Source organism: Phocaeicola sartorii JCM 17136 = DSM 21941 (assembly GCF_054653615.1).
Map to the genome: position 1 here is coordinate 1,902,785 of NZ_BAAIFW010000005.1, position 230,686 is coordinate 2,133,470.

Here is a 230,686-nt window from a genome sequence, read left to right on the forward strand (position 1 = left end):
CGGGACATTTATACGGGATTGGTGAACAAATCGGAATAAGGATTTGATACTTTCAGCAAAGACACGGGCGTATATCCGCAGAACTTCTTGAAATCCCGGATAAAGTGTGACTGGTCAGCATAACCGCTGGCGTATGCTATTTGTGCCTGATTGATTTCTTTGCCCGCTTGATGCTGCATCTGCGCCAAAGCCTTTTGGAAACGGACGATACGGGCATATTCTTTAGGATTGATGCCTACAAATGAATGAAACAACCGCTCAAACTGCTTTTTGCTCAGGCAGGCAATGGAAGATAACTCGTTTACAGAGATTTGCGGAGTGATATATATTCGCTGTATGGCGGCATCTATCCTTCTGAGTCTGTATGTGGTATCAGCTAAATTATCGGCAATTTGTGACACCAGCCATTTTTCTATATAGCTTATGCAAATGGAATTATTCTCACAGTCGAATATTCGTGTAGTCAGTTCATTCAAACTTTTGTTTTCAAGGCTGTAACCGGACACTTCTTGATTATAAAAAAGTGAAGTCGGTATGTTCAGAAACATACTCATAGCGTGAGGGTGGAATACAACCACTATCATTTCTGTATTGCCGTCAGCATACAAATGGGATGAAAAATTAACTTGTCCGCTGACAGTCAGTTTGTCTTGTGTAACATTCAGTTCAGGGATATATAACGGTGCTTGCTTATGGAAAATGATTTGAGGGCAACCGATAGGATAAGTAAAGGCATCCAGCAGTCGATTGCTCTTGAATACCCAATAATACCTGACGTAAGGTTGCAGTAACTTACAAGGTTTGTAAAACTTGAACTCATCTTGAATCATTTTACAAATCTTTATCACTAATTGAGTCTAATATATTTTTCATGCGCTTGCTCACATTTTCCAATATATCAGTGTATTTATTGTAATTTCCATGTATATTATTGACTTGTCGACATATCTTTTTCTTGTTTTTTATCCAGACCTTATTTAATAGGTCTATATATATTTGATACTCGTTTTCCGGATGTAAATATTGAACTTCTTCCATTAGATAGGAACATCTATTACTATTTATAGGATGGTTATTAGGAGTCGGAATCAAATTTGCCTCTTCTAACCAAGAATAAATAAGAAAAAAGAAAATAGGTGCAAAAAGTAATAACATCTGATTTTTATCTGTTAGGTAAATATGATACAATACGTGTACTGCAAAAATATCAGCCACAATTTCTTCATCATTTTTCATTTTATTTCTAATATTAGGAGAAGGTTTTTTGCTGAAAGGCCATACGAGTTCTTCTATACTATCAATATAAGCATGTCCCATTTCATGAAGAATTATAAATATTTCAATTCCTGATAACAGAGACTCGTCTTCAGGGATTAGATTAAAAAAGCTAAATGCTTTTGCATGATTATTAGTAAGTAGTCCAATTGTCGTTCTTCTAAATTGTCGATGCATTCTCCATCTAATTATATTCCATAAATTGGAATTAGTTTGTTGCTCTATTATAAAAGGCTGCAAACATCTGCAAAAGACATGCGCAAAATAACAAGTTCCCGATGTAATAGAAATTCGTTTATCCATACCAAACCATGATGCATAATCTGCATTTACAATACTCCATCCTGAAACATCATTAATTCCATCTATTGGAATGATAATTTTCAAGCTATCCAATGTTTTGCAAATAATGTTATATTCTTCATCTAATATTGTTTGATAATGAGGTAAAGGTAATATCTTTTTAAAATAGTAATATAAACAAATTTCGGTGTTAAGTTTTATTATCCAGCGAAAGAATGAATTGTTAGGAAAATGCTTTACTAAAAACAATATAACTCTATTGTGACGATAAAATAGAAACTTAAAATCCTTAATGATATTTTTTTTCAAACTTGGTTGTTGAGTTATTGCTGTAGATATTCTATTAGTAATAATATGTAATTTATTCATAAGGCTTTTCTCTTTAATTATGATATATTTGGATACAAATTTAAGATAATAATATCAAGACTAGAATATTTTGAGCATTTTTAGTGCAAGGTGCAAGTATATATCTATATATAGCTTGCACCTTGCACTAACCGCAGAATATTTATTTTCAATGATTTGCATTTATCAAAAGAAAGCCGTACCTTTGAACCGTAGTTTTAGGCAGACAACGAACAGCCAAAAGGTGACAGAAAAGCGTTATTCTTGTAACCTAAGTTGTACCCCCTAAGGCTTTGACATATTGATAACACATTGAATTTGAAAGATATGTGGGAGTAGGTTCATAACCCTCTCTCTCCGCTGGAAAGAATTGCAAAACAAAGAAAATCCCTGTAAATTAATACTTTACGGGGATTTTTTGTTTTTGGTACATAGCAAAAATAAGCATATCAAAGCATTCTTTCGGTGTACCTGATTGCCTTCAATGTTTGGTTCTTCGTCACTTTTGGGGCAACCTATTTACCTGCATCCCTTTATTTATTGGCAATCCGAACATAATGGGACATGTATAGTTTTCCGTTATCAAAATTAATCTAAGCTCCTTTATTTGTCAGACTTTGAAAATGAAGTGCTGCCCTAAAAGTGACGAAGAACCCGAGTTTTGTAAAAATGCTGTCACTGCTACCACCTAACTCCTTGAAACCACTATGAACAGGGCGTTTTGGAGGGTGGTGGCAGCACTTTTTTTTATGCGCTGAAAAGGTGTGCTGCCATCACCTTTTTCTGTTCTTTCCGAATATTGATCCTTTCCGGCAGTCTTTTCGGAGCTGGAGGCAGCGGCTGTTGGTACGTATGATCTGCCTTATTCAACAGCGTGTAAACAACACTATCAAGAATGAGCTGCTGAAGGATATGGATTTCTTCTCCATAAAGGAAGTCCGGGAAGCGGTAACGTTTTATAACAACGAGCGTCCACACATGAGTCTTGATGGCATGACACCTGCCGAAGCAACCCTCTGCAAGGGAGAAATCAGAAAAATGTGGTGCAGCTACCGAGAAAAGGCTCTGAAAAACTTGATGATATAGACCGAAGTGCTTACCTTTGTCGGGTTGACAGGGTTGCCGCATGCGGCAACCCTGTCAACCCGACAAAGAAATAACTCTTGAAAGAGTCAACTGATATCATAACTAAGTATTAACTCCGTCAACCATCCTTACAAGTAAGATGAAGGAATAGTCAACCTAAAGCGTTAAACTACATTGGAACGCGTACACGGACTACAGTTTCAACCGGTTTTGTAAAGTTGGAACTACAGTTTCATCGGGTTGAAACTGTAGTTCCGTCAGGATGAAACGACGGTTCCACCGGGTTGTAACTGTGGTTTTGTTTGTATGTAACTGTAGTTTTGTCTGTCTGCAATCAGATTCCCGTTAGGCTGCGGTTGGTGTATTGTCCACTGGTGGGCTTCGTTTTGTCAGTCTGGTTCCCGGGTTCTGCGTGTCCGTACCCTCCACCTTTTTCCTGTGTGTGGTTGCCCTCCGCCTCATGTATCTTCCCCTTCCTTCGGACGTTCTGGGGTAAAAAAGAGGTAAAAGTGGTGGCAGCGGCCCTTTTCAGTGCATAAAAAAAAGTGCTGCCACTACCCTCCGGAACGCCCTGTTCATGGTGGTTTCAGAGGGTAGGGTGGTAGCAGTGGCAGCAGTTTTGCAAAACTCTGTTGTGGGTAGCGAATGGGTGCGTAAACCATCCGGTATGTACGGGATGTTCCAGATACGTATGTGATATGTTCTTTCACTAATTCAAAGGGATGTAAACGCAGGGTCTTTAGGTTCATTACGCATAACTTGCCTGACATTTGTATCTGAGTCCTTTTGTATGAACTGCCTTCCGGTACGAGAATTTCCATGAAAGGACAGGCAGGATGCGTCCGGTTTCTGTGTGTGAACCGGCACTGTCGGCTGTGTATGAGAGTATCTAATAGTTCGTTAAATCAAGTGATTCATTTGTGTCTATGCTAGTTTTTTACTACTTTTGTAAAAGTAACTAAGAGTGTAACAGGAAGAAAGTTGCAGTATATACGCGGTGAATTATTCAGTGTCATAGGAGTTGAGGCTTCAAGGATGATGCTGATAATGAGTAGGGGAAGTGAAAATTAATCACTCCTTGGTTCTCTGTGCTAATTATTGAAAATCAATGATTTATAGAATTAACGCCCAGCTTTACACTAAAGAATGTAAAGCCGGGTGTTTTGTTTTATTTGACGTTTAATTTTTCTATAGAAACTATATAGGTCTTAAATTACTTGTTGCTTTATGACGAATATTATAGATAACATCATTTCTTTGTATCCGCTTTCTGAAGACACGATACAGGCGCTGAAGGAATGTATGACTTTATGCCGTTTTCCTAAGAAATATCAGTTGATAAAGGAAGGTGTATTTTGTAAATCGGCTTATTTTATTGAGAAAGGGATGACCCGTTCTTTCTGGCTGGTAAATGGAGAGGAGATAACCACTTCATTTTCATGGGAAGGAGGAATTGTTTTCAGTATGGACGAGTTGTATTATAATAAGCTGAGTGAGGAATTTGTGGAAACGCTTGAAGATGTAATTGTTTACAAGATATCATTGGCTGATTTAACCAGACTGTTTCAGACTAATATTGAATTGGCTAACTGGGGGAGGATTATTCATCAAAATGAGTACAGGCGTTTGCATCGTTCTCACAAAGAGCGGCTGACTTTGCCTGCAAAAGAAAGATATGAGGAGTTTAAACAACAGTTCCCTCAGGTGTGTCAACGGGTGAAACTGAGGTATATCGCCTCTTATTTAGGTATAACGCTTCCCACACTTAGCCGTCTCCGGGCTAATAAATAAGTGGTGTGTTGCTGAATTTTTGTCATAGGACAAATTTTAAAACCTTTAAGTTGTGTAACTTTGCGGCATTATTAGTAAAGGTTAAAAAAATAATTATTAAATCTGTTCATTTATTATGGAAAAAATCTCTTCTGCAGCATTTACAGATACAAAACCTCATTATGATCTCCTTGATGGATTGAGAGGAGTCGCTGCTCTTCTGGTAATATGGTATCATGTATTCGAAGGCTTTGCTTTTGCCAGTGCCGGTAATATCGAGACTCTCAACCACGGATATCTGGCTGTGGATTTCTTTTTTATTCTTTCGGGTTTTGTAATCGGTTATGCGTATGATGACCGTTGGGGGAAGAATTTCACGCTGAAAGACTTTTTCAAACGCCGTTTGATCCGTCTTCATCCGATGGTAATTATGGGTGCCGTTCTGGGTGCTGTGACGTTTTGTATTCAAGGGTGTGTGCAATGGGATGGAACGCATGTTGCTGTTTCCATGATTATGTTGTCTTTGCTTTGTACCATGCTTTTTATTCCTGCCATGCCGGGTGTGGGATATGAAGTTCGTGGCAATGGTGAGATGTTCCCTTTGAACGGGCCTTGCTGGTCGCTGTTTTTTGAGTATATAGGTAATATTCTTTATGCGCTGTTCATTCGTCGTTTGTCTAATAAGGCGTTGGCTGTACTGGTTGTATTGTTAGGTATGGCACTGGCGTCATTTGCTGTTTTCAATGTGTCCGGTTATGGAAACATGGGAGTGGGATGGACACTGGACGGAGTGAATTTCTTGGGTGGAACCTTGCGTATGCTTTTCCCGTTTTCGTTGGGCATGTTGATGTCGCGTAACTTCAAACCTATGAAGGTGAGGGGGGCATTCTGGATATGTACAGTTGTACTGATTGTACTGTTCTCGGTTCCTTATCTGGAAGGATTGGAGCCTGTTTGCGTGAATGGCATTTATGAGGCGTTTTGTGTAATTGTGGTTTTTCCTGCCCTCTTGTGGGTGGGGGCGTCGGGTTCCACTACGGATAAGCAATCGACAAAGATCTGTAAGTTCTTGGGAGATATATCCTATCCGGTCTATGTAGTACATTATCCGTTGATGTATTTGTTCTACGCATGGCTGATAGAGAATAAACTCTATACATTGGGAGAAACTTGGTATGTAGCTGTGGGTGTCTTTGCTTTGAGTGTCTTTCTTGCCTATCTGTGTCTGAAGCTATATGATGAACCGGTAAGAAAATGGTTAAGTAAGAAGTTTCTTGCTCCCAAATAGAATTAGGGTGTTTTTTTAGTTGACGAGCATTCCGGACACAGACCTTTCAGTACATAATTGATACTCTGCACGGTGAATCCCGGAGGGAGCGTTACGACGGGCACATGAATACTTTTCATACAGAAAGTTCGATGGCAGTTCTCACAATAAAAGTGGGTGTGGAGGTCGTCTACTTCGCAATTGCAGTCGTTGCTGCATACGGCGTATTTTAAAGCCCCTGTCCCGTCGTCAATGCCGTGAATCAGGTGATGGGCAAGGAAAAGGGTGATGGTGCGGTAGATAGTTGATTTATCTACCGTATCTAATTCGTTTTCCAAATCCAACAGTGAAAATGCCTCTTTGTGCTGCATCATGGTCTTCAGAATCAGTAGGCGTATAGCTGTCGGTTTGATTTCCCGTTGCTCCAGCCTTTTCAAATAAATTGTTTCATTCATGGATCAAATCATTTATATTTCTGTATTCTCATTGCATTAAAAATGGCGAGTAAAGCTACACCTGCATCTGCGAATATAGCTTCCCACATGGTGGCCATTCCACCGGCTCCCAATAACAATACCAACAATTTCACTCCGAATGCCATCGATATATTTTGCCATACGATGCGGTGAGTCTGTTTTCCTATTTTTATAGCTTCCGCCACTTTGCTGGGCTGGTCTGTTTGTATCACTACATCCGCAGTCTCTATAGCGGCATCACTGCCTAGGCCACCCATGGCAATTCCGACATCGCAAAGTGCTAGTGCAGGAGTGTCGTTGATGCCGTCTCCAACAAAAGCCACACGGTTCTCAGCATTTGCTTTTAATTGTTCCAGATGTGCTACTTTGCCTTCGGGCAGTAAATCGCCGAAAGCCTGTGCGACACCTATATTATCGGCTAAATTAGAAACAATTGTCTGTTTATCTCCCGATAATAATTGAATATTATCAATATTTAAGTCTTTCAGTTCGCGGATGGCTTGTATGGCATCAGGTTTGAGTGTGTCCGCCAATGAAATGTGTCCCAAATATTTGTTTTCCATCGCGCATAGCACGATTGTTTCTGTCAGGTTGCCAGTCTCACAAGGGAAAGAGATGCCGTATTTTGATAATAACCGTGTGTTTCCTACATATACTTCTTTACCCTCTGTAATGGCTTTTATTCCATATCCAGCAATTTCTGTGATTTTCAGTGACAGGTAAAGGGGGATACTTTGTTCTTCCGCATATTTGACAATAGCCCTTGCGATAGGATGATTGCTGAAACTTTCTATGGAGGCGATGAGTTGAAGCAGTTCTTTCTGTGAAACACCTTCAGCTGCCGATATGGTCCGGACACTGAACACTCCTTGGGTAAGTGTTCCGGTTTTATCGAACACTACAGTGTTTATCCGGGTAATGGCATCCAGATAATTACCTCCTTTGAAAAGAATTCCTTTGTGGGATGCGGCGCCAATGCCTCCAAAGTATCCTAATGGAATGCTGACCACTAATGCGCAAGGACATGAGATAACTAGAAATACGAGAGCCCGGTAGAACCAGTCGTCAAATATAAAGATGAATTCTGGTTGTATCATAGCGTATAAATAGGGGAGCATGACCACTAATATCGCCAATCCTGTCACTATGGGTGTATAAACCCGTGCAAAGCGGCGGATAAACAATTCGGCAGGAGCTTTTCTTTCTGCTGCATTTTGTACTAAAGTGAGGATATGTGCCAAGGCGCTTTGATCATACGGTTTGTTTACTTTGATCCGTACCACTTTGTCTGAGGCGATCATTCCTGCCAGAACTTCTTCCTGTCTGTACAGAGTTCGGGGAACACTTTCTCCGGTGAGGGCGGCTGTGTTAAATGAAGCGGAATCTTCCAGCAGCACTCCGTCTAGCGGAACTTTTTCTCCGGCTTTTATTTCGATTGTTTCACCTGGCTGTACTTGGTCTGGCGTTGTTATTTTATACTTATTATTATAAACCACAGTAGCCGTTTCGGGACGTACATCCAGTAAAGTTTTGATATTGCTGTGCGCTTTGTGTATGGCTTTGTGCTGAAGCCATTCACCGATGAGATAGAATAGGATGACAGCGATACCTTCCCAATATTCTCCCAGATAGAATGCTCCCAATATGGCTATCCCCATTAAAGTGAACTCATTAAAAACTGATTCTAATTTTATTTTTTTCATTGTCTCTTTTATTTTATGGTAACAAAGATAGCGGAAAGAAGATGCAACTAAATTGCAAATTATATTGTACCTTTACATCGGGTAAATCTTTTGACGGAGAGGAAGAATTACTCGTGTGAATTTCGGTAAGTTCTTTAATAAATAGAAATAAGTAAATGGATAAGATTGTTTTTATCACAGGAGCTTCCAGCGGTATCGGCGCCGGATGTGCCCGTAAGTTTGCTTCACAGGGAGCAAGCTTGATTTTAAATGCCCGTAATGTAGATAAACTGAATGGGTTGAAAGAAGAATTAGAAAAGCAATATGGTGTGAAAGTATATTTGCTTCCTTTTGACGTGCGTGACCGTAAAGCGGCAATGGTTGCTTTGGAATCATTGCCCGAAGAATGGCAAGCCATTGATATACTGGTAAATAACGCAGGATTAGTTATCGGTATGGATAAAGAACAGGAAGGTAGCCTGGATGAGTGGGATATTGTTATTGACACTAACATCAAGGCTTTGCTGGCAATGACACGCTTGATTGTACCGGGAATGGTGGAACGTAAACGGGGACATATCATTAATATTGGTTCTATTGCCGGAGATGCAGCTTATCCGGGAGGCAGTGTATATTGTGCCACAAAGGCTGCCGTGAAAGCTCTGTCGGATGGATTACGTATAGATCTGGTCGATACTCCGCTGAGAGTGACCAATATCAAACCGGGGTTGGTAGAAACAAATTTCTCAGTGATTCGTTTCCGGGGAGATAAGGAAAAGGCGGATAATGTATATAAAGGTATTCGTCCATTGACTGGGGATGATATTGCGGAAACGGTTTATTTTGCCGCTTCTGTACCAGAGTATATGCAGATTGCGGAAATGCTGGTTATGCCTACTTATCAGGCTACAGGGACAATCGTTTCGCGCAAATAAAGGGGGAGGAGAAAATAAATAAAGGCGGCCTTTATAAAGAACCGCCTTTATTTTTACATGCTCATTTTACCTTCTTACCTTAAAAAAACAATTATAATTCAATAATCAATGATTGACGTGCACCGATTGTCATATTCTTGGTAAGGTCAATTTTTTTGCCGCTGATAAGTTCTTTGCCGCTTTTTGAGTCATTTGTCATCATGCGGTAGTGGTCGTTTGCCACCACTTGTTCAGCATTGGTGCTGTTTAGGACAATGAGTTCAGTTTTCCCAGAATTAGTACGTGCGTACATGTATATTCCGTTTTGGGGAATATGGTACTTTACTGTTTTCTTTTCCATCTTCGTTTAATTTAGTTTGGTTTTACGGTGGCAAATTTATATGTTTTTCAGCATATTTTATATAAATAATCGTTCAAAATTCACAATAAATCACTCATTTCTTAATCTATATCAATGAAAAAAGCTGTGCCGGCATTTTGATACAATACGACTCCAAGTGTGCTTTTTTCAGTCTGAAAATAAATCGAACTCAAAAACGGACTAAAGGGATTCACTTCAAAAAGTAAGGGTTTGGGTTGCGGGAAATATATAATAGAGCTAAAGGAATATGTTCAAGATGAAGTTGGAGTTACTATAAATTGGCGGATATGAAGAGTTTTCTCCTATTTGTTGATGATGGGGCAGTATCCTTTGCCGTATTATGTAAGATTGATCGTGATAAAAAACAGCTATGTGCCGGCGTGATGGTGTGTGGGGGGAGAAAAAAAGTAGGAGAAAACTACTTTATTTTCTCCTACTTGATTATTAGAGCATGCTCTGGATCTTTTATTTTGCTTCTAAAATTACTACGCGGTTAAGATAATTCTTTCCAAACATATTGTCTGTACCACCCATAGCAACTTTTTCAAGCTGGCTTTCTTTTACGCCTTCTGCAACCAATGCATCGTAAACAGCCTGAGCACGTTTTTCAGACAAAGTCTGGTTGAATGAAGCGGATCCTGTAGCTTTATCAGCGAAACCTGCAATTTTGTACTTAGTATTAGGATTAGCTTTCATAGCTTTAGCCATCAACTGTACATTAACCATACCTTCCGGGCTGATTTTTGCTTTACCGATCTTGAAGAAGATAGCAACTTCTGCAGCGCTGGGAACTTCCTTCACTACTTCTTTTACTACTTCTTTAGGAACTTCGCGGACAACTTCCTTGATGACTTCTTTTTCTACTACACGGTCTTCAACCTTAGCAAATTTCTTGCCGCCGAAAATATAGCTTACACCAGCTGTCAACATACCTGTTCCTTCAGCTTTACGGTGGTCGCTAATGTTACCGAAAATAGAAGGAGCAATAGCGCCACGAGCTTCCACATCAATAGCCCATTTGCTGTTGATATTGAACTTCAGTCCTAAACCTGCAGAAGCACCAATGCGAGCTTTTAAGTCATCGTCACCAGTTACAGCCACTGATTGTTTTCCTGTTGTTGCATCAATTGTGTATTTGGCATTTTGTGATTTAGCAACAGAAATTGTAGGACCAATAAAACCGTATACTTCAAAGAAGCGGCTAGGATTAGCACCCGCAAATAAAGTGGACAAGTTGATCATGGCATCGATGTTACCGCCAATAAAATTTTTATTGTGTTTGTAGTATTGAACATCTTGCATACAAAGGTGTTGGGTTAATCCGTTTACTTGAGCACGTACGCCCCATGTCGGAGTAATTAATTTACCTAAAGAAATACTGAAATGAGGAGCAATCTTGTTAAACCCATCATTGTTGATAGAATGAATACCACCACCTACGCTGATAAAGATATTATCACTCCATTTCGGAGTATAGTAGTTATCTTTTGTGCTTTGTGCATTCATTGTTGCACATGCACCTGCCAAAAGTAATGACAGAGTTAAAAATTTATATTTCATTGTTCTATATTTTTTATTGTTTACTGATAATTAAACCTATTCTTTTAAACAGTATTAGTCTGCAATGATGATACCACCACCAGCATTGTCACTACCGCCGTGTGCATGTCCGTGTCCATGTCCAGCAGGTGCATGACCATGTCCGGGGATTTCTTTGTTTCCATCAGCTTTAACAGCAGTAGTTGTTTCTTCTACAATAAATGTAGCTAAAACAGTTTCATTTGCTCTAGTTTTTTGAGTAATGGTATATGTTGTTGTTTTGATAACACTCTCAACCTTAACAGCTAGTCTAGAATGAGCATAAACAGGATATTCCTTTGTGATTTTTTCTTCTTTGATAGGAATGTTGTAACTGTCTATCAATTCTTTAACTGCTTTATCAGTTGTGTTTATAGTAGATGAAACAACTTTAGAACCATTTTTTTGAGTGTAGGTGACAGGTACTTCGTACCAATAATCGCTTGGGTTGTCATAGGTATACTCTTTAGAGATAGTTTCAGTTTTAGTTGTTGACTCTCCTTCTGTGGCTTCTAAGTCTTCACTGCTATAGCTTAGAATAATGATAGCGGTTTTTGTCCAAACTTGCGCTGCTGTCAATGTAGGAATATCAACAGTTGTAGAACCTGTCAGGTTGTTGTAGGTTGCGGTAACTGTGACAGTTTGTGCAGCAATTGTTGTTCCTTCATAAGTTCCATTACCTGTACTGTAAGTAATGTTTGCACTTGTAGTAACATCTTGTCCGTTTGCAAAAACAACAGGTGTAATAATAGCTTTAGCATTAACAGGTGTTACGTCAATCTCAATGTCTTCATTGGAACATGAAGTAAACATTGTTGTAGTCAGAGCTACAACGGCTAGTGCAATCTTTGCGGTTAAGCCGTTTAAAAAATTGTTTTTTTTCATCTTAATACAATTAAAAATTTAATAATTCTGATTTAATAAAATATGGATTAAAACTATTTTTTTCCATTATGTTATCGCTAGCTTCTGCTTTAAATTCTTTATAATATCTTTGCTCATTGCCTGCATTGTAAATTGTTCCCATGTTTCGGGAGAAATTTATACGCGGCCAATAGCCTTTCCTCTTCATTTTATAGAAAGGTAACGCTATTTGAAATCTGAAGCCACCGTTTGAATTGGCATGCTCTGCTTTCATTGCGTAGAAACCGATGGAAGCATATCGGAAATGGCGTATCATTTCAAATTTAATACCTTTCTCTCCTAATAAATATTTTTCTCCTTTTACACTAAATTGTGTATTGTATTTCGACCAATAGAAATTACCTCCTACAGACCATGTTATTTTCATCTTGTCATCATAATGTAAATGAAAACCATTCCAATAGCCTACTCCTACATATCCAATTCTAACATCCATAGAGAAACGTTCATCTTTAAACGGGTGAAAAAAAGATAAATCTGCCCCCCATCTGTCAGCATTAAAATATCCCACTGCCACTTTGCCATAAATATTGTAAGGCAAACGAAATCGCTGAGATAGGGTTAAATGCCCAGGGTGAATCTTATCTTCTAAACTTCCATATCCGTCATTATATATAGGTATTTTTATCTGTCCCGTAAACTTACTTCCAGGCCATAAAGAAACCTCTACAGCTGGACTTAAGTCAAATAAAACTTGATATATTTGTGTAATAACCAAATTCTTATAAGATAGCTGCGGATATACCAATATATCTACTTTAAACAGCGAACTGTTTTTTTTCTTTTCTTTTTTCACCTTGTCCCAACTGTCACCTATATTATAACTGACTTTCCAGTCTTCACCACTTACTACGGTGGTGTCACCGGTAAGAGGCTGATAGGTTAGTGAAACCTGAGGTACATTGTAATTGGTAACAATCAGCTTGCAAGGTCTGCCTTCAGGTAATCCTATGGACTGTATGATGTCTACAGCTTTTTTGATACCTAATGCTTGAATCTTGTAAGCACTGTTCTCAACCACATAAACTCTTTCTTCAGGAGTATCTGTCCATCTTACATTTTCAAATCCCATTTTTACAAGACTGTCTGTCGTTAGTTCTCCTGTTGATTGACTGAAACTTCTTAAAGGAATCATAACAAGCAACAGTATGGCTATACAATACAACAAACATCTATATAAAACTCCTTTTGAAGAGCTCTTATTTTTCATTTTATAACAAATACTTGTTTCAATTTAACATTATGCGACCCTTACGTTAAGCCACATATTCGGTGCAAAAATAAGTACTATTTTTTAAATAGCAAATAAAATTAAACGAAATGAGTCGTTTCTTTTGAAAAAACAGTTGAAAAAGCATATTTTAATCTTTATATGTAAAATAGGTATGGAATAAATTTGTATTTTTGCAAACTATATGAGTAGAATATTAGCTATAGATTACGGTAAAAAGCGCACAGGTGTGGCTGTGACAGATGTTTTGCAGATTATTGCAAACGGGTTAACGACTGTTCCTACGCACCAACTGCTGGACTTTATTCTGAAATATGTGGAAAAAGAGCCTGTAGAACGCATTGTTGTAGGGCATCCCAAACAAATGAATAATCAGGAATCGGACAATATGCGTAATATTGTTCCATTTGTCAATCAGCTGAAGAAAAGGTTGCCGGGTATGCCGGTCGAGTTTGTTGACGAGCGATTTACGTCTGTATTGGCTCATCAGGCCATGTTGGATGGGGGCTTGAAGAAGAAAGACAGGCAGAATAAAGCTTTAGTTGATGAAATCAGTGCCACGATAATCTTACAGTCTTATTTGGAGTCGAAGAAATTTATTTAATAAATAAAACAGATTAAGAAAAATGATATTACCTATTTATGTGTATGGACAACCGGTGTTGCGCAAAGAAGCGGAAGATATTACCCCGGATTATCCTAATTTGAAAGAGTTGATTGCAAATATGTTTGAAACCATGAATCGTGCAGATGGGGTAGGCTTGGCTGCTCCGCAAATTGGTTTGCCCATTCGTGTTGTTGCTATTGATTTGGATGTGATGTCTGATGAATTGCCTGAGTTTAAGGATTTTCGTCGGGCCTATATAAATCCTCATATTTTAGAGGTCGGTGGAGAAGAGGTCAGCATGGAAGAAGGTTGCTTGAGTCTGCCCGGTATCCATGAGGCGGTGAAACGTCCGGACCGTATTCATGTGACTTATCTGGATGAAGAACTGAAAGAGCATGATGAGTGGGTGGAAGGCTATTTGGCAAGAGTGATGCAGCACGAGTTCGATCACTTGGATGGAAAGATGTTCATCGATCATTTGTCTGCATTGCGCAAACAGATGATTAAAGGAAAACTGGGTGCCATGCTGAAAGGTAAGGCTCGTTGTTCCTATAAGGTCAAGACTGTAAAATGATAACTTTGAGATTTTGATCTATGCACCACAGGTAATACATCTGTGGTGGAAACCGTATTTTTATAAATACAAAATGATAAAACGGATACTCTATACATTATTGATAATGTTCCCTGTACTGGCTTCGGCGCAGATTAATACGGACAGGGTGATGGCGATAGGGCGTAATGCGCTTTATTTTGAGGATTATGTCCTTTCGATTCAATACTTTAATCAGGTGATTAATGCAAAACCTTATTTGTCTGATCCTTATTTTTATAGAGGGTTGGCGAAGATAAATTTGGATGATTTCCAGGGAGCGGAGAGTGACTGTTCGGAGGCTATCGAGCGTAATCCGTTTGTGGTAAGCGCTTATCAGGTACGTGGGCTGGCACGGATCCAGCAGGATAATTTTGCGGGAGCTATAGAAGATTATATTAAGGCATTGGAGTTTGATCCTGAGAACATAGGAATATGGCATAACATGGCTCTTTGTCGTATCAGGCAGGAGGATTATAAAGGTGCGAAGAATGATCTGGATAAGCTGATCGCTATTTCTCCCCGATATACCAAAGCTTATTTGATGCGTGGCGAGGTGGATTTGAAGCAGAAGGATACTTTGGCTGCCGAAAAAGATTTTGGCAAGGCGATTGAAATAGACCGTTATGATGCGGATACATGGGCCAGCCGTGCTATCCTTCGTTTGCAGCAACAGAGATATAAAGACGCGGAGGCTGATTTTGACCATGCCATCCATCTGTCCACCCGGAACTCAGGCGTTTATATCAACCGCGCTTTAGCCCGTTACCATCAGAATAACCTGAGGGGAGCGATGAGTGACTATGATATTGCATTGGATATTGATCCCAATAATTTCATCGGTCATTATAACCGGGGCTTGTTGCGTGCACAAGTGGGGGATGACAACCGGGCCATTCAGGATTTTAATTTTGTTATCGAAATGGAGCCCGACAATATGATGGCTATTTTCAACCGTGGTCTGTTATTGGATCAGACAGGGGATTACAAAGGGGCGATTAAAGATTATTCTACGGTGATAAATGAATATCCCAATTTCTTGCTGGGATATCAGTATAGAGCGCAGGCGCGTAAGAAAATTGGAGATTTGAAAGGTGCGGATGCTGATGAGTTTAAAGTGTTGAAAGCACAATTGGATAAACAGAACGGGGTGGATCCTGGCAAGCAGACTGCCGATAATACGGAGAATGATAAAACCCGTAAGAAGTCCGACAAAAACATGAATAACTATCGTAAGATTGTGGTTGCCGACAATGAAGAAGGAGAAGAAAAATATAAGAGTGACTATCGCGGGCGTGTGCAGGATAAGAATGTGAATATCGTTCCCCAGCCCATGTTCGTGCTTACCTATTATGAAAAGCGCGATGATGTGAAACGACAGGTCAACTATTATAAGTTCATTGAAACACTGAATGATCAGAAAGTACTTCCCGGTCGTCTGATTATAACTAATGAGGAGGCTCCCTTGACGGAAGAACAAGCTACAAAGCATTTCGCATCCATTGATGAACAGACTGCTGCCATTGTGGCTGATCCGAATGATGTGAACAAACGTTTTGCTCGTTCATTGGACTTTTATCTGGTGCAGGATTTTGCAAGTGCCATTGAAGATTTGAATCAGGCTATTATTGTCGAGGGAAATTTCTTCCCGGTTTATTTCAATCGTGCTCTGATCCGTTATAAGCAACTGGAATATCAGAAAATGGAAAAAGAGTATGATTTGAAAGTCGGTCCGGGAGAGAAGGGCACTGTGAAAGCTGCGGACTATGAAATGGTAAAGCGCGATTTGGACAAGGTGATTGAGCTGGCTCCGGATTTTGTTTATGCATATTATAATAGAGGTAACGTGCTCTCTATCTTGAAAGACTATCGTGCGGCAATTGTTGATTATGACAGAGCCATCCAGTTGGACCCCAAATTTGCGGATGCTTATTTCAATCGTGGCTTGACTCATATTTTCCTGGGTAACAACAGGCAAGGAATACAGGACTTAAGTAAAGCGGGTGAGTTGGGGCTTTTCTCGGCTTACAATATTATTAAACGCTTTACAGAACGAAAAGAATAACATTTTTTTGCTAAAAAGAGGGTAAGTCAAAAAGATTTCGTTATTTTTGCATCCTCAAGAAAGAAAACAAATAGAATATTATGATAAAGATAACATTCCCCGACGGCTCCGTTCGCGAATATAACGAAGGAGTTACTGGTCTGCAGATTGCAGAAAGTATCAGTTCACGGCTGGCACAAGATGTATTGGCTTGTGGCGTGAACGGTGAAACGATTGATTTATCTCGCCCGATCAATGAAGATGCAAATTTCGTTCTTTATAAATGGGAAGACGAACAGGGCAAACATGCTTTCTGGCACACGAGTGCCCACTTGCTGGCCGAAGCATTGCAAGAACTTTATCCAGGCATTCAGTTTGGTATTGGTCCGGCCATTGAAAACGGTTTTTACTATGATGTAGATCCGGGTGAAGCAATCATTAAGGAAGCAGATCTACCTGCAATCGAGGCCAAGATGGCTGAGCTGGCTGCAAAGAAAGAGGCATTGGTGCGTCAGAGCATCGCTAAAGAGGATGCATTGAAAAAATTCGGTGAAAGAGGTGAGACTTATAAATGTGAATTGATCTCCGAACTGGAGGATGGGCACATCACCACTTATACACAAGGTGCGTTTACTGATCTTTGCCGTGGTCCTCATTTGACCTCTACTGCTCCTATCAAAGCTATCAAGCTGCTTTCTGTGGCCGGTGCTTATTGGAGAGGGCAGGAAGACCGCAAACAGATGACACGTATTTATGGCATAACTTTCCCGAAGAAGAAAATGCTGGACGAATATCTGGTCATGCTGGAAGAAGCTAAGAAACGCGACCATCGTAAGATAGGTAAGGAAATGGATTTGTTCATGTTTACCGATATGGTGGGCAAGGGACTTCCCATGTGGCTGCCGAAAGGTACTGCCTTGCGTATCCGTTTACAAGATTTCTTGCGCCGTATCCAGGCCCGTTATGACTATCAGGAAGTAATGTGCCCGCCTATTGGCAACAAGAACCTGTATATCACTTCGGGACACTACGCCAAGTACGGTAAAGACTCGTTCCAGCCTATTCATACCCCCGAAGAAGGGGAAGAGTATTTCCTGAAACCGATGAACTGTCCTCATCACTGTATGATTTATAAGAATTCTCCACGTTCTTATAAAGACCTGCCGTTGCGTATTGCGGAATTCGGAACCGTATGCCGCTACGAACAGAGTGGGGAATTACACGGACTGACCCGTGTGCGCAGTTTTACACAAGATGATGCTCACTTGTTCTGTCGTCCCGACCAAGTGAAGGAAGAATTCCTTCGCGTGATGGATATCATCAACATTGTGTTCAAGTCTATGAACTTTGAGAATGTGGAAGCTCAGATTTCTCTTCGTGACAAGGTGAACCGCGAAAAGTACATTGGTAGCGATGAGAACTGGGAAAAAGCTGAACAGGCCATTATTGAAGCTTGCGAAGAAAAAGGTCTGACTGCGAAAGTTGAATATGGTGAAGCAGCATTCTATGGCCCTAAATTAGACTTTATGGTGAAAGACGCTATTGGTCGTCGTTGGCAGTTAGGAACAATTCAGGTGGACTACAACTTGCCCGAACGATTCCAGTTGGAATATATGGGTTCTGATAACCAGAAACATCGTCCGGTAATGATTCACCGTGCGCCTTTCGGATCGATGGAACGTTTTGTTGCTGTATTGATTGAGCATACTGCCGGTAAATTCCCGTTGTGGCTGACTCCCGACCAGGTAGCTATTCTGCCTATTTCTGAGAAATTCAATGAGTATGCGGAAAAAGTGAAAGCGGAACTGAGAAAATTCGATGTCCGTGCTATTGTGGATGATCGTAATGAGAAAATTGGCCGTAAGATTCGTGACAATGAAATGAAACGTATTCCTTACATGCTGATTGTAGGTGAGAAAGAAGCTGAAAACGGTGAAGTTGCAGTCCGCAAGCAGGGCGAAGGAGACAAAGGAACCATAAAAATAGAAGAATTCGGAAAAAATCTTGCCGAAGAAGTTTCTAATATGATAAATAAATGGTAACTTTGCAGCCGTTTGCAAAAGAGCATATTGTTAAACCTTTATGTATTCTTTTGCGTTTAGATAAAGAAATACTAATTAAAATAAGAAGAAACAAACAGGAACTAAAAGTTTTTTAATGAAGAATGACAGTTTAAAAGGGCAACACAGAATCAATGAACAGATTCGTGCCAAAGAAGTCCGCATAGTGGGCGACGATGTAGAACCGGCAGTTTATCCGATAGCTCAGGCTTTAAAAATGGCTGAAGATCATGAGGCTGACCTAGTTGAAATTTCACCCAATGCTGTTCCTCCAGTTTGTAGAATTATTGATTATTCTAAATTTCTTTATCAATTAAAGAAACGTCAAAAGGAACAAAAGGCTAAACAGGTAAAGGTAAACGTAAAAGAAATCCGTTTTGGGCCTCAAACAGATGATCATGACTACAACTTCAAGTTGAAACATGCCATCGGATTCTTGCAGGACGGAGACAAGGTGAAAGCGTACGTATTCTTTAAAGGACGTTCCATCCTTTTCAAAGAACAAGGTGAAGTGTTGTTGCTTCGTTTTGCGAATGACTTGGAAGAATATGCAAAAGTAGAGCAGATGCCTTTGTTGGAAGGTAAGAGAATGACAATTTCTTTGGCGCCAAAGAAAGCGGGCGCACCGAAGAAGGCGGAAACGGATACTGCTAAAAAGGAAGCTCCGAAAAAGGCAGTAGAAACAAAAGGATAAAGAAGAGTGCGTGACGCGCCGGTATAGTGCGTTACCACCATTTGAATAATAATTTAAAATTAAAAACAAGATGCCAAAGATCAAGACTAACTCCGGTTCTAAAAAAAGATTCGCTCTTACCGGAACAGGTAAAATCAAAAGAAAGCACGCTTTTCACAGTCATATTTTGACTAAGAAAACTAAAAAGCAGAAAAGAAACCTTGTACATTCAGGCTTAGTAGCTAATGCTAACTTGGATCAGGTTAAGGAACTTCTTTGCATGAAGTAATCTAAAAACAACAAAAGCGTAAACGTATTATTTAAAGTATTAACCGAATGTCTTTAGCTTTAAGTTCACCGTGTGAAACAGTGGCGCTAACATTCAAAAAGAATTAAAACTATGCCAAGATCAGTAAATCATGTTGCTTCTAGAGCAAGAAGAAAGAAAATTTTAGGTCTTACCAGAGGTTACTTTGGTGCAAGAAAGAATGTATGGACAGTAGCAAAAAACACTTGGGAAAAGGGTTTGACCTACGCATACCGTGACCGTAAGAACAAGAAACGTAATTTCCGCGCTTTGTGGATTCAGCGTATCAATGCTGCCGCTCGTCTGGAAGGAATGTCTTATTCTAAATTGATGGGTGCATTGCATAAAGCAGGTATCGAAATCAACCGTAAGGTGTTAGCTGATTTAGCTATGAACCATCCGGAAGCATTTAAAGCAGTTGTTGCTAAAGCAAAAGCAGCTTAAATTTTTCTGTAAACGGTAATATAAAGATTTACTAAAAGAGCAATCTCTATGAGGTTGCTCTTTTTTTATTGCAGATGCTTTCTGATGTTCCCTCAAGAAATGGAAAACAACAATAAGCAGAATAACAGAGAGTTATTTTCTTGCTTATTATTTTTAACAAACAAATTCTGCTATACTCTTGTTTATATCATAAAAAGGACGTATATTTGTCATACGGAAAGAGATGAAAAGCGAGCCGCATTAGTTGGATTGGGAAACTCATCAAACTAATCTGAAAACCGAGACATAGCTTCATCTTCCAATGGCGGGCCACGCCTTCGGGTAGCATTTATGCCGGTGGATTACAAAGGAGGAGAGCACTCAAAACCTGTCATTCGGAGTTTCATCGCATCACTGGTGCGGCTTCATTATAGGGCGATGCTAATTCAATAGATTAGCATCGCTTCTTTTTTATAAAAATAGTACGGATATGATATTTTATTTTTCGGGTACAGGCAATTCGGCTTGGGTGGCAAGGCGGCTGGCGGAAGGGCAGAATGAGGAATTGTTGTCCATAGTTATGGAAATAGACAAGGGCAAAGAGTATAAATTGAAAGAAGGGGAAAAAGTAGGTTTTGTCTTCCCTGTATATGCATGGGGACCTCCGGAAATGGTACTTCGTTTTATTCATCAACTAAAGTTGGATAAGCCGGGATATCTCTTTTTTGTTTGTACTTGTGGAGATGATACAGGAAGGACTGCGCAAATTTTTTCCTCTGCTGTTACTCAGAAAGGTTGGCGATGTGTTGCCGGCTATTCGGTTACTATGCCGAATACGTATGTTTCTTTGCCCGGTTTTGATGTAGATGATGAAGATATAGAAATTCAGAAAGTACAGAATGCTGTTGCCCGTGTGCGCTTTATTAATGAAGAGATTACATCAAGGGTTCAAATGAAACAATATAATTGTCATGAAGGTGCGCTTCCATTGACCAAATCCTATTTGCTGCGTCCTCTTTTCAATGCTTTTCTGATGTCTCCCAAGCCTTTTCATGCAACGGAAGCCTGTATTGGTTGTAAGAAATGTGAGAAGGCTTGTCCTGTGAATAATATAACAGTGACGGATCGTCCCGTCTGGGGAAATAACTGCACTCAATGTCTGGCCTGTTACCATGCTTGCCCGGTACATGCAGTGGAATATGGAAAGATGACCGGGAAGAAAGGACAATACAAAGGAAGGTTGTTGAAAGATTTATAGGTGTGAGGAAATTGATATTAAAAAATAATCAGCATGGACTTTATATTCTAAAGAAGAAGATTCTATTAATAGGTATTAAATTATTCATTTTGGGGAGGGTGTCTCAAAACTCCCTCTTTGAAGAAATCACTCCTGCTACAGCTATTTGTCGCAGGGGTGAAACTTTCTGTTTGGGTATTATGACCTCCTCTTTTATTTTATCTTCCGTCGGTTTAACGCTTGTTGATAACGTCTTGCATTCGCTTGATGCTGGGCTGCTGTGACAGCGAAATTATGGGTGCCTGAAAAATCTTCTTTTGCACACATGTAAATATAATTATGCTGTGTATAATTCAGCACACTTTCCAGTCCTTGGATGGATGGGATCCGGATAGGTCCCGGAGGTAAGCCTGCATGCTTGTAGGTATTATAAGGAGAGTCCACTTCCAGATGCTTGAAAAGAATGCGTTTCAGTCCGAATTCCTGCAAACCAAATTTTACCGTTGGGTCTGCTTGCAATAACATTCCTTTATTCAATCTGTTGATATAAAGTCCTGCAACCATAGGCTTTTCAGAGCCATTAGCCGTTTCTTCTTCTACGATAGAGGCCAAGGTGGACACTTCTTCTGGAGTAAGTCCGATACGTTGAGCCTTTTTCAACCTTTCATTATTCCAAAAGACGGCATGTTCTTTTTGCATCCGTTTTATAAAAGCGTCCGCACTCATATTCCAATAAACTTCGTACGTGTTGGGAATAAAAAGAGAGGGGAGGGTCTCTTGGGTATACCCCATTTGTGCGCAGTAAGCACTGTCGGAAATTAAATTGGCAATATCCAGCGAATCAATCATGAGCTGGCGTGAAACGGCCCGCACTAATCTGTCCACGGTACGTACACTGGGTACAGTCAGATTAATGGGAGTCTGGTATCCCATGGAAAGACGCCGGAAGAAGTAGCGCATATTGTCCGACGGATTGAGAACATAACGTCCTGTCAGTATATTGTCTCCATACTTCTTTTTTTCTGCCAGATATTGAAAACCAAACATGCTTTTAGGATGTCCGTTCCGGATTATTTTCTGATATACAGAATCCAGGTTATCATCTCTGTCTATATAAATATAGGTAGTCTTTGTAAGTTGGAATTGTTTGGCAAAGAAGTAGTAATATATACTTCCTGCACCACCAGTCCCCACTAGGATAATTATAAGGATCACAATCCATATAATAGTACGTTTCTTTCTATTCATTTTAGTCCAACGGCTTTTTCGGATGCAAATATAGGCAAATATCTTGTTTTTTTCTACTTTTGACGATTTTGTACCCCTAAAAATACAATTTTGTCCACTATACGGTTGATGTAAAATATGTAAATTTGACCAAGCAAAAAACGAGAACGCAAAATAGTATATTAATTATTTATTTTTAATCATGAAAAATGCACTTATGGGTTTGGCTTTGTTCGCTGCAATGCCGGTATTTGCCCAACAGAAAGCGACTATCAATGTACATCCCGGACAAGGGAGAGAAATCATTAGCAAACATATTTACGGGCAATTTGCAGAGCATCTGGGAACCTGTATCTATGGAGGCTTATGGGTAGGCGAGGATTCTAAAATTCCCAATACCCAAGGCTATCGTAATGATGTGCTTCAGGCATTGAAGGACTTGAAAGTACCGGTGCTTCGTTGGCCGGGCGGATGTTTTGCCGATGAATATCATTGGATGGATGGTATCGGCCCGAAAGAGAATCGTCCACGGATGGTCAATAACAACTGGGGAGGTACAGTGGAAGATAATAGCTTCGGTACACATGAATTTCTGAACTTGTGTGAGCTGATAGGTTGTGAGCCTTATATCAGCGGTAATGTAGGAAGCGGAAGTGTGGAAGAAATGGCAAAATGGGTGGAATACATGACTTCCGAACAAGGTAGCCCGATGGCGAAACTGCGTAAGGAGAACGGTCGTGAGAAACCATGGAAAGTGAAATTCTTTGGGGTAGGTAATGAAAGTTGGGGATGCGGAGGCAGTATGCGTCCTGAATATTATGCAGACTTGTACCGCCGTTATTCTACTTATTGTCGTAATTATGATGGCAATCATTTGTTTAAAATAGCCAGTGGCGCCAGTGATTATGATTATGACTGGACTGAAATCCTGATGAAGAATGTAGGCCATCGCATGGCTGGTATCTCCTTACATTATTATACAGTGATGGGATGGAGCGGAAGCAAAGGATCGGCTACACAGTTCACTGATGATGATTATTATTGGACTATGGGCAAATGTCTGGAAATAGAACAGGTGTTGAAGAAGCATATGGCAATTATGGATAAATATGATCCGAAGAAGCAAATCGGTTTGATGGTAGACGAGTGGGGAACCTGGTGGGATGAAGAGCCGGGAACTATCCGTGGACATTTGTATCAGCAGAATACGTTGCGCGATGCTTTCGTGGCTTCTTTAACTTTGGATGTTTTCCATAAATATACGGACCGCATTAAGATGACAAACATTGCCCAGATAGCCAATGTGCTTCAATCCATGATTCTGACCAAGGATGACAAGATGGTGCTGACACCGACTTATCATGTCTTCGAAATGTATAAAGTACATCAGGATGCTACTTATCTTCCTTTGGAACTGAACTGTGAACGCAAGATTGTACGTGACGATCGCATTGTTCCGATGGTAAGTGCTACCGCTTCACGGGATGCGAACGGTTTGATTCATATTTCTTTGTCTAATGTGGACTTGCAGGAATCGCAGGATATAGAGCTGAACTTGGGTGAGGTGAAAGCCAAGAGTGTTACCGGCCGTATTTTAACCGCTGATAATATAGGTGATTACAATAGTTTCGAGAAACCGGATGTGGTTGCTCCTAAAGAATTTAGCGGGGCAAAGGTCAATAAAGGAAGCTTGAAAGTGACTCTTCCCGCCAAGTCTATCGTGGTATTGGAAGTGAAATAAAACACGTATATACGTGTAAGCTTATACGTACGCCCGCATGGAGCTACACATACGTATGTGTAGCTCCATGCGGGCGTACGTGAAAAAATGTACTTTCTGACTTACAATATCACTCAAATCTGATTTGGGTGTCCCATTGCGGAAAACTGGAAAAGCTGAACTGGAGGAGGGGATGAAGCAGCATAAGTATATCCTGTAGGGCTGACTTTTTGCTTTCTTAACATAATTATCATTCCGAGCCTGCGTGTTATTGGTGAATATGGCAGAAAAAACATCTTTATATAATAAATGTAGTGTTTCTGTAATTAGTATTTGGGAAGATTTTACTATTTTTGTACCGCTAAAAATAATATAAATTTTAGTTTAATTAATTAAATCAATTATGGTGAAAAGAATGAGATCTTTTTTATCGGCAGTCATGATGATGATTGCTGTTACTGTCAGCGCTCAGGTTACCACCGCCTCTTTGAGTGGTAAGGTGGCTGACGAGGACAAGGAAGCCATCATCGGTGCCACGGTTCAGGCTGTCCATGAACCTTCGGGAACTATGTATGGGGCTATAACCAATGTGGATGGACGCTATACTATCCAAGGTATGCGTGCCGGAGGCCCTTACACAGTAAGTATATCCTATGTTGGTTATCAGACCAATGTGTTTAAGGACGTAACTCTTCAATTGGGTGAAGTCTATAACCTGGATGCGAAGATGAGTGAATCGGCCGAGCTTCTTCAAGAAGTAGTTGTTACAGCTCAGAAAACGAAGTTCTCTACCGAGAAGACCGGAGCGACAACCAATATCTCCAACGCTCAGATTGTGAACATGCCTTCTGTAAGCCGTAGCATTACAGACTATTCCCGTTTGTCGGCTTATGGTGGCAATGGAATGTCGTTTGCCGGATCTGACGGTCGTACTGCCAATTTCACAATTGATGGTGCCAACTTCAACAATAACTTCGGTTTGAGTTCCAACCTGCCTGGTGGCGGCAATCCTGTTTCTATCGAAGCGATTGACGAGATTCAGGTAGTTATCTCTCCATTCGATGTACGCCAGACCAACTTTATCGGTGGTGGTATAAACGCCATTACCAAATCAGGTACCAATACCTATAAAGGTTCTGCTTATATTTACCATCGGAATGAAAATATGCGTGGTGATGCCATCGACCGTGAAGCCATTGCCGGCGCCCGCGAGAAAGACCAGTCTACTACGTATGGTTTCACCATCGGAGGACCTATCATAAAGAACAAACTCTTTTTCTTCGCGAACGGTGAGTTGCAGAATACGCCTACCATCGCCAACCGTTGGCGTGCTTCGGAAGACGGTGTCGCCAATCCGGATGCTTACCTGTCACGCGCCACTGTTGCCGACCTGCAGAAAGTATCCGATTTCGCAAAAGAGAAATATGGCTATGACACCGGTTCGTTCACCAGCTTCCCTTCCGATACGAAGAACACCAAGCTGCTGGCCCGTCTGGATTGGAACATCACCAACAACCATCATCTGGCCTTGCGTTACAACTATACCAAGAACACGAACTGGTTTGCTCCTAACGGAAGCTCTATGGACGGCGGTTCACGTATGTCGGGCAATCGTACCTCACAGTACGCCATGTCCTATGCCAACTCCATGTACTCTATGGATAACCTGGTGCATTCTTTCTCTTTCGACCTCAACAGCCGTTTGTCGGACAGATTGTCCAACCAGTTCCTGGCTACATTCTCTAAGCTGGACGATGCCCGCGGCACCAACTCCAGCATATTCCCTTTCGTCGATATTCTGAAAGATAATCAGAACTATATCTCTTTTGGTGAAGAACTTTTCACCTACAACAACGCCGTTCACAACACGGTATGGAATATTAAGGACGATATCACCTACTATCTGGGTAATCATAAAATCATGGCAGGCTTGAACTATGAGCATCAGATGGCCGACAACCAGTATCTGCGTAACGGTACAGGATATTATCGCTATACCAGTATGGATGACTTCCTCTCGGGTGCCGCTCCGGAAATCGTATGTATGACTTATGGATATAATGGTGAGAGAGAACCGGCGTCACGTGTCCAGTTCAATAAGGTAGGCTTCTACTTGCAGGACGAATGGAACGTACGTACTGATTTCAAAGTTACGGCAGGACTTCGTTTCGACGGACTCTTCTTTGACAATGGCGACTTGATGACCAACAATGCTATTCTGGAACTTGACTACAACGGCCGTCATATTGACACAGGCAAGTGGCCGGGAAGCACATTGACAGTATCCCCGCGTGTAGGTTTCACTTGGGATGTGTTGGGCGACAAGAGCTTGAAACTGCGTGGCGGTAGCGGTCTGTTCTCAGGACGTTTGCCTTTGGTGTTCTTTACCAATATGCCTACCAATGGCGGTATGGTGCAATATCAGGCACAGATCAATGCGGCGAATGCAGCGAAAAAAGGGTTCACGATGGACGAATTCAAGGGAGGCATTCTTTCTACGGATGCTCTGAGAGATAAGATCATCAGCCTGGGCTATCCTCAGACTATCACCCCCGAGGAGGGAACTGTTCCTTCTTCTATCTGCGGTATCGACCCAGATTTCAAGATGCCGCAAGTATGGAAGTCTTCTATCGCGGTAGACTATACATTACCTGTATCATTCCCGTTGAGTGTGACCGTGGAAGGTATCTTCAACAAAACGATCAATGCGGCTATGCTGAGAGACTGGAGCCAGAAGGATATCAACGGTTTTGCCCGTCTCAACGGTGCTGACAACCGCCCTATGTTCCCTTCCGACGCTACTTATACCGACGAAAACGGCAAGACTTTGCCTAGCGCCTATATGCTCGAGAACACCAGCCGCGGCTACGGATGGTCTACTAGCGTGACTGTGAACGCAAGACCGGCCGAGTGGATTACATTGATGGCTGCCTATACGCATACCGTATCCAAAGAGGTGACTTCACTTCCGGGCTCTAACGCTTCATCTGTTCTCAACTACCTTTCTACTTACGAAGGTGTGAACAACTTCCGTCTGCACAACGGTCTTAACGTAACTCCGGACCGTTTCATCGCCAATGCTACAATCAACGACAAGAGCGGCAACCACTATAGCTTGATTTACGAGACATGGCGTGGCGGCTACAATTACTCTTGTATGCTGGCCAACGATATGAACGGTGACGGTTACAATTACGACGCCGTTTACATTCCTACCGACAAGCAAGTGGCTGACGGTTCCTTCCGTTTCGTCAGCGAGGATGACAAGACACGCTTTATGGATTATGTACATAGCAACTCTTATCTGAAAGCTAATCAGGGTAAATATGCAGAACCTAACAGCCTTTATTCTCCTTGGGTACACCGCATAGACTTCTCTTACAAGCACGATTTCAATCTGAACGTAGCTGGTACCAAGCACAAATTGCAGTTGAGCTTTGATATGAAGAACGTGCTCAATCTCTTCAATTCAAGCTGGGGAGTCAGCAAGTACTTGAATCCTGCTATTGGTTCCGATGCCCGCATCTTGAAGTACGAGGGTGTGGATGCTGACGGTGTGGCTACATTCTCAACTCCGGGGTCTATAAATGGCAACACTAAGACTTGGACTCCCAATCATTCTATCGGACAGTGCTGGTATGCTTCTATCGGCATTAAGTATTGCTTTAACTGATTATCAATTTAAGAACAATTGAAGAATATGAAAAATTATATCTTTATAGCGCTTGCTGTTGTGATGACTCTTTTCACCAGCTGTTCAGATGATGATGCTGCAGTCTTGGGTGGTTTGAAAGTTTCACAATCATACATTGCATTGCCTGTCGAAGGGGGTAGCGCTTCCATTACCATTGAATCGAAGGCCGAGTGGGTTATCACTGGCAACGACAAGGCCGACTGGCTTGCCATTTCTGTTACGCAAGGATCGCAAGGCGAAAGTGAAATTACATTCTCAGCCGATGAAGCGGTTGATGGCCGTTCTGTGGAACTTAAGTTGATCTGTGCTACTGAGACTCAGAATCTGACTGTCATGCAAGGTTTGCCGATTGTATCGGAAGCTACTTGCGCCGAAGTAATAGCCGGTCCCGACAAGAAGACTTATAAAGTGACCGGTGTTGTATCGAACATCTCCAATACCACATACGGTAACTGGGACTTGGTGGACGCCACCGGAAAGGTTTATATCTATGGTACGTTGGATGCCAAGGGTGGTACGAAGAACTTTGCCAGCCTGGGTCTGGAAGAAGGGGACGAAGTGACGGTGCAAGGTCCGAAAACAACCTACGGAAGTACCGTTGAGCTTGTTGACGTTACTGTGCTTAAAATCAACAAGTCGCTCATTAAGGTTGACTCTGTTTACAATGAAACACTGCCTATTGAAGGGGGAATCTTTGAAGCATACCTCATCACCAAAGGTGACGGCGTTTCTGTAGAGATTCCGGAAGATGCCAAAGAATGGTTGTCTATTGCCTCTATCGACCAGAAAGGCACCAATGTTTGTGTGAAGTTCCGTGCTGCCAAGAATGAGGGGGGCGATCGCTCTACCAGTATCACATTCCGTACTACCGATGGCAAGAAAGAATACACCAGCAAGACTGAACTCTCACAGAAGGGTGCTGTTGTAGAAGCTACCGTGGCGGAATTCATTGCTGCCGAAGTCGGTTCCACACAGTATCGCTTGAGTGGAGTGGTGACCAAGATTGCCAATGCCAAATATGGTAACATTTATATTAAGGATTTCTCGGAAGAAGTCTATATCTATGGTACCGACAACTTTGCCGACTATGACCTCAAGGAAGGTGATATTGTAACTCTTGTGGGCCAGCGTGCAGAATATAAAGGTACTCCACAGATGGCGAATGCGGTTATAGAGGAAGTGCAAAGCGTGAAAATCGTGACTGTGGCCGAATTCCTTGAAGCGGAGGAAAGCACTTCGCAATATTACCAGCTGACCGGTAAGGTTGCCAATATCAAAAATACGCTTTATGGTAACTTTGACATTGAGGATGCCACCGGTAAGGTATATGTTTATGGCCTGCTGACCGGATGGAACGGTGAAAGCAAAAAGTTTGAAACACTGAATATCACCGAAGGCGATAATATTACCATCATCGGTACGCGTGCCAGCTACAATGGCGCCGTCCAGGTGGGTAAGGGAGCTTTCATCTCTAAGGTGAGTGAATAAGGACATTGTATAATAAAGTAAAGTCCGCAATGTCATTTACATTGAATGTGATGACATTGCGGATTTCTTTTTAAAAAATCAGATGCTATGATTAAAAGGTATTACTATCTGCTTTTAGCAGTTTTCCTGGTGCTGCCATTGGTTTCCGGATGCAGCTCCGATGATGATTCTTCGGGAAAGAACGGACATCTTACTATTAATGACATTCAGATCACTGAAGAGGGGGCCAGGCGTGAGGTGCTTCATGCCATTGATAATGGCAAGGGCCTTACTTTGGATGAAGCCATTCACTCGCAAATCAGTATTGCCGCCAATAAAATTATTTCTGGCGACGGATTCAGTTTCTCGGAAGGATTTGAATGTAATGATCTCTCGGCGCTTCCAGGACATTCCACCGTTAATCAGTGGAGTGACAAGGCTGTGGCAAAAGCGGAGACTTCTTATTGGGTACGCTACCAGCTTCCTTCAAAAGTTGCCCTGTTCAAACTCCGCATCGCCTACGTAGATGGAATAAATGTAGGAATGGAGTACAATGCAGCCCAGGGTATTGAGATAGAAAATAAAAATGCCAATATACCTGCCGAAGGACAAGTCTATGTGTCGGGCTACGAAATGCCGCATCTGACGACGGGGAATACCTATGTGGAGCATGTAGTCTCGGCCGATGGTAAAAAGGTGCTGAACTATGCTATAGAATGGAACGGAAAAATGAATCATTCCCGTTGGGTGGCCTATAGTTATGATGCCATTACGGGAGTGAAGAATGTAAACAGAAGCGATGATGCTTGGGCGGTGGATCCCTTGCTTCCTGTCGAAATGCAGGTGGACAATAGCTGGCATACCAATGATGGATTCGACAGAGGACACCTCTGTGCTTCCGATGACCGTGTCTTTTCCTCCGAAGCCAATAAGCAGACTTTCTATTTCAGCAACCTGAGTCCGCAGTTCAATTCGTTCAACGGTGGTTATTGGGTTACGTTCGAGCAGTTAGTTAATTCGTGGGTACGCAAGGATAACGCCTTTGGAAGTGTGTACGATAAAATCTATGTGGCAAAAGGCGGCACACTGGACAAATTGTTAGTAAATTACAAAGGCACCAGTCCGGGAGGAGATGGGGTGCTGCCTGCTACTGATAAGGACGGGTTCACTTCGAAAGGATTGCCAGTCCCTCAATATTACTTCATCGCTGTATTGGCTCACCGGGCCAATCAGCCTGCTGATGTAGTGTCGGCCTATCAGGCTATCGGCTTTTGGGTGGAACACCGTGATGATTATGGCTATACTTTTGACCATCAGTTGAAAAGAGAGGATGCTAAAGCAAAGGCCGTCAGTATTGATGAGCTTGAAAGCCAAACAGGAATCGACTTTTTCTGCAATCTGCCCGATTATATAGAGGATGATGTGGAGAGTGGATGTCAGGTAACTGACTGGACTTGGTGACTTGATTCGCTTACACCGGGGCATAATGACTCTGATGGTGTGGGCTGCATATACCAAGCGGGTTGGAAGCAATGTCTTATGCTGGCATAAGACATTGCTACTGATGAAGCGCGTGGCGCCGCAGCAGGGTGGATCGCTGTCTCGGAGTCAATCCTATAGGATCCGGAAACGGATTCTCTTTTTCCGATTGTCCCATTGGGTTCGCTTGTTCATTGCTTTGCTGTGGATTTCTCACCGGCTTCTTTGTGGGATGATCTCTGTCTTTCATCTCTTGGTGGAATTGAATAGCCATACCTTCTCCCTCATATTCTTGGTATAAGAGCTTTAGTGAAAAAGACAATAAAAATGCTCTGCTAAAAAGGAACATATCTTCGTAGGGCAAGTAATATATCTTACTTGGCCGAATAAGATACTTAACTTGGTCCACGAACATATCTTACTTTGGTTCACGTAGGAAACATGAATTTTCCTCCTCGACTATCATCGCTCCGAACCTTCGTGAAGGTACTTGTTTCTGTATGTATAGGAGCATAATGCCCCTGATACCATAAAGACTACAGAAGGCTTGTGTAAGCTGTTTAATATATAGTGGGCCTCAATAATTTGACATTTAAAATCAGTAATAGTGTAATCCGAGTTTGTCTGATGGAATTTTTCTATAATTTCGTTGACTGTATAGTTTGCGCATTTGGTATCCATTTTGTAGATGATTTTTTTCAGCCGATCTAAATCCCTGTCTATTTTACATTGGAGTAAATATGAGGTTGAGTCTGTGAAAATGAAAACTAATATACGATCATATACGTTGCTAACGTACAGCCCGCACAATAGAGACGTTGCAAACTGGATATGGAAATGTTGTATTTTTAATAATACTATCAGTTGAAGCTTGTGACAATTCATTCATTATTTATATTTCATTGCTTGATGATATAGAAGTCGTCTGGGGAAAGTTTTTCGAATAAAGAGTTGTTGTGGTCTAGTTTTTGAAGTTTCCAAATATAGGTTGTTCATGGTCTGCTTTCGTTTTTATTGAAAAATTCTTGTTGCATCTATTGGAAAAGCTTTATCTTTATCGCATTGTAATAAAACAAAGTTTGACTGATTGTTCTCAAAGATGGGATATCTATTCTTTTTCGTTGGGAGTACGGTTGGGCTTTTAAAAAAGAGTTATATTTGTACTACTCATTACCGAAACTATGGCGAAGAATAATTTATTAAGCGAGCAACTTGCTTATATTGGCGTCAGTCGTACTCCTACGCATTTGCATTTGTGTAGTTATAATGCTGAAAGTATTTGTATGCAGGATGGGAAAGATATAGATAGTTTGATTCCTTACTTGAATAAGAATGCTATAAACTGGATACAAATTCATGGTTTTCAGAATACGGAGGTCATACAGCGTGTTTGTCAGAATTTTAATGTCGACTTTTTGACGATACAAGATATCTTGAATTCCAACCATCAGACCAAGATAGAACAGCATGATACATATAATGTAGTGATTTTAAAGTTGCTTTTTCCCAATGAGGATGGCTATGTGCCACAGCAAATAGCCATTGTGCAAGGTGGTAATTATCTGCTGACCTTTATGGAAAAGGAAACAGACTTTCTGAATGATATAAATACGGCATTGGAAAAGAATGTGTTGAAAATACGAAACCGGCAGTCTGACTTCCTGCTCAGTGTTATTCTAAACAGTGTGATGGCCAGTTTTATCTCCATCATTTCGGAATTGGAGGACGGATTGGAGGATTTGGAAGAGCGGTTGCTCTTACCGGAACAGACCGATATACCCGGTATTGAAAATATACAGCAATATCGTCGTAATTTCCGTATAATAAAGAAATGTATTTTACCATTAAAGGAGGAAATCAGTAAGTTATTGCATACTACCGATAATGATTTGCTGCACAAAGCCAGCCACCCTTTCTTTAGTGATGTCAATGATCATTTGCAATTTGTATTGCAAACTTTAGACGGTTGCCGTGATATGATTTCGGCCTTGGTAGATATTTATCTTTCCAATAACGACCGGCGGATGAATAACATCATGAAACAACTGACGGTTGTCTCTACGATATTTATTCCACTAACTTTTCTGGCAGGAATCTGGGGGATGAACTTCCAATGGATGCCTGAACTGGGATGGCGGTATGGTTATGTATTTGCATGGACATTGATGTTGATACTGGTGGCAGTCATTTACTTCTATTTTAAGCGTAAAAGATGGTATTGATGAAAGAAGATGATGGGATTTACTTAAATGTGAATCCCATATTCATGTTTTACTTCATTCATCACAAAGGTGCTTTCCAGTGAGCCCAAACTGTCAATCGTGCCCAACACGTTGAGGATGAATTCCTGATAATACTTCATGTTAGGGGAATGTATTTTAAGCAAATAGTCATAACTGCCTGATATATTGTAACATTCCGTTACTTCAGGGATATCTTGAATGATTCGTGTAAATTCTGCAGCAATGTCCCGGTTCAATCTTCTTAGCTTGACACTGCAAAATACCACGAAGCCTTGGTTCAGTTTCTCGGCGTCCAATACGGCGATGTATTTTTTTATATATCCTCCATTCTCTAATCGTTTGAGGCGTTCGAATACCGGAGTGGAGGAAAGGCTTACGCGTGCGGCCAGTTCTTTGGTGGTCAGTCGGGCATTTTCTTGCAAGGTACGTAGTATCTGCAAATCTACTTTGTCTAGTTTCTCTAAAGTATTCATAGAATAATATTCTTTCAAAAGGTGGATGTTATTAATCGTTTGGCTTATATCTGACAGCACAAATATACTGCATTTTTTCAGATTCCGGAGGGTTCTTCGGGAAATGTAATGGGATTAGATTCTTTTTTGCCAGAGAGTGCAAGGATAGAGGACAGAATGATTTAATCTCTTCCGGTGCATTTTTTATATTTGCAATCACTATGAGGATTATCATGCATCGGCCGGCACCATTTCATTTTTTGTTGGATGTTGCAGAAGAATAATTTTCTTTCGGGAGGTAATAAATCGTTTGTAAATAGATTGTTCATTCTGTAAATGTGTAAAATTATAGTTTTATTTTCTTTGTTTTTGGTATATCTTGTTTGATATGACTAACTCCTGTACCTTTGCAACAGATAAAATCAAAAACGTATAACTCTAAAAAGACAAAGATTATGGCTACAAGAAAATTACATTTCGAGACATTACAACTTCACATAGGGCAGGAACGGCCAGATCCGGCAACAGATGCCCGTGCAGTTCCTATTTATCAGACGGCATCTTATGTATTTCATAACTCGGCACATGCAGCCGCACGTTTTGGTTTACAAGATCCGGGTAATATATATGGGCGTCTGACTAATTCCACTCAAGGCGTTTTTGAACAGCGTGTGGCTGCATTGGAAGGGGGAGTGGCAGGACTTGCCGTAGCTTCCGGGGCTGCTGCCATTACTTATGCGTTTCAGAACATTACTCGTGCAGGTGATCATGTTGTAGCTGCAAAAACTATTTATGGAGGTACTTATAACCTGCTGGCGCATACGTTGCCGACTTATGGTGTGACTGCTACATTTGTGGACCCTGGTGATCTTTCTAATTTTGAGAAAGCGATTCAGGAGAATACAAAGGCGGTGTTTATCGAGACTTTGGGGAATCCTAATTCGAATCTTATAGATATAGATGCTGTGGCGGAAATAGCACATCGCCATCACATACCTTTGATTATTGATAACACTTTTGGTACTCCTTATCTGATTCGTCCCATCGAGCATGGAGCAGATATTGTGGTACATTCTGCTACAAAATTTATTGGTGGTCATGGAACTTCACTGGGCGGTGTGATTGTTGATTCGGGTAAATTTGACTGGGTGGCTTCGGGTAAATTCCCTCAACTGACAGAGCCGGATCCTTGCTATCATGGAGTGCGTTTTGTTGAGGCTGCGGGGCCGGCCGCTTATGCAGTCCGTATTCGTGCTATTTTGCTGCGTGATACCGGTGCGACCATCAGTCCGTTTAATTCCTTTATTCTATTGCAGGGATTGGAGACACTTTCATTGCGTGTGGAGCGTCATGTAGAGAATGCCTTGAAAGTGGTGGAGCATTTGAAAAATCACCCGAAGATCAAGAAAGTGAATCACCCTTCCTTGCCGGAACATCCTGATCATGCTCTGTATCAGCGTTATTTCCCAAATGGAGCTGGTTCCATCTTCACAATCGAAGTGAAAGGCGGTCAGGAAGAAGCACATCGTTTTATTGACAGGCTGGAAATTTTTTCCCTGCTGGCCAATGTCGCCGATGTAAAGTCATTGGTCATCCATCCTGCCAGTACCACTCACTCTCAGTTGAATGCGGAGGAGTTGGCGGAACAGGACATTTATCCGGGGACAGTGCGTTTATCAATAGGAACGGAACATATAGATGATTTGCTGGCCGATTTGGATCAGGCATTGGCTGTAATTTAATAAAGATATACTATGGGGATGAGGATTATTACTACAATATAAAATCAAAATATTAAAATAAGAAATATATGCCGGAGGTTTATATAAGGTCATATTGTATAGGCTTCTGGCATTATTTTGTTTTATGCAGTAAAAAAGGATAGAATATTGACCCAAATGAGACTCTTTTTTGTTATTCTAAAAAAGAATTTTGCAGAAGTCGGATTCCATAGACTTAATTTAAAAGTTTATGAATGCGTTTCTTTAACTTAAATACAATGGTTATGAATCTAGTCCTTGCTATTATTCCGGTATTGTTATTGATTATCCTGATGGCGTTTCTTAAAATGTCCGGTGACAAAAGTAGCGTGATTTCCCTTGTCGTTACTATGTTGATTGCTTTTTTCGGCTTTCATTTTCCGGCAGACGATTTGCTTTTTTCTTTTTTGTACGGGGCATTGAAAGCTGTTTCTCCTATTCTGATCATTATTTTGATGGCGATATTCAGCTATAATGTTTTGTTGAAGACTGAAAAAATGGCGATAATCAAGCAACAGTTCTCTTCTATTTCTACGGATAAAAGCATTCAAGTATTGCTATTGACGTGGGGATTTGGCGGATTGCTTGAAGCCATGGCTGGATTTGGAACGGCAGTGGCTATACCGGCGGCAATTCTTATCAGCCTCGGGTTCAAACCGGTCTTTTCGGCAACAGTCAGTCTGATAGCCAATAGTGTGGCTACTGCTTTTGGGGCTATTGGTACTCCGGTATTGGTATTGGCGAAAGAAACGAATTTGGATGTACAGGTGCTTAGCACCAATGTCGTGTTGCAGCTTTCGGTATTGATGTTTCTCATTCCTTTTGTCTTGCTGTTTCTGACTGATCCGAAGTTAAAGTCCTTACCTAAAAATATTTTCCTGTCTTTGTTGGTCGGCGGTGTGTCATTAGCCAGCCAGTATGTTGCCGCCCGTTATATGGGAGCGGAGTCTCCGGCTATTATTGGCAGCATTTTATCTATTATTGTTATTGTGGCTTATGGCAAACTGACTGCTTCTAAAGAGGAAAAAGCAAGGAAAAGCACATTGAAAAGGACTGAGGTGCTGAATGCGTGGAGTATCTATCTTTTTATTTTGTTTTTGATAATTCTGACTAGTCCGTTGTTTCCCGGTTTGCGCACAACACTTGAAAATAATTGGGTGACCCGTATCAGTCTTCCAATTAATGGCTCAATCATGAATTATATGGTTTCTTGGCTGACCCATGCGGGAGTTCTGCTTTTTGTGGGTACGTTTGCCGGCGGACTGATACAGGGAGCCAGGATAAAGGAACTGTTTGTGGTACTTTGGAATACGGTAAAACAATTGAAAAAGACTTTTATTACGGTAATCTGTCTGGTGAGCTTGTCCACTATCATGGATACAGCAGGTATGATTTCAGTTATTGCCACTGCGTTGGCAGTTGCTACAGGAAGCCTTTATCCGTTATTTGCCCCTGTCATCGGTTGTTTGGGTACCTTCATTACGGGCAGTGACACTTCTTCAAATATCTTGTTCGGCAAATTACAGTCCGGTGTGGCCGGACATATTCAAGTAAGTCCCGACTGGTTATCGTCAGCCAATACGGTGGGGGCGACCGGTGGAAAAATTATTTCTCCGCAAAGTATCGCTATCGCCACTTCTGCCGGAAACCAACAGGGAAAAGAGGGAGAAATTCTGAAATCCGCCCTTCCGTATGCCCTGGCGTATGTGTTGATAACCGGAGTGATTGTTTATATTTTCAGCTGATAATAGTTGGTAAATTCAAGAGGGCGTTTTAATATTGCCCGTTATGGATTGAAATATCCTGTAAACGAGGATGAACTGTTGAAAAATCGTAAAAAAAGAGATGGATAGGAGATTTATTGCCAAAAAAGAATTTAATTTGAACAGTTTTATAATTTATAAAAAAAAAGAACATGAACGAATTAATTGCTAAAATCAAAGAATTGAACGAAGCTTTTATGACTGATGCTGCATTGCAGATTGAAAAAGGTAACAAAGCTGCAGGTACACGTGCACGTAAAGCATCATTGGAACTGGAAAAACTGATGAAGGAATTTAGAAAAGCATCTTTGGAAGCTTCTAAGTAATCTTTTATTCGTCTTTTAAAGATTTTTATAAGCCATCCTTCGGGGTGGCTTTCTTATTTTCCATTAAGTTTGCTTTTATTTCGGGGGATAATTGATATTTTTGTATTTTTATTGGCAGGTGGTAAATCTGGAAGAGAAGGATGGTTATGAAAAAAATGTGTCTATTGCCTATTTGGGCGGTTTTATTGATTATAGCAGGGATTTTCTTTTCTTGTGAAAAGAAGAAGGATATGGCTATATACCGTCAGGCGGATTCTTTGAACCTGCTGTCTTATCGTATGCGCTATAAGAATCTGGACACAGCGTGTAAAGCAGCGCATGACGCCTACAAACTGGCGGATGGATTCCCTTCCTTACGTGCCGAGGCGTTGAATAATCAGGGCTTTTGTGCCTTTATCCACATGGACTTTGAAAGAGCCGAAGATCTTTTTCTGCGTGTATATGAGGAATCAAACAATGAGTTGGAATGTCTGATAGCAGATATCGGTATGATGAAAATCTGTCAGCGTACCGCCATGAACAAGGAGTTTTATGATTATCGTAACAGTGCGTTGCGCCGCATGAAGCGTATCAGCGATGACCGTTCTGCTATTACTGATCCCAGAGAGCTGGAGCGGCTTGATTATGCCCGCTCCGAGTTCTCCATAGCTTCTGCCATCTATTACTATTATTTGCAGCAGGAACAGCAGTCTTTGGAGGCGATTAATGAAATACAGGTGGATGAGGCGTTGGAAAGTGATACCGCCCAATTACTCTATTATTATTATATGAAAGGGTCTGGTGGTATGTATGAAGCGGATACACCGCAGGATGTGGTATTGGGTGAGTTTAACTATCTGATAGAATGTCTGGGTATCAGCAGGGAACACGGGTATGTCTATTTTGAGGCGAATGCATCTCAGGCAATGGCGGAATTGCTGAAAGAGAGGAAAAACTTCGACCTGATAATGGAAAGGCGTCCCAATGTGATGCGTGCCATCAATAGCGAGGACTTGCCGTGGGAGGAGTTGACCATGCGTTTTGCCTGGCGGGCTTTGGATTTGTTTAAAAAATATGGAGATTTGTATCAGATTTCGGGTACATATCGCACTTTGGCATCGTGCAGCAACGAGCAAGGCAGGTATGAAGACGCGCTGCATTACTTGTCAGAAGCACTGGGGTACGTCAACCGGCATCACGAGAAATATTACCATTGTACGGATACCACGGACAGGCTTCGTCCGTATGTTCCCATGGCTGCCACTTCCGTTGAACTGGAATGGATTAATGACGATGGTATTAAAAGTGTCCCCGAATGGATTGCCCGTTTCCGCGAACAATTGAGCGTGACGTACGCGGCGTTAGGAATGAAGCCCCAGTCGGATTACAACCGTAATATTTATTTGGATATTTTAGACTACACCCGCCAGGACAAAGAATTGGAGAGCCGTTATAATGCGTTGGAGAAGGAATCGGAAGCCTTGAACGGACTTCTGGTGGTAGTGGTGATTGGTATCGCTGTCCTTATCATTCTATTTTGGATATTGAATAAAAGATGGCGGGTGCGGAATGCCCTTTACATTGATAAGTTGAAACGTACTTTGGAAATATGCCGTAAGATAACGGCTTCCGTACCCATTGATGCGGGGGAGATAGAGGATGTGACAAAAGCGGTAGTTGCCTCGGTGAAAGAGGATATTCTTCTGTTGGTGGGAGCGACGGACTTCCGTATTGTGGCTGAAAATGGAGAGGGGAAAGAGGCGCCGGGGCAAGGGATTTGTACAAGTTTTATCTTGAATATTCCGGGCGGGGAACAGCCTTTGGGTGAGGTGCATCTGTATTCGGAGCGCAAAATGAAGAAAGATGATAAAGCACTGATGCGGGTTATTACACCTTACATTTCGTGGACACTGGAGAATGGACTGGCTTTTATCTCGTTGGGTGATGAACGGAAACGGCTGGAAAAGGAGCAATATGTCCATGAACAGCATTTGGCGGAGAATAAACGGCAGAATCTGGTGAAGAAAGCCTGTCTGTTTATTGTCACAGGCATTATGCCTTATATAGACCGCATTATGAATGAAGTGCATAAACTAACCGCACACAACTATATTCAGAACGAAGAAATAAAAGAAAGCAAATACCGTTATATCGACGAACTGATAACCCGTATCAATGAGTATAATGATATTCTGGCCTTATGGATTAAGATGAGGCAGGGGACACTGAGTTTGAATATAGAGAATTTTGAGTTGAACTCCCTTTTCGATGTACTGGTGAAAGGGCGCAAGACTTTCGAGATGAAACAACAGACCCTGACCATAGAGCCGACTGCCGCCATTGTGAAAGCGGATAAGGCTCTGACGCTTTTCATGATAAATACATTGACGGAAAATGCCCGTAAATATACGCAGCCGGGAGGAAATGTTTCTGTTTATGCGCAAGAAACAGAATCTTACGTGGAGATTTCGGTGAAAGATGACGGCCCGGGGCTTTCGCAGGAAGATGTGGAGCGTATTCTGAGTGAGAAAGTTTATGATTCAGGTAAAATCGGATTGCAGACCAGCGAAAATGTCAGCGAATTGCAGAAGAATAAAGGTCATGGTTTCGGTTTGATGAATTGCAAAGGCATTATTGATAAATATAAGAAGACCAATGAGATATTCCGGGTCTGCCTGTTCCGGATAGAAAGTGAATTGGGGAAAGGCAGCCGTTTCTATTTCCGTCTGCCCAAAGGAGTGCGCAAAACGTTGATGTTGGTACTGGTCGCTTTTCTTCCTGTCCTGACAGGATGTAATGAGGGGAGGGAGGAAGACGGGAAAGCGGAACAGTTCACTCTCAATGATTCCATTCAGCGATATGATAAATTATTGGCTGTTGCGAATGAATATGCATACGATGTTTACAATTGTAACATTGATGGATTATACCAACAGGCATTGTGTTATGCAGACAGTGCTCTATATTGTTTGAATAAGCATTATATTCTGTATTCGGGCAGCAAAGGGCCTTTGTTGGAATTGGAAGGAGAGGGGGCTGCAGCGGATTTAGATTGGTTCGACCGGCATTTTGATACCGATTACTATGCCTTGCTGGATGTTCGCAACGAGGCAGCAGTCGCCTTTTTGGCTTTAGGTAATCTGGAAGCTTATCGTTATAACAATAATGCTTATACAGCGCTGTACAAACAAATCAGTGAGGACACCTCATTGGAGCAATATTGCCGCCGGATGCAGCTTTCTGCCAATAATAAGACGGTGGCTATCATTCTTTGTGTGGTTATTTTGCTGGTATTGTTGGTGGGTTATTATATTTTGTATTTCCGCCACCGTTTGATTTATCGTTATAACTTGGAACAGGTGTTGGAAATCAACAAGCAGGTATTTTCGACCTCTTTGCTTAGCGGTAAGACCGATCGGGATATTGCTGCCAGTCTGGTCAATGACATGTTCGAGGCGGTGAATGAGTTGCTGCCCATTGATGTATTGGGCGTAGCGGTTTATAGTGAAGACACTCATAGCTTGAATTATGCTTTTTCACCGGTGGAGGATGAGAACGAAGAAATGCGTGAGATGATGGCCCGTAGCTTTGATGCGAAGACACCTTATTGGCGTGAGAAAGATAAGGTAAAGTGTTTGCCCTTGTGGGTGGAAGCAGGTAACGAGAATCGTTGCACAGGTGTGCTGGCATTGAAAATCGCTTTGCCTGTGGAGCGTGAGGACGACCGTTTGATGCTGGAGCTTGTGGCTGGATATGTAGCTATTATTGTATATAATGCAGTGGTGCTGATGGCACAGAAATATCGGGATATAGAAAGTGCGCAGGATGATGCACGCCGAGCTATACGGGAGGAAAACCAGTTGCATGTACAAAATCTGGTATTGGACAATTGCTTGTCAACCATTAAGCATGAGACAATCTATTATCCTAACCGGATAAAACAGATTATCGACAGGTTGAACACCCGTCAGGCAGGAGAAAATGAAGCGGTGCAAGTAGAGACGATTAGTGAGTTGATTAGTTATTATAAGGATATATTTACTTTGCTGAGTTCATGCGCCGCACGTCAGTTGGAAGAAATAACTTTCCGCAGAGGTGTTGTGAAAGCCGGCGAACTGGCCGATTATGCGGCACGATATATAAAACGTGCTGGAAAACGTATGTCGCATCGGGTAGAACTGAGGACGGAGGTGGAACATGTTTCCGTACTGGGAGATGTCATTCAGTTGAAGTTTATGTTGGAGAACCTGATAGATGAAGCACTGTCATACGAGGTGGATGGCCTTTTGGAATTGTGTATTTATAAGGATAAGGATTTTGTGCGGTTTGATTTCCGCGATACGCGTCGCGAAAAGTCGCAGGAAGAGTTGAACTTGTTGTTCTACCCGCATCTGTCTCGTATGAAGCAGGGACAGGAAGGAGTTCTGACCGGTACGGAATACCTTATTTGTAAGCAGGTGATTCGTGACCATGATGAATTTGCCGGAAGACGCGGTTGCCGTATCAATGCGCAGCCTGCCGCTGAGGGAGGGTTCACCGTATGGTTCACCCTGCCTGCCCGTTGAATGTAGAATGTAAAAAAACAATGCATATTATGGAGAATAATAGATTTAAAGTCATCATTGTAGAGGATGTCAAACTGGAATTAAAAGGTACGGAAGAAATATTCAGACACGAAATTCCGAATGCGGAAGTCATCGGAACGGCTATGACTGAGAATGAGTTTTGGGAATTGCTGAAAGTGCAGTTGCCCGATATGGTTTTATTGGATTTGGGCTTGGGGGGATCGACTACCATCGGTGTGGAAATCTGTTCTTCTTTACGGAAGAACTATCCGGATATGAAGGTGCTGATTTTCACTGGTGAGGTATTGAACGAAAAGTTATGGGTGGATGCGCTGAATGCGGGTGCGGATGGTATCATCCTGAAGACGGGAGAGTTGCTGACTGCCACAGATGTACAGGCGGTGATGGATGGCAAGAAGCTGGTTTTCAATTATCCCATTCTGGAGAAAATAGTGGCACGTTTCAAGCAGTCGGTGGCTCAGGAGCAGCGCAGGCAGGAAGCTGTCATTAATTATGATATTGATGAATATGATGAGCGTTTACTTCGCCATCTAGCTTTGGGATATACCAAAGAAATGATTACAAATCTGAAAGGGATGCCTTTCGGGGTCAAGTCCATAGAGAAACGTCAGAATGAATTGATAAATCGTTTGTTCACATTGGATGAAAGAAATGGTGTCAATGCCTGTCGCTTGGTGACCCGTGCTTTCGAGTTGCGGATTCTTGATATTGACAATTTGGAACCGGATGAAGAGTAAACGTTATTTTCCGCATACCGCTACTGTGTTTTTTCTGCTGACGGTAGCTGTAGCCTTGTTCTCATGGATAGGAAGTATTTATGGGCTGGGAAAGGTGCAGAGCCTGCTCAGTCCCGAAGGAATCCGGTGGGAATTGAGGCATGCTATGGGACATTTTGTCCGGACACCGGCATTGGGCATAGTAATGATGCTTTTTTTAGGGTTCGGCATTACAGTTCATTCCGGGGTATGGGGTACGTTGGGGAGGATAGTGAAGAGGGGAAAATCTATTTCCCGTAAGGAAAAGCGCGCGTTGATACTGGCGGGTTGTATGCTGCTTGTTTATGTCATGATGATTATCTGCACCACTTTCGCTCCATGGACAATGTTGCGTAGCGTGACAGGCTCTCTTACGAATTCTCCGTTTCAAAAAGGAATTTATTATCTTATTTCGTTTGGTGTGGGATTGTCGGGCATGGCTTTCGGCTATGCATCGGGACGTTTCCGGAACGATAAGGATATAATAAGAGGGATGTCCTGCCTCTTTTCCCGTTTTGCTGATTACTTTGTGGCGCTTTTTTTTATAGTTCAGTTCTTTTCCTCGTTGATGTACACTAATTTGGTGGAATGGGTTGGAATAGATTCACATATAGTGTTTTACGCTTTTCATATTTGTTGCTATCTGCCCTTCTTACTGATGCTGAATAGAAAAAAATAAATCTTTAATGCAAAAAAGTTACGTGTTTTTTTGGTAATTTCAATAAAATCCGTACCTTTGCACTCGCAATTAAGGATGGTTCCGTAGCTCAGCTGGATAGAGCAACGCCCTTCTAAGGCGTGGGTCAAGCGTTCGAATCGCTTCGGAATCACTTATGTAAACGCTGATAATCAAAAGATTAATCAGCGTTTTTTTTCTTTTTAACATCATACTGTGAGAATTAAACAAAGTGAACTATAAAAAGCCAACCTGTCCCAATTTTAAGGATAAGCTGGCTTTTACTATTGCTTGCAAATAGTGTATCTGTATATAAAGACAGAAACTGAAGTCTATTTATGGTCACATATTAATTTCCAAACACATGAGGAGAGGAAAGCTCCGATGAAAGGCGCAAGGATAAATATCCATAATTGCGAGAGCGCCTCACCACCTGCAAATAATGCGGGAGCAATACTGCGGGCTGGATTGACTGAAGTACCCGTAATAGGTATGCAGCAAATATGAACCAGTACAAGAGAAATACCGATAGCTAATCCTGCAAAATTACCAGCTCCTTTTTTAGGGTCAGTAGTGCCAAGAACTACTAATACAAAAACAAAGGTAAATACAACCTCTGCTATAAACCCGCCAATGACCCCCACACCGGAAGCGCAAGAGTTAGCACCGGTAGTCGTTGCATAAGCCATATCTATATTGGACGTCAACAATGCTATGATTGAAGAACCGATTAATGCTCCTGCTACTTGAAATAACATATACATTAATCCCTCTTTGCTTTTCATACGCCCTGAAAGCATGCAGCCTAGAGTGATTGCCGGATTAATATGACATCCGGAAATTCCACCTATTGTATAAGCCATAGCAATGACAGAGAAACCGAATGCCATTGCCACCATTAACACTTGTGCGGGAGTTCCACAACCACCATTAAATACAGCACTGCCACATCCCATTAATACAAGTACCATTGTACCAACCATTTCTGCTAAATACTTTTTCATATTACTTTGAATTTAAAGATAGAGTCAAAAATAGGAATTTATTTGAAAAAATAAAAGTTTTTTTTCAAATATGGATGTAAATACCAGCAATGAGTTAAACTTTATGATTGACGTGAACAAAAAGTCAATCCGCCTTGAAGCCTGTAGATGAAATAACGGCTGACTATGATGACACAACAGTACACAAGCCTGTTGATGATAGTTTTTCATTCTTCTTTTAAACAAATGTTTTTATAGATGGTTCTATAAGTAAAAAAGACGATAATTATGAATACAAATGAGTTTGCCCAAATCTTGCTGACTTGGATCAAGAGTTTTTTATCATGGATAGGTATCCCTCGCGACAGGTTGAATGAACTGGATGAAATTATTTTCTTGATTCTGATTGTAGCTATTGCTTTTGCTGTAGGAGCCGTTTTTCATTATTTGTCTGTGCGGTTTACCCGGAAGGTGCTAAAATACAAAAATATCAGTTTCTTACGTTCGCTGATAGAATACAATGCCTTGCGGAAGATGTCTGCGGTTATTCCGCCGCTTATTATATCCGCCTTGTTGCCGTTCGCGTTCGATTATCGTTCCACTTGGTTTACAGTCAGTGAAAAAATCACTTGGATTTATTTCTTTATCGCTTTGTTGTTTTCGGTCAATGCCGTGCTGAATTCGGTAGGTAATGTGCTGATGAACAAAGAACAGCTACAGAATCGTCCGATGAAAGGCTTCATACAAATCTTTCAAGTGATTTTTTCGTGTATTGCCATCATTGCCATTATTTCCATCTTGATTAACAAGTCACCTCTCAACTTGATTACCGGGCTGGGTGCTTTTGCTGCCGTGCTGATGTTGATTTTTAAAGATACCATCCTTGGCTTTGTGGCGGGAGTTCTGCTTTCCGAGAATGACATGGTGCATATCGGTGATTGGATTGAGATGCCTCAGAATAATGTGAATGGGGTGGTGATGGATATCACTTTGAACGTTGTGAAGGTTCAGAATTTCGATAATACCATCGTCACTGTCCCTCCTTATTCATTAGTCTCCGGTTCATTCATTAATTGGCGTGGAATGACCGAATCGGGCGGAAGGCGTATTATGCGCGAGTATGCATTGAAACTGGATTACATACAGCCCTGTACTCCTGAATTCTTGGAGAAAATGAAGAAATTTGATGCCGATTTGGCAGACTTTATCACAGAAAAGCAGAAACAGGCGGCTGAAGGAAAGGTGGCGAATACTGACAATCCGGCCGGATTGGTCAATGGAACCATTGATACGAATGTGGGGCTGTTTCGTGCCTATATGACTCTTTATCTGAAGCGTCATCCTTTTATCAGTAAGGACTTGCTGCTGATGGTACGTACATTGGCCCCTACAGAGAATGGCCTGCCCCTGCAAATTTATTGTTTTTCGGCAAATAAGAACTGGCCTAGTTATGAATCTATCCAGGCGGAAATCATGGAACATTTTGTTTCTGTTCTTCCCGAGTTCGGATTGTATCCGTTCCAGAATCCTACTGCCAGAGATTATGTTATCAGTGGCTTGATAGAGTCCGGCAAGGATCTTTCTACTGTAGCCGGAATCCCTTGGCATTCGGTTTTGCCAGAGGAAAAATAGGTATAGCTGGGTAATTAAACATTTATTAATGACTTGCGGCTGAACAATTCTTATTACTGCCGTGTTATATAAATGTGTTTTTCATAGTATTAGATTAAAGGTTGAAGATTGCAATCGGCTTGAGAGAAGTAGTTGCATCTGAAGTAGAAGCGTCTACTATAAAAATATAGAAAGGTTGTTCCGAATTCCGGAATAACCTTTTTGTTTGTTAAAAGTAAGCGCCTTTTTTAACTTGAAATGTTAAAGGGATTGTTGTTCTTATTAAACAATACTATAATAAGCCCTTAAAAGCTTCTTAAATTTGCAGATAGCGGGAAAGTACGTATATTTGCATGTGTGTTTTTCATAGTATTAGATTTAAGGTTAACAAAAGGTTGGAGCAAGGCGTTGCTCCTTTTTTTATGGAGTAACGTGAGGTTCGCATCTTCTGTCCGGTTTCAATACCCGATACAAAACCACGGAGAAGAATCCGTGCAATGTATTCCTCTCCGTGACTGTAGAACTTAATTCAACTCTTTCATGCAAGGGCAGGCTGGATTAAATAATCTCGATCCCTTGTTTCCGGCATAATTCCAGACCCACATCCTTTAACTTGAATTTCTGTATCTTCCCGCTGCCCGTCATAGGGAACTCATCAACAAAGAAGATGTATTTAGGAATTTTGTAGCGGGCTATCTTGCCGTCGCAAAAGTCGCGTACATCGAATTCGTTCATTTCCACCCCTTCGTGCAAGATGATGAATGCACCTACCGCTTCTCCGTATTTCTTGGAGGGAATACCGGCTACCTGCACATCCTTTATCCCTTCCAGCTGATACAGGAACTCTTCTATTTCCCGTGGATAGATATTCTCTCCGCCACGGATAATCATGTCTTTTATCCGGCCTGTGATACGATAGTTTCCCTCTTCGTCTTTCACTCCCAGGTCTCCTGAGTGGAGAAAGCCGTTCTGGTCTATCACTTCGGCGGTTGCTTCGGGGTTTTTGTAATATCCCTTCATGGTGTTATACCCTTTGTTGCACATCTCGCCTTGTACGCCTACGGGACATTCCTCGCCTGTTTCCGGGTCGATCACTTTCACTTCCGTAAACTCGAAGTCATGCCCCACTGTGTTGCAGCGTACATCAAACGGATCGTCGATGCGTGAGGCAGTCATGCCGGGAGAGGCCTCTGTGAGCCCGTACACACTGGTGACCTTCATAAACATTTTCTCTTCCACACGCTTCATCAGTTCCACCGGACAGAGCGATCCTGCCATAATGCCGGTACGCAGACTGGACATATCGAACATATCGAACATGGGATGGTTCAGCTCGGCAATGAACATGGTAGGAACCCCGTATAAGGCCGTGCAGCGTTCCTTGTGGATGGAGGCGAGCACCAGCAGCGGGTCGAAACGTTCTACCATCACCTGTGTGCATCCATGGGTAAGGCAGTTCATGGTGGCCAACACCACTCCGAAGCAATGGAATAGGGGTACACAGACGCATAATTTGTCTTCGGAAGTGAATTTCATGTGCTCACCCGTCAGGAAACCGTTGTTACTGATGTTGTAATGGGTGAGCATGACTCCTTTGGGGAAACCGGTCGTGCCCGAAGTGTACTGCATGTTCACCGTGTCGTGGCAGTCCACTTTCGCTTTCGCTTCCAGCAGCTCGTCATCGTCTATGTTACATCCCAGAAGCAGAATCTCGGAAGTGTTGTACATGCCCCGGTATTTCTCGGGACCGATGTAAATCACGTTCTTCATGCAGGGGAAGCGTTTGCTCTTCAGATATCCGCGCTGGCTGGTCTTTAGTTCGGGCAGCATGGCGTAGACCATGTTCACATAGTCGTCACTGCCACGGTCACCGTTCACGATACACAGTGTGTGCATGTCCGAGTTCTGACAGAGATATTCCAGTTCCGCTTGTTTGTAGTTGGTATTTACAGTTACGGCCACAGCGCCGATTTTGGCGCAAGCGTATAGAAAAGTCAGCCAGTCGGGCACATTACCTGCCCAGATGCCTACGTGGGTTTCCCGCTTCACACCGATGGCGAGCAGTCCTTTGGCCATGTGGTCCACACGTTCGTTGAATTGTTGCCAGGTGAAGCGTAGGTTCCGGTCAGAATATACGATATATTCCTTATCGGGGGTGGTGAGGGCCCAATGTTCGAGCCAGTCACCCAGGGTTCTCGTGCTTAATTCCATCATAAATCAAATAGGGGTATAGATAACGGCCAGTATTTTGGCGGCTTGTCCTTGATATCCGTGTACGTGATGCGGAACGATAGAATCATAATAAATACTGTCTCCGGCTTCAATCAGATGGCATTTTTTACCGTGGCATACTTCGATGGTGCCTTCCATGACATAGATAAACTCTTCGCCTTCATGAGAGGAAAGCGAGAAGTGGGTTTCCTCTGTCGGCTCCACGTCCACGATGAAAGGTTCCATGTGCTTGTCCGCTTTTGATTTTGACAGTGAGTGATAACGCATGTGTGTACGCAGATCCATCGCGTTGTTCGAGAAACTGATGGTGTCCTCACTCTCTTGTTTCCGGCAGATCACTGCCCCTTGTTCTTCCTGATCGTCCAGAAAAGTGCCCAGACGTACTCCTAACGCACGGGCTATCTTGATGAGGGGAGCCAATGAGGGGAGATCTACATTGTTCTCTATCCGTTCTATTTGTTCTTCGGCAAGACCCGAGCGTACGGCCAGTTCGGCTATACTGATTTCTTTTGTTTCACGTAGTGATTTTATCTTTTCACCAACAATCTTTGTGCTATCCATAGTTCGTTTTTAATAAGTTTGCAATGTATAAAGTGCAAATATATAATAAAAAAAAGAATCGGACTGCTTATTTTGTTTTGAATATATAAAAAAGGCAGATTGGTGACACGGCTATTTTGCTTAAATTCGGTGTTGTTTTGCCGCAGTACCTTCTCTTTTTCATCATTCAACCCATAACGTTCGTTCTTATAAAGCAGCTGCATGGCTTGTGCATCGGGGCGGCGGTAGTCTGTGTGTGCGTATTTCCCTGTCTCTTAGTTGTTTTCTCCCTTTTCTTTTCTTACTTTTATACGTTTGTAATTGCTTATCCACCCTAGTGGTTAAGTCTAACCACTAGGGTGGTTAAAGTTAATCACCAAGGTGAATAGACTTAACCACGTTCGTGGTTAATGAATATTGAACTTTCAGTCATCAAAGAAGAACAGTATGACACAAACTACGGCTGCCACTATTTATGACGTTTGTGCGAGGAAGAAAAGCTGAAAAATAGGGGACTTTCCCAAACAACCGATTTATAAGCTTGCAAATGGGTATCATATTGTGAATAAGTGTTTTAAGTGATAAATACGGGGGATTAGGAGTGAGGGCATACAAAAAAGTGAGAGCATTGCCCTCACTTTTTTGTATGCCCTCACTGTGTGTAATGGATTTATAATGAGAAGGTTATTGGAGAAAGTGAGGGCATGAGGGCATAAGTGGGTGCAACTTATTATTGTATTTAAGGATAAGCCGGTAGTCCTGACGGCAAAATAAAGATAACATACCGCACTGATATGGGTAGGAGAATTGTACGCCCAATTCAAAACTTAAATGAAAAAGCCGTGGATGAGCGACGAATCGTTGGGCATTCACCATTAACCGCCGGTAAGTTTCGAATATTTGTGTTTTTTGTTCTATCTTTGTTCTCGAAACCTAATTAATTAAAGATTAAAACTTATGTTCTCAGGGATTGTAGAAGAATATGCAGAGGTGGTACGCATTGTAAAGGAGCAGGAAAATCTGCACCTCACCTTGAAATGTTCGTTTGTGGACGAACTGAAAATAGACCAGAGTATCTCTCATAACGGTGTGTGCCTGACGGTAGTCAGTTTGCAGGATGGCACGTACACGGTGACTGCCATGAAAGAAACGATAGAGCGTTCCAATATCGGCTTGCTGAAAGTGGGAGATAAAGTGAACGTGGAGCGCAGCATGATGATGAACGGACGGCTGGACGGCCATATTGTGCAGGGACATGTGGACCAGACTGCCGAATGCATGGATATAAAAGATGCTGAAGGAAGCTGGTATTTTACTTTCAGATATGCATTTGACAAGGAAATGGCGAAGCGCGGTTACATCACGGTGGACAAGGGCTCGGTTACGGTGAACGGTGTGAGTCTGACCGTTTGTAATCCTACGGAGGATACCTTTCAGGTTGCCATCATTCCTTATACTTACGAGCATACTAATTTCCATACCTTTAAAGTAGGAAGCATTGTGAATATAGAGTTTGATATCATCGGCAAATATTTAAGCCGCATGATGCAGTTCTCCTGATTCTTTCACCACAGATTACACAGGTCATTAAAGATGAAAAAGGGAGGCTTTGATCCGCATCGCCTTTTATTGAAAAAAGAATCTGTGCAGTCTGTGGTAAATTTTAATATCAGCATTATAAATCTTTCAGTAATATCTTGCTGGTGCTTTGATAATAATCTTCACGGGCATTGGCCAATGCCTCCCAAGGGCCGCTGTATCGTTTTCGGTCTATCTTGAAGGCTTCCGTTCCGGCTATGTCCAGCCTGTTCAGCAGCATGGCTACGTTCATCCGGTTGATATCTACTGAAGGCAGATAGCCTATGCTTTCGTCGTCACTGTCCATGGAGGTTTCATAAATCATGTGCATATCCTGTAGCTCATATAGAATTTTTTTGGTAAGCCTTATCGGGATTTTATGTTCGTCGCTGAGTGTCTCGGCAGTATAGGGAGCTTCTTCCGTCTCAAAACGTTTGCATATCAGGGACATGATGAGAATGCACAGGAAGTCGTGATAACGGCGGCTGATATTTGCCGTCTCTTTGCTGAAGCTGTAGTTGCGCAGGTTCTGTGCCACATAGCAGAGTTCTGCGCCATACAGGCAGATTCCCCATGAAATCTGTGCCCATAACAGGAACATCGGGATAGCGGCGAAACTACCATAGATTGCATTGTATCTCGACACCCATATCTGACTGCCGATATACAGGTATTGGAAAGCCTGAAAGGCGGTACCTGCAATAATGCCCGGAATGATAGCATATTTCAACTTCACCTTGGTGTTGGGCATAAAGACGAACAGCCCCGTGAACATGGCCCAAGTCAGGACGAAAGGAACCAGGCGTACCAGAAATTTCATCAATGGTGCCAACAGCACGAAGTCCTCCATATTTTTCACCATGGTGGACATGAAGATAGTAAGACCGCTGGAGAGTACGATGAGCAGAGGCAGCAAGAGCAGGATAGAGAAATAATCTGTCATTTTGCGATACAACGTGCGAGGTTTCTTTACTTGCCATATATAATTGAACGTGCGCTCGATGTTGTAAGTCAGGCTCAGAATGGTCCAGAACAGCATGACCAGCCCCACTCCGATAAAGATTCCGCTTTTGGCATGTACCAGATAGGAGTCAATCAGCCCGAGGATGGTTTCGGCGGCGGCGCTTTGTCCTTCAAGGCCACTTCGGAACTGGTTTTCCAGCAAGTTGGAGAAGCCGAAGCCACGTGCGATGGCGAATAGGATGGCCAGAATGGGGATAATGGAAAGCAGGGTGCTGTATGTCAGTGCGGATGCTTTATTCAAAATACGTCCCTGGGTGAACTCACGGACGGAAAGAGTGGCGATCTTTATTGCATTATAGAGTATTCCGCGGGATTTACTAACCTCGTCTTCTGTCACCCGCCATATATCATCTTTGAGAAACGACTGCAGACCTTTCAGTTTTTCCTTGTTCATGGTACTCATAGACTCTTTATTAGGATATATGAAAAAAAGCAGCCGGCCTGTAAGCCGGGTTCTGTTCCTCGCCTTGCAGCGAAGTGTCTGCCATTTATCTACGCCTGTTGTCACCAACAGGCTCTAGCGGTCTACCCTCCGACGTGGGGCGAGCAACCCTCATAATGTCGGTTTACATGACCTTACAACTCCTAAGACGTACAGCCCGTCATGTCACCATGCGGCTGGTGGGCTCTTACCCCACCTTCTCACCCTTACCCCGCTTCCCGTAGGAAGTGTGGCGGTTGTTCTCTTCTACGTTACTCCACCTTCGCAGATGGCTTTCTGTTAGGAAGTAGGATGCTCTGCGTTGCCCGGACTTTCCTCTTCCGCCTTGCGGCGTCAGCGACAGACCGGCCGGCTGCTTTTAAGGTTGCAAAGATAGTGATTTTAGGCCAAACGAAGGATGATAAAGTGGAAAAAGTGAGGAAATGAATGAAAAAATCTTTCAGGGGGGCAGTGAAGATGATGAGAAAGGGATCATCTCAAAGGAAGATGGGCGATAATGTTACGTGTGTTTGTGTAAAATGGATACCTGTCATACTCCTCTCTATACATAAGCCTTTTCTATTTCCAGGTTAAGTCTTTTTATACGGATGTATTCTATCTCCATAGCCTTTGGAGCTAACTCCCAAGGCTTGCGGATGAAAAAGTGCCACTAAATCTCTACTGCTTCGAAGAAGCGGGTGGGAGAAATGGATGATCTGTTTCGGATATAATTTGCTTTATACAAGGGGATTTGTTAGAAAAAGACAACGGGCGGGCCGGAACCGGCGCCACCCGTTGTCTTGGGTATGGGGAAAATGGTGATGGGGCCACTATTTATAGAATCCCAGTTCATTCCTCAGTGAATGTACTTCCCGTTGCAGGAGTTCTATACGTTCCAGCATGTGATGGATGGCGTCGATTCCTGCAATGTTGATGGACAGGTCATAATATAAATGTGTGTAACGCTCCAGTTCCGCCAGCTGGGATGCGGGGAGGTAGCGTTCCTCGTCAATCACCTGAACTTCGATCAGTCCGTCCTCTTCCAGTTCCATGATGAACGAAGGGTCTACATGGCAACGGTCGCAAAAATCGTTGATAATAATTAAATCGGTCTGCATAATCCTTCTCTTTTTTTAATTGCTACTATCTTTTAATTGGCGGAACAGCTCTTTCTGATGTTCGGTAAGGTTGCTGGGAATGGTGACATTGTAGGTTACTATCAAGTCGCCAAATTTACCTTCTTCCTTGTAAACAGGGAAGCCTTTGCCTTTTAAACGGACTTTGGTTCCGTTTTGGGTTTCAGGCTTTACTTTCAGTTTTACCTTGCCGTTCAGTGTGTCCACTGTCTCCTCACCACCCAGTACGGCGGTGTAGAGGCTGAGAGGAGCATTGATGTACAAGTCATTCCCCAGACGTTTGAATACAGGGTCGTCCGGAATGACAAAGGTGATGTACAGATCGCCGGCGGGACCACCGTTCACCCCCGGTGCGCCATGACCACGCAATTTGATAGTCTGTCCGTTGGCTATACCTGCCGGGACAGTGATACGTATATTTTTTCCGTTCACATTGAGCACTTGCTTGTGTGTTTCGGCGGCTTCACGTAACGAGAGTTGTAATTCCGCATTATAGTCCTGTCCACGGAATCCGGCACCTCGTCTGCCGTTTGCACCGCCACGATGTCCGAACAGTTCCTCAAAAAAATCAGAGAAACCACCCTCACTGCCGCCGAAATGTGCGCCGCCAAATCCTTCTCCTCCATTACCGGAATACCAGTAGCTGCCATTGCCGTCCGTGCCGAATCCGCTTCCGGCTCCGCCAAATCCTCCGAATCCGCCGGCTCCTCCGTATTGCTGCTTTTGTTTCTCAAATTCATCGGCGTGTTTCCAGTGTTCGCCGTATTCATCGTATTTCTTGCGCTTCTCCGGATCGCTCAATACTTCGTTGGCTTCATTTATCTCCTGAAATTTATCTTTGGCCGCAGGGTCATTCGGATTCAGGTCAGGATGATATTTGCGGGCCAACTTACGGAAAGCCTTCTTGATATCATCTTGGGTGGCGCTTTTCTCCACACCCAATACTTTGTAATAGTCTATGTAAGCCATATTGTATAATAGTTAAATTTCATCTGCTTTAAAGGAAACAAAATACATGCCAATTGGTTGTGGACTGTTTTTATTTTATTATATTTGCAGCGAATTTTTTAAAATCATTCTAAAGGAAATGAGGGGATCGGCAATCATATTCAAGTTTTTTATGCTATTTGTCCTGCTGCTTTCGAAGGTTGCTCTATGTTCGGCAAAGGTAGGAAAGATCTCGGAAGGGCCTATCCTTATTGTCACCTCTTACAATCCCGAAACCCGTAGCATTTCTGACAACTTGTCTGCTTTTATGGATGAATACCGGCTGCGTGGAGGCAGGCATACACCCATCATAGAGAGCATGAACTGCAAGAATTTGTCCGAGGCTCATCTGTGGAAATCCCGTATGGCTTCCATCCTTGATAAATATAAGGGGGAGAACCGCCCGTCATTGGTCATATTGCTGGGGCAGGAGGCATGGTCGGCTTATATTTCGCAAGATACGGAGATTGCTAAAAAGACTCCGTCTGTCTGCGGCATGGTCAGCGTTAACGGATTGGTATTGCCCGATGACAGCATCGACACGCGGACTTGGGAACCTGAAAGTAAGAATGTCTATACGGATTTCAACGATTATAATATTGTTGCCGGTTATGTGTATGAATACGATGTCGATAAAAACATAGAGTTGATGCGGCGCTTCTATCCGGATATGCGTCGCGTGGCATTTATATCGGATAATACCTATGGCGGGTTGTCCATGCATGCTTTGGTTAAGAAGGAGATGAAGAAGTACCCCGATTTGGAGACAATCTGGCTGGACGGCCGTACGGAAACCTTTATGGAAGTGAGCGAAAGGATGCGCGGATTACCTCAAAATACGTGTGTGTTGCTGGGAACATGGCGTGTGGACTGTACGGAGAGTTATGTGATTGGTAACACGACTTACATGCTGCGCGATGCGAATCCCACCTTGCCGGTATTTACTATCGCATCTGTGGGATTGGGTCATTGGGCATTGGGAGGATATACCCCAGAGTATCATGCGGTGGGAAAGGATATAGGTGCGGTTGCTTATGACTTTCTGGATAAAGGAAACAGAGAAGGGATGGATTTGGTGACGATCCCCGGAAACTATACTTTTGATGTGAAGCGTTTGCACGAATTCAATTTGGATTCATTGAATCTTCCTCAGGGGGCAGTACTGGTGAACAAGACTCCTTCGTTCTATGAGCAGTATAAATATTGGGTCATAGGAGTTGTCTCGGCGTTTGTATTTCTTATCGCCTGCTTCTTGATAGCCATATATTATATTATCCGTATCAATCACTTGAAACATAATCTGGAGGTGTCCGGTGAGGAGTTGCTGGTGGCCAAGGAGAAGGCGGAGGAATCCAACAGGCTGAAGACGGCTTTCCTGGCTAACATGAGCCATGAGATACGCACTCCGTTGAATGCCATTGTGGGATTTTCCAGTGTGTTGGTCAGTGATGACTTTTCTCCTGACGAGAAAGCGCAGTATTGTGATATCATTCAGAAGAATTCCGATTTGTTGCTGCACCTGATAAATGATATATTGGACATCTCGCGTATGGAATCCGGAAGAATAAAATTCGTATGGGAGGAGTGTGATGTGGTGGAGCTGTGTCAAACGGCTTTGTCTACAGTAGAGTGCGGACGTAAGACCAGCGCCATATTTCTGTTCGAGACTCCCGTGACCTCACGGATGATCCGGACGGATGCCCAGCGGCTGAAGCAGGTGTTGATTAATTTGTTGTCCAATGCCGCCAAGTTTACCCCGTCGGGTTCAATAAAATTGGCTCTCAGCATAGACAAGCGATATAATCAATTGAAGTTTTCGATTTCCGATACAGGTTGCGGCATTCCGCCCGACAAATGCGATAAGATTTTTGAACGTTTCGAGAAATTGAATGAGTATTCTCAGGGGACCGGGCTGGGACTGTCTATCAGTAGGTTGATCGTGGAGAATCTGGGAGGTAAGATTTGGGTGGATAAGGATTATACGGAAGGAGCACGGTTTGTGTTCACGCATCCTTTAAAGAAAAAAGAATAGAGAAATGAAATATATTGTTTGTATCAGCGCCCTTTTGGTATGGGCGGGCATGCAGTTGGCTGCATCCAATAATCAGAAAGAAGTGGTTATCAAGATTATAGAAACCAGTGATGTGCACGGGAATTTCTTTCCGTATAATTTCATTGAGCGGAAGGAATGGAGCGGAGGTTTGTCTCGTGTTCATTCGTTTGTGAGAGAACAGCGTGAGAAATATGGGGATAATTGCCTGCTGATGGATAATGGGGATATCCTGCAAGGGCAGCCTACGGCCTACTATTATAATTTTATAGATACGGTCTCCGTTCATGTTGCGGCAGATATGATGAATGATATGGGGTATGTGGTCAGCAATATGGGCAACCATGACATAGAGACCGGGCATGCGGTGTACGACCGTTGGGTACGGCAGTGCGATTTTCCGGTACTGGGAGCTAACATCATAGATAACGCCACCGGGAAGCCTTACTTGAAACCCTACGAAGTGTTGGAACGCGACGGGGTGAGGATAGCGGTCCTGGGTATGATTACTCCGGCCATTCCTTCGTGGCTGCCGGAGAAGTTATGGAGTGGTCTGCATTTTGAGGAAATGGAGCCTTGCGCACGTAAGTGGGTGGAGATTATAAAGAAAAAAGAGAACCCCGATATCCTTATAGGGTTGTTTCATGCCGGAAAGTCTGGTAATGTGCTGGGACAGGTCATAGAAGATGCTTCTATGGATGTTGCCAAACGGGTTCCGGGATTTGATGTGGTGCTGATGGGGCACGACCATACGAGGGAATGTGTCAAGGTACAGAATGTGGCGGGGGACAGTGTACTGGTCATTGACCCGGCAAGTAATGCCAATGTGGTCTCGGAGGTGACACTGACCATAACAAAGAAAGGTGGGAAAGTGACAGCGAAGTCTGTGGAAGGCAGATTGGTGGATATGAACAAGTATCCTGTCAGTGAGGAGTTTATGGAGAAGTTTGCCCCTCAATATAAAGCTGTGAATGATTTTGTATCTCGTAAGATCGGGACTATCTCGCGTACGATCACTGCGAAGGATGCCTATTTCGGTTCTTCTCCGTTTATAGATCTGATTCATCAGTTACAGTTGGAAATTTCGGGAGCAGAAGTGTCCTTCTCCGCTCCGCTGTCCTTTCGGGCAGAGATTAAAGAAGGGGATATTTATGTGAGTGACATGTTTAATCTGTACAAGTATGAGAACATGTTGTATGTGATGAAGCTATCGGGCAAGGAAATTAAAGGTTTTCTGGAAATGGCCTACGCCATTTGGACGAATCAGATGAAGAGTCCCGAAGACCATCTGATGCTTTTCAAAGAACCGATAGAGAAGGGCAAACATGCTAGTTTCAAGAATTTCAGTTTTAACTTTGACTCTGCTGCAGGTATTAACTATACGGTGGATGTGACCAAGCCGGCAGGAGAGAAAATAACGGTTCTGAGCATGTCGGACGGGAGTCCTTTCAGTATGGATAAGGTTTATAAAGTGGCTTTGAATTCTTATCGTGGAAACGGTGGCGGAGATTTATTGACTCTTGGAGCAGGAATTCCGAAGGAAGATTTGCCCAAACGTATTATCTTTGCAACCGATAAAGATTTGCGTTATTATCTGATGCAATATATCGAGCAGGAAAAAGTGCTGCATCCTCATGCTATGCACCAGTGGAAGTTTGTTCCGGAGGAATGGACTGTGCCTGCCGCAAAAAAAGACTATCAATGGCTGTTTGGCGAGGAAAAGAAATAAATAGTTGAGCAAGAGAAGGTACATAGTAGCCCCGTTATTACTGCTGACGCTGTTTTTAACGTATCAGGTAAGCATCACCTTGTTTACCCACGTTCATATTGTGAACGGGGTGATGATTGTACACTCTCATCCTTCGTCCGGCAAACATCATACGCATACCACAGGACAGGTTATCTCCATTGCTCATCTGAGCGTTATTCAAACATTGGAGGCCGAGGCGCAGACTGAGGTGACCGTGTTCCGTCCTGTGCTGTATGTTCTGGGATATAAAACAAAAACTTTCCGCACGAAAGCGCCTTACATGCAATGTGTCCGCTTGCGTGCCCCTCCTTTTTATTGCTGAAATAAGGTATAGCTGTTGATGGAATACGTTCGGACGATTCCTCCAACAGGTGAAATGTGTTTTTGTCATAGGACTTATACACGTTCTTTAATTAAATAAACCGAAACATTTTAGTAATAGAAAAAATAGATGAAACAATATATTCTGTTACTCGTGCTCATGGTGATGGGTGCGGGTATCAACGCGTATGCAGAAGATGTAAATCCTGTGAAGGAAGGAAATGTGATTTCTGGTCATGTAGTAGAAAAGGGTACGGAGAATAGCCTTCCGTATGCCACCATATTGATTGTGGAGACTGGACAGGGTACGGTGAGTAATGAGGACGGCGAGTTCCGTTTCAAGAAGGTTCCGGCAGGAAAGTACACATTGAGGGTTCAGCTACTGGGCTATGAGACACAGGAAAAGAAAGTGACTGTCAGTAACGACTTCACGGTAGATGTTCATTTTTTGATGAGCGACGAAAGTATCATGACGGATGAGGTGGTGGTGTCGGCCAATCGCAATGAGACAAGTCGCAAGGTAGCTCCGGTGGTGGTCAATGTGATGAATGCCAAACTGTTCGAGTCAGTGAATTCTACCGATTTGGCTAAATCATTGAACTATCAGTCGGGATTGCGTGTGGAGAATAACTGCCAGAATTGCGGCTTTCCTCAAGTGCGTATCAATGGGCTGGAAGGGCCTTATTCGCAGATTCTTATCAATAGCCGTCCGGTAGTCAGTGCTCTGTCCGGTGTGTATGGCTTGGAGCAGATTCCGGTGAATATGATAGAGCGTGTGGAGGTTGTCCGCGGAGGAGGATCGGCCTTGTTTGGTGCTAATGCAGTGGGCGGAACCATCAATATCATCACGAAAGACCCCATCAACAATTCATTTCAGGTTTCTTCAACGATGTCTAATATGAACGGCAAGGTGTGGGAGCAGTATATGGGCGCCAACACCTCTTTGGTGTCAAAAGACAATACGTATGGCATCGCTTTGTATCAGTCTTATCGGAACCGTAATCCGTATGATGCGGACGGAGACGGTTTCTCGGAGTTGGGAAAGCTGAACATGAATACGTTCGGGTTGCGTACTTATTACCGTCCTACGCAGTTCAGCCGTATCAGTCTGGAATATCACACTACGAATGAGTTCCGTCGCGGAGGAAATAAATTTGATTTGCAGCCGCACGAAACGGATATCACCGAACAGACCAAGCACGTCATCAATAGTGGCGGATTGAGTTATGATCTGTTTTGGAAAGAATACAAACATAAGCTTTCTTTCTATTCTTCCATCCAGCATACCGACCGTAACAGTTATTATGGTGCGCAGCAGGATGCGAATGCATACGGAAAGACGAAAGACCTGACTTGGGTGGCAGGCGGCATGTATGTGGGTAATTTTGAGAAAGTTTTATTCTCTCCTGCTACTTTTACCGCCGGATTGGAGTATCAGAACAATTCCCTGCACGATGTTATGACCGGTTATCACCGTGATATGGAACAAGATGTGCGCATTGCCAGCGCTTTTGTACAGAACGAATGGAAAATGAATCAGTTTGTATTCCTGGCCGGGTTCCGTCTGGATGATCATAACTTGATTGACAATCCTATCTTCAGCCCCCGTCTGAACCTGCTTTACAAACCGAATGACAAATTGCAGGCACGTATTACCTGGTCTACCGGTTTCCGTGCGCCGCAGGCATACGATGAGGATTTGCATGTTACCGCAGTAGGAGGTGAGGGTGTACTTATCAAGTTGGCGGAAGGGCTGAAACCGGAGCATTCCAACAGCATCAGCGGCTCCGTTGATTGGACGGCAAATATCGGTCATTTCCAGACCAATTTGTTATTGGAAGGGTTCTATACCGGATTGGATGATGTGTTTGTACTGGAGGATATGGGGCATGACAAGGACGGTAACAAGGTGAAGGAGCGTCGCAACGGTAACGGGGCGCGTGTGTATGGCGTGAATCTGGACGGAAAGATTGCACATGGACGTGATGCGGCTTTACAGGTGGGCTTTACGGTACAGCGCAGCGAATATACCGAGTTGGAGGCATGGAGTGAGAATCCTGAGGTAGCGCCGGTGAAGCGGATGCCCCGTACTCCTGACTATTACGGTTATTTCACATTGACAGCTGCTCCGTTCAAGAATTTCGACTGCTCTTTGTCCGGTGTGTACACAGGCCGGATGCATGTGCCGCATTTCGCACCGACAGAGTTGCCCGAGGAATATATAGGACAGTATATCGCTAAAGATGAAATGGTACATACGCCTGATTTTTTTGATTTAAATGTGAAACTGAATTACACATTTGTATTGAATGACCATATCAAATTGCAATTAAACGGTGGAGTACAGAATATTTTCAATGCTTTCCAAAAGGATTTGGACAAAGGGGGTTATCGTGACTCGGGTTATTTCTATGGGCCTACACAGCCTAGAACGTATTTTGTGGGAATCAAGATTACGAATTGAATAATCTGCTGATTTGTCAATGTGCTAATATGTCAATAGGTTACGCTTTGTTCCGCATGGCACATTAGCACATTGATAAATTAACAGATTGATTTATTATCAACTACTGACAAGTGACTATACTTTTCTGTAATCCGGAACCCCGGATCGGGATAATTATATAAGGGGAAGCGGTGTTCCGTTTCTCCTTCCATATAACTCCACAGACTGGCATATTCTTCTTTCTTTTCGCCCATTTCCTGCAATTGCAACATATATTGCCAGATAGATTTGTTTTCCTTGATATATATTTTGTCCATCTGATGAATGATCGGGCTATGTTGGCGGGTGGGATCATGGTCAAATTCCAACATCCGCTTTCCATCTTTCGTCATACCGATAGTGACAAAAGTCATACTTTTGCCTATGCCCGGCAGATTCAACACACTGCGGTCCGTTGCTACGAAAGGAATCTGGTGGGAGGTACAGAAACGCTGTATGGCTGCGGCGCGGTCCTTGCTGTTTCTCAGCAAGTTCAAGAACTCCTTTTCTTGCTCTGCGGAAAGTTTTCCCCATACCTTTTCCTCTTCTTTCTCCTGTAAGGAGCGGCTGTTCGGTGTGAATACCGCGTAGTTCTCTTCAAAACCTTTTACCGAGAAGGTGTAATAGCATAGTACACCCAGCCCATTCAATACTTTGCGCAGTTTGGCGGTATGTCCGCGACGGGAGGCCGCTACATTATATACTAACTGATTGGTGATAGTCCATCCGGCTGCCAGTATCTTGCGGATAGCTTCACGCGCTTCGGGTGTTACTTCCAGTGGAGTCTGGAAATGCGTTTGAATCAGAAATTGGCTGACTCCTATGGCAGATGCCTTTTCTTTGAACTCGCGTAAGATTTCCAATAGCTCGTCATTGATTCGCATGGGCAGATACACAGGGAGCCGGCTTCCCAAGCGTACACGCTGGAGCTCGGCGTATTTTTCTCCTTCCGCACGGTGCAGGTTTGCATTCCGCTTGCGGACAGCCATTTTGTAGACGGCTTCCAGTATATTGCGCAGGGTCTTGTTCTGGCTCATCAATGCATCCCCACCCGTAATCAGGATATCCCTGAGTTGAGAGTCGTTCTCAAAGTATTCCATCAGTTTTTTCAACCTTTTGTCCCAGCTCTCTTTCGGCTTCAATTCCTCAAAGTTGAAGTTCAGGCGTTCACTTTGGAAGTCGTACATGCGCTGGCAGGATGCACACAGGCCACCGCAAGCTCGTCCCATCGAGTCGGGGATAAGAATGGCCACATCGGGATAACGCCGGTGGATATTATGACCTTCAGGCAACAGCCATCCCGCGGCATTGGGCTTTCCGGCTTCCACCACATCTTCTTTTTCCCAGGCGTGGATATTTCCGTAGGTTTCTACCAATTGGGAAGAGTACAAGATATAGCTTCGTATGGCTGTATCATCATATCCTTTCCCCGTAGGATTCAACAAAGAAATATAGTAAGGGGTGATAAAGACAGGCATTCTTTTCTTACGTGCTTTGTGATAAAGCTGCAAAGTTTCTTCCGGCAGGGAATTACCTAACATCCGGTTCAGTTCGGTGGGGCTTTTTACAGCCATAGCCAGATGGAAACGGGCTTCATTCCACCATTGGCAGACCAGTTGGCGCTTTTCCTCCCCGGTGATTCCTTCGGGAAAAATGTAACGGCTTGAGGGCGCGTGCCTGTTTTCTATTTTCTGGATAAGAAGGGAGATGATACGCTCTTTGTTTTGGTGGCGGATAGCCCGGACATCGTCATTCAGTCCGCTGGGCCAGCGTTTCATCCATTGTTGCACTTGTTTTTCATTGGGAAGTTCGTCCTCTTCGTGATAAAGCCGGTCGAACTGGTGATACAGGTCCATCCATAAATCAACGGAAATCTCTTCATTGATGATACGATTCGTTAAAAACTTCCAAAGCAGTGAGATGGTTTCTATTTTAATCTCTTGTTCTGTAGAGGCTTCGTAAATGGTTTTTCCATCGTTATCTATCAGTCTTTTAATTTGCCTTGCGGCAGCAGGATTGTAAATATGACCGGATAATAGATAATCGTTCAGCTTGTTTTTAAAAGCTGTTTCATCCTGGCTTTCTGAAGCCAATGAAGTGAGTTGGGTTAATCGGGTTTCGAATAGTGTTTTAATGCCATGGGTGGATAACATCTTATTCTTTTGTTTCATAAGCAAACGGTTGTTAAAAAAGTGAATACTATAAATAACATATTTCTCGTAGAAAAGTTATCAAACTGTTAACTTCATGCTGCTAAGATAATAAAAAAGCTTCTTTTATGCAAATCCCTTAACAAAAAGACGTTTTTTATAAATAGCATTATTTTATAGAGTACATTTGCTTTGTGCTTTCGTCTTTTTTTAAAGCCCGAAGCTTTTATCGGGAAACGAAGAAATTCGTAATTTTGTAGGGCTTTGCTTGTTTGCAGGCCAATCAAGCTGAAGAGAAACCTCATTTTAATAGATGGAAAAACAACATAGAAGAAAATAAATGGAACTGAAACAACTTTTTACCTTTGCAGCAGCCTGTTCGCTGGCGCTTTCGGTGTCGGCGCAAGATAGAGTACACTATACAGGCACGGAGCTGTCTAACCCTACCTATCATGACGGGCAATTGTCACCCGTGGTAGGAGTACACAATATTCAGGTGATGCGTGCCAACCGGGAACACCCTGCACCCGATAATGGCAATGGATGGACATACAATCATCAGTCCATGTTGGCTTATTGGAACGGACAATTCTATATGCATTATCTTTCCGATCCTTCGGACGAGCATATTCCTCCCTCACAAACTTTCCTGATGACCTCGAAAGACGGTTATCACTGGACAAACCCGGTGACCCTTTTCCCTATCTACCGGGTTCCCGATGGCTATACCAAGCCCGGACGCACAGACAAGGCGAAAGATCTGGATGCCATCATGCATCAGCGTGTAGGCTTTTATGTGTCAAAGAGCGGCAGACTGATAGCTATGGGGAACTATGGCGTGGCACTGGACAAGAAAGATGACCCGAATGACGGGAACGGAATAGGCCGTGTGGTTCGCGAAATTAAAAAGGACGGTTCCTTCGGCCCCATTTATTTCATTTATTATAACCATGCGTTCAATGAAAAGAATACCTCTTATCCTTATTTCAAGCGCAGTAAAGACAAGGAATTTGTAAAAGCCTGTCAGGAGATTCTGGACAATCCCCGCTACCGCATGCAATGGGTGGAGGAAGCCGACCGCAATGACCCGCTGATTCCTTTAAACAAAGAATACAAAGCATATTGTGACTATACCTTGCCCGACGGCCGTTTGGTAAGCCTGTGGAAACACGCCCTGACTTCCATCAGCGAGGATGGCGGGAACACATGGGCGCAACCGGTGGAACGTGCGAAAGGTTTCGTAAACAGTAATGCGAAGATCTGGGGGCAACGTTTGAGTGACGGTACATACGCCACGGTGTATAATCCTTCCGAGTTCCGCTGGCCACTGGCTATTTCGCTGAGTAAGGACGGGCTGGAATATACGACCTTGAACCTGGTGCACGGCGAGATTACACCGATGCGTTACGGAGGTAATTATAAATCATTCGGTCCTCAGTATGTACGGGGTATTCAGGAAGGTAACGGGACTCCTCCCGATGGTGATTTATGGGTGACTTACAGTATGAATAAAGAGGATATGTGGGTGTCTCATATTCCTGTGCCTGTCCGCGCACACGCCAGCGAGCATGCTGACGACGATTTTGCTGGCTACAAAGATTTGAGTGAACTGACTGACTGGAATTTGTATTCCTTGCAGTGGGCTCCCGTATCACTGGATGGAAAATGGCTGGTGCTGCAAGACAAGGACTTATTCGATTATGCCCGTGTGGAGCGTAAGATACCTGTCACAAAAGAACTGAAAGTTTCTTTCGAACTGATGGCGGAACAGAACGATAAAGGACTTTTGCAGATAGAATTTTTGGATGAAAACGGCATTGCCTGTTCCCGTCTGGAACTGACTCCCGATGGACTTTTCCGCGCCAAAGGAGGTGCGCGGTTTGGTAATTTGTTGAAGTATGAACCGGGTAAGGCATATAAGGTGGAAGTGGAACTCTCTGTTGCCAACCGCATGGTAATTGTCTATGTGGATGGAAAGAAAGTGGGGCAACGTATGTTCTTTGCACCCGTTCCGGCCATTGAGAGAGTGATGTTCCGCACCGGAGCGCAACGGACTTATCCTACGGTGGATACTCCGGCGGACTGGTATGGCATTCTGCCGGATGCGGGTGAGCAGGAACCCTTGTGCACTTATCGTATAGCCAACTTTAAGACGGCTTCTGCTGATAAGGATGCAGGTGCGGCCTTCTTGAAATATAAGGATTTCAAGCCCTATGTGGATTATTTCAACAGCATGGAGGATGAGAATATAGCCCAGGCTATTCCCAATGCCCGCGCATCTCAATGGATGGAAGAAAACATTCCTCTTTTCGAGTGCTCTCAAAAGAACTTCGAGGAAATGTATTATTATCGTTGGTGGACGTTGCACAAGCACATCAAGGAAACTCCGGTGGGCTATGGTATGACCGAATTTTTGGTAAACCGTTCGTATGCCGATAAATACAATCTGATAGCTTGTGCCATCGGTCATCATATTTATGAGAGCCGCTGGTTGCGTAATCCGGAATACTTGAATCAGATTATCCATACTTGGTATCGGGGGAACGAAGGCGGCCCGATGGCCAAAATGACCAAGTTCAGCTCGTGGAATGCGGATGCGGTACTGGGACGTTACATGGTCGATGGAAACAAGGAGTTCTTGTTGGATATGGTAAAGGATTTGGAAGCGGAATATGCCCGTTGGGAAAAGACAAACCGCCTGCCCAATGGACTTTACTGGCAGGGTGATGTGCAGGATGGCATGGAAGAATCCATCAGCGGAGGCCGTCGTAAGCAATATGCCCGTCCTACTATCAATAGTTATATGTATGGCAACGCCAAAGCGCTTTCTCTTATCGGCATCATGACAGGAGATGAGGGCATGGCCATGAAATATGGATTGAAAGCCGACTCCATTCAGACATTGGTACAGGATAAGTTGTGGAACACAGACCACCATTTCTTTGAAACGATGCGTGGAGATGCGTCCGCCGAGGTACGCGAGGCTATCGGCTACATCCCTTGGTATTTCAATTTGCCGGATGCTTCTTCCAAATACACTGTGGCATGGAAGGAAGTGATGGACGAGAAAGGTTTTTCCGCACCTTACGGACTTACCACTGCCGAGCGCCGTCACCCTGAGTTCCGCACGCATGGCGTAGGTAAGTGTGAATGGGATGGGGCTATCTGGCCGTTTGCATCTGCACAGACTTTGACTGCAATGGCCAATTTCATGAATAATTATCCTCAGACTGTATTGACAGATAGCGTGTATTTCCATCAAATGGAACGCTATGTGGAGTCGCAACATCACCGTGGCCGCCCCTACATAGGCGAGTATCTGGATGAGGTGACCGGTTATTGGTTGAAAGGAGATCAGGAACGCAGCCGTTATTACAATCATTCTACTTTTAATGATTTGATGATTACCGGTTTGATAGGACTCCGGCCGCGCATGGATAACACAGTGGAGGTGAATCCGTTGATTCCCGAAGGAAAATGGGATTATTTCTGTTTGGATAATGTGTTGTATCATGGCCGTAACCTCACTATTTTGTGGGATAAGGACGGCAGCCGTTACCAGCGTGGAAAAGGTCTGCATATCTATGTGGATGGAAAGGAAGTGGGACATGCCGATACATTGACCCGTGTTCTTTGTGAGAATGTGCTATAAATTTGAATAAAGGGGATATCTTAAGATAATAAATAGACTGTTGAAAGAAAAATGAATTATAGAAAATTCTTAATAGCCGCTTTGTTAGTGATGTCTTTCGCCGTACAGGCGAAGGACATCACTATTACCCGCCTGACTTGTGAAATGCAGGAAGGACTGGTAACTACCTCTGACACCCCCCGTCTGGGATGGCAGATGAGTTCGCCGGAAAATGGCACGCGGCAGACTGCTTATGAGATAGAGGTTCGGGATGTATGGGCAGGAAAAGTAGTCTGGAACAGCGGCAAAATAAAATCCGCTCAAAGCCAGTTGGTTTCCTGTGCGGATGCGGCCTTGGAGAAGGACAGGCATTATACTTGGCGTGTTCGTGTCTGGGATGAGGCTGATACGCCTTCAGCCTGGAGCGAATCCTCTGATTTCAGTATCCTGACTTCCGAAGCGGCTTTCGCCGGCAGTGAATGGATTGGGGCCATTACCCGTAAAGACGCTCATTTACCCGAAGGCCGGAAATATCATGGCAGTGAACTGAAAAAGCCTGAGGCAAAGGCCGCCTGGGCTGCTGTGGATACTTTGGCAAAGAAAAGTATTTATCTGCGCCGCGAGTTCCATGTGGCAAAGAAAGTGAAAGACGCCACGGCATATGTATGTGGTTTGGGCTTTTATGAATTTTCGCTGAATGGAGAAAAAGTGGGAGACAGCGAATTTGCCCCTCTATGGAGCGACTATGACAAAAGTGTCTATTATAATACTTATGATGTCACCTCGCAAGTGAAGAAAGGCGGTAACGCCATCGGAGTCCTGCTGGGAAATGGATTTTACAATGTGCAAGGCGGCCGCTATCGTAAACTGCAAATCAGTTTCGGCGCTCCCACGCTTCGTTTCCGGATGGTGGTGAATTATGAAGACGGAACCAGTGAAACGATTGTTTCCGGCAAGGACTGGAAGTACGATTTCAGTCCCGTACTGTTCAATTGCATCTATGGCGGAGAAGATTATGACGCCCGCCGTGAGCAGAAAGGCTGGAACATGTTCGGTTTTAAAGAGCAGGGTTGGGGTCCTGTCGTGATTCAGGAAGCCCCCAAAGGGGTGCTTCGTCCGCAGATAGCGCAACCGGTGAAGATCATGGAGCGTTATGATATCCGGAAAGTGACCAAGCTCACCGCTGAACAGATAACAACCGCCTGCAAGTCAACCAAACGGACGGTGGACCCGTCTGCCTTTGTGCTGGATATGGGACAGAACCTGGCCGGTTTCCCCGAAATTACCGTCCGTGGAAAGAAAGGGCAGAAAATAACCTTGCTTGTATCCGAATCCCTGACGGACGAGGGAGCTTGCAATCAGCGTCAGACCGGCCGGCAGCATTATTATGAATATACTTTGAAAGGGGAAGGAATGGAGACTTGGCATCCCCGTTTCTCCTACTATGGCTTCCGGTATATTCAGGTGGAAGGCGCTGTGCTGAAAGGGCAGAAGAATCCCCTCCGTCTTCCGGTGATCCAGAAGATACAGTCGTGCTTTGTTTATAACTCGGCTCCTAAAATATCCACTTTCGAATGCTCCAACCGCATCTTCAATGAGGCCCACCGATTGATAGAGAAAGCGGTGCGAAGCAACATGCAGTCTGTGTTTACGGATTGTCCGCACCGGGAGAAACTGGGCTGGCTGGAACAGGATCATTTATGCGGTCCCGGTTTGCTGTACAATTATGATTTGACGGGCTTTGTCCCTCAGACTCTTCAGAACATAGCCGATGCGCAGCATGCCAACGGCGCGGTTCCTACTACTGCTCCGGAATATGTGGTATTCGAGTCCGATTTGCGTGATTTTGCCGAATCTCCCGAATGGGGATGTACCTTTGTGGTATTACCCTTCATGTATTATGATACGTATGGGGATGATTCATTGATCAGAAAATATTATAACGGAATGCGCCGTTACATTGATTACCTCACTACCCGTGCCGACAATGGAATTGTTTCTTTCGGATTGGGTGACTGGTATGATTATGGAGATTTCCGGGCCGGTTTCTCGCGTAATACGCCTGTTCCTCTGGTGGCTACCGCCCATTATTATATGGTTGTACGCTATTTGACGGAAGCTGCGCGTATGCTGGACAACCGGTATGATGTGGCCTGTTACACCCGTTTGAGCGAGGAAATCAATGAGGCATTCCATCGGGAGTTTTATCACAAGGACACTCGTCAGTATGGTACGGGAAGCCAGTGCAGCAATGCCTTGCCTTTGTTCCTCGGAATGGTTCCCGCCGATGACAGACAGGCGGTGCTTGATAACCTGGTAGCGGATATAAAACGCCACGGCAACCGGCTGACCACCGGTGATGTGGGTAACCGTTACCTGTTCCAGACTTTGGCGCGTAACGGGTTGAATGAGCTGATGTACACCATGCACAACCATGAAGAAGCACCCGGCTATGGTTTCCAGCTGAAATTCGGAGCTACCACGCTGACCGAGCAATGGGACCCGCGGCAAGGTTCTTCGTGGAATCACTTTATGATGGGGCAGATTGATGAATGGTTCTTCAACTCGCTGGCGGGTATCCGCACCGTTGAGGGAAAACCGGGAATGAAGGAAATAGAAATACGTCCCCGGCCGGTAGGCGATTTGACATACGTCCGTGCCTCTACCGAAACCTTGTACGGAAAGGTAGTGGTAGACTGGACCCGCGAGAATGGAGTCTTTACATTGAAAGTAACGATACCTGTAGGGTGTACGGCACGCGTATTCTTCCCCGATGAAAAAGAGCCGAAGATAGTGGAAAGCGGAACTTATACCTTTAAGAAATAAACGCAGCTTTCATAGGAAAAGCCCCTTGGGGTATTTGGTAAAACTAAAATAAAATAATGAACGATAAACGATATGAATAAACGTACCTTTTTAAGTCTGTTACTATGTGTTTGCTGTCTGTCTTTTCTGCATGCGGAGCGTGTGGATATGCAGCAGGCAGGTGCCGATGTGCAAGGCAGGAAACTGAACACAGCATTGATTAATTCCACCATCGACCGCCTGAACGCTCATGGTGGAGGAACCCTCTTTTTCCCCGCAGGAACTTATCTCACCGGTTCCATCCACATGAAAAGCAACATCACTCTGGAACTGGAAGCAGGAGCCACCTTGAAATTCTCGGAGAACTTTGACGACTTCCTCCCTTATGTGGAAGTGCGCCATGAGGGAATCATGATGAAAAGTTTCCAACCGCTGATTTATGCCGTGGATGCAGAGAACATCACCATCAAGGGTGAAGGGACACTGGACGGACAGGGCAAAGCATGGTGGACGGAATTTTTCCGCGTCCTTGTAGACCTCCGGGACAACGGCAAGAGAAACATCAACAAGTACCAGCCCATGTTCGAGAAGGAAAACGACCTGAAAGCCCTTTACGCCGAAACCAACGAAGACTGGCACGGCACATTGGACCGTCGTTTCTTCCGTCCTCCTTTCATACATCCCATCCGTTGCAAGAATGTACGGGTAGAGGGCGTGAAGATTATCAACTCTCCCTTCTGGACCGTAAACCCTGAGTTTTGCGATAATGTGACCATTAAGGGCATTACCATCCACAATGTGCCTTCCCCCAATACGGACGGCATCAACCCTGAGTCTTGTAAGAACGTACATATCAGCGACTGCCACATTTCGGTAGGCGACGACTGCATCACCATCAAATCAGGACGTGACCTGCAAGCGCGTAAACTGGGCGTTCCTTGCGAGAATATCACGATTACCAATTGCACCATGTTGAGCGGACACGGTGGTGTGGTTATCGGCAGCGAGATGAGCGGAGGAGTGAAGAAAGTAACCATCAGCAATTGTGTCTTTGACGGAACCGACCGGGGGATTCGTTTGAAATCCACCCGTGGCCGCGGAGGTATCGTAGAAGATATCCGGGTAAGCAATATTGTGATGCGTAACATCAAGAAAGAGGCTATCGTCCTCAATCTGAAATACAGCAAGATGCCTGCCGAACCGAAGAGTGACCGTACTCCGGAATTTCGCAATATCTATGTGTCGGGTGTGACGGTCCGTGATGTAAATACCCCCATTATGGTGGTGGGCCTGCCCGAAGCGCCTATTACCGGTATTGTGATGCGTGATGTGTATATTCAGAATGCCAAGCAACGCTGTGTTTTTGAAGACTGCAAGGACTTGGTGCTGGATGATGTGTATGTGGATGGTAAAGAAATAAAATAGACTTCCCGATGAAGAAACAACTATTATGGTGCATGGCGGCACTCTCTTTTTCCGCTGCATCTGCACAAACTTATGAAACCCGGTTCGCACGTCCGTTATCCGATGTGTTGAATGACGTTGCCGCCCGTTTCCAGGTCCGCTTGAAATATGACGTGGATACGGTGGGGCGTGTGCTTCCGTATGCCGATTTCCGTATCCGGCCCTATTCGTTGGAGGAAACGCTGACCAATGTGCTTTCCCCCTTCGATTATAAATTCGTAAAGCAAAGTGACAAGGTGTACAAGCTGAAACCCTACGAATACGCCCGCCGCACGGATGCCGACGGAGAAAAAATGCTGGCATACCTTGGCGGTCTATATAGTGACAAAGGTCAATGGGAACAGCGCAGGGAGATTCTCCGCAAAGAGGTGCGCCAACGTCTGGGACTGGATGATATGCTGGGGAAAACAGTGAAGGATGCGAAGCCTGTTCTTTCCAAAATACGCAAATTTGATGGCTATACCGTGCAGAACTTTGCATTGGAAACCTTGCCGGGGCTTTATGTCTGCGGTTCAGTTTATGCTCCCCGCACCAGGGGCAAACATGCGCTGATAATCTGTCCCAACGGACATTTCGGACAAGGACGTTACCGCAAAGACCAGCAGCAGCGCATGGCGACACTGGCACGTATGGGGGCTGTCTGCGTGGATTATGACCTGTATGGTTGGGGGGAATCCGCCTTGCAGGTAGGAGGAAAGGCGCACCACACTGCCGATGCGCACACCATTCAGGCTATGAACGGAATATTGATACTGGACTATATGCTGGCACATCGTAAAGATATAGACCCTACCCGCATTGGTGTGAACGGTGGTTCCGGCGGAGGAACACAGGCCGTGTTGCTCACTGTCCTGGACGACCGTTTTACGGCTGCCGCCCCTGTGGTCAGTCTGGCTTCTCATTTTGATGGCGGCTGCCCGTGTGAAAGTGGCAAGCCCATCCAGTTGGCAGGTGGAGGAACTTGCAATGCGGAACTGGCCGCTCTGTTTGCCCCGCGTCCCCTGTTGGTGGTTTCCGATGGAGGAGACTGGACAGCCACGGTCCCCCGTTTGGAATATCCTTACCTGCAACGCATCTACGGTTTTTATGGTGCGACGGACAAGGTGAGCAATGTACATTTGCCGCAAGAACGTCATGATTTCGGTCCGAACAAGCGGAATGCGGTTTATGATTTCTTTATAGACATGTTCGGCCTTGACCGGAACATGCTGGATGAAAGTAAAGTAACCATTGAGCCGGAAAACTCATTGAAGAGCTTTGGTGAGAAAGGCGAGAAACTGCCTGCCGGAGCTATAAAATATGAAGAGTGATTTTGTCGTTTATTTATTAGGTTAAGAGTTAGTGCAAAATCTCCCTCTTGCATAGCCTGTGAAGGTAAGCAAGGGGGAGTCTTTTCTTGCCAATCCGGCAAAAAGATAACGTTTGAAAGAGTCAACTGGTATTATGACTAAGTGCTAACTCTGTTAGCTATCTTTGCAAGTAAGTAAAGGAGTCGTCTCTGAAATATCAAACTACAGTCTATAACAAGATAATGCGTTTCTGCAATAGGGCGGCGATCTGCTGTCTCAGTAGTGGGGCGCTGATGGGTTTGGCCATATAGCCGTCGAATCCGTTTTCCATAACCCGTTGCTCGTCACTGGCATAGGCGAAAGCCGTAACAGCGATGATAGGTACATCCAAGGACAGTTTTCGTATTTCCCGGGTTGCTTCATAACCATCCATCACCGGCATATTGATATCCATCAGAATTATTTGAGGATGATGGGTCTTATACAGATTGACGGCTTCTTTTCCATCCCAAGCATGAATCAAGTTATAGTTTCGTTTTAAGATAGACTGGAACAGCCGGTAATTGCTTTCATTGTCTTCGGCAATCAGAATGGTCAGTTTGTCTTTCTGTACGGAGATGGGTTGATGCATATCTTCCTTTTTGTTATCCGTTCCGGCTGGTTGATAGGGGATGGTGAACCAGAAAGTAGATCCTTTCCCTTCTTCAGACTCTACACCGATATGTCCTCCCATGTGTTCTACAATCGTTTGGCAGATGGATAATCCCAATCCTGTACCCTGTATAAAGGAGTTAAGTTTTACGAAACGTCCGAAAATGGAATTTGCTTTGTCTGCCGGAATACCGCAGCCGGTATCTTTTACATAGAAATAAAGTTCTCTGCCGCGTAGTTCGTAGCCGAAGGTGATGCTTCCTTGTGAGGTAAACTTGCTGGCATTGTTCAGTAAATTATTCAAGACTTGCATCAGGCGGTTCTTCTCCGTCTTTATGGGGCAGGAGGGGAGTCCTTTTTGTGCAACCAGTTGAATTCCGTGAGCTTCTGTCCGATAACGGATCACACTCTCGATTTCGGAAATAATTTCATTCAGTTCCACGTTGGAATAACAGAATTCCAATGTGCCGGCTTCTATCTTTGACAAGTCCAGTATGTCACTGATTAATTGCAGCAGTAATGTATTGTTGCTTTCAATGATATTGATATATTCCTGTTTTTCCTGTTCTTCCTCTGCAGTGGCAAGGATATTTGAAAAGCCGATGATCGCATTTAGCGGAGTGCGTATCTCGTGACTCATATTGGCAAGGAAAGCTGATTTCAACCGGTTGGACTCCTCAGCACGGTCTTTGGCTGAGAGAAGCTCGTCCTCCATTTTCTTTCGTTCGGTTATGACCAGCGAAGAGCCTACCAGCGTAAGCGGCATTCCATTCTCATCTTTGCTTTCCACGGCCGCTTGTGCCTCTATCCAGTCTATTTTCCATTGCTTTTCGTCATTGGCTATTACACGATATTCTTCTTTTACTTTCTCTATTTTCCCGTCTGCCAGGTCGCGATAGGCCTGCATCACCCGTGGACGGTCTTCCTTGATAATCTTGGCGAAATATTGCTCGTCCGAAACGCTCAGTTGCTCTTCACTGATATCACCCGGCATAGCGGCCATGGCTATGGGGCGGTTGAGGTCGCACAAGATGGTATGGTCTTTCAGATTCCATTTCCAAGGTACGATATTTGCCACGTCCAGTGCCATGGAGAGTTTATGGTTTGTGGCGCTCAGCATTTGCTGTGCATTGTGCAGTTCGGTGCTGTCCATGCAGAACACGTCCACCATATCCGGTTCGGTGGAACAATTCAGAACAACGTCATAAAAGGTATTGATGGTCTTGAAATAAAACGGGAATGTGATTGATTTTTTTTCTTTTAAGGTGATTCCCATGAAATGGGCGAATTCTGGTAAAGCCTCTGGGAAGATTTCGGAAGTTCTTTTTCCTATTATCTCAGATTTTTTGAAGAAACATCGTTCGAAGTAATGGTTGACATCCCGATAAATGCCATCTGCAATATTCCCTTCTTTGTCCCATATAACTTCTTCCTTCATATAGAGAATAGGCATATTGTCTACTAGATGGGTGTATTGTGCGTTCGTCTCTATTTCTTTTTGCTGAGCTCGTCTCAGTGCTTTCAGCATTTGTATGCGTTTTTGTTGCGCTATAGCTACCAGTATGAAAGCTATGAATATAATCAGGATAATCCATTTGTATTTATTCAGAAAATTGACAGGCTTATCATAGAAAATAGTGTTGTCGGGGCATCGTTTAGGATTAAGCCCTTTATTGATGAGTCTGGTATAATTGAAGGTGGGGTGTGCTTCTTTAGGTTCATAAAAAGGGATGTCACTCGCTTTTTTCCCGTTGAGAATGTCATCGGTTGTTTTCAATAATTGCTTGGTGAAGACTTGTTCGTTATACATATATCCTCCTACCATGCCTCCGTCGTCCATTCCTGCATAGCGAATGGTGAACAGCGGGACTGATATGCTGGAAATGCTTCTGTAGGCATTGATCAGCATATTGCTTGAGATGAATGATTCGGTAAACCAGGTGGATGCCAGAATTCCTGTAGTTTTGTCTGTCTTACGTACTGCATTATATAACTGATGTAAAGTATTGGTACGTGAAGAGATGTATTCGTAATCCATTTGTGGGTATTTTTCTTTGATCACCTTCTGCAATTGTTTGTCATATTCCGGATTGGGGTAAATACCGTCTCCTAGAAACACTAGTTTTTTCATGCCGGGAATCATCCGTTGCATCAGTTTCACACTCTCTTCCAAATAGACGGGGGTGTGCATATAGGTGAAATTATATTCTTTGGCCAGTTCGCTCATGTGCGTCCTTTCGTTGGGGCTTACCATATCCCTCTGCCTGTAGAATTCCTCATGATATACATAGGGGTCTGCTCCACAGACAATCGCAGGCACGTCACCCCATAAAGCTTGTATTTCTTCTCTGAAAATCAGGCTCATGCTTCCTACAAAGAACAACAGACGGGGAGGGGTGGAACCGTATCTGGAAAAAAGGGCTTCTGAGAATTTTTCTATTTTTGTGGAGTCGCTTACCATAAATAAATTCAGGTGTTCTATATAGGCATTCATCTTTTCTATTTCTGCTATTTTATGAACGATAGGCGTGGTAATGCTGTTACTCCATGGAGAGGATTCATTATAGCTGTTTAAAATCAGCACATATTCTTCACTTTCAGTCTTTTTTTGTGCATTGTTAGCTTTACTGGTGGCTGAAAAGATTGTAAATACACAGGTATATATCAACAATCGTTGTATATGGTTTATACAAATGCTCTTAAGATTTCTGTCCATGGTTGATTTTATGCTCTTCTTTATTATATAGCTATGATGCTTGTGATAAAACAAATGTACGATTAATTCGGAAAGTGAACGAATAAAAACAAGTGTTTAACAAATATTAAAAGGGTGGTCCAGAAGTGGAAGATTTCCCGTGTGAACAAATGTGGAAGCATTAAAGGGGAACTTTTGCTTGTTCATAAATAAATTAGAGCACCGGTAAGAGATGAGGCAAGTTGTACACAGTGTCATCTAGCTGTCTGTCAGCTATTGATAATGAATGCAAATTTGGCAGATTCTGCGGTTAACCCCTGTTAAGTGCTTATCTGTCTGTGTTAAAAGAGGAAAAAAATCTCTGACAAACGGTACAACCGTACAATATTTGTCATTACATTAGCGTCAGAAATGTTAAACCAAACTTGAAATTAACAAATTAATAGATATTAAGTTATGAAACAAGCAACTAAAATGGTACTAGGCGCAGCAGCAATAGTAGCAGTCAGCGCAGGTGTAGCAGGAGTAACGACTTATTCTATGTTGAAACCCGAGCCGAACAAAAGCGTGGCCTTTAATGATGTGTTCCAACAAAATCCGAATACAAGACTCGCCGCGCTGGACGCCACCCAAATGCAACCGGTGGATTTGACTCAGGCAGCGGAAAACTCAGTGCATGCAGTAGTTCATATAAAGTCAACTCAAGAGTCAAAAACTCAGACGGTTACCGTTCGCGATCCGTTCTATGATTTCTTTGGTGATATTTTTGGAAATGGCAGAGGCGGTGGTCAGCAGCGCCAAGTACAGACTCCTGAAAGAGTGGGCTTCGGTTCTGGAGTGATCATCTCGAAAGATGGATACATTGTGACGAACAACCATGTAATTGATAATGCTGATGTGATCAGTGTCAAACTGAATGACGGACGTGAATATAAGGGACGTGTAATCGGTACAGACCCCAGCACGGATTTAGCGTTGGTTAAAATTGAAGCGGATGAGCTTCCCACTATTCCTGTAGGCGACTCGGAAGCCTTGAAAGTGGGTGAGTGGGTATTGGCTGTAGGTAATCCGTTCAATATGACATCTACAGTGACCGCCGGTATTGTGAGCGCCAAGGCACGTTCTTTGGGCGTATATAATCAAGGTGTGGAGTCGTTCATCCAGACGGATGCCGCTATTAACCAAGGTAACAGTGGCGGGGCATTGGTCAATGCAAAGGGAGAGTTGGTAGGAATCAACTCGGTGCTTTATTCACCGACAGGAGCTTATTCCGGTTGTGGTTTTGCCATCCCTACCAGCATTATGAAGAAGGTGATAGCCGACTTGAAAGAATATGGAACCGTCCAGCGTGCGGTATTGGGCATCAAGGGTACTCCTATTAATGACGACCAGCAGATGATGCCGGAAGATATCAAGAAGAAAGTGAAGGAACTGGGCGCTACTGATGGTGTGCTGATAGCTGAGGTGATCGAAGGAGGTTCAGCAGCCGGTAACTTGGAAGTGGACGATGTCATTATCGGTATTGACGGGAAACGTGTGAAGAACTTTGCAGAATTACAGGAAGGTTTGGCTAAGCACCGTCCGGGTGATAAAGTGACTGTCAAGGTATTGCGTGACAAGAAAGAAAAGAATATCGAGATGACCTTGAAGAACGCACAAGGAACAACAAAAGTGGTGAAGAGTGCGGGTATGGATATCTTGGGCGCAGCGTTCCGTGAAGTTTCTCAGGAATTGAAGAGACAATTGAATTTGGGATATGGTGTGGAAGTCACAGGGGTGACAGATGGTAAGATGAAAGCTGCCGGTATCCGTAAAGGTTTCATCATTCTGAAAGCGAATGGGCAGCCTGTCAAATCCGTAAATGATTTGGAGGATGTGCTGAAAGCTGCAACTCAGTCACCGGATCAGGTATTGTTCCTGAGTGGTATGTTCCCGTCCGGTAAACGTGCGAACTATGCAGTGGATTTGACACAGGAATAAAGATATTTTTTAAGGTAGAAAGTTTCAATAGGTAAAGTTTAGGGGATGCACGGTAAGGGTTACTTCTGTGCATCCTTATTTTTATAGTCGGGCAGGATTGATAAGGGCTGTTGACACGATTCCATCGTGAAACCAGGTTTACGCTATATTATGGAATAATCTCTATTAAGTAAGTTGATAAGGTCAATAAAGAGAAAGATATGATTCTATTTCTGCAAAATATTTAGGAAAAGAGAGACAAAGATAGTCTTTTTTGATTTATTAGCTAATATTTTTCAAACAAAAATGGATGTATTCCATTTTAATATTGTAAATTTGCATCCCAAATTTGTTTTATAGAGAATGAGACAATTAAAGATTACCAAAAGTATCACTAACCGAGAGAGCGCATCTCTGGATAAGTATTTACAGGAAATAGGCCGTGAAGATCTGATTACTGTAGAGGAAGAGGTGGAGCTCGCTCAACGTATCCGTAAAGGCGACCGGGTGGCATTGGAAAAACTGACACGTGCTAACTTACGTTTTGTCGTGTCTGTAGCCAAGCAGTATCAAAATCAGGGGTTAAGTCTTCCTGACTTGATTAATGAAGGCAACCTGGGATTGATTAAAGCAGCCGAAAAGTTCGATGAGACCCGAGGCTTCAAGTTTATCAGTTACGCCGTATGGTGGATTCGCCAGTCTATTCTCCAGGCATTGGCAGAGCAGTCACGTATTGTCCGTTTGCCGTTGAATCAGGTAGGTTCGTTGAATAAGATCAGCAAAGCCTTCTCTAAATTCGAACAGGAAAACGAGCGTCGTCCTTCTCCGGAAGAACTGGCCGATGAACTGGAAATACCTGTAGATAAAATCTCGGACACGTTGAAAGTTTCAGGACGCCACATTTCTGTAGATGCTCCTTTTGTGGAAGGAGAGGATAACAGTTTGTTGGATGTGCTTGTAAACGATGACTCGCCTATGGCAGACCGTTCCTTGGTTAATGAATCACTTGCGAGGGAAATTGATAGAGCACTCTCTACGCTGACCGAAAGGGAGAAGGATATTATCCAGATGTTTTTCGGTATTAATACGCAGGAAATGACGTTGGAAGAAATCGGCGATAAATTCGGCCTCACTCGTGAGCGCGTACGTCAGATTAAAGAGAAAGCCATTAGAAGATTGAGACAAAATTCGCGTAGCAAGCTGCTTAAGTCTTATTTAGGGTAAGAAAGACTCGGTTTCCGAAAAGAAAACAAAGCACAAGGTGGAAGGTGACTCCCGTCTTGTGCTTTTGTTCTTAATATGCTAATTATTATAGTTAATTAATCTATTACTTTTTCGTATTTGTTCGTAAATAACTACTTTTGTCCTCTAATAAAATTATAAAATTAGAATTATGAAATCCATAAAGATTCTGTGCTCTTTATTATTGGTACTGATGGTATGCTCGGCATTCTCATTGAAAGGAAGTAAAGGTAAATCCGTTTATATAGTAGGCGTATCCGCATCGTTTACAGATTCATTGGTCTATTTTACGGAAATCCAGTTGTTGGACAGTGTGAGGCTGGACAAGAATAAGATGTTGCCGGAACGTTCACAATACAGTTATCAGCTGAAAAACTATCTGGAAAACGAGGAAGGGCTGACGAACCGCACTTGCTTTGTTTATTTCTCGAACAGCAGAAAGAAACTGCAGAAGAGCATTAACAAGATGAAGACCAAGTATCAAAAAGGAAAGACCTTGTTGATTCGCGAAGTGAATCCTAACGCATTCAAGTTCAAGAAACCGGAAGAGTAATCCTTTTTCTTATGAAAAAGATTCTGTTTATATTTTTAGCAGCCTGCTTTTTCTTCTCTTGCGAGAAAGAGGCAATCGTGATTCCTCAGCAACATGCCGGAAGAACAGTCCTGGCTTTTTTCTGGGCAAATAACAACTTGAGTGATAATTTACGTAGGAATATTCTGACCATGATGAACGGTTTGACGGAAGTTACGGACTCTGCCACGCTGCTGGTCTATTGGGATGGTTACGAGAACAGCACGGAACCCAATTGGAAGACGCCTACTATCCTGCGCTATACCACCAACGGACGAGGAGGCATCAATGGCTATTCTAAGGATGAAATAGAAGATATGTTCTCTAATTCCAGTACGGCTGATATTGTGGAAATCGGTGTGGTTGAGAAGAGTTATCCTTCCCAGATCTCGACGGAAAAACAGGTGATGCAGACTGTTATTTCCGACATGATGGAATGTTATCCGTCAGAAAGTTACGGTATCATATTCGGTTCTCACGGTTCCGGATGGTTGCCTACCATTACGGGAACCCGTTCTATCGGAGTGGATGGAGTGAATGCAAATACGGCTGTGATACCCGAACTGGTTGAGGTCTTGCGTACGGTAAATCCTCAAAAGTTTGATTTTGTCTTGTTTGATGCGTGTATGATGGGGTGTGCTGAGGTGTATTATGAACTGAAGGATGTTACCAAGTATTGCATCGCTTCTGTACTTGATATACCGGCAGACGGATTTCCTTACGCAAGTGTCATGCCTTATTTGTATGAAAATGCGATCAAGGATTATTTGGAATCAATCTGTAAAGATTATATAGATTATTATAACTATAATGGCTGGGGAACCATTTCGGCGGTAGATTGCAGTCAGATGGAAGGATTGGCGGAAGTAACCAGAAGTGTGATTCTGTCCCATCGGGATAACCTGAAGAATGTTGATACGGCTGATTTGCAACAGTATGGTAAAGTTGGTAACAACTTCAAAGGTTATGCATACGATATGGTACAATTTGTCGGAAACTTGACTGGAGGGACAGTTCCCGAGGAATTTATGCAGCAATTTAATAAAGCGGTCATTTATACAGATTATACCCCTAATCCTACTTCGTTCCTGTATAGGATAGATGGTAATAACTATTGTGGCATGGGGATGTATATCCCCAATTCATCCACCACTCCCAAATATTTGCTTTGGAATAATTATTTCAAGTCTTCCATAGCGTGGTATCATGTATCCGGATGGGCTGAGACAGAACCTATTTGGGGGAATTGAAGGAGAATTCGGCCAGTTGCTTTTTACTTGATCCCGAATAATAGATATAGTGAATGGAGGTGTTGAATTTCCGGTATTCCTCCATTTCCACCGAATTGTCTACTGCATCCTGCAGGGCTTGTTTAAAGGTGGCATAATGGGTGTTCATATAAATGGCGTTGTCCAGTTCCCCTGTGACACTGTAGAAATAACTCACAGCATTGTCTTTCTCATCATAACGGGTACTGTCCAGTGTAATCGTTTCGTTCATGCGGGTGGGGCAGGACCGGTTGGTCTTCTCGGCTGTCTGCTTGAATTTACGGACTTGTGAATGGTGGTTGTTATTACACCCTGCCAAAGTAAGAAAGCCTAGGGCCGCTATTATAATCGTTTCTCTTTTCATTATAAATGGTATTTTGAAGCGAAAGTAAACTATAAGTTTGAACAAAGCAAATGGATTTTTGTTTTTTATTAGTAAGTTTGTGCAAACAAAAAAAGTAAAACATGTCTCGCATTATAGATGAATTAAAACGTACGGACCACAAGCGTTATCTGGGTGGTCTTGATTTCTTTAAATATATTGGTCCCGGATTATTGGTTACTGTAGGTTTTATTGATCCGGGAAACTGGGCCTCGAATTTTGCAGCCGGTTCCGAATTTGGTTACGCGTTGTTGTGGGTGGTGACTTTATCTACCATTATGTTGATTGTGTTGCAGCATAATGTGGCCCATCTGGGCATTGTGACGGGATTGTGCCTGAGTGAAGCAGCCACGCAGTATTGTCCCAAGTGGATATCCCGTCCCATTTTGGGCAGCGCGGTACTGGCCTCCATATCCACTTCGTTGGCAGAGATACTGGGGGGAGCCATTGCCTTGCAGATGCTTTTGGGGATTCCCATTGCCTGGGGAGCTGTTCTTACTACGATGTTTGTCGTCATTATGCTTTTCTCCAATTCATATAAAAAGATAGAAAGAGCCATCATTGCTTTTGTATCCGTAATCGGCCTTTCGTTTCTGTATGAATTGTTTCTTGTAGATATTAACTGGCCTGTGGCGGTCCGTTCTTGGGTAGTGCCCGACATACCTCAAGGCAGTATGCTGATTGTTATGAGCGTGCTGGGAGCGGTGGTTATGCCGCATAATCTTTTCTTGCATTCAGAGGTGATACAGAGCCACGAGTACAACAAGCAGGACGAGAACTCCATTCGTAAAGTATTGAAATATGAATTCTATGATACGTTGTTCTCCATGATTGTGGGATGGGCCATCAATAGTGCCATGATCTTGCTGGCGGCCGCTACTTTCTTTCGTACCCGGACTCCGGTGGAGGAGTTGCAGCAGGCGAAGTCGTTGCTGGATCCGTTGCTGGGCAGCCATGCCGGAATCATTTTTGCCTTGGCATTGCTGATGGCGGGGATTTCCTCCACCATAACCAGTGGTATGGCGGCAGGTTCTATCTTTGCGGGTATTTTCGGGGAGTCCTATCATATCAAGGATATCCACTCAAAGGCAGGTATTTTGATTTCTTTGGGGATAGCATTGGTTCTTATTTTTTTTATTGAGAATCCCTTTTACGGCCTTATTGTCTCTCAGATGATTCTGAGTATCCAGCTGCCTTTCACGGTGTTTCTGCAAGTAGGATTGACCTCTTCCAAACGGGTGATGGGCAAATATGCCAACTCTCGGTGGAGTTCATTCGTGCTTTATACCATTGCGGTGATTGTCTCCGCATTGAATATCATGCTGTTGTTCAGTTGAGTTATCGACCAATAGCTTATTTCGTTTTGCTCTCCGAGATAATCAGCAGCTTGTCACCGGCATGCAGTTGCAGAGAGCCATTGGGGATCATGAACTCGTTCCCCCTTTTTACCAGCATCACCAGCATACCTTTAGGCAGGTTCATATCCATCAGCCTGTTTCCCTTTGCCAGCATTTCCTCTGTCAGTACGATATCGCGGAGGTCTGTATTGATTTCCTCTGGTATCTCCACTCCGAAATCATTTCCTGTTTTTTCCAGTGGCGTATCCAGATGGAGTAATTTGGCCATCCAGGAAATGGTCGTTCCCTGAACCACTAAAGACAATATGGTAATGAAGAATACGATATTGAAAATCTGAGTAGATCCCGGTACATCAGCCACTACCGGATAAGTGGCAAATATGATAGGTACTGCTCCGCGCAGTCCCACCCAGGAAATAAACAGCCGTGAGCTGATGTTCATCTTTTTAAAAGGAAGGAGGCAGAGCAGGACACTGAGCGGGCGGGCGAGGACAATCATGAAGATGCCGATCAAGGTTGCCGGTATGGCGATGGACAACATTTCATGGGGATTCACCAGCAATCCCAAGCTCAGGAACATGATGATTTGGAAGAGCCAGGTCATGCCGCTCATAAAAGTAGCGATCTCCTTACGGTTTACAATGCGTGCGTTACCCACCATCATTCCTGCTATATAGACAGCCAGATAGCCGTTCCCTTTACACAGGTCGGTCATGGTGAATGTGAAGAAAATAAAGCTCAGCAGCAAGATAGGATAGAGCGACTGGTTCTTCAAGTCAATCTTGTTGATGATTACTACCGCCAGTTTCCCCAACAAGAATCCTGATGCGCCACCCACCACAAACTGAATCAGGAACGAAGTCAGAATATCGCCTGCCCCCATGCCTGCCGATGTGATGAATTGTATCAGGACGATAGTAAGCATATACGCCATAGGGTCATTACTTCCGCTTTCCAGTTCCAGCATCGGGCGGAGGTTGTGCTTCAGGTTCATGCTTTGCGAGCGCAGGATATTGAACACGGAAGCAGAGTCCGTAGAGGACATGGTAGCCGCCAGCAGCATGGCCGTCATCAGGGACATGGTAATGCTGACATTCGAGAACCCGGAAATCCAATAAATAAAGAATCCGGTGAAAATAGTAGTAAGCAACACGCCGAAGGTGGAAAGCAGTATGCCTTGTGGCAATACAGGCTTGATGTCCGAGTATTTGGTATCCATGCCCCCTGAGAACAGAATGATGCTAAGAGCCATCATGCCGATGAACTGTGCCTCGCCCGCATCATGGAACTGGAGTCCCAGACCGTCGCTTCCGAACAGCATGCCGACCAATAAAAAAACAAGTAACGTAGGGATTCCGAACCGGTAGCCAGTCTTGCTCACTACAATACTTACGAACAATAGGATGGAGCCTATCAGGAGAATGTTTTCTGCATTAAATATCATACTTCTGTGATCTTGTTTAAATTTTTAATATGATGTGCCAGCATCAGGCAGGCGGTGATAAAAGCCAAAAGATCGGATACAGGCATACTGAGCCAGATGCCGTTCAGTCCCCACCAATGAGGCAACAACAGCAAGCAGGGCAATAAATACAGCAGCTGGCGGGACAGGGAGAGGAAGATAGAAATTTTCGCTTTCCCGATAGATTGGAAGAAACTGGAAATCACAATTTGTATTCCCACGAAAGGAAACATCAGGACTCCGATTTGCAACCCAGTGCGTGCCAATGCTGTAAGTTCTTTATCGTCTGTAAACATATTAACAACCAAATTAGGGAAAAGTTCGCTGAAAACAAAGCCCAGCGAAGTGATGCAGCCCCCTGCAATCATGCAATATTTCAAGGTCTGCTTCACCCGGTCGAATTTGTGTGCGCCATGATTATAGCCCACAATCGGCTGCATTCCCATAGTCAGTCCCATGATAACCATTACAAACAGCATCAGCAGGCGGTTCAATATGCCGTATGCGCCGATAGCCAGATCGCCCCCGTAGAGCAGCAAGCTTTTGTTGAATATAATGACAATGGCCGAAGCGCAGACATTCATCAGGAATGGCGACATGCCGATACTGAAGATATTCTCTATGATCCGTTTCCTTAATTTGAATATTCCTTTCTTGAAGCGGATATAACTTTTTTCCTGCATGAAATGGCTCAGCACCCATACCATGCCGGCAAACTGTGAAAGGATGGTTGCTGTAGCTGCTCCGCGGATTCCCCAGCCGAGCCAGAAAATAAAGACAGGAGCCAGAATAATGTTGCACCCCACCGTCAGCATGGAGGACAGCATCGCCTTTCGGGGATAACCGGTGGCACGCATGATGTTATTCAGCCCGATCATTACATAGGTGACAGGACTTCCTATTAATATAATCTGCATAAAGTCGCGGGCGTATGGCAACGTGTCATGGCTTGCCCCGAAAAAGAACAGAATCTGGTCTAGAAACAGCAGGGTGATGCCTCCGTAGAAAATAGAATTTATCACACAAAGCACCGTTACGTTTCCCAGCACCTTCTCGGCACCGTCCGTATCTTTCTGTCCCAGACGGATGGAAGAAATGGTGGCGCCACCCACCCCGACCAGTGTACAGAACGCCACCAGCAGGTTCATCAACGGAAAAGAAATAGCCAAGCCCGAGATAGCCATGGCACCGACACCGTGTCCGATAAACACACTGTCAATGATATTGTACAGTGATGTCAGTGTCATCCCTATGATGGCAGGAATAGAGTACTCTAGAAGCAGCTTTCCTACTTTTTCTGTACCCAGTATGTGCGGGTTGTTTTCTCTCATTCGCGTTTTTATTATTTTTAAGCTTTGCAAAGTTAGGAATATGGAGGATTATTCGGACCTTTGCGGAGTTAAATCAAACTAAAAGTAATATGAATTCAACAAAAAGCATGGCAGCTTTATTCGATTTTGACGGAGTGGTGATGGACACTGAGACTCAGTATAGCATATTCTGGAACGAACAAGGACGGAAATACCATCCGGAACTTCCCGAGTTCGGCCGGTTGATAAAAGGGCAGACCTTGACACAGATTTACACTAAATATTTTGCCGGAATGGAAGATGTGCAACGTGAAATTACAGAAGATTTGAACAATTTTGAAAAAAACATGTTATATGATTATATTCCGGGCGTAGAGGAATTCCTGAAAGAATTGAAGGAAAACGAGGTAAAGATAGCGATAGTCACAAGTTCAAATGAGATGAAAATGAACAATGTATATAAAGCACATCCGGAACTGAAACAAAGTGTAGACCGTATCCTCACCGCCGAAATGTTTACCCATTCCAAACCTGACCCCGAATGTTTCCTGTTGGGTGCGACAGTTTTTGACACTGTGCCCGGGAACTGTGTGGTGTTCGAGGATTCGTTTCACGGGCTTGAGGCGGGAAACCGTGCCGGAATGACTGTGATAGGACTGGCCACTACCAATCCCGAAGAGCAAATACGCGATAAGGCAGATGCTGTCATTCAGGACTTTAATGGGTTCAGTTTCGAAAAAATGAAGAATATAATGAGGTAATGTCAACTAAAACATCTACCTTTGCAGCCGTTTTTTATAAATTAAAGTAAATATGGCAGGATATATTTCAGGCGATACACGCAAAGTAACGACTCACCGGTTGGTGGAAATGAAGCAGAGAGGCGAGAAAATTTCTATGTTGACCTCGTATGACTACACGACAGCGCAGATTGTGGATGGCGCAGGTATTGATGTCATTTTGGTAGGCGATTCCGCGTCGAATGTCATGGCAGGAAATGTGACCACACTTCCCATCACTCTTGACCAGATGATTTATCATGGAAAGTCCGTAGTCCGTGGAGTGAAACGTGCGCTCGTTGTGGTGGATCTGCCTTTTGGTACTTATCAGACTTCCGAATACGAAGCGGTGACCAATGCGATCAAAGTTATGAAGATTACGCACGCCGATGCATTGAAACTGGAAGGTGGCGTGGAGATCATTGATGCGGTAAAGAAAATCATTGCTGCCGGCATTCCCATCATGGGACACTTGGGACTGATGCCGCAATCTATCAATAAATATGGAACCTATACAGTACGCGCCAAGGACGAGGAGGAGGCCGATAAACTGTTGAGCGACGCACATCTGCTGGAAGAGGCCGGATGTTTTGCGTTGGTGCTCGAGAAAATCCCCGCGTCACTGGCAGAGCGTGTGGCCAGGGAGCTGACCATTCCCGTTATCGGTATCGGAGCCGGCGGTGCGGTGGACGGCCAGGTGCTGGTCGTATCAGACATGCTGGGGATGACCAACGGTTTCAGCCCCCGTTTCCTCCGTCGTTATGCCGATTTGCATACAGTCATGACAGGAGCCATACAGCAGTACGTGGATGATGTGAAAAAAGGTGATTTCCCTAACGAAGACGAACAATATTAAAAAGTTTTTGCCGATATGTATGATGACTTCTTCTTTCCGTATGAAAAGGCGAAATTATGGACAGGGAATATGGTTTTGTTATCCCTTTCCAATTTTTTGCTTTATGTATCGCTATACATGATGCTTCCTGCATTGCCTTTATGGATGGTGCGGCATTGGTATTGCAGTTATGCGGAAGCAGGAGCGACCATTGCTGTTTTCGGGCTGGCCATGTTCCTTCCGGGAGCATTCAACAGCTATCTTATTGATACATTTAAACGTAAAAGTGTGTGCTTCATAGCGATGTTCCTGCTGGTAGCATCCAGTCTGTTATATCCATACGTCGCCACTGTAGGGCTTGTGGTGCTGGTCAGAGCGCTTCAAGGGGGACTGTTCAGTGTCATAACTATGACAACGGGCAGTACATTGGTGATTGATGTCACCGCTTCCCGCCGCCGCACGGACGCCAATATCGCTTTTGCATGGGCGGGCCGTTTTGGAATGGCGGCAGGTCTTGCCTTAGGGGTCTATATTTATCCTTATTGGAATTTTCACTATATCATTTATACCAGTGTGGCTTTAGGAACGTTGGCGTTGGTGCTGATTCCGGCGGTGAAAGTCCCTTTCCGTGCCCCGCTTAGTACTTTATGGTTCTCGCTGGACCGCTTTGTGTTGCCGCGTACCCTGTGGGCAGGTTTGAATATGATGATGGTAGCCATTGTTTTCGGCATATTGATCGCACATATTTATAATGAATTGTTTTATATCTGCATCCTGGCAGGTCTTATCCTCTCTTTGCTACTTTTGAGTTACGTACTTTCCCATGCTTCCGGCCGTTCGGAGGTGGAGTTGGGACAGGCAGCAATGATAGGAGGACTGTTATTGCTCAATTATTCCAATGGATTGATAAACAGTTATATAGCCGGCATCTTGTTGGGAATGGGGATCGGCACTACCGTGTCACGCTTCTTTATAAAAATGATCAGTCTGCCGAGGCACTGCGAACGGGGGACAGGAAACAATACCTATCAGTTGCTGTGGGAGGCAGGTGTGCTGGCCGGCTTCCTGTTTGAGAATATATGGACTGAGGGCCATCCCGATACCATTTACTGGATATGTATCGGTATCTGTGCCGTTCTGTTGCTGATGTATGAGCTCTTCACGCATCCGTGGTATTACAGAAAGATGGAGGAAAAACAATAAAATATAGCAACTTAAATAAATTAATAATAGAAAGAATATGGCAGACGACAAAAAGATTATCTTTTCGATGGTGGGCGTAAGCAAAGCTTTCCAGGCGAACAAACAGGTATTGAAAGACATCTACCTATCCTTTTTTTACGGTGCTAAGATCGGTATCATCGGTCTGAACGGTTCGGGCAAGTCAACGTTGATGAAAATCATCGCCGGACTGGAGAAAAGTTATCAAGGAGAAGTGGTGTTCTCGCCGGGCTACTCTGTAGGCTATCTGGCACAGGAACCGCATCTGGATAATGAAAAGACAGTGAAAGAGGTGGTGATGGAAGGGGTGCAGAACATTGTGGACACGCTGGCGGAATATGAAGAAATAAACAACAAGTTTGGACTTCCCGAATACTATGAGGATCCTGAGAAGATGGATGCGCTCTTTGCCCGTCAGGCAGAGTTGCAGGATATCATTGACGCTACGGACGCGTGGAATTTGGACAGCAAACTGGAACGCGCCATGGATGCGTTGCGCTGTCCGCCCGAAGACCAGCCGGTGAAGAACCTCTCGGGAGGTGAGCGCCGCCGTGTGGCATTGTGCCGCCTGCTGTTGCAGAAGCCGGATATCCTGTTGCTGGACGAGCCTACCAACCACTTGGATGCGGAAAGTATCGACTGGCTGGAACAGCATTTGCAGCAATATGAAGGTACGGTAATTGCCGTAACCCACGACCGTTACTTCCTAGATCACGTAGCCGGATGGATTCTGGAACTGGATCGTGGCGAAGGGATCCCCTGGAAAGGAAACTACTCCAGCTGGCTGGAACAGAAAACCAAGCGCATGGAGATGGAGGAGAAAGTGGCCAGCAAGCGCCGTAAGACTTTGGAGCGCGAGCTGGACTGGGTGCGTATGGCTCCCAAGGCCCGTCAGGCAAAGGGAAAGGCCCGTTTGAACTCTTACGACAAGTTGCTGAATGAAGATGTGAAGGAAAAGGAAGAGAAACTGGAAATCTTCATCCCGAACGGTCCCCGTCTGGGAAACAAGGTGATCGAGGCCAAAGGGGTGGCGAAGGCATATGGTGACAAGCTGTTGTTCGACAATCTGAATTTCATGCTACCTCCTAACGGTATTGTCGGCGTGATCGGTCCCAACGGTGCCGGTAAGACTACGTTGTTCCGCTTGATTATGGGACTGGAAACTGTAGACAAAGGAACTTTCGAGGTAGGAGAGACCGTGAAACTGGCATACGTGGACCAGCAGCATAAAGACATTGACCCCGCCAAGTCCGTTTATCAGGTAATCAGCGGTGGAAACGAGCTGATCCGTCTGGGCAACAGAGACATCAACGCGCGTGCCTACCTCAGCCGTTTCAATTTCTCGGGAGCCGATCAGGAGAAACTTTGCGGAATGCTTTCGGGTGGTGAGCGCAACCGCCTGCATCTGGCTATGGCGCTGAAGGAAGAAGGCAATGTGCTGTTGCTGGACGAGCCTACCAATGATATTGACGTGAACACGCTGCGTGCGCTGGAAGAAGGTCTGGACGACTTTGCGGGCTGTGCGGTGGTGATCAGCCACGACCGTTGGTTCCTGGACCGTATCTGTACCCATATCCTGGCTTTCGAAGGAAACAGCGAGGTATTCTTCTTTGAAGGATCTTATTCGGAATACGAAGAGAACAAGATGAAGCGTCTGGGCAATGAGGAGCCGAAACGGGTGCGCTATCGCAAGCTGATGGAAGATTAATGATATTTTTCCTGTTCAGACAGGGAGAGAAGAGAGGCGTATCAATCAAGGTGCGCCTCTTTTTGCATCGGATATCCATACGTATGTGTAAAAGTGTGCATTCTGACCTGTGACGAATTACGGTAATTCTTGTACCAGCTCCGCTTCAATTCTGTTTTCTACCTCATCCGGCAGGGCAGGAAAGAAGTCTATCTCCGTTCTTTTCTCTATACTATCTACAGTTACTACGTATTTTTTCAGTGGCTTATGTCCGGCGCTATTCGGGAAAATAAATCCCATGGCTTGCGGATTTTTCTTGTCATTTATCAGTATGACTTTATAGAAAGCATTGGGGACTGCCACTTTATTGTTGCCAATTCGTTTGGGGCGTTTGGTATCATATATAGGTCCGCAGGCAATATACACCGCTCCATATTTTTTTGCCCATTGGCGTGACTTTTCCTCCAGGTCATTCCAGTCACCGCGGTTCAGGTTCGGATTTTGCGGACAAATGTTGCTCATATAAAAAGATTCTTCCATGGCTTGTTTGCTCCATTTCATATCGGCGGCAGGTGCCATGTGCCCCCGGTCATATCCCGATTTGGTGTAATCTCCCGTGTATGCTTTGGCTCCACGTACGTCCGGGTCGGGCAGGAACTTGTCTGTCCGCTCCTCTTTTCCTTTTGTCTCTTTTTTAGTAAGTTCCCATGCTACCCATTGTGGGGTTTTGTAATCAGCGTTATAAGACAAGGTATATCCTTTACGTTTCAATACCTGGCCGCCTGTACTTGATTGCATCATCGGAATTTCCAATGCACCGCCATGCTGAGTCGGGGTAAGTATTTCGGGCTTTTCTTCATTGCTTTCGATGGTAGGAATCTTATCAAACAGTTTCCCGTCAAACAACTGATATTTATAAGCCAGAAGCCCCAGCAATACTAAAATAAGGACGATTCTCAGAGGACTATTGGATTGTTTCTTTTTCTTTGTGCTCATATTTGTTCTGTTTTAAGGGTGCAAAGATAGAATAAAATATAAAAATACATTATCTTTGTCCATTATATAGCTGTATATTTTAATAATACCGACATGCTATCCTAACTAATCAAACCTATTATATATGAAAAAGAACCGATTATCGTTGGCGTTCCTGGGTTTGCTGATCGCAGCTTCCCCTTTACGGGCACAGGATACGCCGCAGAATGAAACAGTCGAGCAGAAAGACAAGAGAATGGAATGGTTTTCACAAGCCAAGTTGGGGATCTTTATCCATTGGGGCATTTATTCCGTCAGAGGAGTGTCCGAAAGCTGGTCCTTCTTTAACAACTACCTGCCCTATGATGAATACATGGAGCAGGAAAAAGGTTTCACAGCCTCCAAGTATGATCCGAAAGCTTGGGTGGATCTGATTAAAGAGAGTGGAGCCAAATATACAGTGATAACCACCAAACATCATGACGGAGTTGCGTTATGGGACACCAAAGTGGGAGATATCAGCGTAGTGAAAAGTACTCCGGCAAAACGCGATCTCATAGCTCCCTTTGTAAAGGAAGTGAGAAAACAAGGATTGAAGCTTGGTTTCTATTATTCTTTATTGGACTGGTCTCATCCCGATTACCCTAACAAAACCCGTACGGAAGTACGTTATAAAAATGATCCTGAACGTTGGGCACGGTTCAACAAGTTCAATTTCGGACAATTGGCGGAGCTGAACAAGACCTGGAAGCCCGATCTGTATTGGTTCGACGGAGACTGGGAGCAAAGTGCGGAAGCATGGAATTCCAAAGGTATTGTAGATCTGCTCCGTTCGGATAATAAGAATGTGATTATCAACTCGCGCATACAGGGATATGGCGACTATGCCACTCCCGAACAGGGAGTGCCGGTGGTGCGTCCCGAGGATAAATATTGGGAGCTTTGTATGACCATGAATGATTCATGGGGATATCAGCATACAGACAGCAACTATAAATCACCCTATATCTTGCTTCGTACATTTGTAGACTGCCTGAGCATGGGCGGTAATCTTTTATTGGATATCGGTCCGAAAGAGGACGGTTCCATTCCAGAAGAACAGATTGCTGTGTTAAAGGAGTTCGGCCGATGGACCAAGAAGCATAAAGAGGCCATCTATGAAACTCGCGCGGGGATTCCTGCCGAGCATTTCCAGGGATATACCACACTGAATAAGGCGGGGGATATTCTTTATTTATACCTGCCTTACAAGCCTAACGGTCCGGTGGAAGTAAAAGGATTGGTGAACAAAGTGAACCGTATATGGGTGGTTGGTAACGGAGCTATGCTGAATTACAAGGTCTACAATAAAAATTATTGGAACTCAGTGCCGGGCAATCTCTACATTGATGTACCCCAACAGGTACAGGATGAACAGATCACCGTACTGGCCGTGTTGCTGGACGGACCGATCAAACTCTATCGCGGAGTGGGACAAGTGCAAGATAATAACTAACCTGAATCAGAAAAATAGATGAAAAAACTTATTTATACCCTGTTGCTTCTGCTGGTTACATTTCCGGCAATGGCACAAAGCCTTTTTGAACAATATGAACGTTTTCTGACCGAACCGCGTACTTATGTATGTTATCGTCCGGATGGAAAATTGAAAATAGATGGTAAACTGAGTGAAAGTTCCTGGAACAAGGCGGCAGCTACCGCCCCGTTTGTAGATATAAGCGGCGAAGGATTCCCTACTCCCAAGTACGGGACTACCGCCAAGATGTTGTGGGATGATGAGTATTTATATGTAGGAGCTGTTCTTCAAGAAGAGGATATCAAGGCGCGTCTTACCCAGCGTGATACCATCATCTATTATGACAATGACTTTGAAGTATTTATTGATCCGGACAGCGACGGACACAATTATTTTGAAATAGAAACCAATGCGCGTGGCGTGATTTTCGACCTGATGCTGGACAAGCCTTATCGTTCGGGTGGAAACTTCATGGTGCAATGGGACTGTCCCGGATTGAAGACTGCCATCCATTGTGAAGGTACGCTGAATAAATCAAAAGACAAAGATAAGTATTGGAGCGTGGAAATGGCCATTCCTCATCAGGCGCTGACCATGAACTTTAACAATCCGTTGAAGGCCGGCAATACCTGGCGCATCAACTTCTCGCGTGTGCAGTGGCTGAAGGAAAAAGGACCCGAGGAAAATTGGGTATGGACTCCCACCGGAAGAATTGATATGCACATGCCCGACCGTTGGGGATATCTTTATTTCGTAGACAAGAAAGTGGGAACCTCGCAAGATGAGTTGGTTTATCCATACAATCAGGCTATTTATAAATTGCTGTGGGCCATGTTCTACGCACAGCAGGATAATTATAGTAAACAACATAATTATCTGCGCGCCACAGAACAATTCTTTTTGACCGACAGGGAGTTGAAGGATCTTCCGGCTGATGCCCGGATTGCGGTGGAGGCGACTCAGAACACTTATCAGATCGCTATAACCAATCCTGTTGAAGGAGTCCGTTATGTGATAAATAATGAAGGACGTTTCCGGACAGAAAAGATACCTGCCCGTGAAGTTAAAAACTGGTTATGGATGCGTCTGAACAACCGTTCGGATGCCGAATGGCAAAAGTGGTTTGCGTTGTTGAAAGAATGTGGTATTTCGGGTGTCATGTTCGAGGGATACAATGAAAATATTTATCGCCTTTGCAAAGAAGCCGGTTTGGAGGCACATTATTGGAAATGGACGATGAACCGCAGGGAATTGCTGGACAAGCATCCCGACTGGTATGCCGTGAACCGTAAAGGCGAGTCTTGTCACGATAAACCGGCCTACGTGGATTATTATCGTTTCTTGTGTCCTAATCATCAAGGTGTGGCAGAGTATTTGGCAGAAGACTATGTAAAGGAAGCCCATAAGCCATACGTGGATGGTGTTCATCTGGATTATGTCCGTATGCCGGATGTAGTCTTGCCTGTCAGCTTATGGAAAAACTATGGTATCGAGCAGAAAGAAGAATTGCCGGAATATGACTATTGTTATTGTGATGTCTGCCGTGAATTGTTTAAAGCCAAAACAGGGCAGGATCCGTTGGAATTAAAGTATCCGATGGAAAACCAGAGTTGGATTAATTTTCGTCTGGATGCCATCACTCGTGTGGTGGATGCCATTACCAAAGCGGTGAAAGCCGATCATAAAGCTATTTCTGCCGCAGTGTTCCCGGGGCCATCCATGGCTCGCAAGATGGTGCGCCAAGATTGGGGAGAATGGACGCTGGATGCTTATTATCCGATGATTTATAATAAATTCTATTATGAAGGTCCTGAATGGATCGGTCGTTCGGTAAAGGAAAGCGTTGAAACGGTGAATGGTCGTGCCAAGATATATGCCGGACTGATGTTTGGTGACATTAAGGACAATTTTGAAGAGGCGCTGGATGAAGCATACAATAACGGGGCATCCGGTGTATCCTTCTTTGATGGTCCGGATGAAGAATATTTGCATAAATTCAAAGCTTATCTGGATAAGAGAGGGTTTGTAGTGAAGTAATAACCCCGGACTGATAGATCCTTATATCAGAGAAATAAATCTCTTTTTAGCGGTCACTTTCGATTTTTATCGTAAGTGGCCGCTTTTGCGTTTTATCATTTGTCCTTTCGATGAGTGCGGAAAAGGAAATTATGTGTCCCTTTTTGTCCTTTTGGGGATTTGCCTTGAAAATGAATCTGTTAGAATAAAAAAAATGGAGTTCTCTTAGTAAGAGAACCCCATTGCGCTGCAAATGTAGCTATAATAATTCAAATACGGAAATTTTTTATTTAGGAATCAGCCTCTGATAAGTATTCTTATGATATTTGTTTGCAAATTACCCATTTCTGATTATGTATAAATATCTTATTATCAGTAGTGTATGCCTTTTTGGGGTTCTCTTACTAAGAGAACCCCAAAAGACATACATAAAAAGTAATGTTTTGATGGTAACAGAAAATAGTATGGAGCTTGAAAATCAAGCGTTCCTTTCAAATCAAGACATAACGGGCGAAGCGCCTAAGTTACTGCTCTGCAGTTCAATCGCTTCCGGCTCAGACCAGGGGTCAAATGAAGGTATCACGTCAATGGCGGGAATAGGAAAAGAATACCCTGAACTCAGCTGGTATTACCTGTATCTTTCCAACAAAGAACTGAAACGCTATATCAGCGTTTTCAGTGGCAGGAAATCCGTCCGGCTTCGTACACCATCAGGTACCATAGAAGAGAGATTCTTTTGCTTCAAGGTGTTTTCCTATACAGCCACTGATCATAGGAAACGTTTCGAGCAATGTGCTTATACCAAAGAGGAATATACCATGCGTCGTGACTCTGTGCGGATTGTGAAAGAGGCTTTTGCTACCGGTTCCACCCGGAAACTGAATACGTTGACGGACGAGAAAGGGATTGAAGGTAACGGTTGGGTGTTTGTATGTGCCCCCTTGGGGCAGTTGGAATGTATTCTGTCCGCCATGCTTCCCCGTCAGTATCTGGTGACGGACTATAACACACACCGTGCGGCGGTAATCCCTCAACGTCAGATGGAAGAATTTATCTATCTGTATGAATCCATGCCTTACAATATCGAGCTGATGAACCGGCCTTTGGAAGACTATCTTCAGAAGAAGCAACGCATCCGTATTACCGGTGGTGTTTTTCGGGGGAAGGAAGGATGCATCATGCGTCTGCACCGCAATACAAGGCTGGTGTTCGCTTTTGGCAATATGACGGTGGCGGTGAGCTATCTTCATGCGTTTCCGTTTGAAAAAATTGATTAGTTTAATTAAAGCCATCCATACATCCCTTGAAGGACGATGGATGGCAGATAAGACTACAGACGCAACTAAGGTTGCAAATCTATATATTCAGCAGTGACATGGAAACATGGACAGGCTTTTTGCCGATTCAAGTCATGATGACCTACAATCAGTGCCTTGGGATAACGCTGATGCAGTTGCTCGATCAGTTTTCTCAGCGCAGCCTTTTGTGCTTCCGTCCGGGTGTCTTTCGGTTTTTTTCCGTCATTATCCAGACCACCTATATAGCATATACCTATACTGTGACTGTTGTGGTCCTTGCAATGTGCACCGGTCATTTCCGGTGGGCGTCCGGCTTCTATCGTTCCGTCTGTAGGAATCACATAGTGGTAGCCACAGCATTTCCAGCCTAATGAACGATGGTAACGGTCAATGTCCGCTGCCCGCAGTGCACTGCCGGCCTTGTTGGCAGAGCAGTGAATTACAATAAGAGTAATCTTACGCATAGTCCTAAAAAGTACTGCTTATAGCACCACCGGCAGCACCGGTCAGCAGTAGTTCAATGACACGAATCACATAAAGAATTACGTTTTTCCAGTTGATTTTCATACTTTTCGTCTTTAAGAGAATGATGATTAATAATTTCATAATCGGATGGTTTTATCTAGCAGTGTCAAGCATTCTCGCTTGTATCGGCTGCGGGTGTCTTACCCTTTGCGGCATCCAGATCTACCGTGCCTTGACCGGCCTTTTCAGCTTTCAAGGTAGCAGCTTGGGCTATGCGGCTGGCTACAGGATTGAAAGCGGCACGGGAACGAAGATTTTGGAAGTCTTCTCCCGGTGTGAACACAATGTTGACAGCGGTGATATTGGTTTCTGTAAATTTTTTCAGGTCTTCCGCACCTTCCGATCCTAGAGAAATCCAGAAGTTACCCAATTCGGCCAGTTGTACTTTTTTGCCTTCCATGAGCATTTCTACAAGGCATTCGCACATATCGGCTATTACACCTTTTACCGTTCCGCGAGTGAATACACCGTTGTGGTCGGCAATGTGTTTGACAAACTGGCTGAACGGCATGATTTCAGAAACTTGAGCTTTTGCATACGCTTTTTGGGCAGCATCGGCATCCATCGGGTTGCCCATCATAAATACACTGTAATCAATCATAATAAAATAAAGTTTAAATATTTTGTGTCTCCGGGATGTTCGTTCATCCTTCCGACACGACAAAATTAATGCGGAGAAATACCGTAAAAAAATCTATTTATTATCGTTTACCAACTGTTGACTGCCGTTCACTAACTATTGATTGACCGTTAACTACCCGTTGACGAATCATTCAAATAATAAGCTTATGGACAGCGAACCACACTTCAGTATCGTCTTCAACATTTATGGAGGCAGCAATCAGATTCTTCCCAATGCCACTTCCGCCACGCAAAATTATTATGGCGGTGAGGCTGAACCGGAAGAGAGTCATGAAAACAAAAATGAGGAACCTGTTTTACCTCCTGAGGCTACACGCCTCATCTCCTATATAAATAAGGTGGAGGATTTACGTGTCTATCTGGTACAGATAGCGGAATGCACCTGTGCAGTGGAACTGGCCAGGGTTATAGTCAATATGGCCGAACGAGAACCTAAGATTACTCCGGAAGAGATGGTGAAGGAGCGTTTTATCTCGTTGTTTCTTCCTCTCACACCTCTGTTTGTATCGGGCAAGAGCGTCAGTAACATCCGTGCACGTATCAATAACGCTTGGGACAGACGGCCGAGAAAGCGGTTATGAACGGAAGTGAAAAACCGATGATATATATGGAAAAAAAGTAAGATATGTTCGTGGGCAAAGTAAGTCCACTTACTTTGCGATTTAAGTCCACTTACTTTGCCCGGGAACATATCTTCTCCAAAAAGTCAAGAATCCCTTGTCTTTGAAATAAAAAATGTATATTTACATAAGGCTTTTAAAAAGTAGGGGATATGGAACAGATGCGTAAACAGCCGATTGGTATACAGACTTTTGAGGAAATTCGTAAGGATGGTTATCTTTACGTGGACAAGACTGCATGGGCCTATCAGATAGCGAATATAGGAAAACCTTATTTTTTAATCCGTCCCTGCCGTTTTGGAAAGAGTTTGCTTCTTTCCACTTTAAGCCTATTTTTCAGGGATTTCTTCAGTCTGCAGCCAGATAAAATCGGATTGGCAATATACCAATAGTTAACAAACAAGCCAAATTTTTAATAACTCAATATATAGGCACTAGCAAAAATGTCTATACAAAGGGTATGTGAGTACTAACCAAACTACGTATGATTGTGGATTTTGTATCTAGCATATCATGCCGAGAACACAGGTGTTTAGCTATCCGAGAAATACTGTTTAAATCATACTAGTAAATTCAATAAATACATGTTTAATTTACAGCAATTCATTGCAGACCATGTGATTTGTCGTTCGACAAGTATGTTTGCATTAGATATTGAAGTTAATAAAGAAACGCTTCAAGCAGAAATAAGGAATAAGAGTGTATGCGTCATAGGAGGTGCCGGTTCCATCGGTTCTTCTTTCATTAAAGCAGTTTTGCCGTTCAAGCCCTCCAAACTGATTGTGATAGACTTGAACGAGAACGGATTGGCAGAACTAACACGTGACCTGCGTTCCACATACGGTATGTACGTACCTGCGGAATACCGGGCATATACCTTGAACTTTGCCGATCCTATCTTTGAAAGGATTTTCCGTGAGGAGAAAGGCTTTGATATTGTGGCCAATTTCTCGGCCCACAAACATGTCCGTAGTGAAAAGGACAAGTATTCTGTACAGGCACTCATTGAAAACAATGATATCAAGGCAAAAAGATTTCTTGACTTGTTGACCGTCTATCCGCCTAAGCACTTCTTTTGTGTCTCCACTGACAAGGCTGCCAATCCGGTGAACATCATGGGAGCCAGTAAGCGCATCATGGAGGATATGATTATGGCTTATTCTTCCAAGTTCAAGGTGACTACAGCTCGTTTCGCCAATGTGGCTTTTTCCAACGGTTCTTTGCCGGATGGTTGGATACAGCGTGTTATGAAGAAGCAACCCTTGGCTGCACCTAATGATGTAAAACGCTATTTCGTTTCTCCGGAGGAAAGCGGACAGATATGTATGCTGGCATGCATACTGGGTAAGAACGGTGAGATTTTCTTTCCCAAGCTCGGTGAAAGGCACATGCTGACTTTCTCTTCCATTTGTGACGAGTATGTAAAAGCGGTTGGGTGTGGAAAGAAGGAATTTGCAACGGACGAGGAGGCGAAGAAATTCGCTTCGGAAATGGCATTTAACAATAAGGATTATCCTGTGGTGTATTTTAAAAGTGACACGACAGGAGAGAAAGCCTACGAGGAGTTCTATGTTCCTGGGGAGAAAATAAATATGGATCGTTTTTGCAGCCTGGGGGTGATTGAGGAAGTGGTGAAACGGCCGATGGCTGAGATAGACGCATTCTTTACTGAAATGGAGAATATATTTGCCGAACCGGATTTTACCAAGGAAGAGGTGGTTATGGCGATAAAGCGTTTCATCCCCAACTTTGAACATGAGGAAAAGGGGAAGAATCTGGACCAGAAAATGTAAATTAAATGATATACAGCTATGAATAATAATGCTGAAATCTGTGACTTCATTCACCATCTTTTTGGAACACAAGATTTTGTTCCTCTGAGTGCTCCCAAGTTTATCGGAAACGAGAAAAAATACCTCAACGAATGTATTGATACGACTTTCGTGTCAAGTGTCGGTGCTTTTGTTGACCGCTTTGAACACGATATGGCTGTGTACACCGGTGCCAAACGTGCCGTAGTCTGTGTGAGTGGTACCAATGCCCTTCACATGGCCATGTTGCTTGTGGGTGTAGAACGCGGTGATGAGGTGCTCACCCAAGCTCTGACCTTCATCGCTACCTGCAACGCCATTAGTTACATCGGTGCTCATCCTGTCTTTATTGATGTGGACAGAGAAACGATGGGACTTTCGTCCCGAGCTGTCAAGGCATGGTTGGAGAGGAATGCTGAACTGAAAGAAGGAGTTTGCTATAACAAGCGTACCGGTCGCCGTGTAAAAGCTTGTATTCCCATGCACACTTTCGGTCATCCTGTGAAAATAGATGAACTGGCGGATATCTGCCGTGAGTGGCATATCGAATTGGTTGAAGACGCAGCCGAAAGTATCGGCAGTTTTTATAAAGGTCGCCATACCGGTACATTCGGAAATGTGGGTGCCATTAGCTTTAATGGAAACAAGACTATCACTACAGGTGGTGGAGGCATGTTGCTTTTCCAGGATGAAGAACTGGGCGCATACGCCAAGCACCTCATTACCCAGGCCAAGATACCTCATCGTTGGGAGTTTCGTCATGACCATATTGGTTACAATTACCGGATGCCGAATATCAATGCCGCTCTAGGTTGTGCTCAGTTGGAGAATCTCGACCGCTATGTGGCAGACAAGCGTGAGACAGCCGCCCGTTATGCTGAGTTTTTCAAAGATAAGAAAGATATTACTTTCTTTACCGAACCTGCTGATTGCAAGTCGAACTATTGGCTCAATGCGGTGGTACTAAAGGATAAGGTTGATCAACTTGAATTTTTGGAATATACAAATGATCACGGTGTGATGACTCGTCCAGTTTGGGAATTGATGAACCGTCTGCCCATGTTCGAGCATTGCGAGACGGACGGGCTTGAGAACACTGAGTGGCTGGCTGACCGGGTGGTGAATATTCCCAGCTCTGTAAGATTGTAACAGAATAATGAAACGACCTTTGATTTTAGTCGGTGGTGGCGGTCATTGTAAGTCAGTGATAGAGGCTGCCGAAAGTGCAGGATACCTTATAAAGGGAATTTTAGATATTCCTTCACAGGTTGGTGAAGAAGTTTTGGGTTATACCATTATCGGTACAGACAATGATATATCTTCCTTTGTGTCGGAATGTGATTTCATAGTCACCTTGGGATTCATTAAAAATCCGGGCATTCGAATCTCTCTCCATAAAGGAATAGAGATGGCCGGTGGTCATCTGGCTACTATTGTAGCTTCTACAGCCCATGTGTCCAAATATGCGGAACTGGGTGCGGGCACAGTTGTATTGCATCAGGCTTGTGTCAATGCGGGAGCTAATATTGGCAAAGGCTGTATCATTAATACATTTGCTAATATTGAACACGATGCCATAATTGGTGACTATTGTCATATATCTACCGGAGCAATTGTGAATGGTGACTGCAAGGTGGGAGAGTGTACTTTCATAGGCAGCCAAAGTGTAATGGTAAATGCAACGACAGTACCTTCAAATTGTATTTTTGCAGCCGGGAGCATGATACGCAAATCTTTAAAGCAATCAGGTGTCTATGCGGGAAATCCCGCTATGCTCATGAAAAAAATCTCATGAAACATACACTTATTATAGCCGAAGCTGGAGTCAATCACAATGGCTCTATGGAACTGGCAAAAAAGTTGATAGATGTTGCTGCCGATGCAGGGGTGGACTATGTGAAATTTCAGACTTTTAAGGCGGAGAAGCTTGTCACCAAGATTGCCATGCAAGCTGAATACCAGCAACGCAATATGGGTGATGATGGAAATTCTCAATATAATATGCTCAGAAAACTTGAGCTTTCGCATGAACAGCATGTGGAACTTATAGGCTATTGCCGTGAGAGAGGCGTGAAGTTTTTCTCTACTGCCTTCGATTTTGAGAGTATGGATTACCTGGCTTCTCTTCATTTGGGTTTATGGAAGATTCCTTCGGGTGAAATTACTAACTATCCATATCTAAAGAAAATAGCGGATTATCAAGAGCCTGTTATCATTTCCACGGGAATGAGCACTATGGAAGAAATCCAAGCGGCCATGAAGGTGTTGACAGATAACGGTTTGCGAAAGGAACAAATATCTGTGCTTCATTGCAATACGGAATACCCCACGCCAATGACAGACGTTAACCTCTCCGCAATGAAGGAGATGTGCCGGCAGCTTGACGTAGTGATAGGATATTCCGACCACACGAAAGGCATAGAAGTGCCCATTGCCGCTGTCGCTATGGGAGCTGAGATTATAGAGAAGCATTTTACGCTCGACCGTTCCCTTCCCGGTCCGGACCATAAAGCATCATTAGAACCTGATGAATTAAAAGCCATGGTAACTGCCATTCGTAATATTGAACAAGCTATCGGCATGGGATACAAAACCGTCTCCGCTTCCGAACGTAAGAACAAAGTCGTTGCACGCAAGAGTATCGTGGCTGCTCGGGACATTAAGAAAGGTGAGTTGTTCACCGAAGAGAACCTTACGGTGAAACGTCCAGGCAACGGTATAAATCCTATGCGGTGGCCCGAAATAATAGGCAAGAGAGCTGTTCGTGACTTCAATGAAGATGAATTGATAGAGATATGAGAAAAATTTGTGTAGTTACCGGCACTCGTGCCGAGTACGGATTACTCAGCAGGTTGATGCGTCTAATCGATGAATCAGCAGATTGTCAGCTTCAAGTCATTGCTACCAATATGCATTTGCTTCCTGAATATGGAAATACCTATCAGGAGATAGAATGTGACGGTTTTCATATTGATGCTAAAGTGCCCATGAGAAAGCTGTCCGATGACTCTTATGGGGTGATTGATTCCATGGCAGAAGAGATGAAAGGTATGAATGAAGCACTTCTCCGGCTCCATCCCGATATGGTGGTAATCTTGGGAGACAGATATGAAATGTTGGTGACGGCTACCGTTGCCATGTTGCAACGGATTCCCATAGCACATCTTCATGGTGGGGAAATCAGTGAAGGAGCCGTAGACGATAGCATTCGCCATGCCATTACAAAAATGAGTTCTCTTCATTTTACATCCACTGAAGATTATCGTCGTCGTGTAATCCAATTAGGTGAACAGCCGGATAGAGTATTCTATGTTGGAGCCATTGGAGTGGAAAACTTGAAGCAAATACCTTTGATGAGCAGACAAGACTTGGAAGATTCATTAAACTTCACTTTCGATAGAAAAACCATTTTAGTAACCTATCATCCGGTCACTTTGGGCAATCGTAGTCCGAAGGATGAGATCGATGATTTTCTGTTTGCGTTGGATACTTTCCCCGGACTGAAGGTGCTTTTCACCATGCCTAATTCAGATGAGGGCAGTAAAGTGATACGCCAGGCTATTGAGGGCTATTGCAGTCGGAATAGTGACCGTTGCAGTTGTTACAGTTCGTTAGGTCTGAAACGTTATCTTTCAGCTTTACAGTATGTAACGGCTGTAGTAGGCAATTCCTCCAGTGGGTTGCTTGAAGTACCTTCCGTTCATATTCCGACACTCAATATTGGGGATCGTCAAAAAGGACGCGTTCACGGAAATTCGGTGCTCGATTGTGCAAGTGATAAAGAATCTATTATAAGGGGGCTTACCATGGTGCTTTCTTTATCATTTAAGGAAGTCGCATTGAAAGCTTCCAATCCCTACGAAAAAGAGAATACGGTACAATCTGTTTTCGATGTAATTTCTACATATCCGCTTGATGAACTGAAACGGAAATCATTTTATAATCTATAGAAGTATGAATATATTGGTTATCATTCCTGTCCGAGGGGGAAGTAAAGGCATTCCTGGTAAGAATATTAAGATACTTGGTGGCAAGCCTTTGATTGGATATACTATTGATGCTGCAAGAGCAGTCACCGATAATGATCATATTTGTGTATCCACTGATGATGACAGAATAATTCAAGCAGTTGAACAATATGGATTGAAAGTGCCATTTAAACGACCGGAAGAACTTGCTACGGATACTGCGGGAACATACGAAGTTCTTCTTCATGCTTTGAATTATTATGAATCAATAGGAGAAACTTTTGATGCGGTTGTGCTGCTTCAGGCCACATCTCCTTTTCGGACGGGTAATCATATAAAGGAAGCACTTAAGTTGTATTCCAAAGAGATTGATATGGTAGTCAGTGTGAAAGAAACGGATTCTAATCCATATTATATTTGTTTCGAGGACGATGCCAATGGAATGTTGCACATTTCAAAAGGGGATGGACATTATACCCGTCGTCAAGATTGTCCACCAGTTTACGAATACAATGGTGCAATCTATATCATTAATCCCGATAGCTTGAAACGGATGCCACTTAATAAATTCACTAAACGTGTCAAGTATGTGATGGATCGAGGGCATTCTATTGATCTTGACACGATGATGGATTGGCAGATAGCTGAATACATGATAAATAACCATCTAATATAATTGAAATAAGATGAATCATTCCCATATCATTTCCCAATCCCTTTCCATCATCGATTCCATCCGTTGCATCAACGAGATTCATGGTGAACCGTTAGTGCTTTTTGTGGTAGATGCTGAAAAAAGGATGCAAGGTACCCTTACCGATGGTGATGTGCGTCGTGCCTTGATTAAAGGTATAGATGTGGATGCTCCTATTAGTGAGGCCATGCATCGTAATTTTAACTTTTTACGTCGCGGAGTGAACGATAGAGTGGAGGATATTCACCACCAGCGTGATTTAAAGATGCGTTTGGTACCCGTACTTGATGAAGAGAATCATATTTGCGAAATCATCAATTTGGAACATTATATAACCAAACTACCTATTGATGCTGTACTGATGGCAGGTGGTAAGGGGGAGCGCCTTCGTCCGTTAACGGAGAAAACTCCTAAGCCCCTAATTAAGGTAGGTGACAAGTGTATCATTGATTATAATATTGATCGTTTGCTTTCATACGGTTTGAATCATATATCTGTAACGGTTAACTATCTTGGCAACCAGATTGAGGAACATTTTCAGGAGGAACGCGATGGGGTGAAGATAGTTACTGTGCGTGAACCGAAATATCTAGGTACCATTGGCAGTATCAAGTTCGTGGAAACTTTTTATAATGATACGGTGCTGGTAATGAACTCAGATCTTTTTACGAATATTGATTTTGAGGACTTTTTCCTTCATTTCTGTCAGCATGATGCCGACATGAGTGTGGCAGCTGTGCCCTACGTAGTAAAGGTGCCATACGGTGTGTTCAATCTCAAAGGACGAGAAATCAAGGGCGTTACCGAGAAACCTACCATCAGTTATTATGCAAATGCTGGTATCTACCTTATCAAGCGCAAACTGTTTGACCTTATTCCTGATGATATCTTCTTTAATGCCACCGACTTCATGGATAAACTCATTGAACAGGGATACAAGGTGATTCGCTATCCCATTAGTGGATATTGGCTGGATATTGGTCAGCATGATGAACTGGCTAGGGCAAGAGAGATGGTAAAACATTTGAAGTAAATTTAAAATACAATATACAATGTATAAAATTGCAGTTATTGGTGCCGGGCAATTGGGTAGCCGTCATTTACAAGGACTCAAATTGTCCAAACTAAAATCTGATATTTGGGTGGTTGATAATAATCCAAATTCACTTCAGATAGCGCAACAACGTTATGAAGAAGGTGAAGCGAATAGTAATCAAACTATTTATTACGTACAACTTATCGATCAATTGCCTGCTGAATTAGATCTGGTAGTCATAGCTACCAGCTCAAAACCACGATTAACGATCTTAAAAAGTTTACTTGCAAAAGTGAAAGTGGCCAATATCATTTTAGAAAAATTCTTGTTTACAGGACTGGCTGATTATGATGAAGCGGCACAGTTGTTGCAGACCAATCACGTCAATGCATGGGTAAACTGTCCGCGACGCCTATTCGACTTTTATGCAGAAATCGATTCAATGATAGATAAGCAAAAGCCTCTTGTTATGGAGTATACTGATTCTAATTGGGGATTATGTTGCAATTCCATACACATGATAGACATATTTATGATGCTGTCAGGAGAAAAAGCCTATACCGCCTGTTTTGATGGAATTATACCTCAAGTCAAGGACAGCAAACGTAATGGATACATAGAATTTGATGGCATCGTAAATGTATCAACTCCCAATGGAAGTACCTTACGACTGACTTGTGTGGATGATGATACTGTTCAGCATCAGATGACTATTATCAATGGCTCTCATCATATTATTATTAATGAGCCGGAAGGATTTATGTCTGTTGATGGTAATAAACAGCCCGTTCATATAAAATATCAGAGTCAATTGACTGGTGCTGTAGCTGATGAAATTCTGTTAAATGGTAATTGCAAACTTACTACTTATGCCGAATCGTCAAACTATCATAAAGTATTTCTAAAAGGTATACTGGGTATTTATAATAAAGTGACGGGCGATATGCATGACAGATGCCCTATCACATAATATAAGATGTAATTATATGACTTGGATTATAGGAACAGGGACCATTGCATTGGAATATGCAAAGATTTTGAATCAATTGGGACATGAATTTATAGCAGTAGGGCGTAGTGGTAAGAATGCAGACGAGTTTATTGAGGCCGGAGCTAAAGAGGTAGTTTCTGGAGGATTAAATAATTACTTGGCGGCTTCTCCAACTACTCCTCAAAAGGTTATTGTAGCTACAAATGTAGATCAGTTGGCTGAAGTCACTGTAAGTTTGCTGAATTTTGGTATAAAAGATATTTTGGTGGAAAAACCTGGATTTTGCCACCCAGAAGAAATTACACCCGTAGTTCAGTTAGCACAAGCTAAAAATGCTCATGTTCTTCTCGCATACAACCGTCGCTTCTATTCCAGTGTATTGGCTGCTGAGAAGATTATTAAAGAAGATGGTGGAATAACCTCTTTTAATTTTGAGTTTACTGAGTGGGGACATGTAATTGAAACATTGGATTATTCGCATAATATCTTCAATAATTGGTTCTTCGCCAATTCTACTCATGTAGTAGATCTTGCTTTTTTCCTAGGAGGCGAGCCCCAAGAAATTTCTTGTTTTAGTGCAGGGGAATTGTCATGGCATAAACCTGCTGTATTTTCAGGAGCCGGTATCACTAACAAAGGGGCTCTATTCTCGTATCAAGCTAACTGGAATGCTCCCGGTCGTTGGGTGGTAGAAGTATTGACCACAAAGCATCGTTTGTATTTTAAACCGATGGAAACTCTTCAGATCCAGGAAAAAGGTAGTGTGGCTATCAAGCCTGTTGAAATAGATAATCAATTGGATATAGATTTTAAACCAGGTTTTTATTTACAGACCAAGGCGTTTGTAGAGGGAGATTATGGACGGTTCTGTACTATAAATCAGCAAAAGAAAAGCCTTGAAGCTATTTACAAAAAAATAAATGGTACAGTACCTGAGGAATAATTTTCAAGTGAATAAAAAATACATATAATCTGCTTATATATCATAAATAATGAATATATAGATACGTATTTTGCTATTTACTAACATCTCAAATGGAGCTGTGAATAGTCTAAGTTTTGCTTTTTTGTATAAGAAATTTATTTGGTATTATACAAAGCCATTAATGAATTTAATAAAAAGAATGTAATTATGAAATTAGTTTTTGTTGGTGCTTCAAGAAGTCTTCCAAGAGAAGGATGTGAATATGAGGATACATATTTTTATAAATTCCAAAAGTCACATAAAGATGTTGATTGTATCTCGTTTTTTAAAAGAGCTTTTACAAGTGATGGTTTAGATGGATTGTTTAATAGTTATATAAAATATTATCATCCTGAAATTGTAATTTCACATACAGGGGCAACAGATTGTGCACCAAGAATTATCAATGACAAGTCTTTATTTTGGAAATTTATGATAAAAATAGTCAATCGACTGGGTTGTTTAAAATTATTTTGGAAAATAGTGAAGTTCTTTTTTAAAAGATCACCCAATAGAGTATATGTGTCTGTCGATGAGTTTAGAAATAATATAATAGGATTTACAAATAAATTAATTTGTTTAGGAGTAGATAAAATAATCTATCTTAAAATCAGTCCTTACGGGAACAGTGTTGTGGTACATAATCAATATATAAACGACAATGTTGAAAGATACAATGAGGTTTTTGATGAAGTTAAAGAAATGTATCCAAAACAAGTGGAAATCATATTCCCATTAGAACATGCTACAGATGCTGATTATTTGGATGGCATGCATGCAACTCCTGCTGGTCACGACATTTTTCTTAAATACATTAATGATATTATAGATGTTAAAAAGCTGTTACAATAATGTCCGATTTCAAAGCTTTAGCCAAACATTCTTCGAATTATTTGTTTGCCACTATGGCAACCAAGTCATTAGCTTTTATTTCAATACCCGTCTATACAAGGTTGCTTTCAGTGTATGAATATGGAATAATAAATGTTTTCATATCTACCATTGGAATCGTACAGGTATTATTGACTTTAAATACCGAGGTTGCAATAACGCGCTATTATTATGATGCCAAAAATGAGCTGGATTACAAAACATTTTGTAGTACGTCCATAAAAATATCGTCAAGTGTTTGGCTTTTGATGTCGCTTATCATGGTGATGCTTAGTCCGTGGTTGGCAGAAGAATTGTCTTTTAGCAAAGCCCTAACGTTATGCATGATTCCTGTAGCTACGTATAATGTCATCAACTCAATTTTTATACAAATATACCAGCCTTTATTGCGGAGCAAAAAAATTGCGATAGTATCTTCCGTACAGAGTTATCTGGCTTTCGGTCTATCGGTGATATTTATGTTATGTATGGATACTGAGCGTTACTATGGTTATATATGGGGCACAATTGCTGCAATGATACTGTTAGCGACTTATCTTACACGACAAATTCGGCCTTTTTACGTTAAATCTAAAATTAATCGGGAACACGTCAAATATTTGCTTAGCTATTCTTTGCCATATATTCCCTATACGTTAAGCGGGATTATATTGACTCAATTTGGACGAATCTTTATGAGTACACATGGTGGCTTTGATGCTGCGGGTCTTTATAGCTTTGTGTCAAACGTTGGAGCATTAATGATGATTCTTATTTCGGTTGGTCATAGTGCATGGAATCCATATTATCTTCAGTATATGACAAACAAAGATTATAAAAGTATAGATAAGGATTATGATTTAATCTGGCGAGTTACATTAATTAGTGCAATGGGATTGACTATGTTTGGCAATGAAATAGCATTAATCATGGCACGTCCTGAATTCTTGAGCGGTATGTATCTGCTGCCTATATTAATCATTGGCTATGTTTTCTATCAATGGTCTTATGTATATTTACGAAGTACTGGTTTTGCCAAACGTACTATATGGAATGCTGTAGCCATTTTAATTAGTGGTATCAGTAACATTGTGTTGAATCATCTGCTGATCGACCGCTTTTATATTTTAGGTGTAGCAATCTCATTCTGCATTTCTTATTTTATTTTATATGCTGTGGCATATTTAATAAATAAATATGTTCTTAAAACTTATGTTCCACAAAGTATACGCTTTATCAAACCTTTCTTATTATTGTTGCTTTTAATGGCGGTTTATCAATATGTATTTGGTGGAGAAATGAATTTATGGATTAAGATTCCTGTTTTTTTTATCCTGACTTGTTTGTTTATGTGGGGATATAAAAGTTATATATTCAAAGTTTTAAAGTTTTATCATTAACAAATATGCAGTTCAATGGAGAAAATGGTATTTAAAAGATATGCTCAATATTATTCTATTCTATTATACTTGTAATTGTCTTGTTTATTTAATGTATGAAATATAAGGATGTAAAATATGTTTGTTTTGTAGATTCGGCATATTCATTACTTTTGTATATATTATTATATGGGAAAGTACAGTTTGAATCAACTTTTTTCTTTGCTTCTGATGCCATATCTAAAAGTATATGTGGAAAAATGAAATTTTATAAATTTCTTTCTAAGAGGAAATTGTCTTCTAGTCCTTTGGCTATTCGTGTTTTATCAAGGTTTATTTTGAGTAGAATATCTTATTTGAGATGGCCTTTTTTGAAGACTGTACCTATATATGGTGCGGATCATTTGTGGTTTACTCCTGCTTTATTAAAAAAACGTTCAATGACTGTGTTAGAGGACGGATTAACCAATTATAGTTATAAGGCTATGACACAAACTCTCTCTCTCAAACATCATTCTTTATATAAATGGATTGCTGGAACATTTATGTGTGAAGGAGAATTTGGTTATTCTTCACAAGTACATAAGGTTATATTGACAGGAAAATTTGCAATACCTGATTGCATAAAAAACAAAACAGAATTAGTTGATTTATTGGATTTGTGGACTCGTGCTGATAAAGAATTTATTCAGAATTTATTTGATCTAACTTATGATGATGTTTGTATGATAAAATCGAAACGAATCATGGTGTTGACCCAGCCGTATGAAGAAATGATCGGTACAGAAGAGCTACTAAAAATATATCGAAGAATTGTAAATCTATTTAAGTCAGAAGAAGTGCTTATAAAAACACACCCTCGTGATACTATAGATTATGCAGGTGCATTTCCGAATATTACAGTTTATTCAAAAAAAATACCTGTAGAATTATTCGTTCTTTTGGGGATAAATTTTTCGGATGTGTATACAATTACTTCTGCTTCAATCTATTCTTTTCCAGATTCTGTAAAAAAACATTTTTTAGGAACAGAATGCCATCCTTTGTTAATGAAGAAATGTGGAAAAATGACAATGGAAAATTGTTGCGGTGTTTAATTCTCAATACTAAGCGTTCAATTTAGACATCTTGAGATAGTCTTGACCTTGTTTTATATTCGCGGTGTGAACTAAATCCATGTTGCAATGAGATATACGAATGAAGATTTGTGCCCTTTCAAAGGGGGATGCCATTAATTGAGTGTTTACAATTAAACGATACCTTAAAACTCTATTCTCAGTCATTCTCCCCAAATCATAACTTGAAAAATATATGGAAAACAGAAGACGTAAGCTTATAGGCGAAAGAATCATTTCAACAAGAATAGAGATTCTTCCAAGGTATTAAGTTTGCATATTTTGATATTTTTTTACTTTAAAACGCATGTCTTTAACACTATTTGGAATTTTATGGATACTCATTGTTGCTTATTTCTTATGTACAAAGAGAATAAGTATGATGTTCTATCTGACTATATTTTCAATGGTTTTTCAGTGTAATAACATTGTGCTGATAGGAAGCATTGGCGTAGGACCTCAGTTGTTCACATCTTTTGCATTTATTATAAAGAGTTTTCTGCTGATTAAGACTCCTCGCAGGCAAAAGACAATTTTATTCTTTCTGTTGTCTTTGTTTTTCTTCTATTTGATCATTAATCTAATAAAAAATGGGATCATTGGTAGCAAACTAATGGATATGATTCAGTTATTTATATATCTGATATGTACTTATAGAATATATAAATGTGGGAATCTAATCACTGAAGGTACTTTTCTTAAGTTTACCACTTGCTTAATCAAATTTATGGTTGTCGTTTCTATAATTCAGTACATGGCTACCATAGGATTAATACCAAGGCAATTGCTTACGCCTTTGCTTTTTAATGACACAAGTGAATACATTTATTTTCATCATCCAGAGATTTATCAGCGAGTACTTGGTACTTTCATGGAACCTTCGTATTGTGCAGCATTTTTGGTTGGCTCATTTTATTACATCTTCCATTTGCGAAAACATGTAAAACAATATAAATTACTATTGTTCGCCTTGTTTATAGAGATTATCTTGACACGATCATCCACAGGGTATGGAACTTTTTGTATTATTGGATTTGCATACTTTTGCACTTTTATGGATCGTTCGCTTCTAAAGTTGACTATTCCAGTTGTACTTGTTATTCTAGTGTTTTTTTTCGTGTTTAAGGATAGTCTACTAAATGAGGTGATATTTAATAAGGTGGAATCGGAGTCGGGATTAAATCGAGGTTATCAGGATGCAAGAGCGATTAATACATTTGTTGAAAATCCAATTTATGGAAAAGGGTATAAAGAAGTAAGAGCAAGTAGCTTTGCTACCACTATATTGGCAGAATTAGGGTTGATAGGTACAGCGATTTATCTGATATTTATATTGGCGATTATATGGCCTATATTTAAAAAAGGTAATTATACTGATTATAATATAGCCGCAAGGCTGTTGCTTTTTGCAGTATTTATTTCTCAATTAGTTGCTATTCCTGATATTCAATTTTCTGTCTTTTGGCTGTCTCTATATTTATTGTCTGCATCAATTAATCTAAGAAATAGCCAATTGGCACATATAGAGTTACTTAAATAAACTATTTAAAATACATCATCATGCTATTATCATTGGTTCAAACTTCTCAAAATAGAAAATTTGAATTAGCGCGTTTTATTAAGTCACTCAATGACCAGGTTGGCGTTGATAATTCTTCTATTCAATTGATATTCATAGACCAAGAAAACAATCGGGAAGTGCTTGATCTTCTGAATGAAAAGGTAGAGCTAACTTATATCCCTTATCATTTGTGTTCTCTTTCTCATGCTCGAAATATCGGACTTAGTTATGTAAAAGGTGAATATATAGGATTCCCAGATGACGATTGTTGGTATGAACCTGATACAATCAAAAAGGTAATTGACATATTTAATCAGAAACAATATAAAGGTGTATGTGCAAAAGGAGTTAGTGAAGATGGTATTTCCACTTCTACCTTTCTTAATCATTCAACTGAATTGTCCATCAAAACGTTCTATTCAGCTATATCGTACACCATGTTTTTTAAGTTTGAAAGTAAACTCCGCTTTGATGAAAATATGGGTATAGGATCCTCCTATAACATTGGAAGTGGTGAAGAGTCTGACTACCTTTTATCCTTAATGCTAAATTTTGGATATAAAGTCTATTTTAATGATACTATCATAGTTCATCATCCTTTGTTTATAACAAATTGTAAAAATCCAAGCCTTTTGAAGAAACAATTCAGTTATGCACGAGGTATGGGCTATTTATATAGAAAACATAATATTAGTGGCCTTGCATTAGCTAAGATATTCATTCGTCCTGTAGGTGGAATGATAGTCAATGCTCTAAAGTTCGATTTGTTTCACGTAAAAATATCGTACTTGAATATCAAAGGTAGAATTCAGGGCTATTTTTTCAATCCATTAGGTCTCTAATAAATAGGTGTTACTACAGGACTTTATATTATGAACATCGCATTTTTATATAGAATCTATCCAAGCTATGGAGGAGTTGAGGTTGTTACAACAATCTTATCTAATAAATTTATAGAAGATGGGCATGAAGTAACCATATTCTCTTTTGAACAAGGAAATAACGAACTTCTGGAACAGCTAAATCAGAAAGTTAAACTTCAGTTTCTGAAGTATCCAGTTTTAAGCTACTATAATGTTTCGTACATCAATCGGGTAATCAAAGAAAACCATATTGATGTCTTTATTAACCAGTGGGGGCTTCCTTTTAAGACCACAATGCTTTGTAGGTTGGCTCTGAAAGGAACTTCATGTAAACTGGTGTCTGTACTTCATGGTTCGCCTAACGTTTCGAAGGTTGTGCTCAAAATTCAGGATAGAATATCTAAAACACGGAATGTCTTAAGCAAGTGCTTTTTTATCGGAGTTTTGAACTTAGTCGAAATGACAATTAAACGCAGTATTCGCTATGCGGTAAAACACAATGCTAAATATGTTCTTTTATCCAAAGGTTTTATTCAACCTCTGGTGGAATTCGCTGAATTAAAAGCGTATAGTGATGTGGTTGCTATAGGAAATCCTGTTACTATTCCTGTAGATTTGGATGGGTTTAGTTTGAAGAATAAGAAGAAACAATTATTGTATGTAGGGCGAATGGATTTCGAAAATAAACGGGTAAACCGTATTGTTGATGCTTGGGAGTCTCTATACAAAGATTATCCAAATTGGGAATTAGTCCTGGTTGGCGATGGCCCGCATAAGAAAGAGTTAGTTAACGACGTAAAACAGCGAAACATACAAAATGTAGTTTTTGAAGGTTTCAGAAAGGAGCCTCCTATAGAATTTTATAAAAATGCAAGTATCTTTTTATTGACTTCCGATTTGGAGGGCTTTGGTTTGGTGATTATTGAAAGCATGAGTTATGGTGTGGTTCCTATTGTATATGGTAGCTATGAAGCCGTTTATGATATTATTAGAGATGGAAAATCTGGCTTTATTACCCCCAAACCATATTGTAAAGAGAATACCATTGGCCGTTTAAAAAATCTTATGGATAATCCTGCAAGAATTAATTACATGGCTAAAGAGGCAATGAAAGATGCAAGCTACTTTTCCATAGAAAATATCACTAAACAATGGTATAATCTGTTTGATGAGGTTATGTCATAAAAGGATGATTTCTTATGGAAACGCAAAACTGAAAAATAGAATTGATAGCTTTTTTGAAGGGGTGGGCTGTTTTTATTATAATATTCCTTTTTTAATCTGTGCGAACGCTTACCTCTACGATCATGGGCTCATACGGCATTTTATTTTGGTGGTTCGGTGGCATGTATTTATCTTGTGTGGGTGTTTTTTCTTATTTAAGAAAGCATTTACAATATGCAGAGTTTATAAAAAGACGATTTTGAATAGTCTATGTACTATTTGCCATGTGATTTAGTCGTTTTTTGCATATATGTATATACCGCATCGTATGATTGGAATACTATATTTGCTAATCTGCTTCTGCATAGTTTCCGTAAAAAAATCAAACTACATGGAAAGCAAAGGGTCTTTCGAAAAGATCATGCAGGATTACAATCAGAACGGCGACGGTCGTTGTCTGCGTAAGTATTGTAAGGATGAAGCTGTTGAGAATGAATGACTCATCGATTTTAAGAAGAAGTATTCTCTCAGGTTTCCGAAGTTAACGTCTTCACCACAGGATGCCTTTCTTCCTATAGTTAGCGTCCAAAAATGACGTATAGGATAACCGATAAAAAAGCCAGACCTTTGCTTTCGTTAAATCAAAAGCCAAGTTTATGTATCGTTACAATGATTTTGAGCGTCTATTTTTGTGCTATAAATTGGAAGGTATCCCTGCGGGTGTTTCTATTGAGAAATTTTGTATGTCCAACCAAGTTCCTTATAACCTATTTTCCAAATGGTACAAGGATACCTGGAAGAAGATAGTTCCTGTTCAGGTTTTGGATGCTCCCTCCACGGAAGCAGAAATGCTGGAAAGTCCTTCGCCAATCCCGGAACAAAAGTCAGAATCGGATTCTCGGCTTTCTTGTCATACCGAACTTCGAATCCTGGTGGATATCCGCATGAGCAATGGTGTTCATATCAGTCAGAAAAATTTAAGCTATGAAGGTTTGAAAAGCTTAGTGGAGAAACTGGAGGGCTTATGTTGAATATTACAGGACTAAACCGTTTTTTCTTTGTTCGTGATTTTCATGATATGCGCTGTAAATATGATAAGGTCCTATCCATCATCCATCAACAGTTGAACCGTGAGCCGGAGGATGGTGATGTCTTTATCGTGATGTCTAAAGATTTACATTTGGTTCGTTTGTTCAGCTATGACCGACGGTCTTACAGTATGTTTGAGAGACGAATGAGTTGGAAAGAATGAAACAGTTTTCTTCCGCAAGGAAGTTGAAGGAACGGGAGGAGACTCCCACACCTTTTGAAGACCCGTATTCAGATATGACCCCTGACGAAAAATCAAAAATGATAATAGCGCTGATGGCTGCCCGTGAGCGTGACTCTGAACGCATCCAACGGGACGAGGCCCACATAGATGAACTGTTGTCCAAGGTTGATGAGCTGTTGTCTTTGCAGAGATCGGCCATTGCAGCCGAAAAACAGCTGGACGATTATAAACAGATGAACGTCAATCTGTTGTCTAAAATAGCGGTTTTGGAAGAGCGGCTTAAAGTCCGTAATAAGAACCTTTATGCCGGTAAGAGCCAAAAAGGAATCCATAAAAAGAAGCGGGAGGTGGAAGAAGATCATACACGTGACAAGGATGATTTCGACGGCACTCCCCAATCCCTCGGTTCCTCTTTGCCGCAGCCGGGTGAGGCTCATGCACAGGAAGATAACGTGGAAGCCAAATCAAAAGAAGCCCGTCTTTATCGGCAGGAACTTTCTTACCGTACCATGAGTGCCGACAATAGGGTTTGTCATGACAGTGATATCCGGCAACTGCCCGCTGGTGTAAAATCATCAGACGTTTCCGTAAATATGCCTATGAGCAGATAAGCAGGCTTGTCGAACATGATTACGAGGTTATTCGCTATAAGACATCGGACGGGAAAATCCATGAGGGCTATTTCCCTTTCAGTGGGCATCCTGCAATCATTGACGTTGTTCTGGGAACGCACGCTTCCGGTTCTTTTCCGGCTTATCTTGCTTTCAACAAATATGTTCCGGACACTCCGCTTTATCGTGAAATGTACAGATTATCCGGTGAGTCGATGCGTTTGAGCCGTATGAGCCTGACCAATTGGTTGGAGAAAGGCTCTATCTATTTCTGCGGTTTGATTGCTTATCTTAAGAATACTTGTTTGGAAAAGGAGTTGACAGGTGAAATTTACAGGCTGGAACGGGGGTATGAAGAAGGCCAATTGTCCTCCGGGCAGATAAGGCTTTGCCGGAATAACTTAAAGACAAAAGAGATAATCATAAAGTTACGCAGCAAACTTGATGCTTTACTCAGTGGGAATCATCCACCCCGTGGGGAGGTGATGGAAAAGGCTCTCAACTATATGAATACTTTTTGGACCCGGCTGTTCGCCGACTTGAACGACGGCTCTTATTCAATCGACAATTCCATTGCCGAACGTTTTATTCGTCCATTGGCCGGTGAGCGTAAGAACTCGTTATTCTTCGGAAGTGACAAGATGGCCGGCGTCTCAGCGGTATATCATACCATCATCTCCACTTGCAGGATGCAGGGTGTGTCTGTGCTTGATTATTTCAAGAGATTTTTCAGTGAAATTGTTAAAGGACGTAGGGATTATGAACATTTGTTACCCTTGACAATCGGACTGGAGTAATAACAAATATTAAAAATCAGTATCTTTTTTGACGTTATTTATTGGAGAACCGCCGTGTGGCGGCTTTCCTTGGAGTACACGTCATTTTTGGACGCTAACTTTATGGAGGGGAGGTAGAGGCTTCGTTCTTACCGTGTGGTTATGTTGTCGTTATGAAAACGGCATGGATGCCAATATATCAAAACCATTCCAGACTGTCGTCTGATAGTTAAAGAATACGAACTCTGAAAATCTATTAAAACAAACTTGTATAGTTATACCATTGATAAACAGTGGGTACGCTCTTTGGGTGGTTTACGTTTTGATAGGCGATAAGGAATATGAAGTAATAAATTTAAATATTTAGAAGTTGTTTATTGAACTGCCTATGAAGTCACTGCTGATAAGCAAAATTGTAAGGACGAACAGGGAGGAATTATATGATGTCTTTTCTAAAAAAAACAGAATTTACACCTTTCTCAACCCCGTCTCTTACCTTATCGCTTTAGAAAACAAATCCCTATTTGAACAATTCGATGGTATTTTTGCCGATGGCTCTTTATTAGTTTCTGCCATAAGATTAGTGTATGGAAAGCGAGTGACCAGACGTAGCTTTGATATGACCTCCCTTGCTCCCGAATTGTTGAACTACCTCATGGAAAATCGTAAGACACTCTATATCGTAGCCTCGGGTCAGGAACAAGTGGAATGTGCTGTGAGGATATTTCAAGAGCAGTATCCGAAGTTACGCATTGCAGGGCTCAGGAACGGATATTTCTCTTCGGATGCGGAAATGGACATGGAAGCTTCTCATATAGTCGAATTAAATCCGGATTTTCTGATCGTAGGTATGGGGGCCTTGATGCAGGAGAAGTTTCTGCTTAAGGTAAAAAAGATGGGTTACCAAGGCGTCGGCTTTACGTGCGGTGGGTTTATTCACCAAACGGCAATGAATAGGATGCGCTATTATCCAGACTGGGTTGATAAGATGAATTTGCGTTTTGTTTATAGAATGTATAAGGAGAAACATACACGTACAAGATATCTGCAAGCTGCATTCTTGTTTCCGACACGCTTTATCGGGGAAAGAATTTTCGGATGAAAGAGCAGGCTTTGCTTATTGCCATGTAAATAATGGAGAATGGCAACAACAGGACGAAGATAGCAGTAGGAATAATTTTTTCGAGTATTTTTAATACATCTGTTTTCATGCTGCAAATATAAATTAAAATTCATAGAATCGTGAAATTAAGGACTCTAATATTTCTGGGGGGACTCTTTGGAGGAATGAATGTTATCAAAGGGCAGGCTTTTTATGGTACTACAGGACTACTTCATGCACCTACTGCCGTTATGCAGAAAGATAAAACCGTTATGCTGGGAGGAAATATGCTGGATGTGAATACGCTTTCCCGATATTGGGTGAGAAGTGAATATCATCCCTATACCTATAACTATTATATTAATTGTACTTTATTCCCTTGGTTGGAAGTAGCATATACCTGCACGTTGGTAAAGGGGATACATGGTTCTTCTTATTGGCCTCAGCAAACATGGGGCAGGTTTACCAATCAGGACAGGTCGTTTCATTTCCGGTTGAGGGCATGGAAGGAGGGGTGGTGGAAGGCCTGGACTCCTCAGGTGGTGATTGGTATGAATGATCCGGGAAGCCATTCTTCAAATGGAGGTGGAGATATAGATTGGGGGGGCGGCGGTAGCGGAAACCACAATTACTTGACACGTTATTATCTGGCGGCAACGAAACATGTTGAATTTAGTGGAATAGGTACAATGGGGGTTCATGTAGCGTGGGTCATTGGTAAAGCTATGAGTGATGTGCATTATAGCCGTCCTGCTGCAGGGGTAAACTTTCACTTTGGCATGAAGGGCGAAGGTTTCTGGCAGAAAGCTCTGAATGGATTTAATCTGATGGCGGAAATGTGTCCCGGACATGCGGAAGACCTGCATACAGCAACTTATACTGTGAATGTGGGTGGAACTTATTCAATATGGAAAGACCATATCAATCTTATTGCTGAACTGAATGACGGTAAATATTTTAGCGGAGGTATATTCTTTAAATTACATCTCAAATAACCTGCATATAGTACAAGAATATACTATAATATTGTTGATATTCTCGTGGTATTATACGGTTATTAATGAATTAATATAACTCGTTAGCGGGTAAGCAGTCAAAAATTGGCTATTGATTGAAAGTTCTATCTTCGCTGCAGAATTTTATCATTATGTATAGTAGTGTTAGCGTCCAAAAATGACGTATAGGATAACCGATAAAAAGCCACACCTTTGCTTTCGTTAAATCAAAATCCAAGTTTATGTATAGTTACAATGATTTTGAGTGTCTATTTTTGCGCTATAAATTGGAAGGGATTCCTGCTGGTGTTTCTATTGAGAAATTTTGTATGTCCAACCAAGTATATTACAGGACTAAACCGTTTTTTCTTTGTTCGTGATTTTCATGATATGCGCTGTAAATATGATAAGGTCTTATCCATTATCCATCAACAGTTGAACCGTGAGCCGGAGGATGGTGATGTCTTTATCGTGATGTCTAAAGATTTACGTCTGATTCGTTTGTTCAGCTATGACCGACGGTCTTACAGTATGTTTGAGAGACGTTTCAGACCCGGATACCAATTTATGCAGGTAACCTATAATGGTGCTGAAAGTATTTTGCCGTACTATGAGTGCCGACAATAGGATTTGTGCCGAACGTTTTATTCGTCCATTGGCCGGTGAGCGTAAGAACTCGTTATTCTTCGGAAGTGACAAGATGGCCGGCGTTTCAGCGGTATATCATACCATCATCTCCACTTGCAGGATGCAAGGTGTGTCTGTGCTTGATTATTTCAAGAGATTTTTCAGTGAAATTGTTAAAGGACGTAGGGATTATGAACATTTGTTACCCTTGACAATCGGACTGGAGCAATAACAAATATTAAAAATCAGTATCTTTTTTGACGTTATTTATTGGAGAACCGCCGTGTGGCGGCTTTCCTTGGGGTACACGTCAAAATTGGACGATAACATAAAAAAGAGGCTCCTATTAGGAATTTCCGGTTAGATTTTGTTCCTTTGTAGTACAATCGAAAAAATGATGAATCATGGAACAGCAGCAGTTGAAGAGATGCCCGATAGGGGTACAGACTTTTGAGAAAGTCATAGAGGGGAACTACCTTTATATAGATAAGACGGAATATATTTACCGTATGGCATACGGTGCTTCCAATTATTATTTCCTGAGCCGTCCCCGCCGATTCGGTAAGTCGTTGCTGGTTTCCACGCTGCATAGCTATTTTGCCGGAAAGAAGGAACTCTTCAAAGGGCTTGCCATTGAGAAGCTGGAAAACGAATGGATGGAATATCCGGTGCTGCACTTTGATATGAGCCGGGCCAAGCATGTGGACAAGGAAACATTGGAAAGCATGCTGAACTTCCAGCTTAGCGGATATGAACAGATTTATGGCAAGTCTGAGGAGGCTGTGAAACTGAACGACCGCATGACTTCACTCATTATGCGTGCCTGCGAACAGACGGGCCGACAGGTGGTAGTCCTCATTGACGAATATGACGCGCCCTTGCTGGATGTGATGCACGAGGAAGAGAATCTCCCTGTACTTCGTAACGTGATGCGCAATTTCTACAGCCCGCTGAAATCGTGCGACCCTTATCTGCGCTTTGTTTTCCTGACCGGCATCACCAAGTTTTCCCAGCTCAGCATCTTCAGCGAGCTGAACAATATCTCGAATGTCAGTATGGACGAGCCATACGCTGCCATTTGTGGCATTACGGAGGAGGAGATGCTGGAACGGATGTCGGGACACATTGAATGTCTGGCAGGTGCGCTGGAGATGAGTAAAGAGGAAACCCTACTGAAACTGAAAGAGAAATATGACGGCTATCATTTCACTTGGCCTTCGCCGGATATTTATAATCCGTTCAGCCTGCTGAATGCCTTAGAAAGAAGGAGGATAGACAATTACTGGTTTGGTAGCGGCACGCCCACCTATCTGATAGAGATGCTGCGCAAGTTCAAGGTGTCTCCGTCTGCTATCGGAATGAAGAAGGCGCTTTCAACCAGTTTTGATGCCCCTACTGAGCGTATGACAACTATCGTGCCTCTGCTTTATCAGAGCGGTTATATTACAATTAAAAACTATGATAAGTTGACTCAACTATATACACTGGATATCCCGAACGGTGAAATTAGGGTGGGGTTGATGCAAAGCCTTTTGCCTAACTATTTGGCTGGCGATTCGGATACGGGGCTGGCTACTATTGGGGAGATGTATGGTGCGATAGCTGGAGATGATATGGACGGAGCCTTGCGTCTGCTTCAGGAATTCCTTTCCACCGTCCCATATTGTGATAATACGAATTATGAGGGGCATTATCAGCAACTATTCTACATCATCTTTTCTTTGTTCGGGATGTATGTGGATGTGGAAGTCCGTACCCCGAAAGGACGTGTGGACGTGGTGATGCGTACTACCCACACTTTGTATGTCATTGAATTGAAGTTGGATAAAAGTGCTGATTCAGCTTTAGCCCAAATAAATCTGAAGAACTATCCCGAACGCTTTGCTCTTTGTGGACTTCCTGTGGTGAAGGTGGGAATAAACTTTGACTCGGAAAGTCACACTTTGAGTGATTGGATCATAGAGGGATAGACAATAATAGGTTCTGTCTGAATTCGGTGGAGGAACAGTTCATAACCGCTGATAAAATAAATTTATAAAGATAGAATATTTACTGTTAGCGTCCAAAAATGACGTATAGGATAACCGATAAAAACGTCAGACCTTTGCTTTCGTTAAATCAAAAGCCAAGTTTATGTATAGTTACAATGATTTTGAGCGTCTATTTTTGCGCTATAAATTGGAAGGTATCCCTGCGGGTATTTCTATTGAGAAATTTTGTATGTCCAACCAAGTTCCTTATAATCTATTTTCCAAATGGTACAAGGATACCCAGAAGAAGATAGTTCCCGTTCAGGTTTTGGGGGTCACTTCACTTTTTTGACGTTATTTATTGGAGAACCGCCGTGTGGCGGCTTTCCTTGGGGTACACGTCAAAATTGGACGATAACATAAAAAAGAGGCTCCTATTAGGAATTTCCGGTTAGATTTTGTTCCTTTGTAGTACAATCGAAAAAATGATGAATCATGGAACAGCAGCAGTTGAAGAGATGCCCGATAGGGATACAGACTTTTGAGGAAATCATCAACAAGAATTACCTCTATATAGACAAGACGGAGTATATTTACCGGATGGCGAACGGTGCCTCCAAATATTGTTTCTTGAGCCGCCCCCGGCGGTTCGGCAAGTCGTTGCTTACCTCTACGCTGCACAGCTATTTTGCCGGGAAGAAAGACCTTTTTAAAGGGCTTGCCATCGAAAAGCAGGAAACCGAGTGGACGGAATATCCGGTGCTGCACTTTGATATGAGTCTGGCCAAACATCTGGACAAGGAGAAACTGAATGAATATTTGGCCTGGCGGTTGCAGGAATATAATGAGAAATATGGCCTGACGAAAAACAATGATGCGGAGGTTAACGTCCAGTTGGCAGACCTGATAAAGCGTGTCTATGAGCAGACCGGCCGCCAGGTCGTAGTCCTTATTGACGAATATGACGCACCTTTGCTGGATGTGGTGCACGAGGATGAGAACCTTCCCGTCCTGCGCAATGTGATGCGTAATTTCTACAGCCCGCTGAAGGCGTGCGATCCTTATCTGCGTTTTGTTTTCCTGACCGGCATCACCAAGTTTTCCCAGCTCAGCATCTTCAGCGAGCTGAACAATATCTCGAATGTCAGTATGGACGAGCCATACGCTGCCATTTGTGGCATTACGGAGGAGGAGATGCTGGAACGGATGTCGGGACACATTGAATGTCTGGCAGGTGCGCTGGAGATGAGTAAAGAGGAAACCCTACTGAAACTGAAAGAGAAATATGACGGCTATCATTTCACTTGGCCTTCGCCGGATATTTATAATCCGTTCAGCCTGCTGAATGCCTTAGAAAGAAGGAGGATAGCCAATTACTGGTTTGGCAGCGGCACGCCCACCTATCTGATAGAGATGCTGCGCAAGTTCAAGGTGTCTCCGTCTGCTATCGGAATGAAGAAGGCGCTTTCAACCAGTTTTGATGCCCCTACTGAGCGTATGACAACTATCGTGCCTCTGCTTTATCAGAGCGGTTATATTACAATTAAAAACTATGATAAGTTGACTCAACTATATACACTGGATATCCCGAACGGTGAAATTAGGGTGGGGTTGATGCAAAGCCTTTTGCCTAACTATTTGGCTGGCGATTCGGATACGGGGCTGGCTACTATTGGGGAGATGTATGGTGCGATAGCTGGAGATGATATGGACGGAGCCTTGCGTCTGCTTCAGGAATTCCTTTCCACCGTCCCATATTGTGATAATACGAATTATGAGGGGCATTATCAGCAACTATTCTACATCATCTTTTCTTTGTTCGGGATGTATGTGGATGTGGAAGTCCGTACCCCGAAAGGGCGTGTGGACGTGGTGATGCGTACTACCCACGCTTTGTATGTCATTGAATTGAAGTTGGATAAAAGTGCTGATTCCGCTTTAGCCCAAATAAATCTGAAGAACTATCCCGAACGCTTTGCTCTTTGCGGACTTCCTGTGGTGAAGGTGGGAATAAACTTTGACTCGGAAAGTCACACTTTGAGTGATTGGATCATAGAGGGATAGATAATAATAGGTTCTGTCTGAATTCGGTGGAGGAACAGTTCATAACCGCTGATAAAATAAATTTATAAAGATAGAATATTTACTATAGGCTGTATGCGATAACGTATGCGGCCTTCCTTGTTTTTGTTGCTGGTAGCGGCCGGCATCCGTATAATGTATTGCAAGAACGACAGTCTTCGTGACTACCAGCAGGAGATGAAGCTCCGCCTCTTTGAAGAGTGGGAGCTTCACCAGAGTGTGATGGTACAGATGCCCACCGGTACGGGAAAGACGCATCTGCTGGCTGCCATAGTGAGGGAGTTCTTGTGTGGTTCCGGTATCCGGGTATGGATTGTGGCGCACCGCCGGGAACTGGTGGGGCAGATAGAGGAGACGGTTTCCCGTTATGGAATGGGGAGGGAGGACGGAAGGGTGAGGGTGATGTCCATCCAGTGGTTGTCACGAAACCGGAAGATTATGGACGGACAGCCGGATCTGATCGTCATTGACGAGGCGCATCATGCCCTGGCGGAAACCTACCGGGAGCTTTGGAAGAGATATCCGGAAGCGAGGAAACTGGGCATGACAGCTACTCCCTGCCGGCTGAACCGCAAGGGATTCACGGATTTGTTTGATACCCTGATTACCTCATGGAGCATTGCGGAATTTATCGGGAGGGGCTGGTTGTCGTCCTTTGACTATGTGTCCATCCGTGCGAACAGCAGGGAACAGCGGCTGGTTGACTCGTTGAAGAAGCGGGGTGCGGACGGGGATTACCAGGTGAAGGAAATGAATGCGGTGCTGAACCGGGAGACCGGTATCCGACAATTGTATGAGAGCGTCCGTCGATATGCCGCCGGGAAGAAAGGGATAGTCTATGCCGTGAGCATCGCACACGCCCGACAGATTGCGGCTTATTACAGCCTGCATGGCGTGGAGTCTGTTGCTATCGACAGCAGGACCCCCGCTCTGGAACGTAAGGAACTGGTAGAGGATTTCAGACGGGGCAGGATCAGCGTACTGGTCAATGTGGATATTTTTTCCGAAGGTTTCGACTGTCCCGATGTGGAGTTCGTGCAACTGGCACGTCCCACGCTTTCGCTGGCGAAATACCTGCAACAGGTGGGACGGGGGCTTCGGAAGTCGGATGATAAGGACTCGTGTGTGCTGATAGATAATGTGGGCTTGCACCGGATATTCGGTCTGCCTGTCCGTGACCGTGACTGGGAGGCGATGTTCGAGGGGCGGATGGCTGGAAATGCCCAGCCCCGGATACGGACGGAGAACAGCGGGCTGTCCGTGTCCGTTCCGCTGCCGGAGGATGGCAGGCGGAATGAAGAACTGGAGGTCGTGATGACACACGCCCGTCTGCTGGATGCTGTCCGGAACGGGGACTTGGTTTGTCTGGGAGAGGACGGTCCGGCCGGTGGGGAGCAACGGACGGCCTTGAAAGCCTGTCGTGACCGGCAGAGTGGTTTGTGGGGCTTGAGGTGCGGGAACAAAATCACCGTGCTCCCTCAATACCGGGAAGTGTTTGATCTTTGTGCGGACCGGGCTGCCGTCCGTTTTGAGGACGGCCGGGCAGGAGTGGTGGATGATTCCGGAACTCCCCTGATGGTGACAGACCGCTGCCGGAGGTTGAGGTTCCTGAAAGGGGAACTTCTTGCTGTCACCCGGGAGGACGGGAGCGACTGCTACACCGACTTGAGGACAAACAGGACTTACCGGGAGAGTCCGGTGGTCTTTTCATACGGCGGCATAGAGCTGCTGCGGGTGGGGGAGAGTTTCCATAGCCGCACGCGGAAGGCGTATGTCTCCATGTATGGCTTGCACAAGGACAGTCTCTGTTTTCATGGTTTCTACCTGAAGATACCGGATTACCGTGTTCCGAAGTCCTGCCGGCTGGTCGATCCTGTGTGGACTACCCTGTTTGATGTTTTCGCCTGTGTGCTGGCCGGTGATGACGAGGAGGTGTACTGGTGCTGCGGCCGTCTGGCGGACCGGAGCATCGTGGTGATGGACGGTGATGGGAACTATTATCATGTGGAGAAAGGCCGGGGGAAGCGGTATATAGCCTGCAATGTTCCTAAGGCGGGCGAGGCTGACTTTGCCTCTGTGATGGAAGATCTGATGGAGGAGGCCGGACGGCGTGCGGAGAGTGTACAGCGGGAACGGCAGCAGGACGAGGAGGAGAAAAGGCGGAAGAGACTGGATGAGATAAAAGATGTGCTTCCTTTCCGGATGGGGCTGAAGTGGGGGTTGAAATGGGGCGACCGCATCGTAGTGCCTCCCTGCTACCGGAATATCTGTGTTCCCGTGGGCGGTTATTGTGCTTTTGAAGGGAATGCCTGCCAGTGGGGAGTGATGGCGCTGGATGGAAAAGTGGTGGTGGAGGCCAGGTATCAGAAGGTGGAGATAGAAAAGGATGGGACGGTACATCTGACCATCATTCCGGGTAAGGTGAAGATAATCAAACTTTGACGGACATTAAATTGTCTGGATGGGTAAATTTCTGTATATCATAGTCTTTTGTTGGGGAAGCCAATTAGTCTAAAATGAAAAGAAGCGGTAGAATACCGCTTCTTGAGCCGAAACCCGGACTCGAACCGGGGACCTATTCATTACGAATGAATTGCTCTACCAACTGAGCCATTTCGGCAACTCCTTTTTCAAAAACGATGCAAATATATAGCTTTCTTTTGAAAAAGAGAAAACAAAAGCGGATAATTTTTATAAAATAATCCGCTTTTGTTGTTATTTCATTAGGAGTAGGCTTCCTCGTGTACCCCTTTCACAGCACGGCCGCTGGGATCGTTCATGTTCTTGAAGGCGGCATCCCACGCAAGAGCTTCAGCGGTAGAGCAGGCAACGCTGGGAACGCTCGGCACACTTTTCGCCGCACTTTCACTGGGGAAATGTTCTTCGAAGATGCTTCGGTAATAATACTCTTCCTTGTTCATCGGAGTATTGATGGGGAAACGCTCGGCAGCATGTGTCATTTGTTCGTCCGTGACGGCCTCGGCAGTCACGGCTTTCAGCGTATCAATCCAGCTATAGCCTACACCGTCGCTGAATTGTTCCTTTTGACGCCATGCCACACTTTCGGGCAACATATCGGCAAAGGCTTCACGGACTATTTTCTTTTCGATTGTGTTTCCGGTACACATCTTGGCCTTGGGATTCAGGCGCATGGCTATATCTAAAAAATCTTTGTCCAGGAATGGCACACGTCCTTCCACTCCCCATGCGGCCAGCGATTTATTGGCGCGGAGACAGTCGTATAAATGGAGTTTGCTCAGTTTGCGGACGGTTTCTTCGTGAAAAGCTTGGGCGGTAGGAGCTTTATGGAAATATAGATAGCCGCCGAACACTTCATCAGCGCCCTCACCACTCAGTACCATTTTGATTCCCATGCTTTTAATGACGCGTGCCAGCAAATACATTGGGGTAGACGCACGGACGGTGGTGACATCATACGTCTCAATGTAGTAAATAACGTCGCGAAGCGCATCCAGACCTTCCTGAAGGGTGTAATGGATTTCATGGTGGACAGTTCCGATAAAATCGGCTACTTCGCGGGCTTTTACCAGGTCGGGCGCACCTTCCAGACCGATGGCAAAAGAATGGAGCTGAGGCCACCAGGCGTCTTTCTTGTCATCGGTTTCGACACGTTTCTTGGAATATTTTTTGGCAATGGCAGAGATGACGGAACTGTCCAGACCGCCGGAAAGAAGTACGCCATAGGGCACATCACTCATCAGTTGGCGTTTTACAGCTTCTTCCAGTCCATCGTGTATATCCTGACAATAAGCACTATTGTTTTTTACGGCTTCGTATTCAAACCAGTCACGAACGTACCAACGGGTCATCTTGCCTTCTTTCCCCCAATAGTAATGACCGGGAAGAAAAGGTTCGTATGCATCGCAGAATCCTTCAAGAGCTTTCAGTTCGCTGGCACAATATATTTTTCCTTCTTTGTCCTTACCTATATATAAAGGTATGACACCGATGGGATCGCGGGCAATGAGGAAATCGTCTTTCTCTTCATCATAGAGGGCAAAGGCGAAGATGCCGTTCAAATTTTCCAAAAAGTGGATGCCTTTGTCTTTGTATAGGGCAAGAATGACTTCGCAGTCGCTTCCGGTTTGGAACTCATATTTTCCGGCGTATTTTGCACGGATATCCCGATGGTTGTAGATTTCTCCGTTTACGGCAAGGATTTGTTTCCGGTCGGGGCTGTATAGAGGCTGGCCTCCGCTTTGAGGGTCTACAATGGAGAGACGTTCGTGAGCCAGGATGGTAGAGCCGCCCACATAGATTCCACTCCAGTCTGGTCCGCGGTGACGGAGTTTCTGGGACATTTTCAAGGCTTTCCGGCGCAGTTCCTGTGTTTGTTGCTTGATGTTGAATATTCCGATGATTCCACACATAGTTGTATTTGTTTTTGTTGGTTAATATGGATTGCTTTTAGTGAGAAAACGGTCTATGTCCGTTGCTGCTTTCCGTCCACTGGCAATGGCACGTACCACCAGGCTGGCTCCGCTTGCGGCATCTCCCGCTACAAAGACATTTTCAGGAAATTCAGGTTGTTCGGGTTTTAAGAATCCCATTGCCAGAAGAACCAGATCGGTTTCAATCACTTCTACCTTTCCTGTGGGTTTCATGGTAGGGCGGCCACCATCGGGATTGGGGATCCATTCCACCTGTTCCACTTCTACACCGCAGACTTTACCGTTTTTGCCGAGAAACTTATGAGTGGCGAGGGACCACCGGCGGCTGCATCCTTCTTCGTGGGAAGAGGTGGTTTTCAGCACAAGGGGGAATTGGGGCCATGGAGTGGCTGGATTTTGTCCTACGGGCGGTTGGGGCATGATTTCGATTTGGGTGACGCTTACAGCACCTTGCCGGTTGCTGGTTCCGATGCAGTCGCTGCCGGTGTCACCTCCGCCGATGATTAGTACTTTCTTACCTTTGGCGGTAACCAATTGTTCTTTCGGGAACGTCATGCCGGCAAGGATACGGTTTTGTTGCGCCAGCATATCCAGTGCCAGGTGGATACCTTTCAGTTCGCGCCCGGGAACAGTCAGGTCACGCGCGGTCGGAGTTCCGGTACAGATGCAGTAGGCATCAAAACCTTCGGGGAGTTGCCGTACATCCATGTCGCTGTTCATTTTGAAAAGAATGCCCTCTTCTTCCATCACCCGGATACGGCGGTCGATGATGGGTTTGTGCAGCTTGAAGTTGGGGATACCGTAACGCAGCAGACCGCCGGGAGCCTCATTTTTGTCGAAGATGGTCACAGTGTAACCTTTTCCGTTGAGTTGGTTGGCAGCAGCCAGTCCTGCAGGTCCGGCGCCGATAATGGCTACTTTCCGTCCGTTGCGTTCGATGTGCCGGGGTTTGATATAACCTTCGCGGAAGGCTGCTTCGGCAATGGCCGCTTCATTCTCGCGGATGGTGACGGGGGAGTCCATGCTCAGTTTCAGCACACAGCTCTTCTCGCAGAGGGCGGGGCAGATACGGCCTGTGAACTCAGGAAAATCATTGGTTTCGTTCAATATCTTGTAGGCTTCTTCCCATTTGCCTTTGTAGAGGGCGTCCTGAAATTCGGGTTGCTTGTTGCCCAGCGGACAGGCCCAGTGGCAGAAAGGAACGCCGCAGTCCATGCAGCGTGAAGCTTGAAGTTTCCGGTCACGGCTGTTCAAGGTCTGTTCCACCTCACTATAGTCTGATATCCGGTCGTGAATGGGACGGTAGCCTGCTTCCTGACGCGGAATGGTTAAAAATGCTTTTGGATTTCCCATATTTTTGTTGTATTTCTTTGTTGATAATTTGTGTGATGTATTAATAATCTCTTTGTACATCAGCTATTTTTTGCTGTAGCTTGCGCATTTGTTCTTCTTGCAATACTCGTTTATATTCGATAGGTACTACTTGGATAAATTCATCCACATAGTGATTCCAGTCATCTAACATTGTTCGTGCCAGTTTGGAACCGGTATAGAGGTAATGCTGACGGATCAGCTCATGCAGTTCTTTTCGGTAAGATGCCTCCTCGATGAGAGAAAGCTCCACCATCTCCATGTTGCAGAAATAATCGAAGTTGTGGTTTTTGTCCCATACATAAGCCACACCGCCGCTCATTCCGGCAGCGAAATTCCGTCCGGTTTCCCCTAGTACCACGACTCGTCCTCCGGTCATATATTCGCAACAGTGGTCACCTACACCTTCTACCACGGCTGTCACTCCGGAATTGCGGACTGCGAAGCGTTCACCCACTCGTCCGTTGATATACACCTCACCATCGGTAGCGCCATACAGCAGGGTATTTCCGGCGATGGTATTCTTTTCCGCATCGAAATTGCTGCGCACGGGAGGCAGTACTGCAATGCGTCCGCCACTCAGTCCTTTGCCCAAGTAGTCATTTGCTTCACCTTCCAGCTTGAAACTGATACCGTGAGTCAGGAACGCACCGAAACTTTGTCCTGCCGAACCTTTGAATTTGATGTGGATGGTCTGTTCCGGAAGTCCTGCCTGTCCGTATTTCTTAGCAACTGCCCCTGCGAGCATGGCACCTGCCGAACGGTCTGTGTTGGCAATGGTGTATTCCAAAGAAATCTCTTTTCTGTTTTCTATGGCCTCCCGGGCGGCGGCCAGAATGGTAACGTCCTTTACATGGGCAATGTCGTGTTTCTGTTCCATGACATGGTGTATGGCAGCTCCGTTGTCCACTCTGTGCAATAGTTTACTGAAGTCCAGCAGCGAGGATTTTTTCTCACTTGGTGCTTGTTGTATTTCAATCAGGTCTGTCCGTCCAATGATATCCTCCAATCGGGTGAATCCCATTTCAGCCAGATATTCGCGCACTTCCTGTGCCAGAAAAGTGAAATAATTCACTACATATTTATAATGTCCGCGGAAACGTTTGCGCAGTTCGGGGTCTTGGGTGGCCACGCCTACGGGACAGGTGTTGGTGTGGCATTTGCGCATCATGACGCATCCCAGCACAATCAATGCGGTGGTACCGAAACCGAATTCTTCTGCACCTAGCAATGCCATATTGATAATGTCCCGTCCGGTTTTCAACTGTCCGTCCACTTGCAGTTTAACTTGTCCGCGGAGTCCGTTCAGTACCAATGTCTGTTGCGTTTCACTCAGCCCTATTTCGGGCGAGATACCTGCATACCGCATACTCGATGCAGGCGATGCGCCGGTTCCTCCTTCCGCTCCCGAGATGACAATCAGATCGGCTTTCGCTTTGGCCACGCCGGCAGCAATGGTTCCTACGCCGCTTTCGGCTACCAGTTTCACACTGATTCGTGCCTGTGGGTTTACGTTTTTCAGGTCGAATATCAATTGGGCCAAATCTTCGATGGAATAAATATCATGGTGGGGCGGAGGGGAAATCAGTGAGATGCCCGGAATGGAGTGGCGGGTTTTGGCAATTACCTCATCTACCTTGAATCCCGGTAATTGTCCTCCTTCTCCCGGCTTGGCGCCTTGGGCTACCTTTATTTGAATCTCTTCGGCATGAACCAGATATTCGGTGGTGACTCCGAAACGTCCCGACGCTATCTGCTTGGTCTTGCTGCATAGTGAGATACCTTCGTAAGTGCCGGTAATGCGGTCGCTGTCCTCACCCCCTTCACCTGTATTGCTGCGTGTACCCAGTTTGTTCATGGCCAGTGCCAGCGCCTCATGTGCTTCCTTGCTGATAGCACCGAAAGACATGGCTCCTGTCACGAAATGTTTCACGATGTTTTCTACCGGCTCCACCTTTTCAATATCAATAGGGTTTCGTTTGTGCCCGAAGAAGTCGCGCAGGAAGAGGGGGGAATCTTTTTCATCTACCATAGAGGTGAATTCCTTGAACTTTTTGTAGCTGCCTAGTCGGGTGGCTAGCTGTAGAGTGGAGATGGTTTCCGGATTCCAAGCATGCCGTTCTCCGTCTTTACGGAAGGAGAATAGTCCGTTGTGTGGTAAAATGTCGCTCACTTCTTTCGGGGAGAATCCGGTATCGTGCAGGGCGATGGCATCTTTGGCAACTTCTTCCAGACGAATACCTCCGATGCTTGATGTTTGTGTGCCGAAATAACTTCTCAATAATTCTTCACTGACCCCTACGGCTTCAAAAATCTTTGCGCCTCGATAGGAACGGATCGTAGAAATACCCATCTTGCTCATTATTTTGAACAAGCCTTTGCAGATAGCTTTGATATAATTCTTTTCGGCCGTTTCGTAATTCATCTGTACATCGCCTTTACTCACCAGTTCATCCAGTATGGCAAAGGCCATGTACGGATTGATGGCACTGGCCCCATATCCCAGTAACAGGGCGGCGTGCATCACTTCGCGAATCTCACCGCTTTCTACAATCAATGCGGTTTGTACGCGCTTTTGAACAGAGATGAGGTGATGGTGGACGGCGCTTACCGCCAGCAGGGACGGGATGGCGGCATGAGCCGCATCAACGGAACGGTCGCTCAGAATGATATAGTTTACCCCGTCGGTTACGGATTGCTCGGCCTGCTTGCACAAATTACTCAGCGCTTCCTGTAGTCCGGCTTTTCCTTTGCTCACCTCGAATAGGATGGGGAGTTTCACGGTATTGAATCCTTTATATCGGATATTGCAGAGAATGTCCAGTTGGGTGTTATTTAGTACGGGATGGGGCAAACGTACCATTTTGCAATGGCTTTCGCTGGGTACTAGGATATTCATTCCTACGGCGCCGATGTATTCGGTGAGCGACATGACTAATTCTTCACGGATAGGGTCGATAGCCGGATTGGTAACCTGTGCGAATTGTTGGCGGAAGTAGTTGAATAATAACTGCGGTTTGTCCGAGAGAACTGCCAGCGGCGTGTCGTTACCCATAGAGGCGACAGGTTCGGCCCCTGTGTTACACATTGGTATGAGGGTGCGTTCTATATCTTCACGCGAGAAGCCGAAGGTGCGTAACATACGGTCATAACCGGCTATCCGGTTGTCTATCTTGCGCCCGCTTTTCAAAGTATCGAGTTCGATGCGGTTGGTAGACAGCCAGGTACGATAAGGACGGGCCGATGCCAATTGTTCTTTCAGTTCCCCGTCATAATATATTTTACCCTGTTCAGTGTCAATCATCAGTATTTTTCCCGGTTGCAGACGCCCTTTTTCTTTAATCTCTCCCGGTTCGAAATCCATCACACCTACCTCACTGGCCACTACCATCATGTCATTGTTGGTGATGAGGTAGCGGGCAGGGCGTAGACCGTTGCGGTCCAACATTCCTCCGGCAAAGCGTCCGTCACTGAACAATAGGGCGGCAGGTCCGTCCCAAGGTTCCATCAGGATGGAATGATATTCGTAAAACGCTTTCAACTCTTCACTGATCGGGTTTTTATCATTGAATGATTCGGGAACCAGCATTGCCATGGCATGAGGCAGACTCAATCCCGACATCACAAAAAATTCAAGTACATTGTCCAGTGAGGCACTGTCGCTCATACCCGGCTGAATAATGGGACGGATGGCTTTGATATCCCTCAATGCCGGGGAGGAGAGGACACTTTCGCGTGCCTCCATCCATCCTCGGTTGCCACGGATGGTATTGATTTCACCATTATGCGCCAACAGACGGAAAGGCTGTGCCAGACTCCATGTAGGGAATGTGTTGGTGCTGAAGCGTGAGTGTACCAATGCCAGTCCACTGGTAAAATAAGGTTGTGTCAAGTCCGGGAAGTACTCGCGCACCTGCATGGACGAAAGCATCCCTTTATATATAATGTTTTTGCCCGATAGTGAAACGATATAGAAATCTTTATGCCGGACACGTTTTTCAATCTTTTTACGGATAATATAGAGAGTACGTTCCAAGTTTTCCACATCTGTCACTCCGGTGATAAACACTTGTTTGATATCCGGTTCGGTGGCTCGTGCGTCTTTGCCTAAGCAATCGGGATTGGTGGGTACATTGCGCAGGTGCATCAGTGTCAGTCCTTCGCGTTCTATTTCCTCAATCATAATACTTAGGATACCGGCCTGCTCTTTTTCATCTTTGGGCAGAAACACTAGTCCGGTTCCGTATTTCCCTTTCTCGGGTACGGGGATGCCTTGCAAAAGGATGAATTCGTGGGGGATTTGTAGCATAATTCCAGCGCCGTCGCCGGTTTTGTTGTCAGCTCCTTCCGCACCGCGATGGCGCATATTCTCCAATACCTTTAATGCGGAGTCTACCAGTTCATGTGATTTATTGCCATGAATGTTGACTACCATACCTACACCACAAGCATCATGTTCGTTGGTTGCATTGTAAAGACCATTTTGTTCTCTTTTTACCATTATAACTGTCTTTAGTTTGTGATAACGTTGATTTGTATTTCAATTTATTTGCAAAGGTAGAAAATTTATTTCTTTTTGTTATAGGATAAGTGGCTTGTGTTAATAAAAAGATGTTCTTCTACTTTCGATGCTTACACATTGTCTGTTCTGCCTGCTGATTGCTTTTAGATTGTAACAGGATTTAGTGGATTTACTTTAATAATGTAAGATCTCATATTTATTAAAAAAATGAATAAAATATTTCTTTTCGATTTGTATTCTTTACTTTTTGTCACTTTCGTCAATTATTTATGGTTTTTTATTGCATTTATGTTAATTGATATTTGTATCTTTGCAGCCGAATCAGAACATATATTTATTGAATTATGTGTGGAATAGTAGGCTACATTGGAAAACGAGATGCTTACCCTGTCCTCATAAAAGGCCTGAGGCGGTTGGAATACCGGGGCTATGATAGCGCAGGAGTCGCATTGATTGATAAAAAAAGGAGGTTGAACGTCTATAAGACGAAAGGAAAGGTCTCGGATCTGGAGGCTTTTGTTTCCCCAAAAGACGTTTCCGGTACAATTGGTATTGCCCACACCCGATGGGCTACTCACGGGGAGCCTTGTCAGGCTAACGCCCATCCTCATTTTTCCTCTTCCGAAAATCTTGCTCTTATCCACAATGGTATTATTGAAAACTACGCTACCCTGAAAGAAAAACTACAAAGAAAGGGGGTCATCTTCAAAAGTAGTACAGATACCGAAGTTCTCGTCCAGTTGATTGAATTTTTCCAGCTTTCCAACCATTTAGATTTACTTACTGCCGTTCAGCTGGCTCTGCATGAAGTGATTGGCGCATACGCCATAGCGGTGCTCGACAAGAATAATCCCGATGAGATTATTGCAGCTCGTAAAAGCAGTCCGTTGGTGGTAGGGATAGGAACGGATGAATTCTTTTTGGCTTCGGATGCTACTCCGATTGTAGAGTATACGGATAAAGTGGTGTATCTGCAAGATGGGGAGATAGCGGTGATTCGCAGAGGCAAGACACTGGAAGTCGTCAATTTGGACAACGTGCTTCAAAATCCCGAAGTACGTACGGTGGAAATGAATCTGGGACAATTGGAGAAAGGGGGATACCCGCATTTCATGTTGAAGGAGATATTCGAACAACCCGATTGTATTAACGACTGTATGCGTGGACGCATCAATGCGGACGGTGATAAAGTAGTACTGTCGGCGGTAATTGATCATAAGGAACGCCTGCTCAAGGCCCGTCGCTTTGTAATTGTGGCTTGCGGAACTTCGTGGCATGCCGGATTGATAGGAAAACAACTGATAGAAAGTTTCTGCCGTATTCCGGTAGAAGTGGAATATGCCTCCGAGTTCCGCTATCGTGATCCGGTGATTCATGAAGACGATGTGGTAATAGCCATCTCGCAATCGGGCGAGACGGCTGATACACTGGCTGCCATAGAACTGGCGAAAGAGAAAGGAGCTTTTATCTATGGTATATGCAATGCGGTAGGTTCATCCATTCCGCGCATCACAGATACCGGTTCTTATATTCATGTAGGACCGGAGATAGGAGTGGCGTCCACCAAGGCATTTACCGGACAGGTAACCGTGCTTACCATGCTGGCGCTGACGCTGGCAAAAGAGAAAGGGAGTATGACAGATGAGAAATACCTGGAAGTGATCCGGGAATTGACTGTGATTCCGGCTAAAATAAAAAAGATACTGATCAGTAATCCTAAAATAGCGGAACTGTCGCGTATTTTCACCTATGCACATAATTTCCTCTATTTGGGACGGGGCTACAGTTTCCCGGTAGCTTTGGAAGGTGCGTTAAAGTTGAAGGAGATATCTTATATTCACGCTGAAGGCTATCCCGCAGCCGAGATGAAACATGGGCCTATCGCATTGATTGATGCCGAAATGCCTGTTGTTGTGATAGCTACGCATAATGCGATGTATGAAAAGATAATGAGTAACATACAGGAAATCAAGGCACGGAAGGGAAAAGTAATCGCTTTGGTCACAGAAGGGGATACGGTGGTCAGCAAGCTGGCCGATGATTGCATTGAATTGCCCGAAACATTAGAGTGCCTCGAACCGTTGATAGCTACGATCCCCTTGCAGTTATTGGCCTACCATGTAGCCATTTGCAAAGGGAAGAATGTGGATCAGCCACGAAATCTGGCGAAATCGGTAACAGTGGAATAGAAGGCGATGCTGCCGGAGATTATGCAGGAAGTTCCCGGACGTTTTTGGCATAACTCTTGAAAAATGTGCCGTAAGTTTGAAAAAAACAACAGAAGATCTTGTCACACCCTTGGGATGTTTTTATTAAGAATCAGAAAATGAACTATTAATTTAAGGAGTAAAAGAGAGCATGGAACCGTTAAAGCATGAATGCGGAGTCGCAATGATACGACTGCTGAAACCGCTGGAATATTATCAGGAAAAGTATGGAACTTGGATGTATGGCTTGAACAAACTGTATTTGCTGATGGAAAAACAACACAACCGTGGACAGGAAGGCGCCGGACTGGCATGTGTCAAACTGGAGGCCAATCCCGGTGAAGAATATATGTTCCGTGAAAGAGCTTTAGGTTCAGGGGCGATAACAGAGATATTCGGTACGGTGCAAAATCATTTCAAGGATTTAGCACCCGAACAATTGCATGATGCCGGATATGCTAAGAAATGCCTTCCTTTTGCCGGAGAGGTGTACATGGGGCACTTGCGCTATTCCACTACCGGAAAAAGCGGTATCTCCTACGTGCATCCGTTCTTGCGTCGTAATAACTGGCGTGCCAAGAATCTGGCATTGTGCGGTAATTTCAACATGACCAATGTGGATGAGATTTTCGCACGTATCACTGCCGACGGCCAGCATCCGCGTAAATATGCCGACACGTATATCATGCTGGAACAAGTGGGCCACCGTTTGGACCGCGAGGTGGAGCGCCTCTATGTGGAATGTGAGAAGGAAGGATTGAAAGGTATGGATATCACTCACGCCATAGAAGACCGCATTGACCTGGGCAATGTCCTCAAGACTTCGAGTAAGGAGTGGGATGGAGGCTATGTGATCTGCGGTATGACCGGTAGCGGAGAGTCTTTTGCGGTGCGCGATCCGTGGGGCATTCGTCCGGCTTTCTGGTACATGGATGATGAAATCATGGTATTGGCATCTGAGCGTCCCGTCATTCAGACTGCCTTGAATGTACCTGCCGGAAGCATCAATGAATTGCAATCGGGGCAGGCCATCCTTATGAGCAAGACAGGAAAGATGCGTCTGGCACAGATCAACCGGGCGAAAGAGAAGAAAGCTTGTTCTTTCGAGCGTATCTATTTCAGCCGGGGAAGCGACGTGGATATTTATAAAGAAAGAAAGCTGCTGGGCGAGAAACTGCTGAATCCTATCTTGAAAGCGATAGACTATGATGTGGAGCATACCGTATTCTCTTTTATACCCAATACGGCGGAAGTGGCTTTCTATGGACTGCTGGAAGGATTCGACAATTATTTGAATGAGCTGAAAGTAAAGAAGATAGAGGCTTTGGGACACAACCCCAACCACGAGGAACTGGAAAAAATCCTGTCTTGGCGTATCCGTAGTGAGAAAGTGGCCATCAAAGATATCAAGCTGCGTACCTTTATTGCCGAAGGCAACAGCCGGAACGACCTGGCCGCCCATGTGTACGATATCACTTACGGCAGTCTGGTACCCCATGTGGATAATCTGGTGATTATTGACGACAGTATCGTCCGGGGTACTACGTTGAGGCAGAGCATTATCGGCATCCTCGACCGCCTGCATCCCAAGAAAATCGTCATTGTCTCTTCTTCGCCACAGGTGCGTTATCCTGATTATTACGGTATTGATATGGCCAGCATGGATCAGTTTATCGCTTTCAAGGCTGCTATCGATTTATTGAAAGAACGGGATATGAAAGATGTGATAGCCCGTGCTTACAACAAATCGAAAGACCAGGTGGGGTTGCCCAAAGAGCAGATGGTGAATTATGTGAAAGAGATTTACGCCCCCTTTACCAACGAGGAGATTGCTGCCAAGATGGTGGAACTTCTCACTCCGAAGGGTACGCAGGCGAAAGTGGAAATTGTTTATCAGACACTGGAAGGATTGCATGAAGCGTGTCCCAACCATACGGGCGACTGGTATTTCAGTGGGGATTATCCTACTCCGGGTGGAGTGAAGCTGGTGAACCAGGCGTTTATAGACTATATAGAAAAAGTATATCAATTCTAAAGAATAACATTCAAGATAGATTAGATGAGAAATGTAACATTGATCCTCGACGACGGGAGCCGTTTCCCGGGCAAGTCGTTCGGTTATGAGAAACCGGTAGCCGGTGAAGTGGTGTTTAATACCGCTATGACCGGTTATCCTGAGAGCTTGACAGACCCTTCATACGCGGGGCAGTTGATGACCTTGACTTACCCGTTGGTCGGTAACTACGGGGTACCTCCCTTTACTATCGAACCCAACGGCTTGGCCACTTTTATGGAAAGTGAACGTATCCATGCCGAAGCGATTATTGTAAGTGATTACAGTGAAGAATACAGTCACTGGAATGCGGAAGAAAGTCTGGCCGACTGGCTGAAGCGTGAGCAAGTGCCGGGCATTACAGGCATCGATACCCGTGAACTGACCAAAGTCCTTCGTGAACATGGGGTAATGATGGGAAAAATCGTATTTGATGATGAACCCGGCAATGTGCCCGAAGCAACGTATGCAGGTATCAATTATGTAGATAAAGTATCGTGCAAGGAAGTGATTCGTTACAATGAAGGTGCAGGTAAGAAGAAAGTGGTGTTGGTGGATTGTGGTGTAAAGACAAATATCATCCGTTGTCTGCTGAAACGGGATGTGGAAGTGATCCGTGTTCCTTGGAACCATGACTTTACAGGGATGGAGTATGACGGATTGTTTATCTCGAACGGCCCGGGTGACCCGGATACTTGTGATGAGGCGGTACAGCATATCCGCAAGGCGATGAGCCTGAGCGACAAGCCTATCTTCGGCATTTGTATGGGGAACCAGTTGCTTTCCAAAGCGGGAGGCGCCACCATCTATAAATTGAAATACGGTCATCGCAGCCATAACCAACCGGTGCGCATGGTAGGAACGGAACGTTGTTTCATTACCAGTCAGAACCACGGTTATGCGGTAGATAATAATACATTGGGAACCGATTGGGAACCGCTGTTCATCAATATGAACGACGGTTCCAACGAGGGAATCAGGCATAAAACCAAACCTTGGTTCTCGGCACAGTTCCATCCGGAAGCTGCATCGGGACCTACGGATACCGAGTTCCTGTTTGATGAGTTTGTGAAGTTGTTATAAACCGTGTATTAAAAAGAACAAGTATGAAAGACGAAATAAAGAAAGTATTATTATTAGGTTCCGGTGCCTTGAAGATTGGCGAGGCCGGAGAGTTCGACTATTCGGGCTCGCAAGCATTGAAAGCCTTGAAGGAGGAAGGGATTGAAACGGTTCTGATCAACCCGAACATTGCTACTGTGCAGACCAGCGAAGGGGTGGCAGACCAGATTTATTTCCTGCCCGTTACTCCTTATTTTGTAGAGAAGGTGATAGAAAAGGAACGTCCGGACGGCGTGCTCCTGTCTTTCGGCGGCCAGACTGCCTTGAACTGTGGGGTGGCACTGTACAAAGCAGGTATTTTCGAAAAATACAATGTCCGTGTGCTGGGTACTCCCGTGCAGGCCATCATGGATACTGAAGACCGTGAATTGTTTGTAGAAAAACTGAATGAAATCAATGTCAAGACCATCAAGAGCGAAGCGGTGGAAAACCTGGAAGATGCCCGTCGCGCCGCTAAAGAATTAGGTTATCCGGTCATTATCCGTGCCGCCTACGCATTGGGTGGTTTGGGCTCAGGTTTCTGTGACAATGAAGAGGAGTTGAATGTTCTGGCTGAAAAGGCCTTCTCTTTCTCGCCGCAGGTATTGGTGGAAAAGAGTTTGAAAGGCTGGAAGGAGGTGGAATATGAAGTGGTCCGTGACCGTTATGATAACTGCATCACTGTATGTAATATGGAAAACTTCGACCCGCTGGGTATCCATACCGGCGAGTCTATCGTGATCGCCCCTTCGCAGACACTAACCAATGCGGAGTATCATAAACTTCGTGAACTGGCTATCCGTATCATTCGCCATATCGGCATTGTGGGCGAATGCAATGTACAGTATGCCTTCGATCCCGAATCGGAAGATTACCGTGTCATTGAGGTCAACGCCCGTCTTTCGCGCTCATCTGCATTGGCTTCCAAAGCGACCGGCTATCCGTTGGCTTTCGTTGCCGCCAAATTAGGTTTGGGATACGGGTTGTTCGATTTGAAAAACTCGGTGACAAAGACCACCAGTGCCTTCTTCGAGCCTGCACTGGACTATGTGGTGTGCAAGATTCCCCGTTGGGACTTGGGCAAGTTCCATGGTGTGGACCGTGAGTTGGGATCATCCATGAAATCGGTGGGTGAGGTAATGGCTATCGGACGTACTTTCGAGGAAGCCATTCAGAAAGGTTTGCGCATGATTGGCCAGGGAATGCACGGCTTCGTAGAGAATAAGGAACTGGTTATAGAAGACGTGGACAAAGCCCTTCGTGAGCCGACGGACAAGCGCATCTTCGTGATCAGCAAAGCCATGCGTGCAGGTTACACGGTAGACCAGATTCATGAGCTGACTAAGATTGACAAATGGTTCTTGCAGAAATTGCAGCACATCATGGATACTTCTAAAGAGATGCACGAATGGGGCAATAACCACAAGCAGATTACCGATATGCCGGACGAGTTGCTCCGCAAGGCGAAAGTGCAGGGATTCTCCGATTTCCAGATAGCCCGTGCCATTGGCTACGAAGGAGATATGGAAGACGGTATTCTGTATGTGCGTAATCATCGCAAGCAGGTGGGAATCCTTCCGGTGGTGAAACAAATCGATACCTTGGCGGCCGAGTACCCTGCACAGACCAACTATCTGTATTTGACGTATAGCGGTGTGGCCAATGATGTGAAGTACTTAGGCGACCATAAATCCATCGTGGTACTGGGTTCGGGCGCTTACCGCATCGGTTCGTCGGTGGAATTTGACTGGTGTGGCGTGCAGGCTTTGCAGACTATCCGTAAGGAGGGTTACCGCAGTGTCATGATTAATTATAATCCCGAAACGGTTTCTACCGACTATGATATGTGCGACCGTCTGTATTTTGACGAACTGACCTTCGAGCGTGTGATGGATATTCTCGAACTGGAGAATCCTCACGGAGTCATTGTATCTACCGGTGGTCAGATTCCCAATAACCTGGCTCTCCGTCTGGATGCGCAAAATGTAAATATCCTCGGTACCAGTGCCAAGAGCATTGACAATGCCGAAGACCGTGATAAATTCTCGGCTATGCTGGACCGCATCGGTGTGGACCAGCCCGAATGGAGTGCATTGACTTCTATGGAAGACATCCATGCCTTTATTGACAAGGTAGGTTTCCCTGTATTGGTGCGTCCCTCGTATGTGCTGAGTGGCGCCGCCATGAATGTCTGCTCCAATCAAGAAGAGTTGGAACGCTTCCTGAAACTGGCTGCCAATGTATCGAAAAAGCATCCGGTAGTGGTGAGCCAGTTCATCGAGCACGCCAAGGAAGTGGAAATGGATGCTGTGGCCCAGAATGGTGAGATTGTGGTATACGCTATCAGTGAGCACATTGAATATGCCGGCGTGCATTCGGGGGATGCTACTATCCAGTTCCCGCCGCAAAAACTGTATGTGGAGACGGTACGTCGCATCAAGCGCATCTCCCGTCAGATAGCCAAGGAATTGAATATCTCCGGTCCGTTCAATATCCAATATCTGGCAAAGGATAACGATATCAAGGTGATTGAATGTAATCTTCGTGCTTCACGCAGCTTCCCGTTCGTCAGCAAAGTGTTGAAGATAAACTTCATCGAACTGGCTACCAAAGTGATGCTCGGACTGCCGGTAGAGAAACCGAACAAGAATCTTTTCGAGTTGGATTATGTGGGTATTAAGGCCAGCCAGTTCTCTTTCAACCGTTTGCAGAAAGCCGATCCGGTATTGGGGGTAGACATGGCCTCTACCGGTGAAGTAGGTTGTATTGGTACGGATACTTCGTGTGCTGTATTGAAGGCTATGCTGTCTGTGGGTTATCGTATTCCGGAAAAGAGCGTGTTGCTTTCTACAGGTAATGCCAAGCAGAAAGCGGATACCTTGGAAGCGGCCCGTATGTTACAGAAGAAAGGTTATAAACTTTATGCCACCGGAGGCTCATCTCACTTCCTGACCGAGAACGGGGTGGAGAATACCCGCGTGTACTGGCCCAGTGAGGAAGGGCAGCCTCAAGCACTGGATATGTTGCACCGGAAAGAGATAGACATGGTAGTCAATATCCCGAAGAACCTGACAGCAGGGGAGTTGGACAATGGATACAAGATCCGTCGTGCCGCCATCGACCTGAATGTGCCTTTGATTACCAATGCCCGTCTGGCAAGCGCGTTTATCAATGCTTTCTGCACCATGACGGTGGATGACATCGCTATCAAGAGCTGGGCGGAATATAAATGATTATAGTGGTTAATGGTTAGTGATTAATGACCTTGCGGAATGACAGCGCAACCCATTAATCACTAACCTTACTAACCACTAATCACTAACTACTATTTACTATCCAGTCTTTGATTTACCAGTATTTCATCTTTTATCTGTAAATCGAAGGTCACATTCTGCTTGGCCTTAAACTTGAGGATAAATAGATCGGTTGTTCCATCAAGAAGCGCTTTATTGCCCAAATTAACAAAAGTAGGATAAAGTGCCTTGTTGCCGTTGCTATGGAGCCTGTCGTAAGTGAGATTCTCCATTTCATTCAGATGGATGAGCTGCACACCTGCAAATTCATACTTCTGTTGGTCGTAGGGTAAAGCAAAACTTAGTGCATTGATTGCTTTCAAATCAATACCTTTCACGCGTACTTCAATTATTTCGTTCTTGCTATAATGACGTTTTGGGGTACTTATTTCCAGCTTCCCGCCTACTTCCGGTGAAGCGTTGGTTTCATCTATTCCACCTTCCAGCTGCGTGGCGACTACAGAGATGTCGTAAGCGTCAATCAATCCGTTCTTGTTGATGTCGCCAACACTGATATAGCCTTCAAAATCAGAATCACCTTTTCTTAAACCCGTATAGTTGGTATAAGAAGTCAGGTCATTGTTATCTATCTTGCCATCGTTGTTGATATCTCCCGGCAGATAGCTTTCCGTTCCCGGAACCTTGAACACATAAAGTTCGCGGCCGGAACCATAATTGCCCGTTCCGTCTGTTACGGATAGTTTGATGTAGCGTGCGTCCGGTCTGTCTTTGAACAGGAATTCTTTCACGTCACTGTTTCGTTTCCATTCAAATTTCCCGGCTTCCGTCCAGTGCTTTTTGTCGAGGCTGTAGCATACGCTGCCTTTCAGTAAAGTACCGTTTCCGACATCTTGGCGTGGCAGGTAATGGAATTTATCCAATTGGTTGATGGTCTTTAAATCCAGAATCATGTCAAACGGTGTGGCTTTGGCTCCGTATTCGGTATGCCATACATCTCCTGTTTCAGCAAAGTCAAACAAGTGGTCTATCTCGAAACCGGGCTGGTCTTTGGCGGTAATTTCTCCCTTGATGCCGCGGATGGCGAATTCCAGCGGGTTGGATTTGGTGGTAGCCTTGAACTCATTCCATTCGGAAACTCCGTCTTTGTTTACGGCGCGTATCTTGAAGGCATAAGTTGTTTCGGCGGAAAGTGCGTCAAACAGCAACTCGGTATCTTTAATCGTGGTGTAAATCATGCCGTCCAGCTCTATTTCGTAGAAATCGGCGTGAGGCACTTTGCTCCAGCTTGGTTTCAGCGTATAAGCTTCTGTGTGTTCGGCTGTCACTTCCGCTTGCGGAGCCGACAGGATGCCTGAAGAGACCCGGTAGGTGTCAGCGGGATCAAAGCGGAATCCTTTGATGACCATGTCAATCTGATTGGCGGTGATATCCGTTGCAGCCAGTTTGACGAGCAACTGGGGGTTCTTGGTAATTGTCACTTTCTCAAACTCACTTCCTTTGGTCGCGAACTTATTCAGATTAGGTGCTGCGTCATAATAGAATGTATTTTCTCCATTCATGAATTGTTTCATAGAGGCAGCCTCTGTCAGTTTTATTTTGCTTTTTCCTATTTTAGCGGAAAGCGCTTTCGGTTTTTCAGTTACATTGATCCTGAATTCGGTTGCTTTCTCCTTTACGAATCCGTCAAAGTTGCCTTGAGTACGGTGTACGGTAATCATGACAGTGCTCTTGGGGGTTACATTTGATTCGATAAAGGTGGTGACTCCCTTTCCGTCTTTGTATGCTTCGGTGATTCCGTCATCGTCATACTCCACGGTCATGGTATGGTTGTGGGGATACATTTCGTAGATGCGTAGCCCTTTGTTTATTTCACCTACATGGTTATTCGGGTTGGCCATAGGGATGATGGCGCCGTTCTTCACGAAAACGGGAAGTTTCCATAAGGGGGTGGCGAAATTGTTGAGTATGCGTCCTCCTTCATATTTCTCTCCGGAGAAATAGTCTATCCATTCACCTTCGGGCAAATAGATTCCATTTCGGATATCATTGCCTTCCGCATCGGCTTGTGTGTTCTGGTAAACGGGGGCTACCAGAAAATCAGTTCCATACATATATTGGTACTGGGTGGCTGTTCCCAGCGTGTACTTATTGGGAAAATCAAGGAACATGGCACGGATCATGGGCAGTCCGTCCACCGCCTCTTTGGCGAAGCTGTAGGCGTATGGCATCAGTTCTGATTTTAGTTTCAGATACATACGGTTGATGGAGGTGGCGGGTTCGCCCAGGGCGTGCGGATATTTTTCGTTTGCTCCCCATCCATCCATGTTTAGTTCCATGGGAGTCCATGTCTTCCACTGGAAGTCGCGTATGTTGACTGCTGCATTCTTACCGCCGAATATGCCGTCCATGTCCGAAGTGATGTTCGGCTGGCCGGACAGTCCCGAACCTATATAAGTGGGGATATGGAAACGGATATATTCCCATTCTCCTCCCGTCTGGTCGCCGCTCCATACACCGGCATAGCGCTGGGTGCCGGCCCAGCCGTCCAGAGAGATGATGAATGGCCGGGTATTATTGCCGTAATAAGGCATGATCTGTCCCACATCTGCTACACCGTTCAGACCGAAGGAGTATCCTGCCCCCACCCATGCTACGTCTGTTTTCAGTACCCGCACTCCGGCGTCTCTCACTTCTTTTACGATGTCGCGTTGCAGCAAGGCACTTATCTCGGGTTTGGGATGAAGGTCGGACTGTGTCCACAAGCCTATTTCCACTCCATTACGGCGGGCATAGTCGCCCAAATCTTTCAGGTTTTGTATATTTCCGTCTAATGTTTCCGTTTGTCCATATCCGGCTCCGTATCCGTCGTTGGGCAGCAGCCATCCTAAAGGCATGTCGTGATTTTTGTAACGGTCTATCACGGCGCGGGCGGAGAATTGATAATTACCCTTCTCACCGTTCAGGGACTCTTTGATGCCACCGTTGTCTTTCTGACTTTCCTTGTAGCGTTTTCCATCCTCGAATAAAATTCCCTTCTCGTCCTCTTTCCAGTAATCGCGGTTGTAAGCGTTCAGGTGTCCTTGATAGAAGCCGAATTTGGGCAATAGGACGGGATTGCCGGTGAGCTGGTAGAAGTCGTTCAATAAAGCGGTCGGGGTATGGCTGACCATACAGAATAAGTCCAGGTAGTCTGTCTCATGGGATAATTTCACGCTTCCTTGTTTCTCGGCTCCAAAATCGTATTTCCCTTTCTTGAAAGTGTACCACAGAATACCGTATCCGTTAGTGGACCAATAGAAAGGAGTAGGGGAAGCTACTCCGCCATCTGTCCAGCTATTCTGGTTTTCGATGGCGATTGCTTTTCCTTTATGTGAGAATCTTCCGTTTTGTACGCCGCCGCCATAGAAATATTCTTCGGGAGTTTCTTTCAAGGTCACCGTCACTCTGTCTTTATCGAACATTACAGGTTCACTTTCTTCCAGTACCACGGATTGTGTGTCCAGGTTGATGACTTTCAGTAAAGAGGTGTTTTTATCCAACTGGATTTTTACTTTTGCCGTACTGATGGTGATCGTTCCGTCCGTGTCTTCCACATTCAGCATCGACAGAGGTATGCGGGGGTTGTCAACAAGAATTTGCGCTTGTGGTGTGGCTTCCGGGGCTCTGATAATACCTCCGGAATTATCTTGGAATAAGCGGAATATGTTTTCCCCGTAAAAGTCCACGGTCATTCGTTGATTGTTCGAGAACAATACATCGACTGTGGTAGGGTTTATTTGTTTTACGCCGATAATTTTAGCATGGGTTTGTACTGTTTCATAAGGCATAGGCGGGTGGGAGGCAGCCCATACGGGGGAAGCTCCCAAAACCAGTGGAATAGCTAGTGTAAGCACAGCTGTTTTCTTCCATCTGGTACTGTTGCAGTTTCTTTTCATAATGACATGGTTTAAAATTAGGTATTTGTTTCATTAAGTGTGTAAAGGTAATCAGTAATGTGGATTAATTCGTCTTTTCTTCCCTAAAAAGGCGGATCTACTCATAAAAAAGAAAAATAGGGTGGGTTTGTTGATGGGGACTCTATATTTTATATCGTTCTATATCAGTTTAAACCGCATACGGAAAATGCCGTCTTTGTAATCGTGGCTTATTATTTTGAATGTACCTATCATGGATGTGTTCTCCACATGCTGTCCTATACAAAGACATTCATCATAATCGCCTACTTTTACAATCCGCACGGTCTCCGAGGCTTCTTTTGGCAAACGCCTCATGTCGAAGCGACCTGTCGCCTCCTCTTGAGAGATAAATTCCATGGTGACGGGCAAATTACTTCGCAAAACTTCGTTTACAGTGTTTTCTATTTTTGCAATATCCGCTTCTTCCGGACATGCTTGCAGGGCAAAATCCAGTTTACTCTTTTTGCGTTCTATGTGGGCTGATACTGCCCGTCCGCATCCGAAAAGATTGATCATTGTTCTGTTTACCACATGCTCCGTGGTATGCATAGGTGCGATTGACGCATCCTGAAATTTGGGGGCTGCCTGGTTTATTTCCATGATAGACAAGTTTTTATTGATTTATAAATAAAAAAAGGAGCAACGCCTTGCTCCAATCTTTGTTAACCTTAAATCTAATACTATGAAAAACACATTACAAAGGTACGGACTTTTCGGAAAATAGCAAATAATCAGACTTGAAAAGTATGCTATATAACATTGTTTAAGATTTGCTTTTCTCGAAAACCTGTTTTTTAAAACTTCTTTTGCGTATCTTTGCAGCCATTATAAAATAGTAGGCGATAGTAAAAAGAAAAAAGATATGGCATTTGAAGCGACGAAGAGAGAGTGGGGCGAGCTTTACGCCTTTTTCCGCTTGTTGGCGGATGGATATGTGTATGCAGGTACGCCTGATGTGAAAAGGAATGAAGCGCAAAAGTTTCCTGTGGCAATGATACAGCGTGAGGAACATGACGGAACACGCCGTTATATTCTGGAGGATGAGGCGACTGTACATGTTTGTGGAGAGAAGATAGACAAGCAGATAGCCCGTGAGGATTTTGCGGCTGTGGCAGAGTTGATTCTTGCGGCCGTCAAAGAGAGTCGCGGGAATGATGTGATGTCTCCCGATGGTGTGGAGGAATTTTTGGATGAAGTCGCCATTTATGATTTGGAGGCAAAGACGGATGACCGTACTGATTTCTATGTTGCTTTTTATAGTATAGAGGCTCCGTTGGTAGGTTTTTGTGTTCGTTCCCGTTTGGGGGCTATGTTCCCGTTGTTGGATGGAGGCCGTACTGCCAACTTGAAGTTTGAGCAGACAGGCGTTAAGTTCGCTACTCCTACTATAAATAAAATTAATGCTTTTGGTGAAGAAGACGATGTGGCAGGGCGTATGCTGATGATAGAACGTCTGGGAGGAGTCTTGAAATATAATGATGTGGCCGATAAGGTGTTCCGTAGTAATCTCTGCATGATAGATCTTCATTTTCCCCGTATGTTGGGCGAGATGTTGCGTGTCATGCATTTGGATGGCATATCCAGAATCAGTGATCTGACAGAAGCGGTCGAGCAAATCAATCCATTGAAAATAAAGGATGAGTTGATCCATAAACATGGCTATTATGAATACAAGATGAAGCAGTTCCTTATGGCTCTGGCTTTGGGGATGCGTCCTGCCAAGATCTTTAATGGAGCGGATTCTGCCATTTCCGGTTTTCTGCTTGTAGATGGTAGCGGGGAGGTGCTTTGCTATCAGAAAGCCGACCGTCAGACCTTTGCCGATTTTCTGTTTGCTAACTCCCGGTTTGAGAAGAGTTCTACTGAAAAAGATAAGTACGGATACTTGGAACGTGAGAACGGAGCCTGCTATTTTAAACTGAACTTGAGAATCGGTCTGTTGAAGAGATAGGACAATGAGCTAATTTGTACCTTCCTGAAGGTAAAATGTTTTTGCCACAGATTACACAGATTGAAATCCAATTAATTGATTGTTGCAATCAATCTTTGTATTAATCTGAGTAATCTGTAGTGAGAAACTATAGCTTGAATTTCAGAATTTTTCCACTCATTCCATCCAGTAAAACGGGAGTTGTCTTATCCGGCATAAGCGTCAGCTTCTCTGTGTTTTCGGTCAGCAACTCGGTTGCCTCATATTCTCCATAACGATGGATGCCTAAATAATCAAACGCATGTTGCGGAATATTGACGGCTGAACGTGCTGGTATGGAGTCAAAGTTGACCATAATTAATATCAGTTCGTTTTCCTGTTTTCGTAAAAAGGCGTATTGCTTATGTTCGTTGAACACCCATCCGGCCAGATTGGCATAGGTCAAGTCAAAGAACACACCTTCCCGTATGGCTTTTTCACTGTTGCATATATTCAGCAGACGGGTATAGAATTGTTTCAACTGCTTTTCATCCTCATTCAGAAATTTATTGTCAAACTTGCCCCCGTTGCGCCAGCGGCGTATGCTGTCCACGCTCCAGTAATCGAAAATAGTGGTTCTTCCGTCACGTCCGCTGAAACCTTCCGTATCCATGCCATGTTCTCCCAGTTCTTGTCCGAAGTAAATCATGACGGGATTGGTATTCATGCAGGCTGATACAATCATTGCGGGTATGGCCTTTGAGCCGTTTCCGGCAAAGTAATCGGAAGCTATGCGCTGCTCATCATGATTTTCCAGAAAGTTGAGCATTCGTTTTTCGATGCCGCCCAGGCTTTGCCAGCGTTGTGGAATAGCGGTTGCTGATTCCCATCCACAGGTAATGGCGCGCAGCGTATCATACAGACCTACCTTGTCATATAAATAGTCGAATTTGCCATTGAACAGATAATTCCGGTATTCTCCCGGATTATAGACCTCGGCGATGAAAATCAGTTCCGGATGTTCGGCTTTGATTTGCGGAATCACCCATCCCCAAAATTCTACAGGAACCATTTCTGCCATATCACAGCGGAAACCGTCAATGCCTTTAGCAGACCAGAACAGCAGGATGTCACGCATCTTCACCCATGTGTCCGGAATCGGATCGAAGTGGCGGCTATGACCGTTCATGTAGTCTATGCCATAATTCAGTTTCACCGTTTCATACCAGTCATTGGAGTTGGGCCATGCGTCGAAACGGTCGTTGCCGGTTGCTTTTGCCGGAAATTCTATGTAAGGTTCCGCTGCGCCACGGTGCAGGTCGATACTGCCTTCCAGCTTTGTATCCGGAATATAATAGAAATTATTGTTAGGGCTGAAAGCCCTTGTCACATCATCTTTCTCGCCCAGATCGGTCACTCCTTCAGGCTTGGCGTCCGAACCATACTGGCGGGCCACATGGTTGGGGACAAAGTCGATGATGACTTTCAATCCGGCTTTGTGGCTTCGTTTTACCAGATTCTCGAACTCTTTCATACGGTCCGGAATACTGGTTGCCAAGTCAGGATCTACATCATAATAATCCTTGATGGCATACGGTGATCCGGCCTTTCCTTTGACTACTGCGGGATGATCGGGTTTGATGCCATAGCGGGTATAATTGGTTTGTGTGGCATGTTCAATGACACCTGTATACCAAATATGTGTAGCACCCAGTGCTTTGATCTCGCCTAAAGCCTTTGTCGTGAAATCAGCCATTTTGCCACAGCCGTTTTCTTCTAATGAACCATTAGGTTTGCAACGCAGGTTATTGTTCCCGAATAAACGGGTGAATACCTGATAGATAATGATTTTTTCTTGTGTATCCATTTTATTTTTTGTTTATCTCCAAATTGTTCCATTCTTCAGAAGCAGTCTGTCCAGGAGTGTTGTCGCTGTATTGTATCCTTTTTCGAATATCTCCTCGGCTCTTTCCAGTTCCCTGTTGCTGTATTCTTCCAGTCCGTATGATTCGATCAACAAATCTGCAGTTCCTTTTTGAGGCAGCGTGTTGGCCTGGAAAATAAAATGATAGGCTCTGAGTGCGATGCTCACCACATTCTTGTTGTATTCATCTGCTACCAGCGGATCTACATTGAGCGCTATCACTTTCTCGCATTCTTTGCGGATGGGGCTTACCGGAAGGTTCATCAGGATTCCTCCATCCACATAATATGTGTTGTTGATGCGTATGGGGGCAAATAAGATAGGCATGCAGCAGGAAGCAGCCAGTCTTTCGGCTATTTTTCCTTTTCTAAAGGAAACAATGCGTCCGTGATCCAGGTCTGTGGCAGTAATAACAGTGGGGGTTTTTAATTCTTCTATCGTTTTCGATTCCAGATTGCTGTTTAGGAAATCAATGAAACTGTCCAATTTCAGCAGACCTTGTTTGTTGATAGAGAAAGTGGTCAGCTCTTTGAATGAATGGTGCTCGAAAAGTTCAATAATTTGATAAGGTTCTTTGCCGTCGGCATAAAAAACAGCGGCAAGAGCACCCGCACTTACTCCGGAAAGTATTTCCGGCCTGATGCCATGTTCGTGCAAAGCCTGCATAATTCCCAAATGGGCAAATCCTTTTATAAATCCTCCGCTCAGGGCATAACCAATGTTATATTTAAATTCATTCATAGCGTAATCCCGTTTAGTTACCGACAAACTTACAATTTTTTTGTGAAATACCATAGAAAAAGACGGGCTTTATCAGATTCACCAAAGATTATACAGGTTTATACAGATTGGATTTTATGGAAAACAAGAACGCAGACTGACACGAAAGATTTTGGAGAAGAATCAGTGTCAGTCTGCGTTCTGTTGTTATTCCACATATCATCCAGATCATCAATCAGTGAGATTTGTGGTGATTATGGATTGTTTATCAAGCAATTCCATGTGCGTTGACCGATCCGTCAATTTTCTTGATCAGTCCTTGCAGCACAGCACCTGGTCCACATTCGGTAAAGTCATCGGCACCATCGGCAACCATATTCTTTACTGTCTGAGTCCAGCGTACGGAAGCAGTGAGCTGAGCCACCAGATTTGCTTTGATTTCAGCAGGATCTGTGTGAGGCAAAGCGTCCACATTCTGATATACAGGGCATTTCGGAATATGAATTTCTGTTGCGTTGATAGCAGTTTCCAGTTCCACTTTGGCAGGGTTCATCAGCGGAGAGTGGAAAGCGCCTCCCACTTTCAGCGGCAGGGCGCGTTTGGCTCCGGCAGCTTTCATTTGCTCGCAAGCCTTATTGATTCCTTCAATAGAACCTGAGATCACAATTTGTCCCGGGCAGTTATAATTGGCAGCCACTACTACTTCGCCTTCTTTGGAAACCGCTTCACAAATTTCCTCCACCTTTTCGTCTGGCAAGGCGATAATGGCAGCCATGGTAGAGGGTTGTGCCTCACAAGCTTTCTGCATGGCCATAGCACGTGCATAGACCAGTTTCAGACCGTCCTCGAAAGACAATGCTCCGGCTGCAACCAATGCGGAAAATTCACCCAATGAGTGTCCTGCTGTCATTTCGGGCTTGAAGTCGTCGCCCATGCAAAGAGCTGAAATGACCGAGTGCAGAAAAACGGCAGGTTGAGTTACCTTAGTCTGGCGCAAGTCTTCGTCAGTACCTTCAAACATGATGTCTGTGATGCGGTATCCTAAAATGTCGTTTGCTTTTTCAAAAAGTTCTTTGGCTAAAGCCGAGTTTTCGTACAGGTCTTTACCCATACCTACAAACTGTGCTCCCTGTCCGGGGAATACAAATGCTTTCATATTTTTCCTATTTTGGTTTAAAAACGTTGCAAAGTTAATTATTTCTTCCGGAACTACGGAATAATAATGAGGCAATTTGCGAATAGGCTGCGTTATGTACCGCATGGTAATTAGCATATTATCGTATTATTTTCATCGGGACAGGGGCGTAGAAGTGGTTCAGCGGGCCGTGTCCTTCTCCTATATGTATGTCTTTCCCGGCATGGATGCCTCCGGTGACGTATGCTTTTGCATGTTCTACTGCCTGCGGCATATCATATCCCAATGCCAGAAATGTAGCGATGGCGGAAGAAAGAGTACAGCCTGTTCCGTGTGTATTCTTGCTTTCTATTTTGTCTGAAACAAAGAGATGAGGTTTTTCTTCTCCGGCTATCTGTAATACATCACACATCTTACCTCCCTCCAGGTGCCCTCCTTTTAGCAAAGCGGCTCCGCAGCCATATTTTAATAACTCCGGTGCGGCAATCTTCATTTTTTCTACATTGTCCATACGGTGTCCTGTCAATACTTCCGCCTCACTCAGATTAGGCGTAATCAGGCTGGACAGGGGCATCAGTTCCTGGGTCAGTGCGTTGATGGCATCTTCTTCTATCAGCCGGTGTCCGCTGGTCGATATCATAACCGGATCGAATACAACGAAACGGGGTTGATATTTACGGAGGCAGGAGGCTATGACTTTAACTATTTCCACATCATTAATCATGCCTATCTTGACAGCATCCGGACGGATGTCCTCCATTACGGCTTCTATCTGTCCACGCACATATACCGGTGGTATGGGATGTATGGCACGTACTCCCAACGTGTTTTGTACGGTGATTGCGGTAATGGCTGTCGCAGCATAACCACCCAGGGCAGAGATTGCTTTCAAGTCGGCCTGTATGCCGGCTCCTCCACTGCAATCGGAACCTGCTATACTTAATATACAAGGATATTTTTTCATATAAATCTCTTTTTGATAAAGTATTTGCAAAGATAATGAATAATCTTGTTTTAAATGTTTGCACAAGTGAAGGGAATCAATTATTTTTGCTAAACATTAAATAACGTAAAAGTAAGGGGGAATGAAAAGAATCCTAGTAACGGGAGGCGCAGGATTTATAGGGTCACATCTATGTACTCGCCTGATAAAGGAAGGTAATATCGTTATATGTTTAGATAACTTTTTTACAGGGAGTAAAGAGAATATCAGCCATCTGACCGGGCATCCGCGCTTTGAACTGATAGAACACGATATAATCAATCCGTTTTGGACGGATGTGGACGAGATATACAATCTGGCATGTCCCGCTTCTCCTATACATTATCAGCATGATGCTATTAAAACAGCGAAGACGGCTGTCTTCGGTACATTCAATATGTTGGGGCTGGCAAAGCGTAATAGGGCGAAAATACTTCAAGCCTCTACCAGTGAGGTATATGGAGACCCGTTGTCGCATCCCCAAAGGGAAGGGGACTGGGGAAATGTCAATCCGATAGGCTACCGCTCTTGTTATGACGAAGGAAAGCGCTGTGCCGAGACTTTGTGTATGGATTATTACCGGCAACATGGCGTCCGAGTAAAAATTATCCGCATATTCAATACGTATGGTCCTAATATGTTGCCCGATGACGGTCGTGTGATTTCTAATTTTGTGGTGCAGGCGTTGCAGGACAAGGATATTACCATTTATGGAGACGGAAAGCAGACACGCAGCTTTCAGTATATAGATGATTTGGTGGAGGGAATGATACGTATGATGGCTACGGAAGACCATTTCACAGGACCGGTGAATATAGGAAATCCTTGTGAATTTTCCATTTTTGAACTGGCCCGGAAGGTGCTGGAACTGACTGGTTCTTATTCTGACATTATTTTCAAACCTTTGCCTCATGATGATCCTCGTCAGCGCAGACCGGATATCACCCTGGCAAAGGAAAAACTGGCTTGGGAGCCTCATGTCCATCTGGAGGTGGGACTGATGAAAGTGATTGATTATTTTAAGAGTGTTCTAGCTAAATAATATATGCCTATGACATCGGATGTAAATGTAGTAATAAAGCATTCTGAATATACTGTTTTGGTTGTGGACGATGTAGTTTCTAATGTTTTGCTGCTGAGAGTGCTGTTGGCAAACGAGAAGTTTAAGGTGGTAACTGCCAGTAATGGAAAGGAGGCTTTATCTCAAGCGGTCAATGCCTGCCCTGATTTGATTTTATTAGATGTCATGATGCCCGAGATGAATGGTTTTGAAGTTGCTGAGCGACTGAAAGCCGATCCTGAAACGCAGCATATTCCTATTATATTCCTGACCGCTTTGAATACCACTGCTGATATCGTGAAGGGCTTCAAGGTGGGAGCCAATGATTTTATATCCAAACCTTTTAATAAGGAAGAACTTGTGATTCGTGTGACTCATCAGATATCTTTGATTGCCGCCAAGCGGATCATCACGAAGCAGACGGAAGAACTGCGTAAGACTATCATGGGGCGCGACAAGTTGTATTCTGTCATTGCACATGACTTGCGCTCGCCTATGGGGTCCATTAAGATGGTGCTCAATATGTTGATACTTAGTTTGCCGCCCGAACAGATCGGTAAGGAGATGTATGATATGCTGAGCATGGCCAATCAAAGTACGGAGGATGTTTTCTCCTTATTGGATAATTTATTGAAATGGACTAAAAGCCAGATAGGTAAACTGAATGTAGTTTATCAGGATTTTGATATTGTAGGGAATATTGCTTCGGTTATCGAGATTTTCAATCTGGTAGCCGGTATGAAGAATATAAAAGTGAACTTTCCAGTGTATGAGAAGATTGAGGTACATGCCGATATAGATATGATGAAGACCATCTTGCGTAATCTTCTCAGCAATGCCATCAAGTTTAGCTATAATGATTCCGAGATTTTGGTCAATGCCGGGATAGAGGGGGATAAAGTCATAGTCAGTGTAAAAGATGCTGGAAAAGGTATGAGTGAGGAAGACCAAAAGAAATTATTGAATACGGAAACTCATTTCAGCAAATACGGAACGAATAATGAGGAAGGCTCCGGATTAGGCTTGTTGCTATGTCAGGATTTCGCTGTCAAGAACGGCGGGCGTTTATGGTTTGAGTCTGAAGAGGGGAAAGGTTCCACTTTCTTCTTCTCGGTAGCGTTGAAGAAGTAAGTGATTCATCAAAGTCCCACCTCCAGACATACTGGGTTATGGTCACTCATATCATAAGGAATCACCTTGTATTTTATACCTTCTAATAAGGAGGAATGAAACAGGTAGTCTATCCGCAGTAAATGGTGAAAGCCCCGGAAAGTAGCTCCGTACCCTTCTCCAGCAGTATGGAATCCGTCCTCCAGTCCACTTTTCAGAGTTTCGTAAGTAAAAGTTCCTGGAGGATCATTGAAGTCACCGCATACGATCAGGGGATATTCTGTGGCATTGATCAGCGAACTGATTAGTCCGGACTGTCCGGCGCGTCTGACGGTATTTTCCCGAAAATTGTCGGAATAGTCCAAATAAATGGCTTTTTCCTGTTCCGCATCCTGTGCCCCCCGGGCCTGCGCTGCTTTGGATCGCATCCTGTCAAAGCTGGTAGTCTGCATGTGCACGTTGATGATGCGTATCGTCATGCCCTTTACATCCAGGTCGGCCCAGATGGCTCCGTTGTTACTGTTCGGAAATTCTACTGTTTGCGATTGTTTGATGGGGTATCGGCTGTAAATAGCCAGGCTCAGTTCTTTGGGAATAAATGAGTAAGGGAATGTTTTAGCATACGTATCCTGCAAGTCCTGCTCCGTAAAGTCCCCATTGCCTCTGTATTCTTGAAAACAAAGTACATCCGCTTCCTCTTTGTTCATCATCTCGGCAAACTCTTTGGCGGAGAATCCCGTGATTTCATTTCCAAACGAGTGGACATTATAAGTCACTACTTTCAGTCTGTTCTCATTGGCATATTTGGTTGGGTTATAAATCTGATACATGGAAGTGATGTATCCGTAGTTTACCATCAGGCTGGTCAACGGAATCCATAACCAATACCGGAGTCTGATGAGCCAGTAAATGAATAATATCGCATTGGTTGCCACTAGTATGGGTTTGCTTAAAGCAACGTATGCGGCAAACATGTTCTCCGCTGGATTTATTTTTCCTGAGAAATAAGCGAAGATGGAAAGTCCCAAAATGAAGAATGTGAACAGGATAGATAAAAAATAGGCAAACTTATATACGGCTAACCTTCCCATAAATTACTTTTGTTTTAGATATTTGTTGATAGTCGTTTTCAGTAAATCGGCAGATACTGGTTTGGTTATAAACTCATTGCATCCGCTTTCTATGGCAGCTACTTTGTCTTTTTCGTACGCATACGCGCTCACGGCAATGACAGGCACGTCGGCAGACATTTCCCGTATGGCCTTTGTGGCGTCCAGACCATTGATGTTAGGCATTTTTATATCCATCAAAATCAAGTCGGGTTTGTATTGTTCATAGTACATGATAGCCTCCATGCCGTCATGTGCATGTACCAGCCTATACATTTTTCCGATTATTGCCGCTATTAAGTCATAGTTGCTTTGGTAGTCTTCTGCCACTAGGATGGTCGCTTTCTGGAGGAAAGCCTTGTTCTTGTCTTTGGCGGAGGCCGATGTCTGTTTTTCTTCCTGTTTCATTTTCCCGTTTACCGAGATGTAGGGTAGTGTAAAAGTGAATGTAGTTCCAACCTCTATTTGTGACCGGACGGCTATTTTTCCTCCTAATTTTTCTACAATGATCTTGCTGATGGAAAGCCCCAATCCTGTGCCTTGCACTTGGTTGTTGGCCATGATGAAACGGTCGAAAATCTTGTCTATTTTGTCATCGGAAATACCGCTTCCGGTATCGGTTACGTGGAATACAATCTCTTCCCCAGCTAATTTATATCCAAAACTGATTGAACCTTTGACAGTGAATTTCGTGGCATTACCTATCAGATTGGAGAAAACCTGAAATAAACGGTTTCTGTCTGTCGAGATTACCAGTGACGGATCGGACTCCTCTAAAATCAGCTCCACTCCGGGCTGGCATCTGAAGCTATATGTGTTTTTTACATCCTCACATAAGGTATGAAGGTATACGGGTGCATAGTTGAATTCCATTATACCCAATTCAATCTTCGATAAGTCCAGAATCTCGTTGATAAGTTCCTGCAAGCGCATGTTGTTTTTCTCCACAATATCGTAATATTGCAGTCTTTCCTCGGCATTCTCCGTTTCGGCTATGATGCGTGAGAATCCCAGAATGGCATTCAGTGGTGTACGGATTTCATGGCTCATATTGGCCAGAAAAGCGGATTTCAGTTGGTTGGAGCGTTCTGCTTTCCAGACAATCTCGGATGTATTCTGTATATATCCTTCCAATATGGTTTTTTGCATATATACCTCTTTATGATATGCTTTAATTCTCATATTGATGGTCTTTCCAGCTATGAGGAGTTTATAGTTTATGGTATTGACGGCATCTTTTTCATCCAGGTTTTCTTCCAGCCATTGACTGAAACGGTCCTTGTCGTCTGGATGTATGTAGTTTATGTATTCGTCTATAGAAATGTCTTTTACCTCTTCGTCATTGCAGAATATCCGGGTATATCCCGAGTAGTTGATGAGCCGTGTGGACGAGTCGTAAGCCCATAACCCTATGCTTGCGGCCTTTTCTATCTCGCACAAATCTTTTTGTTTCTTTTCCAGTTTCAGTCTGACTACACTCCGGCCTGTGATATCCCTGTATTGGAAAATAAAATGTTCTTTGTCATACCTGCTGATGATGCATTTGTAGTATTTCACATCATCTTCCAATATTAGTTTGTAATTCCGTGCGGAAGGCTTGCTTCCCGCCCGTACCTTGGCAAATTCCAGGTACATTTCCCGGGCGGTCTCTACGGGGAAATAAGAGAAAATATTTTCTCCTATAATATCCTGTTCTTTTATAAAAAAATCGGCTGTATTAGCCTTAAAGTCTAAACAGGTGCCGTCTTTATATACGAAAAACATCGTATCAGCCGTAATCTCTAGAATTTGGTCTGCATATTGCTTATCGTGCAATATATTACTTGGAATGTTCATATTAATAGTATGATTCTCAATATACTGTTTCTCTTCGCGAATTTAGATGCGTGATATTGATCACTGACAGCAAATATACAAAAAAAATATTGTTTATATCATTTTATATCGTAAATTTGCAAGGTAATCAATAAAAAGAAGACATGAAAAAGATTTTGGTAGCTGAAGATACGGAAAGTAATTACCTTTTATTATCTATCATATTAAGAAAGGAGTATGAAGTTTGTCGTGCCCATGATGGGCAAGAGGCTGTTGAGAAGTTTGAGGAGTACCAGCCCGATATGATTTTAATGGATATAAAGATGCCTGTTATGGACGGATTGGAAGCCACCAGACAAATTCGCCGGAAAGGAGGGAGGCTTCCTATTATAGCCCTTACCGCCAATGCATACGATAGTGACCGTGACAAGGCTTTTAAAGCCGGATGTGATGACTATATGGCCAAGCCGATTATGGCTCCCGTTTTGCATGAGATGATAAAAAAACATTTTAGTGAGTAAACATTAGGCCCTGTGGGCTTTTTCCCATGTTCCGCCAGTATGTCTTTTCAGATAGAAGAAGCCTTTTATCACATTGATGTTCATGAACAGGAAATAGTAAGGAATATAAAGCAATTTGTTCTTTACTGACTTGGCGGACAGGTAGCAGCCATAGAATCCTCCGGCATAGAATGCGGATTGTAGTAGAAGAAAAAGAAGGTAAACCAGACGGTTCTCGCTACAGGCAGCCAGTAGGATATTCAAGGGGAGAAGTAGAAACAAGGCGACTGGTGTCACCGACCATCTCAGTACCCGGTGGGAGATGTATTGAAAACTAAGAATTCCATAATGTAGCGGGTTCAGCAGTTCTTTCAAGCGATAGACGGACTGTAATCCGCCTGCCGAAATGCGCACTTTCCTTTTCTCTTCTTCTTTCATATCGGCCGATCCGCTTTCCAAGGCGTATGCCGTATCACAATATGCTATCGTGTACCGTTTCATGGCGATGCGTAGGGACAGCATAAAATCATCCAGTAATGTGTCTTCGGGCATTTCTTCATATAACGGGGTGCGGATGGCAAATAGCTCTCCGGCGGCACCTATAGTGGAGTAGAGCTGGTAATCCAGTTTTTTCAGCCATGATTCATATTTCCAGTATAACCCTTCTCCTCCCGAAGCAGCCCCTCCGGTGCTGTGCATATCCACCCGTTTTTCTCCTGCCACACATCCCACCCGCGGATGGTCGAAACATTTCACTATTTCGCGGACAGCCTGCGGATTGATAAATGTATTGGCGTCTGTGAATATGACCAGAGGTGTGGTGACAAATCTCATACCTCGGTTTATGGCGGCTGTTTTTCCTTTTCTTTCAGGGATGGACAATAGGGTGACATCGGGATAAACCTTTAATTTTTCATTGGTGTGGTCATTGCTGCCGTCCGTTACCCATACGATATGAAGTTTCTCTTTGGGATAATCCAGTTCATGGCAGTTTCTCATTTTTTTATCCACTACCTGTTCTTCGTTATAGGCGGTGATGAACAGGGTGATTTCGGGCAGGGCGGTGTTGTCTTTGTGCCGGCAGATTTCTTTATCTTGTTCGTCCGTATCGTAGGGGAAAAGAAAATTTTGTTTTATTTTAACCAATATCCATAACAGGATTCCATATCCCACATAAGTGTAGAATACAATGAAGAGAAGAACGAAGAAGAGGAATTCAAGGGTGCTCATGCTAGTATTTCTTTGTATATTGACAATATTTTTTTTGCTGTGTTCTCCCATGAGAACCGGCGGACTCTTTTTAGTCCGTATATGGCTTGTGACTGGTAATATTCTGCATCTTCTTCTAAATGAAGGATGGCGGAAGCGATTTCCTCCGGTTCGGACGGATTGATCAGAATACCCTCCGGTCCTGCAATTTCGGGCATGGCGGAAGTGTTTGAGGTGATGACGGGAGTTCCGCAGGCCATCGCCTCCAGAATGGGGATGCCGAAACTTTCGCGCAGAGACGTGTATATGAAGGCGGATGCTCCACTATAAACAGCAGGTAATTCTGTGTTCGGAATGTATCCGGGGCAATACAGCATCTTTTTTATTTCCTGTAAGCCTTGCCGGTTCAGATATCCGTCTATGATCTCTTCTTTCAGGTCAGCGATAAGCAGAGGGAGGGGTTGACGGGATTTTTTTAAATATATGCTGTATGCCTGCAATACCTTTGCCGTATTTTTCTTAGGGTCGGTATTTCCTAGAAAGAACAGGTAAGGACGTTCTTCAATGTATCGGGCGGTGATGGTTTGTGCGTTTCGTACCGGTATGAAATGTTGTGAATAGCCGTTGTGTACAGCGGCAAGCAGTTGTCTGTCAATGTGTAGAGAACTACTGATGCGGTTGCATTCAAAATGAGAAACGGTAATGATTTTCTTGCATTTGGCAAGAATTCTGGGAACTATGATTCTCCGGTAGAGGCGTCCCATCCTTTGGTACATGGACTGGTTCTTACCTTGTTTTTTCTCTAGAAAGATAATGTCGTGCAGTGTAAGCACCAGTGGAATGTTGCCATACACAGGGGCGGTGTTGCTTGTGCAGTGCAGCAGGTCTGGCTTGATTTTTCTCAAAGCCAACGGCAGTCCTATTTGCTCCCAAAGCGGATAGGACGGCCAGTTGACGGTCACGATATGCACGTTGGCGGATTCCTGCAAACAGATATCATCTCCTGGGCTGACCAGTATGAAGTATTCGTTCTGTGTGTCTGTCTTTTGCAGTTCCCGGATGGTCTCCAGAGCTACATAGTCCATGCCATGCTTTTCTTTTCTGAAGATGCGTTGGGCTTCTATTGCTATTTTCATTTGTCGTTACTTTATCAAGTTGGAATCTTCATCTTCGTAATCGTTTTTGCTATAGAAAAGAGCCGTGAAGTTTCTTAAACCTTTTATGGCTCGTTTCTTGAAACTGCTGAACAGGGAACCGTCGGCCGAAATAGTGCCATGGCCGGTGAGGACACGGGCTTTGCGGGCGGTGACGAATCTTAATTTTCCGTATTTTTTCAATGCTAGTGCCAAGGAGCCGTCTTCTCCGCGGAGTATGTCTGTCCGGAATCCTTCTTTCCGGGCTGTTTCCGTGTGGAAGGCAAAAGCCATTCCACGTACATTGAGTTCCGGCCTGTTCAGATTTTGTATTTTCAAATAGAGGTCACGCAGTGTCTCATAGAAGAAAAGTCCTAAATGATGTTCATTGGGGAGAAAACTCCATAGGGCGTATGTGCCCACCACTTCTTTTTCTTGTAAGGCCTTTACTATGGTACTGATGTACCGGGGCGGATAAAGGGTATCGGCGTCTATGCAGAGATGATACTTCCCTCGAGCATGGTTCAGTCCGCATTGCCGGGCAAAACCGGGACCTTTTTGGCATTCATTGAAGTAGGTGACCCCTAATTCTTTTAGTACCTCTTCGGTGCGGTCGGTAGAATGATTATTGATGACTAGTATTTCTACAGGATAGGTATGTTGGTTTTCACATAAAGACCACAGGCAGCTCAATATCCTCTTTTCTTCATTATGGGCGATGGCTACCACCGAAACCAGCGGAGCATGAGTTGCCAGTTGCCGGATCTTGTCTTTCACTTGGTTGATAACCGTTTGTGGGACTTGGGTGAAAGGCCTGTCATAGATGGATAGATAGTCAGCGTACCACTTCATGTGTTCTTATATATTCGGACAGTGTGATTGGAGTCCGGTGATTACTGAATCGTGATTTCAATTTGTTTTTGATGAGATAGGACAGGGCGTGAATTATCTTCTTCATTTCTGTCAGGGCGGAGCGGCGGGGGTATAGTTTCTCCACCATTTCCCGGTTCCATTTGTTGAGGAAGAAAGAGGAGTAGTATTCATCTTCGGGGTTGACCAATATTTCCACCTCGTTTTTCCATTCGTAGCGGTTCAAGGTGATATCTCCTTCCGTCAGCCACAGCAGTTTGTAGGGGAGGGATTGGAAAGGCAAATAATTCAGGAACAATTCTCCATAGTCATTTTCATAGTTGCCCGGCATTCTGGCTTTTTCATAGAAAACTAGCTTGTTGTCTATATCCAGTATGACCCATTTGTGTGATTTCTTAGGAAACAAGTATTCGCCCAGCAGACTGGGAGTTTCGATGTATCCCCGTCGGGCCACTCTGCATAATTCCTTGACAAATGCTTCGGGATGTTCTACATGTTCCAAAACTTGATTGCATATCACATAGTCGAACTCCTTGTCTTTGAAGGGCAGGTTTTCTCCGTCGGCATGTACAAAGGTCTGATGCGGGTATATTTTCACGTCACCGCAGCGGTGATAATTGGTGTCAACAAATTTTTCGACTACCACGTTGGAGCGATACGTCGGATTATGGCCCGGACCTATCTCTAGCACTTTGTCGTTTTTGTTTATATGGATGTCTCCTCTGTCGTAGGGGGAATCTGTTTTCATTGTTCTGTTCCGTTTAATAAGTTGTTGAATAACTGAATCCATTGTTGCATAATTACGTCTTTAGCGAAACGTTGTACATTGATGCGGGCTTTCTTTCCCATTTCTTTTCTTATTTCTTCGTTCTCAATCAGATAAATTATTTTCTCGGCCAGCTCTTCTGTCTTTCCATTTTCGGCCAATAGTCCGTCTTCCCCGTTCCGGATGATATCTTTAGGTCCGCACGGGCAGGCGAATGATACGGCAGGTACTCCGCACGCCATTGCTTCCGCTATGACCATTCCGAATCCTTCAAATCTGGAACTGGATACAAAGATAGAACTTTCACAGTATTTACGGATCATATCCGGGGTTGTATTTTCAAGAAAAAGGTTCTTTAGTTCCAATTTCCCAGCCAGTGCTTGATATGCAGTCTTATCTCCTTTGCCATATATATGTAATTCCCAGTCCGGATGCCGGTTACAGACTTTGCTCCATGCTTCCAGTAACAAATCGAATCCTTTTTGGTAGGTATATCTTCCGGCGGCGGTTATCCGTTTATTGTTCAAGTTGCTGCATGTTCCGGGTTGAAAGGGTAGAGGGTTGCTGATGACTTTTACATTTTGTAGTTCGGGCCAGTTCTCTCTGTCTTCCTCACTCAGCACAACGAACTTGTCCAGCTTTCCTAAATGTCTCACCAGACTTTTCATCCATAATTTGGCAAAAAGTTCCTTGACGAAGTTGCTTTCGTTCTTTTCAAAATTACGATAGTTCTTCCGGTTCACGTGCAGCTCTCCTATCTTTTTGCTTCCGTCTTTGAGGGAGGTGATAAAGTTAATTTCCCGTCGTAACAGAGAGATAGTGATGTCCGGTTTGAGGTGGAACAAGGCGGCGGAGAGCTTGCGTCGGTATATTCTTTGTTTTTTCAGATAAACCGGCACCTTTTTCCACAGAGGAAGTTCCCATAATTCTTCAAAGTCTATATCCAGTTGGATAATTTTCACTTTGGGCGATAAAGCATAGCAGGGAGACTTGCTTTTTCCATCAGTCAGCAAGATGTATATTTCATAATTACCGCTCTCAGCCAGGAAGTTGGCTTTGGTGGTCAGTACCCTTTCCACTCCTCCGGGAATATGGAGAGAGGGAGTACAATAGGCGATCCGGATCATAGGCGGGAGGTATTACAGGTTGTTTATCACTTTCATCATTTGTTCTTTCCACGACAAGTTTTTAATGGAATCCCTTATTCTGCAAGGCGGCAGATCCAGTTCCGTATAGAACCGGATAAGCTGGCGGATGTCTATGGGACTTTCGTCGGCCGGAACTTTCATTATATAAGGCATAAGGTCAAAGTCTTCGTCCGTTTCTGAATATATAAAAGGTATTCCCCGTGCTGCATATTCTCTGTTTTTTAAAGTTTTGATTTTGTCAATGCCGCTGCGGTGGCGTGCCAGACTGCCGATGGCGAAATCCGCTTCGTTGAATAATTCATCCAGCTCCTCGTTCATTTTTTGTCCGTGGAAGATGACATATTTCTCTATATGATATTTGTTGATAAGTTCATAAAATCCGGGAGCGTGTTGCGAGTCATGCATTTCGGATTTCCATATACCGCCTGCGATGTGGAAAAATACGGTTGTGTTTGCCGGTTTTTGGTAATATTTACCCAAACCGTCTATCAGGCGGTCGTATCCGTGCCAATAATGTACTTCGGCCACTCCTAGTAAATGAATGACGGAGGTGTTTTTAGAAACCGTCTTTTTCAGTGGGATGGAATCAAAATCAACTCCGTTGGATATCTGAATGGTACGTTGACCGAATATATGGTGATGGTCTGAAAAGGTGACGATAGCGTTCACGTGTTCCGCCAGTGTCTTTCGGAAAACTTTGTCCACTTGTATCCCTAGGCGTGTGGCTAGTGGAAAACCGGCATATTCGTTGTCGTAAGGATAGGTAGGTATTTCCATCACTATTTTAATTCCGGCTTTCCTCAGTTTGCTGAACAGCCGGATGGTGAACGGATTCGCATTATGGAAAGAGCGTACATAAATTAATTCCACCCGATGTGCTACAGCATAATGATATATGCATTGGTAGGAAACTCTTTTTCTTGCCGCAGCCAGTTTGCCTGTTCCGTAATCGGCTATTATTTCACCGTTTATCATCCTTACCCGGTGACTGTTGTCCGCTATGCAGTACGTGCATAAGCTGACTTGGTGTCCACATGCTTCCAAGCCTTTAACCTGATACAGGATCTTTTTACTGATGCCGCTGTAAGGAGATAGTCCATGAAAGAGGAGATAGATGATATTCATGGTCGGGTGGTTGTTAAGGTGTTGAATAACTCATTCCACAGTTTCATCACTTCTTCGCGCGAATAACGTTGGATATTCTTTTGGGCCTGCTTTCCCATCCGTATGCGTTTATCCGTATCCTCTATCAGCCGGCATATCGCGTCAGCCAGTTCGTCCGTGTTTCCGTTCCTCACCAGTATTCCGTCTTCCTCAGGAGTGATAATCTCGGCAGGTCCGTACGGGCAGTCGAATGAGATGCAGGGAACACCGCACGCCATCGCTTCCAGAAGTGCCATCGGTAATCCTTCAAATCGTGAACTCATGACGTATATGGAACTTCCCAGGTATTTTTCTTGAATGTTTTTGGTCGGAGGGCACAATGAAAAGCTGTTTTCTATATGATGCTTTCCGATAAGTTCTTGTAGCCTGTCCCTGTCTTGACCCTCTCCGTAAATGCGGATATGCCAGTCGGGATGCTTCCGGTTGACCTTGCCCCAAGCTTCAATCAGGCGGTCATAGCCCTTCTGTTCGTTATATCGTCCTATGCTGATGATTCTTTTTTCCAGGCAGGAACTCCCATTTTCGGGCAAGAACGGTAAGAAGTTCGGTATGATACATGCCTTTTTTACTTCTTTCCAATTATCCGCGTCATTCTGTGTCAGAACAACCAGCGCATCCAACTTTTTTACAGCCTCTTCTTGTTTTTTTCTCCAATGTCGTGCGATTTGCTTGTATGGAAATTCTCGTTGTTCCATCAGATGCAGGTTTCGGGTGTACGGTTTGGCTATATGGGATTCTCCTATTTTTATACTTCCATCGTCCAGTTGTGTCAGAAAATCCAATTCGCGGCCCAGTGTGCTGATGACGATATCCGGCTTCAAGGTCTTCAGCCAGTAGTTCAGTTTCTTTCTGTACAGGCGCATCAAGGTGAAATAATAACAGCCTCTCACTAACAGGTTATGATGATACTGTCTGTCAAAATCAATCGCTATGTCAATGTGCCTGACTCTGGGGGATATCGGGAAAACGGAAGGTCGTCCTTTCTGTGAGTCGGTAATGATAAATACATCCTGGTGCATTTCGTCAGCCAGATAGTTCGCTTTTTGGATGATGCTCCGGTCGGCTCCTCCCACGGTGCATAGGGCTGTGTATAGATAAACGATGGTCATTTTTCAGTCAGTTTATGAAACAACATTTCCCATTGCGGCATGATGTTTTGAGGTGAGTAACGTTTTACATTTTCTTTGGCACTTTTACCGAAAGCTTTTCTTTCCACTTCATGTTCTATCAGGTGGCAGATAGCGTTGGCAAATCCTTGTATGTCTCCGTTTTTGACGAGGAGTCCGTCTTCCTGGTCTCTGATGATTTCCGACGGGCCGAACGGACAGTCGAAAGAGACACAAGGAACGCCCAGACTCATGGCTTCGATCAAGACCAGTCCAAAGCCTTCATAGTTGGAACTTAGGGCCATAATGGAACTGTTCAAGTATTCTTGTGTTATGTTCTGCGTAAAAGGATGAATTGTGATGGAATGTTCCAATTTCCGGTCTTTAACCTGCTTGGTTAAGAAATCTTTATAAAAACCTTCGCCGAATATGTCCAGCATCCATCCGGGATGACGTTTCTGCACGATATCCCACGCGTCAATCAGTCGGTCGAACCCTTTCTGCCAGGTCAGTCTGCCTGCGGCTATCACACGGGGGGCTTCACAGGGGCTGCTTGTATGTGTGTCAATAATGGAGGTAGTGTTCGGAATGACATGTATATTCGGATCTTTTCCCCACATGGTGGCATCTTCTTGGGTCAGTGTTACTATGGCATCACTGTATCGTTTGATCTCACGGAAACATTGGCAGCTGACGTATCTGTCTTTTACATCCTTAAAAAAACTCTTCTTGCGGTTTTCGGGTATCCGGGTGTATGTTTTGGCGCAATGTGATTCGATGACTTTCTTTGCCTTGCAGTCTAATCTGCAAATTAAATCCGCTTTAAAACTGGTATTTCCCGATATGATATCGGGATTGATACGTGTGATCTCTTTTTTTAATCGTTGTTCGAATTTATGATCCAAAGACCACCCCATTCTCAATTGTTTGAGAAAAGGATGCTGGTATTGCAGATGAAACTTTGTATCCAAATCAATATGTTTTACTTTATCGGACAATGGGAAAGAAAGAGGATGATTTCCTTGGGAAGAAGTAATAAGATACACTTCATGTCCGTAAGTCTCAGCCAAATAATTCATCTTATCCGTCAAAATCCGCTCCGTGCCTCCTATACGGGCTATGGAGTCGTATATATATACTATTTTCATTTCCCCGCTTTGTTTTTCCGTAAAAATAGTGTATTCTTTTTATATATCCAATAAGAAGTGGTTCAAATTCCTGTTTGTATCCGTTTTTTTATGGAATACCCGCTGTGTCCGGAGTAAACAAGGGGTGAAAATGGGGCTATTTCGTAATTAAAGTCTTCGGAATGTTGTGAGTGTCATTTGTTTTTGCGAATATTGCATCTTACAATGATCAGTATGAAGAAAGAGATAACGGTGGTGATGCCGGTTTACAAGGTGGAGAAATATGTGTTAGAATGTCTTGATTCCATAATCAATCAAACTTTTGATTGTTTTGAGTGCATCATCATTGATGATTGCTCTCCGGATAACAGTATGCGCCTGATCGAGGAGAAACTGGCTGGATATAAAGGGAACATCAGCTTTAGAATTGTGAGAAAAGAGCGGAATGAAGGGGTTTCTGCGGCAAGAAACAAGGGGATAGAACTTTCTCAAGGCAGTTATCTTTTGTTTATAGATTCGGATGATATGCTTTATGAGAATTGCTTGGAGAAATTATGGGAGGAGACAAAAAAATATCCGGGGATTGATTTGGTGCAGGGGGATTCTTATTCAGAAGGGATGGAAAACAAGAACAGTGGTTTGCAAAGATATACGGAGGGAAGGATACGTATCAACAAACTGTTTCTGGATTCGAAAATAACATCCACTCCGGTCAACCGGCTGATCAGAAAGGCGGTGCTGACAGAGAATGCCATTTATTTCAGGACGGGCATTTTGTTTGAAGACTTTTTGTGGTGTTATTTTTTGTATAAGAAGGTGGAGACGTTTGCTTCTGTCAATTCTTTTACTTATTTCTACAGGCGTTCAAATCCTTTCTCGACCATGAACAAGGCAAAAACGGACTTTGACAGGCCGGCCAAGGATTTTATCTTTATCTTAACCGTTTTTTATGAGCACATGGAGCAAGAGTTGTATGCCGAAAATATCTGTTTCATTTTGAACAAGCTGATGCCGGTGGTGTACAATGCTGCTACAATAGGGGTTACAAGGGAAAGTTATGATGCGATAGATAAGTTTAAAAGAAATCTGATAAAGAGGCATTTCAGGGAGTTCCGGCCTATGGAGGTTTTGTACGAATTGAACTTGTTCTATCCCTTTTGTCTGCTTTTGAATTGGGGGATATACAGACATCATATATTGTATAAATACGCCCATCTGATAAAATGGTATTATAAGATATGGGGAAGGCTATATCGTTGAGCCTTCTTGTGTGATGAAGATCAGTCTCAGGGTTTGCAGTCTTTTTATCGACTGAATTTTCGATAGCGGTAAAGACCAAATCGTCTTTTTAAGACGTTTTGCACTCTTTGGAATGTGCAGAATTTACACGTACGTTCGCATCGGATTATACATACGTATGTGTAGGGCTATGCATACGTTCGTGTAGCTCTATGCGGACGTACGTGGGTGGAAGTGTGTATTTTCTTGTTTTATATGATATAATAATCTTTCCTCATTCCGCATTTATTTTCGTTTCTTTATTGTATCTTTGCGAAGAAAGAGTGTAATCTAAATTCCATGAGAATATTATTTTATTGTGATACTGTCTTCAGTTTCGGTGGAGTACAGCGTGTGTTGGCTGAAATAGCCAAGGCCTTGTCTGGGAAACATGAAGTCACGATACTGACTACGGATACTTGTACGGACTTGTCGATGTACGGATATGCCGAAAGTACCGTGCTGTTTGATTATTTCTCTTATTCCGCTTCTTCTTTTATTGAACGTTTGTTATGTAAAGGCTATAGTTTCTTATATAAACATGGACTGCCTCATACCCGGCAGACTTCAGCATGGTATGCTGCCAGTTTTTTTCCTCCTTCTTATAAACGGACATTGGCAAGGAAAATAAATGCCCGGCAATGTGATGTGGTCATCGGGGTACATGCCTTTATGGCTCTACATCTTTCTGCTGTAAAGAGCCGGATCCAAACAAAAACTGTTGGCTGGCTGCACAATTCTTATGAAGCATTCTTTGAGAAGGAAACTCCCTATTTGCCGGGATTGGATTGCTTTTTTCAAGTTCAGATGAGAAAATTGGACGAGAGGGTGGTTTTAAGTCATGCGGATGCCGGTTGTTTCCTTCGGAAAATGAACTTGGACTGCGAGGTGATATACAACCCTCTGACTGTGCTGCCCAAAGGGCGGGGGGATAAGGGATATAGAAAGATATTGGCGGTCGGTCGTTTTTCATTCGGACATAAAGGATTTGATATTTTAATAAAGGCTTTTTCCGTTTTTGTGAAAACTCATCCGGACTGGACGCTGGAAATCGTGGGGGAGGGTCCTGAGGAAGTGCTTTACCGTTCATTGATCAATGAATATGAACTGGAAAAGAGTATAAAGTTACATCCTTTCACGAAAGAGGTGCAGGAGTATTATGCGCATTCCAGTATGTATGTGTTGAGTTCCCGTTGGGAGGGATTCGGGCTGGTGATGATAGAGGCTATGGCGCATGGACTGCCTGTTATCGCATCTGATTTGCCGATAACGCGCGAGTTGCTGAAAGACAAAGGCATGGCCGTTCTTTTTGAGAAAGAAAATATAACTCAGTTGGCTGGATGTATGTCGTATATGGCTGAGCGGGCGGACTGGGAATGGATGGGAAATAAAGCGGTGGAATATGCTGATACATTTCATATAGAGAAAGTATGTGACAGTTGGAATAACTTGCTAAAAAAGGTAGTGTATGGTACAAGATGAACAGAAAAAATGGGATATTGTGATCGAGCCTCGGTCTGGTTTGTTCCGGTTGGATCTGGAGGAGGTGTGGCGGTATCGGGATTTGCTGGTAATGTATATCAGACGGGATATCGTTACTTTTTATAAACAGACTGTTTTAGGCCCGTTGTGGTTTGTGATCCAGCCATTGCTTACTACTGTCATGTTCATGTTTGTTTTTGGCGGTATTGCCGGTATTTCTACTGACGGACTTCCCCAACCGCTGTTTTATATGGCGGGCTTGCTCTGCTGGAATTATTTTTCGGAATGTTTAAGCCGCTGTTCGGATACGTTCAATGCCAATCAGAATGTATTTGGAAAAGTATATTTCCCTCGTCTGGTAGTACCCTTGTCCATTGTTATATCTTGTATGATAAAGATGGGCATTCAGTTCGGGCTGTTTGTTATAATTTACATTTACTATTTGGGCAACGGATATTCGTTGATGGTCAACGGATATGCTTGGTTGGCTCCCTTGTTACTGCTTATGTTGGCAGGTCTTGGCTTGGGTTTCGGATTATTGATATCCTCCTTGACGACCAAATACCGCGACTTGCGTTTCTTGATTACTTTCGGGGTACAGTTGTGGATGTATGCCACTCCGGTTATTTACCCTTTGTCTGTGATGAGGCAGAGTCATGAGCAGTATATGTGGCTCATTGTGGCGAATCCGCTGACTTCCATTATCGAAACATTTAAATTCGGATTCTTGGGAGTAGGGACTTTCAGTTGGTTCCACTTAGGCTACACGTTGGTGTTTACAGTGGTGGTGATGCTTTGGGGGATGATGACTTTTAACAGAGTGCAACGTAGTTTCATGGATGTGATTTAAAAGGAGGGACAGGATGGGAAAAATAGCGATAGAGTTTCAGAATATCAGCAAGCAGTATGCATTGGGAAGCATCGGCACCGGAACGCTGAGCCGCGATTTGAATCGTTGGTGGGCGCGGATTCGTGGGAAGGAAGACCCGTATCTCAGAATCGGGGAAGAGAATGACCGTTCCAAGAAAGCGATGGGGAATTTGGTATGGGCGTTGAAAGATATTAATTTCCATGTGGAGGAAGGTGAAGTGCTGGGTATTATCGGTAAGAACGGTGCGGGAAAGTCCACTTTGTTGAAAATCCTTTCGCGGGTGACTTCTCCTACTACCGGTTGTATTCGTGCACGGGGGCGCATTGCCTCTTTGCTGGAAGTGGGTACAGGCTTTCATCCTGAAATGACGGGACGGGAGAATATTTATATGAATGGTTCCATCATGGGGATGACCAAAGCGGAGATTACCCGCAAGCTGGATGAGATTGTGGCCTTCGCTGGTGTGGAGAAATATATCGATACTCCCGTAAAACGTTATTCTTCGGGTATGACCGTGCGGTTGGGTTTTGCTATCGCTGCCCATTTGGAACCGGAAATCTTGGTGGTGGACGAGGTGTTAGCGGTGGGGGATGCGGAGTTCCAAAAGAAGGCCATAGGCAAGATGCAGGACGTGGCGAAAGGAGAGGGACGGACAGTACTGTTTGTGAGTCATAATATGGGAAGTATGCAGCAATTATGTACAAAAGGCATATTGCTGGATAATGGTTGCATATCTTTTTCTGGAAATATATGTGAGACAGTAAATGTTTATCAAAGTGGAATTGCATTACAAAATGAATTTGTGGAAGGTGAAGGTGCTCCTGAAATATTGCAGTTATTGTATGCTTCCGTAAAATCAAGTGATGGGGATATATATTATAATAACTCTGAAATTATTATAGCTTTCAAGGTGAAAGTGGCTAAAAAAGTGCCATCGTTAGTAATTGGCTTTAATTTATATAGTAGTTGGGGACATCCTTTGGCTCGGGCTGATTATAATGATAATAATGATTTGACCACATTGGGTCCCGGAATTTATTGTTTTATATTTAAAATACCTCCTTATACGTTGTCAGATGGTAACTATCATGTTATATTTGATGTGGCGGAGCGTAATATAAAATGTTATACTACGGAAAAGTCAAGTTTGTCTTTCACTATCGTTCAAAGGGGGACAAATGGTTTTGGCAATCGTTTTTGTGAGCAAATAAGTATTAAAAGTTCTTTGTTCAGAGAGAATTGGATGGTGGGGTTTCAAATGATAGAGTCTTTAGACCATGAAGCATAAATGTGTTATTTTTCTTACAGCTTGTGTTAATCCTGGCGGAATGGCTAATACATTGCACACTGATTGCCGACAGAGAATGGAAGAGTATAAAAAAGCACTTTGTTTCTATTTACAAAAAACGAAACTGCCAATTGTATTTTGTGAAAATACGTTGTGTGATATGAGTGGTGAATTCAGTTCTTATATTGCATCCGGCAGATTGGAGTATCTGACGTTTGACGGGAATCATTATGATAAAAGGAGAGGCAAAGGGGTAGGGGAGATAGAAATTTTGGAATATGCCTTTTTACATTCTAAACTGTTGCAGGATGGAACTCATGTTATAAAAATAACAGGACGACTAAAGGTGCTGAATATAAGGATGCTGATAGCTGTCAGGAAGATGTTCGGAGATAATTGCATTCAATTGCGAATAAATAAAGATGGTACCTTTGTTCATAGTCAAATTTTTATAGCCCCGGTTTTATTTTTGAAGAAATATTTTATTCCATTGAAAGAATATGTGGATGACCGTGATTACATTTATTTTGAACACATGTTAGGAAAAGCAGTAAAAGAACAGAATGAATATGATTTGTTCCCTCTTTTTGATATTCCGCTAATTCGAGGAATTTCAGGAACAAATACACAAGCTTATCAATCAAATCTATCAGTATATGAACGATTACAATGTGTGAGATGGGTCTTGGCGGATAATTTGTATTTTAATAAAAAATATGCTTTGAAAAAAAGACCTTTCGTAAATCAATTTTTAGTGAAGATTTATTGGACTATAATAATATTTTGTGTTTTAGTATGTCAATTAATTATTAGAAAATGAGTGCATTAATATCCATATTAATACCAATATATAGAGTTGAAGATTATATTGAGAGGTGTTTGCATTCTGTCTTTGGGCAGACTTATGAAAATATAGAATATGTATTTATAAACGATTGTTCGCCAGATAGAAGTATGATCGTTTTGGAAAGGGTTATGCAGCTATATCCTAATAAACTAAAATTTGTAAAGGTTATATCGCATTCTAAAAATGTAGGAATTGCTCAAACGAGAAATGAACTGTTAAAGGAAGCCAAAGGAGAATATTGCATATTTATAGATAGTGATGATTATGTGGAACTGAATGCGATAGAAATACTTTATAATAAAGCATGTGAAACTGGAGCTGAGATTATACGCTATAATTATTATGTGAATAATGAGAACGGGAATTATGAGGTTGTCACTCACGAGCCTATGCAAAATAAACAGCAATTATTGGAAAAGGCAATAAGTAGTCTTTCGGGAGTGGATGCTATGTGGAAATTATTTGTGAAGAGGAACCTTTATGATAGGAACTCATTACAATTTGAAGACGGAATTAATGCTTGTGAAGACTATATAATGAGCATCAAGTTATTTTATTATTCTAATTTAACCGTAGATATCTCGAATGTATTGTATTATTATACTGTAATAGGAAATTCTTATAGCTATACTAAGAATTATGAATTGTTTTTGGTGGATAGAATAAAAGCTATAGGTGCGGTAAAAACTTTTTTGGAACTCAATGATATTTGGCAGACTTATAAAAAAGCTTTATATGCAAGGATTATAATGTGTAAACAAACTTATTTGATCAATAAGGAATATTTCGATATTGATAAATATTATACGTTGTATCCTGAAGCTAATAAAACATGGAGAAACTTTGCTTATGGAAAAAGAGAAATTTTATTATTTTGGCTTGCAGAGCATAAAATGACTATATTGATTAAACTGATTTACTTATTTTAAACTTTGAATAGTGAGGATAGAGTTCGATAAAGATCTTTGTACCTAAGATTTTAGCGGTAGAAAGCCAAAGCTTACTACTTCCCTGGGCTCTAAAAATATCTTTCCAAGCTGGAAATAGGTTGTTTATCTGTTTTGATTCTTTAGCTAAGTCGGCTGTAATATTGCTTTGTTTGGCTTGAACTAATCTTCGGAACATTCTTTCGAATGCTGGTACTTGTTGGGAAGTTAATATAGGAAATTTTATAAGTTCTGTATATATGGAAAGGTGGGCATAGAATAAATCCAGATGTTTGTCAAATGTATAATTAGACGTGAGTGAAGATTCTCTTATGCGATAATAGTATAGTCCCTTGTCTGAAAGGTAAACTGTTTTTGCTTTTTTACAGAAATCAACAAGGAGCCGTGTGTCTTCTGAAACATGTCCTTCTAAAAAGGTGATATGATTGAATATTTCTTTTTTGAATATTTTATTCCATATGGAATAATGGATGGGACTTCCTGACCACCAGTTGGAGAATATAGCTTCAGTTCCTTTAATATATTGACAACTATTAGTCGGAGTTTCTACATATTCAGTGCTGTGCAATTTGCAAAAAGGATATTGCAGAATATCTATTTCACTATTGTTTATCATAATGTTCATGTTTTCCTCATAGGTGTCTATGTTGATGAAATCGTCAGGATCAATGAAGGTCAAATACTTGCCTTTTATCATTTGTAATCCTATATTGCGTGCGGAACTGACCCCTCCATTTATTTTATGTACCACTTTGATCCTATTATCTTTTTGGGCATAGGTATCACATATTTTTCCGGATGAATCCGTTGAGCCGTCATCTATCAGGATTATTTCATAATCATGATAAGTTTGGATGAGAATACTATCTATACATTGATTTATGTATTGTTCAACATTGTATACGGGAATGATGATACTTAAAACTATATTTGGCATATAATGAATACTTTGAATCCAAAATTACTTTCTTTTTTTATAATATCAAGTAAATTAATTGCTTATTTTTGTATTGACTATGAATAAAAAATTGGTTAGCATTATTATGCCTGTTTATCAGGCTGAGAAGTTTTTGTGTGATACGATAAATTCCGTATTAGCGCAGACGTATTCCAATTGGGAATTGATATTGGTTGATGATGGTTCTACAGATTCATCCGGAGAAATATGTGATACTTATGCCCGAAAAGATAATAGGATCAAAGTGGTGCATCAATTGAATGCAGGGCAGGCGTCAGCAAGAAATTCAGGTATGGATTTGGCGAAAGGGGATTATATTGGATTTCTTGACAATGATGATTTCTATTATTCGGATACAGTTCGAATATTGGCAAGTAATATAGAGGATGCAGATGCGGATATTGCGGCAGGTTCTTATGTTGCAAGATATGAAAACGGAAAATTCATTCATAATACTCATAGTGGTGCTGTTAATGTATGGAACAATTATGAAGCTATGAAAGAGTTTTTAATAAGAGAGAGTATGGATATTTATGTCTGGACTAAACTCTATAGGAAAACCTTTTTGGACAAATATCATATCAGATTTGAGGTGGGTAGGTGTGATGAGGATTTTTTATTTAATAGTCAAGCTTTTTTGTATTCCTCCCTTACTGTAATGCAAGATTCGCCTATTTATTTATATACTATTCGTGATGCTTCAACTAGTAGAACTTTTAGGGACCAGCAATTTCTGAAATACCTTGAGGGAACTTTTTATAGAGTAAATGAAATAGAACAAATGGTGGTCAAACATTATTCTTCTTTGGCTTATTTGGCAAAGCGTCAAAAAATATTGTATTTGTTTATGATATTGTCGGTCATAGTGAAACACGATAGGAAAAAATATGCAAATTATTATAATGAAGTGATTACCTACCTTCGGAAAAATAAAAGGCAGATGCTGGCGGAGCGTAAATATTGTGGAATTTCCTTTTTAGGAGCCTTATTAATTATAGTGATGCCATCAATTATTTATTTTTATTTTAAACGTTGGAAAGGATACATTTGTTGAATTTTTCCCATTGTTGTGATTGAAGGTTGTAGCGTTTGATAATGCGTGCGGGATTTCCTACCGTGACACAATAATCGGGTATGTTTTGGGTAACCACACACCCTGCACCGATAAAACAATGTTTGCCGATGGTGATTCCGGGCAGTACAATCACGTTGGCTCCTATGATGGTATGTTCTCCGATATGGATAGGAGAAGTGGTGATACCTTGTTCGATGATGCCTTTAGTGATATCTTGGTAATTGTGATCTAGTCCTATCAGGACTACATTTTGTGAAATATTGACCCCGTTGTCTATCCGGATGGGACCGATGACCGTATTGCTGAGTCCTATCCGGCAATAGTCACCGATTATGATGTCGCCTACGGCATTGTTCAAGCAGGAGAAATCTTCCACTACCGAATATTTTCCCATCTGGAACAGATAGAACGGTGGAAGGTCTTTCCGTACACTGGGATAAATGACTGAGCCCCGGCCTTTTTTTATGTAGAAAGGCTGCCATACGCGTATCCACCAATAGGGGCGTGTCTTTACCGGATGCATGATGAAACCGTGTATCCGTTTTTTCCATTGCGGGTGTTGTTGTAAGTACTCCTTTATATTCATAATTCTATCCATGCTGTGTATGGTTGAACTTCTGTGCCATTCCTTTCAAGTGAAACAAGTTGAGAAGCATAATGATTACAAAATAAGGTGTCTGTCTGAGGATTCTGCTCATATATTTATATCTCATATTGGGCGGAATGGCCAGGTATAATGCACCGTTCAGCAAGATAAGCAAAATCCACCACTTTATGGAAGAAACCGGAGAGAAAATGCAGAGAATACATGAAAAGAATCCGATGAGCCCCAACAGAATGCTGCGGGGGGCGATAAAGGCCTGGAGGGTTTTCAGCAGATAATCTCCGTTTCCCTCCGCTAAGGCCGTGGGGAGGTTGCGTCCCATTTTCAAGGCAAGGAAAAGCTGGGAGGCTATCCAGCGGCGGCGCTGGTTACGCAAGGCGTCCGGTTGCCGGACCTTTTCGTCCAATGTCTCTAATGTGTCTATATATTCAATGTGAATGCCTTGGCGGAGCAGAAGTTCTTCCAGTTCTTTGTCTTCGCCCGTACTATGGGTATGGATGATGTTCCGGACAAACCATCGGAAATCGAAAGCCATTCCGGAGCCGGTAAGGGCAGATGAAAATCCCAGCCGGATGTGTCCCTTGCGGAAGATGGAATTGTTCATCTCTTCGATGGCGGCATCCAATAGGGCTATGTCTGTATTCATATTTTTGGCTTTGCGGTGTGTCTGTATGGCTTTTATTCCCTGTGAAGTTGCCTTGTTCAGTTCTTGAAGATAACAGGGGGAGATCAGATTGTCAGCATCCAGTATGAGGACATAATCGTATGTCTGGTTTGTAATAGTTTCTGCTGCAATGCGCAGGGCTTTTGCCTTGGAACTTTCCTTTTCATGCAGTTCTATCAAGCTGATGCGTTCTTTGCGCAGTGATGCATTGGTTTCGGGACGCATGTGGTCGGATATGACTATCAGGTTATAAAGCTCTGCCGGATAAGTTTGGCGCAGAACGGAAGTGACGCAGGCGTGGATGACCGCATCCTCTTTATAGGCGGGAACGAGGATGATAAAACGTTGCAGGACAGGGGCGTCGGGATATTTTTTTTGTTTGAAGAAATGAGAGGCGGCAGAGAACAGGACTATATACCCCACACTGACGGAAAGGTAGATATATAGTATATATTCCATGATGTGTATAACTTCCGGTATCATGAGTCTTTTATTTTTTCTTTTTCAAAAGTATATTGAATATCATGCCTGCTGCCAAGGAGGGGATAGCTTTCATGGCTTTGTTGAACTTCTTGTCAACCAGATAGTCAGGGATGGCTATAGCCATGACCAATAGAAAAGTTAGGAGTAAGCCCCACCACTTCAGACAGGCGTCCCAACCGAAGTATATGGACAGGCATCCGGATAAGAAGATAATGCCCGATAAGAGAGTGCGGGGAAAGATGAACCACTGTAAAATGCGGTCGGCGTAATCAAAATTTCCACTTAGAATGGCGGCGGGTAAATTACCTATATTGGTGAAAAAAGAATAATATTGGGCTTTGCCCCAATTGTCGTGCCGGGCATGGCGTTTTTTCTCTTCTCCATTTTTTAAGGCATATACATGAGTCTTGTTCAGATATTCTACATACATTCTTTCACGGAGCAACAGGGACTCTATGACTTTTTCATCGTCATCATCTTTTAAATGACCGATATGCTCTTTGAACCAAGTGAAGTCAATGGCTGTCCCCGAGCCGTTCAGTGAGGCGGAAAGTCCCAGGTTGACGTGTCCGGCGCGAAGAATGGAATTGTTGATTTCATCGGATATGGCATATAAAATACTGACATTATCCGGTCTTTCCTGATAGATACGGTGAGTTTGGATGGCGTTGGAGCCGCTGGCATAGGTGTTGTTGATTTCCGCCAGAAAGTTTTTGTCCACTACATTGTCCGCATTCATCATCAAAACGATATCGTATTGTCCCTCTTTCAGTTGTGACATGGCGGCTTTGACAGATTTAGTTTTTGAACTTTTCTTGAATCGTGCTTTTAAAAGAATGATGGGATATTGGGATAATTGCAAGTCTGTTTCCGGTCTCAGATGATCGGAAATGACGATAATGTCAAAGCAGTCTATGGGGTAGTCCTGCTCTAGAAAAGACTTGACGGCATAAAGAATGTGCTCATCATCCTCGTATGCGGGTATCAATATGGCGAAACGATGTTTCACTTTTGATTCGGAATATTTGTCTGTGCGGTTGCTCGTTGCCGCTATGGCATATACCAGCAGGTAAAAAACTGTAAAGGCACATATTGCGAAGAGTAGTAATTCTATGTATTCTAGAAATATCATGGCTGTTTGTCTTTGATTTTAAGTTTGAAAAATGCTTTTGTTCCTTCCCAATGTGCTTTGGCTATGGCTCTCTTTCCTTTTATCAAAGCTGTCAGTATGTTTTTGGGGCATACGATCAGCGTCTGGTACAAGATGGAAACCGGAAGTTTCCAGCCAAAGAGGTTGCGGTAGGCATACAGTAGTCTGTTTCTACTCAGATAATAGTATTTCAACGGGCTTTCTTTTCCGGTGGAGCCGCTGTCTTTGTGCCATATTTCGCAAGCGGGATCGTACCATAATTCGTAACCTTCCATATTGATATAGGTACACCAGTCCAGTTCCTCATAATATAGAAAATAATCTTCGGGCATGAGTCCTGATTTATCTATCATTTCTTTTTTTAGTAACATGGCGGCACCATGCAGATAGGGTGTTCTTCGGGCAGGATAAGAGTCCTTGTTTATTTCTCCTTTGCCTATGGCTCTGTTTCTTAAGGTAATGGGGGAAAGTTGGGTATATCCTGCAAATTGTATGGCGTGTGGTTCTGTATAATCACGTATTAATGGGGAGACACCTGCTGTCTTGTCGGAGGACAGAAGGCGGTTTATCAATAGGGGTATGGTATCCTTGACCATACAAACATCATTGTTCAGCAAGAACAGGTATCTCCCTTTTGCAAGGTTTATGCCCAGATTGTTGCCTCCGGCGAATCCTAAATTCTGTTCACTGCGGACGGCTTGGATAAAAGGATATGTTTTTTGTAGCAAGGCGGCTTCATTGGTGGTGGAACCATTGTCGATGACTATCATTTCGTAACTGACAGAGGATATAGTGGCTACCCACGAGTCAATGAATTCGCAGGTGTCGTGAAAACCGTTATAGTTCACGGTGATGACGGATAGATCAGGCTGTCGGTAGTCCATGTGCTTCTGAGTATTGTTTGTCTAAATAAGGTCCTAAAAAAACAAAGGTGAAACAGGAATAAATCAAGATTCCGTTAGGAAACTGGAAATAAACCATATTGGCGTAAGAAGCTACCAATATGCCTGCACAACCACATAACATACCTGTCAGCGGCCCCCGGATTTCCGGATTTCTGATTTTGAATAAAAGGAGGTAGGAGCCTGATAGGAATAGAATGGCGTGCATGCCCAAAAAAACACACAGTCCCACTATTCCCATTTGTTTCCATACATCTACCAGGCTGGAGTCTGAGGGGCAGATGGAAACGAAATAATATTTGTTATGGGGAGGCACCACTCCGTCTATGGCTCCCATACCTATGCCGAAAGGCATTTCGTCCATATAGGCATTCAACGCTTTCTGATTCTCAAAACGTGTCATCATCGATTGGTCTTCAGTGTCGAAGGCAGTACGCATACGCCGGATCAATTTATTATTTTCTCCGATCTTGGTGTATTTCAACATTCCTACGCCTCCAAAAAGCAGAATGAAGGAAATGACGCCTATTTTCCAATTTTTAGATAGGAACAGAAAGAGCCCCAATCCGGCGATGGGAACTGCTATGGCCGACCGGGTTCCTGATAGTAGCAGACCGTAAAACCCTGCCATACCTGTTATTAGATAGAGTACTCTGAGATATAAATTTTTTGTGTAGAAAAAAGTAAGCGTGAAGACTGTGCAGGATAATCCCATGCTGGCACCGAAAAGCCCCGCATCAGTAAAAAAGGAAAAATAACGGATGCCGGAATGAATAAAGTGGGTACGTGCGCCGTAGGCCCATAACCAGCTTAATTCGGTACTGTCAAAGCCTCTATTCTTTTGCCAATATCCTTTTGCGACAGCCAGTAGGGTCATGATGCTCCATAGCGCTAAAAAGTAATGGATAAAAGTGTAGCGATTGCAGTGTATGGATAGAATAATACAGGTCAGAATAGGGTATAAGGCCCATGGCCTTAAAATACGGAGCCATGCTTCCAGATAGAATTCACCGGTAATGTCATTACCTATGTTGATGATACAGTATAGCAGCCAGATCAATGTGATGCAGGTATAGACATTCAGTATTTTCTTGAAATTATGATTGCTTTGTAGCTGTTTCAGAAGAATAAGGGCCAACATGACACCGTAGAGCAAATCAAAGATATTGGTAATGGCTATAGGGATGGAATGATATCTGTTAATTCCCATTATCAGGTAATTCAGCATAAAGGTGATGACCAGAAGAATGGTGGGTTTGTTTATGCATATAAAAATAAAAAATGCGGCAAAAGGTATGAGTCCTATAACGATCCCTATGGCGGGTTTCATGTTGAGAGCCGTCCATAGGCATAAGAACAGTCCGATCATGAAACTGGCCAGGACCTGGCCTGTATGGGTTATATTTATTCCTTTTGCTATCATTATTTATTTCCTTTTGTGCTCAATGGCGGTCAATCCAAGTTGAAACAGCCTGTATTCCAAATTCTTAAAGTTTGTGTAAGGAGGTAACTGTCCTGTAAAGTCTTCCACCGTATTTCTGTCTGCTTGTGTCAGATAGAAAAGGACGGGCACTTCTTTCTGTTTAACTTGTAACAAATGCTCGTACATTGCTTGATCCGTATTTTTCCAAGTACGGTTGGCACGGACAACCAGCAGGTTGATGGATGCTTCATTTAATAAAGCCGGAGGTAAAGGATTGCTTTTCAGAACAGGGTGTTCGATAAGAAGAATTTCATCTTCTTCCAAATCGGGACATAGTTCTTTCAAGTTGTTTGCCTGTACATACTGGCTGTCTTCACTAAGGAAATCTTCATCGTATGTAATGCGGCGGACATTTAAGCCGATGCTGCTCCAATATTCCTCTATCAGGCGGGCGACATGAGTCTTGCCGTCTTTCTCTTCTGTACTTAACAGATTGATGACTCGCTGTTTCTGTACGCTGAGATAAGGCAATAAAGCGGTGCTGAGTTGCTTGACGGCCATTTCGTTTATGGCTTTATTATAGCGTCTGTATCTTAACTTGCTTTCTTTAGGATATGCGCCGATGACTGTTCCTCCGGTGATTCGTTCTGTCCGGATTTTGTCCCTGAGGGTACGGTCCAGTATTTCGATAATCAGAAAATAACCGATGATGAAAAGTAAAGTACCCAGTATGGATGCAAGTATAATCATACGTGCATTGGTGGGTGAGGAGGTCAGCGGAAACAAGGGCGGGTTCATGATTTTTAATGAAGCCGAGGTCATTTCCAGATTCTTTTGTCGCAAGATGGCTGCATTCAAGGCTCCCATTGTGGACATGTAGTTGCTTTCTACAAAACTGATATGTCTTTCTTTCCGGCCCAAAGTGGCGCCGATGGGGGAGAAATAGAGAAAATCTTCATTTAAATTCTCTCTCATTATATCTCGTGCCTCCATTTGGGCTTTGGTCTTTTCGGCAAGGACTATTTGGTCAAGCCACTGGCTGATGAGGGTTTCGTATGATACATTGTTTGTGCTTGCGGCTTCAGCACTGAGTCTCAGAGCGAGATCATTGATATTTTGTTCGGCATTACTTAAAATGTTTTTTTGTTCTTCCAGCTTCTTCCGGTTCTTTTCGTCCGGAGTGACTTCCATGGTTGAGATCTGAGTATTCAATTGGGACATTTGATGAAGCTTGTCCATAAACTCGTTGTTGGTACGGATCAATTTAGCCACATCACCTAGTTTGTATTCATAAAAATCAATCAACGCCTTGCTGGTGGAGTAATTGACAAGTAAATCATTGTCCATCATCCGGTAAGCGGCGTCCATGCTTGCCACCTGTTTGGTTTGTTCTCCGTAGTTGATGATGCGGTTCTCGATATTGTACTCTATCAAAGAATCCTCGGCGGCGGTCAGCATTTTACCTAGTCTGGCCAGTTCTTCTTGGAAGAATTTGATAACATTATCCGTTTCTCCATAGCGTAATTCATGATACTGCTTGACAAACTCTTCATTCAGTATTTCAAGCGTGTTATAAGCTATTCCCGGGTCGTTGGTACTATAAGCGATCTCAATCATATCGCTGTTTCCCAACCTGGCAACTTTTATATGTTGCGAAAGCAAGGGCACGCTGAAATAAGGATGGGTGTAGTTAAGCAGTTGGTAGATAAAATTATTGATGGACGGGCGTTCGAAAGCTACCAGATTATGATAGGTTTTCTCTTCGTTTTGCTTGTCTATCAATGCCTGTAACTCTCGTGGAATGCCGGAAACCAGCTGCTGGTAATGTATGGCTGAAATATAGCTGGTGTTTCTTTCGGCATCACCGTACACCAAACAGCGGGCAAGCAGTTTCAGAGATACTATTTTCAGCGTGCGCTCTGTCGTGATGATATTCATTAAATTACTCATGTGCACGGTGGCGTTTCTGGTATCGGTGGCATCTACGTTGTATCCGGATATGATTCCTGTAAATATGGTGGTTTTTACATCATACGTTTTTTCCAGGTTCCTGGTAAGGAACCACGCTATGATGCCGGCCATACATGGAAAGAGAACCATCCACCAGCGGATGCGATAGATAAACTTGACTATATATTTAAATAATTCCATGCTTATTTCTTTTTGTCTTTTTTACTTCTTGTTCTCTTCCCCCTCTTGTCTCTGTACCGTTGTTTCTTGCTCCTCCTTTTCTCCTTGTATGGTCAGGATAGGTGTGTGGGAGATTATTTCAAGAGTTAGCAGTTGGTCGTTAATGGTGGAGCGTAGTAAGGCGAAGGCCTGATTGGCGGCAAATTCCTGCTCCTTTGTTTTAGCCACTTCGTTAATAGAGGTACGTCTGTTTCTATATTCCTGTTCTGCAACAGCCGAGGCGCCTTTGTATAAAGCTATATTTTCAGCCGATCTTTGTAATGTCTCAATATTGGACAGGATTTGGACATATAGATGGGCGATCTGTATTTTGAGCGTTTCGTATGCCTCCTGTTTCTTTAATTCTGCAATGTCCACTTGGATTTGCTGGCGCTTAATTCCTCCCCGGAGGTCGAACAGTTTTTCAAAAGGAATACTGATGCCGCCTCCCACATTCCACGATGTCTGCTCTGTGCCTACATACCTGTAAATAAGCGGTGTGTTGACATCCGTATTGCTGGCCACATTGTCGGCTATACCATAAGAAACACTTCCGCCGGCGTTGATAAACCCGAGCCAGTTTTTTTTCTCTTTCGACAATAGCTTTTTTTGCAGTTGTTTCTCCTTTTCCAGAATCTGTAAGCTTGGAGTGCTGCGTGCATTCTCATAAAGGACACTTAACGGAGGCAGCTTTATCTTCGCATAATCCACATTCATATTCCCCAATACATCATCTTGTGTCACAAGGGGGTGTTGCACCGATTGTGTTGGTTGTCCTTCCTGCTGCGCATTTAAGTGATGGATAGAACAACATATACAGATGATAAAAAGACATACTTTACCCATATAATACTTTCCTTTTTATTCCTAAAACAACTAATTTAAACATCTCCTTTCTGGACGAAAGCCGTCAACGTTTTGAACAGGATTTTCATATCCAGGAAAAATGAGAATTCCCTGCCGTATTTCAAATCTAATTCTTTGCGTTCTTTTGCAGATAGTTTACCGGCATCCCCCCGCTTTTCCACCTGCCATAAACCGGTCAGTCCCGCAGGAGCCATGAAGCGTTCGATACTTTCGTCGTTTGTCAGGCGTTCGGCCTCATAGAGTGGGAGAGGGCGGTTGCCCACTACGGACATGTCGCCTTTTAATATATTGATCAGCTGAGGCAGCTCATCCAGACTGTATTTTCGTAAAACACGTCCTACCTTGGTGACACGGGGGTCTTTTTCTATTTTTATAAAAGGACTCTCATCCGATGCATTTTGCATGGAGATGAATTCTTCCTCCGTCATGATGAAATCATCGGAGACCAGCATTCCTCCATCGTCTATAACACCGTCGTCTCCAAACATCAGCCCTCCTAGCTTTTCCATCGAGAATTCTCTGGCAACTTCCGGAGTCTCTTCCGTCCGGTACTGGTTCTGACCGGCAAGGTCTTTCAGCTTTTTATCAGCATCCGCATACATGGAGCGGAATTTTAGAAAATTAAAGATGGTATAGTTTGTCCCCACCCGTTTTGATTTGTAAATGACAGCTCCTTTGCTTTCCAGGCGTATGGCTATGGTAATCGCCAGAAAAACAGGTGACAGGAGGATCAGCGCTATGCTGGAGAAAAGAATGTCGAAGCAACGTTTCCATTTGGGAAGGATGAAGTGCCTCACCTCTTTTTTCTTCCTGTCTCGTGCGTATAGCAATTCCTGCCTTTTATTGACAATCTCTATTTTCTGTCTTAACTGGGGAGTGGTGATATTCCAGCTGACAGTATCGTTTATTCCACTGTTCAGATAGACTTTGCTGGCTTCGGGAGTCAGTCTGTCTGTAATGAGTACGACGTATGCTTGATAGAATTTTTTTCTAAAACTACCGATCTGTTCAATGTCTCCGTTTATCTCTCCTTGTTCGTGGAGGACGATAATATTCTCACGCACCTTCAGCCTGGTACAAATCGTTATGGCATCCCGGTAATTTTGAGCATAAATCATCTGGACATTTTCGAGCTTGCTGAATTTGCGCAAAAAATCTTTGTCCTTTCCTATATAAAGCAGAAAAGTCATGTCGAATTACTCAATAATTTTTTTGATTCTTACTTTTAGTTCCATGGGATTGAAAGGTTTGACTATATAGTCATTCGCACCTTCTTGCAACAGACGTATGCGCTCTGTGGTACTATCTTCGCTGCTTAGCATGACCACTGGAATTTGTTTGAATAGCTGATTGGATTTTATCCATTCCAGAAACTCGTCTCCACGCATTTCGGGCATACGGATATCCGATATGATTAAATCCGGTATATTGCCTTCCTGAAGCCATTTTACTCCTTCGATGCCATTCGGTAACCAAATACAATCATAATCACTGGCCAGATAGATTGAAAGGACTTTCGCAATTGCTATTTTGTCGTCCAACACTAAAATTTTTTTTCTCATAGAGTCGTCTTTAGATTTTAATGGGCAAAAGTAAAGAAAATTATTGGTAACAAACAACTTTGTTCTATTAATTTTTCTGCGTAAAGATTGCTTTTTTTTAACCAAGTGTCCGAAATGAGGGACTGAATGGAATAAAAGTCCTTTGGGGAAAGGAAAAAAAGAAGACGGAAAAGGTTTCTTATAGTATATATTGTAGTATATATGATAAGTGTAAGGTGTCATATTGTATAATAGAAGATATTTATTATATTGAAAAATAATGTTTTAGAACATAATAAAAAAGTATATTTTGTTTTCTATAATTCAAAAAATAGTGTTTATCTTTGCTGCCGGAAATGATAAAAGCCATACTGTTATGTCGGAAATAAACCAGACGATTAATTTACATGTATCTGTGGACTGTGTGCTGATTGGTTTTGATGGAGAGCAGTTCCGTGTCCTGTTGGTGAGACAGGTGGGAAAACAGTCCGAGGACGGATATAATAATATGAAGTTGCCGGGTAGCCTTATCTATGATGATGAGGACTTGGACGAGGCGGCCAAGCGGGTGTTGAACGAACTGACCGGACTGAAAAATGTGAAGTTGACCCAGTTTAAGGCGTATGGTTCGAAAGACCGTACCCGTAACCCCAAGGATGTGTTGTGGCTGGAACGCTTTCATCGTTTGGACGAGAAGAAGATAGACCGCATTGTGACTATCGCTTATCTGACACTGGTGAAGATTGATAAACGGTTCGAACAGCTCTCTGATAAATACGATGCATGCTGGACGCCTGTAGCTGAGGTGAAAAGCCTGGCATTCGACCATTTTCAGATTTTGCAGGATGCATTGGTGCATATACGTCATTATGTAGAGTACGCTCCTGCCGTAATGTTCGACTTGCTTCCCCGGAAGTTTACGGCAGCCCAGTTGCGGACAGTTTATCAGTTGATTTATGATAAGGTGTTTGACGTAAGGAATTTCCATAAGAAGATAGCATTGATGCCATACGTCGTTCCTTTGGAGGAAAGGCAGGTGGGTGTGTGCCACAGGGCGGCGCGCTTCTACAAGTTCGACCGCTCCATCTATAATAAGTCGGGAACGAAGTGATAACAGACAGATAACTTTAGCCTTGTTGTGATTGCTGTAAAATTATTCCGCCTTGTCATTCCGGACGTTGCGGGAGAGTCTGTAAATGCTTTTGGATTCTTCACCGGTCTTTCCTTGAAATGATAATGCTGATATAGGCATCGGGACAGAGACTATTATTTTTTAATTCTTAATTTTCAATTCAAATGTACCTATTAGGTTATGATATCGGCAGTTCGTCCGTAAAAGCGAGTTTGGTAAATGCAGAGACCGGAAAATGTGTTTCTTCTGCATTCTTCCCTAAAACAGAGGCTGCTATTATGGCTGCACGCCCCGGATGGGCTGAGCAGGATCCGCAAAATTGGTGGGAAAATCTGAAATTGTCAACTCAGGCTGTCATGGCCGGGAGTGGGGTCGGTCCGGATGGAATTGCCGCAATCGGTATCTCTTATCAGATGCACGGGCTGGTTTGTGTGGATAAGGAGCAGAACGTGTTACGTCCGGCTATTATATGGTGTGACTCACGGGCGGTTCCATACGGTCAGAAAGCGTTTGAAGCATTGGGAGAGACACAGTGTCTATCTCATCTGCTGAACTCTCCGGGGAATTTTACCGCTTCCAAACTGGCATGGATTAAAGAGAATGAGCCTGCTGTGTACGAACGTATTTATAAAATAATGCTGCCCGGCGATTATATCGCTATGAAACTGACCGGGAATATTTGTACCACAGTGTCTGGTTTGTCCGAAGGAATGTTCTGGGATTTTCAGGCAAATGATGTCGCAGGCTTCTTGATGGATTATTATGGATTCGACCGTTCGCTGATAGCTGATATCAAACCGACTTTTGGCGAGCAGGGACGTGTAAATGCATGGGCTGCCAAAGAATTAGGCCTGAAAGAAGGAATTCCTGTAACCTATCGTGCCGGAGATCAGCCTAATAATGCTTTGTCGCTCAATGTGTTCAATCCGGGAGAGATCGCTTCTACGGCAGGAACGTCGGGGGTGGTATATGGTGTGAACGGTGAGGTGAATTATGATCCGAAATCACGGGTGAATACATTCGCTCATGTAAATCATACCGCAGAGCAGACCCGTCTGGGAGTACTGCTGTGTATCAATGGCACCGGCATCTTGAATTCGTGGGTGAAACGTAATGTGGCCCCCGAAGGTATTTCTTACAGTGATATGAACAGGCTGGCGGCACAGGCCCCTATCGGCAGTGCCGGAGTAAGCATCCTTCCTTTTGGTAACGGAGCGGAGCGTATGCTGGAAAACAAAGAGACGGGGTGCTCTATCTGTGGAGTTAATTTTAACCTGCATGGAAAGCAGCATATTGTTCGTGCCGCACAGGAAGGAATCGTGTTCTCGTTTAAATATGGCATTGATATCATGGAGCGGATGGGTATTCCTGTGCAGAAGATTCATGCCGGACATGCCAATATGTTCCTCAGTCCTATCTTCCGCGAGACATTGGCGGGGGTGACAGGAGCTGTGATCGAACTGTATGACACGGACGGATCGGTGGGCGCCGCCAAGGGTGCCGGCATAGGTGCGGGTGTTTATAAAGATAACAATGAGGCGTTTGCCACATTGGAAAAACTGGAAGTGATAGAGCCTGATGTGGCACAGCGCACTGCTTATGATGATGCGTATGCCCGCTGGAAGTCCAACCTGGAGAAGGCGATGGCCGCCTTTTAAGGGGCTCCGGATAGAGGAAAGGTTATCGCTTGCGTGTAGAATAAAATAGATATTAGATAAATTAGAACAAGTTATTAAAACAAGTAAAAAATTATGGCTACAAAAGAGTATTTTCCCGGTATAGGAAAAATTAAATTTGAAGGTAAGGAAAGTAAGAACCCGATGGCGTTCCGTTACTATGATGCTGAAAAAGTAATTAACGGAAAGAAGATGAAAGACTGGTTGAAGTTTGCTATGGCATGGTGGCATACCTTGTGCGCCGAAGGCGGTGACCAGTTTGGTGGCGGAACAAAGAAATTCCCTTGGAACGGTGATGCCGATAAGGTGCAGGCTGCCAAGAATAAGATGGATGCCGGTTTTGAATTCATGCAGAAGATGGGAATCGAATATTATTGTTTCCATGATGTGGACTTGTGCGAGGAAGCCGATACAATAGAGGAATATGAAGCGAATCTGAAAGAGATAGTTGCTTATGCCAAACAGAAACAGGCTGAAACCGGAATCAAATTGTTATGGGGTACGGCAAATGTTTTCGGTCATGCGCGCTATATGAACGGTGCTGCTACAAATCCCGAATTTGATGTGGTTGCCCGTGCAGCGGTCCAGATAAAGAACGCTATTGACGCTACCATCGAACTGGGTGGTTCCAATTACGTGTTCTGGGGCGGACGTGAAGGGTATATGTCTTTGTTGAATACGGATCAGAAGCGTGAGAAAGAACACTTGGCTCAGATGTTGACCATTGCCCGCGATTATGCCCGGAGCAAAGGATTTACAGGCACTTTCCTGATTGAACCCAAACCGATGGAGCCGACTAAGCATCAATATGATGTGGATACCGAAACAGTGGTAGGGTTCTTGAAAGCCCACGGCCTGGACAAGGATTTCAAAGTGAACATTGAGGTGAATCATGCTACTTTGGCTGGTCATACATTTGAACATGAACTGGCCGTTGCGGTAGATAACGGTATGTTGGGATCTATTGACGCCAATCGTGGCGATTATCAGAACGGATGGGATACAGACCAGTTCCCTATCGACAATTACGAACTGACCCAGGCCATGATGCAGATTATCCGCAACGGCGGTTTGGGCAATGGCGGTACCAACTTTGATGCCAAGACACGTCGTAACTCTACTGATCTGGAAGATATTTTTATCGCCCATATTGCAGGTATGGACGCTATGGCGCGTGCATTGGAAAGTGCTGCTGCTCTGCTTAATGAATCTCCATACTGCAAGATGTTGTCAGACCGCTATGCTTCATTCGACAGTGGCAAAGGCAAGGAATTTGAAGAAGGCAAGCTGACATTGGAAGAAGTAGTGGCTTATGCTAAGCAAAATGGTGAGCCCAAGCAGGTAAGCGGCAAGCAGGAACTGTACGAAGCTATTGTAAATATGTATTGCTGATCCGTCCGAACTGGCATTGTGCAAGTTTTATTCCCTTGAATCTTTTACTAAAGAAAAAGGGGAAGGTAATGACTTCTGAATGAATCCTGTCCACGGATTATCAAAGGACAAACGGCTGTACACCGGCAGGTGGCAGCCGTTTTTACATTTATTAGAGGGATATTTTATGAAATAAAACTCGCCTATATCGAAAATAATATCTACCTTTGCGGCTGCTAAATTACTAAGTTTATTGAATTTATATGATAAAAAGACTATTATCCGTACTGGTCTTAGTTTTTGCCCTCTCGGGTTCTGTGCTTGCACAGCAGTCCATGAGTGACCAACAGGTGTTGGAATATGTGAAGACGGGCATGCAACAGGGGAAAGACCAACGTCAGATTGCTACAGAGTTAGCCCGTAGGGGAGTGACACAAGAACAGGCTAAGCGTGTGAAGAAGCTTTATGAACAGCAAAATGGGTCTGCTGAGAGAGAGGGGAATGCAGCGATGCCAAACCGGAATCGTATGCGTGAGAAGTCACCGGAAGATATTTATGTAAATGAGAATTTTAGTTTTGACCAACGTCAGCCTGCCGAGGTGATAGCTGACAGAAGTCCGCTGGATAGTACTTCTGTCAATCCATATTCCCGCGGAAAGGGATACATGCAGAAAGATAAGGTATATGGACGGGACATTTTTGAAACCAGAAACCTGACATTCGAGCCGAGTGTGAATCTGGCTACCCCTCCAAATTATCGTCTGGGCCCGGGCGATGAGGTAATCATTGATATATGGGGTACAAACCAGGCTACCATCCGGGATAATATCTCTCCGGACGGATCTATCACGATCCCCGATTTGGGATTAATTTATCTGAACGGCATGACTATTGCCGAAGCCAATCAATATTTGCGCAAAGAACTGAATAAGATTTATGCAGGGCTTGATAATGAACAGAACCCGTCCTCACAAATCAAGGTTACTTTGGGAAACAGCCGGACTATCCAGGTAAATGTGATGGGGGAAGTGTTCCAGCCGGGAACATACGCTTTGTCTTCTTTCTCCACCGTGTTTCATGCGCTCTATCGTGCCGGTGGCGTGAGCGATATCGGTAGTTTGCGTAATATACAAGTGGTGCGCGGAGGACAGAAGATCGCTACCGTAGATGTGTACGATTTTATTATGAAAGGTAAAATCAATGACGACATCCGCCTGCAGGAAGGCGATGTGATCATTGTTCCTCCATACGAGGCGTTGGTCGGCATAGAAGGGAATGTGAAACGCCCCATGAAATACGAGATGAAAAACAACGAAAGTGTCGCCACACTGTTGAAGTATGCCGGTGGATTCTCGGGGGATGCCTATACCCGTTCTCTCCGCATGGTTCGTCAGAACGGAAAGGAGTATCAGATCTATACGATTGATGATATTGATTATTCCGTATTTCAAGTAAAAGATGGGGATGTGCTGACTGCTGAGGCCATTCTGGACCGTTTTGAGAACAAGCTTGAAATCAAGGGGGCTGTCTATCGTCCGGGTGTGTACCAGTTCGGAGGGGCCTTGAACACAGTCCGCCAATTGGTGGAAAAGGCGGAAGGCCTTATGGGTGACGCTTTCACAGGGCGTGCGGTATTGCATCGCGAACGCGAGGACTTGAAGAAAGAAGTGATTCAGATAGATATAAAAGGTATTATGAACGGCACTGCGCCCGATGTGCCTTTGCAGCGTAATGATGTGCTCTATATCCCCAGTATTCATGACTTGGAGGATGTGGGAAGCATCATGGTGTATGGTGAGGTTGCCCGTCCGGGTGAGTTCACTTTTGCCGACAATACGACTTTGGAGGATATTATAATCCAGGCTGGCGGGTTAAAGGAATCAGCTTCTACCGTCCGTGTGGATGTTTCCCGTCGCATCAAGGATAGCAAAGGCACGGAAGCGGTTTCCACCATAGGACAAATGTACTCATTCTCTCTGAAAGACGGTTTTGTGATAGACGGAGAACCGGGCTTTGTGCTGCAACCATACGATCAGGTGTATGTACGTAAGAGTCCTGCTTATCAGGAACAAGTGAACGTGAGGGTGTCCGGTGAAATTTTATATGAAGGCGATTATGCGCTGACAGAGAAGAGCGAACGTCTTTCCGATTTGATCAAGAAGGCAGGTGGAGTGACTCCGTTTGCTTATATCAAGGGGGCCCGTTTAAGCCGTCGCATCAATGATGATGAACGCAAACGTATGGAAACGGTTCTGGATATGGCCAAGACTGGAAAGGACTCTATTGATGTCAACCGGCTGGATTTGGGAGATATTTATTATGTGGGTATCGATTTGGAAAGAGCGATGCTTAAACCCGGCTCCAGTGCGGATATCGTATTGCGTGAGGGGGATGTGATTGAAATTCCCGAATACAACAACACGGTACGTATCAGTGGGGCTGTGATGTATCCCAACACCGTTTCATTTGAGGATGGCAAGACGCTGAAATATTATATCGAGCAGGCCGGAGGTTACGGTTTCCGTGCGAAGAAGAGCAAAGCGTATATCGTATATATGAACGGTCAGGTGAAGAGGGCCAAGAAGGGCAGCCGTGAGCTGATCCAGCCGGGGTGCGAGGTGATTGTTCCGGTGAAGGAAAAGAGCAACTGGTCTTTGCAGAACACCTTGTCCATAGCAACCACCAGTGCGTCATTGGCGACTATGATTGCATCTATTGCTAATATTTTAAAATAGAAACACTATGGCGGAAGATAAGAACTATACGAATAACGCGGAAAGACCACGGGAAGACGAGGAGTTGGAAATTGATTTGATGGAGTATGTCCGTAAGTTATGGGCTGCCCGCAAGGTGTTGCTGAAGGCTGCCGGAATAGGTGCCGTTGTAGGGGTGATTATCGCTCTGAGTATTCCCAAGCAATATACAGTAGAAGTGACATTGTCTCCCGAATCCGGCAAAAGCGGAGGGGGGAGTTTGTCGGGAATGGCTGCCATGCTGGGCATTGGCGGCATGAATCTGGGCAGTGAGGCGGATGCTTTGAACGTGTCTCTTTTTCCGGATATCGTAGCATCTACTCCTTTTATCCTGGAACTGTTCAATGCACATGTCACCACATTGGATGGTGAGGTAGACACTACTTTTGTAGCTTATCTCGACGAACAGAAAGCTCCGTGGTGGGGGGCTGTCATGGGATTGCCCGGGGCAGCTATAGGTGGAGTGAAATCTCTTTTCTCCGAAAAGGAAGAGGAAGACGGGAATAAGCTGGACCCTTTCCATCTGACAGAAGACCAGGCGAAAAAAGTGGAGGCCATGCGTAAGGCGATTACTGCCGATGTGGACAAGAAAACCGGTATCACAACAGTGACGGTGACTTTGCAGGACCCGATGGTTACGGCCGCCATTACAGACACGGTAGTGGTGAAGCTTCAAGAGTATATCACAGCCTACAGGGTATCTAAAGCCCAGCAGGATTGTGCATATCTGGAACAATTGTACAAGGAGCGCCAGCAGGAGTATTATGCAGCCCAGCAGAATTATGCCAATTATATGGATGCCAACAAGGGGGTTGTCCTTCAAAGCGCTTTGACGGAGAGGGAACGCTTGCAGAATGATATGAATCTGGCATATCAGGTGTATAGCCAGGTGGCTACCCAATTGCAGGTGGCACGGGCTAAAGTACAGGAGGCCAAACCGGTATTTGCCGTTGTGGAACCTGCCAGTGTGCCGTTGCTGCCTTCGGGCACCAGCAAGAAGGTGATTCTTGTCGGATTTATTTTCCTGGCAGTGGCGGGTGCTTCTGCATGGATCTTGTTCGGACGTGAATTCTTTGAAAATCTGAAGGAGGGGCTTAATGCTCCTCAGAAGGAGATGGAGAAGAAGTGATATAAAGATATTGACCTATAAAAACAGGGTGCATTTCTCATAGGAGGTGCACCCTGTTTTTATAGATTCAATCTTCGGACATGTTGTCTTGAATCTTACGATAGTCCGGTGTGCAGTTTTCGGCTTCTTTAATTTCACTGACGAAAACCAAGCAAACGCAGAATCAAAATTGCCTTTAATATGAATATAAACTTTGATTAAAGTCGAAATCCGTTTGATAGTCTTTCAGTCTCGGATGTATCTTGTCCTTGTCGGACAAGATAACCTTGTCGGCCGGAAGTCGCCAGTCTATGCCTAGATCGGGGTCGTCCCATGCGATTCCACCTTCGCTTTGCGGAGCGTAATAATGATCACATTTGTATTGGAACAACACCTCATCGCTTAATACCGCAAAGCCGTGGGCGAATCCGCGGGGGATAAAAAACTGCCGGTGATTCTCTCCGGTCAATTCTACGGCCACATGCTTTCCGAAAGTAGGAGAACCTTTCCGGATATCTACAGCCACATCCAGTACCGCTCCCTTGATTACACGCACCAGTTTGCTTTGAGTGAAAGGAGGTTTCTGGAAATGCAGGCCGCGTAATACACCGTAAGTAGAGAAACTCTCATTATCCTGTACAAATGTAGTCCTGCATACTTTTTCTTCAAATTCACGTCCCGAGAAGCTTTCAAAGAAATACCCTCTTGCATCATTAAAAATACGGGGTTCCAAAATGAAAACCCCGTCTATTGCTGTTTTTATAACTTCCATTATTCTAATCCCAGTTCTTTTATAACTTTCAGTAAATATTGTCCGTATTGATTTTTAAGCATCGGCTGTGCCAGTTCACGCATCTTTTCCGGGGTAATCCAGCCTTTTCTCAGGGCTATGCCCTCAAGGCACGCCACTTTCAGCCCCTGGCGCTTTTCAATGACTTCGATGTAGGTACTTGCTTCGGCCAGCGAGTCGTGAGTACCGGTATCCAGCCATGCAAAGCCTCTGCCCAATGTTTGTACTTTCAGTTCCTTGTCCTGAAGGAATTGCTGGTTCACGGTGGTGATTTCCAGTTCCCCCCGTGCCGAAGGCTTGATATTCTTGGCTACTTCCACTACCTTGTTAGGGTAGAAATAGAGTCCCACCACGGCATAGTTGGACTTAGGTTGTGCGGGCTTTTCTTCAATAGAGAGGCAGTTGCCATCCTTGTCGAATTCCGCCACACCATATCTTTCGGGATCACTGACCCAATAGCCGAATACCGTTGCTTTCTTGTCTTCTTCGGCAGCGCGTACGGATTCTTTCAGCATGGCGGACAGGCCGTTGCCGTGGAATATGTTATCGCCCAGTACAAGGCAGACGGAATCATTTCCGATGAATTTCTCGCCGATGATGAAAGCTTGTGCCAGTCCGTCGGGCGAAGGCTGTTCCGCGTATTCAAAGCGTACTCCGAAATCGCTTCCGTCTCCTAACAGTCTTTTGAAACTCGGTAAGTCGTATGGGGTTGAGATAATGAGTATTTCCCGTATGCCGGCCAGCATAAGTACCGATATAGGATAATAAATCATGGGTTTGTCGAAGACAGGCAGCAGCTGTTTGGATACTCCTTTGGTAATAGGGTAGAGGCGCGTGCCCGAGCCTCCGGCTAATACAATACCTTTCATATCTTTTTCTTTTTTAGATGTCCCTGCGATTGGATTAATAAGCGTTTTTCTCGCCACGGAACATATTGGTTACTGTTTTTATCATGATGCGGATGTCGAGCAGGAAAGTCCAGTTCTCAATATACCACAGGTCTCTTCTCACCCTGCCTTCCATTTGGGAGAGTTCTTTGGTCTCTCCGCGATAGCCGGTGACTTGCGCCCATCCGGTGATTCCGGGTTTGACAAGGTGGCGCATCATGTATTTGTTTATCAGTTGGGAATATTCCTCTGTATGCTTCAGCATGTGGGGTCTGGGGCCTACAATGGACATTTCTCCTTTGAATACATTAATGAATTGCGGCAGTTCGTCCAGATTGCTTTTACGCAGGAAGTTGCCGAACCGGGTCTTGCGGGGATCATTCTTGGTAGCCTGCAACGAATCGGACAATGCATTCACTTTCATGGAACGGAACTTATAGCATTTAAATATTTTCCCGTTTTCCCCGTTTCTCTCCTGTTTGAAGAAAATGGGACCAGGTGAGGTTATTTTAATAATAAGACCTACAATCAAGTACATAAATGGAAAAATTGTAAGTAAAAACAGAGAGGAAAATGTCAAATCAAATAACCGTTTTGCCAGTCTGTTTACCGGGTTCTGCAACGGTTCGGTACGGATGGATAATACAGGAACTTCACCCAATAATTCCAGTTGCAGCTGACGCTTTATGTAATTACGTACGTGAGGTACGCTATAGAAGCGGATCAGATTGTTCTCACAATAGTTCATGATGGCCAGAATATCATCCTTTCTGCTGGATGGCAAGCCGCAGTACAACTCGTGCACCGTGTTCTGTGATAACCATTCAAACACTTGGCTTACAGGGCCTTTAAAGGGTATCCCATCGGGATAGTTAGAGTTCTCCTCATCATAAAAAATGCCTAGGACCCTGTATCCGTATGTCAAGTCGTTCAACGTATGGTATAGCTCTACCATGTTGTCTCCATCGCCTATCAGCACGGTGGTGTGCAGGTTTCTGCCGTTGCGGCGGTACATTTTTACAATGAAACGCAGTGTCAGTCTCCATCCTATGGTCAATGGGATGAAAGACAGGTAGAACGAAAGCAGATAGATGCGTGAGAAGTTATCTACTTTTATAATGGCCAGCACCGTGAGAAAGATGACCACATGCAGGCTGATCGTTCCCAACAGGCGGCCTACAATCTGTTCCGGACGCACGATGCGGTTGTGCAGTATGACTCCAAAGATGGAGATGCATGGAATGTAGCACAAATTGGACGTCAACAGGTAGGTTTTCAATGAAATATGAGCGATGGCCTGTGAATCTATTCCATTCAGAATAAAAAACACAAGTATCATAGAAAGGTTCAATAAGGCAAAATCACCTAATATTGCTACTAGTTTAATTATATCAGAGTTTTCAGTTGTCGGTTGTTTCATGACAAAAAAAATGTTAGTCGTATGCAAATATAGGACATATAAATCAAAACGCAATACTTTTTTTAAAAAATAATACTTATCTTTGCGGTCATACAACGTAAAAAATGAATTATATGAATATCAAGAATAATCACCTTGTTATAATGGCCGGAGGGGTTGGAAGCCGTTTCTGGCCGATGAGCACTCCTGATTATCCAAAGCAATTTATTGATGTACTGGGTTGCGGCCGTACATTGATCCAGCTTACGGCCGACCGTTTCCAGGGCATCTGCCCCCCGGAAAATATTTGGGTGGTGACATCAGAGAAATATGCGGACACTGTGAAGGAGCAGTTGCCCGATATTGCTGATGATCATATCTTGCGTGAGCCTTGCCGTCGCAACACGGCTCCTTGCATAGCATACGTCAGCTGGAAAATAAAGGCGCGTAATCCTAAAGCCAATATGGTGGTGACTCCCAGTGACCACATTGTGATGAATATTGCGGAGTTCCAGCGGGTGATCAATTCGGCGATGAAATTTACGGCCGATTCGGATGCAATCCTTACACTGGGCATGAAGCCCACCCGTCCTGAAACGGGTTACGGTTACATTGAAGCTGACCTGAGTGTGCCTTCTACCGCCAATAAGGAAGTATTCCGGGTGTATTCTTTTAAAGAGAAACCTGATCTGGAAACAGCCCGGCGCTATATTCAAAAAAATAATTTCTTCTGGAATGCCGGTATCTTTGTATGGAATGTAAATACGGTGGTGAACGCTCTGCGCGTATACCAGCCTGCCATTTCGAAAGTGTTCGAGCGCTTGCTTCCTTATTATTATACGGACAAGGAGCAGGAGCTGATTAACCAGAATTTTCCGTTGTGCGAGAACATTTCGGTGGATTATGCCATTATGGAAAAGGCGGATGAGATTTTTGTCCTTCCTGCCAGCTTTGGATGGAGTGATCTGGGGACTTGGGGATCGTTGCACGAGAATTTGCCGAAGGATGCCCATAATAATACGCAGATAGGTGAGAATATAAAGTTGTATGAAACCCGTAACTGTGTGATTCACACTACGCAGGAAAAGAGAGTGGTGGTGCAGGGACTGGACGGATATATCGTTGCCGAGAAGAATGACACATTGCTGATCTGCCGGTTGAGCGAGGAGCAGCGTATCAAAGAATTCTCGGCGGAGTGATTTTTTTCGTCCTTTGTCATACCGGAAGGCGGATAGCGGGAGACGGATATGTGATATGAAATAACTTAGAGGGCTTACATAGGGCCATTTATAATAAATGAAATGAAAAAAGTTGCTTTAATTTCAGGTATTACAGGTCAGGACGGTTCATTCCTGGCAGAGTTTTTGATTGAAAAGGGATATGAGGTTCACGGTATTTTGCGCCGTTCTTCTTCATTCAATACCGGCCGTATCGAACATCTTTATCTGGACGAGTGGGTTCGTGATATGCAAAAGACCCGTCTGGTGAATCTGCATTGGGGGGATATGACCGACAGTAGTTCGCTGATACGTATCATTCAGGCTGTACAGCCCGATGAAATCTATAATCTGGCTGCACAGAGCCATGTGAAAGTGAGTTTCGATGTGCCCGAGTACACTGCGGAAGCGGATGCGGTAGGTACACTGCGTATGTTGGAAGCGGTCCGTATCCTGGGGCTGGAAAAGAAGACCAAGATTTATCAGGCATCGACTTCCGAATTGTTCGGACTGGTACAGGAAGTGCCTCAAAAGGAAACGACTCCCTTCTATCCCCGTTCTCCGTATGGGGTGGCCAAGCAGTATGGCTTCTGGATTACCAAGAACTATCGTGAAAGTTACGGTATGTTCGCCGTGAACGGCATCCTGTTCAACCATGAGAGCGAGCGCCGCGGTGAGAACTTTGTGACACGCAAGATTACGCTGGCCGCCGCACGTATAGCCCAGGGATATCAGGACAAGCTATATCTGGGAAATCTGGATTCCTTGCGCGACTGGGGCTATGCCAAGGATTATGTGGAGTGTATGTGGATGATTCTTCAGCATGATACTCCCGAGGATTTTGTTATTGCGACCGGCGAGTACCATACGGTGCGCGAGTTCTGTACCTTGGCTTTCAAGGAAGTGGGCATTGAATTGCGCTGGGAAGGCAAAGGGGTGGACGAAAGAGGTGTCGATGTGGCGACAGGCAGGGAACTGGTTGCCGTTGATCCTAAGTATTTCCGTCCCGCCGAAGTGGAGCAGTTGTTGGGTGATCCTACGAAAGCCAAAACATTGCTGGGTTGGAATCCCCGTAAGACTTCTTTCCCCGAACTGGTGAAAATCATGGTGAAGCATGATATGAAGTTCGTGAAGAAACTGTATTTAAAGGCTCAAATAGCGGAGTAATGGAAAAAACAGCCAAGATATATGTAGCAGGTCACCACGGACTGGTGGGGTCTGCTATATGGAATAATTTGCTGCAAAAAGGATATACCAACCTGGTGGGCCGTTCACACAAAGAACTGGATTTGCTGGACGGGCAGGCTGTGAGGAAGTTCTTTGATGAAGAGCAGCCCCAATATGTCATTCTGGCGGCGGCGCATGTGGGCGGCATCATGGCGAACAGTCTTTACCGTGCCGATTTTATTTATCAGAATCTGCAGATTCAGCAGAATGTGATAGGAGAGAGTTTCCGCCATAATGTAAAGAAACTCCTGTTTTTGGGAAGCACTTGCATTTATCCTCGTGATGCCAGACAACCCATGAAGGAGGATGTGCTGCTGACTTCTCCCCTGGAATATACCAACGAACCATACGCTATTGCGAAGATTGCCGGATTGAAGATGTGCGAAAGCTTTAACCTGCAATATGGAACCAATTACATAGCCGTGATGCCTACGAACCTTTACGGTCCCAATGATAATTTCCATTTGGAGAACAGCCATGTGTTACCAGCCATGATTCGTAAGATTCATTTGGGGAAATGCCTGAACGAAGGGGACTGGGATGCGGTGCGTAAAGATATGAATCTTCGTCCCGTAGAGGGAATAGATGGTTCGCATACGGATGAGGAGATTCTTTCCATACTGAAAAAATATGGTATTACCGGCCAGGAAGTGACTTTGTGGGGGACAGGCAAGCCCTTGCGTGAGTTTTTATGGAGTGAGGAGATGGCGGATGCCAGTGTCTATATCATGGAGCATGTGGACTTTAAGGATACATACGCTGCCGGCTCCAAGGATATCCGCAACTGTCACATCAACATCGGTACGGGAAAAGAAGTGACCATTGCCCAACTGGCGGACAAGATTGTCAAGGAAGTGGGCTATCAAGGTAAACTGACTTTTGACGCTACGAAACCGGACGGTACTATGCGTAAGCTGACGGATGTAAGCAAATTGCACCGGCTGGGCTGGCATCATAAGATTGATATAGAGGAAGGGGTGCACAGAATGTACCAATGGTACTTGTCTTAAAGGATGAGGATGCAAGATTATAGATCTTCCGGGTGTAAGATTATAAATCTTTCCCATGCAACATGATAGATCTTTCAAGGCATAACCTATAAAAGTTTCCGGCATAACTGCAAGAAGTTATGCCGGAAACTGCTAAGATCTACACAGGCAGATTGCCAAAACCTTCTGCCATTTTCTTTATTTCTTCGGGAACTTTTTATTTTACCGCTTTCAGTGCAGCTTCATAATTCGGTTCCTGGGTTATTTCCGGAACCAGTTCGGTATAAATCACTTTTCCTTCCGGATCAACCACTACTACCGAGCGTGCCAATAATCCGGCCAAAGGACCATCGGTCATCAGAACACCATATTTTTCAGCGAAATCGGAAGTATAGCGATAATCAGACAAAGGAATAACGTTCGTGATACCTTCTGTAGTGCAGAAGCGCCCTTGGGCGAATGGCAGGTCTTTAGAGATAGCCAATACCACCGTGCCGGGCTGGTTTGCCGCCAACTGATTGAACTTACGTACAGAAGTGGCGCATACACCGGTATCCAAGCTTGGGAAGATGTTCAGAATCAAATACTTGCCTTTTCCGTCTTTTAATGTATAATTGCCCAAGTCCCCTTTTACCAATGTAAATTCCGGAGCTGGAGTTCCTGCTTTCACAAATTCTCCGGCCAATGTTACCGGTGTCCCTTTAAATGCTGTTTTTGCCATAATTTTATTGTTATTTAGTTCGATACTGTAATGATAACAAATTTAAATGGAAAAAAGTTCATTCTCTTTTATTTTCTCCCTTTGTAAATCAGGAATCCTACCACTAAAACGCCGATAGCTATGAAGCAATATCCTAACTCGTGACTGTATTCGGTGACGGTGCTCAATAACTGCTCTTCGGGTATCACTGATTGCAGATAATAACCGATGGCTGCCAGGATGGTATTCCAGATGCCTGCTCCCAACGTTGTGTACAGCAGGAAGGTGGATAGTTTCATCTTGGCCAGACCGGCAGGGATGGAGATAAGCTGGCGGACGGCGGGAATAAGACGTCCGATAAAAGTGGAGAGTGCTCCGTGCTTGTCGAAATAATGCTCTGCGTTCTGAACCTTGGCTTCATCAATCAGACACATGTGCCCGAAACGGCTGTTTGCGAATTTATAAACCAGCGGACGGCCTACGAAATAGGCTATATAATAATTGATGATGGCTCCGATATTGGCTCCGATGGTCGCAAATATAACTACTAGAAATACATTCAGGTCACTGTTTCCGCCGGCTGCCTTATAAGCGGCGGGCGGCACCACCACTTCCGAGGGGAAAGGGATAAAAGAGCTTTCGATGGCCATTAATAACGTAATTGTCCAATAATTCAAGTGGTCCAGACACCACTGGATAAATGCAACTGATTCCATAGAATAACTATAAATATTTGTTTAAATTGATATTGCCTTTGCTGATATCTTCCTTGATGGCACGCAACGCCTCATTGAAGCAGTCGTCGGTCGTCAGTTCGCTGTCATCGGTTCCCATGGTGGCGTACACATCCGGAACTTCTTTGTTGATTTTAGCCAGATAGTGCATGAACGGAACGGATTTTTGCAGCTGGTAATAGCCGTATGCCAGAAGAAGATAAGTGTCATTGGCGTCTTCCGGAAACTCTTTGTTTATTTGTTCGAAGTATTGGTTGGCATATTCATAATTATGCTCATCGAAGTATACAGAGCCGATTCTGAAGAGCGCGTCGGATTGCTCCTCCTTCGGAGTCAATTCCAATGCGTGTGCGAATTGTTCTTCCGCATTGCGAAGGTTTTTTTCTTTTTCTTCGCTGTCTTCGCTTTTTTGGGCTACTATCACAAAGAAACGTCCGGCAACGATGTGCATATCGGGATCATTTTCTTCCATTTTCAATGCTTGTTCTATCTGTTTGTATCCTTCCTCGGTATGGCCCAGATAGGCATGACAGAGGGCGGTGTCGGAATGTAATTCGGCCCGTTCATACTTGCTCAGCCCCGATTTCTGGTTTATCAGCTTTTCTATATAGCTGATGGCCGAAGCATGCTCCCGCATTTCTATATAGAGTTGTGCCAGTGCCAGATAGGCTCTCGTCTTGTTTTCGCTCACATTGGCCAGACGGATATAACACTCGCAGGCTTTCTCCAGCTGCATGGCCTGTTGGTAAGCCATTCCTTTCAAGGTCAATGTTTCTTCATTCTCATCATCGATGGCTAATGAGAAATCAAACGCTTCGTGCGTCTCTTCGTACTGGTCTTGTCGCAGATGGCATCTTCCCAGCATGTTCCAATATCGGATGGAATAGGGATGTTTGTCCAGGGCCATGTGCAGGTAGGGGATGGCCAAGTCCGGTCTTCTGGACATGCTGTAATAATCGCACAGTATATCGAGGAGGCGTTGGTTGGTCTTCGGCAGGGTTTGCATGTCGAAATGGGCATGCAGGCAGTCGATCCACTGTTCGGTATATGTTTCCTGATGGGCTCTGATGTACTCCAGAAGGATGTCCAGCAGCGTGTCCAGGTCGTAGTCTTCGTCTATGGCCACTTGTTTGAATATCTCATCGGCTTCTTCTATGCGGTTTTCCGATATCAGCATTTCGGCCTGCAGGAACCTGCATTCACGGTCGGTGCTGTTGCTGATGAGTTGCGCTACCGTTTGGGCTTCTTCCTTTCTCCCTTGCAGCATCAGGGAGCGTATCCGGAAAATCAAGGCGTCCGTGTTTTCGGGATGTAACCGGAGGGTGAGTTCTATGGCCTGGTCTGCATCTTTATGCCTTCCTGTTAAAGTGTAGTATTCGGCGATATCGATTAATTCATCAGCTTCAAAATAAGCGGGGGTATGGTTTTCCACCATACCCTCGTATCTTGCCAATGCTTCTTTAAATTCCGGGTCTTCAAAAAAAGAAGACATGTCGTAGTTCATAAGCTTGTTTTTATTATTTATTGATTTTGCTCCAGGTGTCTTTCAAAGACACGGTGCGGTTGAACACCAGATGTTCCGGTGTGGAGTCTTTGTCTACATTGAAATAACCGATGCGTTGGAACTGCAAGTAATCCAGCGGTTTGGCATCGGCCAGATATTTCTCCACATAGCAGTTGGTTAATATATTCAACGAGTCGGGGTTGATCATTTCTTTCATGGCTTCCAGTGCGTCGCAGTTCTTTGCTTCGCGGATGGCGGCCATCTCGTCACGCGGGTTCTCCACTTTCCACAGGCGGTCGTACAGACGTACTTCGGCGGGCAGACAGTGTGCGCAGCTTACCCAGTGGATGGTACCTTTGATTTTGCGGTTGCTGCCCGGCATGCCTGTTTTGCTGTCGGGGTCGTATTCGCAATATACTTCCACCACGTTGCCGTTGTCGTCTTTCTTGCAGCCGGTGCATTTCACGATGTATCCGCTTTTCAGGCGCACTTCCTGTCCCGGAGTCATACGGAAGTATTTCTTCGGGGCGTCTTCCATGAAGTCGTCGCGTTCTATCCACAGTTCGCGGCTGAATTCGATGGTGTGTGTGCCTGCCGACGGATCTTCCGGGTTGTTGATGGCTTCCATTTCTTCCACCTGTCCTTCGGGATAGTTGGTAATGATCAGCTTCACCGGATTGATGACTGCCGATACACGGGTGGCACGGCTGTTCAAGTCTTCGCGGACAGCGCTTTCCAGCAGGGCGAAGTCATTCAGGGCGTCGTAAGTGGTATAACCGATTTTGTCTACAAACTTGCGGATGGACTCAGGTGAGTAGCCGCGACGGCGGAAACCACAGAGAGTCGGCATACGGGGGTCGTCCCATCCGTTCACCAGATGTTCTTTTACCAGAATCAGCAGGTTACGCTTGCTCATCAAGGTGTAGTTCAGGTTCAGTTTGTTGAACTCGTACTGATGGGGGCGGTTGTCGTCCAGGTCTTTGCCTTCTTTCACCCAGTCCACGAACAGGTCGTACAGCGGGCGGTGGGGTACGAACTCCAGGGTACACAGTGAGTGGGTCACTCCTTCAAAGTAGTCGCTCTGTCCGTGTGCGAAGTCATACATAGGGTATGCTTTCCAGGTTTCGCCTGTACGGTGATGCGGAGTCTTTACCACACGGTAAATAATAGGGTCGCGGAAGTGCATGTTGGGGCTTGCCATGTCTATTTTGGCACGGAGCACCATTTTGCCTTCTTCTATTTCACCGCTGTTCATCTTGTTGAACAGTTCCAGGCTTTCTTCGACGGGACGGTTGCGGTAGGGGCTCTCGGTTCCGGGTTGGGTGGGAGTGCCTTTTTGTGCCGCGATTTGTTCGGAGTTCTGTTCGTCTATATAGGCCTTTCCTTCCTTTATCAGATTGACGGCGAAATCCCATAATTGCTGGAAGTAGTCGGATGCATAATATTCGTTTCCCCACTGGAATCCGAGCCATTGGATGTCCTCCTTGATGGCTTCCACGTATTCCATATCTTCTTTGGTCGGGTTGGTGTCGTCAAAACGCAGGTTACATACGCCACCATAGCGTGCAGCTATCCCGAAATCCAGACAGATGGCTTTTGCATGACCGATGTGCAGGTAGCCGTTCGGCTCGGGCGGAAAGCGGGTTTGTACTTTTCCTCCGTTTTTACCTTCTTTCAGGTCGTTTTCAACTGCCTGTTCAATGAAGTTCAGACTTTTCTTCTCTGTAGCTTCTGTAGCGTTCATTTCAGTCATTGTGATATCTATTTTACACTTTTGCTGCAAAAGTACGTATTCTTTTTGGGATATCCTTTATTTCACAGGAATATATCCACCGTTTTTTATAATATTTTGCCCCTGGGGCGACAGGATGTAGTCGATGAAGGGGGTTACTTTTTCCTTATTGGCTACGTTGTAATAGTAATAAAGGGGGCGTACTACGGGGTAAAGTTTCTTCTTTCCGTTTTCAAGGCTGGGCAGTACATAGTGCTTGCCGTCGTCGTAGGAGACGGCGATGGCTTTCACCCGGGGTGATAAGTAGGCCAGTCCCACATAGCCGATAGCGCCTTTAGTCTGGCTTACGGACTGGATCACGGCTCCGGTGGCGGGCATGGACAAGCTGCTGCTCATGTAGTTCTTGTTCTTCAGGGCGCTTTCTTTGAAAAATTCGTAAGTTCCCGAAGAAGTCTCGCGGGAATAGACAATGATTTTCATATCGGGTCCTCCCAGTTGTTTCCAGTTGGTTATCTTGCCGCGGAATATGGCTTCCAGTTGCTGGCGTGTCAGTTGGCTGACGGGGTTGGACGGGTTTACAATGACGGCCAGGGCGTCATACGCTATGATGACTTCCTCCACTTCCTGCTTGGCGGCTTTCAGTTTCATTTTTTCGCTGAACTTGATGGGGCGGGAAGCCATGGCAATGTCTGTGGTGTTGTCCATCAGGGCGGAAATTCCCACTCCGGTTCCTCCCCCGGTGACGGTTACCCGCCGGTTGGGGTCATCTTTCATGAAGATCTCGGCTGTTTCCTGTGATACAGGCAGCACCGTGTCACTGCCTTTTATGCGTTGTGCGTTGGCGTTCAGACTACAAGCCAGTAAAACAAAAAGAAATAGAGCGTTTAATTGATTCATAAATTTTTATATTAATTCGTATGCAAAAGAAACGTTTTCGTGTGTCATTTGTTTTACTGGTGTGTTACGATTCTGTTACGGTGGAATGGAAACAAGGTCCGGGGGGCTGTTTGTAACAAGTTTGTAATATAATTGTAGCAAATACTTCAAGTCTCTTTCATATCACCTTAATATAAAGAGGCTTTTTTTGCATCAGTTATTAAAACAGAAGACTAAAATGGTATGAAACGAGTTTGGGAAAAGATTGTAGAAGGGATATTGACTTGCAGCGGTTTTATGACGAGCCTTACTATTTTGCTGATTGTCGTATTCTTATTTGCGGAAGCTTTGGGACTTTTTAATAAAAAAGTCATAGAAGAGGGATATGTGCTGGCGGTGAATAAAGCCAATCCGGTGCAGGAACTGAGTGCGGCACAGATAAAAGATGTTTTTGACGAAGAGATTACCAACTGGAAAGAGCTGGGAGGGCCGGACGCGGAAATTAAAGTTTTCCGGTTGGAGGATATCACCTCCTATTTCTCGGAGGAAGAGTTGGGAGCCGGGTACGAGAAGGCTCCCCGGTGCATCGGCGAGATCGTTGCCGGTGATCCCGGTATTATAGCCTTTGTTCCCTCCAAGTTTATAGAGAAGGATTTTCCGGGGCACCTGCTGAAAGACGAGTCTATTTCTTTTGACGAGGTTTTTGCCGGAAAGGAATGGTTCCCTACGGCTACTCCCGCCCCTCAGTTCGGATTCCTTCCTTTGATTACGGGTACGCTTTGGGTGAGTTTCTTTGCCATTCTGTTCGCCCTGCCTTTCGGCTTGTCGGTGGCGGTGTATATGTCCGAGGTGGCCGACCATCGGACTCGTAGTTTTCTGAAACCGGTTATTGAATTGCTCAGTGGTATTCCGTCCGTGGTCTACGGTTTCTTTGGGCTGATAGTCATCGTACCGCTTATTCAAAAAGCTTTTAATCTGCCTGTGGGCGAGACCGGATTGGCCGGAAGTATTGTTTTGGCGATCATGGCGCTTCCTACTATCATTACCGTCAGCGAGGATGCGATGCGGAATTGTCCGCGTGCCATGCGCGAAGCCAGTCTGGCATTGGGCGCTACCCGTTGGCAGACTATATATAAGGTGGTGATACCTTTCTCTGTTTCGGGAATCACTTCGGGCGTTGTCCTGGGCATCGGACGTGCCATAGGCGAGACGATGGCGGTGCTGATGGTTACAGGAAATGCGGCTGTGATACCCACCACTATTCTGGAGCCGCTCCGTACCATTCCGGCGACTATTGCAGCGGAACTGGGAGAGGCACCAGCGGGCGGCGCGCACTATGAAGCCCTGTTCCTGCTGGGAGTCGTGTTGTTTTTCATCACGATGCTTATCAATTTTAGTGTAGAATATATTTCATCAAGAACAAATAAATAATGTATTTAAAATATGAAGCAAGATGTTTTTCCTGCCGGGCAAGGGGCGCGTAAAAGACGTTCGCAATGGCTGGCATTCGGCATTTTCAAACTGCTGAGTTATAGCATTGTCCTCATTCTGTTTGCCATTCTCGGTTTTATTATATATAAAGGTGCAGGAGTAATCAGTTGGGAGTTTCTGACCACGGCGCCCAGTGACGGCATGACGGGTGGCGGTATATGGCCGGCCATTGTAGGTACTTTTTATCTGATGGTGGGCAGTGCGCTGTTCGCTTTTCCGGTGGGGGTGATGAGTGGCATTTATATGAACGAGTATGCGCCGAAAGGCAAGCTGGTGCGCTTTATCCGGATGATGACCAATAACTTGAGCGGTATTCCGTCCATTGTGTTCGGCTTGTTTGGTATGGCACTGTTTGTGAAATACATGGGGTTCGGCGACAGTATCCTGGCCGGTTCTTTGACGTTGGGATTGCTTTGTGTACCTTTGGTGATACGCACCACCGAAGAAGCCTTGAAGGCGATCCCCGACAGTTTCCGTGAAGGGAGTCTGGCTTTAGGCGCGACCAAGTTGCAAACCATCTGGCATGTGATTCTGCCTATGGGGATGCCCAATATTATTACCGGACTGATCCTGGCTTTAGGACGTGTGTCGGGTGAAACGGCACCTATCTTGTTTACGTGTGCCGCTTACTTCCTGCCGCAACTGCCACATGGCATGCTGGACCAATGCATGGCATTGCCTTATCACCTTTATGTGATTTCTACCAGCGGGACGGATATGGAGTCGCAGCTTCCTCTGGCATACGGTACGGCGTTGGTGCTGATCCTTATTATTTTAATTATAAACCTGTCGGCAAATGCACTCCGCCGGTATTTTTCCAACAAAGTAAAAACGAATTAAGAATATGAATAAGATAGATGCAAAGCATGTAAATTTTTTCTATGGTGATTTTCAGGCACTGAAAGATATCAGCATGACGATTGAAGAGAAATCGGTGGTGGCTTTTATAGGTCCGTCCGGTTGTGGCAAGTCCACCTTCCTTCGTCTGTTCAACCGCATGAACGACCTCATTCCCGGCTCTCGTCTGGAGGGGGAGATTTTGATTGACGGGAGAAATATATACGACAAGTCTGTGCAGGTGGATGAATTGCGCAAGAGCGTAGGAATGGTCTTTCAGCGTCCCAACCCGTTCCCGAAAAGCATTTTCGAGAATGTGGCCTATGGGCTTCGGGTAAATGGGGTGAAAGATAATGAGTTTATCCGCCACAGGGTGGAGGAAACCTTGAAAGGAGCCGCGTTGTGGGATGAGGTGAAGAATAAGTTGAAAGAATCGGCATTTGCCTTGTCCGGTGGTCAGCAGCAACGGTTGTGCATAGCCCGTGCCATGGCCGTATCTCCTTCAGTCCTGCTCATGGATGAGCCGGCTTCGGCACTGGACCCTATCTCTACAGCCAAGGTAGAAGAGTTGATTCATGAGCTGAAGAAAGAATATACCATCGTTATTGTCACTCACAACATGCAGCAGGCCGCGCGTGTCAGTGACAAGACGGCATTTTTCTATATGGGCAATATGGTGGAATATGATGATACGAAGAAAATATTTACGAATCCGGGCAAAGAAGCGACCCAGAATTATATTACGGGGCGTTTCGGATAAAGCATGCTTAAAATCAGTGTGAATCTGCGCAATATGCGGTGAAAGAAATAATAATAAACAAAGCAAGAATTAAGAATATGGTGAAATTTATAGAATCAGAACTTGTGTCACTGAAGAAGGAAGTGAACGAGATGTGGACATTGGTTTACAATCAGCTGGACAGGGCAGGAGAGGCTGTGCTGACCTTTAACCGTGACCAGGCACAGCAGGTCATTGTCCGTGAGAAAAGGGTGAATGCGTTCGAGTTGAAAATAGACAGTGATGTAGAGGACACCATCGCTCTATACAATCCGGTAGCCATTGACCTGCGCTTTGTGCTGGCCATGTTCAAGATAAACAGTGATTTGGAGCGTTTGGGGGATTTTGCCGAAGGCATAGCCCGTTTTGTGGTAAGAAGCGAGGAAACGGTGCTGGATAGTGAACTGCTCCACAATCTGCGTATAGAAGAGATGCTGAGACAAGTGCTCAGTATGCTCGAAATGACCAAGAACGCATTGAATGAAGAGAATCTGGAATTGGCCCTCAACGTATTCAGTAAAGACAATTTTCTGGACGAAATCAATGCGGCTGCCCCTGCCGTCCTTACAAAATATCTGGAAACACATCCCGATGGCTTTCTGACTTGTCTGGAGCTTGGCGCCGTTATCCGTAAACTGGAGCGTGCCGGAGACCATATAACCAATATCGCCGAAGAGATTGTTTTTTTCATCGATGCAAAGGTGCTGAAACATCGCGATACAGTGGATGAACATTTCTTAGGAAAAGAAAAAACTCATTAAAAAGCTGTTTTAGTCTAAACTTTTGCTATCTTTGTATATGTAATGAGGCCGATAAAGAGCATTTTGAGTAATAATCTGCCAAAAAAGACAGAAAAATCTAAAAACATGTTGTATGGCATAGTTTTTTATTTGGCTGGTTTAAAAAAAGGCTCGATATTTGCATCGTTATCCTGAAAACAATCTTTTTACCTTAAAAAAAAACTAATACCTATTGAAAACTTAAAAAGGGGGCTTTGTGAAAAGACCCCTTTTTTATTTCCTGCATAATGGTTCTTTCGTTGTTAAATTTCACCTATTTATTGGTCTATATGTAAGATTTCTGTAATTATTAGCTTATATTAGCAACTTTCTTTTAAGTTAATGCTTAACTTTGCTGGCTCATAAAAATAGCGGTAAAAAGAATGAAGACAAAATATATTAAGTCGTTTCTACTATTTTTGTTATTGGGATGCTGCGTCTCGGTGTCAGCCCAAAATATACAAGGCGTTGTAACAGACTCATTGACGAATGAACCCATACCATATTTGTCAGTCTTTTATGAAGGGAAAGGCGTAGGAAGCATTACCGATAATGATGGAAATTATAAGGTAGAAACCCGTAAAGGTTGGAACAAACTTACCTTTTCGGCGGTGGGGTATGTAACAAAAGTGGTGAATATAATCCCCGGTGTCACCAAGAACCTGAATGTGAGGATGAGGTCGGACGACATCATGCTGGACGAAGTGGTGGTGAAGCCCAAACGAGAGAAGTACTCCCGTAAGAATAATCCGGCAGTGGAACTGATGAAGAAGGTGATCGCTCATAAAAAGAATAATAAGCTGAGCGAGAACGATTACTATCAGTACAATAAGTATCAGAAGATCACGATGTCACTGAATGATGTGACCCCCGAGATGCTGGAAAAAGGCATGTATAAAAAGATGCCTTTCCTGAAAGACCAGATCGAACTTTGTGAGGAAACCAATAAATTCATCCTCCCTATTTCGGTGGACGAGACCGCTTCGCAGAAAATTTACCGTAAACATCCCAAGAGTGAGAAGACCCTTATCAAAGGAATGAGCTCTACGGGTGTGAACGAACTGTTTGCAACGGGAGATATGCTGAGCACGGTGCTGAAGGATGTCTTTACGGATGTGAATATTTACGACAATGATATCCGTCTGTTGCAGTATCCTTTCATCAGTCCTATTTCGTCCAGTGATGCCATCTCTTTTTATAAGTTTTACATTATGGACACCACATTTGTGGACAAGGACAAGTGCTTCCATCTCACCTTCGTCCCCAATAACTCGCAGGACTTCGGTTTCACGGGGCATCTTTACGTATTGGCCGACTCGTCTTATACGGTGAAGAAATGTACGATGAACCTGCCCAAGAAATCGGGGGTGAACTTTGTAGACAATATGGATATTATTCAGGAGTTCGAGCAATTGCCCAATGGGGAGTGGGTGTTGAAGACCGATGACATGATTGTGGAGATGACCTTGATGAAGATCATGCAAGGATTCCAGATACGAAGGACTACCCGTTACTCTGATTATGCCTTCGATGAGCTTCCGCAGCAACTTTTCAAGCGTAAGGGGGCCGAGATCAAAGAGGCGGACGCCATGATGCGCGGAGACGATTTCTGGAATCAATACCGGCCGGTTCCGCTTACGCAGACCGAGAGCTCTATGGATATGCTGGTGAAGCGTCTGGAGCAGATGCCGGGATTCAAATACGTGATTTTTGTATTGAAGGCGTTTATCGAGAACTTTGTGGAGACCGGCACCAAGGAGCATCCCAGCAAGGTAGATATCGGTCCGGTAAACACCATGATCTCCAATAACTATATCGACGGGTTGCGTCTGCGTATGAGCGCGCAGACCACGGCCAACTTGAATCCGCATCTGTTCCTCAAGGGATATTATGCATACGGGTTCAAGGATCATCGTTCCAAGTATATGGGTGAGGTGGAATACTCTTTCAACAAGAAGGAATACCTGCCGCGCGAGTTCCCGAAGAACTCTATCACGTTCAGCTATCAGTATGATGTGATGTCTCCCACGGATAAGTTCCTGAAGACAGATAAAGACAACGTGTTCGTATCTTTCAAGACTTCTACGGTGGATCAGATGTCCTACGTGCGGAATATCGCCTTGAAGTACGAGAACGAGACACAGTTTGGCTTGAAGACCACGGTGGAAGTAAAGAATAGTAAGGACGAGCCTACCGGCGGTCTGGCCTATATAACCAATGATGACCAGAAAACGTTGATTCCTGAGATTCAGACCATGGAAGCTTCCCTGGCCTTCCGTTACGCTCCGGGTGAGACATTTGTCAATACCAAGCAACGCCGTATTCCGGTTTCTTTTGACGCTCCGGTATTTACGCTGTCGCACACGGCCGGTTTCAAGGGTGTGCTGGGCGGAGAGTATAACTATAACTTGACAGAAATCGGGCTGTACAAGCGTTTCTGGTTCTCGTCATGGGGTAAGATTGACATGTTCGTGAAAGGCGGTGCGCAGTGGAACAAAGTTCCGTTCCCGTTGCTGATTATGCCGGCGGCCAACTTGTCCTATATCCTGCAGCGCGAGACTTTCAACTTGATTAATAATATGGAGTTCCTGAACGACCGTTACGCCTCGCTGGATGTATCGTGGGATTTGAACGGTAAGATTTTCAACCGTATTCCTTTGCTGAAGAAACTGAAGTGGCGTGAGGCGATCGGCTTCAAGATGCTGTACGGTCACTTGACTGACAAGAACAATCCGATGAAGCATCCGGGTGACAGCGAGCTCTTCCTGTTCCCGACCCGTGACGGACGTCCTACCAGTTTTGTGATGGATTCGAAGACCCCGTACATGGAATGCTCTGTGGGTATTCACAATATTTTCAAGATATTGCACATAGACTATGTCCGCCGTCTGAATTATCTGGATCATCCCGATGCGAACAAATGGGGTGTGCGGTTTATGGTGATGATGACGTTCTGATGCAGGGAGAGATGCTCTTTTCGGGGAATCGGTGAATGTTTCCTAAGCAATTAATTGCCTGTTAGCTGAAAAAATAGTAGCTTTGTGTATAAAAAAACATTTTTATGGAAATTGCATATAAATATATTCAACGGTTTCAAGTGACCAGGATGTGGGGAAGAATAAATCTTCACTGGGCAGACTTGAACAATGATGTGAATATCCTTGTCGGCATCAATGGCAGTGGTAAAACGACCTTGCTGAATTTGATACACGATTATTATACCGGTCAAAAGACTAAAAAGGAAATAGCCGAATCGTTGAGCGGAAATGCAATATCCAGTCCGGTTACCTATATCCGTTCTTTCGACATTCCCGCCAACGCGAAAAAAAAGACCGAAAGTATCTTGCTTCAAGATTTGAAAAACATTATCAACCAGAACGGAGAGGGCACTTCTTTCTTTGATTATCGTATGAAAATGCTGAATTTTCCGCAGGAGGCAGATAAGATAAGGAAACGGATTGAAACATACTTTCAAGTCGTGAATTCTTTTTTAGGAGAGACGAACAAGGAAATTTCCATTGATCCCCAAAGTAATAGTCTTGTGTTCTTGATTAAAAGATTAGAAGGAATGCAAGTCATAACGGAGGATAAAATACAATTGGAACAATTGTCTTCCGGTGAAAAACAAATCTTATTAATTCTGACTACGGTTTTTCTGCAAGAAGAGAAGCCTAATGTTCTACTGATGGATGAACCGGAAATCTCCCTGCATATTGGCTGGCAGGACAAACTGATAGAAAAATTACGTCAGTTGAACCCTCAATGCCAGTTGATTTTGACCACTCATTCTCCCAATATTTTCGTCAATGGCTGGGAGGATAAAATTATCTTCATAGAAGATTTGGAGGACCGGTGATGGCGGTGGACAAGCATGTGTTTTTTAAGGATGTGGCCAAACGATTGGCGGCATCTACCTTATTATACAAGGTGGATTCGGTTGTTCATGTAGAGGATAAAGACGATATATGGTTTTGGGAACAACTTTTGCTTAAATATCGTCCCGGACGTTATAAATTCAAGCCTGCTACGATGAATGAGAAGGGAAACCGTACGACAGGGTGTGCTCAATGTTTAAAATATAAAGGATTTCTTTCTCAGAAGTTTTTTATTTGTATTGACAGTGACTTGCGCCGTCTGGCTGGAGAGGATATATCGGCTGTCGATGGAATTTTGCAGACCTATACCTATTCATGGGAGAATCATTGTGCTTTTGCCGCCAAGCTACAGCGTTCTTTTACTGATCATAAACAAAACGGATTTGACTTCACCTTATTTTTGGAACAATATTCTGCTATCGTGTATGAACCTTTTTTATTAATGCTCTATCAAGAAAGAAATGGACTTACATCTTTCAATCGGGACAGATTCAGACAATGCATATCACTGCAATATAGAAAAGAGGATGAGCAAAGCAATGGCAAGCAATTTTTAGAGCGTTTGTCTTTTCAACTTTTAGAAAAAACAAAAGACATAATAGACAATTGTGGGTTTGATTTCAATAAGGAATCTGCTTATTATGCCACTCTAGGAATGAAAAAAGAGAATGCCTATCTGTATGTCCGAGGACATTGCTTGTATAATTCTTTGGTGTCTATGGGGTCAAAATTATGCGAGGATACGGCTGTCGATTTTGAGCAAAACATTCTTAAACCCGTTTTGGCTTTTGAAGAGTATGACGAAATATCCGAAATAAAAAAAGATATTCTATTATTAAAGACTTTAAGAAAAGACTTGTCGTAATATTAGGCAAGAAAATGCTTTTGCGTGCAGTAATGATAGTCTTCGTATAAATGGGGTGTGCGGTTTATGGTGATGATGACGTTCTGATGCAGGGAGAGAACTCCGATGGAGTGTGAAATGAAGAAACCGAGGTAAGAACTTGTATCGTTCAAATAAAAAGTTTATCTTTGTTCCAGTACCTAAAGTTGGTGAAAAGTATGTTATGCTTAAATGAATGTAAGGCAAAGTTAGTTAGTTTCAAACAATGTTTTGGGCATGAGTTTGGAATTAAATCAATTGGTATCTTCGGTTCGGTTGCACGTCAAGAGAACAGAGAAGATAGTGATTTGGATATTGTTGTAGATATTGATAATCCTACTTTATCCACTATGTACACTTTGAAGACTGTTTTGACGGAAATGTTTCATTGTGAAATTGATTTGGTGCGTTTCCGTTCCTCACTGTCTCCATTTTTGAAACAGAATATTGAAAAAGAAGCCATTTATGTATAAAGGAGGACGACTAACCATTTGCGACAGGTTAACCCAGAAAAAGAATCCATTTACTATATACAGCAATGGAGTAAAGAAATAAATTGTGCTGATGATTTTTTAGCCTCCATGGATAAAGTGATGGTGTTCAATGCATGTGTTATGCGCCTTCAAGTAATAGGTGAACAGGTAGGAAAGTTGTTGTCTTTACAACCATCACCGCTTTCTGAATATAAGGAAATTCCTTGGTTGGCTATTTATGATATGCGCAATCTTATTTCGCATGAATATAGTAATGTAGACGAGCAGATAGTATTTACTACTATAAAGAATGACCTTATAGAATTGGATAAGGTTATTACAGTCCTATTGAATAAATATTTGTAAAACTTGAATCTTTTATTGTGATTACGAAATATACCCATCTCTTATTTTCTTATCAAAAGTAAGTTTTCCTATTTTTTAAGTGCTTTTATTGTGTAATACACAATTATAGTGTATCTTTGTGCCCTCAAAAAGTTCCTAAATCCCTTTTCTATAGGGAATGAAGATCTTTTTGAGGGCACAACGTTATGTTTATAAAAAGCATACAAAAAGACGTCTTCGGACGAAAGAGACAACAAATAAAAGATTTCAGAAATACCAAATGAAATCTGTGTAAAAAGCTATTTATCAGTCAGTTATAGATACTGTACTGATATGGTCTTCTAGTATCGGTCAGCGTGAATTTCTGACGATAAACCTCATGAAAAAGCTATTCCATCAGTTCGATAAACCGAAGCGTTCTGTGGCATCTCCCGAAGCGTTGGAAGCTTTGCGGAATAACAATGCCGTGCGTTGGTATGTGTTGTCGCTTCCCGATTGCCATCGGGGAGGAGTGCGCGGTTTGCAACGGGAGCAGGACCGGCGCATACAGGCAGGCGAGCCCTCATTCGGCTTTTTTGCTCCTTCCTATCAGGAAGTGAAGCGTATAGACGGCAAATTCGTCAATACCCAGCGTCCTTTACTCTTCAACTATGTGTTTGTCCGTGCCTCCGAGCGTGATGTTTTCCAACTGATGCAACGTTTTCCTGTGCTCAGTTTCCTGCCTCGGGTGAGGGAACGGAAGCGGGAGTATTTCCCCTACCTTTCCGATGCCGCAATGGAGAATTTGCAGTGGGTGGCCCGTTCTTATTCCAATACACTTCCTGTTTATATACCCCAGCCGGATGGTTTGCGCAAGGGCGACCGGATACGCATTACCGAGGGACGGTTTAAGGGGGTGGAGGCGACTGTTGTCATTCAGCCGGGAGTCGGGCGAAAGGATGTGATGGTATGTGTGGAGAACTGGATGTGGGTTCCGCTGCTGCGTGTGATGCCGGGTGAGTACGAGGTAATTGCCTTGAATGATGAGGACAAGCATGTATATACCCGCCTGGACAATGACTGTATGTTGAATGGTTTGCACAGTGCTCTTCAGCGTTATCACAGTGCGGAGGGGGTGAGTGAGGAAGATCGTTCTTTGGCTGCCAAGGCGTTGAAGGAATATGGCAATCTCCGGATGGATACGGATGTGATGCGTTGCAAGCTTTATGCCATTTTGCTGCCGGCTTATACTATATTGGGTATGGAAGAAGAGGCGGCAAAGCTGGTTGGCGTTATGCAGACGATGCTTCCTCTAGTCAAGGCGGAGCAGTCGCGTGCGCTTGCTGTGGTTACACTTTATGGTTGTACGGATAGCAGTATCTATTATCATTTGGCGCATGAGGCGATTGATCCGTGGAGGAAAGAGGAAAAGCCGAAAAAGAGTAAGCAGCAGCTGATCAACCGGTTGGCTGATTATGATCGGTGGCTGGGGCATTGAAATGGCATTGTAGATGATATGAGGGGGGAGAGCAGTGTTATTAAAAGCAGGTTGAATCACTAGGATTAGTGAAATATAATTTGTTCTTTTGTTTCACATAAAAACTAAAGAATATGATTACAATAAAAGACTCTGCCGAAACTATGAGCTGACATTCGATTTGGCAGAGAAAATGGTTAAACTGCCACTATAAGATTATTATTGAGGAAAATTTAAACAGGCTCTAAGAATATGAATTAGTCCTTCTTGTTTTGAGTTAAAAAATAGGTTAAGACTTAAATGTTTTCTTTCCTATTTTTTATGAACTAAATTTTTAATACGTTAAATGTAAGACTTGTCTTAGGGAGTAATGGGCATTAAAAAAAATTTTGCATATAGTAGTTTGTTGACAGTGTCTAGCTTTTTATTTCCAATGTTGACATATCCATACGTTTCGCGGGTGTTAGGGGTAACTAATATTGGGATTTGTAATTTTATTGATTCTATTATTAATTATTTTATTTTGTTCTCCAGTATGGGAATCAATGTGGTGGGGATTCGTGAAATAGCCAAGGCTAAGGGGGATGTACTAAGATTGTCGAAAGTTTTTAGTGCTTTATGGATTTTGATGGCCAGTATGACATTGCTGATGTTGCTATGCTTATTGACGGTTTCTATTTTTGTTCCTCAATTAAATGAATATGCATCATTAATAATGATAGGCGCATGTAAGCTTATTGCTAACTTATTTCTGATAGAATGGTTTTACAGAGGAATTGAGGAATTCAAATACATCACCTATCGTTCATTACTGGTAAAGGTTATATATGTAGCGTGTGTATTTCTTTTCATACATCATCCGGCAGATTATTCTATATATTATATTTTGTCTGTGTTGCTTGTTGTTTTTAATGCCTTCTTTAATATATTTTATAGCCGTAAGTTCATTCGTTTTATCTGGGATAAAAATGTATTGGATGAATATAAGCGTTCTTTTTTTATTTTAGGGATATATGCAATGCTTACTTCTATGTATACCTCATTCAATGTGACTTTTTTAGGATTTGTCACCAATGTAACCGAAGTAGGATATTATACAACAGCAACTAAATTACATGGCATTATTTTAGCTTTTTTTACAGCGTTTACAGGAGTAATGTTGCCTCGGATGAGTGCGTTGGTGGCAGAAAACCGAATGGATGAAGTGAAACGTCTGATTAACAAATCATTTGATTTGTTGTTTATGATCTCTATTCCTTTGATTGTATTTTCCATTTATTTTGCTCCCGAAATTATTTATCTGATATCAGGTAATGGGTATGAGGGAGCGATCACGCCTATGCGTATGGTGATGCCATTGGTGTTAATTATCGGTATGGAGCAAATATTAATAGTTCAGTTATTGATGCCTTTAAAAAAAGATCGTTCCATTTTAATAAATTCTATTATAGGAGCTTGTGTTGGGATGGTAGCCAATATACTATTGGTACCTACATGGGCAGCAAAAGGTTCTGCTATTGTTTGGGTTTTGGCTGAAGTGGCGGTATTGCTGTCAGCATCTTATTTTTTGCGGAAGCAAATAGTTAGTTTGTATGTTGTTGCCAGGAAATTATTGTTGGCATTATTTCAATCACTTCCTTATGTATTAGTATGTTGGTTTGTAACTTGTGTTGAGGATAATGTTGGTATCGTATTGTTTTATACATTTGTGGGTTTTCTCTTGATTTTTTATTTAGAAAATTTTGAATTCGTATCAATAAAAATAGATGCTATAAAAAAGAAATAAAATATACTAGTTCTTTCATTTTGATTAAAATAGTAATGACAAATATAATCACTAAGTACTTATACACCAAAGTATCCTTTAACGAAGAATGCTCCAATTTGAGTGTATTCATGGTACTATAATCTATGTAATATTTGCAATGGTATAATATTATGAATGAAGATCTTTTTATTTTAATGTTGAATATAACTCTTTATGTTACAACTTTTTTATTCCTATTACGATATAAAGTATGGAATATTGGTACCTTAGTATGGACTCTGTTCACAATATCTCATATAGGTTCATTTTTCTATTATTTTATTTTAGTGGAATTGGGGTTTGAGCTTGGTCATATACGGATTGCTCCTTTTTTATATCTTTATAGTTGTATTTTATTATGTTTGTATCCTTTTATTAAGTATGGAAGAATAAAAAAAATTACTACGGTTGGGAATGACAACTTTCTTATTCTTCTTTCTTATTTTATTATAATTCTGTCCATAGAACCTTTTTTTGAGAACATTGTATTATTATTTTCAAATACTCAAACTACAGATTTTGCAGATTTGTATAAATCAATGCGTAGTGAAGAATTGTCAATATATTCAAATATAGGGGCTAGATTAAATCAGTGGAGTATCTATTTTAGACTACCCTCAACTTTTCTTTTTTTTTATTATTTCTCTAAAGAAAGGAAAATATTAACAATAGGGTTAGGGGTTGTTCTGATTAATTATTTGTTAAGTGGAATAAATAGTGGGACGCGAGGTATAATAATTATCATGGGAATTCTATATATATGTTGTTTTTTCATGATGGTTAACTTATTTTCGAAAAAGCAAATAAAGTATATAAGAAAAGTAGGCGCTATATTTTCTATATTGTTTTTAGTGTTTTTTTCAATAATAACACTTTCTAGGTATAATGTAAGCAATCAAGACAAGACGATGGTGGGCTCTCTTTTATTATACTCTTCAGAAGGCCCTATCAAATTTAATAATGAAATGTATTATGGAGAACACAATACAAAAGGAGATGTGAATTTATGTTTTTTCAAAAGCCTTATAGGTTTGAAAACGTATACAACGTTCAAAGAGCGTGATGAATATTATTTGAATAAAAATGGAAGGAGAGTGGAGGTTTTTTATACATATATTGGAGATTTTGTTTCGGACTTTGGTCTAATAGGAGGATTGTTTATTTGTCTTTTGTTGTTTATAAGTTGCTTAAAGATCTTAAGATCAAAAAAAATATTTATAGGTAATTTCCTGTTTTTACTATTTGTAGTGCATCTATATGCTATAGGTTTTGCTTCAAATGTATATAGAGGTTTTTATTTTCAAAAGGGAATAGGAATTATGCTCATCTTGATCCTTATTATGTATTTTAATAGGTATATGCACGAATGCCGAAAGAAAAAACAGCAAAGAGTAATTATTTCGAAATTATAATGGATATTTTCTCAAAAAAACTATATTTTATGAATACAAGCAATACTCCTAAAATTTTGTATGCTAATCCTGTATTTTTGGATTATCGTTTACCTTTTTATAAATATTTAAACGAATTGTTTCAAGGCAATTTTTATGTTTTATACTCTGTAAACCGATATCATAGGCCTGGGTTTGAACATTTACTTTTTAAAATTCAGGATGTGATGGGAAATAATGCCATACCTTATGAAGGAGAACTTGTTTATGATACATTCACGAAAAAGATCAATGAATTTGCGCCTGAACAAGGTGGTAAAAAAATACCTATAGCGAAAGGACTTTTTTCTTTAATAAGAAAGCAAAAAGCAGATATTATAATATCTGAAGGTTTTTTTCAATGGACTCCTTTATTGGTCCTTTATACTTTTTTTACAAGAAAACCATTATATATAGGCTATGAACGCACTATGCATACGGAAAGAAATGCAGGGTGGATCAAAGTGTTACACCGAAAATTGACAGATTATTTTGTAACTGGATATTTAGTAAATGGTTCAGAAACTGTAAAGTATCTAAAGTCTATTGGAGTAAATGATGAAAAGATACATATTGGAGGAATGAATGCAGATAGTGAGGGATTGGTTTCTGCTATTGCTCAAATGACGGATAAGGATAAAAAGAAATTAAAAAAAGAGTATCAACAAACGCAAGGCTTGCTTTTTTTATTTTCGGGACAAATGGTTGAGAGAAAAGGAGTTAAGTACCTTCTTCAGGCATGGGTTGAGCATGTGAAATCATATCCTGATGATAACCTTATGTTATTGGGTGATGGTTATCTTTATGATAGCTTAAGATTGCAATATGGAAATATATCTAGTATTCATTTATTAGGAAAAGTAAATTATGCACAAGTTTACAAATATTATTCTATTGCAGATGTTTTTATAATGCCAACAATTGAGGATAATTGGAGTCTGGTCGTTCCTGAAGCTATGGCTTGTGGATTGCCTGTTGCTACATCTATATATAATGGATGTTATCCTGAATTAGTAAAGAAAGATTTAAACGGAATGGTTTTTGATACATTTAATATGCATACAATTATTGATACCTTGGCTTCTTTTCATAAACATGATTTAAAAGCAATGGGAGAGGAATCAAAGAAAATAGAAGCTAACTTTAGTGCAAAACAATGTGCGCAACGAGTGTATGAGGCAGTTATTAAAGGATTAAAATAATAGAAATATATTTTATTTAGTTCTTATTTATTGTGAAGTATGAAAGAGATAGAACTTAAAGAACTGAGAGAAATAGAATTACATATATTGGATTTTGTTTCAAATTTTTGTGAAAACGTAGGATTGACGTATTTTTTATGTGGTGGAACTTTGTTGGGGGCCGTGCGTCATAAAGGTTTTATTCCTTGGGATGATGATATTGATATAATGATGCCTCGTCCTGATTATGAACGTTTTTTAATAGAATTCCCTGAACATGAATATTTAAAAGTCATGTGCCATAGAAGAGACAATCATTATCCGTTTGCTTTTGCAACAGTTGGGGATATTAGAACATGGAAGTATGAAAAAAATCTTAGAAAAAAGTATGCAAAAGGGTTGTGCGTAAATGTAGATGTTTTTCCTATAGATGGACTACCTGATTGTCCAAAGGAAATAAAACGATTCTATTCTGCAATTTCTTTAAAAGGAAAAATCTTGCAAAGTGCTACATATAAATTGGGTAAGGGAAAAACCTTATTGTCTACAATGATGAAAAATATAAGTATATTATTATTTCGAGCTACAGAAATTGCTGGAATTAATTCGTTACAGAAAATATTGTTAAAATGGAATTTATTGGCTTCAACATTTGATTTTAATTCTGCCCATATTGTTGGTATTACTGCTATTTCCCATTATGGGATAAAGGAAGCAAATAATAAGGCAATATATTCAGATAAAATAAAAGTAGAGTTTGAAGGAAAATTTTATAGTGCTCCAGTAGGATATGACACTTATTTATCACAACTCTATGGGAAATCTTATATGGATATTCCATCAAAAGATAAACAATTTTCACATCATATATCTAAATGTTATTGGAAATGAAAACTATAGCTGTAATTTTGGCAGGAGGCAAAGGCTCTAGATTAGGGAAAGATTTACCTAAACAATTTCAAAAAGTTGCTGGCAAAAAAATAATAGAACATACAATTGAGGTTTTTGAACGGAATTTGAATATTGATGAAATAGCTATTGTTGTTAAAGAGGAATTTATAAGTGAAGTTGAAAAGATTGTAGTTGAGAATCAATATATAAAAGTAAAAAAGATTTTACATGGAGGAAAGGAACGTTATGATTCGAGTTTATCAGCAATTGATGCGTATGATTCAGATGATATAAATTTATTGTTTCATGATGCTGTCCGTCCTTTGGTCAATGACCGTATTATTAATGATTGTATTGAAGCTCTGAAAACATATAATGCTGTAGATGTAGCGATAAATGCAACAGATACCATTATTCAGCTTAATAATCATAATTGTATACATAAAATTCCACCGCGTAATGAATTACGTTGTGGTCAAACCCCCCAATGTTTTAAACGTGGTGTCATAAAAAAAGCGTATGATTTGGCTTTGCAAGATCCTGAATTTCATACGACAGATGATTGTGGGGTTGTGTGTAAATATTTGCCTAATGAACCTATTTATGTAGTGCAAGGTGAGGTGTTTAATATGAAGGTTACTTATGTTGAAGATTTATTTTTATTGGATAAATTGTTTCAATTAAAAACTATACAGAATGATAATCACAAACTTGATTCTGAGGTAAATAGGATATTACCTAATAAAGTTATGGTTGTGTTTGGAGGTAGTTATGGCATAGGCGAAGAGGTGGTAAAATTAGGACGTAATTTAGGAGCGGTTGTCTATTCGTTTAGTCGGTCACAAAATAATTTGGATGTGACAGATGTAAATCAAATATGTTCTGTTTTGAAGGAAATAAAAGAAAGAAATGGCCGTATTGATTATGTTGTATGTACTGCTGGATTATTGGTTAAAGAACCACTCAATGGAATGAAGTATGAAGTGATTCAGAAAAGTATTGCCGTTAATTATTTGGGAGTTATCAACGTAGCAAAAGAAGCTTTTGAGTATTTGAAAGAAACTAGTGGGGCTTTACTTTTTTATACAAGCAGTAGTTATACTAAGGGGCGTATGATGTATAGTATTTATTCATCTACCAAAGCAGCAATTGTTAATTTAGTACAAGCTTTAAGTGAGGAATGGATGGGATTTGGAATTCGTGTAAATTGCATTAATCCGGAGCGTACACATACTCCAATGAGGGTGAAAAATTTTGGTATAGAGCCTAAAAATACTTTGTTGGATCCAAAGTCAGTTGCAATAGCTTCTATTAATACCTTAGTTTCAGAGTTGACAGGAGAAGTTATTGATGTGAGAAGAATATAATTTGTAATGAAAGTTTCAGTTTGTTTAGCAAGCTATAATGGAGGGGATTGGATAAAAAGACAGATCGATTCCATATTAAATCAAGAGTTTAAATATCATTCAAATGTGGATTTGGAGTTGATTATTTCAGATGATGGTTCAACAGATAATTCATTAAAAGAAATAAGTCAAATAAAAGATGATCGAATTATAATAATTCATCATAAAGGAAAACAACATAAGTTTTATAAAAGTATCTTTGCTGCTACTGAAAATTTTGAGAATGCTTTAATGTATGCTACAGGAGAATATATTTTTCTTTCGGATCAAGATGATATTTGGTATCCTAATCGTATAGATATGCAGTTAAATACTTTAGAGAGTTTTGATTGTAGTGCTTGCTCTTTTGTTTTCATTGACGAAAATGATTGTATAATAGGTGCTCATCCCAATGACAATCATTCTTTTATTTATATGTGTAGAAATTTTGGATTATATGGTTTTAGTATGGCTTTTAGACGTCCTTTGTTAGAACGTATCTTACCTATTCCTACTGTTCCACAGCATGATATGTTTATTGGATTATTAGCAAAAAAAATGGGACAATTATATATACAACAAGATGTGTTATGTGCTCATCGTATTCATAGATATAATGTCTCAGATACGGGATTTAGTGTTCCTATTATTGTTAAATTTTGGTATAGGTTGAAGATGATATTATGGGTGCTTTGGCGGGCTAGATGATTTGATGATTTTAGAAATATAATTTTTTAGATGAAATTTAGAGTTCTTTTTATTCTTCATCTTCCGCCTCCTATACACGGTGCAGCCATGATGGGGAAATACATTCAAGAAAGTGAGTTGATAAATTCTTCTTTCGATTGTTTTTGTATAAATTTAGCTACAGCAGGAAGTTTGTCTGATATTGGGCATATAAGTTTAAAAAAGCTGTTGAAGTATTTCTTTCTTCTAAAGCATATTTCTCACGTTGTAAAAGAAATCCGTCCCGAATTGGTTTATATCACTCCGAATGCCGGAGGAAAAGCCTTTTTTAAAGACTTTATTGTAGTGCAGATGCTGAAAAGTATGGGGTGCAAAGTTATAGCTCATTATCACAATAAAGGCGTTTCGGCTTATCAGAGTAAATGGGTTTATAACTTCTTTTATAAACGTTTTTTCAGCAATTTGAAAGTAATTCTGTTGGCAGAGAATCTTTATAAAGATATAGCCAAGTATGTAAAAAGAGAAGATGTGTATATTTGTCCGAATGGTATACCAAACTTACGTAAAGGAGAATTTGAAGCAAGACGGAAAAACGAAGTCCCTTATCTACTTTTTCTTTCTAATCTATTGATAAATAAAGGAGTGTTTGTATTACTTGATGCGTTAAGAATATTGAAAGAAAAAGGGTATCTTTTTAATTGTCAGTATGTAGGTGGAGAAACAGCCGAGATTAATGCTGTACAGTTTTCAGAAGAAGTGGATAAACGGGATTTGAATGATAGGGTTGCTTATGTCGGTCGAAAAGTAGGAGAAGAAAAAAATACTTTTTTTCAACAAGCAGATATATTCATTCTTCCAACAATGAATGAGTGTTTCCCTTTGGTCATTTTAGAAGCCATGGAATATAAATTGCCAGTCATTTCCACCAATGAAGGCGGCATCCCCGATATTGTAAAAGATGGAGAAAATGGCTTGATTTGTGAAAAACAGAATCCGTATTCGTTGGCTGATTGTATTGCGAAGTTGTTGGATGATGAGGAATTAAGAGTTAAAATGGGAAATGCCGGTTATGATAAATTCTGTCGTGAATTTACTCTACAACGATTTGAGCACAGGATGCTGGATATATTATCTCAAAATCTTCCTCAAAAGGAAAAAGAAAACTAATTTTTAAAGGTAGAACTACAATATTCATGTTATTGAAGTTAAAAAATTTACCCTTGTTGGAAAGCCATCAAGGGCTGACCACTTTGCCTTCCGGCAAACTCCTGATCAACACCATCAACGCCCATTCCTACAACACCGCCCAGAAAGACAAACTCTTTGCCGAAGCTTTGCAGCAGGGAGATGTGTTAATTCCTGACGGAGCAAGTATTGTCAAGGCGTGTCGTTGGCTGAATGCAAGATCCAAACCTACAGAGCGTATTGCCGGCTGGAACCTGTTCGAGTTCGAGATGAACAAGCTGAATACTACCGGAGGAAAATGTTTTTTCATGGGCAGCAGTGAAAAAGTATTGGCATTGATAAAACAGCGTGTGAAAGTGGATTATCCCAACATCGAAGTGGAAACCTATTCGCCACCCTATAAGCCGGAGTTCTCGGAAGAGGAGAATCGGGCGATAGTCGAAGCTATCAACAAGGCAAATCCTGATTTGCTCTGGATAGGGATGACTGCTCCCAAGCAAGAGAAATGGGCGTACACGCATTGGCATGAGTTAAACATCCATTGCCATTGCGGAACGATAGGCGCTGTTTTTGATTTCTATGCCGGAACGGTAAAGCGTGCTTCCGCCTGGTGGCAGAGACATTCTCTGGAATGGTGCTACCGGTTGTTGAAAGAACCCCGCCGGATGTGGAGACGTTATATTATCGGCAATCTGTTGTTCATGTGGAATATATGTAAGGAGTAGCTTGATGAAAAGAATCTTATTGCTCGTTTTTTGGTGTAGTGTTTCCTTATGGGCTGATGCCCAGGCATTGCTGGGAACTACCGGACTGCTTCATGCTCCCACGGCTGATATGCAGCGTGATAAAACGTTCCTGTTTGGTGGAAACTATTTGAATACTCATCCGTTATCCACCCATTTTCGTAGCCGTGAGGTGGGGTACACCTTCAATTATTACATAAATATAACGATGTTTCCCTGGCTGGAGGCGTCGTATATCTGTACATTGATACATGCGGATCACGGCTCTACTTATTTCCCGGAACAGTCTTGGGGGAAATTCACGAATCAGGACCGGATTTTCAGTGCGCGTCTGCGCCTTTGGAAAGAAGGGTGGTGGAAGGAGTGGACACCGCAAATCGTCCTTGGTCTGGACGATCCCACCTCTCATGCCGATCATGGCGGTGGGGAACTGGTGTCCGGTAATACAAGCGGTTCCAATAATTATGCTACACGCTATTATCTGGCTGTAACCAAACATCTGAATTTTCAGAACATAGGTGAATGGGGTGTTCATGCCGCATTTGTATATGGTAATGCCAAAGGTATGGAGCATTATAAACGTCCTTCATTCGGCACAAACTTCCGTTTTCAGCTACTCGGTGACCAGCCTTTGATTAAAGCTGTTAATAATCTTAACCTGATGGCCGAATATGACGCCCGCACCGTGAACATCGGGGCACACTACCAGCTTTGGAAAGACCACATCAACCTGATTGCCGAACTGAACAACGGGAAATACTTCTCCGGTGGCATTTACTTCAAAATCCATCTGAAATGATAAAAAGATTATCCGATTAAGATCTCCGGAGATACTTGGTAAATATGGATTTTCCAGCCATTTCTTGCCCGACTTGGCATAAAGCCATATAAGGAATGCTCCTGCCACTTTTAGCAACAATTGTAAAAGTCACACCACCTAACTGTGTCATAGATTACAGATTCTTTATCCACTTCTTCCCCGACGGTGTTTCGGTGTAAATCCAAAAAGCCGTTACCGGTATCGCTATTATTATTAGTCCTATCAATGCAACCATAATTATTATTTCTTTAAAATATTATTTCCAATCTTTGCAAATTCAAAAGCCACTAGTACTCCTACAACAACAAATGCAATCATCAAATAGTTTGTATATAATTCATTCTGGAATAATGTAACCAGCAATCCTACGACCAGCACAGTATAAGTGACTTTACAAAGATCAAAGAAAAGACTGGCAAGTTTTTCACGCCTTACCTTATCTTTCTCTTTAACCTCTTTCCTCACTTCCTGTTGTTCACTCCAATTTCCCATAGCTTTTATATTTCATTAGCCTTTCCGCTTTACCGGAAGCGGTAAAATTGGATGCCGGACTTTACGGAAAAGGTGATGCGACAAAGTTACCGATAAGGGGGAGAACTTCCAAACATTCCGGTATTAAAATATTAAAATAACCTGTTGGCTGAATTGAATATGCGCTAATTTAATTCCGGCAACAGACCTGTATATGAGTGTATTGTCTTCACTGAGTGTAGATGAAAAACCGGATTTGATTGCAAAACTGACAAATTCCATCAGAAATACGTATACAAAGGAACAGAATATGGAAACAGAAGATCCTTTTGCTTGTTACGAAGGCGATTGGGGCGGCAATATGTCAGCAGAGGAATAGGCAGATGATTTACGTAAGCCCTAATTTGAGGGTTTACCTTTCTTATATCCAACTGTTGCAAAGATAATAAAATAGCTATCCCAGGTGTAAAAACCGCCATAGAGGCAGTCTCCATACAGAGGCGCTCTATGGCGGTTTCCCGTTTCCCCCCGTTTACAGAGGGAAATTCCCACCTCGTGGAAGCCGGGAGGTTACTCTTCCATTTTGAGCTTGCTCAGTCCTTTCAGGATGTGCTCCATGGCTTCTTTGTAAATCTCCGGTCTCTCCCTTTCCAGCCATTTCATCATTTTAAAGTAAGAATTTGGAGTCACAATCTTTCCGTCGCGAATTTTGGTGGCGGTACTTCGGCCTATCACACCTTGTTCGTTCAAGTTGCTGGGGTTCAAATCGTGTTTTCGTACGGCATTACCGATACAGGTGCTGATGACTTCAAATTTTTTTCATGTAAATAAAAAATTAAATTGTTAATAATAACTTGTAAATAGCATAATCATAGCTACTTACAAAATGTCCCGGCAAAGATACGAAATATTTATTAACAATTGCCTGTTTTTGTGAGCAACGCCCTATTTCTTTTTTGTGTTCCTTTGCATTATAATTGATGCTAACACTAAAAAAATGGATTATACAGAGCAGTTTATCCGGCTGAATTGCAGCTTGATGTCGGATTACAAAATGATGAAGCTGAATGCCGACATGAAATGCATGGGGCTGGGATTGTATCTTAAAACGATCTTGTTTCTGCGGAAACAGGAGGAGTACAAACATGATTTTAACGAACTGGATTTATTGGCCGAACAATGGGGCGTTACCGTGGAAAATCTGCAACATCTTATCAAAGACTTTAACTTGTTTGTTATTACAGAGGACGGGTATTTCCGATCTCTGTATCTGGATGAGGTGATGGGGTATCAGAACAAACTTTCGGAGAAACGTGCCGCCGCCGGTAGTAAAGGAGGAAAAAGTTGTAAGAAAAAGACGGTGAAAGCAACTGTGCCCACAGCGTCTGAAATAGGGAGGGACGGAATCAATGAGGGGAAAGGCAGTGATGCACCCTGCATGGATAGCAAGGAAAAAATCTATATGGAAAACAGTGCAGAAAACAACGTGAAAAGTAGTGCGGATAGCATGAAAAATACGGCTGAAAAAAACATGGATGCGTTTTTAACCGAAAATTCGATTCAATGCGTTGATAATGAGTGTTGTAACGAGCCTTCGCAAGCAAGCTTTAAGCAAAACTTTATAAGAGAAGAAGAGAATAGAGAAGAGAAGAAAAAAGAAGATGATGTAGATGTAACAGAAACAAACATCGACATCGACGACGGCATGAAATTCTGTTCCGGAAAAGAAGCCGGGAAGATGCTTCAATGGGAATGCCATATCGATGAAGCTTTTAAGAATCGAAGTTGGGTGGAAACTGTGGGAATGATGTCGGGGTTGAAAGGAGACTTTCTGAAAAACCTTCCCTTTATGCGTTCCATGTTTAAAAAACATGTTGTGGCTCAGGGAAGTACGGAACGCATTATTTCTGTGTCCGAAGCACAGGCCTATTTTGCCAATTATATCCGTCCAGGGAAGCCCACCCGTCTTTTTCTGGAAGAAAAGTTGAAAGAAAGGAGCCGGATGCAAAAAGAATCAGTCTCATTCTCGCCCTACGAGTCGTACAACCCGCAGACCGGCGAACGTTCGTATTGCGGAGTGCCCCTTCCCGCCGATGCACCGCCGCGTCCCAACGGACGTGTCACTTGGGATAACCTGAAAAAGAGGTGGATATGACGCGCGAAGAACATGCAGCCTATGTGCGGTGGCTGAAAAGCCTGCCGCGTAGAAAAGACCATTTCCGTATGCCTTGTCCCGAATGTTCCGCAACGCGAAGCAATCCCAAAGACCCTTCGTTCAGTGTGCATATCACCCGTGAAGGGGGATGGGCGAAGTGCTTTCATTGTGATTTCGCCATAGCGTGGAACGAGGACGAGATGCGGAAAAGAGAACAGAAACAACAAGACCGGGAACGGCAGAAACAGCAGAGGGATTCAGCCTCGCAGCAACGTGACATGGCGCAGCAACGTAACACGCCGCCGTGCAAGCCGCACATCCCCCTGCCACCGCCTGTACATTACGTATGCCCGGTAATCAATAAAAACAAACAAATTATGAATGGAGAAATGATGGAATACATGGTCGGCAGACGAGGTATTCCGATGGACGTCCTGACAAGGATGAAGATAGAGGAACGCATGGAATTCCTGCCGCAGACCGGCAAGGAAGAAGCCTGCATCTGCTTCCCTTACCTGGAGGACGGAGTAATGAAAAACATGAAATTCCGGGATGCCGCGAAGCATTTCAAGATGGTGAAAGGAGCCGAGCTGATTCCTTGGAACATAGACGCCATAAAAGGGAAGGAAAAGTGCTACATCACTGAAGGCGAGATTGACGCCCTCAGCCTGATAGCCGCAGGACTGGAAGAAGTGGTGTCCGTACCCAACGGAGCCGGAGGCGCGAACCTTCAGTGGCTGGACCGCTTCGTGGAGTCGCACTTCGATGACAAGACGGAAATCATCCTGGCCATGGATACCGACAAGCGCGGAGTGGAGTTGCGCGACGAGCTGGTGCGCCGCCTGGGCATGGACCGCTGCAAGGTGGTGGCCTGGGGCGAAGGCTGCAAGGACGCCAACGAGTATCTGCTGAAATATGACCTCCCCCGGCTCCGCCAACAGGTGGAGCAAGCGGCGGAAATACCTCTGGAGGGAGTATTCTGCCCCATGGACGAATGGGATACGCTGATGGATATTTATTACAACGGCATGCCGGAGGGGGCCGATACGGGGTTGGAGAATCTGGACCGTCTGATCAAGTTCGAGCGGGGATTTGTGCTTACGGTCACAGGTGTGCCCGGCAGCGGGAAGAGCGAGTTTGTGGACGAGATCGCCATGCGCCTGCTCCTGCGCCACGACTGGAAGGTGGGCTATTTCAGTCCCGAGAACACCCCGCTGGCCTATCACTACCGCAAACTGATACGCCGCGTGGTGGGCAAGCGCTTCGAGCACGAGGGGATGCCGTTGCCGGAAGCCGGACAGGCCATCCGTTACCTGGCGCAGAGTGTCTTCTCCATTATGCCGAAAGAGGACTTCTCGGTAGAGAGCATACTCCGCATTGCCGCCCAGCTGGTGAGCCGGAAGGGGGTGAAGGTACTGGTAGTGGATCCCTTCAACCGCTTCGAGCATCAGATTCCCGACTGGGAGACGGAAACACAATACATCAGCCGCATCTTCGATGAGTTCTCCAATTTTGCCGTGAAGCACAAGGTGTTGCTCATCCTGGTGGCGCACCCCACCAAGTTGCGCCGCGAACCGGGCAGCAAACGCTGGCCGGTGCCCACACTCTATGACATCAACGGCTCGGCAGCCTTCTTCAACAAGACGGATTATGGCATGGTGATAGACCGTAACGATGAGCTGGGGCAGGTGCTGGTACGTGTGGCCAAGGTACGTTTCGACCATCTGGGCGGACCGGGAGATGCCTTCTTCGCTTTCAGCACCTACAACGGACGCTACACCCCTACCGAGGAGAGGACATTGGATCATAATCCGCCCGAACCGAAGTGGGATCGTACCAATTTCCTGACGGAGAAGCTGAAGCCCGGACAGCAGGAGCTGGAGTACGGCAAGGAAGGGTAGATTTACAGTGGGCAAGTCTGCAAAGAAATTTCCTCCGGTCAATGAGGGATCATTGCCTTTAACGACAAGAAGAAGAGCCGTATCAATGCTCGGAATGGAGCTTGATACGACTCTTTCAGGTCTTGTCGTTACAACTTGTGACTTTTCGCGATGGCCTTTTTCGTTTTGACACATTTAAGC

The 230,686-nt window shown here is 43.3% G+C and carries 180 protein-coding genes, 2 tRNA genes, 1 other RNA gene and 2 pseudogenes; 119 read left to right on the forward strand and 66 right to left on the reverse strand.

The window, feature by feature from the left end; all coding sequences use genetic code 11:
• Window positions 1-8 precede the first annotated feature (8 nt).
• Window positions 9-830, reverse strand: coding sequence for a helix-turn-helix domain-containing protein (locus ACYQ0C_RS08010; protein ID WP_016276261.1), 822 nt, complete (start codon window positions 828-830; stop codon window positions 9-11).
• A gap of 1 nt (window position 831) precedes the next feature.
• Window positions 832-1,947 (reverse strand): hypothetical protein, encoded by a 1,116-nt coding sequence (locus ACYQ0C_RS08015; protein ID WP_008664991.1) that lies wholly within the window; start codon window positions 1,945-1,947, stop codon window positions 832-834.
• An 831-nt stretch (window positions 1,948-2,778) separates the two neighbouring features.
• Between ACYQ0C_RS08015 and ACYQ0C_RS08020 the strand changes: the two genes are divergently transcribed.
• The 3 genes from ACYQ0C_RS08020 to ACYQ0C_RS08030 all read left to right on the forward strand — a co-directional run bounded on the left by ACYQ0C_RS08020 (window position 2,779) and on the right by ACYQ0C_RS08030 (window position 6,070).
• Window positions 2,779-3,012, forward strand: coding sequence for an integrase core domain-containing protein (locus tag ACYQ0C_RS08020; RefSeq protein ID WP_128824967.1), 234 nt, complete (start codon window positions 2,779-2,781; stop codon window positions 3,010-3,012).
• 1,227 nt (window positions 3,013-4,239) lie between these two features.
• Window positions 4,240-4,803 (forward strand): Crp/Fnr family transcriptional regulator, encoded by a 564-nt coding sequence (locus ACYQ0C_RS08025; protein ID WP_016276262.1) that lies wholly within the window; start codon window positions 4,240-4,242, stop codon window positions 4,801-4,803.
• Window positions 4,804-4,918: 115 nt separating this feature from the next.
• On the forward strand, window positions 4,919-6,070 hold the full coding sequence (locus ACYQ0C_RS08030) for an acyltransferase family protein (protein WP_016276263.1): 1,152 nt from the start codon (window positions 4,919-4,921) through the stop codon (window positions 6,068-6,070).
• A gap of 2 nt (window positions 6,071-6,072) precedes the next feature.
• Here ACYQ0C_RS08030 and ACYQ0C_RS08035 read toward each other — a convergent pair whose 3' ends face one another.
• A complete protein-coding gene (locus ACYQ0C_RS08035) occupies window positions 6,073-6,504 on the reverse strand; it encodes a Fur family transcriptional regulator (protein ID WP_016276264.1) in 432 nt (143 codons plus the stop codon).
• An 8-nt stretch (window positions 6,505-6,512) separates the two neighbouring features.
• Window positions 6,513-8,228, reverse strand: a complete 1,716-nt coding sequence (locus ACYQ0C_RS08040; RefSeq protein ID WP_016276265.1) for a heavy metal translocating P-type ATPase — start codon at window positions 8,226-8,228, stop codon at window positions 6,513-6,515.
• Window positions 8,229-8,383: 155 nt separating this feature from the next.
• Between ACYQ0C_RS08040 and ACYQ0C_RS08045 the strand changes: the two genes are divergently transcribed.
• Window positions 8,384-9,142 carry an SDR family oxidoreductase gene (locus tag ACYQ0C_RS08045; RefSeq protein ID WP_016276266.1) on the forward strand — a complete coding sequence of 253 codons (759 nt, stop codon included), beginning with the start codon at window positions 8,384-8,386 and terminating at the stop codon, window positions 9,140-9,142.
• Window positions 9,143-9,233: 91 nt separating this feature from the next.
• On the opposite strand, the gene ACYQ0C_RS08050 is transcribed toward ACYQ0C_RS08045, so the two are convergent.
• The 4 genes from ACYQ0C_RS08050 to ACYQ0C_RS08065 form a co-directional block, all read right to left on the reverse strand.
• On the reverse strand, window positions 9,234-9,482 hold the full coding sequence (locus ACYQ0C_RS08050) for a cyclomaltodextrinase C-terminal domain-containing protein (protein ID WP_016276267.1): 249 nt from the start codon (window positions 9,480-9,482) through the stop codon (window positions 9,234-9,236).
• A gap of 486 nt (window positions 9,483-9,968) precedes the next feature.
• On the reverse strand, window positions 9,969-11,063 hold the full coding sequence (locus tag ACYQ0C_RS08055) for an OmpA family protein (RefSeq protein WP_016276268.1): 1,095 nt from the start codon (window positions 11,061-11,063) through the stop codon (window positions 9,969-9,971).
• 54 nt (window positions 11,064-11,117) lie between these two features.
• A complete protein-coding gene (locus ACYQ0C_RS08060; protein ID WP_016276269.1) occupies window positions 11,118-11,966 on the reverse strand; it encodes a DUF3869 domain-containing protein in 849 nt (282 codons plus the stop codon).
• Window positions 11,967-11,976: 10 nt separating this feature from the next.
• Complete coding sequence (locus ACYQ0C_RS08065; RefSeq protein WP_016276270.1) at window positions 11,977-13,215, reverse strand: hypothetical protein; 1,239 nt, start codon at window positions 13,213-13,215, stop codon at window positions 11,977-11,979.
• Window positions 13,216-13,420: 205 nt separating this feature from the next.
• On the opposite strand from ACYQ0C_RS08065, the gene ruvX reads away from it, so the two are divergent.
• The 8 genes from ruvX to ACYQ0C_RS08105 all read left to right on the forward strand — a co-directional run bounded on the left by ruvX (window position 13,421) and on the right by ACYQ0C_RS08105 (window position 21,200).
• Window positions 13,421-13,840, forward strand: coding sequence for a Holliday junction resolvase RuvX (gene ruvX, locus ACYQ0C_RS08070; protein ID WP_016276271.1), 420 nt, complete (start codon window positions 13,421-13,423; stop codon window positions 13,838-13,840).
• 22 nt (window positions 13,841-13,862) lie between these two features.
• A complete protein-coding gene (gene def, locus ACYQ0C_RS08075; RefSeq protein WP_016276272.1) occupies window positions 13,863-14,417 on the forward strand; it encodes a peptide deformylase in 555 nt (184 codons plus the stop codon).
• Between the two features lie 73 nt (window positions 14,418-14,490).
• Complete coding sequence (locus ACYQ0C_RS08080) at window positions 14,491-16,500, forward strand: tetratricopeptide repeat protein (RefSeq protein ID WP_016276273.1); 2,010 nt, start codon at window positions 14,491-14,493, stop codon at window positions 16,498-16,500.
• Window positions 16,501-16,580: 80 nt separating this feature from the next.
• On the forward strand, window positions 16,581-18,521 hold the full coding sequence (gene thrS / locus ACYQ0C_RS08085) for a threonine--tRNA ligase (protein ID WP_016276274.1): 1,941 nt from the start codon (window positions 16,581-16,583) through the stop codon (window positions 18,519-18,521).
• Between the two features lie 115 nt (window positions 18,522-18,636).
• Window positions 18,637-19,233, forward strand: coding sequence for a translation initiation factor IF-3 (gene infC / locus ACYQ0C_RS08090; RefSeq protein ID WP_016276276.1), 597 nt, complete (start codon window positions 18,637-18,639; stop codon window positions 19,231-19,233).
• Window positions 19,234-19,303: 70 nt separating this feature from the next.
• Window positions 19,304-19,501 carry a 50S ribosomal protein L35 gene (gene rpmI, locus ACYQ0C_RS08095; RefSeq protein ID WP_005937090.1) on the forward strand — a complete coding sequence of 66 codons (198 nt, stop codon included), beginning with the start codon at window positions 19,304-19,306 and terminating at the stop codon, window positions 19,499-19,501.
• 111 nt (window positions 19,502-19,612) lie between these two features.
• Window positions 19,613-19,963, forward strand: a complete 351-nt coding sequence (gene rplT, locus ACYQ0C_RS08100; protein ID WP_007560377.1) for a 50S ribosomal protein L20 — start codon at window positions 19,613-19,615, stop codon at window positions 19,961-19,963.
• A gap of 469 nt (window positions 19,964-20,432) precedes the next feature.
• Window positions 20,433-21,200, forward strand: coding sequence for an EFR1 family ferrodoxin (locus ACYQ0C_RS08105; RefSeq protein WP_016276278.1), 768 nt, complete (start codon window positions 20,433-20,435; stop codon window positions 21,198-21,200).
• 192 nt (window positions 21,201-21,392) lie between these two features.
• Here ACYQ0C_RS08105 and mltG read toward each other — a convergent pair whose 3' ends face one another.
• Window positions 21,393-22,427, reverse strand: a complete 1,035-nt coding sequence (mltG, locus tag ACYQ0C_RS08110; protein ID WP_016276279.1) for an endolytic transglycosylase MltG — start codon at window positions 22,425-22,427, stop codon at window positions 21,393-21,395.
• 196 nt (window positions 22,428-22,623) lie between these two features.
• Here mltG and ACYQ0C_RS08115 point away from each other — a divergent pair, with 196 nt between their 5' ends.
• The 5 genes from ACYQ0C_RS08115 (at window position 22,624) to corA (ending at window position 32,988) form a co-directional block, all read left to right on the forward strand.
• A complete protein-coding gene (locus tag ACYQ0C_RS08115; RefSeq protein WP_016276280.1) occupies window positions 22,624-24,147 on the forward strand; it encodes an alpha-N-arabinofuranosidase in 1,524 nt (507 codons plus the stop codon).
• 382 nt (window positions 24,148-24,529) lie between these two features.
• Complete coding sequence (locus tag ACYQ0C_RS08120) at window positions 24,530-27,799, forward strand: TonB-dependent receptor (protein WP_016276281.1); 3,270 nt, start codon at window positions 24,530-24,532, stop codon at window positions 27,797-27,799.
• Between the two features lie 27 nt (window positions 27,800-27,826).
• On the forward strand, window positions 27,827-29,308 hold the full coding sequence (locus ACYQ0C_RS08125; protein ID WP_016276282.1) for a BACON domain-containing protein: 1,482 nt from the start codon (window positions 27,827-27,829) through the stop codon (window positions 29,306-29,308).
• Window positions 29,309-29,395: 87 nt separating this feature from the next.
• Window positions 29,396-30,748, forward strand: coding sequence for a DNA/RNA non-specific endonuclease (locus ACYQ0C_RS08130; protein WP_016276283.1), 1,353 nt, complete (start codon window positions 29,396-29,398; stop codon window positions 30,746-30,748).
• Between the two features lie 1,199 nt (window positions 30,749-31,947).
• Window positions 31,948-32,988, forward strand: a complete 1,041-nt coding sequence (gene corA, locus ACYQ0C_RS08135; protein ID WP_016276286.1) for a magnesium/cobalt transporter CorA — start codon at window positions 31,948-31,950, stop codon at window positions 32,986-32,988.
• A gap of 23 nt (window positions 32,989-33,011) precedes the next feature.
• On the opposite strand, the gene ACYQ0C_RS08140 is transcribed toward corA, so the two are convergent.
• Complete coding sequence (locus tag ACYQ0C_RS08140; protein WP_025018487.1) at window positions 33,012-33,482, reverse strand: Lrp/AsnC family transcriptional regulator; 471 nt, start codon at window positions 33,480-33,482, stop codon at window positions 33,012-33,014.
• A 434-nt stretch (window positions 33,483-33,916) separates the two neighbouring features.
• Here ACYQ0C_RS08140 and ACYQ0C_RS08145 point away from each other — a divergent pair, with 434 nt between their 5' ends.
• From ACYQ0C_RS08145 to ACYQ0C_RS08175, 7 genes are all read left to right on the forward strand, one after another.
• Window positions 33,917-35,203 carry an O-acetylhomoserine aminocarboxypropyltransferase/cysteine synthase family protein gene (locus ACYQ0C_RS08145; RefSeq protein ID WP_016276288.1) on the forward strand — a complete coding sequence of 429 codons (1,287 nt, stop codon included), beginning with the start codon at window positions 33,917-33,919 and terminating at the stop codon, window positions 35,201-35,203.
• Window positions 35,204-35,466: 263 nt separating this feature from the next.
• Window positions 35,467-36,966, forward strand: a complete 1,500-nt coding sequence (locus tag ACYQ0C_RS08150) for an L-lactate permease (protein WP_016276289.1) — start codon at window positions 35,467-35,469, stop codon at window positions 36,964-36,966.
• 170 nt (window positions 36,967-37,136) lie between these two features.
• Window positions 37,137-37,310 (forward strand): hypothetical protein, encoded by a 174-nt coding sequence (locus tag ACYQ0C_RS08155; RefSeq protein WP_016276291.1) that lies wholly within the window; start codon window positions 37,137-37,139, stop codon window positions 37,308-37,310.
• Window positions 37,311-37,456: 146 nt separating this feature from the next.
• Entirely contained in the window at window positions 37,457-41,854 is a 4,398-nt protein-coding gene (locus ACYQ0C_RS08160; protein ID WP_032941821.1) for a DUF5113 domain-containing protein, read from the forward strand.
• A gap of 29 nt (window positions 41,855-41,883) precedes the next feature.
• The gene (locus ACYQ0C_RS08165) at window positions 41,884-42,612 is read left to right on the forward strand and encodes a DUF5932 domain-containing protein (protein ID WP_016276293.1); all 729 of its coding nucleotides are present in this window, start codon (window positions 41,884-41,886) and stop codon (window positions 42,610-42,612) included.
• Window positions 42,602-43,309, forward strand: a complete 708-nt coding sequence (locus ACYQ0C_RS08170) for an AbgT family transporter (protein WP_016276294.1) — start codon at window positions 42,602-42,604, stop codon at window positions 43,307-43,309. Before ACYQ0C_RS08165 ends, ACYQ0C_RS08170 begins: the two co-directional genes overlap by 11 nt.
• Before the next feature lie 77 nt (window positions 43,310-43,386).
• Window positions 43,387-43,460, forward strand: a tRNA-Arg gene (locus ACYQ0C_RS08175).
• A 178-nt stretch (window positions 43,461-43,638) separates the two neighbouring features.
• Here ACYQ0C_RS08175 and ACYQ0C_RS08180 read toward each other — a convergent pair.
• On the reverse strand, window positions 43,639-44,310 hold the full coding sequence (locus ACYQ0C_RS08180) for an MIP/aquaporin family protein (RefSeq protein ID WP_016276295.1): 672 nt from the start codon (window positions 44,308-44,310) through the stop codon (window positions 43,639-43,641).
• Window positions 44,311-44,577: 267 nt separating this feature from the next.
• Between ACYQ0C_RS08180 and ACYQ0C_RS08185 the strand changes: the two genes are divergently transcribed.
• Window positions 44,578-45,921, forward strand: coding sequence for a mechanosensitive ion channel family protein (locus ACYQ0C_RS08185; RefSeq protein WP_016276296.1), 1,344 nt, complete (start codon window positions 44,578-44,580; stop codon window positions 45,919-45,921).
• A 537-nt stretch (window positions 45,922-46,458) separates the two neighbouring features.
• Here ACYQ0C_RS08185 and ACYQ0C_RS08190 read toward each other — a convergent pair.
• On the reverse strand, window positions 46,459-48,114 hold the full coding sequence (locus tag ACYQ0C_RS08190) for an AMP-binding protein (RefSeq protein ID WP_016276297.1): 1,656 nt from the start codon (window positions 48,112-48,114) through the stop codon (window positions 46,459-46,461).
• Window positions 48,115-48,117: 3 nt separating this feature from the next.
• Window positions 48,118-48,693, reverse strand: coding sequence for a helix-turn-helix domain-containing protein (locus ACYQ0C_RS08195; RefSeq protein ID WP_016276298.1), 576 nt, complete (start codon window positions 48,691-48,693; stop codon window positions 48,118-48,120).
• 936 nt (window positions 48,694-49,629) lie between these two features.
• Between ACYQ0C_RS08195 and ACYQ0C_RS08200 the strand changes: the two genes are divergently transcribed.
• Window positions 49,630-50,232 carry a riboflavin synthase gene (locus ACYQ0C_RS08200; RefSeq protein WP_005843829.1) on the forward strand — a complete coding sequence of 201 codons (603 nt, stop codon included), beginning with the start codon at window positions 49,630-49,632 and terminating at the stop codon, window positions 50,230-50,232.
• A gap of 115 nt (window positions 50,233-50,347) precedes the next feature.
• Here ACYQ0C_RS08200 and ACYQ0C_RS08205 read toward each other — a convergent pair whose 3' ends face one another.
• From ACYQ0C_RS08205 to ACYQ0C_RS08220, 4 genes are all read right to left on the reverse strand, one after another.
• Window positions 50,348-51,676: a YihY/virulence factor BrkB family protein gene (locus tag ACYQ0C_RS08205; protein WP_016276299.1), complete on the reverse strand. Its 1,329-nt coding sequence runs from the start codon at window positions 51,674-51,676 to the stop codon at window positions 50,348-50,350.
• Window positions 51,677-51,701: 25 nt separating this feature from the next.
• Window positions 51,702-52,071, reverse strand: an RNA gene (rnpB, locus tag ACYQ0C_RS08210) — RNase P RNA component class A.
• Window positions 52,072-52,524: 453 nt separating this feature from the next.
• Window positions 52,525-52,812: a chaperone modulator CbpM gene (locus ACYQ0C_RS08215; RefSeq protein ID WP_016276300.1), complete on the reverse strand. Its 288-nt coding sequence runs from the start codon at window positions 52,810-52,812 to the stop codon at window positions 52,525-52,527.
• Between the two features lie 15 nt (window positions 52,813-52,827).
• Window positions 52,828-53,799, reverse strand: a complete 972-nt coding sequence (locus ACYQ0C_RS08220) for a DnaJ C-terminal domain-containing protein (RefSeq protein ID WP_016276301.1) — start codon at window positions 53,797-53,799, stop codon at window positions 52,828-52,830.
• Between the two features lie 46 nt (window positions 53,800-53,845).
• Between ACYQ0C_RS08220 and ACYQ0C_RS08225 the strand changes: the two genes are divergently transcribed.
• The 4 genes from ACYQ0C_RS08225 to ACYQ0C_RS08240 all read left to right on the forward strand — a co-directional run bounded on the left by ACYQ0C_RS08225 (window position 53,846) and on the right by ACYQ0C_RS08240 (window position 60,402).
• Window positions 53,846-55,849, forward strand: a complete 2,004-nt coding sequence (locus tag ACYQ0C_RS08225) for a sensor histidine kinase (protein WP_025018496.1) — start codon at window positions 53,846-53,848, stop codon at window positions 55,847-55,849.
• 4 nt (window positions 55,850-55,853) lie between these two features.
• On the forward strand, window positions 55,854-57,596 hold the full coding sequence (locus tag ACYQ0C_RS08230; protein ID WP_016276303.1) for a bifunctional metallophosphatase/5'-nucleotidase: 1,743 nt from the start codon (window positions 55,854-55,856) through the stop codon (window positions 57,594-57,596).
• 4 nt (window positions 57,597-57,600) lie between these two features.
• Window positions 57,601-57,939: a hypothetical protein gene (locus ACYQ0C_RS08235; RefSeq protein ID WP_025076827.1), complete on the forward strand. Its 339-nt coding sequence runs from the start codon at window positions 57,601-57,603 to the stop codon at window positions 57,937-57,939.
• A gap of 129 nt (window positions 57,940-58,068) precedes the next feature.
• A complete protein-coding gene (locus ACYQ0C_RS08240) occupies window positions 58,069-60,402 on the forward strand; it encodes a TonB-dependent receptor (RefSeq protein WP_016276305.1) in 2,334 nt (777 codons plus the stop codon).
• 80 nt (window positions 60,403-60,482) lie between these two features.
• On the opposite strand, the gene ACYQ0C_RS08245 is transcribed toward ACYQ0C_RS08240, so the two are convergent.
• Window positions 60,483-62,594, reverse strand: a complete 2,112-nt coding sequence (locus tag ACYQ0C_RS08245; protein WP_016276306.1) for a KamA family radical SAM protein — start codon at window positions 62,592-62,594, stop codon at window positions 60,483-60,485.
• A gap of 319 nt (window positions 62,595-62,913) precedes the next feature.
• On the opposite strand from ACYQ0C_RS08245, the gene ACYQ0C_RS08250 reads away from it, so the two are divergent.
• The 4 genes from ACYQ0C_RS08250 (at window position 62,914) to ACYQ0C_RS08265 (ending at window position 71,783) form a co-directional block, all read left to right on the forward strand.
• The gene (locus ACYQ0C_RS08250; protein ID WP_257464246.1) at window positions 62,914-66,225 is read left to right on the forward strand and encodes an MGH1-like glycoside hydrolase domain-containing protein; all 3,312 of its coding nucleotides are present in this window, start codon (window positions 62,914-62,916) and stop codon (window positions 66,223-66,225) included.
• Window positions 66,226-66,276: 51 nt separating this feature from the next.
• Complete coding sequence (locus ACYQ0C_RS08255; protein ID WP_016276308.1) at window positions 66,277-69,030, forward strand: glycoside hydrolase family 78 protein; 2,754 nt, start codon at window positions 66,277-66,279, stop codon at window positions 69,028-69,030.
• Window positions 69,031-69,102: 72 nt separating this feature from the next.
• Window positions 69,103-70,434: a glycoside hydrolase family 28 protein gene (locus tag ACYQ0C_RS08260; RefSeq protein WP_016276309.1), complete on the forward strand. Its 1,332-nt coding sequence runs from the start codon at window positions 69,103-69,105 to the stop codon at window positions 70,432-70,434.
• Window positions 70,435-70,442: 8 nt separating this feature from the next.
• Entirely contained in the window at window positions 70,443-71,783 is a 1,341-nt protein-coding gene (locus ACYQ0C_RS08265) for an alpha/beta hydrolase family protein (RefSeq protein ID WP_016276310.1), read from the forward strand.
• Window positions 71,784-71,991: 208 nt separating this feature from the next.
• Here the strand turns inward: ACYQ0C_RS08265 and ACYQ0C_RS08270 are convergent, their stop codons facing one another.
• Window positions 71,992-75,129, reverse strand: a complete 3,138-nt coding sequence (locus ACYQ0C_RS08270; protein WP_016276311.1) for an ATP-binding protein — start codon at window positions 75,127-75,129, stop codon at window positions 71,992-71,994.
• Between the two features lie 435 nt (window positions 75,130-75,564).
• Here ACYQ0C_RS08270 and ACYQ0C_RS08275 point away from each other — a divergent pair, with 435 nt between their 5' ends.
• From ACYQ0C_RS08275 to ACYQ0C_RS08290, 4 genes are all read left to right on the forward strand, one after another.
• Window positions 75,565-77,088 (forward strand): Do family serine endopeptidase, encoded by a 1,524-nt coding sequence (locus ACYQ0C_RS08275; RefSeq protein ID WP_016276312.1) that lies wholly within the window; start codon window positions 75,565-75,567, stop codon window positions 77,086-77,088.
• 342 nt (window positions 77,089-77,430) lie between these two features.
• The gene (locus tag ACYQ0C_RS08280; protein WP_005843258.1) at window positions 77,431-78,291 is read left to right on the forward strand and encodes a sigma-70 family RNA polymerase sigma factor; all 861 of its coding nucleotides are present in this window, start codon (window positions 77,431-77,433) and stop codon (window positions 78,289-78,291) included.
• Window positions 78,292-78,460: 169 nt separating this feature from the next.
• Window positions 78,461-78,862, forward strand: coding sequence for a hypothetical protein (locus tag ACYQ0C_RS08285; protein WP_016276313.1), 402 nt, complete (start codon window positions 78,461-78,463; stop codon window positions 78,860-78,862).
• Between the two features lie 11 nt (window positions 78,863-78,873).
• Window positions 78,874-80,130 (forward strand): clostripain-related cysteine peptidase, encoded by a 1,257-nt coding sequence (locus ACYQ0C_RS08290; protein WP_016276314.1) that lies wholly within the window; start codon window positions 78,874-78,876, stop codon window positions 80,128-80,130.
• Here the strand turns inward: ACYQ0C_RS08290 and ACYQ0C_RS08295 are convergent.
• Window positions 80,114-80,512, reverse strand: coding sequence for a hypothetical protein (locus ACYQ0C_RS08295; protein WP_016276315.1), 399 nt, complete (start codon window positions 80,510-80,512; stop codon window positions 80,114-80,116). The two genes, ACYQ0C_RS08290 and ACYQ0C_RS08295, sit on opposite strands and share 17 nt — an antisense overlap.
• 101 nt (window positions 80,513-80,613) lie before the next feature.
• Between ACYQ0C_RS08295 and ACYQ0C_RS08300 the strand changes: the two genes are divergently transcribed.
• Window positions 80,614-81,867: an Nramp family divalent metal transporter gene (locus tag ACYQ0C_RS08300; protein WP_016276316.1), complete on the forward strand. Its 1,254-nt coding sequence runs from the start codon at window positions 80,614-80,616 to the stop codon at window positions 81,865-81,867.
• Between the two features lie 16 nt (window positions 81,868-81,883).
• Here the strand turns inward: ACYQ0C_RS08300 and ACYQ0C_RS08305 are convergent, their stop codons facing one another.
• Window positions 81,884-83,332 carry a potassium/proton antiporter gene (locus tag ACYQ0C_RS08305; RefSeq protein WP_016276317.1) on the reverse strand — a complete coding sequence of 483 codons (1,449 nt, stop codon included), beginning with the start codon at window positions 83,330-83,332 and terminating at the stop codon, window positions 81,884-81,886.
• Entirely contained in the window at window positions 83,329-84,681 is a 1,353-nt protein-coding gene (locus ACYQ0C_RS08310; protein WP_016276318.1) for an MATE family efflux transporter, read from the reverse strand. Before ACYQ0C_RS08310 ends, ACYQ0C_RS08305 begins: the two co-directional genes overlap by 4 nt.
• 89 nt (window positions 84,682-84,770) lie before the next feature.
• On the opposite strand from ACYQ0C_RS08310, the gene ACYQ0C_RS08315 reads away from it, so the two are divergent.
• From ACYQ0C_RS08315 to ettA, 4 genes are read left to right on the forward strand one after another with little or no spacing between them, the layout of a single operon-like run.
• Window positions 84,771-85,421 carry an HAD family hydrolase gene (locus tag ACYQ0C_RS08315; RefSeq protein WP_016276319.1) on the forward strand — a complete coding sequence of 217 codons (651 nt, stop codon included), beginning with the start codon at window positions 84,771-84,773 and terminating at the stop codon, window positions 85,419-85,421.
• Window positions 85,422-85,473: 52 nt separating this feature from the next.
• Complete coding sequence (gene panB / locus ACYQ0C_RS08320) at window positions 85,474-86,295, forward strand: 3-methyl-2-oxobutanoate hydroxymethyltransferase (RefSeq protein WP_016276320.1); 822 nt, start codon at window positions 85,474-85,476, stop codon at window positions 86,293-86,295.
• 15 nt (window positions 86,296-86,310) lie between these two features.
• Window positions 86,311-87,477 (forward strand): MFS transporter, encoded by a 1,167-nt coding sequence (locus ACYQ0C_RS08325; protein WP_016276321.1) that lies wholly within the window; start codon window positions 86,311-86,313, stop codon window positions 87,475-87,477.
• A gap of 37 nt (window positions 87,478-87,514) precedes the next feature.
• Window positions 87,515-89,203, forward strand: coding sequence for an energy-dependent translational throttle protein EttA (ettA, locus tag ACYQ0C_RS08330; protein ID WP_016276322.1), 1,689 nt, complete (start codon window positions 87,515-87,517; stop codon window positions 89,201-89,203).
• A 117-nt stretch (window positions 89,204-89,320) separates the two neighbouring features.
• Here the strand turns inward: ettA and ACYQ0C_RS08335 are convergent, their stop codons facing one another.
• Complete coding sequence (locus ACYQ0C_RS08335; protein WP_016276323.1) at window positions 89,321-90,178, reverse strand: DNA/RNA non-specific endonuclease; 858 nt, start codon at window positions 90,176-90,178, stop codon at window positions 89,321-89,323.
• 124 nt (window positions 90,179-90,302) lie between these two features.
• Here ACYQ0C_RS08335 and ACYQ0C_RS08340 point away from each other — a divergent pair, with 124 nt between their 5' ends.
• The 3 genes from ACYQ0C_RS08340 (at window position 90,303) to ACYQ0C_RS08350 (ending at window position 94,966) form a co-directional block, all read left to right on the forward strand.
• The gene (locus ACYQ0C_RS08340; protein WP_016276324.1) at window positions 90,303-91,652 is read left to right on the forward strand and encodes an alpha-L-fucosidase; all 1,350 of its coding nucleotides are present in this window, start codon (window positions 90,303-90,305) and stop codon (window positions 91,650-91,652) included.
• Between the two features lie 18 nt (window positions 91,653-91,670).
• The gene (locus tag ACYQ0C_RS08345) at window positions 91,671-93,710 is read left to right on the forward strand and encodes a sugar-binding protein (protein WP_016276325.1); all 2,040 of its coding nucleotides are present in this window, start codon (window positions 91,671-91,673) and stop codon (window positions 93,708-93,710) included.
• 425 nt (window positions 93,711-94,135) lie between these two features.
• Window positions 94,136-94,966 (forward strand): hypothetical protein, encoded by an 831-nt coding sequence (locus tag ACYQ0C_RS08350; protein ID WP_016276326.1) that lies wholly within the window; start codon window positions 94,136-94,138, stop codon window positions 94,964-94,966.
• Between the two features lie 65 nt (window positions 94,967-95,031).
• On the opposite strand, the gene ACYQ0C_RS08355 is transcribed toward ACYQ0C_RS08350, so the two are convergent.
• The 3 genes from ACYQ0C_RS08355 to ACYQ0C_RS08365 are packed head-to-tail and all read right to left on the reverse strand — an operon-like array spanning window position 95,032 to window position 96,113.
• The gene (locus tag ACYQ0C_RS08355; RefSeq protein ID WP_016276327.1) at window positions 95,032-95,451 is read right to left on the reverse strand and encodes an N-acetylmuramoyl-L-alanine amidase; all 420 of its coding nucleotides are present in this window, start codon (window positions 95,449-95,451) and stop codon (window positions 95,032-95,034) included.
• Between the two features lie 4 nt (window positions 95,452-95,455).
• Window positions 95,456-95,593, reverse strand: a complete 138-nt coding sequence (locus ACYQ0C_RS08360; RefSeq protein WP_016276328.1) for a hypothetical protein — start codon at window positions 95,591-95,593, stop codon at window positions 95,456-95,458.
• 25 nt (window positions 95,594-95,618) lie between these two features.
• A complete protein-coding gene (locus ACYQ0C_RS08365; RefSeq protein ID WP_016276329.1) occupies window positions 95,619-96,113 on the reverse strand; it encodes an HU family DNA-binding protein in 495 nt (164 codons plus the stop codon).
• Between the two features lie 187 nt (window positions 96,114-96,300).
• Between ACYQ0C_RS08365 and ACYQ0C_RS08370 the strand changes: the two genes are divergently transcribed.
• The 28 genes and pseudogenes from ACYQ0C_RS08370 to ACYQ0C_RS08505 all read left to right on the forward strand — a co-directional run bounded on the left by ACYQ0C_RS08370 (window position 96,301) and on the right by ACYQ0C_RS08505 (window position 125,068).
• Window positions 96,301-96,735 (forward strand): hypothetical protein, encoded by a 435-nt coding sequence (locus tag ACYQ0C_RS08370; RefSeq protein ID WP_016276330.1) that lies wholly within the window; start codon window positions 96,301-96,303, stop codon window positions 96,733-96,735.
• 191 nt (window positions 96,736-96,926) lie between these two features.
• Window positions 96,927-97,115 (forward strand): annotated as a pseudogene (locus ACYQ0C_RS08375) (AAA family ATPase); the annotation flags it as partial.
• A gap of 243 nt (window positions 97,116-97,358) precedes the next feature.
• On the forward strand, window positions 97,359-98,567 hold the full coding sequence (locus ACYQ0C_RS08380) for a polysaccharide biosynthesis protein (protein WP_016276332.1): 1,209 nt from the start codon (window positions 97,359-97,361) through the stop codon (window positions 98,565-98,567).
• A gap of 18 nt (window positions 98,568-98,585) precedes the next feature.
• Entirely contained in the window at window positions 98,586-99,734 is a 1,149-nt protein-coding gene (locus tag ACYQ0C_RS08385; protein ID WP_016276333.1) for a LegC family aminotransferase, read from the forward strand.
• Between the two features lie 7 nt (window positions 99,735-99,741).
• Window positions 99,742-100,380, forward strand: coding sequence for an acetyltransferase (locus ACYQ0C_RS08390; protein WP_016276334.1), 639 nt, complete (start codon window positions 99,742-99,744; stop codon window positions 100,378-100,380).
• Window positions 100,377-101,384, forward strand: a complete 1,008-nt coding sequence (neuB, locus tag ACYQ0C_RS08395; protein ID WP_016276335.1) for an N-acetylneuraminate synthase — start codon at window positions 100,377-100,379, stop codon at window positions 101,382-101,384. Before ACYQ0C_RS08390 ends, neuB begins: the two co-directional genes overlap by 4 nt.
• Window positions 101,381-102,535, forward strand: coding sequence for a UDP-N-acetylglucosamine 2-epimerase (gene neuC, locus ACYQ0C_RS08400; RefSeq protein ID WP_016276336.1), 1,155 nt, complete (start codon window positions 101,381-101,383; stop codon window positions 102,533-102,535). Before neuB ends, neuC begins: the two co-directional genes overlap by 4 nt.
• Before the next feature lie 4 nt (window positions 102,536-102,539).
• Complete coding sequence (locus ACYQ0C_RS08405) at window positions 102,540-103,229, forward strand: acylneuraminate cytidylyltransferase family protein (RefSeq protein WP_016276337.1); 690 nt, start codon at window positions 102,540-102,542, stop codon at window positions 103,227-103,229.
• A 10-nt stretch (window positions 103,230-103,239) separates the two neighbouring features.
• On the forward strand, window positions 103,240-104,280 hold the full coding sequence (locus ACYQ0C_RS08410) for a nucleotidyltransferase family protein (RefSeq protein WP_016276338.1): 1,041 nt from the start codon (window positions 103,240-103,242) through the stop codon (window positions 104,278-104,280).
• A 19-nt stretch (window positions 104,281-104,299) separates the two neighbouring features.
• Window positions 104,300-105,253 carry a Gfo/Idh/MocA family oxidoreductase gene (locus tag ACYQ0C_RS08415; RefSeq protein WP_016276339.1) on the forward strand — a complete coding sequence of 318 codons (954 nt, stop codon included), beginning with the start codon at window positions 104,300-104,302 and terminating at the stop codon, window positions 105,251-105,253.
• Window positions 105,254-105,269: 16 nt separating this feature from the next.
• Window positions 105,270-106,217 (forward strand): Gfo/Idh/MocA family protein, encoded by a 948-nt coding sequence (locus ACYQ0C_RS08420; protein ID WP_016276340.1) that lies wholly within the window; start codon window positions 105,270-105,272, stop codon window positions 106,215-106,217.
• A gap of 189 nt (window positions 106,218-106,406) precedes the next feature.
• Entirely contained in the window at window positions 106,407-107,090 is a 684-nt protein-coding gene (locus tag ACYQ0C_RS08425) for an SGNH/GDSL hydrolase family protein (RefSeq protein WP_016276341.1), read from the forward strand.
• Complete coding sequence (locus ACYQ0C_RS08430; RefSeq protein WP_016276342.1) at window positions 107,090-108,508, forward strand: lipopolysaccharide biosynthesis protein; 1,419 nt, start codon at window positions 107,090-107,092, stop codon at window positions 108,506-108,508. The genes ACYQ0C_RS08425 and ACYQ0C_RS08430 overlap by 1 nt, the downstream gene beginning before the upstream one ends.
• 95 nt (window positions 108,509-108,603) lie before the next feature.
• Complete coding sequence (locus ACYQ0C_RS08435) at window positions 108,604-109,584, forward strand: glycosyltransferase family 52 (protein ID WP_016276343.1); 981 nt, start codon at window positions 108,604-108,606, stop codon at window positions 109,582-109,584.
• Between the two features lie 772 nt (window positions 109,585-110,356).
• Window positions 110,357-111,142, forward strand: a complete 786-nt coding sequence (locus tag ACYQ0C_RS08440; RefSeq protein WP_167330605.1) for an O-antigen ligase family protein — start codon at window positions 110,357-110,359, stop codon at window positions 111,140-111,142.
• A 20-nt stretch (window positions 111,143-111,162) separates the two neighbouring features.
• The gene (locus ACYQ0C_RS08445) at window positions 111,163-112,005 is read left to right on the forward strand and encodes a glycosyltransferase family 2 protein (RefSeq protein ID WP_016276346.1); all 843 of its coding nucleotides are present in this window, start codon (window positions 111,163-111,165) and stop codon (window positions 112,003-112,005) included.
• A 30-nt stretch (window positions 112,006-112,035) separates the two neighbouring features.
• Window positions 112,036-113,211, forward strand: a complete 1,176-nt coding sequence (locus tag ACYQ0C_RS08450) for a glycosyltransferase (protein WP_016276347.1) — start codon at window positions 112,036-112,038, stop codon at window positions 113,209-113,211.
• Window positions 113,212-113,846: 635 nt separating this feature from the next.
• Window positions 113,847-114,221, forward strand: coding sequence for a hypothetical protein (locus ACYQ0C_RS08455; protein WP_016276349.1), 375 nt, complete (start codon window positions 113,847-113,849; stop codon window positions 114,219-114,221).
• The gene (gene tnpB / locus ACYQ0C_RS08460) at window positions 114,215-114,442 is read left to right on the forward strand and encodes an IS66 family insertion sequence element accessory protein TnpB (RefSeq protein ID WP_016276350.1); all 228 of its coding nucleotides are present in this window, start codon (window positions 114,215-114,217) and stop codon (window positions 114,440-114,442) included. Before ACYQ0C_RS08455 ends, tnpB begins: the two co-directional genes overlap by 7 nt.
• On the forward strand, window positions 114,439-115,074 hold the full coding sequence (locus ACYQ0C_RS08465; RefSeq protein WP_016276351.1) for a hypothetical protein: 636 nt from the start codon (window positions 114,439-114,441) through the stop codon (window positions 115,072-115,074). Before tnpB ends, ACYQ0C_RS08465 begins: the two co-directional genes overlap by 4 nt.
• Window positions 115,075-115,265: 191 nt before the next feature.
• Entirely contained in the window at window positions 115,266-115,871 is a 606-nt protein-coding gene (locus tag ACYQ0C_RS08470; protein ID WP_244964575.1) for an IS66 family transposase, read from the forward strand.
• Window positions 115,872-116,238: 367 nt separating this feature from the next.
• Window positions 116,239-116,952 (forward strand): WecB/TagA/CpsF family glycosyltransferase, encoded by a 714-nt coding sequence (locus ACYQ0C_RS08475; RefSeq protein ID WP_032941780.1) that lies wholly within the window; start codon window positions 116,239-116,241, stop codon window positions 116,950-116,952.
• A gap of 185 nt (window positions 116,953-117,137) precedes the next feature.
• Window positions 117,138-117,947, forward strand: a complete 810-nt coding sequence (locus ACYQ0C_RS08480) for a YjbH domain-containing protein (protein ID WP_050582555.1) — start codon at window positions 117,138-117,140, stop codon at window positions 117,945-117,947.
• Window positions 117,948-118,337: 390 nt separating this feature from the next.
• Entirely contained in the window at window positions 118,338-118,574 is a 237-nt protein-coding gene (locus ACYQ0C_RS08485) for an IS66 family insertion sequence element accessory protein TnpB (protein ID WP_128812217.1), read from the forward strand.
• A complete protein-coding gene (locus ACYQ0C_RS08490; RefSeq protein WP_025077339.1) occupies window positions 118,558-118,806 on the forward strand; it encodes a hypothetical protein in 249 nt (82 codons plus the stop codon). Before ACYQ0C_RS08485 ends, ACYQ0C_RS08490 begins: the two co-directional genes overlap by 17 nt.
• A 172-nt stretch (window positions 118,807-118,978) precedes the next feature.
• Entirely contained in the window at window positions 118,979-120,544 is a 1,566-nt protein-coding gene (locus ACYQ0C_RS08495; protein WP_175271138.1) for an ATP-binding protein, read from the forward strand.
• Window positions 120,545-121,039: 495 nt separating this feature from the next.
• Window positions 121,040-122,608 (forward strand): ATP-binding protein, encoded by a 1,569-nt coding sequence (locus ACYQ0C_RS08500; protein WP_175271137.1) that lies wholly within the window; start codon window positions 121,040-121,042, stop codon window positions 122,606-122,608.
• A 105-nt stretch (window positions 122,609-122,713) separates the two neighbouring features.
• The gene (locus ACYQ0C_RS08505; RefSeq protein WP_175271136.1) at window positions 122,714-125,068 is read left to right on the forward strand and encodes a DEAD/DEAH box helicase; all 2,355 of its coding nucleotides are present in this window, start codon (window positions 122,714-122,716) and stop codon (window positions 125,066-125,068) included.
• 105 nt (window positions 125,069-125,173) lie between these two features.
• On the opposite strand, the gene ACYQ0C_RS08510 is transcribed toward ACYQ0C_RS08505, so the two are convergent.
• From ACYQ0C_RS08510 to gltB, 4 genes are all read right to left on the reverse strand, one after another.
• Window positions 125,174-125,246 (reverse strand) — tRNA-Thr (locus ACYQ0C_RS08510).
• A 103-nt stretch (window positions 125,247-125,349) separates the two neighbouring features.
• A complete protein-coding gene (gene asnB / locus ACYQ0C_RS08515) occupies window positions 125,350-127,017 on the reverse strand; it encodes an asparagine synthase B (protein ID WP_016276361.1) in 1,668 nt (555 codons plus the stop codon).
• Window positions 127,018-127,038: 21 nt separating this feature from the next.
• A complete protein-coding gene (locus ACYQ0C_RS08520) occupies window positions 127,039-128,391 on the reverse strand; it encodes a glutamate synthase subunit beta (RefSeq protein WP_025077016.1) in 1,353 nt (450 codons plus the stop codon).
• A 40-nt stretch (window positions 128,392-128,431) separates the two neighbouring features.
• A complete protein-coding gene (gltB, locus tag ACYQ0C_RS08525) occupies window positions 128,432-132,910 on the reverse strand; it encodes a glutamate synthase large subunit (protein ID WP_016276363.1) in 4,479 nt (1,492 codons plus the stop codon).
• Window positions 132,911-133,275: 365 nt separating this feature from the next.
• Between gltB and glmS the strand changes: the two genes are divergently transcribed.
• The 4 genes from glmS to carB all read left to right on the forward strand — a co-directional run bounded on the left by glmS (window position 133,276) and on the right by carB (window position 141,525).
• Window positions 133,276-135,120 carry a glutamine--fructose-6-phosphate transaminase (isomerizing) gene (gene glmS / locus ACYQ0C_RS08530; protein WP_016276365.1) on the forward strand — a complete coding sequence of 615 codons (1,845 nt, stop codon included), beginning with the start codon at window positions 133,276-133,278 and terminating at the stop codon, window positions 135,118-135,120.
• A gap of 169 nt (window positions 135,121-135,289) precedes the next feature.
• Window positions 135,290-137,173 (forward strand): amidophosphoribosyltransferase, encoded by a 1,884-nt coding sequence (locus tag ACYQ0C_RS08535; RefSeq protein WP_016276366.1) that lies wholly within the window; start codon window positions 135,290-135,292, stop codon window positions 137,171-137,173.
• A 24-nt stretch (window positions 137,174-137,197) separates the two neighbouring features.
• Window positions 137,198-138,274 carry a glutamine-hydrolyzing carbamoyl-phosphate synthase small subunit gene (carA, locus tag ACYQ0C_RS08540; protein WP_016276367.1) on the forward strand — a complete coding sequence of 359 codons (1,077 nt, stop codon included), beginning with the start codon at window positions 137,198-137,200 and terminating at the stop codon, window positions 138,272-138,274.
• Window positions 138,275-138,297: 23 nt separating this feature from the next.
• Window positions 138,298-141,525: a carbamoyl-phosphate synthase (glutamine-hydrolyzing) large subunit gene (gene carB, locus ACYQ0C_RS08545; RefSeq protein ID WP_016276368.1), complete on the forward strand. Its 3,228-nt coding sequence runs from the start codon at window positions 138,298-138,300 to the stop codon at window positions 141,523-141,525.
• A gap of 92 nt (window positions 141,526-141,617) precedes the next feature.
• Here carB and ACYQ0C_RS08550 read toward each other — a convergent pair whose 3' ends face one another.
• Window positions 141,618-145,481, reverse strand: coding sequence for a TIM-barrel domain-containing protein (locus ACYQ0C_RS08550; protein ID WP_016276369.1), 3,864 nt, complete (start codon window positions 145,479-145,481; stop codon window positions 141,618-141,620).
• 159 nt (window positions 145,482-145,640) lie between these two features.
• Window positions 145,641-146,102 carry an alanyl-tRNA editing protein gene (locus tag ACYQ0C_RS08555; RefSeq protein ID WP_016276370.1) on the reverse strand — a complete coding sequence of 154 codons (462 nt, stop codon included), beginning with the start codon at window positions 146,100-146,102 and terminating at the stop codon, window positions 145,641-145,643.
• A 262-nt stretch (window positions 146,103-146,364) separates the two neighbouring features.
• Between ACYQ0C_RS08555 and ACYQ0C_RS08560 the strand changes: the two genes are divergently transcribed.
• Window positions 146,365-147,453: an HpaII family restriction endonuclease gene (locus ACYQ0C_RS08560; RefSeq protein WP_016276371.1), complete on the forward strand. Its 1,089-nt coding sequence runs from the start codon at window positions 146,365-146,367 to the stop codon at window positions 147,451-147,453.
• A 127-nt stretch (window positions 147,454-147,580) separates the two neighbouring features.
• On the opposite strand, the gene ACYQ0C_RS08565 is transcribed toward ACYQ0C_RS08560, so the two are convergent.
• The 4 genes from ACYQ0C_RS08565 to thiD all read right to left on the reverse strand — a co-directional run bounded on the left by ACYQ0C_RS08565 (window position 147,581) and on the right by thiD (window position 152,154).
• Window positions 147,581-149,278, reverse strand: a complete 1,698-nt coding sequence (locus ACYQ0C_RS08565) for an alpha-amylase family protein (RefSeq protein WP_016276372.1) — start codon at window positions 149,276-149,278, stop codon at window positions 147,581-147,583.
• 12 nt (window positions 149,279-149,290) lie between these two features.
• Window positions 149,291-150,076, reverse strand: coding sequence for a patatin-like phospholipase family protein (locus tag ACYQ0C_RS08570; RefSeq protein WP_025077015.1), 786 nt, complete (start codon window positions 150,074-150,076; stop codon window positions 149,291-149,293).
• A 247-nt stretch (window positions 150,077-150,323) separates the two neighbouring features.
• Entirely contained in the window at window positions 150,324-151,211 is an 888-nt protein-coding gene (fabD, locus tag ACYQ0C_RS08575) for an ACP S-malonyltransferase (RefSeq protein WP_025019133.1), read from the reverse strand.
• A 118-nt stretch (window positions 151,212-151,329) separates the two neighbouring features.
• The gene (thiD, locus tag ACYQ0C_RS08580) at window positions 151,330-152,154 is read right to left on the reverse strand and encodes a bifunctional hydroxymethylpyrimidine kinase/phosphomethylpyrimidine kinase (protein WP_016276375.1); all 825 of its coding nucleotides are present in this window, start codon (window positions 152,152-152,154) and stop codon (window positions 151,330-151,332) included.
• A gap of 121 nt (window positions 152,155-152,275) precedes the next feature.
• Here thiD and ACYQ0C_RS08585 point away from each other — a divergent pair, with 121 nt between their 5' ends.
• A complete protein-coding gene (locus ACYQ0C_RS08585; protein ID WP_016276376.1) occupies window positions 152,276-153,214 on the forward strand; it encodes a UDP-glucuronic acid decarboxylase family protein in 939 nt (312 codons plus the stop codon).
• 9 nt (window positions 153,215-153,223) lie between these two features.
• Window positions 153,224-154,363 carry an ATP-binding response regulator gene (locus ACYQ0C_RS08590; RefSeq protein ID WP_016276377.1) on the forward strand — a complete coding sequence of 380 codons (1,140 nt, stop codon included), beginning with the start codon at window positions 153,224-153,226 and terminating at the stop codon, window positions 154,361-154,363.
• Between the two features lie 8 nt (window positions 154,364-154,371).
• On the opposite strand, the gene ACYQ0C_RS08595 is transcribed toward ACYQ0C_RS08590, so the two are convergent.
• On the reverse strand, window positions 154,372-155,433 hold the full coding sequence (locus ACYQ0C_RS08595) for an endonuclease/exonuclease/phosphatase family protein (RefSeq protein ID WP_016276378.1): 1,062 nt from the start codon (window positions 155,431-155,433) through the stop codon (window positions 154,372-154,374).
• Window positions 155,434-155,436: 3 nt separating this feature from the next.
• Window positions 155,437-157,287, reverse strand: coding sequence for a PAS domain-containing hybrid sensor histidine kinase/response regulator (locus ACYQ0C_RS08600; protein WP_016276379.1), 1,851 nt, complete (start codon window positions 157,285-157,287; stop codon window positions 155,437-155,439).
• Window positions 157,288-157,430: 143 nt separating this feature from the next.
• Here ACYQ0C_RS08600 and ACYQ0C_RS08605 point away from each other — a divergent pair, with 143 nt between their 5' ends.
• Window positions 157,431-157,787 (forward strand): response regulator, encoded by a 357-nt coding sequence (locus ACYQ0C_RS08605; protein WP_016276380.1) that lies wholly within the window; start codon window positions 157,431-157,433, stop codon window positions 157,785-157,787.
• A 3-nt stretch (window positions 157,788-157,790) separates the two neighbouring features.
• Here the strand turns inward: ACYQ0C_RS08605 and ACYQ0C_RS08610 are convergent, their stop codons facing one another.
• The 8 genes from ACYQ0C_RS08610 to ACYQ0C_RS08645 are packed head-to-tail and all read right to left on the reverse strand — an operon-like array spanning window position 157,791 to window position 166,310.
• A complete protein-coding gene (locus ACYQ0C_RS08610; RefSeq protein ID WP_016276381.1) occupies window positions 157,791-158,996 on the reverse strand; it encodes a glycosyltransferase family 2 protein in 1,206 nt (401 codons plus the stop codon).
• The gene (locus tag ACYQ0C_RS08615) at window positions 158,993-160,111 is read right to left on the reverse strand and encodes a glycosyltransferase family 4 protein (RefSeq protein WP_016276382.1); all 1,119 of its coding nucleotides are present in this window, start codon (window positions 160,109-160,111) and stop codon (window positions 158,993-158,995) included. The genes ACYQ0C_RS08610 and ACYQ0C_RS08615 overlap by 4 nt, the downstream gene beginning before the upstream one ends.
• Before the next feature lie 6 nt (window positions 160,112-160,117).
• The gene (locus ACYQ0C_RS08620) at window positions 160,118-160,960 is read right to left on the reverse strand and encodes a glycosyltransferase family 2 protein (protein ID WP_016276383.1); all 843 of its coding nucleotides are present in this window, start codon (window positions 160,958-160,960) and stop codon (window positions 160,118-160,120) included.
• Window positions 160,944-161,726: a class I SAM-dependent methyltransferase gene (locus ACYQ0C_RS08625; RefSeq protein WP_016276384.1), complete on the reverse strand. Its 783-nt coding sequence runs from the start codon at window positions 161,724-161,726 to the stop codon at window positions 160,944-160,946. Before ACYQ0C_RS08625 ends, ACYQ0C_RS08620 begins: the two co-directional genes overlap by 17 nt.
• Entirely contained in the window at window positions 161,723-162,871 is a 1,149-nt protein-coding gene (locus ACYQ0C_RS08630) for a glycosyltransferase family 4 protein (protein ID WP_016276385.1), read from the reverse strand. Before ACYQ0C_RS08630 ends, ACYQ0C_RS08625 begins: the two co-directional genes overlap by 4 nt.
• Before the next feature lie 12 nt (window positions 162,872-162,883).
• On the reverse strand, window positions 162,884-164,017 hold the full coding sequence (locus tag ACYQ0C_RS08635) for a glycosyltransferase family protein (protein WP_016276386.1): 1,134 nt from the start codon (window positions 164,015-164,017) through the stop codon (window positions 162,884-162,886).
• Window positions 164,014-165,165, reverse strand: a complete 1,152-nt coding sequence (locus ACYQ0C_RS08640) for a glycosyltransferase family 4 protein (RefSeq protein WP_016276387.1) — start codon at window positions 165,163-165,165, stop codon at window positions 164,014-164,016. The genes ACYQ0C_RS08635 and ACYQ0C_RS08640 overlap by 4 nt, the downstream gene beginning before the upstream one ends.
• Window positions 165,162-166,310 (reverse strand): glycosyltransferase family 4 protein, encoded by a 1,149-nt coding sequence (locus ACYQ0C_RS08645; protein WP_016276388.1) that lies wholly within the window; start codon window positions 166,308-166,310, stop codon window positions 165,162-165,164. The genes ACYQ0C_RS08640 and ACYQ0C_RS08645 overlap by 4 nt, the downstream gene beginning before the upstream one ends.
• A 213-nt stretch (window positions 166,311-166,523) precedes the next feature.
• Between ACYQ0C_RS08645 and ACYQ0C_RS08650 the strand changes: the two genes are divergently transcribed.
• The 6 genes from ACYQ0C_RS08650 to ACYQ0C_RS08675 all read left to right on the forward strand — a co-directional run bounded on the left by ACYQ0C_RS08650 (window position 166,524) and on the right by ACYQ0C_RS08675 (window position 172,984).
• Window positions 166,524-167,549: a glycosyltransferase family 2 protein gene (locus ACYQ0C_RS08650; protein ID WP_025077014.1), complete on the forward strand. Its 1,026-nt coding sequence runs from the start codon at window positions 166,524-166,526 to the stop codon at window positions 167,547-167,549.
• Between the two features lie 318 nt (window positions 167,550-167,867).
• A complete protein-coding gene (locus ACYQ0C_RS08655; RefSeq protein WP_016276390.1) occupies window positions 167,868-169,049 on the forward strand; it encodes a glycosyltransferase in 1,182 nt (393 codons plus the stop codon).
• Complete coding sequence (locus ACYQ0C_RS08660) at window positions 169,036-169,899, forward strand: ABC transporter permease (protein WP_016276391.1); 864 nt, start codon at window positions 169,036-169,038, stop codon at window positions 169,897-169,899. Before ACYQ0C_RS08655 ends, ACYQ0C_RS08660 begins: the two co-directional genes overlap by 14 nt.
• 13 nt (window positions 169,900-169,912) lie before the next feature.
• The gene (locus ACYQ0C_RS08665) at window positions 169,913-171,208 is read left to right on the forward strand and encodes an ABC transporter ATP-binding protein (protein WP_016276392.1); all 1,296 of its coding nucleotides are present in this window, start codon (window positions 169,913-169,915) and stop codon (window positions 171,206-171,208) included.
• On the forward strand, window positions 171,198-172,028 hold the full coding sequence (locus ACYQ0C_RS08670) for a hypothetical protein (protein ID WP_050582557.1): 831 nt from the start codon (window positions 171,198-171,200) through the stop codon (window positions 172,026-172,028). The genes ACYQ0C_RS08665 and ACYQ0C_RS08670 overlap by 11 nt, the downstream gene beginning before the upstream one ends.
• Entirely contained in the window at window positions 172,025-172,984 is a 960-nt protein-coding gene (locus ACYQ0C_RS08675; protein ID WP_016276394.1) for a glycosyltransferase family 2 protein, read from the forward strand. The genes ACYQ0C_RS08670 and ACYQ0C_RS08675 overlap by 4 nt, the downstream gene beginning before the upstream one ends.
• On the opposite strand, the gene ACYQ0C_RS08680 is transcribed toward ACYQ0C_RS08675, so the two are convergent.
• Window positions 172,962-173,939: a glycosyltransferase family 2 protein gene (locus tag ACYQ0C_RS08680; protein WP_016276395.1), complete on the reverse strand. Its 978-nt coding sequence runs from the start codon at window positions 173,937-173,939 to the stop codon at window positions 172,962-172,964. The two genes, ACYQ0C_RS08675 and ACYQ0C_RS08680, sit on opposite strands and share 23 nt — an antisense overlap.
• Window positions 173,940-174,018: 79 nt before the next feature.
• On the opposite strand from ACYQ0C_RS08680, the gene ACYQ0C_RS08685 reads away from it, so the two are divergent.
• Window positions 174,019-175,014 (forward strand): glycosyltransferase family 2 protein, encoded by a 996-nt coding sequence (locus ACYQ0C_RS08685; protein ID WP_081642403.1) that lies wholly within the window; start codon window positions 174,019-174,021, stop codon window positions 175,012-175,014.
• Here ACYQ0C_RS08685 and ACYQ0C_RS08690 read toward each other — a convergent pair.
• From ACYQ0C_RS08690 to ACYQ0C_RS08730, 9 genes are read right to left on the reverse strand one after another with little or no spacing between them, the layout of a single operon-like run.
• Window positions 174,986-175,621 (reverse strand): acyltransferase, encoded by a 636-nt coding sequence (locus ACYQ0C_RS08690; RefSeq protein WP_016276397.1) that lies wholly within the window; start codon window positions 175,619-175,621, stop codon window positions 174,986-174,988. The genes ACYQ0C_RS08685 and ACYQ0C_RS08690 overlap by 29 nt on opposite strands.
• Window positions 175,622-175,625: 4 nt before the next feature.
• Window positions 175,626-176,786 carry a glycosyltransferase family 2 protein gene (locus ACYQ0C_RS08695; RefSeq protein WP_016276398.1) on the reverse strand — a complete coding sequence of 387 codons (1,161 nt, stop codon included), beginning with the start codon at window positions 176,784-176,786 and terminating at the stop codon, window positions 175,626-175,628.
• A 7-nt stretch (window positions 176,787-176,793) separates the two neighbouring features.
• Window positions 176,794-177,918: a glycosyltransferase gene (locus tag ACYQ0C_RS08700; RefSeq protein ID WP_016276399.1), complete on the reverse strand. Its 1,125-nt coding sequence runs from the start codon at window positions 177,916-177,918 to the stop codon at window positions 176,794-176,796.
• Complete coding sequence (locus ACYQ0C_RS08705) at window positions 177,915-178,820, reverse strand: glycosyltransferase family 2 protein (RefSeq protein ID WP_016276400.1); 906 nt, start codon at window positions 178,818-178,820, stop codon at window positions 177,915-177,917. Before ACYQ0C_RS08705 ends, ACYQ0C_RS08700 begins: the two co-directional genes overlap by 4 nt.
• Window positions 178,801-180,261 carry an O-antigen ligase family protein gene (locus ACYQ0C_RS08710; RefSeq protein WP_016276401.1) on the reverse strand — a complete coding sequence of 487 codons (1,461 nt, stop codon included), beginning with the start codon at window positions 180,259-180,261 and terminating at the stop codon, window positions 178,801-178,803. Before ACYQ0C_RS08710 ends, ACYQ0C_RS08705 begins: the two co-directional genes overlap by 20 nt.
• Before the next feature lie 3 nt (window positions 180,262-180,264).
• Window positions 180,265-182,412: a GumC family protein gene (locus ACYQ0C_RS08715; protein ID WP_016276402.1), complete on the reverse strand. Its 2,148-nt coding sequence runs from the start codon at window positions 182,410-182,412 to the stop codon at window positions 180,265-180,267.
• Window positions 182,413-182,433: 21 nt separating this feature from the next.
• On the reverse strand, window positions 182,434-183,276 hold the full coding sequence (locus ACYQ0C_RS08720) for a TolC family protein (protein ID WP_016276403.1): 843 nt from the start codon (window positions 183,274-183,276) through the stop codon (window positions 182,434-182,436).
• A 35-nt stretch (window positions 183,277-183,311) separates the two neighbouring features.
• Window positions 183,312-184,487, reverse strand: a complete 1,176-nt coding sequence (locus ACYQ0C_RS08725) for a sugar transferase (RefSeq protein WP_016276404.1) — start codon at window positions 184,485-184,487, stop codon at window positions 183,312-183,314.
• Between the two features lie 6 nt (window positions 184,488-184,493).
• The gene (locus ACYQ0C_RS08730; RefSeq protein WP_016276405.1) at window positions 184,494-184,859 is read right to left on the reverse strand and encodes a response regulator transcription factor; all 366 of its coding nucleotides are present in this window, start codon (window positions 184,857-184,859) and stop codon (window positions 184,494-184,496) included.
• Between the two features lie 355 nt (window positions 184,860-185,214).
• On the opposite strand from ACYQ0C_RS08730, the gene ACYQ0C_RS08735 reads away from it, so the two are divergent.
• The 5 genes from ACYQ0C_RS08735 (at window position 185,215) to ACYQ0C_RS08755 (ending at window position 192,899) form a co-directional block, all read left to right on the forward strand.
• Window positions 185,215-185,949, forward strand: a complete 735-nt coding sequence (locus ACYQ0C_RS08735) for an NUDIX hydrolase (RefSeq protein WP_025019453.1) — start codon at window positions 185,215-185,217, stop codon at window positions 185,947-185,949.
• Window positions 185,950-186,134: 185 nt separating this feature from the next.
• The gene (locus tag ACYQ0C_RS08740) at window positions 186,135-187,628 is read left to right on the forward strand and encodes a xylulokinase (protein WP_016276407.1); all 1,494 of its coding nucleotides are present in this window, start codon (window positions 186,135-186,137) and stop codon (window positions 187,626-187,628) included.
• Between the two features lie 93 nt (window positions 187,629-187,721).
• Window positions 187,722-189,038, forward strand: coding sequence for a xylose isomerase (gene xylA, locus ACYQ0C_RS08745; RefSeq protein ID WP_016276408.1), 1,317 nt, complete (start codon window positions 187,722-187,724; stop codon window positions 189,036-189,038).
• Between the two features lie 242 nt (window positions 189,039-189,280).
• Window positions 189,281-191,752: an SLBB domain-containing protein gene (locus ACYQ0C_RS08750; RefSeq protein WP_016276409.1), complete on the forward strand. Its 2,472-nt coding sequence runs from the start codon at window positions 189,281-189,283 to the stop codon at window positions 191,750-191,752.
• A 7-nt stretch (window positions 191,753-191,759) separates the two neighbouring features.
• On the forward strand, window positions 191,760-192,899 hold the full coding sequence (locus ACYQ0C_RS08755) for a Wzz/FepE/Etk N-terminal domain-containing protein (protein ID WP_016276410.1): 1,140 nt from the start codon (window positions 191,760-191,762) through the stop codon (window positions 192,897-192,899).
• Window positions 192,900-193,074: 175 nt separating this feature from the next.
• Here the strand turns inward: ACYQ0C_RS08755 and rfbC are convergent, their stop codons facing one another.
• From rfbC to ACYQ0C_RS08770, 3 genes are read right to left on the reverse strand one after another with little or no spacing between them, the layout of a single operon-like run.
• On the reverse strand, window positions 193,075-193,650 hold the full coding sequence (gene rfbC, locus ACYQ0C_RS08760; protein ID WP_016276411.1) for a dTDP-4-dehydrorhamnose 3,5-epimerase: 576 nt from the start codon (window positions 193,648-193,650) through the stop codon (window positions 193,075-193,077).
• Window positions 193,650-194,537: a glucose-1-phosphate thymidylyltransferase RfbA gene (gene rfbA, locus ACYQ0C_RS08765; RefSeq protein ID WP_016276412.1), complete on the reverse strand. Its 888-nt coding sequence runs from the start codon at window positions 194,535-194,537 to the stop codon at window positions 193,650-193,652. The genes rfbC and rfbA overlap by 1 nt, the downstream gene beginning before the upstream one ends.
• Window positions 194,538-194,571: 34 nt before the next feature.
• Window positions 194,572-195,975 carry an undecaprenyl-phosphate glucose phosphotransferase gene (locus tag ACYQ0C_RS08770; protein WP_025019457.1) on the reverse strand — a complete coding sequence of 468 codons (1,404 nt, stop codon included), beginning with the start codon at window positions 195,973-195,975 and terminating at the stop codon, window positions 194,572-194,574.
• 113 nt (window positions 195,976-196,088) lie between these two features.
• Between ACYQ0C_RS08770 and ACYQ0C_RS08775 the strand changes: the two genes are divergently transcribed.
• The 3 genes from ACYQ0C_RS08775 to ACYQ0C_RS08785 all read left to right on the forward strand — a co-directional run bounded on the left by ACYQ0C_RS08775 (window position 196,089) and on the right by ACYQ0C_RS08785 (window position 199,408).
• Complete coding sequence (locus ACYQ0C_RS08775) at window positions 196,089-197,153, forward strand: mannose-1-phosphate guanylyltransferase (protein WP_016276414.1); 1,065 nt, start codon at window positions 196,089-196,091, stop codon at window positions 197,151-197,153.
• A 102-nt stretch (window positions 197,154-197,255) separates the two neighbouring features.
• A complete protein-coding gene (gene gmd, locus ACYQ0C_RS08780) occupies window positions 197,256-198,338 on the forward strand; it encodes a GDP-mannose 4,6-dehydratase (protein ID WP_016276415.1) in 1,083 nt (360 codons plus the stop codon).
• Window positions 198,338-199,408, forward strand: a complete 1,071-nt coding sequence (locus ACYQ0C_RS08785; protein WP_016276416.1) for a GDP-L-fucose synthase family protein — start codon at window positions 198,338-198,340, stop codon at window positions 199,406-199,408. Before gmd ends, ACYQ0C_RS08785 begins: the two co-directional genes overlap by 1 nt.
• Before the next feature lie 196 nt (window positions 199,409-199,604).
• On the opposite strand, the gene tpx is transcribed toward ACYQ0C_RS08785, so the two are convergent.
• The 5 genes from tpx to ACYQ0C_RS08810 form a co-directional block, all read right to left on the reverse strand.
• A complete protein-coding gene (gene tpx / locus ACYQ0C_RS08790; protein ID WP_016276417.1) occupies window positions 199,605-200,108 on the reverse strand; it encodes a thiol peroxidase in 504 nt (167 codons plus the stop codon).
• A gap of 68 nt (window positions 200,109-200,176) precedes the next feature.
• Window positions 200,177-200,803 (reverse strand): DedA family protein, encoded by a 627-nt coding sequence (locus ACYQ0C_RS08795; RefSeq protein ID WP_016276418.1) that lies wholly within the window; start codon window positions 200,801-200,803, stop codon window positions 200,177-200,179.
• 7 nt (window positions 200,804-200,810) lie between these two features.
• Window positions 200,811-202,325 carry a tetratricopeptide repeat protein gene (locus tag ACYQ0C_RS08800; RefSeq protein WP_016276419.1) on the reverse strand — a complete coding sequence of 505 codons (1,515 nt, stop codon included), beginning with the start codon at window positions 202,323-202,325 and terminating at the stop codon, window positions 200,811-200,813.
• A 13-nt stretch (window positions 202,326-202,338) separates the two neighbouring features.
• Window positions 202,339-204,078: a glutamine--tRNA ligase/YqeY domain fusion protein gene (locus ACYQ0C_RS08805; protein ID WP_016276420.1), complete on the reverse strand. Its 1,740-nt coding sequence runs from the start codon at window positions 204,076-204,078 to the stop codon at window positions 202,339-202,341.
• A 57-nt stretch (window positions 204,079-204,135) separates the two neighbouring features.
• The gene (locus tag ACYQ0C_RS08810; protein ID WP_016276421.1) at window positions 204,136-204,954 is read right to left on the reverse strand and encodes a PstS family phosphate ABC transporter substrate-binding protein; all 819 of its coding nucleotides are present in this window, start codon (window positions 204,952-204,954) and stop codon (window positions 204,136-204,138) included.
• A 222-nt stretch (window positions 204,955-205,176) separates the two neighbouring features.
• On the opposite strand from ACYQ0C_RS08810, the gene pstC reads away from it, so the two are divergent.
• The 19 genes and pseudogenes from pstC (at window position 205,177) to ACYQ0C_RS08905 (ending at window position 225,958) form a co-directional block, all read left to right on the forward strand.
• Complete coding sequence (gene pstC / locus ACYQ0C_RS08815; RefSeq protein ID WP_016276423.1) at window positions 205,177-206,364, forward strand: phosphate ABC transporter permease subunit PstC; 1,188 nt, start codon at window positions 205,177-205,179, stop codon at window positions 206,362-206,364.
• A gap of 12 nt (window positions 206,365-206,376) precedes the next feature.
• Window positions 206,377-207,264 carry a phosphate ABC transporter permease PstA gene (gene pstA / locus ACYQ0C_RS08820; RefSeq protein WP_016276424.1) on the forward strand — a complete coding sequence of 296 codons (888 nt, stop codon included), beginning with the start codon at window positions 206,377-206,379 and terminating at the stop codon, window positions 207,262-207,264.
• A gap of 4 nt (window positions 207,265-207,268) precedes the next feature.
• Window positions 207,269-208,021 carry a phosphate ABC transporter ATP-binding protein PstB gene (gene pstB, locus ACYQ0C_RS08825; RefSeq protein ID WP_005843167.1) on the forward strand — a complete coding sequence of 251 codons (753 nt, stop codon included), beginning with the start codon at window positions 207,269-207,271 and terminating at the stop codon, window positions 208,019-208,021.
• A 77-nt stretch (window positions 208,022-208,098) separates the two neighbouring features.
• The gene (gene phoU, locus ACYQ0C_RS08830; protein ID WP_016276425.1) at window positions 208,099-208,800 is read left to right on the forward strand and encodes a phosphate signaling complex protein PhoU; all 702 of its coding nucleotides are present in this window, start codon (window positions 208,099-208,101) and stop codon (window positions 208,798-208,800) included.
• A 401-nt stretch (window positions 208,801-209,201) separates the two neighbouring features.
• Window positions 209,202-211,775, forward strand: a complete 2,574-nt coding sequence (locus ACYQ0C_RS08835) for a DUF5686 and carboxypeptidase-like regulatory domain-containing protein (protein WP_016276426.1) — start codon at window positions 209,202-209,204, stop codon at window positions 211,773-211,775.
• Window positions 211,776-211,879: 104 nt separating this feature from the next.
• Entirely contained in the window at window positions 211,880-212,674 is a 795-nt protein-coding gene (locus tag ACYQ0C_RS08840; RefSeq protein ID WP_016276427.1) for an AAA family ATPase, read from the forward strand.
• Window positions 212,674-213,558 carry a DUF4435 domain-containing protein gene (locus tag ACYQ0C_RS08845; protein ID WP_016276428.1) on the forward strand — a complete coding sequence of 295 codons (885 nt, stop codon included), beginning with the start codon at window positions 212,674-212,676 and terminating at the stop codon, window positions 213,556-213,558. Before ACYQ0C_RS08840 ends, ACYQ0C_RS08845 begins: the two co-directional genes overlap by 1 nt.
• A 197-nt stretch (window positions 213,559-213,755) precedes the next feature.
• Window positions 213,756-214,049: a nucleotidyltransferase family protein gene (locus ACYQ0C_RS08850; protein ID WP_007832427.1), complete on the forward strand. Its 294-nt coding sequence runs from the start codon at window positions 213,756-213,758 to the stop codon at window positions 214,047-214,049.
• A pseudogene (locus ACYQ0C_RS08855) lies at window positions 214,042-214,415 on the forward strand (HepT-like ribonuclease domain-containing protein). The gene ACYQ0C_RS08850 and the pseudogene ACYQ0C_RS08855 overlap by 8 nt, the downstream one beginning before the upstream one ends.
• A gap of 358 nt (window positions 214,416-214,773) precedes the next feature.
• The gene (gene nusG, locus ACYQ0C_RS08860; protein ID WP_016276430.1) at window positions 214,774-215,871 is read left to right on the forward strand and encodes a transcription termination/antitermination protein NusG; all 1,098 of its coding nucleotides are present in this window, start codon (window positions 214,774-214,776) and stop codon (window positions 215,869-215,871) included.
• A gap of 349 nt (window positions 215,872-216,220) precedes the next feature.
• On the forward strand, window positions 216,221-217,636 hold the full coding sequence (locus ACYQ0C_RS08865) for a flippase (protein ID WP_016276431.1): 1,416 nt from the start codon (window positions 216,221-216,223) through the stop codon (window positions 217,634-217,636).
• A gap of 152 nt (window positions 217,637-217,788) precedes the next feature.
• Window positions 217,789-219,069, forward strand: coding sequence for an O-antigen polymerase (locus ACYQ0C_RS08870; protein ID WP_016276432.1), 1,281 nt, complete (start codon window positions 217,789-217,791; stop codon window positions 219,067-219,069).
• Between the two features lie 29 nt (window positions 219,070-219,098).
• A complete protein-coding gene (locus ACYQ0C_RS08875; RefSeq protein WP_032941832.1) occupies window positions 219,099-220,289 on the forward strand; it encodes a glycosyltransferase family 4 protein in 1,191 nt (396 codons plus the stop codon).
• Window positions 220,290-220,328: 39 nt separating this feature from the next.
• Window positions 220,329-221,159, forward strand: coding sequence for a LicD family protein (locus ACYQ0C_RS08880; protein WP_016276434.1), 831 nt, complete (start codon window positions 220,329-220,331; stop codon window positions 221,157-221,159).
• Window positions 221,156-222,526 (forward strand): bifunctional cytidylyltransferase/SDR family oxidoreductase, encoded by a 1,371-nt coding sequence (locus ACYQ0C_RS08885; RefSeq protein ID WP_016276435.1) that lies wholly within the window; start codon window positions 221,156-221,158, stop codon window positions 222,524-222,526. Before ACYQ0C_RS08880 ends, ACYQ0C_RS08885 begins: the two co-directional genes overlap by 4 nt.
• A 6-nt stretch (window positions 222,527-222,532) precedes the next feature.
• Window positions 222,533-223,252 (forward strand): glycosyltransferase, encoded by a 720-nt coding sequence (locus tag ACYQ0C_RS08890; protein ID WP_016276436.1) that lies wholly within the window; start codon window positions 222,533-222,535, stop codon window positions 223,250-223,252.
• Between the two features lie 30 nt (window positions 223,253-223,282).
• Window positions 223,283-224,398, forward strand: coding sequence for a glycosyltransferase family 4 protein (locus ACYQ0C_RS08895; RefSeq protein WP_016276437.1), 1,116 nt, complete (start codon window positions 223,283-223,285; stop codon window positions 224,396-224,398).
• Between the two features lie 26 nt (window positions 224,399-224,424).
• Complete coding sequence (locus ACYQ0C_RS08900; RefSeq protein ID WP_016276438.1) at window positions 224,425-225,141, forward strand: WecB/TagA/CpsF family glycosyltransferase; 717 nt, start codon at window positions 224,425-224,427, stop codon at window positions 225,139-225,141.
• 4 nt (window positions 225,142-225,145) lie between these two features.
• On the forward strand, window positions 225,146-225,958 hold the full coding sequence (locus tag ACYQ0C_RS08905; protein WP_016276439.1) for a YjbH domain-containing protein: 813 nt from the start codon (window positions 225,146-225,148) through the stop codon (window positions 225,956-225,958).
• 261 nt (window positions 225,959-226,219) lie between these two features.
• On the opposite strand, the gene ACYQ0C_RS08910 is transcribed toward ACYQ0C_RS08905, so the two are convergent.
• A complete protein-coding gene (locus ACYQ0C_RS08910; protein WP_016276441.1) occupies window positions 226,220-226,471 on the reverse strand; it encodes a DUF6722 family protein in 252 nt (83 codons plus the stop codon).
• Window positions 226,472-226,664: 193 nt separating this feature from the next.
• Here ACYQ0C_RS08910 and ACYQ0C_RS08915 point away from each other — a divergent pair, with 193 nt between their 5' ends.
• Window positions 226,665-226,829, forward strand: coding sequence for a hypothetical protein (locus ACYQ0C_RS08915; protein ID WP_167330606.1), 165 nt, complete (start codon window positions 226,665-226,667; stop codon window positions 226,827-226,829).
• Window positions 226,830-227,020: 191 nt separating this feature from the next.
• On the opposite strand, the gene ACYQ0C_RS08920 is transcribed toward ACYQ0C_RS08915, so the two are convergent.
• On the reverse strand, window positions 227,021-227,200 hold the full coding sequence (locus tag ACYQ0C_RS08920) for a hypothetical protein (protein ID WP_167330607.1): 180 nt from the start codon (window positions 227,198-227,200) through the stop codon (window positions 227,021-227,023).
• A gap of 247 nt (window positions 227,201-227,447) precedes the next feature.
• Between ACYQ0C_RS08920 and ACYQ0C_RS08925 the strand changes: the two genes are divergently transcribed.
• Both ACYQ0C_RS08925 and ACYQ0C_RS08930 read left to right on the forward strand, forming a co-directional pair.
• Window positions 227,448-228,605, forward strand: coding sequence for a DUF4373 domain-containing protein (locus ACYQ0C_RS08925; RefSeq protein ID WP_016276442.1), 1,158 nt, complete (start codon window positions 227,448-227,450; stop codon window positions 228,603-228,605).
• Window positions 228,602-230,506, forward strand: a complete 1,905-nt coding sequence (locus ACYQ0C_RS08930) for a DnaB-like helicase C-terminal domain-containing protein (RefSeq protein ID WP_016276443.1) — start codon at window positions 228,602-228,604, stop codon at window positions 230,504-230,506. The genes ACYQ0C_RS08925 and ACYQ0C_RS08930 overlap by 4 nt, the downstream gene beginning before the upstream one ends.
• Window positions 230,507-230,686: the final 180 nt, after the last annotated feature.

Excerpts from the sequence above, each read along its gene's own strand:
- carB (WP_016276368.1), top strand. The coding sequence starts at position 138,298 with ATGAAAGACGAAATAAAGAAAGTATTATTATTAGGTTCCGGTGCCTTG.
- ACYQ0C_RS08270 (WP_016276311.1), bottom strand. The coding sequence starts at position 75,129 with ATGGACAGAAATCTTAAGAGCATTTGTATAAACCATATACAACGATTG.
- ACYQ0C_RS08465 (WP_016276351.1), top strand. The coding sequence starts at position 114,439 with ATGAAACAGTTTTCTTCCGCAAGGAAGTTGAAGGAACGGGAGGAGACT.
- ACYQ0C_RS08125 (WP_016276282.1), top strand. The coding sequence starts at position 27,827 with ATGAAAAATTATATCTTTATAGCGCTTGCTGTTGTGATGACTCTTTTC.
- ACYQ0C_RS08485 (WP_128812217.1), top strand. The coding sequence starts at position 118,338 with ATGCGCTGTAAATATGATAAGGTCTTATCCATTATCCATCAACAGTTG.
- ACYQ0C_RS08730 (WP_016276405.1), bottom strand. The coding sequence starts at position 184,859 with ATGAGAAAAAAAATTTTAGTGTTGGACGACAAAATAGCAATTGCGAAA.
- ACYQ0C_RS08365 (WP_016276329.1), bottom strand. The coding sequence starts at position 96,113 with ATGATTGATTACAGTGTATTTATGATGGGCAACCCGATGGATGCCGAT.
- ACYQ0C_RS08260 (WP_016276309.1), top strand. The coding sequence starts at position 69,103 with ATGAATAAACGTACCTTTTTAAGTCTGTTACTATGTGTTTGCTGTCTG.
- ACYQ0C_RS08335 (WP_016276323.1), bottom strand. The coding sequence starts at position 90,178 with ATGAGCACAAAGAAAAAGAAACAATCCAATAGTCCTCTGAGAATCGTC.
- ACYQ0C_RS08805 (WP_016276420.1), bottom strand. The coding sequence starts at position 204,078 with ATGACTGAAATGAACGCTACAGAAGCTACAGAGAAGAAAAGTCTGAAC.
- ACYQ0C_RS08850 (WP_007832427.1), top strand. The coding sequence starts at position 213,756 with ATGTTATGCTTAAATGAATGTAAGGCAAAGTTAGTTAGTTTCAAACAA.
- thrS (WP_016276274.1), top strand. The coding sequence starts at position 16,581 with ATGATAAAGATAACATTCCCCGACGGCTCCGTTCGCGAATATAACGAA.
- ACYQ0C_RS08120 (WP_016276281.1), top strand. The coding sequence starts at position 24,530 with ATGGTGAAAAGAATGAGATCTTTTTTATCGGCAGTCATGATGATGATT.
- ACYQ0C_RS08660 (WP_016276391.1), top strand. The coding sequence starts at position 169,036 with ATGGTACAAGATGAACAGAAAAAATGGGATATTGTGATCGAGCCTCGG.
- ACYQ0C_RS08285 (WP_016276313.1), top strand. The coding sequence starts at position 78,461 with ATGAAATCCATAAAGATTCTGTGCTCTTTATTATTGGTACTGATGGTA.
- ACYQ0C_RS08900 (WP_016276438.1), top strand. The coding sequence starts at position 224,425 with ATGTTATTGAAGTTAAAAAATTTACCCTTGTTGGAAAGCCATCAAGGG.
- ACYQ0C_RS08240 (WP_016276305.1), top strand. The coding sequence starts at position 58,069 with ATGAAACAATATATTCTGTTACTCGTGCTCATGGTGATGGGTGCGGGT.
- rfbA (WP_016276412.1), bottom strand. The coding sequence starts at position 194,537 with ATGAAAGGTATTGTATTAGCCGGAGGCTCGGGCACGCGCCTCTACCCT.
- ACYQ0C_RS08290 (WP_016276314.1), top strand. The coding sequence starts at position 78,874 with ATGAAAAAGATTCTGTTTATATTTTTAGCAGCCTGCTTTTTCTTCTCT.
- ACYQ0C_RS08265 (WP_016276310.1), top strand. The coding sequence starts at position 70,443 with ATGAAGAAACAACTATTATGGTGCATGGCGGCACTCTCTTTTTCCGCT.
- ACYQ0C_RS08435 (WP_016276343.1), top strand. The coding sequence starts at position 108,604 with ATGAAATATAAGGATGTAAAATATGTTTGTTTTGTAGATTCGGCATAT.
- ACYQ0C_RS08555 (WP_016276370.1), bottom strand. The coding sequence starts at position 146,102 with ATGGAAATAAACCAGGCAGCCCCCAAATTTCAGGATGCGTCAATCGCA.
- ACYQ0C_RS08150 (WP_016276289.1), top strand. The coding sequence starts at position 35,467 with ATGAATCTAGTCCTTGCTATTATTCCGGTATTGTTATTGATTATCCTG.
- ACYQ0C_RS08665 (WP_016276392.1), top strand. The coding sequence starts at position 169,913 with ATGGGAAAAATAGCGATAGAGTTTCAGAATATCAGCAAGCAGTATGCA.
- ACYQ0C_RS08560 (WP_016276371.1), top strand. The coding sequence starts at position 146,365 with ATGGCATTTGAAGCGACGAAGAGAGAGTGGGGCGAGCTTTACGCCTTT.
- ACYQ0C_RS08305 (WP_016276317.1), bottom strand. The coding sequence starts at position 83,332 with ATGATATTTAATGCAGAAAACATTCTCCTGATAGGCTCCATCCTATTG.
- asnB (WP_016276361.1), bottom strand. The coding sequence starts at position 127,017 with ATGTGTGGAATCATCGGAATATTCAACATCAAGCAACAAACACAGGAA.
- def (WP_016276272.1), top strand. The coding sequence starts at position 13,863 with ATGATATTACCTATTTATGTGTATGGACAACCGGTGTTGCGCAAAGAA.
- ACYQ0C_RS08895 (WP_016276437.1), top strand. The coding sequence starts at position 223,283 with ATGAAATTTAGAGTTCTTTTTATTCTTCATCTTCCGCCTCCTATACAC.
- gltB (WP_016276363.1), bottom strand. The coding sequence starts at position 132,910 with ATGGTAAAAAGAGAACAAAATGGTCTTTACAATGCAACCAACGAACAT.
- ACYQ0C_RS08350 (WP_016276326.1), top strand. The coding sequence starts at position 94,136 with ATGGTAACAGAAAATAGTATGGAGCTTGAAAATCAAGCGTTCCTTTCA.
- ACYQ0C_RS08410 (WP_016276338.1), top strand. The coding sequence starts at position 103,240 with ATGAATCATTCCCATATCATTTCCCAATCCCTTTCCATCATCGATTCC.
- tpx (WP_016276417.1), bottom strand. The coding sequence starts at position 200,108 with ATGGCAAAAACAGCATTTAAAGGGACACCGGTAACATTGGCCGGAGAA.
- ACYQ0C_RS08425 (WP_016276341.1), top strand. The coding sequence starts at position 106,407 with ATGAAATTAGTTTTTGTTGGTGCTTCAAGAAGTCTTCCAAGAGAAGGA.
- ACYQ0C_RS08910 (WP_016276441.1), bottom strand. The coding sequence starts at position 226,471 with ATGGGAAATTGGAGTGAACAACAGGAAGTGAGGAAAGAGGTTAAAGAG.
- ACYQ0C_RS08585 (WP_016276376.1), top strand. The coding sequence starts at position 152,276 with ATGAAAAGAATCCTAGTAACGGGAGGCGCAGGATTTATAGGGTCACAT.
- ACYQ0C_RS08010 (WP_016276261.1), bottom strand. The coding sequence starts at position 830 with ATGATTCAAGATGAGTTCAAGTTTTACAAACCTTGTAAGTTACTGCAA.
- ACYQ0C_RS08015 (WP_008664991.1), bottom strand. The coding sequence starts at position 1,947 with ATGAATAAATTACATATTATTACTAATAGAATATCTACAGCAATAACT.
- ACYQ0C_RS08185 (WP_016276296.1), top strand. The coding sequence starts at position 44,578 with ATGAATACAAATGAGTTTGCCCAAATCTTGCTGACTTGGATCAAGAGT.
- ACYQ0C_RS08720 (WP_016276403.1), bottom strand. The coding sequence starts at position 183,276 with ATGGGTAAAGTATGTCTTTTTATCATCTGTATATGTTGTTCTATCCAT.
- ACYQ0C_RS08695 (WP_016276398.1), bottom strand. The coding sequence starts at position 176,786 with ATGATACCGGAAGTTATACACATCATGGAATATATACTATATATCTAC.
- carA (WP_016276367.1), top strand. The coding sequence starts at position 137,198 with ATGAGAAATGTAACATTGATCCTCGACGACGGGAGCCGTTTCCCGGGC.
- ACYQ0C_RS08570 (WP_025077015.1), bottom strand. The coding sequence starts at position 150,076 with ATGAATGAATTTAAATATAACATTGGTTATGCCCTGAGCGGAGGATTT.
- ACYQ0C_RS08445 (WP_016276346.1), top strand. The coding sequence starts at position 111,163 with ATGCTATTATCATTGGTTCAAACTTCTCAAAATAGAAAATTTGAATTA.
- ACYQ0C_RS08495 (WP_175271138.1), top strand. The coding sequence starts at position 118,979 with ATGGAACAGCAGCAGTTGAAGAGATGCCCGATAGGGGTACAGACTTTT.
- ACYQ0C_RS08645 (WP_016276388.1), bottom strand. The coding sequence starts at position 166,310 with ATGAAAATAGTATATATATACGACTCCATAGCCCGTATAGGAGGCACG.
- ACYQ0C_RS08080 (WP_016276273.1), top strand. The coding sequence starts at position 14,491 with ATGATAAAACGGATACTCTATACATTATTGATAATGTTCCCTGTACTG.
- ACYQ0C_RS08280 (WP_005843258.1), top strand. The coding sequence starts at position 77,431 with ATGAGACAATTAAAGATTACCAAAAGTATCACTAACCGAGAGAGCGCA.
- ACYQ0C_RS08195 (WP_016276298.1), bottom strand. The coding sequence starts at position 48,693 with ATGGATAGCACAAAGATTGTTGGTGAAAAGATAAAATCACTACGTGAA.
- ACYQ0C_RS08040 (WP_016276265.1), bottom strand. The coding sequence starts at position 8,228 with ATGAAAAAAATAAAATTAGAATCAGTTTTTAATGAGTTCACTTTAATG.
- ACYQ0C_RS08520 (WP_025077016.1), bottom strand. The coding sequence starts at position 128,391 with ATGGGAAATCCAAAAGCATTTTTAACCATTCCGCGTCAGGAAGCAGGC.
- ACYQ0C_RS08475 (WP_032941780.1), top strand. The coding sequence starts at position 116,239 with ATGAAGTCACTGCTGATAAGCAAAATTGTAAGGACGAACAGGGAGGAA.
- ACYQ0C_RS08650 (WP_025077014.1), top strand. The coding sequence starts at position 166,524 with ATGAAGAAAGAGATAACGGTGGTGATGCCGGTTTACAAGGTGGAGAAA.
- infC (WP_016276276.1), top strand. The coding sequence starts at position 18,637 with ATGAAGAATGACAGTTTAAAAGGGCAACACAGAATCAATGAACAGATT.
- ACYQ0C_RS08785 (WP_016276416.1), top strand. The coding sequence starts at position 198,338 with ATGGAAAAAACAGCCAAGATATATGTAGCAGGTCACCACGGACTGGTG.
- ACYQ0C_RS08605 (WP_016276380.1), top strand. The coding sequence starts at position 157,431 with ATGAAAAAGATTTTGGTAGCTGAAGATACGGAAAGTAATTACCTTTTA.
- ACYQ0C_RS08875 (WP_032941832.1), top strand. The coding sequence starts at position 219,099 with ATGAATACAAGCAATACTCCTAAAATTTTGTATGCTAATCCTGTATTT.
- mltG (WP_016276279.1), bottom strand. The coding sequence starts at position 22,427 with ATGAATAGAAAGAAACGTACTATTATATGGATTGTGATCCTTATAATT.
- ACYQ0C_RS08930 (WP_016276443.1), top strand. The coding sequence starts at position 228,602 with ATGACGCGCGAAGAACATGCAGCCTATGTGCGGTGGCTGAAAAGCCTG.
- ACYQ0C_RS08430 (WP_016276342.1), top strand. The coding sequence starts at position 107,090 with ATGTCCGATTTCAAAGCTTTAGCCAAACATTCTTCGAATTATTTGTTT.
- ACYQ0C_RS08215 (WP_016276300.1), bottom strand. The coding sequence starts at position 52,812 with ATGCAGACCGATTTAATTATTATCAACGATTTTTGCGACCGTTGCCAT.
- ACYQ0C_RS08295 (WP_016276315.1), bottom strand. The coding sequence starts at position 80,512 with ATGAAAAGAGAAACGATTATAATAGCGGCCCTAGGCTTTCTTACTTTG.
- ACYQ0C_RS08615 (WP_016276382.1), bottom strand. The coding sequence starts at position 160,111 with ATGAAAATAGCAATAGAAGCCCAACGCATCTTCAGAAAAGAAAAGCAT.
- ACYQ0C_RS08440 (WP_167330605.1), top strand. The coding sequence starts at position 110,357 with ATGGCTACCATAGGATTAATACCAAGGCAATTGCTTACGCCTTTGCTT.
- ACYQ0C_RS08690 (WP_016276397.1), bottom strand. The coding sequence starts at position 175,621 with ATGAATATAAAGGAGTACTTACAACAACACCCGCAATGGAAAAAACGG.
- ACYQ0C_RS08470 (WP_244964575.1), top strand. The coding sequence starts at position 115,266 with ATGTACAGATTATCCGGTGAGTCGATGCGTTTGAGCCGTATGAGCCTG.
- panB (WP_016276320.1), top strand. The coding sequence starts at position 85,474 with ATGGCAGGATATATTTCAGGCGATACACGCAAAGTAACGACTCACCGG.
- ACYQ0C_RS08880 (WP_016276434.1), top strand. The coding sequence starts at position 220,329 with ATGAAAGAGATAGAACTTAAAGAACTGAGAGAAATAGAATTACATATA.
- ACYQ0C_RS08670 (WP_050582557.1), top strand. The coding sequence starts at position 171,198 with ATGAAGCATAAATGTGTTATTTTTCTTACAGCTTGTGTTAATCCTGGC.
- ACYQ0C_RS08925 (WP_016276442.1), top strand. The coding sequence starts at position 227,448 with ATGGATTATACAGAGCAGTTTATCCGGCTGAATTGCAGCTTGATGTCG.
- pstB (WP_005843167.1), top strand. The coding sequence starts at position 207,269 with ATGAATAAGATAGATGCAAAGCATGTAAATTTTTTCTATGGTGATTTT.
- ACYQ0C_RS08380 (WP_016276332.1), top strand. The coding sequence starts at position 97,359 with ATGTTTAATTTACAGCAATTCATTGCAGACCATGTGATTTGTCGTTCG.
- ACYQ0C_RS08500 (WP_175271137.1), top strand. The coding sequence starts at position 121,040 with ATGGAACAGCAGCAGTTGAAGAGATGCCCGATAGGGATACAGACTTTT.
- ACYQ0C_RS08620 (WP_016276383.1), bottom strand. The coding sequence starts at position 160,960 with ATGAAGTGGTACGCTGACTATCTATCCATCTATGACAGGCCTTTCACC.
- pstC (WP_016276423.1), top strand. The coding sequence starts at position 205,177 with ATGAAACGAGTTTGGGAAAAGATTGTAGAAGGGATATTGACTTGCAGC.
- ACYQ0C_RS08140 (WP_025018487.1), bottom strand. The coding sequence starts at position 33,482 with ATGAATACTTTAGAGAAACTAGACAAAGTAGATTTGCAGATACTACGT.
- ACYQ0C_RS08340 (WP_016276324.1), top strand. The coding sequence starts at position 90,303 with ATGAAAAAGAACCGATTATCGTTGGCGTTCCTGGGTTTGCTGATCGCA.
- ACYQ0C_RS08190 (WP_016276297.1), bottom strand. The coding sequence starts at position 48,114 with ATGATGGAATTAAGCACGAGAACCCTGGGTGACTGGCTCGAACATTGG.
- ACYQ0C_RS08165 (WP_016276293.1), top strand. The coding sequence starts at position 41,884 with ATGGAGAATAATAGATTTAAAGTCATCATTGTAGAGGATGTCAAACTG.
- neuB (WP_016276335.1), top strand. The coding sequence starts at position 100,377 with ATGAAACATACACTTATTATAGCCGAAGCTGGAGTCAATCACAATGGC.
- ACYQ0C_RS08705 (WP_016276400.1), bottom strand. The coding sequence starts at position 178,820 with ATGGACTACCGACAGCCTGATCTATCCGTCATCACCGTGAACTATAAC.
- rplT (WP_007560377.1), top strand. The coding sequence starts at position 19,613 with ATGCCAAGATCAGTAAATCATGTTGCTTCTAGAGCAAGAAGAAAGAAA.
- ACYQ0C_RS08890 (WP_016276436.1), top strand. The coding sequence starts at position 222,533 with ATGAAAGTTTCAGTTTGTTTAGCAAGCTATAATGGAGGGGATTGGATA.
- tnpB (WP_016276350.1), top strand. The coding sequence starts at position 114,215 with ATGTTGAATATTACAGGACTAAACCGTTTTTTCTTTGTTCGTGATTTT.
- ACYQ0C_RS08655 (WP_016276390.1), top strand. The coding sequence starts at position 167,868 with ATGAGAATATTATTTTATTGTGATACTGTCTTCAGTTTCGGTGGAGTA.
- ACYQ0C_RS08635 (WP_016276386.1), bottom strand. The coding sequence starts at position 164,017 with ATGAATATCATCTATCTCCTCTTTCATGGACTATCTCCTTACAGCGGC.
- ACYQ0C_RS08105 (WP_016276278.1), top strand. The coding sequence starts at position 20,433 with ATGATATTTTATTTTTCGGGTACAGGCAATTCGGCTTGGGTGGCAAGG.
- ACYQ0C_RS08060 (WP_016276269.1), bottom strand. The coding sequence starts at position 11,966 with ATGAAAAAAAACAATTTTTTAAACGGCTTAACCGCAAAGATTGCACTA.
- ACYQ0C_RS08625 (WP_016276384.1), bottom strand. The coding sequence starts at position 161,726 with ATGAAAACAGATTCCCCCTACGACAGAGGAGACATCCATATAAACAAA.
- ACYQ0C_RS08840 (WP_016276427.1), top strand. The coding sequence starts at position 211,880 with ATGGAAATTGCATATAAATATATTCAACGGTTTCAAGTGACCAGGATG.
- ACYQ0C_RS08565 (WP_016276372.1), bottom strand. The coding sequence starts at position 149,278 with ATGGATACACAAGAAAAAATCATTATCTATCAGGTATTCACCCGTTTA.
- ACYQ0C_RS08055 (WP_016276268.1), bottom strand. The coding sequence starts at position 11,063 with ATGAAATATAAATTTTTAACTCTGTCATTACTTTTGGCAGGTGCATGT.
- ACYQ0C_RS08130 (WP_016276283.1), top strand. The coding sequence starts at position 29,396 with ATGATTAAAAGGTATTACTATCTGCTTTTAGCAGTTTTCCTGGTGCTG.
- ACYQ0C_RS08020 (WP_128824967.1), top strand. The coding sequence starts at position 2,779 with ATGATCTGCCTTATTCAACAGCGTGTAAACAACACTATCAAGAATGAG.
- ACYQ0C_RS08845 (WP_016276428.1), top strand. The coding sequence starts at position 212,674 with ATGGCGGTGGACAAGCATGTGTTTTTTAAGGATGTGGCCAAACGATTG.
- ACYQ0C_RS08045 (WP_016276266.1), top strand. The coding sequence starts at position 8,384 with ATGGATAAGATTGTTTTTATCACAGGAGCTTCCAGCGGTATCGGCGCC.
- ACYQ0C_RS08595 (WP_016276378.1), bottom strand. The coding sequence starts at position 155,433 with ATGGGAAGGTTAGCCGTATATAAGTTTGCCTATTTTTTATCTATCCTG.
- ACYQ0C_RS08030 (WP_016276263.1), top strand. The coding sequence starts at position 4,919 with ATGGAAAAAATCTCTTCTGCAGCATTTACAGATACAAAACCTCATTAT.
- ACYQ0C_RS08145 (WP_016276288.1), top strand. The coding sequence starts at position 33,917 with ATGGCTACAAGAAAATTACATTTCGAGACATTACAACTTCACATAGGG.
- ACYQ0C_RS08590 (WP_016276377.1), top strand. The coding sequence starts at position 153,224 with ATGACATCGGATGTAAATGTAGTAATAAAGCATTCTGAATATACTGTT.
- ACYQ0C_RS08325 (WP_016276321.1), top strand. The coding sequence starts at position 86,311 with ATGTATGATGACTTCTTCTTTCCGTATGAAAAGGCGAAATTATGGACA.
- ACYQ0C_RS08755 (WP_016276410.1), top strand. The coding sequence starts at position 191,760 with ATGGCGGAAGATAAGAACTATACGAATAACGCGGAAAGACCACGGGAA.
- fabD (WP_025019133.1), bottom strand. The coding sequence starts at position 151,211 with ATGAAAGCATTTGTATTCCCCGGACAGGGAGCACAGTTTGTAGGTATG.
- ACYQ0C_RS08420 (WP_016276340.1), top strand. The coding sequence starts at position 105,270 with ATGACTTGGATTATAGGAACAGGGACCATTGCATTGGAATATGCAAAG.
- ACYQ0C_RS08310 (WP_016276318.1), bottom strand. The coding sequence starts at position 84,681 with ATGAGAGAAAACAACCCGCACATACTGGGTACAGAAAAAGTAGGAAAG.
- ACYQ0C_RS08750 (WP_016276409.1), top strand. The coding sequence starts at position 189,281 with ATGATAAAAAGACTATTATCCGTACTGGTCTTAGTTTTTGCCCTCTCG.
- ACYQ0C_RS08025 (WP_016276262.1), top strand. The coding sequence starts at position 4,240 with ATGACGAATATTATAGATAACATCATTTCTTTGTATCCGCTTTCTGAA.
- ACYQ0C_RS08710 (WP_016276401.1), bottom strand. The coding sequence starts at position 180,261 with ATGATAGCAAAAGGAATAAATATAACCCATACAGGCCAGGTCCTGGCC.
- ACYQ0C_RS08795 (WP_016276418.1), bottom strand. The coding sequence starts at position 200,803 with ATGGAATCAGTTGCATTTATCCAGTGGTGTCTGGACCACTTGAATTAT.
- thiD (WP_016276375.1), bottom strand. The coding sequence starts at position 152,154 with ATGAAAAAATATCCTTGTATATTAAGTATAGCAGGTTCCGATTGCAGT.
- ACYQ0C_RS08700 (WP_016276399.1), bottom strand. The coding sequence starts at position 177,918 with ATGATATTTCTAGAATACATAGAATTACTACTCTTCGCAATATGTGCC.
- ACYQ0C_RS08680 (WP_016276395.1), bottom strand. The coding sequence starts at position 173,939 with ATGCCAAATATAGTTTTAAGTATCATCATTCCCGTATACAATGTTGAA.
- ACYQ0C_RS08675 (WP_016276394.1), top strand. The coding sequence starts at position 172,025 with ATGAGTGCATTAATATCCATATTAATACCAATATATAGAGTTGAAGAT.
- xylA (WP_016276408.1), top strand. The coding sequence starts at position 187,722 with ATGGCTACAAAAGAGTATTTTCCCGGTATAGGAAAAATTAAATTTGAA.
- ACYQ0C_RS08810 (WP_016276421.1), bottom strand. The coding sequence starts at position 204,954 with ATGAATCAATTAAACGCTCTATTTCTTTTTGTTTTACTGGCTTGTAGT.
- nusG (WP_016276430.1), top strand. The coding sequence starts at position 214,774 with ATGAAAAAGCTATTCCATCAGTTCGATAAACCGAAGCGTTCTGTGGCA.
- ACYQ0C_RS08505 (WP_175271136.1), top strand. The coding sequence starts at position 122,714 with ATGCGGCCTTCCTTGTTTTTGTTGCTGGTAGCGGCCGGCATCCGTATA.
- gmd (WP_016276415.1), top strand. The coding sequence starts at position 197,256 with ATGAAAAAAGTTGCTTTAATTTCAGGTATTACAGGTCAGGACGGTTCA.
- ACYQ0C_RS08050 (WP_016276267.1), bottom strand. The coding sequence starts at position 9,482 with ATGGAAAAGAAAACAGTAAAGTACCATATTCCCCAAAACGGAATATAC.
- ACYQ0C_RS08915 (WP_167330606.1), top strand. The coding sequence starts at position 226,665 with ATGAGTGTATTGTCTTCACTGAGTGTAGATGAAAAACCGGATTTGATT.
- ACYQ0C_RS08230 (WP_016276303.1), top strand. The coding sequence starts at position 55,854 with ATGAAATATATTGTTTGTATCAGCGCCCTTTTGGTATGGGCGGGCATG.
- ACYQ0C_RS08160 (WP_032941821.1), top strand. The coding sequence starts at position 37,457 with ATGAAAAAAATGTGTCTATTGCCTATTTGGGCGGTTTTATTGATTATA.
- ACYQ0C_RS08885 (WP_016276435.1), top strand. The coding sequence starts at position 221,156 with ATGAAAACTATAGCTGTAATTTTGGCAGGAGGCAAAGGCTCTAGATTA.
- ACYQ0C_RS08390 (WP_016276334.1), top strand. The coding sequence starts at position 99,742 with ATGAAACGACCTTTGATTTTAGTCGGTGGTGGCGGTCATTGTAAGTCA.
- phoU (WP_016276425.1), top strand. The coding sequence starts at position 208,099 with ATGGTGAAATTTATAGAATCAGAACTTGTGTCACTGAAGAAGGAAGTG.
- ACYQ0C_RS08065 (WP_016276270.1), bottom strand. The coding sequence starts at position 13,215 with ATGAAAAATAAGAGCTCTTCAAAAGGAGTTTTATATAGATGTTTGTTG.
- ACYQ0C_RS08715 (WP_016276402.1), bottom strand. The coding sequence starts at position 182,412 with ATGGAATTATTTAAATATATAGTCAAGTTTATCTATCGCATCCGCTGG.
- ACYQ0C_RS08205 (WP_016276299.1), bottom strand. The coding sequence starts at position 51,676 with ATGAGTACCATGAACAAGGAAAAACTGAAAGGTCTGCAGTCGTTTCTC.
- ACYQ0C_RS08535 (WP_016276366.1), top strand. The coding sequence starts at position 135,290 with ATGGAACCGTTAAAGCATGAATGCGGAGTCGCAATGATACGACTGCTG.
- rfbC (WP_016276411.1), bottom strand. The coding sequence starts at position 193,650 with ATGGAAGTTATAAAAACAGCAATAGACGGGGTTTTCATTTTGGAACCC.
- corA (WP_016276286.1), top strand. The coding sequence starts at position 31,948 with ATGGCGAAGAATAATTTATTAAGCGAGCAACTTGCTTATATTGGCGTC.
- ACYQ0C_RS08385 (WP_016276333.1), top strand. The coding sequence starts at position 98,586 with ATGAATAATAATGCTGAAATCTGTGACTTCATTCACCATCTTTTTGGA.
- ACYQ0C_RS08115 (WP_016276280.1), top strand. The coding sequence starts at position 22,624 with ATGGGTTTGGCTTTGTTCGCTGCAATGCCGGTATTTGCCCAACAGAAA.
- ACYQ0C_RS08220 (WP_016276301.1), bottom strand. The coding sequence starts at position 53,799 with ATGGCTTACATAGACTATTACAAAGTATTGGGTGTGGAGAAAAGCGCC.
- ACYQ0C_RS08450 (WP_016276347.1), top strand. The coding sequence starts at position 112,036 with ATGAACATCGCATTTTTATATAGAATCTATCCAAGCTATGGAGGAGTT.
- ACYQ0C_RS08405 (WP_016276337.1), top strand. The coding sequence starts at position 102,540 with ATGAATATATTGGTTATCATTCCTGTCCGAGGGGGAAGTAAAGGCATT.
- ACYQ0C_RS08355 (WP_016276327.1), bottom strand. The coding sequence starts at position 95,451 with ATGCGTAAGATTACTCTTATTGTAATTCACTGCTCTGCCAACAAGGCC.
- ruvX (WP_016276271.1), top strand. The coding sequence starts at position 13,421 with ATGAGTAGAATATTAGCTATAGATTACGGTAAAAAGCGCACAGGTGTG.
- ACYQ0C_RS08370 (WP_016276330.1), top strand. The coding sequence starts at position 96,301 with ATGGACAGCGAACCACACTTCAGTATCGTCTTCAACATTTATGGAGGC.
- ACYQ0C_RS08180 (WP_016276295.1), bottom strand. The coding sequence starts at position 44,310 with ATGAAAAAGTATTTAGCAGAAATGGTTGGTACAATGGTACTTGTATTA.
- glmS (WP_016276365.1), top strand. The coding sequence starts at position 133,276 with ATGTGTGGAATAGTAGGCTACATTGGAAAACGAGATGCTTACCCTGTC.
- neuC (WP_016276336.1), top strand. The coding sequence starts at position 101,381 with ATGAGAAAAATTTGTGTAGTTACCGGCACTCGTGCCGAGTACGGATTA.
- ACYQ0C_RS08415 (WP_016276339.1), top strand. The coding sequence starts at position 104,300 with ATGTATAAAATTGCAGTTATTGGTGCCGGGCAATTGGGTAGCCGTCAT.
- ACYQ0C_RS08170 (WP_016276294.1), top strand. The coding sequence starts at position 42,602 with ATGAAGAGTAAACGTTATTTTCCGCATACCGCTACTGTGTTTTTTCTG.
- ACYQ0C_RS08725 (WP_016276404.1), bottom strand. The coding sequence starts at position 184,487 with ATGACTTTTCTGCTTTATATAGGAAAGGACAAAGATTTTTTGCGCAAA.
- ACYQ0C_RS08735 (WP_025019453.1), top strand. The coding sequence starts at position 185,215 with ATGTCGGAAATAAACCAGACGATTAATTTACATGTATCTGTGGACTGT.
- ACYQ0C_RS08550 (WP_016276369.1), bottom strand. The coding sequence starts at position 145,481 with ATGAAAAGAAACTGCAACAGTACCAGATGGAAGAAAACAGCTGTGCTT.
- ACYQ0C_RS08490 (WP_025077339.1), top strand. The coding sequence starts at position 118,558 with ATGAGTGCCGACAATAGGATTTGTGCCGAACGTTTTATTCGTCCATTG.
- ACYQ0C_RS08865 (WP_016276431.1), top strand. The coding sequence starts at position 216,221 with ATGGGCATTAAAAAAAATTTTGCATATAGTAGTTTGTTGACAGTGTCT.
- ACYQ0C_RS08155 (WP_016276291.1), top strand. The coding sequence starts at position 37,137 with ATGAACGAATTAATTGCTAAAATCAAAGAATTGAACGAAGCTTTTATG.
- ACYQ0C_RS08250 (WP_257464246.1), top strand. The coding sequence starts at position 62,914 with ATGGAACTGAAACAACTTTTTACCTTTGCAGCAGCCTGTTCGCTGGCG.
- ACYQ0C_RS08300 (WP_016276316.1), top strand. The coding sequence starts at position 80,614 with ATGTCTCGCATTATAGATGAATTAAAACGTACGGACCACAAGCGTTAT.
- ACYQ0C_RS08035 (WP_016276264.1), bottom strand. The coding sequence starts at position 6,504 with ATGAATGAAACAATTTATTTGAAAAGGCTGGAGCAACGGGAAATCAAA.
- ACYQ0C_RS08225 (WP_025018496.1), top strand. The coding sequence starts at position 53,846 with ATGCCAATTGGTTGTGGACTGTTTTTATTTTATTATATTTGCAGCGAA.
- pstA (WP_016276424.1), top strand. The coding sequence starts at position 206,377 with ATGAAGCAAGATGTTTTTCCTGCCGGGCAAGGGGCGCGTAAAAGACGT.
- ACYQ0C_RS08255 (WP_016276308.1), top strand. The coding sequence starts at position 66,277 with ATGAATTATAGAAAATTCTTAATAGCCGCTTTGTTAGTGATGTCTTTC.
- ACYQ0C_RS08455 (WP_016276349.1), top strand. The coding sequence starts at position 113,847 with ATGTATCGTTACAATGATTTTGAGCGTCTATTTTTGTGCTATAAATTG.
- ACYQ0C_RS08905 (WP_016276439.1), top strand. The coding sequence starts at position 225,146 with ATGAAAAGAATCTTATTGCTCGTTTTTTGGTGTAGTGTTTCCTTATGG.
- ACYQ0C_RS08630 (WP_016276385.1), bottom strand. The coding sequence starts at position 162,871 with ATGATCCGGATCGCCTATTGTACTCCCTCTCTCCATATTCCCGGAGGA.
- ACYQ0C_RS08480 (WP_050582555.1), top strand. The coding sequence starts at position 117,138 with ATGAATGTTATCAAAGGGCAGGCTTTTTATGGTACTACAGGACTACTT.
- ACYQ0C_RS08360 (WP_016276328.1), bottom strand. The coding sequence starts at position 95,593 with ATGAAATTATTAATCATCATTCTCTTAAAGACGAAAAGTATGAAAATC.
- ACYQ0C_RS08870 (WP_016276432.1), top strand. The coding sequence starts at position 217,789 with ATGAATGAAGATCTTTTTATTTTAATGTTGAATATAACTCTTTATGTT.
- ACYQ0C_RS08610 (WP_016276381.1), bottom strand. The coding sequence starts at position 158,996 with ATGAGCACCCTTGAATTCCTCTTCTTCGTTCTTCTCTTCATTGTATTC.
- ACYQ0C_RS08200 (WP_005843829.1), top strand. The coding sequence starts at position 49,630 with ATGTTCTCAGGGATTGTAGAAGAATATGCAGAGGTGGTACGCATTGTA.
- ACYQ0C_RS08600 (WP_016276379.1), bottom strand. The coding sequence starts at position 157,287 with ATGAACATTCCAAGTAATATATTGCACGATAAGCAATATGCAGACCAA.
- ACYQ0C_RS08740 (WP_016276407.1), top strand. The coding sequence starts at position 186,135 with ATGTACCTATTAGGTTATGATATCGGCAGTTCGTCCGTAAAAGCGAGT.
- rpmI (WP_005937090.1), top strand. The coding sequence starts at position 19,304 with ATGCCAAAGATCAAGACTAACTCCGGTTCTAAAAAAAGATTCGCTCTT.
- ACYQ0C_RS08640 (WP_016276387.1), bottom strand. The coding sequence starts at position 165,165 with ATGACCATCGTTTATCTATACACAGCCCTATGCACCGTGGGAGGAGCC.
- ettA (WP_016276322.1), top strand. The coding sequence starts at position 87,515 with ATGGCAGACGACAAAAAGATTATCTTTTCGATGGTGGGCGTAAGCAAA.
- ACYQ0C_RS08345 (WP_016276325.1), top strand. The coding sequence starts at position 91,671 with ATGAAAAAACTTATTTATACCCTGTTGCTTCTGCTGGTTACATTTCCG.
- ACYQ0C_RS08315 (WP_016276319.1), top strand. The coding sequence starts at position 84,771 with ATGAATTCAACAAAAAGCATGGCAGCTTTATTCGATTTTGACGGAGTG.
- ACYQ0C_RS08275 (WP_016276312.1), top strand. The coding sequence starts at position 75,565 with ATGAAACAAGCAACTAAAATGGTACTAGGCGCAGCAGCAATAGTAGCA.
- ACYQ0C_RS08245 (WP_016276306.1), bottom strand. The coding sequence starts at position 62,594 with ATGAAACAAAAGAATAAGATGTTATCCACCCATGGCATTAAAACACTA.
- ACYQ0C_RS08685 (WP_081642403.1), top strand. The coding sequence starts at position 174,019 with ATGAATAAAAAATTGGTTAGCATTATTATGCCTGTTTATCAGGCTGAG.
- ACYQ0C_RS08835 (WP_016276426.1), top strand. The coding sequence starts at position 209,202 with ATGAAGACAAAATATATTAAGTCGTTTCTACTATTTTTGTTATTGGGA.
- ACYQ0C_RS08800 (WP_016276419.1), bottom strand. The coding sequence starts at position 202,325 with ATGAACTACGACATGTCTTCTTTTTTTGAAGACCCGGAATTTAAAGAA.
- ACYQ0C_RS08775 (WP_016276414.1), top strand. The coding sequence starts at position 196,089 with ATGAATATCAAGAATAATCACCTTGTTATAATGGCCGGAGGGGTTGGA.
- ACYQ0C_RS08770 (WP_025019457.1), bottom strand. The coding sequence starts at position 195,975 with ATGAAACAACCGACAACTGAAAACTCTGATATAATTAAACTAGTAGCA.